We start from the raw sequence: 183,757 nt of genomic DNA, 5'->3' as shown, positions 1-183,757 counted from the left end.
AAGGCTCCCAGTAGACGACTGGGTTGATAGGCCGGATGTGGAAGCACCGTAAGGTGTGGAGCTGACCGGTACTAATAGGCCGAGGGCTTGTCCATGTATGCTCGCGTTCACTGTGTGGTTCTGAAACAACCAGCAACCACCCACCCCACCAGTAGTGGTGGGTTGTTGGGTGGGTGGTGTTTCATAGAGTTTCGGTGGTCATAGCGTTAGGGAAACGCCCGGTTACATTCCGAACCCGGAAGCTAAGCCTTTCAGCGCCGATGGTACTGCAGGGGGGACCCTGTGGGAGAGTAGGTCACCGCCGAACAAATCTTGATAAAGCGTCAGTCCCCGTGCCGTGCACGGGGGCTGACGCTTTTCTGCGTTGTGCCGCCCTGTACCGTGCAGGGGTGCGGTACGACCTGGTGATCTTCGACAACGACGGTGTCCTCGTGGACAGCGAGCCCCTCTCCAACACGATCCTCTCGGGGTATCTCACGGAGCTGGGGCACCCGACGACGTACGAGGACTCCCTGCGGGACTACATGGGCGCTGCGCTGCACCGCGTGCACGACGTCGTACGGGAGCGGAGCGGGCAGGATCTGCCGGCGGACTTCGACGCGACGTACCAGGGACGGGTGTTCGCCGCGTTCGAGCGGGAGCTGCGGCCGGTGTCGGGCGGCGAGGTCGTCCTGGAGAAGCTCGCCGCGGACGGGGTGCCGTACTGCCTGGCGTCGTCGGGCAGCCATGCGCGGATCAGGGTGGCGCTGCGGACCACCGGGTTGTACGAGCGTTTCGGGGAGGAGCGGATCTTCTCCTCCGAGGACGTGGGGCGGGGCAAGCCCGCCCCGGACCTCTTCCTGCACGCGGCGTCCGTGATGGGGGTGGCGCCCGAGCGGTGCGTCGTCGTGGAGGACAGCCCGCTGGGCGTGCGGGCGGCGAGGGCGGCCGGGATGGACGTCCTGGGGTTCACGGCGATGACGCCGGCGGAGAAACTGGCCGGCGCGAGCGCGCTGTTCGGGAGCATGGCGGAGCTGCCGGGCCTGCTGTCCGGCTGATCGCCCGGCCTTCCCTCCGTGGCCGTGCGGGGCGGGTGCATTGGTGCTTCGCGGGATCTACTCATCCGTAGCTTTCGCGCTTACCCTCCTCCCTTATGGACGACGCCCTGCCGGTGAACCGGCCATCGGCTCTGCGGCACGGCCGGGCCGCTCTCGCGGTCAGTTTCTTCGCCCAGGGCGCTCTGTTCGCCATGCTGGTGACCCGGATTCCGGCGATCCAGGACCGGTACGGGATCAGCGACGGCCTGCTGCCGGTGTTCCTGGCGGCGGTGCCGATCCTGGCCGGCGCGGGCAGTGTGGCCACCGAGCAGCTGGTGAGGCGGGTACGGCCGAGCGTCGTACTGCGCTGGGTGCAGCCGGTGGTCGGTCTGGTGCTGGTCGGCCTGGGTGCCGGGGACCGCATGTGGACGGCCGCGGTGACGCTCGCGCTGTTCGGGGTGTGCGTCGGCGGCCTGGACGCGTCGATGAACATGCTCGGGGTGAGCCTGCAGCGCGAGTACGGGCAGAGCATCATGCTGGGCTTCCACGCGTCGTACAGCCTCGGCGGGATCATCGGGGCGTCGCTGGCGTGGTCCGGGGCGCACTGGCACGTGTCGCTGCTCGCGATGTACGGGCCCGCCGTCCTGGTGCTGATACCCCTGACGCTGACGGCGAGCCGCTGGTACCGGGACGCGCAGTCCGGGACGGCCCTCACTCAGGGGCGGCCGGACGGGACGGCGGAGGACGGTGCCCAGCAGGTCGTGATGCGGGTGCTGCTGCCGCTGTGCCTGGTGATGGCGTTCGCCTACATCGGGGACTCCACCGTCTCCAACTGGAGTGCCAAGTACCTGCAGGACACCCTGCACAGCTCGGAGCAGCTGTCGACCGTGCCGTACGCGGTGTACATGGTGACGACGCTGATCGGGCGGTCGGTGGGGGACTTCGGGGTGCGGCGGTTCGGGGCCGTCCCGGTGGTGCGGCTGGGCACGGTGGTGGCCATGGCCGGGTTCGCCGTCGTGGCGGTGGCGCCGGGCGCCTGGGTGGGCATGCTCGGGTTCACGCTGCTGGGGCTCGGGTTGTGCGTGATCGTTCCGCAGACGTTCGCAGCGGCGGGGCGGCTGTTCCCGGGAGCGTCGGACTCGGCGATCGCGCGGCTGAACATCTTCAACTACGTCGGGTTCCTCGTCGGCTCCCCGCTGGTGGGGGCGCTGGGCGACGCGTGGTCGTACCGGTGGGCGATGCTGGTGCCGATGGCGCTGGTGGGGGCGACGTTGTTCTATGCCAGGACTTTTGCCGCGGAGCCCGCCGGGTACGGTGTCGGCCATGAGCGGCCGCGCACAGTTGATGTGGGATGAGCAGGTAACGCAGTACGACTTCGGTCCCGGGCATCCGATGGACCCGGTGCGGCTGGGGCTCACCCGCAGCCTGGTGCGGGCGTTCGGGCTGGACGGCGCGCTGCCGGTGGTGGCGGCGCCGGCGGCCGGGGAGTCGACGCTGACGCTGGTGCACCGGTCGGAGTACGTGGCCGCGGTCCGGCGGGCGTCGCAGGACCCCCGGGGCGCGGCCGAGCAGGGATTCGGGATCGGTACGGACGACAACCCGGCGTTCACCGGGATGCACGAGGCGTCGGCGCTGATCGCCGGGCAGTCGGTGGGTGCGGCCGAGGCGGTGTGGAGCGGCGAGGTCGCGCACGCGGTGAACTTCGCCGGCGGGCTGCACCACGCGATGCCGGCGGCGGCGTCGGGCTTCTGCGTGTACAACGACGCGGCGCTCGCTGTGGCGCGGCTGCTGGAGCTGGGTGCCGAGCGGGTGGTGTACGTGGACGTGGACGTCCACCACGGGGACGGTGTGCAGGCGGCGTTCTGGGACGACCCGCGGGTGCTGACGATCTCGCTGCACGAGCATCCGCGGACGCTGTTCCCGCAGACGGGCTGGCCGGAGGAGACCGGCGGGCCGGCCGCGGAGGGCGGCGCGGTGAACGTGGCGCTGCCGGCGGGGACGGGCGACGCGGGCTGGCTGCGGGCGTTCCACGCGGTGGTGCCGGAGCTGGTGGCGGCGTTCCGCCCGCAGGTGGTGGTCTCGCAGCACGGCGCGGACACCCACTTCGAGGACCCGCTGGCCCATCTCGCGGTGTCGCTGGACGCGCAGCGAGCGGTGGCGGAGGCCTGCCACGCGCTGGCGCACGAGCACGCGGCGGGCCGGTGGATCGCGCTGGGCGGCGGCGGTTACGCGGTGACGGACGTGGTGCCGCGGACCTGGACGCACCTGGTGGCGATCGCCGCGGGCGTGCCGCTGGCGCCGGAGACGCTGGTGCCGGAGGAGTGGCGGCAGGAGGTGTACGCGCGGACGCGGGCGACCGCGCCGCTGCGGATGACCGACGGGCGCACCCCCGAGTGGGCGTCCTTCGCGGACGCCGGGTACGACCCGGCGGACCGCCTGGACCAGGCCGTGCTGGCGACGCGGCGTGCGGTGTTCCCGCTGCACGGACTGCTGCCGTAGCGTCCGGCTTCACCCGGTCGGGGTGTGTTTGCGGAGTTCGGCCCGCGGGTGAGGGGCGCGGCGGGACGATCAGGGGGTGGCGAGCGCTGGCGCACTGCGTGCGCATCTGATGGCGGCGAGGCTGGCGGGTCCGGTGGCGACCCCGCGGGAGAAGAGCCTGCGCAGCTATGCCCTGTTCGCGGCCCGGGACCCGCGGCAGACGCTGGGTCTGGATCCGGTCGGCGCCTGGGGGTTCGGGGAGTTGCTGACGCTGATGGCGGACCGGTGCGGGGTGTCGCCGGATCCGGCGCACACCTCGGGTGCCGACGTGATCGATCCGGACTGTACGCTCGCCGCGCTGGACGCGTTCGCGGAGCGGCTGGCGCGGGCGGCGCACGACCGGGTGCCGGTCCTGCTGGGAACCGGCCACCCCGATCGCCTGCTGGGGTTCTACGCCTCCTTGGCGGCGGCGCTGTCGGCGGCGGGCTGCGTGGTCCTCACCCCGGGATACGGCCGATGCGTCGACGTGCCGACACCATTCGGCGTACGCAGGCACGTGCTGCGGTACGCGGGAGGCGTCGCCGTCCTACGTCCGGCCGACGCGGGCGGGGCCGGGGGGCCGGGTGTGCACACACACTCGCCGCTGCCGGTCAGGGTGGCGCTGGGGGCGGCGGCGGAGCAGGGCGGGGTGCTGCCAGGGCTGGTCGTCGGGGATCATGGATTTATCTGCGGCGCAGGTCAGTTGGGGTTCGAGGCGATCGGGCTGGGGGACAGCGACGATCCGGCGGTGTTCGTGGCGGAGGCGGAGGGGCGGGTGGCGGTCGCGGTGCCGGTGGACGATTCGGTGCGCGCAGACGAGTATCGGCCACTGACGAGGTACGTACTCAGCAGGGCGTGGCTGACGGAGTAGTCAACCATTGGCAACTCCTCTTCCCCACTTGCATCATCCGCCCCTAATCTGTGGGGGAGCGCACATGCCTGTTGGAGTCGCCGGAGGGGAAGCCGGTGGCGTCATGTGCGGAAGGTTCAGGTGTGTCATGGCTGTAACTGAAAGCCGGCCTCTCAACGAGGTCGTATTCCTGACCGTCGCCGAAGTCGCGGCGGTGATGCGGGTGTCCAAGATGACGGTGTACCGGCTGGTGCACAGTGGTCATCTTCCGGCCATCCGCGTGGGCCGGTCCTTCCGGGTTCCGGAGCAGGCCGTCCACGACTACCTCCGTGAGTCCTACGTGGGGGTGGAATCTGCCTGAGAAGGCCCGGTAACGGGTTGGTGACCGGCCGAGTGGGCCTCGGTTACGCACGCCCCCCGAGGGCGGGTAGGCTAGGCCGACGTAGGTCGTGTGGGCTCGGACGCCCCGCACCGAGTGAAACCGAAGCGAGGGTAGTCGTGGGCTCTGTCATCAAGAAGCGGCGTAAGCGTATGGCCAAGAAGAAGCACCGCAAGCTTCTGAAGCGGACGCGTGTTCAGCGTCGCAACAAGAAGTAGGCGAACTTCCGCCGCTCTTCCCGCCCCCTTGGTCCACCTCCGGGTGGAGCAAGGGGGCGGTGGCTTTTACCGGGCCGTGCTTTTGTGAGGCGGGGCTTCACCGCATGGCAACGCCCGGGCGGTACGGTGGCTGCATCTCCCAGGGAAGGCGCTGATGGTGGGCAAGGTGGTCCTCGTCACGGGAGTGGCACGGCAGCTCGCGGGCCGGTTCGTGCGGCGCGTGCAGCGGGAGCCCGAGGTCGGACGGGTGATCGCGGTCGACGCGGTGCCGCCCGAGCACGACCTGGGCGACGCCGAGTTCGTGCGGGCCGACATCCGGCAGCCCATGATCGGCAAGATCCTGGCGCAGCACTCGGTGGACACCGTGGTGCACCTGGACGTGAGCGGCACCGCGCTCGGCGCGGGCGGCCGCACCCAGGCCAAGGAGACCAACGTCATCGGCACGATGCAGCTGCTCGGGGCGTGCCAGAAGGCGCCGACCGTGCGGCGGCTGGTGGTGAAGTCGACGACCAGCGTCTACGGGTCGGCGCCGCGCGACGCGGCGGTCTTCACCGAGACCACCCCCGTCAAGTCGCTGCCCAGCGGCGGGTTCGCGAAGGACGCCGTCGAGGTCGAGGGCTATGTGCGCGGGTTCGCGCGGCGGCGCCCGGACGTGGCGGTCGCGGTGCTGCGGTTCGCGAACATCCTCGGCCCGAGGGCCGACACCCCGCTCGCCGAGTACTTCGACCTGCCGATACTGCCGACGGTGTTCGGCTACGACCCGCGGCTGCAGTTCGTGCACGAGGACGACGTGGAGGGCGTGCTGCTGGTGGCCACCCTCGAGGCGCGGCGCGGGACGCTGAACAGCGGCACGTTCAACATCGCCGGCGACGGGGTGCTGCTGCTGTCGCAGACGGCCCGGCGGCTGGGCAAGCCGACGGTGCCGGTGTTCCTGCCGGCCGTCACCTGGGTGGGGCAGATGCTGCGCACGGCCGGGGTGACGGACTTCTCGCGGGAGCAGATCAGGCTGCTGACGCACGGCAGGGTGGTGGACACCCGCCAGATGCGTGAGACGCTCGGGTACCGGCCCGCGTACTCCACGGACGAGACGTTCTGCGACTTCGCCCGCAGCCGCGGTCCCGGCCTGCTGCCGCCGGACCGGATGGCGCGTGCCGTCGACCGGCTCGCCGGGGTGCTGCCGGCCGCGGTCCGGGAGGCCGGCGGTGCGGACGCGCGGGACGGCGCCGGCGCGGTGCGCTCGTGACGAGCTCTGAGCAGGTTTCGGCGGAAGGAGCGGAAGCCATGACCGACGCGAAGGTCATCCCGTTCGACGAGGACTCGCGGGCCCGCAGGGGCGCCGGCCGCTCCCGCGCCCGTGCGAAGACCGCGAAGAGTGCGAACGCGGCGGGCACCGCGAAGGGCCCGAAGACCCCGGCCAAGCCGCCGCGGTCGCCGCAGGCGTCGCCCGCGACGGGCGCGGCCGCCGAGCACGGCGGGCTCGCGTCGGTCCCCGAGGCGGGCGCCGCCGGGGAAGCGGAGCCGGCCGCGGGGATTCCGGCGCAGGCCGCCGCGAGCCGCGACGCGGGCGGGCAGGAGGCCCGCACGGAGCCGTCCCAGGGCCGCGAGGACGCGGCGGGGGCGGCCGGTGGCGCCGAGGAAGGAGCGGACCTCACGGAGCCCGTGGCGCCCTCTCTGGGGGCCGCGCTGACGGGTGTGGCGGACCGGCTGCTGGGCGGCCACTGGGAGCGGAAGGTCGCCTCGGGGCTGGCGTTCCTGCGGCGCCGGGTCACCGGTGACTACGAGGTCGACGAGTTCGGCTACGACGCGGACCTCACCGACCAGGTGCTGATGTCGCTGCTGCGGCCGCTGTTCGACACGTATTTCCGGGTCGAGGTCAAGGGCATCGAGAACATCCCCGCCGAGGGCGGTGCGCTGGTGGTGTGCAACCACTCCGGCACGCTGCCGATGGACGGGCTGATGGCGCAGGTCGCCGTGCACGACCACCACCCGGCGGGGCGGCACCTGCGGCTGCTCGCCGCGGACCTGGTGTTCATGCTGCCGCTGGTCAACGAACTGGCCCGCAAGGCCGGGCACACGCTGGCGTGCAGCGAGGACGCGCAGATGCTGCTGGAGCGCGGCGAGGTCGTGGGCGTGATGCCGGAGGGCTTCAAGGGCCTCGGCAAGCCGTTCTCCGAGCGCTACAAGCTGCAGCGCTTCGGGCGCGGCGGGTTCGTGGCGACCGCGCTGAAGACGGGGGTGCCGATCATCCCGTGCTCGGTGGTGGGCGCGGAGGAGATCTACCCGATGATCGGGAACTCGCGGACCGCCGCCCGCATGCTCGGCGTCCCCTACTTCCCGCTGACGCCGACGTTCCCCTGGCTGGGACCGCTGGGGCTGGTTCCCCTTCCCACCAAGTGGACGATCCAGTTCGGGACGCCGATCCCCACCGACACGTATCCGGCGGAGGCCGCGGAGGACCCGATGCTGGTCTTCAACCTCACCGACCAGGTCCGCGAAACCATCCAGCACACGCTGTACGAGCTGCTGGTGCAGCGGCGGTCCGTCTTCTTCTGACGGGGCTTTGCGCCGGCGGCTTCCGGGACCGGATGGCGGGTGGCCGGGTCGCCGGACGGAGTCCGGCACAGCCGGCCGAAGCCCGGGAGGCCCCCCGGGGGGCGAGCGGTGCGAGGGCGGCGTCGAGAGGATCCAGTCCGTCCGGCACACGCTGTACGAGCTGCTGGTGCAGCGGCGGTCCGTCTTCTTCTGACGGGGCCGCCGCCGCACCGGCGCGGTCGGGCGGTGGTGCCGGGGCCGGGCTACTCGGCGTCGGTGTCCGACGTCAGGCCCAGGCCCGGCAGGAGGCCGGGGAGCAGCGGCGGCAGGACCACCGAGTGGTTCTGGCCGGTGGGTGTCCCGGTCGGTGTCCCGGTCGGCGACGAGCTCGACGGGTTCGGGTTCAGCAGGTTCGAACCGCCGATCAGCCCGTTGTCCGCGGTGCCCGACGGCGACGCCGACGGCGTGCCCGTGCCCGTCGTCCGGCCGCCGGCCGAGGCCGACGTGGACGGGGCCGCGGAACCGCTGGGGGTGCCGCCCGTGCCGTCGGAGCCCTGGCTGTCGTTCGGCGTGGAGGAGGCGCGGCCGGAGCTGTCGTGCGTCTTGGGCAGCTTCAGCGGGGCGACTTCCTGGTCTATGGCGGCGAGCACCGACGAGACCTGGTCGGAGACGTCGGTGAGCTGGCTCGGCAGCTTTCCGCGCAGGTCGGTCCAGCCCTGCCGGTGGTTCTGCGCGAAGGTGTTCAGCATCTCCATGGGCTGCAGGGAGCCGTCGTCCTGGTAGGCCTGGGTGAGCAGGCGGTGCGCCTCGGCGACCTCCTGGTGCATCCCGGACAGCGCCTTGCGGACCTCGGCGACCGAGTCGGGGTCGAGGTCCCCGCCGCGGCCGCGGTCCATGAGCCGGCGCGCCTCCTGCATGCGGGTGGCGGCCATGTCGAGGTAGACCTGGCCGCGCGACGCGTCGCCGTTGGCCATGTCCAGCTTCAGGTCCTCCATGCCCCGCTTGAGGCCGTAGAGGGTGTCGCCGGGCAGCGCGTCGGTGCTGGCGGCCGCGACGCCGCCGAGGGCGCCGGCGGCCACGCTGACCGACAGCCCGCCGACGGCCAGGCGCCGCGAGAGCCGGGAGCGCGGGGTGAGCTTGCCCAGCCCGGTGGCCCGGTGGCTGTGGTGCGTCTCCGTGCGCTGTTCCGGCACGCGGCCCTCGGCGAAGCTGCCGTCGGCGATCGCCTGTTCCATCGCGGCGATCAGCTGCGCGCGCTGGACGGTCTTCTTCTCCGCGTCCATGACCGGGCGCGGCCGGGAGCTGATGGCCGCGGCCAGCGCGACCAGCGCGGCCTGATCGGGATCGGCGTGCCGCGCGGCGGCATGGGCGCCGTGCGTGCCGCCGTGTTCGCCCCGGGCACCACCGTGGTGGCTTCCGTGGCCCCCCTGGCTGCCGTCCGGCGCGCCGGCGACGGGGGTGTCCTCGAGGGCCTTCTCCTCAAGGGCCTGGGCGAAGGCGTTCGCCCGGCGGTGTGCCGTTGCCTGTCCGATCACGGGCGGCACCTCCTCTCGTCATCCACACACTCGACTCCCTGTGCCGCCCCGATGGTTGTACGGCCCTTCGGCGTCCACCCGATCGAGTGAACGGCGGCACGGGACGCGCGGCCTGGAAGTGTCTGCACGTGATGCAACGAGTGCCGGTCCAGTTGGGTTACGCAGGTCTGATCATCGTGCCGCGGCCGTACGGGCGAACCGCCGCACGCGGCTGCGGCGTCTGGTATGCGGACCACCGGCGGCTCACCGCGCGTCTTCCGGGAGGAGCCTGGCCAGGGTGCGGACGGCTCGGTACTGGAGGGTCTTGATGGCGCCCTCGTTCTTGCCCATCACGCGCGCGGTCTCGGCGACCGACAGGCCCTGCAGGAAGCGCAGCGTGACGCACTCCTGCTGCTGCGGGTTGAGCTTGCGCACGGCGGTCAGCAGCGCCTCGTTCGACAGCGACTCCAGCACCGAGTCCTCGGGGCTGCGCTCGACCTCGTTGGCGTCGAGCATCTCGCCGGTGGTGACCTCCAGCCGGAACCGGCTGGACTTGAAGTGGTCGGCGACCAGGTTGCGGGCGATGGTCACCAGCCAGGCGCCGAAGTCGCGGCCCTGCCAGGTGAAGGTGCCGATGCGGCGCAGCGCCCGCAGGAAGGTCTCGCTGGTCAGGTCCTCGGCGGTCGCCTTGGAACCGACCCGGTAGTAGATGTACCGGTAGACGGTGTCGCTGTAGTGGTCGTAGAGCCGGCCGAACGCCTCGGTCTCGCCGTCCTGGGCGCGCTCGACCAGGTCCATCATGCGGCCGGAGTCGGTGTCGGACGCGGGCCTGCGGGCCGTGGCGCCGCGGTCGGCGGCGGCCGTGCGGTCGGAGGTGGCCGTGCCGTGCGCGGGTCCTGCGGTACCGGCGTGACGGCCGCCGCGCGCGGTGCCGCTGCGGGTGCGTCTGCCTGCGGCGGTGCTGGTTTCGGCCAGCGCGTAGGCCGGGCCGGGGACGGTCGGGCCGGACGTGGCGAGGGCGGGCACGGCGTACGCGGGGACCGCGCGCAGCAGGCGGTCAACCACCAGTGCGCGCAACGCAGCCAGGCCGGAGGTGTCAACCCCGTCGTGTGGGTACACGGGACTCCCAGAGGCAGAACTTCCATCACGTGCAGTACGGGACCGTTCACCCGTCGTGGCGACGTGTGGGTACCGGAATGCGTCTGAGGAGAATAACGCTTCGTACTGACGACGCTACACCGAGTTGCCGAAATCGCCGTTTCCGCCACTTCCTGTACGGAATCGGGTCGGGTCAATTATCGAACGAGTGATGGGAGTTGACCACTTCCGCTCGTGAAATGCTCGCGGAGAGAGCGTGTTGTGCGCGTGTGGCGTGAGGGATAACCGGGGCGTGACCGCCCGTGCCAGAACCGGGTCGGGGCCGTTCTCAGCCGCGCTTGCGGTGAATGGCGACGCCCGCGATCACACCGCCGGCGAGCGCGCCCATGCCGGCCGCCGCGGGAATGCCGATCTTCGCCGCCTTCCGCCCGGTGCGGTAGTCGCGCAGCAGCCAGCCCTGGCTGCGGGCGTGCTTGCGCAGCCCGCTGTCGGGGTTGATCGCGTACGGGTGGCCGACGAGCGACAGCATCGGGATGTCGTTGTGCGAGTCGCTGTAGGCCGCGCACCGCGACAGGTCCAGGTCCTCGGTGGTCGCCAGCGCCCGCACCGCCTCGGCCTTCGCCGGGCCGTGCAGCGGCTCGCCGACCAGGCGCCCGGTGTAGACGCCGCCCTCGGACTCCGCGACGGTGCCCAGCGCGCCGGTCAGGCCCAGCCGGCGGGCGATGATGGTGGCGGTCTCGACCGGTGCCGCGGTCACCAGCCACACCCGCTGGCCCGCGTCGAGGTGCGCCTGGGCGAGGGCGCGGGTGCCGGGCCAGATCTTCCCGGCCATGTACTCGTCGTAGATCTCCTCGCCGATGGACATCAGTTCCTCGACGCGGTGGCCCTTGACGATGGACAGCGCGCTGTCGCGCGCCTCCTGCATGTGCTCGGGGTCCTCCTGGCCGGCCATCCTGAAGTAGGCCTGCTGCCAGGCGAAGCGGACCAGGTCGCGCTTGGCGAAGAACTTCCGCTTGTACAGGCCGCGGCCGAAGTGGAAGAGGGCGGCGCCCTGCATCACGGTGTTGTCCAGGTCGAAGAAGGCGGCGGCCCGCGGGTCTCCCACCACCGGGAACGCCGGCTCCTCCACGGAGGGCGCGGTCTCCGGTTCGGGGTACGCCTCGGTACCCAGCGCGGCCTCCGCGGCCGCGGCGGCGGCCTCGCCCGCCACCACGCTCCGATCCGTGGCGGACTGCTTGCGGGGGGTGAGCCATTTGAGAGCGGCCATGTCGCGAGCATAACCACCTTGCGGGGCAACCCCGGTGCGTGCACGAAGCGGGTGTGTGAACTCCATGCGACGCGTTTCCCTTACCTTGACCGTATGAGGACTGTCACGTTGATCGCGAAGCCCGGCTGCCACCTGTGCGACGACGCGCGCGCGGTGATCGGGAAGGTCGCCGCCGAGACCGGAGCGGCGGTCACCGAGCAGGACATCACGCAGGACGCCGAGTTGTACGACCGCTACTGGGAGCAGATCCCGGTGGTGCTGGTCGACGGCGAGCAGCACACGTTCTGGCGCGTCGACGAGAAGCGGCTGCGGAGCGCGCTCACCGCCTGACCGTTTTTGCCGGATTACCTGCACTCGCACGCATTCGATTACCATCAGGGGCGTTTTGTACGTCCGGGGGTGATGCGTGAGGAGTGTGCCGTGCTCTCGGGTCCCCCCGGCCGCACCCAGGGTCCGTCCGGCTTCGCCGTGGTGGACCTGGAGGCGACGGGTTCCTCGTCGCGACGGCACCGCGTGCTGGAGCTCGCCGTGGTCCTGCTGGACCGCGAGCTGGAGCCGCAGGGCGAGTTCAGCACCCTCGTCGACCCGCAGGGCCCGGTGGGCCCCACCCACATCCACGGCATCGAGCCCGGGCACCTGGGCGGCGCACCGCGGTTCGCCGGCGTCGCCGGCCGGCTGCTGGGGCTGCTGCGCGGCCGCGTGCTCGTCGGCCACAACGTGGGCTGCGACCGGGCGTTCCTGGCTGCGGAGTACGCCAGGGTCGGGCTGCGGCTGCCCGCCGTCCCGGAGTTGTGCACGATGCGCATCGCCGCCGAGCGGGCCGAACGGGCCCGCCGGGCCGAGCCGGCCGCGCTCCCCGGGCTCGCCGATCCGTCGGCACTCCCCGATCCGTCCGGACGCGCCATCCCCGGCCGCGGGCTGAGCCTGGCGGCCTGCGCGGCGGAGGCCGGGCTCCTCGCCGTCACGGACTGGCGTCCGCACACCGCGCTCGGTGACGCCCGCACCACCGCCGCGCTGTTCGCGCACTACGCGCCGGCGCTGCCGGGGCTGGGCGAGCGGCTGGCGCACGCCGCGGCCCTGCGCTGGCCGGAGCCTTCTGGCGTTCTGGCGGCCGCCGACGCACTCTGGATGCGGCGCGGTGCCGATCCGGCAGTCCGGCCCGCGAACGAACCGGTACGGCGATCGGTGCCGAATGTCCGGCATGGGGGCGCGTGATGCCCATCACTTCCGCCGGGCAAATCGGACACCATCTTTGTGCACGCGTTCACAAAGACATAGCCTGGCGTCCACGGGGCGTCCCCAAAGACCGTGGTCGCCCTCAGCCCAGCTCTACCCGCAGGAGCACCGTGGCAACTGGCCGATCACACCGACCGGCGACCCGTGGCCGAGGGATTCCCGAGGCCACCGTCGCCAGGCTTCCGCTGTACCTGCGGGCGCTGACAGCTCTCTCCGAGCGCTCGGTGCCCACCGTGTCCTCGGAGGAACTCGCCGCGGCAGCCGGGGTCAACTCGGCCAAGCTGCGCAAGGACTTCTCCTACCTCGGCTCCTACGGCACGCGAGGCGTCGGCTACGACGTGGAGTATCTCGTGTACCAGATCAGCCGGGAGCTGGGCCTGACCCAGGACTGGCCGGTCGTCATCGTCGGTATCGGCAACCTGGGCGCGGCGCTCGCCAACTACGGCGGCTTCGCGTCCCGCGGCTTCCGCGTCGCCGCCCTGCTCGACGCCGACGCGGGCCTGGCCGGGCGCCTCGTGGCGGGCCTGCCGGTGCGGCACATCGACGAACTGGAGTCGATCGTCGCCGACAACCAGGTCTCCATCGGCGTCATCGCCACCCCGGCCGGCGCCGCCCAGGAAGTGACCGACCGCCTCGTCGCGGCCGGCGTCACCTCCATCCTCAACTTCGCCCCCACCGTGCTGTCGGTGCCCGACGGCGTGGACGTGCGCAAGGTCGACCTGTCGATCGAGCTGCAGATCCTCGCCTTCCACGAGCAGCGCAAGGCCGGTGAGGACGACCGTCAGGAGCCGGACGGGGACGTCCCCGCGGTGATGCCGGCATGAGTCTGCTCGTCGTCGGTCTCAGCCACCGCACCGCGCCCGTCAGCGTGCTGGAGCGCGCCGCCCTCACCGAGGACGCGCGCGCCAAGCTGCTGCAGGACGCGCTGGCCGCCGAACCCGCCACCGAGGCGGCGGTGCTGGCCACCTGCAACCGCATCGAGCTGTACGCGGACGTGGACAAGTTCCACGCGGGCGTGGCCGAACTGTCCACGCTGCTGGCCCAGCACAGCGGCGTCGGCCTGGACGAGCTGACCCCGCACCTGTACGTGCACTACGAGGACCGGGCCGTGCACCACCTGCTGTCGGTGGCGTGCGGGCTGGACTCCATGGTCGTCGGCGAGGGCCAGATCCTCGGCCAGATCAAGGACGCGCTCGCCGTCGCGCAGGACCTGCACAGCGCCGGCCGGATGCTCAACGACCTGTTCCAGCAGGCCCTGCGGGTCGGCAAGCGGGCCCACTCCGAGACCGGCATCGACCGCGCGGGGCAGTCCCTCGTCACCTTCGGGCTGGCCCAACTGGCCCCCACCACCGGCCCGCTGGCCGGGCGGCGGGCGCTGGTGGTCGGCGCGGGCTCGATGTCCTCGCTGGCCGCGGCCACGCTGGCCAGGGCCGGGGTGCGCGACCTGGTGATCGCCAACCGCACCGCCGAGCGCGCCGAGCGGCTCGCCCACCTGCTGGCCGAACAGGGCACCGACGCGCGGGCGATCGCCATGGCCGAGGTGCCGGCGGCGCTCGCCGACGCCGACATCGTCGTGTCGTGCACCGGCGCGACGGGCCTGGTGCTGACCGCCGACGACCTGCGCCGGGCCACCGAAGACCGTGCCGAGGGCGCCACGTTGGCGGTCCTCGACCTCGCCATGCCGCGTGACGTCGACGCGGCCGCGCACCGCCTGGTCGACGTGCACCTGGTGGACATAGAGACCCTGGCGGCCGCGTCCGCGGACGCGCCGATGGCCGCCGACGTGGACCAGGTCCGGGCGATCGTCTCCGAGGAGGTCGAGGCGTTCGGCGCGGCCCAACGGGCCGCCCGGATCACCCCGACCGTGGTCGCCCTGCGGGCGATGGCGGCCGACGTCGTCGCGGGCGAACTGGCCCGGCTCGACGGTAGGCTGCCGGATCTGGACGACAAGGAGCGCGCGGAGATCACCCAGACCGTCCGCCGCGTCGTCGACAAGCTCCTGCACGCGCCGACCGTGCGCGTCAAGCAGCTCGCGGGCGAGCCCGGCGGTGCCGGGTACGCCGACGCGCTGCGTGAACTCTTCGACCTCGACCCGCAGGCGGTCGCCGCCGTCTCCCGCGCCGAACGGCCTGCGGTCCAGGTCCCGCCCAACGGAATCGAGGGACTTCGGTGAACGCCACGGCAGGCGCCCACCAGGGCGCCGCACAGGGCTCCGGCCCGCTGCGGCTGGGCACCCGGCGCAGCAAGCTCGCCATGGCGCAGTCGGGCATGGTCGCCGCGCAGGTGCGCCAGGTCACCGGCCGCGAGGTCGAACTCGTCGAGATCACCACGTACGGGGACGTCTCCCGCGAGCAGCTCGCGCAGATCGGCGGCACCGGCGTGTTCGTCTCCGCGCTGCGCGACGCGCTGCTGGCCGGGCACATCGACTTCGCCGTGCACAGCCTCAAGGACCTGCCCACCGCGGCGCCCGAGGGCCTCGTGCTGGCGGCCGTCCCGGTCCGCGAGGACCCGAGGGACGCCCTGGTGGCGAGCGGCGGACTGACCTTCCGGACGCTGGACCGGCTGGGCCGGCCGGCGCGGATCGGCACCGGCTCGCCGCGGCGGATGGCCCAGCTCAACGCATGGGCCCGGGGGCACCGTCTGCAGATCGAGACGGTCCCGATCCGGGGCAACGTTGACACGCGGATCGGGTACGTTACCTCCGGCAAGCTCGACGCGGTCGTGCTGGCCGCCGCCGGGCTGAACCGTATCGGCAGGCTCGCCGAGGCGAGCGAGCTGATCGAGGCCGACGCCGTACTGCCCGCCCCCGGCCAGGGAGCGCTGGCGGTCGAGTGCGCCGCCTCCCGTCCGGAGCTGGCCGCACAGCTCGCCGAGCTCGACGACCCGTTCACCCGGGTCGCCGTGACCGCCGAACGATCCCTGCTCGCCGCCCTGGAGGCCGGCTGCTCCGCCCCTGTGGGCGCGCTGGCCGACCTCGTGGCCGACGGGCAGATTACCGAGCTGCGCCTGCGCGGCGTCGTCGGCACGACCGACGGCACCGAACTGGTGCAGATGTCCATCACCGGCCCCGTTCCGGCATCGGACGGCGAAGCGCGGGCCCTCGGCCGCGAGCTCGCCGCCGAGATGCTCGCCAAGGGCGCGGCCGGTCTTATGGGGGAGCGCACACCTTGAACCCCGCTGCCGTCGCTACGACCACCGCCGCCGGCGCACCAGCCGGTCCCGCCGGGACCGCCTCAGGCCACGTCACCTTCCTCGGGGCCGGCCCCGGCGACCCCGGACTGCTGACGCTGAGAGCCGTCGAGGCGCTCGCGCTGGCCGACCTGCTGGTCGCCGACGCACCCGTGCTCGACGTCGTCCGCACGCACGCCCGTGCCGACGTGGGCACGGCACAACCCACCGCCGACGGCGAGCCGTTGGAGACCGGCGCCGACGCGTCCACTGCTGCCGCACAGCTTGTCATGGCGTCCGCGCGGACCGGCAAGCGGGTGGTGCGTGCGATCTCCGGCGACCCGGGGCTGGACGCCTCCGCGGCCGCCGAGATGCTCGCCTGCGCCCGCGCCGGCATCCCCTTCGAGGTGGTGCCGGGCGTGGCCGCCGCCGTGGGCGTGCCCGCCTACGCCGGCGTGCCGCTCAGCGGCGACGTCCGGTTCGTGGACGCCGCGACCGCCTCGGAGCGCTGCTGGTCCGAGGTCGGCGCCAGCTCCGCGACGCTCGTGGTGTCCACGACCCTGCAGACCGTCGCCGCCGCGGCGGCCGAGCTGATCACCGCCGGCCGCAAGCCGGACAGCCGGCTGACCGTCACCGTCGCCGGCACCACCACCCGGCAGCGCACCTGGACGGCCACGCTGTCCAGCATCGCCGCCGAGCTGAAGGCGACCAAGGCGCTGCCGACGCCGGAGGGCCCGATCGCCGCGATAGCCGTCGTGGGCGAGGGCACCGAGCAGCGCGAGCATCTGTCGTGGTTCGAGACCAAGCCGCTGTTCGGCTGGCGGGTCCTGGTGCCGCGCACCAAGGAGCAGGCCGCGTCCCTGTCCGACCAGTTGCGCTCCTACGGCGCGGTGCCGCACGAGGTGCCGACCATCGCCGTCGAGCCGCCGCGCACCCCGCAGCAGATGGAGCGGGCGGTCAAGGGCCTGGTCACCGGCCGCTACGAGTGGATCGCCTTCACCTCGGTCAACGCGGTCAAGGCGGTCCGCGAGAAGTTCGAGGAGTACGGCCTGGACGCCCGGGCGTTCGCCGGGATCAAGGTCGCGGCGGTCGGCGAGCAGACCGCGCAGGCGCTGGTGGAGTTCGGTGTGAAGCCGGACCTGATGCCCAGCGGCGAGCAGTCCGCGGCCGGACTGCTGGAGGACTGGCCGCCCTACGACCCGGTCTTCGACCCGATCGACCGCGTGTTCCTGCCGCGGGCCGACATCGCCACCGAGACGCTGGTGGCCGGGCTGGTCGAGCTGGGCTGGGAGGTCGACGACGTCACGGCGTACCGCACCGTGCGGGCGTCGCCGCCGCCGGCCGACACCCGTGAGGCGATCAAGGGCGGCGGCTTCGACGCCGTGCTGTTCACCTCGTCCTCGACCGTGCGGAACCTCGTCGGCATCGCGGGCAAGCCGCACAACGTCACGGTGATCGCCTGCATCGGTCCGGCCACCGCGAAGACCGCCGAGGAGCACGGGCTCCGGGTGGACGTGATGGCTCCCGAGCCGTCGGTGCTGGCGCTCGCGCAGGCACTGGCCGACTTCGGCACGGCCCGCCGGGCCGCCGCCGAGGAGGCCGGCGACCCCGTCACGCGGCCCAGCGAGCGGCGCCCCGGCGCCCGCCGCCGCCGCGTCTGACCGGGCGCGCACCGGATCCACCGGGCCGGGCTCCCCGGGCGGCGACCGCCCCAGGGGTCCGGCCCCGCCCGTGACGGCCGTGCGGCCGGCGCGGCGCGGGACTGCGGTGTCCCGGGGGTCCCGGGGCCGCAGGGCCGTGGGGGGGCCGACGCTGCGTCGGGAAGAGCACGTCCGGCGCGGGCGTACGGTGGAGGCGTTTCCCCCAGCCGGAGTAGGACGCGGGAGTAGGACGATGACTGGCTCGTACGGCGAGTTCCCCGGGGTGCGCCCCCGGCGGTTGCGGACCACCCCGGCGATGCGCCGGCTGGTGGCGGAGACCCGGCTGCACCCGGCCGACCTGATCCTGCCGATGTTCGTCCGCGAGGGCATCGCGGAGCCGCAGCCGGTGACGTCGATGCCCGGCGTCGTCCAGCACACCCGCGACACCCTCCGCAAGGCGGCCGTGGAGGCCGCCGAGGCCGGTGTCGGGGGTCTGATGCTCTTCGGCGTGCCCGAGGTGAAGGACGCGATCGGCAGCCAGGGCACGGAGCCCGACGGCATCCTGCAGCTCGCCATCCGCGACGTGGTCGCGGAGGTCGGCGACGCGGTCGTCGTGATGTCCGACCTGTGCCTCGACGAGTTCACCGACCACGGCCACTGCGGCGTGCTGGACGACCAGGGCCGGGTCGACAACGACGCGACGCTGGAACGCTACGCCGAGATGGCGCAGGTCCAGGCCGACGCCGGGGTCCACGTCGTCGGCCCGTCCGGGATGATGGACGGCCAGGTCGGCGTCATCCGTGACGCGCTGGACGAGATCGGCCGCCAGGACGTGGCGATCCTCGCCTACACCGCCAAGTACGCCTCCGCGTTCTTCGGCCCGTTCCGTGAGGCCGTGGGCTCCTCGCTCAAGGGCGACCGCAAGACCTACCAGCAGGACCCGGCCAACCTCCGCGAGTCGATGCGGGAGCTGGCCCTGGACCTGCAGGAGGGCGCGGACATGGTCATGGTCAAGCCCGCGCTGCCGTACCTGGACGTGCTCAGCAAGGTCGCCGACGCGGTGGACGTGCCGGTCGTGGCCTACCAGGTCTCGGGCGAGTACGCGATGGTGGAGGCGGCCGCCGCGAACGGCTGGATCGACCGGGACCGTACGATTCAGGAGACGCTGACCTCGATCCGCAGGGCCGGCGCCGGGATGATCCTGACGTACTGGGCCACCGAGGTCGCGCGGCAGCTGTAGGTTCGGGCGCGGGCAGGGGAGGAGGAGAAGCGTGAGCCGGGGCATACCTTCGTGGGTGACCGTGAGCGGGCTGACCGCCGGGGCCATGGTCGTGGTGTCGGTGCTCGCGTTCCAGGCCAGCGGTTCGCCGCCGGCCGATCCGACGGCGGCGCCCACCCCGCATCCCACCGTCTCCAAGCCCCACGCGGTGCCGACGACCCCGCCGCCGGTCCCCACGGGCGGCGACACCGGCAAGCGCGTCGTCTACTCGCTCAGCCAGAACCGCGTGTGGGTCGTCACCAAGACCGGTGCGGTCTCGACGTTCCAGGTGCAGGCGGGCACCGTGCCGGCGACGCCCGGCGTCTACTACGTCAGCAAGCGTGAGGCCTCCGCGGTCGGCACCGACGGCAAGCAGGTCGAGCACCTGGTGTTCTTCGAGTACACCGCGGAGAGCTGGGTCGCCTTCTCCGCACCGGTCGACGACAAGGTCACCGCCCCGGACCCCGGCCTGCGCACCGGTGCGATCCGCGTCCACCGCGCCGACGCCCTGAAGATCTGGAACAACACGGTCAAGGGCTCCACCGTCGTCGTCTTCAAGTAGCCCGTCCCCGGGGAGCCCGGGCAGCCGGGCCGCTCACAGGCGGATGATCACCAGGGCCGTGTCGTCCTGCGCGCCGTCGGGGGGGAGCAGGTCGCTGAGGAGGGCGTCGGCCAGCGGGTCGGGGGCGAGGTTCCGGTGGTGGTTCAGCGCACGGGCCAGGCGGGTCAGGCTGATGTCGTAGTCCTCGCCGCGGCGCTCGACCAGGCCGTCGGTGTAGAGGACGAGGGTGCCGCCGGGGACCAGGGGGACCGTCGCCTCGGGGCGTGTGCCGGGATCCGGGCGGGCGGCCAGCGGGGGATCGGTGGCCGCGTCGAGGAAGTCCACGCTGCCGTCGGGCTGGAGCAGGGCCGCGGGCGGGTGCCCGGCGTTGCTGTAGGTGACGGAGCCGGCGGTCCAGTCGAGGTACGCGGAGACGGCCGTGGTGCACTCGGCGCCGGGCACGGAGCTCGCGTAGAGCCCGACGGTCTCCAGGGCCGCCGCGGGGCCGTCGGTGACGCGGACGGCGGCGCTGAGGGCGCTGCGCAGCTGGCCCATGACGCCGGCCGCGGTCAGTCCGTGGCCGACGACGTCGCCGACGGCCACGGCTATCCGGTCGCCGGGCAGGTCCACCAGGTCGTACCAGTCGCCGCACACGTGCAGCGCGCCCACCGCCGGGCGGTAGCGGACGGCGACGGGGTGCCCGTTGCCCTGGGCCGCGGGCAGCATCGCGGCCTGCAGGGTCAGTGCGACCTCGCGTTCCCGGGCGTGCGCGTGGCGCAGCTGCTCGTTGACCGTCTGCAGTTCCCGGGCCCGCATGTACAGCTCGCCCTCCAGGTCGCGGGGCGTGCGGTAGTCGCCGCTGCGGGTGCCGTGGGTGCGGATGAAGTCGGTGACCTCCTCGACCCGGTGGACCACGTACTCCACCTCGCCGTCGGGACCGCGGACGGGTAGGTTGACGATGCTCCAGTACCGCTCCTCGTAGACCCCCGGCAGGTCGGCGCGCTCCACGTCGTAGCGCTGCAGGCCCATGGTGTCGCGCTCGCCGGTGTCCAGCACGCGCCGGATCGACGCGGCGACGTTGCGGCTGCCGTCGGCCTCCGCGTCACGCGGGTTGTCGGGGTAGAGCTCGAAGACGTTCCGGCCGATCAGGTCGACGCAGGACCGCCCGGCCATGTGCTCGTAGGCCGGGTTCACGTCCATGTAGACCATGTCGGGGCCGATCACGGCCAGGCCCGCGGGCAGGGTCCGGAAGACCGACTGGAAGTCGATCTTCGGTCGCGTCGTGGGTCTCGTCACAGTAGCCCCGCTAGGTAGGACAAACTAGGACAAGCATGCACGAAGATCGGCCAAAGACCCAATGGGCCGGACCCCGCCCCCGCGGCTACCGGCGGTCGGGTGCGCCCGCGGTCACAGGCGCTCCGGCGTGCGGATGCCCAGCAGGGACAGGCCCTGCCGCAGCGTGCGGGCGGTCAGCTCGCACAGGAACAGCCGGCTCTCCACCTGCGCCGGCCCGCCGTCGGCGGTCAGCACCGGGCACTGCTCGTAGAACGTGGTGAACAGCGACGCCAACTGGAACAGGTACGCGGCCAGCCGGTGCGGCTCGTACACCTCCGCGACCTCGGCGAGCGTCTCGCCGAAGGCGTCCAGGTGCAGGCCGAGCGCCCGCTCGGCCGGCTCCAGCGCCAGCTCCGGGTGGGCCACCGCCCGCTGGTCGCCGGCCGCCTTGCGGAAGATCGACCGCGTCCGCGCGTAGGCGTACTGGACGTAGACGCTGGTGTCGCCGTTCAGCGAGACCATCCGGTCCAGGTCGAAGACGTAGTCCTTGCCCAGCGAGGTCGACAGGTCGGCGTACTTCACCGCGCCGATGCCCACCTGCTCGCCGTTGGAGACGATCTCCTCCTCGGTCAGGCCGATCTTCTCGCCCTTCTCCCGCACGACCGCCGTGGCCCGCTGCACCGCCTCGTCCAGCAGGTCCTCCAGCTTCACGCTCTCCCCGGCCCGGGTCTTGAACGGCTTGCCGTCCCGGCCCAGCAGCGTGCCGAACGGCAGGTGCCGCGCGGTGACGTCGTCGGTCAGCCAGCCGGCCCGCCGGGCGGTCTCGAAGACCATCCGGAAGTGCAGGGTCTGCCGCACGTCCACGACGTACAGCAGGGTGTCCGCGTGCAGCGCGCCCGTCCGGTTGCGGATCGCCGACAGGTCGGTGGCCGCGTAGCCGTAGCCGCCGTCGGTCTTCCGCACGATCAGCGGGACCGGCTCGCCGTCCTTGCCCTTGACGTCGTCGAAGAACACGCACAGCGCGCCGTTCGACCACACGGCCACGCCGGACTTCTCCAGCAGCTCGCAGGTCTCGGCGAGCATGTCGTTGTACCCGGACTCGCCGACGATGTCCTCGTCGCGGATCTCGATGTCGAGCTTGCCGTAGACCGAGTCGAAGTAGATCTTCGACTCGTCCACGAACCGCTGCCACAGGGCGAGCGTCTCGGGGTCGCCGGCCTGCAGGTCGACCACCCGCCGCCGGGCCCGCTCCTTGAAGCCCTCGTCGGACTTGAACAGCGCGCCGGACGCCTTGTAGAGCCGGTCCAGCCGGGACATCGACGCCTCACCGGCGTCTTTCTCGTCCGTGCCGTGGTCCAGCTCGTGCGGGTGCTCGATCAGGTACTGCACGAGCATGCCGAACTGGGTGCCCCAGTCGCCGATGTGGTGCCGCCGCACGACCTGCTCGCCGCTGAACTCCAGCACCTTGCAGATCGCGTCGCCGATCACCGACGACCGCAGGTGGCCGACGTGCATCTCCTTCGCCACGTTGGGCTGCGCGTAGTCGACGACGGTGATGCCGGGGTGCTCCTTGGCGGGCACGCCCAGCCGCTCGTCGGCCGCCCGGGCGGCCAGCGTCGAGGTGATCGCCGCGTCGGAGACGGTGATGTTCAGGAAGCCGGGGCCCGAGACCTCGACCCCGGCGATCAGCTCGTCGGCCGGCAGTCCGGCGACCACCGCGCCGGCCAGCTCCCGCGGGTTGGCCTTGGCCTTCTTCGCCAGGCCCAGCACGCCGTTGGCCTGGAAGTCCGCCCGGTCACTGCGTCGCAGCAGCGGGTCGGCGTCGGTGGCCGACGGCACCGCGGCCGCGAGGGCTGCGGAGACGCGCTGCTGGAGCGAAGCGGAGAGGGAAGCGACCGAGGCCATGAAACTGCCGTTCGTCGAGGTGATGGGTCGGCTCGATTCTCCCACGGGGCGGCCGCCCGACGCGACGCACATACGGCGGCGCGGGCCTGTGGACAAACGGGTGGGCGGGACGCCGCGGTCTGGGAGAATGAGGGAAACGCCAGGCACCCGACCCCAGGAAGAAGAGGACCGTGGCTCAGAGCACCGAGGCCGACTGGGTCTCCCGTTTCGCGGACGACGTCATCGCCGAGTCGGAGCGCCGCGCCCCCGGGAAAACCGTCGTCGTCGCGTCCGGGCTCAGCCCGTCAGGCCCCATCCACCTGGGCAACCTGCGCGAGGTCATGACCCCGCACCTGGTGGCCGACGAGATCCGGCGCCGCGGGTACGAGGTGCGGCACCTCATCTCCTGGGACGACTACGACCGCTACCGCAAGGTGCCGGCCGGTGTCCCCGGCGTCGACCCGTCGTGGGCCGAGCACATCGGCAAGCCGCTGACGTCCGTGCCCGCCCCGGCCGGCTCCGCGTTCCCGAACTGGGCCGAGCACTTCAAGGCCCAGATGACCGAGGCGCTCGCCGAGATGGGCGTGGAGTACGACGGCATCAGCCAGACCGCGCAGTACACCGCCGGCGCGTACCGCGAGCAGATCCTGCACGCGATGCGGCACCGCGGCGACATCGACGCGATCCTCGCGCAGTACCGCACGAAGAAGGCGCCCGCCAAGGCCTCGCAGAAGCCGGTGGACGCCGCGGAACTGGAGGCCGAGGAGGGCTCCGGCGCCGCCGCGGAGGACGACGGCAGCTCCGCCGGCGCCGGCGGCATCGGCTACGTCCCCTACAAGCCGTACTGCGCCGACTGCGGCAAGGACCTGACGACCGTCACCGCGTACGACGACGAGACCACCGAGCTGACGTACACCTGCGCCTGCGGCCACGGCGAGACGGTCCGGCTGAGCGAGTTCAACCGCGGCAAGCTGGTCTGGAAGGTCGACTGGCCGATGCGCTGGGCGTACGAGGGCGTGGTCTTCGAGCCGTCCGGTGTCGACCACTCCTCGCCCGGCTCGTCGTTCCAGGTCGGCGGCGAGATCGTCGGCCCGATCTTCGGCGGCGAGCAGCCGATCGGCCCGATGTACGCGTTCGTCGGCATCTCCGGCATGGCCAAGATGTCGTCGTCGCGGGGCGGGGTGCCCACCCCGGGCGACGCGCTGAAGATCATGGAGCCGCAGATCCTGCGCTGGCTGTACGCCAGGCGCCGCCCCAACCAGTCGTTCAAGATCGCCTTCGACCAGGAGATCCAGCGGCTGTACGACGAGTGGGACGCGCTGCAGCGCAAGGTCGACGACGGGTCCGTGCTTCCCGCGGACGCCGCCGCGTACGGCAGGGCGACGGGCACGGCCTCCGGTGAGCTGGCGCGCACCCCGCGGCCGCTGCCCTACCGCACGCTCGCCTCGGTCGCCGACATCACCGCCGGTGCCGAGGACCAGACCCTGCGGATCCTGTCCGAGCTCGACCCGTCGAGCCCGCTGTCCTCACTGGACGAGGTGCGGCCGCGGCTGGACCGGGCGGAGAACTGGATCAGCACGCAGGTGCCCGCCGACCAGCGCACCGTGGTGCGCTCCGAGCCGGACACCGAGCGTCTCGCCGCGCTCGGCGAGGCCGAGCGGGGCGCCCTGAAGCTGCTGCTGGACGGACTGGACGCGCACTGGTCGCTGGACGGGCTCACCACGCTCGTCTACGCGGTGCCGAAGGTGCAGGCCGGTCTGGAGCCCGACGCCAAGCCCACTCCCGAACTGAAGTCCGCCCAGCGGGCGTTCTTCGTCAACCTCTACGAGCTGCTGGTCGGCCGGGACACCGGCCCGCGGCTGCCCACCCTGCTGCTGGCCGTCGGCCAGGACCGGGCGCGGCGGCTGCTGGGCGGGGCCGCCTGACCCACGCACCGTGCGGCGGCGCACCCCCGGCCGGGGGTGCGCCGCCGCACGCGTGTGCTCACACCGGCTGCGAGGGCGCCGCCTGCGCGTCGGCGGGGGACAGGTGGCGGGCGATGCGGGTGGCGCAGGCGCGGGCCTCGGGGCGCAGGCCCGGCAGGTCGGCGCCGGGCGCGGCCAGCACGGTGAGCACGCAGCCCTCGCCCGCCGGGTAGAGGGCCAGGCCGCCGGCGTCGCCGCGGAGCAGCAGCTCGCGGAAGTCGCCCTGGCCCGCGGCGCCCGTCAGGCGCACGCCCACCGCGGCCGCGGCCGCGGTCAGCGCGGCGAAGCCGTCCGGCTCGACGTCGGGGGCGTCGGCCGCGAGCACCAGCCCGTCCGGGCTCGTCGCGAAGGCCCCTGCCACCCCGGGTGTGTCCGCTCTCAGCCGCTCCAGTTCGACGCGCACCTCGGCCTCGTGCATGGTCCCCTCCTCTCGGCGGAGGGCCCGCCCGCGCGGCGGCGACGCCGTGCCCGTGCCCGTTCCGCCGCGCTGTGGTCGGCAGGGGGAACGTTACGCACGGTGCGGTGCGCGAGGAGGACTTTGGCATTTTCCACCGGAACATGCGGCGGACGCGCCTAAAATGCCCCTCTGAGGTGACGCGGCGTCAGCATCGGCACGACGCGGACGGACATGGACGGACATGGACGGACGCGGACGGACATGGACAGGTCCCGGCCGGATTCCGGTCGGGACCTGCTCGGATGGGACGACGGCCGCGGTCACGGCCAGGGCCAGGGCTACGGGATGCTCTCCGCGTTGGCCTCGGAGGTGTAGCGGTAGCGCAGGTCCCGTATCGCGCTGACGAGCTGCCGCTCCTCGGGCGCCGTGCCCTTGTAGACCGTCGGCAGGAAGCGGGCCAGCTGGCGCGTGTTGGGCATGGCGCCGTGCTCCTGGACGTAGGTGCGGTACGCCGCGAAGTACGCCTCCTCCGCCGAGATGCCCTCGGGGAACTCCAGGCCCGCCATCGGGTACGTCTCCAGGTCCACGAACTCCGGCTCCGCGTCCGGCGGGAACTCCGGTGCGAACGCGGCCTGTTCGGGTGCCGGCTCCGGCTGGGGCTCGCGTCGCGGACCGGGGACGGAGCGGCCGTTCGCGCCGGCGACGGCACCGTTCCCGTCGTTCGGGACGCCGTTCTGGCCGGCCTGCCCGCCCTGGCCGTTCTGCCCGTTGGGGCCGCCGCCGTTGAGGGCGCCGTAACCCAGCGGCCGCTCCTGGTACGGGCCGACTGGAGCCATCACCTGCGGCTGCTGCGGGCCGCCCTGGCCCTGCACGGCCTGCGCGGCCTGCGCGGCCTGCGCCTGCGCCTGGAAGAACGCCTGCTGCTGCTCGAACGCCTGCTGGTCGTAGGGCTGCCCGGGGTAGTAGCCCTGCTGGGCGGCGAACCACGGGCTGTCGTGCGGCGTGCCCTCGAAGCGGCTGTTGGCGAAGCCCTGCTCGTACAGCTGCTGCTCGTACGCCTGCTGCTGGGCGAACTGCTGCTGCTGCGCGAACTGCTGCGCGGCGAACATCTGGTCCGGCGTCAACTGCATCTGTCCGGGCGCCGGTTGCTGCGATCCGTCGGGAGCACCCACGGCACCCGCGGCACCCTCGGGGCCGGCCTGCCGCGCTCCCGCCGCGAGCTGGGCCGCGGTGGCCGGGCCGGCGGACTCGGCGGCAGCGGACGCCGGGGAATCGCCGGAGGAGCCCGCGGAGGCGGCGGAGGAGCCGGCGTTGGCGGAGCCGGCCTCCAACTCCCCTACGGGCAGAGCCACTTCGATGCCGGCGGCCTGGAGGCCCGCGTCCGCGGTCTCCGACAGCGGTATGCCGTACTTGGCGAGCCGCAGCGGCATGATGGCCTCGATGGGCGCCCTGCGGCGCCAGGCGACGCCGTAGCGGGCGCGCAGCCGGGCCCGGTAGACCAGCCGGTCCTGCTCGCGGCGGATGGTCTCCTCGTAGCTCCGCAGCTCCCACAGCTTCATGCGCCGCCACAGCCGGAACGTCGGCAGCGGGGCGAGCAGCCAGCGGGTGATGCGGACCGACTCCATGTGCTTGTCGGCGGTGATGTCCGCGATGCGCCCGATCGCGTGCCGGGCCGCCTCGACGGCGACCACGAACAGCACCGGGATGATCGCGTGCATGCCGACGCCGAGAGCGTCGGGCCAGGCCGCCGCGCCGTTGAAGGCGATCGTCGCGGCGGTCAGCAGCCACGCCGTCTGCCGCAGCAGCGGGAACGGGATCCGCAGCCACGTCAGCAGCAGGTCCAGTGCCAGCAGGACGACGATGCCCGCGTCCACGCCGATCGGGAAGACATTGGCGAACCAGCCGAAGCCCTTGTGCAGGGCCAGAGTGCGCACCGCGGCGTACGAGCCGGCGAAGCCGATGCCCGCGATGATCACCGCGCCCGCGACGACGATTCCGACGAGAATCCGGTGCGTCCGGGTCAAACGTATCGCGGCCACCCGCGACCCCTCCTGCCGCTCAGCTCCTGTCCCCGTGACTGGACGCACCAGAGTGCCACATCACGGTGGCGCCGCGGGGGTTGGTCGCCCTACGAGGGTCGGACAAACGTACGGATACGGGGGTGGAGGGGCCGCTGTTCGTTATGCGTTCGCCGCCGCGACGGCTGCCACGGCGTCCTTGGCCGCGCGGTCCGCGCCGGAGACGACCGTCGAGGCCGTGGGGTTCTTCTTGCCCTCGAGACCGGCGCCGTTGTACTCCACCGTCAGCAGGACGTTGCCGGTGCGGATCACCACCGTGTCGTTCTGCGACGTGATCTGCGACACCGTCGCCTTGCCCGCGACGGACGTGGCCTCGTCGCCGATCCCGGCGACCGGGGACTTGGTGAGGCCCTTCGCCGCGCCCAGCGTGGCGACCTGATCGGTGTAGCGCTTCTTGGCCTGGTCCTCGCCCGACCCCAACTGCGCGTCGGAGGCGAAGCGCTGGAGCGTCACCGACAGCCAGCGGTACTGGTAGCCGTCCGAGCCGTTGCCGGTCCACGAGCAGCCGCCGCGGTCCTGGATCGCGGCGTTCTTCGTCGTGGTGCCGCCGGCGTCCTTCACCTTCGGCACCAGCGCCGCCACCGTCGCCTTGGTGACGGCCGTGCAGGCCGGCGGCAGCGTGTGGAACTTGGCGGGCGCGACCGCGGGCGCGGTGGTGCCGGCGGCTCCGGAGGTGCTCGCGGACCCGGACGGCGAGCTGCCCGCCGAGTCGCCGCCCTTGTCCGAGCCGGAGCCCGACGAGCAGGCGGTGAGCAGCACCGCGGGCACCGCGGCGCAGGCGATCAGGCCGGCAAGGCGCGGGGCGGTACGTCGACGTCGTTCCATGGGGCCGGTCCTTTGCGTCCTCTGCTGACGTGGGTCACGTGGTCCCGTGGTGCGCGCGGTCGTGCGCTCACGCGGGTCACGTGCTGGCGGTCGGCCATCCACACTAAGGGGTCCGCGGACCCGCTCCCGGCCTAGCCCTCGACCTTGCGCTCCAGCTCGCCGGCCACATCGCGGGCGCCTTTTTGCAGGTCAGCGCTGGTCGCGGGGGCCGAGCCGCGAGGCTCGGTGGCCGCGTAGGTGACGCTCACCACGACGTTGGCCGTACGGAAGACCACGGTGACCGAGCGCTTGGGGCCGTTCGCGGACGTCTTCAGCACGTCGTTGATGAAGCCGCCGTTGCCCAGGTCGGTCAGGCGGCGCGGCAGCAGGTCGGGGCTGCTGCCGTCGCTGCCGGTGCCCGCGCTCTGGCCCGTCGACGGGTCGGTGCCGGTGGCCGTCGCGGTCGGCGAGGCCGGGGTGGTGGGCGTGCTCCCCGGCGCGACGGGGGGGATCGAGGCGTTCGCCGCGCGCCGCTCGAAGTCCGTCTCCGCCTGCACCTCGTCGCTGACGTTCGGGTCGTAGGACACCGCCCGCTCGAAGTCCACGGACAGCGTGCGGGACGCCGCGCCCGCCACCGCGTCGGTGTGCCAGGAGCAGCCCACCCGGCGGTCGGTGTCGTACGTGAGGGACTCGGCGCCGGCGTAGTCCTTCGCACCGGGCACCAGGCCCTTGAGGGTGTCCAGGTCCACCGCGGTGCACGGCTGCGGCAGCGTCTTGTACTTGCCGGGCGGCAGCGGCGAGACGGTGGTGTCGCCGCCCGCCGCGACCGACTTGGGGTCGCTGGCGGTGTCGGCCGAGGAACCGGCGGTGGTACAGGCACCCAGTGTGGCCAGGGCCAGGCCCGCGGTGACCGCCATGGCGGCCACGGCCGAGGGCCTCGCGCCGGCCGGAGCGGGCAGTCGTCGCGTGGTGCGCACCCCGCGGCCCCCTTTCTCGCGCCTTCTCGCGCTCTCTCGCGTCCTGCTGTCGCGCCCGGTCGTCCCCGGGCCGCGCGGCGGCCGAGTGCCGGCGCACGCTGTCGAGCAGTTTCCGCCGGAAAGCGTACGGGCCCGGTTAAACCCTTGGCGCGCCCGAGCGGGCCTTGGACACAATGTCTACCGCACGCCTCACCGATTCCGCCCGCCGGGGCCGGAAGATCGGGTGACGTCCATCACAGTCGGGCAGAATGGGATATACGGCACATACCTGGTGCCGCCCCCACCGGCGGTCACGCCGCCGCCCGCCGTCTCACTCAACGTTCTTTCCCAGGGGGATGGCCATGTCGTACACCGAGGTTCCCGGTATCCGGGTTCCGATCCGGATGTGGACGGACCCGTCCACCGTCGAGGACGGCGCGATGCAGCAGCTGCGCAACGTCTCCTCGCTGCCCTGGATCAAGGGTCTGGCCGTCATGCCCGACGTCCACTACGGCAAGGGCGCCACGGTCGGCTCGGTCATCGCCATGCACGGCGCGGTCTGCCCGGCCGCGGTCGGCGTCGACATCGGCTGCGGCATGAGCGCGGTGAGGACGTCGCTGCGGGCCTCCGACCTGCCGGGCGACCTGTCCCGGCTGCGCTCGAAGATCGAGCAGGCCATCCCGGTGGGCCGCGGCATGCACAGCGACCCGGTCGACCCGGGCTCCTTCCACGGCATGCGCACGTCCGGCTGGGACGACTTCTGGTCCCGTTTCCAGGGCCTGGCCCAGGCCGTGCACTTCCGCGAGGGGCGGGCCGCGCAGCAGATGGGCACGCTCGGCTCGGGCAACCACTTCGTGGAGGTCTGCCTCGACTCCGAGGACGGTGTCTGGCTGATGCTGCACTCCGGCTCGCGCAACATCGGCAAGGAGCTCGCCGAGTACCACATCGGCGAGGCCCGCAAGCTGCCGCACAACCAGGACCTGGTCGACCGCGACCTGGCCGTGTTCGTCGCGGACACCCCGCAGATGGCCGCCTACCGCAACGACCTGTTCTGGGCCCAGGAGTACGCCAAGTACAACCGGGCGCTGATGATGGCGCTGCTGCAGGACGTCGTCCGCAAGGAGTTCAAGAAGGCGAAGGTCACCTTCGAACCGGTCATCTCCTGCCACCACAACTACGTGGCGGAGGAGCGGTACGACGGCATGGACCTCCTGGTCACCCGCAAGGGCGCGATCCGCGCGGGCTCCGGCGACTACGGGATCATCCCCGGCTCGATGGGCACCGGCTCCTACATCGTCCGCGGCCTCGGCAACACGGCGGCGTTCAACTCCGCGTCCCACGGCGCGGGCCGCCGCATGAGCCGCAGCGCGGCGAAGCGCCGCTTCACCACCCGCGACCTGGAGGACCAGACGCGGGGCGTGGAGTGCCGCAAGGACTCCGGCGTCGTCGACGAGATCCCCGGCGCCTACAAGCCGATCGACCAGGTCATCGACCAGCAGCGGGACCTCGTCGAGATCGTCGCGAAGCTCAAGCAGGTCGTCTGCGTCAAGGGCTGAGCGTGCGCCTGGGCCGCCTGGGCCGCCTGGGCCAGCTGGGCCGCCAGGGCCTGCCGGGCCGGTCATACCCGCGGGGCCGTGCACCGCACTCCGGTGCGCGGCCCTCACGCTTTTTCGACGGCCGCCGAAGGGGGCGCGCGATGGGTACGGACATCAGCGGCTTTGTGGAGTGCCGCGCCTGGCGCTTCCATGAGGAGGAGGGCGAGGCGACCACCTGGCACGGCGTGATCGACCTGTTCTTCCTCAACACCACGCGGGACTATGATGCGTTCGGGTGCCTGTTCGGCGTGCGGAACTACGCCGGATTCCGCCCGCTCGCCGCCGACCGGGGCATGCCCGCGGACGCCTCCGAGGCCGTTCGCGCGGAGCTCGCGACATTGGCGCGGTGGCCCGACCAGATGTACGGCGTCACCTGGATCACCTGGGCCGAGGTGAAGCGGATCGACTGGGACGAGCCGGCCGAGACCACGGACCGGCGGCCGCACCGCTACCAACGGACCCCCGAGGGACTGCGGTACCTGGGCAAGGGCGCCTGGGACCCCGTCCAGGCAAAGGTCCTCGCGCCGTCGAACGCGACGCGGGACGCTCGGGACGCCGGGGACGGCCGGCCGGACGGCACCGAGTGGACCGTGGGCGACACGGTCTACCGCGCCCAGCGCCTCCGGCGCCGCGACGCCGTCGAAATCGGTGGAACGTGGCAGCCCGTCTGGACGACCATGGAGACCCTGGCCGCGCTGCACGGCGACGACAACGTCCGGCTGGTCGTCTGGTTCGGCAACTGAGCGGAGGCGGCACCTCGGATGCCCGGACAGCGGCTCTACCCGTACGTCGGTCCCGCCGAACTGCGGGCGGCCGTCCGGGCGGAGCAGGCCGGTGCCGTGCTGCGGACACGGGACGCCGTGGCGGCGTGGCTTGCGGCACGGCCGGAAGAGGAGCAGGCGGAACCGTTCACGTTCGTCGTCCTCGGCGACGGGGTGCTGCGGCTCGCCGCCCGCCGCAGCGAACACGTGGCGTGCGCGGGCGGCGCCCCGGTCCTGGCCGCGGGCGAGATCGGCTTCGTCCGCCGGGACGGCACCTGGGCCGTCGACACGATCAGCAACCACTCCACCGGCTACTGCCCCGACGACGTCACCTCGTGGCCGCCCGTCGCAGCCGCGCTCGACCGGGCCGCCCTGCACCACCCGGACGCCTTCACCCACGCGGTGCTCTTCCGCCGCTGCCCCGGCTGCCACGAGCTCAACATCGTCCGCGACCACCACTTCGCCTGCGTCTTCTGCGACACGGACCTGCCCGCGCGGTGGAACGCCGAGCCGTAGCCGTCGGCGACCACGAGTCACCCGAGCGGCAGCGCCCAGGACGCGCCGGAAGGTTCGTGCCGCACCCGCTGTTCGTGCGGGGCGACCGTCAAGCGGAACTCCTCACGCGCGGGTTGGCCCTCGGGGAAGAGGGCCACCAAGCCCTCCACCGTGTCCCAGAGACGGCGTGGCCCAGTCTGGCGCACCGCGCCGGTCGCGCTGGCACTCGCCGTCGAACCGTCGTCGGTCCAGAGACCTACACCGGTCAGAGCTCCGTGACCGTCCCGCCAGGAGCACGACTGGTAGCCGGGCAAGGCGAGCGACAGAGGGAACCTCAAACGGTTGAGCACGTCCGCGACGGGCACCTCCGAGGTTTCAGGATCCCGGTCGGGCAAGGCGTCGAATGCGGGTTGGCCACCGGTCGTGCGCTGTGGCATGAACAGTGCGGGTGGTGGGAGAAAATCTCCTTCGGCGTGGCCCGGTCCAGAGACAGTCGTGCGGACGATGCCGAGGCCGATCGGAGCCACGATCACACCGCCGCGGTCGGCTTGCCTGACCAGTGCCGGAGGAATGGACGTCAGCGCGGCTGTCGCGATGATACGGGCATACGGGGCTCGATCGAGGCGGCCCTGAGTACCGTCGCCGGCGAAGAGGAACGGGTCGTACCCGGCCGAGTGCAGGCGTTCACGGGCAGCCTTCACGAGCGTGTCGTCCACATCGACACTGGTGACGTTCTCCGAGCCCAGGCGATGGGAAAGAAGCGCTGCGTTGTATCCGGTCCCAGCGCCCAGCTCGAAGACGTTGTCCCCTATCCGCGCGTCGAGAGCGTCCAGCATCGTCAGCATCAGACACGGCTCGCTGGAGGACGAGGTGGGAATGCCACGTTCGTCGAGTTGCGTCATCAGAGCCGAATCCGAATAGACAGCATTCAGGAAGCCTTCGTCGGCCTCTGTGACCTGGTGCCAACGGCCTCGCTCGTCCTGGCGGTGGAAGGTGGGGACGAAGATCTCCCGGGGGACGGCGGCGAAGGCGTCACGCCAAGTACTTGGTCGCCCATCCCCGAGGGCGCCCGCGAATGCCTCGCGCATGGTTGCGGTGAGGTCGTTCGTCACAAGACTCCTTGGAGGTAGTCGGCGTGTGCTGCGGCGATGGGCAACCCGGTCCGATTCTCGACCCAAGCCCAGGTGCCGGCCGGGTTGCATTCGAAGAACACCCACTGCCCGGTGGGGGTGACGGCGAAGTCGAATGCGCCGAAGACAAGGTTGCACACGGCCATATAGCGGCGGACGCCCGCGGCGACGGAGGACGGAACGCGCGTGGTTCCGAGTTCGACACGTTCCGGATCAGTGCGCCAGTCCATTGCTGCCTGCTCGGAGGCTGCGGTCAACGTGCAGGCGAACAGGGCCTCGCCCACGACGGTGAGACGCACCTCGTGGTGTTTGGGGATCGCCTCCTGGATGTAGTGCGCCGTCAGGCGCAGGCTGTCATCGATACCCGCCGGGTCGAAGTGGTGCGTGGCCACCATGAGCTTTCGTTCCGCGCCCGTGTCGAGTCTTCCGCCGAGTACGGGCTTGCAGATCAGGGGGCCGTTGACGGCCCTCGCAAAGGCGCGGGCCGACTCCGGGTCGTTGGTGATGATGCTGCGCGGAACACGCAGACCTGCGGAGACGGCTCGAACGAGTTGCTGCGGCTTGTGGGCAGCGAAACGGTCGTCGTGCGGGTTGTTGATCCAGCGGACAGGCAGTGCCGTGACCACGTTCAGGAGAGCTGCATCCGCTTGGTGCTCTGCCCATGACGCGTACGGTTCCGGCACGGATTCAGCGATTCGGGGGCGTCCGGGCCGCCTGTAGTAGACAGCCCGGACCTCCTCCAGACGCGCCGACCGGTGCCCGGTGTCCAGCACGCCGTTCCACCCCACGTGATCTGACGCGTGGACGGCGGTCAGACGGAGTGACTGAGGGAACTGCGCGGTGTCGTAACGCATGATGGGGACCGACCGCCCATTGAGCTCGTCAACGACCATGTCGGCGGCAGCGTCCAGTTGTTCGGCGACCACGAGCACGGGTCGGGCGACCGGCATCAGGCGGCCGGTGCGCAGTACGGGTCGTTGACGTCGTCGCCCTTGCCGTCCTGGTTGGTGTCCGTGCACGACGCGGCCTGGGGTGCGACGTGCCAAGGGGTTCCGTCGGCCTGGACATTGAGCTGGCGTTCGTCGTCCCAGACGACGCCTTCCACGGTCGTGGTCACCAGCGCGGGCAGCGCGGCAGCGCGCGCCGCGAGCGGGATCACTGCGGTGGTCATCGTTCCTCCAGTCAATTGGTCGGGAGTTGTGCGTGGTGCGTCCCCTCGCCCGGAGTCGAACCGGGGCCCTCGGGCGTCCCGGGCGTCCCGGGCCGCCCGGTCTCGGCCTGACCGAGGCACAAGGGGTATGTGGCCACTCCGGCCGAGGGCGGGGATGCGCCGGAGCATGCTCCGCAGTCGGAGGGAACGGCGAACCAGCCCGACGGGACGGGGAGCCGGGCCCAGACCAGCTTCCCCGCCTCCGAGGCGGGGCGGGTGACCCCCCACGCCTCGCTGAGGGCGTCCACCAGGAACAGACCCCTGCCGCGTTCAGCGTCCGAGGAGGCGAGTCCCGGGACCGGCGGGCGGCTGTCCCCGTCCCACACGGCGACCGTCAGATCCCGGCCGGTGAGCCGCAGCAGCAAGCTGCACTCCGCGGAGCAGGGGCTGCCGCCTGGTGGCCTCAGCGGCTTGGTCGCGTGCTGAACAGCGTTGCTCAGAAGCTCGGAGGCGATCAGTAACGCGTCCTCCGTCACCGCATCGCCCACGCGCCAGTCCTTCAGGACCTCGGCCGTGTGCTTCCTGCCCCACCTGACGGCAGATCTCGACGATGTCAGATCGAACCTGCTGCGCAGAGGCTGTTGGCCACAGGCCATCGTTGCCCTCCATGTGCTTTTCCGTGAAGGGAGCGGCGTTTCCCGCTCGCTCCGATCGCTTGCACGCACTACGCAACCGTCTGTGTACCGAGCGCGGTACCGTTGAGGCGGCTTGCGAAGTGGAAAGCGTGGAAAGCCCGTCCACCCGCGGAGAGTGGCAGCATGGCCGAGCACGAGCCGAACCAAGGTCTCCGGGAACTTCTCACTGAGGCGCGTTGGTCCCAGGTCGAGTTGGCCGGCGCGATCAATCGCGCTGCTGCTGAGGCCGGCGTTCCTGCCGCCTGTGACAAGAGCAACGTGAACAAGTGGCTCAGCGGCACGCGCCCGCAGGCCAAGTGGCATCCGTTGATCGTCGAAGCGTTCGCCCGCAGGTTGGGCCGGCCCGTGACTCATGCCGAAGCTGGCCTGCCGGGTTCTGTGGCCGAAACGGGTGCTCTCGCGGTGCTGGCCCTGCCCGGGAACACTGTGGAGGGACTTGTCTCGATCGGGAGGGAAGACATGGACCCCTCGCGCCGCAGGTTCCTCGCCACTTCGCTGTACGCCGCCGCGTTACCGGTGCCGGCCTTCGTCGACCTGGCGGGCCGGGCCCCGGTGCGTGCCGGTGGGCGGACCACGCGGATCGGGGCGGGCGAAGTCGCCACGGTGCGGACGATGACGGATCGGATCGCGGACATCCTCGACGAGCTGGGCGGTGGGCACGCGCGCCCGATGGCCGCGGCGTTCCTGGTGAACACGGTCGCGACGTACCTGCACGCGGACGCCTCGGACGCCGTCAGGAAGAACATGCTCGCGGCCGCGTCCGACCTCGTGTACCTCACGGGGTGGATGGCGATGTACGAGAAGGCCCACGGTCTGGGCCAGCGGTACTACGTGCAGGCGCTGCATCTGGCGGCCGAAGCCGGGGACCACGTGACCTACTGCCGCACGCTCCGCGGAATGGCGCTCCAGGCGGCCAACCTCAAGCAGGGGAAACGGGCCCTGGAACTCGCCGACTCCGCGGCCGAGGCCGCACCGAAGGCGGGCCCCCGCCTGCAGGCGTTCCTCGCCGGACAGCAGGCACAGGGTGCGGCCCTCGTCGGAGACGGACGGCTCGCCTTCTCCCGCCTCGCACAGACGCAGGCCGCGCTCTCACGGGCGGACAACAGGCGCGACACGATCGGCGGTTACGACCAGGCCGCCTACTTCTTCCACGTGTCGAGCGTGCTCCACGCCCTCGGGGACGTGCCGGGATCCATCACCGCCATGCAGGACTCCAACCGGGTGCGACCGCCCGTCGAGAAACAGGGGCGCGCCCACGCCAACGGCCTGCTCGCCCAGCGGCAACTCGAAGTGGGACACCTGGAGGCGTCCTGCGCTACCTGGTCGGCGTTCCTCGACGACTACGAGCACCTCTCCTCGTCCCGCGCGGACGAGCACTTCGGCATTCTGAGACGCCGCCTCCGCCGTCACGTCGGCAACCGCCACGCATGTGAGGTGTACGAGCGCGCCGGGGAGCTGGCGCGGAGGAAGGCCGCCTAGCGAGGGCACACGCGCGGGCGCGGATGCGCTCGCGGCTAGGGCTGGACTCGCCGCGTAGGACTGCTTCCACGGGACGGTCAGGCCGGGGCGTGGTGGGCCAAGGGGGCGTGCGGGTCGTCGCCTTGGGGGGTGTGGTCGGTGTGGACGGTGGCGGCGGTCAGGCGCGGGACCGCGTGGATGAGGGCGTGTTCGGCGGCGACGGCGATGGCGTGGGCCTGGACGACGGTGAGGCGGGGGTCGACGACGATGTCGGCCTCGGCGCGCAGGGCGTGGCCGATCCAGCGCATACGGAGCGGGCCGGTGGCCAGCACGCCGTCGACGGTGCGCAGCGCGGCCTCGGCGGTGTCGACCAGCGCGGGATCCACGGCGTCCATCAGCCGCCGGTAGACCTCGCGGGCCGCGTCCTTGAGGACGAGCAGGATCGCGGCGGTGATGAAGAGGCCGACCACGGGGTCGGCCCACGGCCAGCCGACGGCCACGCCGCCCGCGCCGAGCAGGACGGCGAGGGAGGTGTAGCCGTCGGTGCGGGCGTGCAGGCCGTCGGCGACGAGCGCGGCCGAGCCGATCCGCTGCCCGGTGATCATGCGGTACCGGGCGACCCACTCGTTGCCGACGAAGCCGACGAGGGCGGCGATCGCGACGGCGCCCACGTGGCTGATGCCGTGGGGGTGCAGCAGGCGGTCGACGGACTGGTACGCGGCCAGCGCGGACGACGCGGCGATGGTCAGCACGATGGCGATGCCCGCGAGGTCCTCGGCCCGCCCGTAGCCGTAGGTGTAGCGGCGGGTGGCCGCGCGCCGGCCGAGCAGGAACGCGATCCCCAGCGGCACCGCGGTCAGCGCGTCGGCGCCGTTGTGGACGGTGTCGCCGAGCAGCGCGACCGAGCCCGACGCGACGACGACCACGGCCTGCACGGCCGCGGTCCCCGCGAGGATCGCCAGCGACAGCCACAGCGTCCGCATGCCCTCCCGGGACGCGGCCAGGGCCGCGTCGACACGGTCCGGCCCCTGGTGGCCGTGCGGCCTGACGGCGTGCGGGACCCGGTCACCGACGCGCCGCCGCAGCCGCCCCCGCGATCCGGTGGGGTCCGGGGGCTCCTGCGCGTGCTCGCTGCCGTCCATGGCACCACCATGCCCGCTGGATCGCGTCGCGGCGACGACCGTCCTGCGCGCCGCGACCAGGTGCAGTCAGGTGCAGGAGCGGGCGTCCGCCGACGGCGGCGGACGGCGGCGGGCGGGCGGCGCAGGAACGGCCGCCCGCCGCGAGGCGTCCCAGGTCAGCGCGTTAGGGTCGGCTTCTCGAACACCTTCGCGAAAGGGCGTCATGAACACGGGTACGACGGCGGAGCGGACCGGGCCGGACGGCGTCACGGACTGGTCGCTGCGTTCCGCCGCGCAGGACGACGTCGAGCCCATCGCGGAGCTGCGGGCCGTGGTGATGCGGGCGGACCTGGAACGGCTGGGGCGCTACGACGAGGTGCGGGTCCGGCAGCGGTTCCGCGACGCCTTCTCCCCGGGGGAGACCTGGGTGGTGGAGGCGGAGGGCGCCTTCGCCGGCTGCGTCACCTTCCGCCCGGCGGAGTACGGCCGGTATCTGGAGCACCTCTACCTGGCCCCGCACGTCCAGGGCAGGGGCCTGGGCTCCGCGGTGCTGGCGTCCCTGCTGCGGCGGTCCGACGCCGAGGGCGCGGTGGTGCGGCTCATCGTCTTGCAGGGCAGCGCCGCCCGGCGGCTGTACGAGCGCCACGGGTTCACCGTCGAGAGCGAGGACGCCGTCGACGTCTGGATGGTGCGGCAGCCGGGAGCCGTCCGGCCGCCGGCCGCGTAACCGGCCCCGGCCGGCCCGCTGCCGTTCGGTCCGCGGCCGCTCAGTCCGCGGTGACGCCCCAGTAGCCGATCCGCGCCGGGCGCCCGTCCTCGTACAGGATCGTGCAGTTGCCGGCCGCGCGGTCGGGGAACCCGAAGGGTTCGGTGCCCATCGCGTCGCGCCACTCGGCCTCCGTCGGGCGGCCGGTGGGGGACCAGGCGCGGACCTCCTCGTCGGTGAGGGGGCGCATGAAGGGGCCGTCCGTGGTGTCGGTGGGGCCGATCAGCGCGATCTGGTCCAGCACGGTGCCCGTGCCGCCGGTGAGGATGAACTCCTGCCACTCGGGGTCACGCCACAGCTCGGCCATGGACTGCCCCGTGAACCCCCGGTCGTCCCGGGCCAGTTCCTCGTCCTGGGCCTGACGGAACGCCGCACCCATGTCCTGCTGGTACGGGCCCGTCTGGTGCCATCCGTCGCCGCCCATCGCGAACTCCCCTGCATCCGTTGCCGGTTCGCACCTCGTGCGCGTCCCGGCGTCGCCCGCAGCGTAGGGGCGGGCACCGACAGCGGCGGCGGAGCCGGGCACTCCCGCCGGGCACCGGCCGCCCGCCCGGCGGGGGGGAATGCCGGCGCACCCGGCGGCGTAGAACTACCGCGCCGCCGCGAGCAGCTTCTCCACCTGCCCGAACTCGTCGGCGGTGAGCGGTCCGTGGGCCAGCGCGCCCGCGTTCTCCTCGACCTGCGCGAGGGTGCGGAACCCGGGGATCGGCACCGTCGTCGCGCTGCGCGCCCACAGCCAGGCCAGTGCGCCCTGCGCCAGGGTGCGGCCGCCGCCGGTCAGGACGTCGCGGATGCCGTCGATCGCGGCCAGGTACTCGGGGCTGGCGGTGCCGTCGCGGAAGTACGTCATCCACCCGTAGCCCATGCGGCGCACGTCGTTGTCCGCGACCTGGCGGTGGTCGTGGTACTTGCCGCTGAGCAGGCCCATCGCCAGCGGGCCGCGGTTGATCGAGGCCTGCCCGGAGGCCTCGCACACCGCGATCATCGCCGGGTTGTCGTGCAGCACGGACTGGTCGTGCTGGATCGCCGTGCAGTGCGGTGCCTGCGCCGCGAACGCCTCGGCCCTGGCCGGGTCGTCGGTGCTCCAGCCGTACGCACGCAGCGTGCCGGCCGCCACCAGCTCCTCCAGGGTGCCGACCAGGTCGAGCGCCTGCTCCAGCGGGAGGTCGTTGATGTGCAGCTGGTACAGGTCGACGTAGTCGGTGCCCAGCCGGCGCAGCGACCCCTCCAGGCAGCTGCGCAGGAACGCGGGGCTGGGGTCGGAGGCCCCGGTCTCGCGCGTCTCCTCGTCGAAGGTGCCGCCCCACTTGCTGGCGATCACCACCTGGTCGCGCCGGTCGCGGAAGGCGGCGCCGAGCACCTTCTCGCTGTGGCCGGCGCCATAGCTGCTCGCCGTGTCGTAGAAGGTGACGCCGAGGTCGAAGGCGCGGTGCAGCGCCCGCGTGGACTCCGCGTCGTCCACCTCGCCCCAGCCGAACTGCTCGGTGCTGCCGTTGCCGTACGGTCCGCCGATCGCCCAGCAGCCCATGCCGAGGGCGCTGACCTCGATGCCGCTGCGTCCCAGAAGTCGTGTCATGGCGGCCACTGTGGTCTCTGGAGCGCGCTCCAGGTCAAGGTCTCCGTTCCGCGCCGGCCCGCGCCGTGCGAGGGTGGTCGGGTGACGACCTACACCCCGGCGGCCGCGTCCACCCGAAGCGGCTTCAGCCTCGACACGCTGCGCTACTACGAGCGGATCGGCCTGCTCTTCGACATCCGGCGCACGACCGGCGGGCAGCGCGTCTTCACCGAGGACGACCTGGACTGGCTCGGCGTGCTGCGCTGCCTGCGGGACACCGGCATGCCCATCGCCGACATGCGCCGTTACGCCGAGCTGGCCCGGGACGGCGAGACGACCTACGGCGAGCGGCTGCGGGTGCTGCGCGAGCACGCGGTCGAACTGAGCGGGCACATCGCGACGCTGCTGGACCAGCAGGAGCACCTGCACGCCAAGATCCGCTGGTACGAGCAGCAGGCGGAGGCGGAGCGGGACCCGCACGCGATGGCCGCGGCCCGGCCCACCGCGTAGCGCACGGCGGCCCGGCGCCCGGACCGCGGCCGCGCCCACCGTCCGCGAAAACCGTGTGACCCTCCCGCGGCGGCGGGGTTAGCGTGGCCGCCCATGAGCGATGACGATCTTCCGCCGCGCCTGACCCGGCTGACCTTCCACGGCCCGCTCTCCGACGCCCGCGCGGCCCGCGTCGTCGACCGGCTGGCCCGCACCGCGCCGCGCACCGTCCTCGACATCGGCTGCGGCTGGGGCGAGGTGATGCTGCGCCTCCTGGAGGCCGTGCCCGCGGCCACCGGGGTGGGGCTCGACCTCAACGGCGAGGACCTCGCCCGGGGGCGGGCCGCCGCTGCCGCGCGCGGCCTGGACGGGCGGGTGGAGTTCGCCGAGGAGTCCGGCCTGGACGCGGCGGAACACGGCCGCGGCCCCGCCGACGTCGTGCTGTGCCTGGGGGCGAGCCACGCCCTCACGAAGGAGGAGCCGCCCGCCCACACGGCCGCGGCGCTCGCCGCGCTGCGCCGCCTCGTCGCCCCCGGCGGCCGCGTCGTGCTGGGCGAGGGCTACTGGCAGCGTCCGCCGACCCGCGCGGAACTGGCCGCCATGTGGCCCGGCGCGCACGCCGGTGAACTCCCCGGCCTGGCCGGGCTCGTGGACCTCGCCGTCGCCGCCGGCTTCCGCCCCGGCTGGGTCGAGGCGGCGGACGGTAGCGAGTGGGACGACTTCGAGTCCGGCTACCTCGCGGACGCCGAGGAGTGGCTGGCCGCCCACCCCGGCCACCCGCGTGCCGAGGAGATCCGCGACCGCACCGACCGCCACCGCGCCTCCTACCTGCGCGGCTACCGCGGCGTCCTCGGCCTCGCCTACCTCACGCTGATCCCGGTGCCGGTGCCGGTGCCGGTGCCGGTGCCGGTGTCCTGACGGGCCGTTCGCCTTGAAGCCGGCCCGCGGCGCGGCCCGCGGTGCGTCACCTCGGTGCGACTCGGCGGTGCGGTCGCGGACGGCGTGGTGACGCGGCGGGGATGCGTTTGCCGAATGCGTTTGCCCCGGGCGCACCCCTCGGGTTTGCTGCACGGATGACCGAACTGCGCACCGATCGCCTCGTCCTCCGCCGCTGGCGCGACACCGACCTCGCACCGTGGGCGGCGATGAACGCCGATCCCGAGGTCCGCGAGCATCTGGGCGAGGTCATGACCCGCGAGCAGAGCGACGCCTCCGTGGCCCTGTTCCTGGAGGAGTTCGACCGGCGGGGTTACGGGTGGTGGGCGGTCGAGGTGCTGTCCACCGGCGAGTTCGCCGGCTTCGCGGGCCTGGACGAGGTGGACGACGAGATGCCGTTCAGCGGCGTGGAGATCGGCTGGCGGCTCGCCCGCCCGGCCTGGGGCCACGGCTACGCGACGGAGGCCGCCCGGGCGGTGCTGGCCCACGGCTTCGACGTCCTCGGCCTTCCCGAGATCCTCGCGATCACCACGGCCACCAACGTCCGCTCCCAGGCGGTGATGCGCCGCATCGGCATGACCCGCGACCCCGACGGCGACTTCGACGACCCCTCCGCCCCCGCGGGCCCGCTGCGCCCGAACGTCCTGTTCCGCATCACCCCCGCGACGCGCTCCTGACGGGTGTGCGGAGTTCCGCGACGACGGCGGCGTGGTCGGAGGGCCAGACGCCGCCGACCGGACCGTCCCCGGCGCGCCGCACCGAGCGGACCGCGCCGAGGCCGTCGGGACCCGGCATTCCCACGTGGATGTAGTCGACGCGGGCGCTCGGTTCGAACCCCGCGGCCACGTACGGGTTGGCCCGGTCCCACGTCGCGGACGGCTGCGCGGGGTCCGCGTACTCCCACGCGTCGAGGAGGACCTGGCCGGGCACGGCCGGCGCGGTCTTGTAGCCGCCGAACCGCCGGACCTCGTCGGAGTCCGGCCAGGCGTTGAAGTCGCCGGTGACCACCGGCGGGAAGTCGGTGCCGCCGCGGTGCGCGGCCACGAAACCGGCGAGCACGCCGACCTGCCGGCAGCGCACCGCCGACGCGTCGGGCATGGAGGTGAGGTGCGTGGTGAAGAACGGCACCGGGTGCCCGGGGGCGTCGATGCGGGCGTGCAGGGCCAGCCGGCCGTCGTCCTCGCCCGGCGGCGCCGGGAGTTGGACGACCTCGCGCCCGGTGACGGGCCAGCGGCTGAGCACGGCGTTGCCGAAGTCCACCGACGGGTCGGCGATCCGGCGCCGCCAGGGGCCCGGCGCGCGGGTGGCGGCCCAGGTCCAGTGCAGGCCGAGTTCGGAGGCGAGCCACCCGGCGAGGTTCTCGCCGTCGCGGGCCCACACCTCCTGGAGACCGACGATGTCGGGGTCGAGGTCGGCGAGCGCGGCGAGGACGGCCTTGCGGCGTTCCTCCCACGGGCCGAAGCGCCCCCACAGGTTCCACGTCAGCACGCGCACGGTGTCCGTCCTCTCCCCCCGCCGGCCCGGTCCGCCCCGCCCGGCCGGACGTCCCGGGTCTCGGGCCGTCCGCTCGCGCCAGTCTCCGTCAGTTCCTGCCGTCGAGGAAGGCCAGCACCCGGGAGGTGAGGAGAGCGGTGGCCCCGGGGTCGTAGTCGCCGAGGCCGGAGTCGGCGAACAGGTGGCCGGAGCCGGGGTAGAGGAAGAGCTCGGCGGCGTCGGGGGCGCTCGCCACGAGCGCGCGGGCGGCGTCGATGTCGCCCTCGTCGACGAACGACGGGTCGTGGTCCATCGAGTGGATCTGCACCGGCACGGACGCCGGCCAGTCGCCGCCGAACTCCGAGGTGGGGACGCAGGAGTGGAAGAACAGCGCGCCCCTGACACCCGGCCGGGTCTGCGCCAGCAGCTGGGCCGGCAGCACGCCGAGGGAGAAGCCGGCCGTCACGATGCCCGCGGGCAGGCCCTCCGCCGCGGCCTTCCCGCGCTCCAGGATCGTGCCGAAGCCCGTTTCCCGGGCGAAGCCCACGCCCTCCTCCAGGTCGTCGAACGTCCGCCCCTCGTACAGGTCGGGGACGTGCACGGTGTGCCCGGCCCCGCGCAGGCCGTCGGCGAACTCCTGGACGCCGTCCGTCAGTCCCTGGGCGTGGTGGAACAGCAGTACCTCAGCCATGGCTCTCCTCAGCGGCCCGCCGGGGCCGCGGCCGGTCGGTGCGGACGCGTGACGACGTGTCACGGAGCCCAGTGCGGCCCCGTGCTCGGCACCGGGCCCCGCGGCCACGAGTATGGCCGCACCCACTGACAGTCCCGTCCCGCCGCCGTCACCCCGCGCGCCGCCCGCCCCCACCGGGCCCGCGCCGCGGCCGCGTCCGCTACCCGCCGTGCCAGGAGCGCCAGAGGGCCGCGTAGGTGCCGCCGGCCGCCACCAGGGCGTCGTGGGTGCCGAGTTCGGTGACGGTGCCGCCGGACATCACCGCGATGCGGTCCGCGTCGTGCGCCGTCTGGAGGCGGTGGGCCACGGCGATGACGGTACGGCCCCGCAACGCGGCGGCCAGCGCCCGCTCGGTGCTGCGCGCGGTCGCGGGGTCGAGCAGGGCGGTGGCCTCGTCGAGGATCAGGGTGTGCGGGTCGGCGAGGATCACCCGGGCCAGGGAGAGCTGCTGGGCCTGCGGGCCGTCGAGGTCGGGCACGGCGTCGAGGTCCGCCGCCCACGCGCCGGCGCCGACCGCGTCGAGCGCGGCGCGCAGTTCGTCGTCGTCGGCACCGTCCCGGCTCAGCAGCAGGTTGGCCCGCAGGGTGTCGTGGAAGACGTGGTGGTCCTGGGTGACCAGGACGATCTGGCGGCGCAGCCGCTCGGGCGGCAGGTCGGCGACGGGCACGCCGCCGACGGTGACGGTGCCGGTGCGCGGCCGGTCGACGCCCGCCAGCAGCCGGCCCAGCGTGGACTTGCCCGCGCCCGACGTGCCGACGACCGCGAGCCGTTCGCCGGGCCGCACGTCGAGGTCCACGCCGTGCAGGACGTCGGCGCCGCCGAGGTAGGCGTACCGCACGCCGCTGACCACGATCCGGTCGCCGTCCGGCCGCCGCGCCGCGGGGACGCCCGCGCCGTCCGCCGCGGGCCCGTCCGGTTCCGTGACCGCGCCGAGCCCCTCGATCCGCGCGAACCGCGCCGCGCTGCTCTGCACCTGCTCGACCCACCACAGGATCGCGCTCAGCGGTTCGACCAGCTGCTGGAAGTAGACGGCGGCGGCGACCACCGCGCCCAGCCCCACCGACCCGCGGTCGTAGAGGACGGCGCCGACGGCCAGCACGCCCACGACGGGCAGCGTGGTGGCCATGTCGGCGCTCGGGAACAGCACCGAGCGCAGCCACAGGGTGTGCAGCCGGGCGCGGCGGGTCTCGGCGATCGCCGCGTCCGAGGCGTCGATCCGCTGCCGCCGCAGCCGCAGCGCTTCGACCGTGCGGGCGCCCGCGACCGTGGTGGCCAGGGTGTCGGCCAGCTCCGCGCTCGCCGCACCCTCGGCGAGGTAGCCGGACCGCGCGCGCCTCAGGTACCAGCGCAGGGCGACGGAGACGACGGCCAGGCACGCCAGGCCGCACACCCCGAGCAGCGGGTCGAGCAACAGCACCGCGACGACGATGAACAGGCAGCGCAGGCCGCCGACGATCATCTGCGGGGCCACGTTGCGCAGAGTGGCCGCGACCTGGTCCACGTCGGCGGTGCCCCGCGCGGCCAGGTCCCCGGCCGGGGCGTGCTCGACGACCGCGGCCGGCAGCGCGAGGGTGCGCTCGGCGAACCGCTCGCGGACCCGCGCCGCCGCGCGCTCGCCGAACCGCGCGCCGGTGTACAGCGCGTACCGCGACAGCAGCGTCTGGGCGACGGTCGCGGCGACGATGAACAGGGCGAGCCGGTCGACGGTGTGCACGGCGGCGGACCCGGTGGACTTCCTGACGGTGTCGATGATCGAGCCGAGCAGCCAGGGCGCGACGAGGCCGGCGGCCGCGGCGAGCACGTTCAGCGCGATCATGACGGTGAACGCGCCCTTGTCCGCGGCGACTTCGCCGAGCGCCGCGCGGCGGACCCGGTCCCGGCCGGCGACCGGCAGCGGAGTCGTCATCGAGGGGCCTCCTCGTCGGCGCCGGTGTCCCGGGCGACCAGGGCCCGGTAGGCGGGGGCGGTGCGCAGCAGTTCGCGGTGCGGGCCGGCTGCCGCCACGCGCCCGTCGACGAGGTGCAGCACGGTGTCGGCGTGTTCCAGGACGAGCGGCGACGTGGTGGCGACGACCGTGGTCAGGCCCTCGCGCGCGGCCCGCAGCCGGACCGCCATCTCCGCCTCGGTGAGCGCGTCGACCGCGGACGTCGGCTCGACCGCGAGCAGCACCTCGGGCGCGGCGTGGACCGCCCGCGCCAGGCGCAGCCGCTGCCGCTGGCCGCCGGACAGGTTCGCGGCCCGCGCGGTCAGCCGGCCCTCCAGCCCGCCGGGCATCGCGGCGACCACGTCGTCCGCCACCGCCACCCGGATCGCCGCGCGCACCGCGGCACCGCCGTCGTCGGCGGGGTCCGGTGCGGGCCGGCCGGTGACGGCCTCCCGCAGCGTGGTGCCGAACAGGGCGGCGTCGTTGTCGGCGAGCAGGACGCGGGCGCGGACCTCGGCGAGCGGCACGTCGGCGAGGGGCACCGGCCCCCAGGCGGCGGCGGACGGGGTGAAGCGGGCCAGGCGGTCCAGGACGGCGGCGGCGTCGGCGGGCCGCGCGGCGGCCAGCGCGGTGAAGGCGCCCGGGACGACGACGACCTCGGAGGCGGGATCGGCCAGGACGGCGGGTCCTCCGGGCGCGGGCACCGGGCGGGCGCGGTCCTGGTGCCGCGGGGTCAGCGACAGGAACGCGACGATCCGGCGTGCGGCGACCAGGCCGCGGGCGAGGTCGATGGTGCCCTCGATGAAGAACCCGACCGGGACCACGAGCATGGCGGTGTAGCCGTACACCGCGACGAGGTCGCCGATCCGGATCGTGCCCTGTGCCGCCATGCGCGCGCCGAGCCAGGTGACCAGGGCCAGGAACAGCGCGGGCAGCCCGGTCGCCAGCGCCCCGACCCAGCTGGTGGCGGCGCCCACCTGGTAGCCCTGGTCGCGCAGGGCACGGGACCGCTCGGCGTAGCGCCGGGCGTACACGTCCTTGCCGCCGAGCCCGCCCAGCACGCGCAGGCCGCCCACCACGTCGACCAGCAGGCCGGTCAACTCGCCCTGCTGCTGCCGGTACGCGGCGCCGGCGTGCCGCAGCCTGCGCTGCAGCGGCCCGACGGTGAGCGCCACCAGCGGCACGCCGGCCAGCACGACCACGGCGAGCAGCGGTGAGATCGACAGCAGCAGGACCGCGACGACCGCGTACCCGATGACCGAGCCGACGCCCGGCCCGGTCACCGTCATCGTGTCGGCGGCGACGTACACGTCGCTCATGCCGATCGTGACGACCTCGCCGGCCGCGGTGTGGCGGCGCAGGGCGTCGCCCAGGCCGGTGGCCTGGTGCACGGTGGCCCGTACGGTGCGGACGGCCGCGTCCAGCCGCACGCGGGTCATCGTGCGGTGCCGCCAGATGCTCAGCGCCGCGTTCAGCGCGCCGGCCGCGAGCAGCGCGCCGGTCCAGCCGAGCAGCGCGCCGGTGTCGTGGGCCCGCAGGCCGTCGTCGACGGCGCGCGACAGCAGGTACGGGGGCAGGGTGAGGCCGACCGTCCACAGGGTGCCGAGTGTCGCGCCCGCCGCGATCCGGCCGCGCTGGCTGACCACCAGCCACCACAGGAAGCGGGCGGGCGAACGCAGGGCCGCCGGGCCGGGCGGGGTGAAGGGCACGGACGGGGCGGGAGGAGCGGAAGGAGCGGGAGGAGCCGCCGCCGGTATCGCCGGGCCGGCGGGATCGGCCGCGTCCGCCGGCTGCCGTGTCATCGCGCGCCCCGGCTCACTGCTCCCGGTGGACCTTGTAGTTGGACGCCTGCGCGCGCGGCCGCAGTACCAGCAGGTCGACGTTGACGTGGGAGGGGCGGGTCACCGCCCACGCGACGGTGTCGGCGACGTCGTCCGCGGTGAGCGGCTCGGCGACGCCCGTGTACACGGACGCGGCGCGGTCGGCGTCGCCGCGGAAGCGGGTGAGCGCGAACTCCTCGGTCTTCACCATGCCGGGCGCGATCTCGATCACCCGGACGGGCAGGCCGTTGAGCTCCAGCCGCAGGGTCTCGGCGATGACGTGCACGCCGTGCTTGGCCGCCACGTATCCGCCGCCGCCCTCGTAGGTGGCCAGGCCCGCCGTGGAGGACATCAGCACGACCGTGGCGTCGCCGGAGGCGGTCAGCGCGGGCAGCAGGGCCTGGGTGACGTTGAGCATGCCCAGGACGTTGACCTCGTACATCGTGCGCCAGTCGGCCGGGTCGGCGGTCGCGACGGTCTCGGTGCCGATCGCGCCGCCCGCGTTGTTGACGAGCACGTGGCACTCGGCGAGGGCGGCGGCGAAGGCGTCCACCGCGGCCCGGTCGGTGACGTCCAGGGCGTGGACGGCGACGCTGTGGCCGGCCTCGGTCAGTTCGGCGGCGAGCGCCTCCAGGCGCTCGGTGCGGCGGGCGGTGAGCACGACGTGGAACCCTGCCTCGGCGAGCCTGCGGGCGGTGGCGGCGCCGATGCCGCTGCTGGCACCGGTGACCACGGCGGTGCGGGGGCTGGGGCTGCTCATGGCGTGCTGCCTTTCGCGGAGGACGATCGTGACCTGCTCCGCAGCATATGCGGCGGGCTCCGGCCGCCTCCGTACGGTCCGGGATGCGGGCCGCCGTCCGGAACGGGGGCGCTCGGCGGGGCCGCTCAGCGGTGGCCGCCGCTCCGGCGTCGGTGGCGGGTGGCCGGTGGCGGGTGGCCCGGACCGGGCGGCCCGCGTCAGGCCGCCGCGGCCTCGGCTTTCAGCGCCCGCAGCATCACCCGCTGGTCGAAGGCGAGCAGCGCCACGGTCGTGGCGCACATCACGACGGCGAAGCAGACGTGCGCGACGCCCGAGGTGGCCCCCATGCCGATCGCGGACAGCGCCGCGTGCACCCCGAACCGCAGGGCGATCAGGCCGACCGCGAGCTTGCGGGTCCGCCGGCCCTTGAGGATCGCCTTGGCCGTCTTCAGCCGGCCGCGCAGCACCGTGCGGGCCAGCACCAGGTTCACCGGGATCCCGACGGCCAGGACGATCCAGCCGTAGGGGCTGGACTTGATCACGTCGTAGGAGGCGCCCATCAGGCCCTCGAACGCGAAGAACCACACGGGGACCGGCGCGAAGGCCGGGCCGTCCGGGGCGGCGGGCCCGGTGGGAGGCGCGGGGAGGACCGGGGTGGCGGTCCCGGTGCCGGCCCGGGTCGCGGCGGGAGCCGGAGTCGCGGTGGGTGCCTCGGTGAGTGCCATGGCAGGAGTCTCGCGGCCGCGGGCCGGTCCCCGGCAGAGCCGGAAATCCGCACTCCCGCATGACAGATGTCACCGCTCAGGCATGACGCTCCCCGGCGACCCCGCGTCCGGCCGCCGTCTTCGGTCACCGCCTCCGGCCGCCGCGGTCGGGCCGGGTGCGGCAGGTGAGGGCAGATCGGCGCCCGCCGCGCGGGCGGCGGCCATCACCGTGTGCCGCAGCAGCAGGGCCGTGGTGATCGGGCCGACCCCGCCCGGCACGGGAGACAGCGCCGCCTTGGCGCCCACCTCGGCGGCGGCCACGTCACCGACCAGGCCGCCGTCCTCGGTCGCGTTGGTGCCGACGTCCACCACCACCGCGCCCTCCCGGACATGGGCGGCGGTGATCAGGCCGGGGCGGCCGGCGGCGGCGACCACGACGTCCGCCCGGCTGGTGACGCCGGCGAGGTCGGGCGTCCGCGAATGGCACACGGTGACGGTCGCGTCGCGGTCCAGCAGCAGGTGCGCGAGCGGCTTGCCGACGACGGTGGACCGCCCGACGACCGCGGCGGTGCGGCCGCCCAGCCGCACGTCGTGCGCGTCGAGCAGTTCGACCACGGCCTCCGCGGTGGCGGGGGCGAAGGCCGGGAGCCCGGCGGCCAGCCGGCCGAGGCTCGACGGGTTCGCGCCGTCGACGTCCTTCTCCGGCGCGATGGCGCCCGCCAGGTCCGCGGCGACGGCACCGGGCGGCAGCGGCGTCTGCAGGATGATCCCGTGCACCCGCGGGTCGGTGCTCAGGCCGGCCAGCGTCTCGCGCACCCGCTCGGGTGCCGCGTCCGCGGGCAGCACGACGGTGTCGCAGGCCACGCCGGTCTTCGCGGCCGCCCGGGCGAGCGACCGCACGTACCAGGCCGTCGACTCGTCCTCGGTCGCCACGACCACCGCCAGGCGCGCCGCCAACTCGGCGGCGCCGGCGGTCACTTCCGCGCGGATCCGGGCGGCGCGCGCCGCCCCGGTCAGGCTCGGCCCTATCGCGGGCACGGTCATCGGTGGTCTCCCTCTGCCGCCATCGGCGGTGCCCGCCTACGGGCGGGCCGTGCGGTTCCGTTCGGGGCGCGCCGGCCGGCCCGGGTTCGCGTCGGCGCCGGCGGTCAGCGGGCGATCTGCCGGCGGACGGCGGCGGTGACGGCCTCGGCACGCGAGGCGATCACGTCCACCTCCGCGGTGGTCGCGGCGAGGTCCGCGCGGTCCGCCTCGTCCCTGATGCCGGCGAGGTTGATCTCCACGTTGACGCGGGCGGTGGTGGCCGCGGCCCGCGCCGCCTCCGTGGCGGCGGCGATGTCCGTGACGACGCTGGGGTTCGCGATCGGCAGCAGGGCCTCGGCGAGCCCGACGACCGCGGCCGCGGCCGCGACGACCTCGGCGGGCGGGCGGGCCGCGCCCGCCAGCGCCAGGGCGATGGCCTGCGAACGCAGCGCCTTCTGCGCGTCGTCGGCCCGCGGCAGCCCGTACGCGTCGGCGACCGCGCCGAACGCCTGGGTGTCGTCCTCGGCCAACTGCAGCGCCCGCGCGCGCAGTTCGTCGGCGGCGAGGGTGATCCGCTCGATCTCGTCGGCGTGCGAGCCGTACTTCTCGCCCGTGGTGTAGCGGGCGACCATGCCCAGCAGCGCGGCACCCTGGGCGGCGTGCAGCGCGGCGGCCGCGCCGCCGCCGGGGGCCGGCTCGCGGGCGGCGAGACGTTCCAGATAGCCGCCGATGGTCTGGTCGTGCACCTGGTTCCGCCTTTCCGCGCCGGCCGTTTCCGCGCCATGCTCCCATGACCGGCGCCTCGTCCGGCCGGTGACCCGCGATCACCGCGCGGCGTTCCGCCCGCGAGGTGCGCATTCGGGTGCGCGGGACGTGCCGCCGGACTGCCGCCGGTCTCCCGACGGTCTTCCGCCGGACTTCCGCGGGGCACCTCGCGCTCCGCGCCGACCGCTCGGGTGCGGGGCGGCATCGCCCGCGCCGCCGGGGAACCCGGAAATGAAGCGTTCGTGAAATCCCGTGAGGGCCTGGAAAGACGGAAACCCGCGGTACCGGAGGGCCTTTCCGGAAATCGCGCGCACGGTCATTTCGGGGCCCGGAGAGCCGTAGTCGCGTGTGCGTGCCGTTGCGGTGATCCGCCAGAGGGAAACCGCGGGGAAGCGGGAGGAACCGCGGGGAAGCGGGGAAATCGGGAGGAACTGGCAGGATTCAGGGGAAGTCCGGGAAGCGGACGCGGGGCGAAGGGGCCGGGTTACGGCCAGACCAGGCAGTAGAGCTGGTGGCCCGACTCCTCGCAGCGGCGGGCGAAATCCTGCCATTCGTGGAGCATCTGGTAGATCAGGAACGCGTCCCGGGGGCCGCGCCGGTCGGGGACCGTGGACCAGATGAAGGCCGCGGCGCCCAGGGACTCCTCGTTGGCCTTGCGCAGCGGCTCCACGACGGAGGCGGGCAGCCGGACCACGGCGTAGTCGGGGTGGAGCACCACGAGTTCGAGCGGCGGCACCTTCGACGGCGGTATGCCCTCGATGCCGGTGAGCACCATGGCGGCCATCGTCTCCGGCTTGACCTTGGTGTACATGCCCTGGCCGAGTTCGTCGCCGCCGAGTTCCTCGGGCCGCATGGAGATCGGGACGCGTGCCGCAGTGGCACCGTCGGGCGCGCCGAAGTACTTGTAGGTCACCCCCACTCGGCCACCCCTGCTCCTGCCTTCTGCGGTCGGTCCTGCGGTCGATCGGCCTGCCTGCGCGGGCTGTTCGCGCTGTGTGCCGTGGTGCTCGTGGTGCTCTTGATCGCGGTCTTCGGTGCTGCGGTCCTCCGGTGTGTGCCGGTCCTGCGGCGCGCGGCGGCGCCTGCCCGTGGGGCGCGGGTGTTCCGGGTCGCGATCGCCCGACCCCTCACCCCGTCCGCCACCACGCTGCTGCATTCCACTACCCGACCATCTGCTGACCCAACCATGCAACCCGATCATCGTCTCAGATGCACGGTTGAGACGTTACGGCGCAACGCCCGGCATTTGAGAGCATGTCCGCGTGAGCAATCCCCTGAGCTATCCGTACGAAGCACCAGTGTCCCAGGAACTCTTCGACCGCGCGGCGGCCGTGACGCCAGGAGGCGTGAACTCCCCGGTGCGGGCGTTCCGAGCCGTGGGCGGTACGCCCCGTTTCATGGTGTCCGGTGCCGGTGCGTACCTCACCGACGCCGACGGCCGGGAGTACGTCGACCTCGTCTGCTCGTGGGGCCCGATGATCCTCGGCCACGCCCACCCGGAGGTGATCGCGGCCGTGCAGGCCGCGGTGGCCCGCGGCACGTCGTTCGGCACGCCCGGCGAGGGCGAGGTCGCGCTGGCTGAGGCGATGGTGGCCCGCGTCGAGCCGCTGGACCAGGTGCGCCTGGTGTCGTCCGGCACCGAGGCCACGATGTCCGCGATCCGCCTGGCCCGCGGCTTCACCGGCCGCACCAAGGTCGTGAAGTTCGCCGGGTGTTACCACGGTCACGTCGACGCCCTGCTGGTGGCCGCCGGTTCCGGCGTTGCCACGTTCGGGTTGCCCGACACCCCCGGGGTGACGGGCGCGCAGGCCGGCGACACGATCGTGCTGCCCTACAACGACATCGAGGCGGTCCGCCGCGCCTTCCTGGCCCACCCCGGGGAGATCGCCTGCGTGATCACCGAGGCGTCGCCCGGCAACATGGGCGTGGTCCCGCCCGGCGACGGCTTCAACGCCGCGCTGCGGCAGCTGTGCGCGGACGACGGCGCGCTGTACGTCTCCGACGAGGTGATGACGGGCTTCCGGGTCAGCAAGGCCGGCTGGTACGGCCTGGACGGCGTGCGGCCCGACCTGATGACCTTCGGCAAGGTCATGGGCGGCGGCTTCCCCGCCGCGGCCTTCGGCGGCCGCGCCGACGTCATGGCGCAGCTCGCGCCCGCCGGTCCCGTCTACCAGGCCGGCACGCTGTCGGGTAACCCGGTCGCGACGGCCGCCGGGCTGGCCCAGTTGCGGCTGCTGGACGACGCGGCGTACGCGGCGGTGGACGCCGTGTCCCGCGAGATCCAGGCCCTGGTGACCGCGGCGCTCGCGAAGGAGGGCGTCGCGCACCGGCTGCAGACGGCGGGCAACATGTTCTCCGTCTTCTTCACGGACCAGGAGGTCCGTGACTTCGAGGACGCGAAGAAGCAGGAGGCGTTCCGCTTCACCGCGTTCTTCCACTCGATGCTGTCGCAGGGCGTCTACCTGCCCCCGTCGGCGTTCGAGTCCTGGTTCGTGTCGACCGCACACGACGAGCGGGCCGTGGCGCGGATCGCCGCCGCACTGCCCGCCGCCGCACGTGCCGCAGCGGAGGCCCACGCATGAGCAGCACCTCGAGAAGCACCGGCAGCGACGGAGGAGCCGGCGGCGCCGGAGACGGCGGCGGCGAGCTGACCGTCGTCCACCTGATGCGCCACGGCGAGGTCCACAACCCCGACGGCGTGCTGTACGGGCGGCAGCCCGGCTACCACCTGTCGGAGCTCGGCCGGAAGATGGCCGACCGGGTCGCCGAGCACCTGGCCGACCGCGACATCCGGTACGTCGTCGCCTCGCCGCTGGAACGCGCCCAGGAGACGGCGGCCCCGGTCGCCGCGGCGCACGGGCTGAAGGTCGCGACCGACGGCCGCCTGATCGAGGCGGAGAACAAGTTCGAGGGCAAGACCTTCGGCGTCGGCGACGGGGCGCTGCGTAAGCCCGCGAACTGGAAGTACCTCACGAACCCGTTCCGGCCGAGCTGGGGTGAGCCGTACGTGGAACAGGTGGTCCGCATGATGGCGGCGCTCGGCGCCGCGAGGGACGCGGCGCGCGGCCACGAGGCGGTGTGCGTCAGCCACCAGCTGCCGATCTGGATCGTGCGCTCCTTCGCCGAGCACCGGCGCCTGTGGCACGACCCGCGCAAGCGGCAGTGCACGCTGGCCAGCCTGACCACGTTCACCTTCCGTGGGGACGAGATCGTGTCGGTGGGCTACAGCGAGCCCGCGCTCGACCTGGTGCCGGCGCACCTGCGTGCCGGCGCGAAGCCCGTGCCGGGGGCGGGCAAGGCCTTCGGGGCGTAGCCGCGCAGCCGCCCGCGGCTACGCTCCGGAGCAGGTGAAGGGGCGCCCTTGGGGCGCCCCTTTCGCATGCGCCTCGGCCTGCGGCCGGCGGGGAGTGGGTCTCGGCGGGTTCGGCACCGCCGGGCCGGCTGTTGCGGGTGGGCAAGGACTTGGCCTCGGGGGCGGGGCGCGCGCGGGGGGTGGGGTCCGTCGGGTGGGGGAGCCGGGGTGGCGGGAGTGAGGGGATTGGGGTGGATTGGGGGGGTGGAGATATGAGGGGATTCATACGGTCAAGGCATGGCCTGGGACTTCGCTCGGATGGTGGAAGACGATCCGCGAACCGGTGATACGGATGGGCTGTCTGGGGGTGCAGCCGAGCAGATTGTCATATTGGACGTAACCATGAGGAACCTGTGAACGTCATCGTGGGTGACCACTCTTCAGTCCGGAGCCGGCCCCCGCGCTGACCACGTAGGGCCGGGACGCCGAGAGACGGGGAACCCCACATGAGCCTCATGAGCCGAAGGGCACTACTGACCACCACCGCCGGGGCCGCCGCGGGGCTGGCCGTCGCCGGGTGCGGCTCGCAGCACGCGGGGAAGGCGGCCGCCCCGCCACCGGCCCGCAAGACCGGCGAGAAGTCCGGCGCGAGCGGCAGCCACCCGGTCGAGAGGTCCGTCACCCTGATCGGCGACGGCTCCACCGCCCACACCGGGGCCCAGCCCAACCAGCCCATCGTCGACCGGCTGCAGCCGGGCCAGGCGCCCCCGCAGTTCGTGATCTTCTCCTGGGACGGCGCCGGCGAGGTCGGCAACGGCCTCTTCCCGCGCTTCCGCAAGCTCGCCGCCGACCACGGTGCCTCGATGACGTTCTTCCTGTCGGGCCTGTACCTGCTGCCGGAGGGCAAGAAGAGCGACTACGCCCCGCCGAACAACGCGCTCGGCGCCAGCGACATCGGCTACCTCACGGACGAGCACATCAAGGCCACGCTGGACAACATCCGGCAGGCGTGGCTGGACGGCCACGAGGTCGGCACCCACTTCAACGGCCACTTCTGCGCCGGCCGCGGCAGCGTCGCGCGCTGGACCGCCGACGACTGGCAGAACGAGATCGAACAGGCGAAACGTTTCGTCACGACCTGGAAGACCCAAACGGGGTGGACCGACCACGACCCGCTGCCGTTCGACTACGAGAGCGAGCTCATCGGCGGCCGCACGCCCTGCCTGCTCGGCCAGGACAACCTGCTGCCCACCGCCGGCGCCCTGGGCTGGCGCTACGACGCCAGCTCGCCCGGCGGCAACCAGATCTGGCCCAGCAAGAAGCAGGGCGTGTGGGACCTGCCGCTGCAGCTCATCCCGTTCCCCGGCCACTCGTTCGAAGTGCTCTCGATGGACTACAACATGCTGGCCAACCAGTCCCACGCGGCCACCAAGTCCGACCCGCGCAACTACCCCGGCTGGCGCTCGCAGGCCACCGCCTCGTACGTGGCCGGCTTCCAGCGCGCGTACGAGACGAACCGGGCGCCGATGTACATCGGCAACCACTTCGAGCAGTGGAACGGCGGCATCTACATGGACGCCGTCGAGGAGGCGTTCAAGCACATCGCGTCGGTCGGCGAGACCAGCAAGGACGTGCGGCTGGTGTCCTTCCGGCAGTTCGTGGACTGGATGGACGCCCAGGACCCGGCCGTGCTGGAGCGGCTGCGTACGCTGGAGGTCGGTGAGAAGCCGCAGGGCGGCTGGGGTGAGTTCCTGGCGGCCTCGGCCACCACGCCGAAGGGTGCCGCCAAGGAGGGTGTGACGGCCGCCACCTGATCCTTACTTGGGGCAATTGCCGCTTTTGGTGTCGGAGTCGGGGGCGCGACAGATCGCCACGAGGGCCATGCGAAACTTTTCACATGAGTCCTACGCGCGCCCCAGGGCGCCGCGCCTTCCGCGGCGCCGCGGCCCTGGCGGCCACCGCCGCCCTCGCGCTGTCCGCGGCCGCCTGCTCGTCCAGCACGTCCTCGACGTCCAAGGACGGATCGGGCTTCGTGGGCGGCAACGGCGAGATCATCACCGTCAAGCCCGCGGCCCGCAAGCCCGCGCCGGCGCTGAGCGGCAAGACCGTCGACGGGAGCAGCGCGAGCCTGGCCGCGTACAAGGGCAAGGTCGTGGTGATCAACGTCTGGGGCTCGTGGTGCGCTCCGTGCCGCGCCGAGGCCCCCAACCTGGCCGAGGTCGCCAAGGCCGACGCGGCCAAGGGCGTGCAGTTCCTCGGCATCAACACCCGCGACCCCGACGTGGCCAACGCGGTCAGCTTCGACAAGCGGTTCGGCATCGGGTACCCGAGCTTCTACGACCCGTACGGGAAGCTGATCCTCCAGTTCCCCAAGGGCACCCTCAACCCGCAGGCCATCCCGTCCACTCTGGTCGTCGACCGGCAGGGGCGGGTCGCGGCGCGGGTGCTCAAGGCGCTGAGCACGGACGAGCTCAACCAGCTGATCGACCCGATCGCCGCGGAGAAGTGACGTGGCGGGCAGCTCGCTGACCGTCCTCGCGGCCGATCCCAGCCAGACGGTGCTCACCGGAGCGCTGCTGGCCGCGATCCCGATCGCGATGTTCGCCGGGCTGGTGTCCTTCTTCTCGCCCTGCGTGCTGCCGCTCGTTCCCGGTTACCTCTCCTACGTGACCGGGGTCACCGGCACCGATCTCGGTGAGGCCAAGCGCGGCCGGATGGTCGCCGGCGCCTCGCTGTTCGTGCTCGGCTTCAGCGCCGTGTTCGTCTCCGGCGGCGCCCTGTTCGGCAACTTCGGCGTCACGCTGCAGGCGCACCGTGAGGTCCTGACCCGGATCTTCGGCGTGCTGACGATCGTGCTCGGCCTCGCCTTCATGGGCTTCGTCGGCGGCATCACCCAGCGGGAGTTCCGCTTCCACACCCGGCCGGCCGTGGGCCTGGCCGGCGCCCCCGTGCTGGGCGTGCTCTTCGGCCTGGGCTGGACGCCGTGCATCGGCCCCACCCTGGGCGCGGTGAACACGCTCGCCTTCCAGGACGCCAGCGCCGGCCGGGGCGCGCTGCTGATGGTGTTCTACTGTCTTGGTCTGGGCGTGCCGTTCATCGTCGCGGCGGTCGCCTTCCGCCGGACGCTCGGTGCGTTCGCGTGGGTCAAGCGCCACTACGCGTGGGTCATGCGGCTCGGCGGCGGCATGCTCGTCGCGGTCGGCATCCTGCTCGTGACCGGCGTGTGGGACCACATCACCTACCAGATGCAGATCTGGTCGAGCAGCTTCACCCCAGGGGTCTGAACCCATGAGCATCACGCAGAAGAGCGGCGGCGGCGACGAGGCGGCCACCGCCACGAACGCCGCCGACGGCGAGAGCGAGGAACTCGGCGCGGCCGGTGCCCAGCTGAGCACCCAGCCCGCCGACACCCTCGCGCAGACGCCCGGGCTCGGCGTCGTCGGCTGGCTGCGCTGGATGTGGCGGCAGCTGACCTCGATGCGGGTCGCCCTGATCCTGCTCTTCATGCTGTCGCTGGCGGCGATCCCGGGCTCGCTGATCCCGCAGCACTCCGACCAGTTGAAGGTCGACGCGTTCCAGCAGAAACACCCCACGATCACCCCGCTGTACGAGCGGCTGGGGATGTTCCACGTGTACAGCTCGCCGTGGTTCTCGGCGATCTACATCCTGCTGTTCGTCTCGCTGGCGGGGTGCATCGTCCCGCGCACCTGGCAGTTCGTCGGGCAGCTGCGGTCCCGGCCGCCGGCCACGCCGCGCCACCTGACCCGGCTGCCCGCCTACAGCACCTGGCGCACCGACGCCACGCCCGAGCAGGTGTCGGCCGCCGCCGAACGGGCGCTGCGCGGGCGCCGGTTCCGCGTCAGCACCACCGGCACCTCGGTCGCCGGCGAGAAGGGCTATCTGCGCGAGGCCGGCAACCTGATGTTCCACGTCGCGCTGTTCGGGCTGCTGATCGCGTTCGCGGCCACCTCGCTGGAGGGTGCGCAGGGCGGCAAGCTGATCGTCGAGGGCGACGGCTTCACCAACAACCCGACGCAGTACGACGACTTCTCCGGCGGCACGCTGTACGGCAAGAGCGACCTCCAGCCGTTCGGCTTCTCGCTCGACAGCTTCGACGCCACCTACGCCACCAGCGGGCCCGAGCGCGGGTCCGGCCGGACGTTCCGGGCCAACATCCACTACTGGACCGGCCCGGACGGCAAGCCGACCAAGGGCGAGATCTCGGTCAACCACCCGCTGAGCATCGGCGGCGAGAAGGTCTACCTGATCTCCCACGGCTACGCGCCCGTGGTCACCGTCAAGGACGCCCGGGGCAACGTCGCCTACCAGGGCGCGGTGCCGTTCCTGCCGCAGGACACCCTGGGCACGGCCACCGGCGTCGTCAAGGTCCCGGACGCGCTCGACAAGAACGGCAAGCCCGACGAGATGGCGTTCCGCGGGATCTTCACCCCGACCTTCGCGCTCGACAAGGTGAGGGGCCCGCACTCGTCGTTCCCCGCGCTGGACTATCCGGCGCTGATCCTCAACGCCTACCACGGTGACCTGGGCATCGACGCGGGCCTGCCGCAGAACGTGTACCAGCTCGACACCACCCACATGACGCAGCTCAAGGAGCCGGACGGCGAGCTGGTCAGCAAGGCGCTGAAGCCCGGCGACACGATGACCCTGCCCGACGGCCGCGGCTCGCTGCGGTTCGACGGGATCAAGACCTGGGCCAGCTTCACCGTCTCCCACCAGGCGGGCAACGAGGCGGCCCTCGTCTCCGGCGCGGCCGCGATCCTCGGCCTGATGGGCTCGCTGTTCATCCAGCGCCGCCGCATCTGGGTGCGGGCGGTCCCCTCCGGGGACGGCGACACCCTCGTGGAGATGGGCGGCCTCGGCCGCAGCGAGTCCGCCAGGATCGCCGACGAGATCGGCGACGTGGCCCTTCAGCTCCAGCCGGACGCACCGGCGAAACCGGATCCGGACCCGGACCCGGATCCCGACGAGGCCGACGCCGCGACCGGTGACGTCCCGGCCCCCGACAGCCGCCCCGGCGATTCCGCCCCTCAGCCCGCAGACGAAGGAGCCCGCGCGTGAACATCGCTGCCGCGGTCAACGAGAACTTCGCGAACTACAGCAACTACCTCATCCGCTCGGCGATGTTCGTGTACGCGCTCGCCTTCCTCGGGCACCTGGCGGAGTGGGTGTTCGGCGGCCGCAGCAAGGTCGCCGTGCAGTCCGCCGCGCTGATCGGGGAATCCGGGGAGGAGGGGGCCGCCGCGGCCCCGGCCGCGGCCGTCAAGGTCACCACGCGCGGCGGCACCGCCACGCTGACGCGGCCCAAGGTCGTCACCCGCGCCTCGGCCAGCGACCGCGGCATCGCGGACGGCCCCGGCGCCGCCGGCGGTTCGGAGAAGGGCGACCTGTACGGCCGGATCGCGGTGTCCTTCACGGTGCTCGCCTGGCTGCTGCACTTCGGCGGTGTCGCGCTGCGCGCGGCGTCGGTGCAGCGCGCGCCGTGGGGCAACATGTACGAGTTCTCCACCACGTTCGGCATGGTCGCCGTCGGCGCGTACCTGCTGCTGCTGGCGCTGAAGAAGGACGTCCGCTGGATCGGCCTGTTCCTGACCACGACCGTGCTGCTGGACCTGGGCCTGGCCCTGTCGGTGCTCTACACCTCCAGCGACCAGCTGGTGCCGGCGCTGCACTCGTACTGGCTGTGGATCCACGTGTCCTGCGCGATCATCTCCGGCGCGGTGTTCTACCTGGCCGCCGTCGGCAGCCTGCTCTACCTGTTCCGCGACCACTTCGAGGTGGCCCTGACCGCCGGGCGCGCGCAGGACGGCCGCTGGGGCGACATCATGCGGCGGCTGCCGTCCGCGGCGACCCTGGACAAGTTCGCGTACCGGATGAACGCGCTGGTCTTCCCGCTGTGGACGTTCACCATCATCGCCGGCGCGATCTGGGCGCAGGCGGCGTGGGGCCACTACTGGGAGTGGGACCCGAAGGAGACCTGGTCGTTCATCACCTGGGTCGCCTACGCGGGCTACCTGCACGCCCGCGCCACGGCCGGGTGGAAGGGCCGCAAGGCCGCCTACCTGGCGCTGGCCGCGTTCGCGTGCTTCCTCTTCAACTACTACGGCGTGAACATCTTCGTCACCGGCAAGCACTCCTACGCCGGGGTCTGACGCGGACGCCGGCCGGGACGGGTGCCACCGCGGCCGGGGGTCACTCGCCCTCGGCCGGGGGACGGCCGTCGCCGTCCCCGCCCTTGCGGTTCTGCCGGTTGAGCTCGCTCAGCGAGCGGAGGAACTCCGGGTTGTCGTCCGGGGGTATCCAGTCCGCGGAACGCGGGTCCGGCAGCGGCTCGCCCTCGGGGGAGTACCGCCGGGCACCGGGAGTGCCGGCCCCGGACTCCAGCCGCCGGTCGCGGTGCCACCCGGCGGGCGTGGCGCCGGCCGGCGCGACCCGTCCGTAGCGGCGGCGGCCTATCAGCAGCCAGGCCAGCGGGCCGATCAGCACGGTGCCGAAGAACAGGATGACGAGCACCCAGACCACCTTCGGCATCCCGCGCACGTTCCGCGGGGGCGTGCCCAGGCAGTCCACGAAGGCGTAGATCCACAGCGCGAACACCACGAAGTACGGCAGGTAGCGCAACACGGCTCGACATCCCCCCGGGAACGACGGGGACTCGGGCCACCCCGCGACGACCCCCAAGCGTACGTTGTGCACGGAATGGAAGACTGAGCCCATGGCTTACGACGATCTCCGCTCGTTCCTCCGGGCCCTGGAGAAGGACGGCGACCTGCGGCGGATCACCGCAGAGGTGGATCCGTACCTGGAGGTCGGCGAGATCACCGACCGGGTCAACAAGGCGGGCGGTCCCGCGCTGCTCTTCGAGAACGTCCGCGGCTCGGCCGCGCCGCTCGCGATGAACGTCTACGGCACCGACCGCCGGCTGCTGAAAGCCCTGGGCCTGAACGCGTACAGCGACATCAGCGACAAGATCGCCGGGCTGCTCAAGCCCGAGCTGCCGCACGGCTTCGTCGGCGTGCGCGAGGCGTTCGGGAAGCTCGCCGGGATGGTGCACGTCCCGCCGAAGAAGGTGAAGTCCGGGGACGCGCCGGTCCAGGAGGTCGTGCTCACCGGCGACGACGTGGACCTCGACGCGCTGCCCGCGCTGTTCACCTGGCCGCAGGACGGCGGCTCGTTCTTCAACCTGGGCCTGACCCACACCAAGGACCCGGAGACCGGCGTCCGCAACCTGGGCCTGTACCGGCTGCAGCGCCACGACCGCCGCACCATCGGCATGCACTGGCAGATCCACAAGGACAGCCGCAACCACTACCAGACCGCGCTGCGCCGCGGCGAACGGCTGCCGGTCGCGATCGCGTTCGGCTGCCCGCCGGCGGTCACCTACGCCTCGACCGCGCCGCTGCCCGGCGACATCGACGAGTACCTGTTCGCCGGCTTCGTGCAGGGCAAGCGGGTGGAACTGGTCGACTGCAAGACCGTGCCGCTGCAGGTGCCCGCGCAGGCCGAGGTGGTGCTGGAGGGCTGGCTGGAGCCGGGCACGATGCTGCCCGAGGGGCCGTTCGGCGACCACACGGGCTTCTACACCCCGCAGGAGCCGTTCCCCGCGCTGACCATCGACTGCGTGACGATGCGCAAGCGGCCGGTGTTCCAGTCGATCGTGGTGGGCCGGCCGCCGACCGAGGACGGGCCGCTGGGACGGGCCACCGAGCGGTTCTTCCTGCCGCTGCTGAAGATCATCGTCCCCGACATCGTGGACTACCACCTCCCGGAGGAGGGCGGCTTCCACAACTGTGCGATCGTCTCGATCGACAAGAAGTACCCCAAGCACGCCCAGAAGACGATGCACGCGATCTGGGGGGCGCACATGATGTCCCTCACCAAACTGATCGTGGTGGTCGACGCCGACTGCGACGTGCACGACCTGCACGAGGTGGCCTGGCGGGCGCTGGGCAACACCGACTACTCCCGCGACCTGACCGTCGTGGAGGGGCCGGTGGACCATCTCGACCACGCGTCGTACCAGCAGTTCTGGGGCGGCAAGGCGGGCATCGACGCGACCCGCAAACTGCCCGAGGAGGGCTACACCCGCGACGGCGGCTGGCCGGAGATGGTGCTGTCCGATCCGGAGACGGCGGAGCGGGTGACCAAGCGATGGAAGGAGTACGGCCTGTGAGTGCGAGTGCAGAGTCGGCCACCCCGGATCTGTTCCGGCCGGAGCCGCGGCCGGACGGGAAGGTCCGGGCCTTCCTGCGGCTGGTGATGATCGAGCACTCGGTGTTCGCGCTGCCGTTCGCGTACATCGCGGCGCTCACCGCGATGTACCGCGACGACGCCACCGTGCACTGGGCGCAACTGCTGCTGGTGACGCTGGCGATGGTGGGCCTGCGGACGTTCGCGATGGCGTGCAACCGGATCATCGACCGGGAGATCGACGCCCGCAACCCGCGGACCGCGACCCGTGAACTGGTCACCGGCGCGCTGTCGGTGCGCACCGCGTGGACCGGCGCGCTGGCCGCCGTGGTGGTGTTCCTGGGCGCGGCCGCGCTGCTGAACCCGCTGTGCCTGGCGCTCGCGCCGATCGCGGTGGTGCCGATGGTGGTCTACCCCTACGGCAAGCGGTTCACGAACTTCCCGCACGCCATCCTCGGGCTGGCGCAGGCGATGGGCCCGGTCGGCGCGTGGCTGGCGGTCACCGGCTCCTGGTCGTGGGACGCGGTCATCCTCGGGCTCGCGGTCGGCGTGTGGATCGGCGGCTTCGACCTGATCTTCGCCTGCCAGGACGTGGCGGCCGACCGGGCGCACGGCGTGCGGTCGGTGCCGGCCCGCTTCGGCATCCCGGCCGCCCTGTACGGGTCGCGGGCCTGCCACGTCGTCACGTCGGGCCTGCTGATCTGGTACGGCGCGGCGACCGGTGCCGGCGCCTGGTGGTGGGTGGGCCTGGCGGTGGTGATCGGCGCGTTCCTGTACGAGCACTCGATCGTCACCCCGCACGACCTGTCGCGGCTGAACCGCGCGTTCTTCACGGTCAACGGCGTCATCGGCATCACGCTGTTCGTGTTCGCGCTCTGCGACCTGATCGCCCGCGGGCTCGGCGGATAGCCGGCGGCCGCCCGCGGGCGGCCCACGCGACGGGCGCGGCCCCGGACCCTGCGCAGGGTCCGGGGCCGCGCCCGTCGCGGTGTGCGTCCGGGATCAGAGGCCGGAGGTGTCGAGGGAGGAGTCCTTCGAGTCGCTCGAGCCGGGCATGCCCGGGAGGCCCGGCATGCCGGACATGAACAGGCCGATGATGTCCTGCGGGTTGAGGACCTGCGCGCCGGCCGGGGCGCTGATCGAGCGGGCGCTGCCGTTCAGGCTCAGGGTCAGCGGGAGCTTGCCCTTGGCCTGGTCGTCGAGCTGGGCCACGTCGAACGTGATCGCGGACAGCGTGCCGCCCTTGATGGCCACGTCCACCGCCAGCGTCTTGTTCGGCACCTTCGCCGGGTCCAGGGACTTGGCGTCGTAACCCGGGAGGTTCTTCAGGATCGGCGCCACGCTGTCCGACAGCGCGGTGGCCAGCTGCCGCGCGGGCGCGGACACCTGGACGTGGTCGGCGCCGTCGCGGTTGCCGAGGTCCTTGTACGTGACGTTGGTGGCCAGCGCCTTCTTCAGGGCGGCCCAGGCGCGCTTCTGCGTCGCGGCGTCCACCTTCGGAACCCCGGGCAGCAGCGAGCCGGCGGAGTCGCCGGACGCGGAGTCACCGGACGCGGAGTCACCGGACGCCGAGTCGCCGCCCAGGCTCTTGAGGAACGGCCCGAACGCCTTGGGGTCGAGGCTCACCCACTGGCCCTTGAGCGCGGCCTTGACCGAGGCCAGCGACGACGGCAGCTGGTCGGCCTGCGCGAGGAACTGGTCGAGCGGCGAGTTCGCGCTGCCCGGCGCCAGCTTCTCCAGGCCCTTCAGGTCCGCCCGCAGGTACGCCTTCTGGTCGACGTAGCGGACCTCGACGAGGCCGTTGTCGGCGGAGCCGTCGGTGGACAGCGAGAACGCCACGGCGCCGTCCTTGCCGTCCTGCTGCTTGTCCTTGCTGAGCAGGCTCAGCGACTTCTGGGAGCTGACGGACAGCGAGAGGCGCAGCGAGGACAGCAGCTTGGCGTTGTCGCGCGTGAAGTCGTCCTCGCCCTTCAGCGCGTTGTAGATCTCGTCGGTGGAGCCGTCGAAGCCCAGGCCCAGGGTCAGGGTGTTCTGCTGGCCCAGCTTCTCGAAGGCGTTGTCGACCTTGCCCTGCGGGGTGGTGGTGTCCGACCCGCAGGCCGCGGTGGCCACGGATATCAGGGCCACCACTCCGGCGGCTGCCAGGCCCTTGCGCATGGTGATGATGGCGAACTCCTCGGAAGCTTTGAGAAATCTTTGCGGATCTGAGCTGGGGAAAGCGTACTTGTGTCCCGGCTGTGTTCTCACGGGGGTTTCCTGCGCGTTCGCGGTGCTCTTCGCTGCCGGGTCCCGGAAGCGTCCGCGGCCGACGTCGCGTTCGCGGACCCGTCCGCGAACCGGCATGCGGACGGCGGGACTTCGGCGCACCGCCCGGCGGGCGGCCTCAGCCCCCGGCGGCGGGCGATCGTTCGCGGAACAGGAAGGCCGCGGCCACGCCGCCGACCAGCCCGAACAGGTGGCCCTGCCACGACACCCCCGTCGCGCTCGGCAGTACGCCCCACAGGATGGAGCCGTAGAGCGCGCCGACGACCAGGCCGACCGCCACGTCCAGCGCGCGGTGGTCGACGAAGCCGCGGACCAGCAGGTAGCCGAAGAGCCCGAAGATCAGGCCGGAGGCCCCCGCGGTGTTGGTGTGCGCGGGCGCGATCAGCCAGACGCCGAGCCCGCTGACGACGATGATGGTGAACGCCACCGCCAGGTACCGGCCGATGCCGCGCAGCGCGGCGATGAAGCCGAGCACCAGCAACGGCAGGCTGTTGGACGCCACATGGCCGAAGCCGAAGTGCGTGAACGCGGCCGGCACGATGTCCAGCAGCTCCCCGCCCTTGCGCGGCGTGATGCCGAACGTGTCGAGGCGGTGCCCGGCGAGGACGTCGATCGCCTCCAGCACCCACAGCAGCGCCACCCAGCCGGCCATCAGCGCGGCCGCGGCGGTGACCCTGGTGCCGGCGCGCAACGGCGCCAGCACGGTGTCCGCCAGCCCGGTGCGCGGCCGCGCGGGTCTCCCCGCGGTCTGTCCGTACGTCACCGCATCCCCCTCCGCCCCCACGGCAAGGCTCCCTCCACCTCTCAGAACGCCGGCGCGGGCGCCGCGGTTCCCGGCCGACGGACTCGATCGGGTGACGGCGGCGGGCAGGTTCTAAGCTCGACGGCGTGGAACGAGGAAGTCAGGGCAGGCCGGGCGGGCGCACGCCGTGGGTGGTGGGCATCTCCGGCGCGTCGGGAACGCCGTACGCGGCGGCCGTGCTGCGGGCGCTGCTGCACGCGGGCGAGGACGTCGACCTGGTGGTGAGCCGGGCCGCCCGGCTCACCCTGCTGGACGAGACCGGCGCGCCCTTCCGTGACGCGCACTGGCGCGAGGACCTGGCCGCGTGGCTGGCCCGCGGCGCCGACGGCAGCTCCGACTTCTTCCCCGCCGTGCCGGACCTGTCAGGCGTGCGGTACTGGCCGGCCGGCGACCTGGCCGCCGGCCCCTCGTCCGGGTCGTACCGGGTCAAGGGCATGCTGATCGTGCCGGCGAGCACCGCGTGCGTGGCCGGGGTGGCGCTCGGGCTGTCCAAGGACCTGCTGCAGCGGGCGGCGAGCGTGACCCTGAAGGAGCGCAGGCGGCTGGTGCTCGCGGTGCGCGAGACCCCGCTGAACGGGCAGACGCTGCGCCACCTGACGGACCTGGACGACGCGGGCGCCGTGGTGCTGCCCGCCTCCCCGGCGTTCTACGCGGGCCCCGCCCACATCCAGGACCTGGTGGACTTCGTGGCCGGGCGGGTGCTGGACGCGGCCGGCGTCCCGCACAAGCTGTACCGCCGGTGGGCGGGCGAGCTGGGGGGCGGGCGGGAGCAGGCGGTCGGCGGGCGGGAGCAGGCGGGATCCGCACCAGCGGAGTAGATGCGCAGGGCAAGCACCCGCTGATGCCTTAGATTCTTGTCCAGGCAGCGCAGTCTTGGGACGAACGGGAGGGTCCATACCGATGGACGCGGTGGACAGACAGCTCATCCAGGCTTTGCGGGAGAACGGCCGCGCGTCCTATGCCGAGCTGGGCCGGCTCGTGGGCCTGTCGGGCCCGAGCGTCACGGACCGCATCAACCGCCTCGAGCAGGCGGGCGTCATCACCGGCTACCGGGCCACCGTCGCGCCCGCGGCCCTGGGCCTCGGGGTGACCGCACTGGTCGGCCTGCAGCTGTCGGACGCGGCCGACCACGAGGAGGTCGCGCGCCGGCTGCGGGACCTGGAGGAGATCGAGGACTGCTGGTTCATCGCCGGCGACGACTCCTACATGCTCAAGGTCCGGGTCGGTGACGTCGACGGCCTGGAGCACACCATCCGCCGGCTGTCCGGCACCAAGGGCGTGGCCAGGACCAGGACCACGATCGTGCTGTCCACCAAGTGGGAGAACCGGGTCGGCGCCCTGCCCGACGAGGTCTAGGGCCGGTCGTTTGGATCCCCGCGGCGCCGCGGGGATCCAAACGACCGGCCCTGGGCCGCGACCGGCCGCCCCCGGCGGCAGGCGTATGGTCGGTGGGCCGACCGACCCCACGGCGGCGGAGGAGGAGAGAGATGGACGCCGGGCTGAAGCGCGAGCTTGAGGAGAAGGTCTACGCGGGGGAGCGGCTGTCCCGCGAGGACGGCATCGCCCTCTACGAGTCGGACGACCTCGCCTGGCTGGGCGGCCTCGCCCACCACGTGCGCACCCAGAAGAACGGCGACGTCGTCCACTTCAACGTCAACCGCCACCTCAACATGACGAACGTGTGCACCGCGTCGTGCGCGTACTGCTCGTTCCAGCGCAAGCCGGGCGAGAAGGACGCGTACACGATGCGGATCGAGGAGGCCGTGCGGCTGGCCAAGGCCATGGAGGGCGACAACCTCACCGAGCTGCACATCGTCAACGGCCTGCACCCGACGCTGCCGTGGCGGTACTACCCGCGCTCGCTGAAGGCCCTCAAGGAGGCCCTTCCGCAGGTGTCGCTGAAGGCGTTCACCGCCACCGAGATCCACCACTTCGAGACGATCTCCGGCATGAGCGCGTCCGAGATCCTCGACGAACTCATCGACGCCGGGCTGGAGTCGCTGACCGGCGGCGGCGCCGAGATCTTCGACTGGGAGATCCGGCAGCACATCGTGGACCACCGCACCCACTGGGAGGACTGGTCGCGGATCCACCGCCTGGCGCACTCCAAGGGCCTGAAGACCCCGTGCACCATGCTCTACGGCCACATCGAGGAGCCCCGGCACCGGGTCGACCACGTGCTGCGGCTGCGCGAACTGCAGGACGAGACCGGCGGGTTCCAGGTCTTCATCCCGCTGCGGTACCAGCACGACTTCGTGGACATGAAGGACGGCAAGATCCGCAACACGCTGCAGGCCCGCACCACGATGGCCAGCGGTGCCGAGGCGCTGAAGACCTTCGCGGTCTCCCGGCTGCTGTTCGACAACGTGCCGCACGTGAAGGTGTTCTGGGTCATGCACGGCCTGTCCACCGCGCAGCTCGCGCTGAACCACGGCGCGGACGACATGGACGGCTCGGTCGTGGAGTACAAGATCACCCACGACGCCGACCAGTACGGCACCCCGAACAAGCTGACCCGTGACGACATCCTGGACCTGATCCGGGACGCGGGCTTCCGGCCGGTCGAGCGCAACACCCGCTACGAGATCATCCGCGAGTACCCGGGACCGGACGAGGCCCGGCGCGAGACCCCGCAGCCGATGCGGGCCTAGGCCCGGTCTGGCAGCTCAGGGCGGGTAATAGTTACTATTCCCGCATGAGCCTTACCTGCCAGCTGGACCCCGAGATCGACGACGAGGTCAGGGACGGCATCGGCGCGCTGTGGACCGACGTGTCCAACGCGGGCGGTGCCGTCGGCTTCGTGCCGCCCGTGACCGCGGCCGACATCCGTCCCGACCTCGTCCGTTCGCTGGCCGCGGTGACGGCGGGCCGGCGCCGGCTGGTGCTGGGCCGCGACGAGGACGGGCGGATCGCGGCCACCGCGTTCCTGGCGTACAACGACCACCGGCTCATGGCCCACTGGATGTGGCTCTACACGGTCATGGTCCACCCCCGCCACCAGGGCAAGGGGTACGGCAGCACGCTGATGGCCGCGGTGGAGCGGGCCGCCCGCGGCCTGCCCGGGATCGAGGCGATCCGGCTGACCTGCCGCGGCGGCACCGGCGTGGAGACGTTCTACGCCGGCTGCGGCTACAAGGAGGTCGGCCGGGTCCCGGACGCCATCCGGGTCGCGCCCGGCGACGACCGCGACGACATCATGATGCTGCTCACCCTCTGAGGGGAGCCCCTGCGGGCGGGAGCGCCGCGGGCGCGTGCTTCACTGGAGCCATGCTCCGTTACACCGCACTGCGCTTCGGCCTCATCGTCGCCAGCTTCGGGGTCATCTGGGGCCTGGTCCGGCTGCGCGTCCTGCCGGCCGGGCTCGGTGACTCCAACTACCTGTGGGTGGGCCTGCTGGCCCTCGTCGTCTCCGCCCCGCTGAGCTGGGTGCTGCTGCGCGGCGTCCGCGAGAACGCGGCCCTGCAGGTCTCCCAGCGCGTCGAGCGGACCAAGGCGAACTTCGCCGCGGCCGCGGGCGAGGAGGACGACGCGGACGAGGCCGCCCGCAGCGGCGAGCCCCACACCGCCTGAGCCGTCCGGCCCCCTGCGGTCCTCGGCTCCGCCTGAGCCGTCCGGCCCGCCCGAACCGACGGCTGCCTGCGGCCCACCGCCGGGCCCGGCTCCGCGTCTGCCGGACCGCCTCCCGAACCGTCCACCGCCCCGCCCGCACCCCGTCACGCCTGATCCGCACGGGGGTTGCGGCACGGCCTACGCTTGCTCCCGGGGAATGCGAGGGGAGAGGTGGGGCTGGTGGGGACGCAGAGCAAGCAGCGGGTGCCACGGGCGGTACGCGAGCGGCAGATGCTCGACGCGGCCGTCGCGACGTTCGCCAAGCGCGGGTACCGCGCCGCCTCCATGGACGAGATAGCGGTCGCGGCGGGCGTCAGCAAGCCGCTGGTGTACCTCTATCTCCACTCCAAGGACGAGCTGTACAGCGCCTGCGTCCGGCGTGAGGCCGAAGCCCTGCAGGCGGCCGTGCGGGCCGCGGTCGAGCCCGGGGCACCGGCCGACCGGCAGCTGTGGAGCGGGCTGCTGGCCTTCTTCGAGCACACCGCGGCGCACCCCGACGGCTGGGCGATCCTCTACAGCCAGGCGCGCACCGTCGGCGAGCCGTTCGCCGAGGAGGTCGCCGCGATGCGGGCGGAGATCGCCGAGTTCGTCCGCGCGCTGATCGGCGCCGCCGCGGCCGACGCGCACTGCGACCCCGTCCTCGCCGACCGGGAGGTGGCCGGCCTCGCCCACGCCCTGGTGGGCGCCGCCGAGTCGCTGGCCGGCTGGGGCGCGGCGCACTCCGGCCGGGAGAACGCCGCGACCCTGATGAACTTCGCCTGGTCCGGCCTGGCCAACCTGATGCGCGGCGGGCGCTGGGAGCCCTCCGCCCGCTGACTCAGCTCTCGGTGAGGCCGGTCATGTGCAGGCCGGCCCGCGAGCGCACCTCGAAGCGCTCGCCGCGCGCGGCGTACTCCACGGTCGACGGCAGCAGCACCGGCTTGCGGAAGTCCGCGGTGATCCGCGTCGCGCCGGGGGTCTCGGCCGCGCACCGCGCCACCGTCCACATGCCGTGCACGATGGCCCGCGGGAAGCCCAGCGGGCGGGCGGTCACCGGGTGCAGGTGGATCGGGTTGTAGTCGCCGGACACCCGCGCGTGCCGCCGTCCGAGGTCCGCGGGCAGCCGCCACGTGCCGGTCACCGGCAGCGGCTCGGAGGGCGCCGGCGGCTCGGCCGCGGCGGCCTGCGCCTCGTCCACCCGGTGCCGCGCCAGATACGTGCTGCGGTCGGTCCACACCGTCTCGCCGCCGAGCAGCGCCTCGGTCACCATCACCACCTCGGTGCCGCGCCGGTGCGGACGCAACTCGGCCGCGTGCACGGCCAGTTCGGGGCGGTCCGCGGTGGTCAGGGGCGTCCCGGCCACGATGTCGACGCTGGTGTGCACCAGGCCCATCAGGGGCAGCGGGAAGCCGCGGGCCGCCATGATCCGCGCGGCGAGCGGGAACCCGAGGATGTGCGGGTAGGTCAGCGGCAGCGGCGCGGGGACGGTGTCACCGCCGTCGGCGGGCACGGGGTACCCGCAGACGCGGGCGTAGGCGGCCACCCGCCCGGCGTCGATCCGCACGCCGGGCTCGGTCAGCCGGACGTCGGGCAGGGCGGCGCGCGGCGACGGCCGCTTGCCGACCCCGGTGACCGCGCCGCGGGCGAGGGTGAGCAGCAGTGCCATCGCCGTCACGCCCCCAGCAGCGACTGGCCGCACACCCGGACCACCTGGCCGGTGACCCCGCCGGAGCCGGGCCGGGCGAACCAGGCCACGGTCTCGGCCACGTCCACCGGAAGGCCGCCCTGGCCCAGAGAGTTCATGCGGCGCCCGGCCTCGCGGATGACCAGCGGGACCGCCGCGGTCATCCTGGTCTCGATGAACCCCGGCGCGACCGCGTTGACGGTGATGCCGCGCCCGCGCGCCTCGTCGGCCGCGGACAGCGCCCGGACGAAGCCGATGATCCCGGCCTTGGAGGCGGCGTAGTTGGTCTGCCCGGCGTTCCCGGCGATGCCGCTGATCGAGGCGGTGGCCACGATCCGCCCGCCGGGGTTGAGGGTGCCGGCCTTCAGCAGGTGTGCGGTGGTGCGCAGCACGCTGCCGAGGTTGACGTCGACCACCGCGTCCCAGCGGTCGGCGTCCATGTTGGCGAGCTTGCGGTCGCGGGTGATGCCGGCGTTGTGGACCAGCACGTCGAGGCCGTCGGGGAGGGCCGCGGCGATCCGCTCGCCGGCGTCGTCGGCAGTGATGTCCACGGTCAGCGCGGTGCCGCCGAGGCGGGTGGCGAGCGCGGCCAGCGGTTCCGCGGCCTGCGGGACGTCCAGGCACACGACGTGCAGGCCGTCGCGGGCCAGCGTCTCGGCGACCGCCTCGCCGATGCCGCGGGCGGCGCCGGTCACCAGCGCGGTGCGCTGCCGGCCCGGTTCGCCGCCCGGCCCGGTCCCGGACGCGGGACCGATCGTGATGACCTGGCCGCTGACGTAGGCGGACTTGGGGGAGAGCAGGAAGTCCAGCGTGGACTCGGCGGCGGCCCCGGGCGCCAGGCGCAGCAGCTGCACGGTCCTGCCCCGGCCGATCTCCTTGCCGAGCGAGCGGACGATGCCCTCCAGCGCCTGCTGGGCGGCGGCCTGTTCGACGGTGCCCGCGTCGTCCGGGGGCGATCCGAGGACGACCACGCGGCCGGACGCGGCGAGGCCGCGGACCAGCGGGTGCAGCGCGCCGTGCACCCCGCTCAGCCCGGCGGGGTCGGCGACCGCCGTGGCGTCCAGCACGATGCCGGCATACGCGCCGGGTTCGGGGGAAGGCGGCGTTCCGCCGGCCGTCAGCCGCAGTACCGGCCCGTCCAGTTCGGGGTGGGCGGGGGACCAGCGGCGCAGCGCGGCGGGCTGCGGCAGGCCGAGGCCGCGGGTGAGGAAGCGGCCGGGGGCCGTACCGGCGAAGCGAAGGTAGCGATCGGCCATTGGCCTTCTCCTTACTCTGGAGTAAGTTTACCGGCGGTAAGGCTACTGGTGAGTCATCGCTCCGGCCAAGACCGGCCCACGCTGTCCTGGAGTTCTGGGAGACCGCATGCAGACCGTCCGCCGTGTCGCCGTCATCGCCGGCAACCGCGTTCCCTTCGCCCGTTCTGACGGCGCGTACGCCACCGCCTCCAACCAGGACATGCTCACCGCCGCGATCGACGGCCTCGCCGAGCGCACCGGGCTGGCCGGGGAGACGGTCGGCGAGGTCGCGGCCGGCGCGGTGCTCAAGCACAGCCGCGACTTCAACCTCGCCCGCGAGACCGTGCTCGGCTCGGTGCTCGCCCCCGACACCCCCGCCTACGACCTCCAGCAGGCCTGCGCCACCGGCCTGCAGTCGGTGTTCGCGGTCGCGAGCAAGATCGCGCTCGGCGTCATCGACAGCGGCATCGCGGGCGGCGCCGACACCACCAGCGACGCCCCGCTCGGCGTCAACGACGAGTTGCGGCGCACCCTGCTGGCCGCCCGCCGGGCCCGATCCCTGGGCGGGCGGGCCCGCGCCCTCACCGGCCTGCGCCCCCGGCACCTCGTCGCCGACATCCCGCGCAACGCCGAGCCGCGCACCGGACTGTCCATGGGCGAGCACGCGGCGATCACCGCGCAGCAGTGGGGCGTCACCCGCCAGGCGCAGGACGAACTGGCCGCCGCCAGCCACCAGCGGCTCGCCGCCGCCTACGACCGCGGCCTCCTCGACACCCTCGTCACCCCCTTCCGCGGCCTGGAGCGCGACCAGAACCTGCGGCCGGACTCCACGGTGGAGAAGCTGGCCCGGCTCAAGCCGGTGTACGGGGGCCCGGACGGCACCATGACCGCGGGCAACTCCACTCCGCTCACCGACGGCGCCGCGGTCGTGCTGCTGGCCAGCGACGCCTGGGCGCAGGCGCACGGCCTGACCCCGCTGGCCTACCTCACCGCGTACGAGACCGCGGCCGTGGACTTCGTGTCCGGCCACGAGGGCCTGCTGATGGCGCCCGCCTACGCGGTGCCGCGGATGCTGGCACGGGCCGGGACCGGCCTGGCGGACTTCGACCTCTACGAGATCCACGAGGCGTTCGCGTCCCAGGTGCTGGCCACGCTCGCCGCCTGGGAGGACAAGGACTACTGCGTCCAGCGGCTGGGCCTGGACGGGCCGTTGGGGGCGATCGACCGCGACCGGCTGAACACCGCCGGCTCCTCCCTGGCCACCGGCCACCCCTTCGCCGCGACGGGCGCGCGGATCGTGGCGACCCTCGCGCAGCTGCTGGCCGAACGGGACGCGCCGGGCAGCGGCCTCATCTCCCTCTGCGCGGCCGGCGGTCAGGGCGTCACCGCGATCCTCACCCGCCCCTGACCCGCCCTTCACCCACCTTCAGGAGCCGCCGCCATGACGTCAGGTCACCAGACAGCCGCTGCCGGTCCGGCCGCCGCGCAGATCGACCCGCAGACCCTGACCGAGGGCGGCCGCGTGGTGCAGGCGGCCGTCCCCCCGCTGGTCCAGCCCCCGCGCAGGGGGAGTCTCGCCGACATCCCGTACACCAACGCGACCGAGGCGCCCACCGAGGTGCTGCTGTCCCGCAAGCAGGAGAACGGCACCTGGCGGGACGTGACCGCCGCCGAGTTCCGCGACGAGGTCACCGCGGTCGCCAAGGGCCTGATCGCCGCCGGCCTCAAGCCCGGCGACCGGCTCGCGATCATGGCCAGGACCAGCTACGCCTGGACCCTGCTGGACTTCGCCGGCTGGGCGGCCGGCCTGATCACCGTGCCGATCTACCCGACCTCGTCGGCCTCCCAGACGGCCTGGATCCTCGCCGACTCCGGCGCCGCCGCCTGCGCGGTGGAGAACGTCGAGCTGTCCCGCCTGATCAGCGGCCGCCGCGCCGACCTGCCGGAACTGCGGCACCTGTGGCAGATCGACGCGGGCGCGATCGGCCAGCTCACCGTCGACGGCCGGTCGCTGCCCGACGCGCTGGTCACCTCGAGGCGGCAGGGGATGACGCCGGCCACCGTGGCCACGCTCATCTACACCTCGGGCACCACCGGCCGCCCCAAGGGCTGCGTCCTCACCCACGGCAACTTCTTCGCCGAGGTCGACAACGCCACCGAGCTGCTGCACCCGGTCTTCCGGTCGGTCAGCACCGAGCCGGCGTCCACCCTGCTCTTCCTGCCGCTCTCGCACGTCTTCGGCCGGATGGTCGCGGTCGGCTGCCTGCGGGCCAGGGTGCGGCTCGGCCACGCGCCGAGCATCGCGACCGAGGACCTGCTCGCCGACCTGGCCGGCTTCCGGCCGACCTTCCTGCTGGCCATCCCGTACGTGCTGGAGAAGGTCTACAACACCGGCCGGGCCACCGCCGAGAAGATGGGCCGCGCCTCGTCCTTCGACCGGGCGTCCCGCATCGCCCAGGCCTACGGGAAGGCGGTCGTCGCCCGCCAGGTCGGCACCGGCCCCGGCCCGTCGCTGGGCCTGCGCCTGGCGCACGCGCTGTACGACCCGCTGGTCTACCGCCGCATCCGGGCCGCGCTCGGCGGCAGGGTCCGGTACGCGATATGCGGCGGATCCCCGCTGGGCACCCGGCTCGCCGCGTTCTACGCGGGCGCCGGCGTGATGGTCTTCGAGGGCTACGGCCTGACCGAGACCACCGCGGCGGCCACCGTCACGCCGCCGCTGCGCCCGCGGCTGGGCACCGTCGGCTGGCCGCTGCCCGGCACCGCCGTGCGGATCGCCGAGGACGGCGAGGTGCTGCTGCGCGGCGGCCAGGTCTTCGCCGGGTACTGGAACGACGGCGCGGGCGTGCCGCAGGTCGGCGGCTGGTTCCCCACCGGGGACATCGGGCAGCTCGACGCCGAGGGCTACCTGACGATCACCGGCCGGAAGAAGGAGATCATCATCACCGCGGGCGGCAAGAACGTCGCCCCGGCGCCGCTGGAGGACCGGCTGCGGGCCCACCCGCTGGTCGCGCAGTGCATGGTCGTCGGCGACAACCGGCCGTTCGTGGGGGCGCTGATCACCCTCGAGCCGGACGGCCTCGCGCACTGGCAGCGGATGCACCACAAGGAGGACCTGCGGCCGGCGGAGCTGGCGGTCGACCCGGAACTGCTGGCCGATGTGCAGAAGGCGGTCGACGACGCCAACTCGACGGTGTCGCAGGCCGAGTCGATCCGGCAGTTCTCGGTGCTGCCGGTGGACTTCACCGAGGACGCCGGGCACCTGACGCCGTCCCTGAAGCTGAAGCGGCGGGCCATCGCGCACGACTTCGGCGAGCAGATCGAGGAGCTGTACCGGCGCCGGCGCTGACCGTCGCGGGACGCAGGACAAGGAGCAGCACAAAAGGCAGGGGCCCCGCACAGGTGCGGGGCCCCTTGGTACTGCAGGTTCTGGGCGCAACAGCGCCGAGCTTCCTGACTAGTGGGAACTAGTTAGGAGTGACGTTCTCCGCCTGAGGACCCTTCGGGCCCTGGGTGACGTCGAACGACACCGCCTGGTTCTCCTCCAGGGAACGGAAGCCGGAGGCGTTGATTGCGGAGTAGTGAACGAAGACATCCGGGCCGCCGCCGTCCTGGGCGATGAAGCCGAAGCCCTTTTCAGCGTTGAACCACTTCACGGTTCCGGTAGCCATAAAGCCCTCCTTGGGCCCAAAGGGTTGCCCTGCTCCAGAACCTGCAACTGCGAAGTCTGAAAATTACAAAAGCCTGCGGGTCACATGCTCCGCAGGCTTTGTACTGCAAGGAAACCAAACTGCAACTTGCGTCGAGCGTAGCATGCAGGGTCTCGGCGCGGGAAGAGCCGCAAGATCCCTGTTTCCGGGTGGCCCGGCGCGCCCCCGCCCCCCGCCGCACCGGCCGCGGGCACCAGGAGTACCGTCCGCGATATGGACACATCGGTGCAGTACGAAGGCAACGGTCGGGCCCGCCCCCGGGTCGGCCACATCCAGTTCCTGAACTGCGTCCCCCTCTACTGGGGGCTGGCCAGAACCGGTGCCCTGCTCGACCTGGAGCTGACCAAGGACACCCCGGAGAAGCTCAGCAGCCAGCTCGTCGAGGGCGGCCTCGACATAGGGCCCGTCACCCTCATGGAGTACCTGAAGCACGCCGACCAGCTGGTCGCCCTGCCCGACATCGCGGTCGGCTGCGACGGTCCGGTGATGTCCTGCGTGATCGTCTCCCAGCTCCCCCTGGACCGGCTCGACGGCCAGCGGGTCGCCCTCGGTTCCACCAGCCGCACCTCCGTGCGCCTGGCCGAGCTGCTGCTCACCGAGCGGTACGGGGTCGCCCCCGACTACTACCGCTGCCCGCCGGACCTGTCGCTGATGATGCAGGAGGCCCAGGCCGCCGTCCTCATCGGCGACGCCGCGCTGCGCGCCTCGCTGCACGACGCGCCCCGCCTCGGCCTGGAGGTGCACGACCTCGGCCAGATGTGGAAGGACTGGACCGGCCTGCCGTTCGTCTTCGCGATCTGGGCCGCCCGCCGCGACTACCTGGCCGCGCACCCCGATGCGGTCCGCGACGTCCACCGCGCCTTCCTCGCCTCCCGTGACCTGTCCCTGGAGGAGGTCGCCAAGGTCGCCGAACAGGCCGCCCGCTGGGAGTCGTTCGACGAGACGCTGCTGGAGCGCTACTTCACCACCCTCGACTTCTCCCTGGGCCAGGACCAGTTGACGGGCATCGCCGAGTTCGCCCGCCGCGTCGGCTTCCCGCCCGCCGCCCGCGTCGAGCTCCTCCCCACCCTCTGACGCCGAGGGCCCCCGGCCGGAAGGCCGCCCGGCACGGCCGGTCGAGGGGCCCTCCGGCGCCGGGTGGAGCGGCCCGTCAACTCGGCCTGAAAACAGCGATGTTCGGCGTCGTGGAGGCCGTGGCGCCCGGTGACCTGCGGTGCCGCCGGGGACCCTCGTCCCGCCGCTGGTGCGGGGAACCAAGGGCTGCACCCGTCACGTCATCCCCTGTAAGTTGATGCGCATGTCAGGCGCCACGGGGGTAGGCCCTGCGGCAATCGTTTTCGATGAGGAGTCAAGCCGCCATGGCTAATGTGAACGTAACGTACCAGGACATGCGGGACGCGGCCGGCAAGCTGCGCACCGGCCAGCACGAGATCACCGAGAAGCTGCACACGCTCCAGAAGTTCGTGCAGGACCTGGTGAACGGCGGCTACGTGACGGACCGTTCGTCGAAGCAGTTCGAGTCCTCGTACACCGAGTTCAACACGGGTGCCACCAAGACCATCGAGGGTCTGGACGGCATGGCCAAGTACCTGGAGACCGCGGCCGACACCTTCCAGCAGGCGGACGAGCACCTCGCCAAGGGCCTCGGCGGTCACTGAGCCGGCCTCCCGTACTTCCCGGTACGGACCCGTGCGCCGCAGCGGGCGTCCTCCGCTGCGGCGCATGCGCGTGTGCGGGCGCCGCCGCCGGTCCCGGCCCGGCCCCCGGTCCCAGCCCCGGCCCGGGCGGACCCCTGGCGTACGCTGGCCCGGTCCGATCCACGCCTGAGAAGGGACCGCCACGGTGACTCCCCCGAACTCCCCGGCCGCACCGGCGAGCGACATCGCAGCCGTCCTCGACCGCGCCGCCGCGGGCGGCAGGATCACGCCGGAGGAGGCGCTCGACCTGTACCGCAGCGCCCCGCTGCACGCGCTCGGCGCCGCCGCCGACGCGGTGCGGCGCCGCCGCTACGCGGGCACCGAGCACATCGCGACGTACATCATCGAGCGGAACATCAACTACACGAACGTCTGCGTGACGGCGTGCAAGTTCTGCGCGTTCTACGCGGCGCCCAAGGACACGGCGAAGGGCTGGAGCCGCGGGCTGGACGACATCCTGCGGCGCTGCGCGGAGACCGTGGAGCTCGGTGGCACCCAGATCATGTTCCAGGGCGGCCACCACCCCGACTACGGGGTGGAGTACTACGAGGAGCACTTCTCCGCGATCAAGCGGGAGTTCCCGCAGCTGGTGATCCACTCGCTCGGCGCGTCCGAGGTGGAGCACATGGCGCGGATCTCCGGGGTCGGCGCGGAGGAGGCGATCCGCCGGATCCACGCGGCCGGCCTCGACTCGTTCGCCGGCGCGGGCGCCGAGCTGCTGCCCGAGCGGCCGCGCAAGGCCATCGCTCCGCTGAAGGAGTCCGGCGAGCGCTGGCTGGAGATCATGGAGACCGCGCACGGCCTCGGCGTCGAGTCCACCTCCACCATGCTGATGGGCACCGGCGAGACCAACGCCGAGCGGATCGAGCACCTGCGGATGATCCGCGACGTGCAGGACCGCACGGGCGGGTTCCGGGCGTTCATCCCGTACACGTACCAGCCGGAGAACAACCACCTGAAGGGCCAGACGCAGGCCACGCTCTTCGAGTACCTGCGGATGATCGCCATCGCGCGGCTCTTCCTCGACAACGTCGCCCACATCCAGGGGTCCTGGCTCACCACCGGCAAGGAGGTCGGCCAGCTCTCGCTGCACTACGGGGCGGACGACCTGGGTTCGGTCATGCTGGAGGAGAACGTGGTCTCCTCCGCCGGTGCGAAGCACCGCTCCAACCGCATGGAGCTGATCCACCTCATCCGGTCGGCCGGGCGCGTCCCCGCGCAGCGGGCCACCACCTACGAGCACCTCGTCGTCCACGACGACCCGGCGAACGACCCGGTCGACGACCACGTGGTCTCGCACCTGTCCTCGACCGCGATCGAGGGCGGCACCGCGCACCCCGAGCTGAAGCTGCTCGTCAGTGAGAGCTGAGGCCGCGGCCGCGGGGTTCCCCCGGTGCTGAGCCTGCACACGGCGGACGTCGTCGAGCCCGGCGGCGGCCGGCCGGCCGTGCCCGGCGGGGCGGTCCTGGTGGACGGCTCCACGATCGCCGCGGTCGGAGTGCTCGCCGAACTGGCCGCGGCGAGTCCCGCCGCGCGGGTGCGGAAGTGGGGCGGCGTCCTGGGGCCGGGACGTGAGGCCCGCGGCCTCGACGTCCCGCCGGGGCCGGCGGGCGGGGGTGCTCGCGAGCGGGGCGAGGCGGCGCGCCGCGCCGCGCACGAGCTGCTGAGGCGCGGCGTCACGGCGGTCGCCGGACCGCTTGAGGATCCCGTGGTGCGGGGCGCTGTCGCGCGGAGCGGGCTCGTGCTCGGGGGGGCCGTGCCGTTGGCTGCCGGGGGGCGGGCGGACTTCTGCGTCTTCGCGCCCGACGGGACGTGTGTCGCCACGGTCGTGGCGGGCCGCGTCCTGCACCGCCGGGTGTAGCCAACGGGGTGCCCCCGGGGCTTGCCGGCCGTGTGCCGCGCCGTCGTGGCTTGTCGCGCAGTTCCCCGCGCCCCTTTCGGGGTCCGCCCAGCCCCTTGGGGTGCGTTGCCGTGTCCCGGCCGGTGGTTGGTTGCTCGCGCAGTTCCTCGCGCCCCTGGTGTGCGTGCCCTTTGTCCGTGGGGTCGGGGGCGCTCCGGAAGCGTCTCCTCGGAAATGTGCATACGGGTTCGTACGTATCGGCACCCGGGGGCCGCGCACATTTCGCTGCGGGGAGCACTTCCTCCCCACCCCCTCCCGCTTACCCACCGTGCGGCGGGGGACATGGGACACGGCCAACGTCCTTCCGCAGACGGGGGCGGGCCGGAAGGGGACGATCCGGGTGTGTCCCCGCAGAACTGTGCATCCGCCCGGGTAAGGGCACGGAAGTACGGTGCACGCACAGTTCGAGGAGACACTCCCGGAGTGGCCCCTGACCCCACCCACGAACCTGCACCGCCAGGGGCGCGGGGAACTGCGCGACCAGCCGAAACGGACCGTGCGACGGGCGCGGCGGACCGGGGGCAGCCCGGATGCCGCAGGGGGCGCGGGGTCCCCCAGCCTTCGGCCGGGAGGTGCCCCCAACGCGAGCAACCCACCACCGGCCGGTGGACGGCCGACAAGCCCCGGGGGCACCCCGTTGGCGGGGGGTGGGGGCCCGTAGGGTGGGGGGGTGAGCCGAGCCGATTTGGAGAAGCAGCCGCAGGCCGTCGCCGCGATGTTCGACGACGTCGCGGCGAAGTACGACCTGACCAACGACGTGCTGTCGCTGGGCCAGACACGGATGTGGCGACGCGCCGTCGCCCACGCGCTGGACGTGCGGCCGGGGGAGCGCGTGCTGGATCTGGGCGCGGGCACCGGCACCTCGTCGCTGCCGTTCGCCGAGGCCGGCGCCGAGGTCGTCCCGTGCGACTTCTCGCTCGGCATGCTGCGGGAGGGCAAGAAGCGTCACCCCGAGCTGCCGCTCACCGCGGGTGACGCCACCCGACTCCCGTTCGCGGACGGGGTGTTCGACGCGGCCACGATCTCCTTCGCGCTCCGCAACGTGCACGACACGGGCGCCGCGCTGCGCGAGATGCTGCGGGTGGTCAGGCCCGGCGGGCGGCTGGTGATCTGCGAGTTCAGCCATCCCACGTACCGTCCGCTGCGGACCGTCTACACCGAGTACCTGATGCGCGCGCTGCCGCCCGTCGCGAAGTCGGTGAGCAGCAACCCCGACGCGTACGTGTACCTCGCCGAGTCGATCCGTGCCTGGCCCGACCAGAAGGGGCTCGCCGGGCGGCTGAAGGACGCCGGCTGGGCGCAGGTCGCCTGGCGGAACCTGACCGGCGGGATCGTGGCGCTGCACCGGGGGCGGAAGCCGGAGGCGTAGCCACCGGCGCGAACGGCCCGCGGGAACCGGGGGGACGGTTCCCCGCTGGTCGGCGGAGCCGCCCATGTCGCCCTGCCCGCGAAGGACATCCGCGTCCGCGCGGGCCGCGGCGGGGAGTTGACGCGTCCCGGGGGTCCGTCCGTGCCGCCGTCGCGGCTCGACGGCGCCCGGAGCCACGCCGGCCCCTGCCGGCGGCGCCCGGATCGCGGCGCCCAGGAGAGCCGCCGACACGTGGCGGGCGGTCGCCTCATACACTCGACGGCATCGTGCAGCAGGACCACCAGCAACGCCCCCTCGCCGAAACGGGAGAGCCCACGTGACCGAGACCGCCGCCCTGTCCGAGCGCAGCGCCGACGTGATCGTCGTCGGAGCCGGGCCCGCCGGATCGACGACCGCCTACTACCTGGCGAAGGCGGGTCTCGACGTCCTGCTGCTGGAGAAGACCGCGTTCCCCCGCGAGAAGGTCTGCGGCGACGGGCTGACCCCGCGTGCCACCAAGCAGCTGGTCGCGATGGGCCTCGACATCTCCGAGGAGGCGGGCTGGCTGCGCAACAAGGGCCTGCGGATCATCAGCGGCGGCATGCGGCTGCAGATGGACTGGCCGGAGCTGGCCGCGTACCCGAACTACGGACTGGTGCGCAGGCGTGAGGACTTCGACGAGCTGCTGTCGCAGCAGGCCGTGAAGGCCGGCGCGCGGCTGTACGAGCGGTGCAACGTCGGCGCGCCGATCATCGACGAGCGCACCGGCCGGATCACGGGCGTCCAGGCGAAGCTCGGCGAGGAGAAGACCCCGGCGGCGTTCTACGCGCCGCTGGTGGTGGCCGCCGACGGCAACTCCACCCGGCTGTCGCTGGCGATGGGGCTGCACCGGCGCGAGGACCGCCCGATGGGCGTGGCCGTCCGCACCTACTTCACCTCGCCGCGGCACGAGGACGACTACCTGGAGTCGTGGCTGGAGCTGTGGGACCGCCGCGGCGCCCAGCCCCGCCAACTGCCCGGCTACGGCTGGATCTTCGGCCTCGGCGACGGCACCTCCAACGTGGGCCTCGGCATCCTCAACTCCTCCGCCGCCTTCCGCGAGCTGGACTGGCGCGAGGTGCTCAAGGCGTGGGTCGCCTCCATGCCGGAGGACTGGGGCTACACCCCGGAGAACATGACGCAGCCGATCCGCGGCGCCGCGCTGCCGATGGCGTTCAACCGCCAGCCGCACTACACGCGCGGCCTGCTGCTCGTCGGCGACGCCGGCGGTCTCGTCAACCCGTTCAACGGCGAGGGCATCGCCTATGCGATGGAATCCGGCCAGATCGCGGCCGACGTCATCGCGCAGGCGCACGCCCGCTCCGGCGCCGGGCAGCGCGAACTGGCTCTCCAGCGCTACCCGCGCATCCTGAAGGACACCTACGGCGGCTACTACACGCTGGGTCGCGCGTTCGTGAAGCTCATCGGCAACCCGAAGGTGCTGCAGATGTGCTCGCAGCGCGGCCTGACCCACCCGATGCTGATGAAGTTCGCCCTCAAGCTGCTGGCCAACCTCACGGACCCGACCGGCGGCGACGCGATGGACCGCGTCATCAACGGCCTCACCAGGATCACCCCGCGCGCCTAGGGCCCGTCGTCCGACCGCCACGGCCGCCGCGCGTCCCGTCCAGGACGCGCGGCGGCCGTGCGTGGGGGGCCGGCGGGGGTCAGCCGGCCGGGGCAGGGTGCGCGGGCGCACCCTGGCGGGTCACAGGACCCGGACCGCCCAGTCGGGCATGTAGTCGGCCATCTGGTGAATGCCCACCGGGGTCGACGGGTTGGCCGCGTCCAGGTACTGGCCGTTCCCGATGTAGACGCCCACGTGGTACGCGCTGCCCTGGCCGCCCCAGAAGATGAGGTCGCCGGGCTGCAGGGCGGAGATCGACACGGAGGTGCCGGCCGTCGACTGCTCCTGCGAGGTCCGCGGCAGCGTCACACCGACGGTGCCGAAGGCGGCCTGGGTGAGGCCGGAGCAGTCGTAGGAGCCCGGTCCCGTGGCGCCGTACACGTACGGCTTGCCGATCTGGGACTTCAGGAAGGCGATCAGCTGGTCGACCTTGCTGGACGACGCCGGTGCGACGGCCGTCGAGGACGAGCTCGACAGGGTGGTCACGCGCAGCGGCGTACGGGTGGCGGAGCGCGACGCGGCCTGCGCGGCCCGCTCCTTGGCGGCCTTCTCCGCGGCGGCCCTGTCGGCCTTGGCCTTCGCGGCGACGGCGGCCTTCTGCTGGGCGGCCGCGGCCTTCTTCGCGGTGGCGGCGGCCTCCTGCTTGGCGGCGGCGAGCGAGACGTCGATGGCGTCCTGCTCCAGCGCGGCCGCGGCCTGGCGGGCGGTGGCGACGGTGGACAGCGTGTCCGTCGCGGTGACCGCCTGCGGTGCGTGGGCGCCCGTGGGCGCGGCGTGGTGCGTGTTGTCGGCCATGGCCGGAGCGGCCGCGCCGCTGAGAGCGAGCGCGCTGACGACACCGCCGACGAGCCCGGCCCTGCGCGCCCACTTGGCGTCACGGGGCGCCGCGTGCCGTCGGCGGCCTGTATGCGTATGCGAAACGGATATCTCAGATATCTCGGACAGCGTCGTCCTGGGTGTGTTCGGGGACATGTGTCACTGGCTATCAGGAACGAATAGTTCCGTTCAACAAAGGTGGGATGCGCCACAGTTGACGTGCTCACGGCTCAATTGCCCGTTTCGCGCGGCGCCGGCTCAGGTGCTTTGGTCCGTTTTCGGGCGACCGGCTACATATGCGCTCGTGCACGCGTTCACGCGCCCGATTCCCCCGTGATTCCGGGGTTCGGCCGTCCCGCCGCCCGGCGCGGCCCGCGCTATCACGGGGTTCGGTCCATCGCGAATTTGCCTCGATCGATGATCACTTGATAATGCGCGGAGTAGGCTGACCAGCAGGAACGACCGTGATTGTGACGCGAAGTGATCGTTTGGGCCGCATCGGGCACATGGTCACCGCTCATCCGACTTCATGATCGTTCGCCAGGTGGTGGAGATCACAAAGGTGGTCCTGACCCCCGTGTCGCAGATCACAGACCGGGAGGCATAGGATGCAGGCGACTTGGGCTTGTGAACTGCCTCACATGGACGCGATCTTCGTGTTTTCGTGACACGTCGCAGACCCGAAGTCACGGTCCGTGCATATCAGTCACTGTCGACTGGAAGGAGCGGGGGACGGTGAACGCCTACGCGCCCATCCTCGTGCTGGGAGGCCTCGCGGCCGGATTCGCGATCTTCTCCGTGGTGACGGCTTCGATCGTCGGGCCCAAGCGGTACAACCGGGCCAAGTTGGAAGCGTACGAGTGCGGGATCGAGCCGACCCCGACGCCTGCGGGCGGCGGCCGGTTCCCGATCAAGTACTACCTGACGGCGATGCTCTTCATCGTCTTCGACATCGAAATCGTCTTCCTCTATCCCTGGGCCGTCACCTTCGACCGGCTGGGGATCTTCGGGCTCGTCGAGATGCTCCTGTTCGTCCTCACGGTCTTCGTCGCCTACGCGTACGTGTGGCGGCGCGGCGGCCTGGAGTGGGACTAGCGGACGAGCGCTCGAGCTGACGAGGGGATCAGAGGACCGAGGAGACGAGGAGCCAACCCATGGGTATCGAAGAGAAACTGCCGAGCGGATTCCTGCTCACGACGGTCGAGACCGCGGCAGGGTGGGTGCGAAAGGCGTCGGTCTTCCCCGCGACCTTCGGCCTCGCCTGCTGCGCCATCGAGATGATGACCACCGGCGCGGGCCGGTACGACATGGCCCGGTTCGGCATGGAGGTCTTCCGCGGATCGCCGCGCCAGGCCGACCTGATGATCGTGGCCGGCCGGGTGAGCCAGAAGATGGCGCCGGTGCTGCGGCAGGTCTACGACCAGATGCCGAACCCCAAGTGGGTCATCTCGATGGGCGTCTGCGCCTCCAGCGGCGGGATGTTCAACAACTACGCGATCGTGCAGGGCGTCGACCACGTCGTGCCGGTCGACATCTACCTGCCCGGCTGCCCGCCGCGGCCCGAGATGCTGCTGGACGCGATTCTCAAGCTCCACGAGAAGATCCAGCACGCTCCCCTCGGCGTGAACCGCGAGGCCGCCGCCCGCGAGGCGGAGGAAGCGGCCCGCAAGGCGCTCCCGACGATCGAGATGAAGGGGCTCCTGCGATGAGCGACCCATCCGCGACCCCCAACGGCACCCCGAACGGCAACCATGTGCCGACGCAGCGCGACGACACCGGTGAGGTGATCGGCGTCCGCCGCGGCATGTTCGGCGCCAACAACGGCGGCGACACCTCGGGGTACGGCGGCCTGGTCCGCACCGTGCGGCTGCCCGGCGCGACCTCCCGGCCCTACGGCGGCGTCTTCGACGAGATCGCCGACGAGCTGGAGGGCGCGCTGGAGGAGCAGGGCGTGGTGCCCGGCGAGGCGATCGAGAAGGTCGTCGTCGACCGCGGCGAACTGACCTTCCACGTCGCCCGCGAGCACCTGCTGCAGGTCGCGCGGACGCTGCGCGACGACGCCGCGCTCCGCTTCGAGCTGTGCACCGGCGTGACCGGCGTGCACTACCCGGGCGAGCAGGGCCGCGAGCTGCACGCCGTCTACCACCTGCGGTCGATCACCCACGGGCGGCTGATCAGGGTGGAGGCGAGCGCGCCGGACGCCGACCCGCACCTGCCGTCGCTGGTCTCCGTGTACCCGACCAACGACTGGCACGAGCGCGAGACGTACGACTTCTTCGGCATCGTCTTCGACGGCCACCCGGCACTGACCCGGATCATGATGCCGGACGACTGGCCCGGCCACCCGCAGCGCAAGGACTACCCGCTCGGCGGCATTCCCGTCGAGTACAAGGGCGCCCAGATTCCGGCTCCCGACCAGCGGAGGTCGTACAGCTGATGTCCACCCACAGCACACCCGGCACCCCCCACGCCCCCGCTCAGGCGCAGGAGCGGGAGACCACCGAGGGCCGGGTCTTCACCGTCACCGGCGGCGACTGGGACGAGCTCGCCGAGTCCGTCGCCAAGGCGGACGACGAGCGGATCATCGTCAACATGGGTCCGCAGCACCCGTCCACCCACGGGGTGCTGCGCCTGATCCTGGAGATCGACGGCGAGACGGTCACCGAGGCGCGGGCCGGCATCGGCTACCTCCACACCGGCATCGAGAAGAACATGGAGTTCCGGACGTGGACCCAGGGGTCCACGTTCGTGACGCGCATGGACTACCTCACGCCGCTGTTCAACGAGACGGCGTACTGCCTGGCCGTGGAGAAGCTGCTCGGCGTCACCGACTCCGTCCCGGACCGGGCGAGCGTCATCCGCGTGCTGCTGATGGAGCTGAACCGGATCTCCTCGCACCTGGTGTGCATCGCCACCGGCGGCATGGAGCTGGGCGCCACCACGATCATGATCTACGGCTTCCGCGACCGCGAGATGATCCTCGACATCTTCGAGCTCATCACCGGCCTGCGGATGAACCACGCGTACGTCCGCCCCGGCGGCCTCGCCCAGGACCTGCCGCCCGGCGCGGTCGACCAGGTCCGGGAGTTCGTCAAGAAGTTCCGGAAGAACCTGCCGGAGTACGACAAGCTCGCCACCGGCAACCCCGTCTTCAAGGCCCGCATGCAGGACGTCGGGTTCCTGGACCTGGCCGGCTGCATGTCGCTCGGCGCGACCGGCCCGATCCTGCGGGCCGCCGGACTGCCGCACGACCTGCGCAAGTCGGACCCGTACTGCGGCTACGAGACCTACGACTTCGAGGTGCCGACCGCCGACACCTGCGACTCGTACGGCCGCTTCCTGGTCCGGCTGCACGAGATGCACCAGAGCCTGCGGATCGTCGAGCAGTGCCTGGACCGGCTGGAGCCCGGCCCGGTCATGGTCGAGGACAAGAAGATCGCCTGGCCCGCGCAACTCGCGCTCGGCCCGGACGGCATGGGCAACTCGCTCGACCACATCAAGAAGATCATGGGCACCTCCATGGAGGCCCTGATCCACCACTTCAAGCTCGTCACCGAGGGCTTCCGGGTCCCGCCCGGCCAGGCCTACACCGCGGTGGAGTCCGCGAAGGGCGAGCTGGGGGTGCACGTCGTCAGCGACGGCAGCACCCGCCCCTACCGGGTCCACTTCCGCGACCCCTCCTTCAGCAACCTGCAGTCCATGGCCGCGATGTGCGAGGGCGGCCAGGTGGCCGACGTCATCGTCGCGGTGGCGTCCATCGACCCCGTGATGGGAGGTGTCGACCGATGAGCGGCGAAGTCACCCTGGGAATCCCGGAGATGCCCGCGCCGGACTACCCGGCCGACGTCCGGGCCCGGTTGGAGAGCGACGCCCGCGAGGTGATCGCCCGCTACCCCGGATCGCGCAGCGCCCTGCTGCCGCTGCTGCACCTGGTGCAGTCCGAGGAGGGCTACGTCACCCGCACCGGCATCCGCTTCTGCGCCGAGATGCTCGACCTCACCACGGCCGAGGTCACCGCGGTCGCCACCTTCTACACCATGTACCGCCGCAAGCCGAGCGGCGACTACCAGGTCGGGGTGTGCACCAACACGCTGTGCGCGGTGATGGGCGGCGACGCCATCTTCGACGAGCTCAAGCAGCACCTGGGCGTGGGCAACGACGAGACCACCGCCGACGGCAAGGTCACGCTGGAGCACATCGAGTGCAACGCGGCCTGCGACTTCGCGCCGGTGGTGATGGTCAACTGGGAGTTCTTCGACAACCAGACCCCGGAGTCCGCGAAGGCGCTGGTCGACGACCTGATCGCGGGCCGCGAGGTGCGCCCCACCCGTGGCGCCCCGCTGTGCGGCTACAAGCAGACCGCCCGCATCCTGGCCGGCTTCCCCGACGAGCGCGAGGGCGCGGTCGAGGCGAGCGGCGGCGCCGGCCCGGCGTCGCTGGCCGGACTGAAGCTGCACCGCGGCGAGGCCGCGTCGGCCCGTGTGGTGCCGCAGCGTGCCGAGAGCGACGTCACCGAGGAGGACGGCGAGTGATGACCGTGGAACCGGCCGAGAAGCTGCTCGCGCCCGTCCTCTCCGCGTTCTGGGACGACCCGCGTTCATGGACGCTGGACACCTACCGCAGGCACGAGGGCTACCAGGCGCTCACCAAGGCGCTGGCCATGGCGCCCGACGACGTCATCGCCTACGTCAAGGACTCCGGGCTGCGCGGCCGCGGCGGCGCCGGCTTCCCGACCGGCATGAAGTGGCAGTTCATCCCGCAGGGCGACGGCAAGCCGCACTACCTGGTGGTCAACGCCGACGAGTCCGAGCCGGGGACCTGCAAGGACATCCCGCTGCTGTTCGCCAACCCGCACAGCCTGATCGAGGGCATCGTCATCGCGTGCTGGGCCATCCGCTCGCACCATGCCTTCATCTACCTCCGCGGTGAGACCGTCCCCGTCCTGCGCCGGCTGCACGAGGCGGTCCGCGAGGCGTACGAGGCCGGCTACCTCGGCACGAACATCAAGGGCAGCGGCTTCGACCTGGAGCTCACCGTGCACGCCGGGGCCGGCGCGTACATCTGCGGTGAGGAGACCGCGCTGCTGGACTCCCTGGAGGGCCGGCGCGGCCAGCCGAGGCTCCGGCCGCCCTTCCCCGCCGTGGAGGGGCTCTACGCCTGCCCCACCGTGGTGAACAACGTCGAGTCCATCGCGTCGGTTCCCGCGATCATCAACCGGGGCAAGGAGTGGTTCCGGTCGATGGGCAGCGAGAAGTCCCCGGGCTTCACGCTGTACTCGCTGTCCGGCCACGTCGCCAGGCCCGGCCAGTACGAGGGCCCGCTCGGCATCACCCTGCGCCAGCTGCTGGAGATGGGCGGCGGCATGCGCCCCGGCCACCGCCTGAAGTTCTGGACGCCGGGCGGCTCGTCCACCCCGATGTTCACCGAAGAGCACCTCGACGTGCCGCTGGACTACGAGGGCGTGGGCGCCGCCGGCTCGATGCTCGGCACCAAGGCCCTGCAGTGCTTCGACGAGACGACCTGCGTGGTGCGCGCGGTCACCCGGTGGACCGAGTTCTACGCCCACGAGTCGTGCGGCAAGTGCACGCCCTGCCGCGAGGGCACCTACTGGCTCGTCCAGCTGCTGCGCGACATCGAGGCCGGCAAGGGCCGCCCCGAGGATCTCGACAAGCTCAACGACATCGCCGACAACATCAACGGCAAGTCCTTCTGCGCACTGGGCGACGGCGCCGCCGCCCCGATCTTCTCCTCCCTGAAGTACTTCCGCGCGGAGTACGAGGAGCACATCGACGGCAGGGGCTGCCCGTTCGACCCGGCCCGCTCCACCGCCTGGGCCGACAAGTCCCGTACGGAGGTCAACGCGTGACCGTCACTACCAACGCACCCGCCGGGGGCGGGCAGGCGGTGCCGCCCGACGACCTGATCTCCGTCACCGTCGACGGCATCGCGGTCACCGTCCCCAAGGGCACCCTGGTCATCAGGGCCGCCGAGCTGCTGGGGATCGAGGTCCCTCGGTTCTGCGACCACCCGCTGCTCGACCCGGTCGGGGCCTGCCGCCAGTGCATCGTGGAGATCGAGGGGCAGCGCAAGCCCGTCGCCTCGTGCACCATCACCTGCACCGACGGCATGGTGATCAGCACCCAGCTCACCTCGCCGGTGGCCGAGAAGGCGCAGCGCGGCGTGATGGAGCTGCTGCTGATCAACCACCCGCTGGACTGCCCGGTGTGCGACAAGGGCGGCGAGTGCCCGCTGCAGAACCAGGCGATGCAGGTCGGCGACCCCGACACCCGCTTCGAGGGCCGCAAGCGCACCTACCAGAAGCCGGTGCCGATCTCGGCCCAGGTGCTGCTGGACCGCGAGCGCTGCGTGCTGTGCGCGCGCTGCACCCGGTTCAGCAACCAGATCGCCGGCGACCCGATGATCGAGCTGCTGGAGCGCGGCGCCCTGCAGCAGGTCGGCATCGGCGAGGGCGACCCCTTCGAGTCGTACTTCTCCGGCAACACCATCCAGATCTGCCCGGTCGGCGCGCTCACCTCGGCCGCCTACCGGTTCCGCTCCCGCCCGTTCGACCTGGTGTCCTCGCCGTCGGTGTGCGAGCACTGCTCGGCCGGCTGCGCCACCCGCACCGACCACCGCCGCGGCAAGGTCATGAGGCGGATGGCCGCCGACGACCCCGAGGTCAACGAGGAATGGCTGTGCGACAAGGGCCGGTTCGGGTTCCGCTACGCGCAGCGCCCGGACCGCGTCGCCCAGCCCCTGGTGCGCGACGGCAGCGGTGAACTGGTGCCCGCCAGCTGGCCGGAGGCGCTCGCCGCGGCCGCGGCGGGACTGGCCGCCGCGCGCGGCCGGGCGGCCGTGCTGACCGGCGGCCGGGTCACCGTCGAGGACGCCTACGCCTACGCCAAGTTCGCCCGCGTGGTGCTCGGCACCAACGACGTGGACTTCCGGGCCCGGGCGCACTCCGCGGAGGAGGCCGACTTCCTCGCCGCGGTGGTCGCCGGGCGCGGCCTGGACCTGCCGGAGGGCGGCGGCCTCACCCACCGGGCGCTGGAGCAGGCCCCCGCGGTGCTGCTCGCCGGGCTGGAGGCCGAGGAGGAGGCGCCCAACGTGTTCCTGCGGCTGCGCAAGGCGCACCGCAAGAACAAGCAGCGGACGTACGCGCTGGCCAGCCACGCCACCCGCGGCCTGGACAAGGCGGGCGGCATCCTGCTGCCCGCGGCGCCCGGCACCGAGCCGGACTGGCTGGACGCGCTGGCCGGCGGTGTCGGCCTGGACGAGGTGGGCCGCGCGGCCGCCGAGGCGCTGCGCGCCCAGGGCGCGGTCATCCTCGTCGGGGAGCGGCTCGCCGCGGTGCCCGGCGGGCTGACCGCCGCGCTGCGGCTGTCCACCGCCACCGGCGCCGCCCTGGCGTGGATTCCGCGCCGGGCCGGCGAGCGCGGCGCGGTCGAGGCCGGCGCCCTGCCCGGGCTGCTGCCCGGCGGCCGCCCGGTCACCGACCCGCGGGCCCGTGACGAGGTCGCCCGGATCTGGGGGCTGCCGGCGACGGCACCGCTGCCGGGCCGCTACGGCCGCGACACCGCGCAGATCGTCGAGGCCGCCGCGGGCGGCGAGCTGGCCGCTCTGGTGGTCGGCGGCGTCGAGGTCGCGGACCTGCCGGACCCGGCGCGCGCCCGCGCGGCGCTGGACAACGTCGGGTTCCTGGTCAGCCTGGAGCTGCGGCCCAGCGAGGTCACCGAGCGCGCCGACGTGGTGCTGCCGGTCGCCGCGGTCGCCGAGAAGGCCGGCACGTTCCTCAACTGGGAGGGCCGGGCGCGGATGTTCGAGGCCGCGATCAAGCCCGACCAGGCCACGAACCGGCACCAGCTGCCCGACCACCGCGTGCTGACGATGCTCGCCGACGCGATGGACGTGGCGCTGGGCCTGCCCGGCGTCGCCCAGGTCCGGGCCGAACTCGACCGCGTCGGGGCCTGGTCCGGCCCGCGCTGCGACGCGCCGCAGGAGACCTCGGCGTCGCTGCCGCGTCCCGAGCCGGGCCAGGCGGTGCTCGCCGGCCACCGGATGCTGCTCGACCAGGGCCGGCTGCAGGACGGCGACGACGCGCTCGCCGCCACCCGGCACGCGGCCGTCGCCCGGCTGTCGGCCGCCACGGCCGCCGAGGCCGGCGTGCGGAACGGCGAACTCCTCGCCGTCACCGGGCCGGCCGGCACCACGACCCTGCCGCTGGCGGTCACGCCGATGCCCGACCGGGTGGTGTGGCTGCCGCTGAACTCCACCGGCGGCGGGGTCGCTTCGGACACCGGAGCCCGTCCCGGGCAGGTCGTCGGCATCGGCGCGGCCGCCGGCGAAGGCGAGAGCGCGGAGGTTTCCCGATGACCGCCCTGTTCACCGGCGGCGGCCAACTCGCCGCCACCACCGAGAACCTGACGTTCTTCGGCCACGACGTGTGGTGGCTGGTCGTCATCAAGGCGGTGTTCTGCTTCGCCTTCGCGGTGGTCTCCGTGCTGTTCTCCATCGTGTGGGAACGCAAGGTGGTGGCCTGGATGCAGCTGCGCATCGGCCCCAACCGGCACGGCCCCTGGGGCATGTTGCAGTCGCTGGCCGACGGCGTGAAGCTGATGTTCAAGGAAGACGTCGTCGTCAAGCGCGCCGACAAGTTCGTCTTCATCATCGCGCCGATCGTCGCCACCATCCCGGCGGCCATGGCGTTCGCGGTGATCCCGTTCGGCCCGGCCGACAACGAGATCTCGATCTTCGGGCACCGCACCGCGATGCAGCTGACCGACCTGCCGATCGGGATGCTCTACATCCTGGCCACGGCGTCGGTCGGCATCTACGGCATCGTGCTGGCCGGCTGGTCGTCCGGCTCGACCTACCCGCTGCTCGGCGGCCTGCGCGCGTCGGCCCAGATGATCTCCTACGAGATCGCCATGGGCCTGTCCTTCGCGGCGGTCTTCCTCTACTCCGGCTCGATGTCGACCTCGACGATCGTCGCGGCGCAGCACGACCGCTGGTACGTGATCCTGCTGCCGGTGTCGTTCCTGGTGTACATCGCCACGATGGTGGGTGAGACCAACCGGGCGCCGTTCGACATGCCGGAGTCGGAGGGCGACCTGGTCGGCGGCTTCAACACCGAGTACAGCTCGATCAAGTTCGCGCTGTTCATGCTGGCCGAGTACATGAACATGGTCACGGTCTCGGCCGTCGCCACGATCATGTTCCTCGGCGGCTGGCGCGCACCGTGGCCGGTCTCCACCTTCTGGGAGGGCGCCAACCACGGCTGGTGGCCGCTGCTCTGGTTCGTCGTCAAGAACCAGCTGCTGATGTTCGGCTTCATCTGGCTGCGCGCCGCGATGCCCCGGGTCCGCTACGACCAGCTGATGAAGCTCGGCTGGAAGGTGCTCATCCCGGTCTCCATGGTGTGGCTGATGCTCGTGGCCGCGGTGCGCGCGATGCGCAACGAGAACTACGACTTCGGCAGGATCGTGCTCTACATCGGCGGCGGGGTGCTGGCACTGCTGCTGCTCTCGCTGCTCGTGGACCTGTTCCGGGACCGCGAGGAGAAGAGCGCGGAGAAGGGCGGCCCGCTGGCGCCGCCCGAGCGGTTCGACCCGATGGCCGGCGGCTACCCGGTGCCGCCCCTGCCGGGACAGCAGGCGGAACGGGTGCCGCGGCGCCCCAGCCGTGCACAGCCCCAACTGGTGGGCGCGAACGGACCATCCGATCCGGATGCCGCGGAGACGGAGAAGACGGAGGACGGCGATGCCTGAGTTCCTCGGCCCGGTCGCAGGCTTCGGCGTGACCTTCAAGGCCATGTTCAAGAAGCGCTTGACCGAGCAGTACCCCGAGTACAAGAAGCCCACCGCGCCGCGGTTCCACGGGCGCCATCAGCTCAACCGCCACCCGGACGGGCTGGAGAAGTGCGTCGGCTGCGAGCTGTGCGCGTGGGCCTGCCCGGCCGACGCCATCTACGTGGAGGGCGCCGACAACACCGACGAGGAGCGCTACTCCCCGGGTGAGCGGTACGGCCGCGTCTACCAGATCAACTACGCCCGCTGCATCCTGTGCGGCCTGTGCATCGAGGCGTGCCCGACGCGGGCGCTGACGATGACCAACGAGTACGAACTCGCCGACTCCTCCCGCGAATCGCTGATCTTCACGAAGGAGCAGCTGCTCGCGGGCCTGGAGGAGGGCATGGTCGAGTCGCCGCACTCGATCTTCCCGGGCATGGACGAGGGCGACTACTACCGGGGCGCGGTCACCGAGGCCGCGCCGGGCACGGTCCGTCAGGTCGCGGTCTCCAAGGGCGAGAAGCCCGAGGAGAGCGTGGACGGCGGCGAGGCCGGCGAGAAGAAGGTGCCGAGCGTCGACGGCACCGGCACGCCGGCGGGAACGGGGGCCGAGGCATGATGTCCGCCCTGTCCGCCCTCTCGCCCGCGACGGTGTCGCTGGCGGCGGAGACCACGCGCACCTCCACCGGTGAGGCCGTGCAGTTCTGGGTGCTGGGCACCGTCGCCGTGCTCGGCGCGCTGGCCACCGTCCTGATGAAGAAGTCGGTGCACAGCGCGCTGTCGCTGGCCGCCACCATGATCGTGCTCGCCGTCTTCTATCTGGCGCAGGGCGCCTACTTCCTGGGCATCGTGCAGATCGTCGTCTACACCGGCGCGATCATGATGCTGTTCCTGTTCGTCGTGATGCTCGTCGGCATCACCGCCGCGGACTCCCTGAAGGAGACCCTCAAGGGGCAGCGGTGGATGGCGGCGGGGTGCGGGATCGGCTTCGGCATCCTGCTGATCGCCGGCATCGGCAACGCCTCGCTGGACACGTTCGCCGGCTCCGGCCAGGCCAACTCCGGCGGCAACGTGCAGGGCCTGGCCCGGCTGGTGTTCACCACCTACGTGTGGGCCTTCGAGATCACCGGCGCGCTGCTGATCACGGCCGCCGTCGGCGCGATGGTGCTCACCCACCGCGAGCGCACCGAGGAGCGGCGCACCCAGCGCGAGCTGTCGCAGGCCCGCGTCAGGGACGGCGTGCAGGTCACCCCGCTGCCGGCGCCGGGCACCTACGCCCGGCACAACGCGGTGGACATCCCGGCGCTGCTGCCCGACGGCTCGTCGTCCGAGCTGTCGGTCAACTCCACGCTGCGGGCCCGCGGTCAGGTCCGTGACGTGGCCGCCGACGCGATGCGCCGGCTCGCCGCGCTGGACCAGAGCGCCGGGGAGTGGCTCGGCCGCAAGGGCCTGCGGGACAAGGGCCTGGAATCGTCGGAGTCGTCGGCGGCCGACCGGGCCGAGGAGGGTGCCAAGTGAACCCGGCCAACTACCTGTATCTCGCGGCGCTGTTGTTCACCATCGGCGCCGCAGGTGTGCTGATCCGCCGCAACGCGATCGTGGTCTTCATGTGCGTGGAGCTGATGCTGAACGCCTGCAACCTGGCGTTCGTCACCTTCTCCCGGATGCACGGCAACCTCGACGGGCAGGTGATCGCCTTCTTCACGATGGTCGTCGCCGCCGCCGAGGTGGTGGTCGGCCTCGCGATCATCGTGTCGATCTTCCGTTCGCGCCACTCGGCCTCGGTCGACGACGCCAATCTCATGAAGCTGTAGAGGGGCTGCGACCGTGGAAACCCTGATCGGACTGCTCGTCGCTGCGCCGCTGCTGGGCGCGGGCGTGCTGCTGACCGGCGGCCGGCGGCTGAACCGCTACGGCCACCTGCTCGGCACGCTGCTCGCGCTGGTGTCCTTCGTCCTGGGCCTCGTGCTCTTCGCGAACATGCTCGGCAAGAGCGCGGACGACCGCACCCTGACCTCGCACCTGTTCACCTGGGTGCCCGTGGAGAGCTTCCAGGCCCAGGTCGGCTTCCAGCTCGACCAGTTGTCGATGACCTTCGTGCTGCTGATCACTGGTGTGGGCTCGCTGATCCACATCTACTCGATCGGCTACATGGAGCACGACGAGAACCGGCGGAAGTTCTTCGGCTTCCTCAACCTGTTCCTGGCGGCGATGCTGCTGCTGGTGCTGGCCGACAACTACTTCCTGCTGTACGCCGGCTGGGAGGGCGTGGGCCTGGCCTCGTACCTGCTGATCGGCTTCTGGCAGCACAAGCCCAGCGCGGCCACCGCCGCCAAGAAGGCGTTCCTGGTCAACCGGGTCGGCGACATCGGCCTGTCGGTGGCGATCATGCTGATGTTCACCACCTTCGGCTCGTTCGCGTTCGCCGACGTACTGCCCGCGGCCAAGGGCGCCGACGCCACCCAGCACGCGACCCTGACCGGCATCGGCTTCATGCTGCTGCTCGCCGCGTGCGGCAAGTCGGCGCAGGTGCCGCTGCAGTCCTGGCTCGGCGACGCGATGGAGGGCCCGACCCCGGTGTCGGCCCTCATCCACGCCGCGACCATGGTGACCGCCGGCGTGTACCTGATCACCCGGTCCGGCGCGATCTTCAACGTCGCGCCCGACGCGCAGACGGCGGTGGTGACCGTCGGCACGGTCACGCTGCTGTTCGGTGCGATCGTCGGTTGCGCGAAGGACGACATCAAGAAGGCGCTGGCCGGTTCGACGATGTCGCAGATCGGCTACATGATCATGGCGGCCGGGCTCGGCCCGATCGGCTACGTCTTCGCGATCATGCACCTGGTCACGCACGGCTTCTTCAAGGCCGGGCTGTTCCTGGGCGCCGGGTCGGTCATGCACGGCATGAACGACGAGGTGGACATGCGCCGTTACGGCGGCCTGCGGAAGTACATGCCGATCACCTTCGTCACCTTCGGCCTCGGCTACCTGGCGATCATCGGATTCCCGGGCCTGTCCGGCTACTTCTCCAAGGACAAGATCATCGAGGCGGCCTTCGCCAAGGGCGGCACCGAGGGCTGGATCCTCGGCGGCTGCGCGATGCTGGGCGCCGCGATCACCGCGTTCTACATGACGCGCGTGATGCTGATGACCTTCTTCGGCGAGAAGCGCTGGGAGCGGGACGCGGAGGGCCACGAGCCGCACCCGCACGAGTCCCCGGCGTCGATGACGATCCCGATGATCGTGCTGGCCTTCGGGTCGGTCTTCGCCGGCGCGCTGTTCTCCCTCAACTCCCGGTTCGTGCACTGGCTGGAGCCGGTCACCGGCCACTCCGAGGGCGACTCGCCGCTGAGCACCGGCGCGGTCACCGCGGGCACGCTGGTCGTGCTGCTGCTGGGCGTGGCACTGGCCTGGCTGATGTACGGCCGCCGGCCGGTGCCCGCGGTCGCCCCGCGCGGCAGCCTGCTGACCCGGGCCGCCCGACGCGACCTGCTGCAGGACGACTTCAACCACGTCGTCCTGGTCCGCGGCGGCGAGCACCTGACACGCTCGCTGGTCTACCTCGACCACTCGCTGGTGGACGGCGTCGTCAACGGCACCGCGGCCTCGGTCGGCGGCCTGTCCGGCCGGCTGCGGAAGCTGCAGAACGGCTACGTCAGGTCGTACGCCGTGTCGATGCTCGGCGGTACCGCGGTGGTCGTCGCCGCGACCCTTCTGATGAGGGCGGTCTGAAACAGCCATGGCAGACTCTTCATTCCCCATCCTGACGGTCACCGCGGTGCTCCCGGCGGTCGGCGCGGTGGCCACCGCGGCGGTGCCCGCGGCCCGCAAGGCGGCGGCCAAGTACACGGCCCTGCTGTTCTCGCTCGGCACCCTGGTGCTGGCGCTCGTCACGCTGGTGCGGTTCGACCCGAACGGCGCGCGCTACCAGTTCACCGAGAACCACGTCTGGGTGAAGAACTTCGGCCTGCACTACGACCTGGGGGTCGACGGCATCGGTGCCGTCATGGTGGCGCTGACCGCGCTGCTGATCCCGTTCGTGATGCTGGCCGGCTGGCACGACGCCGACCCCCTGGAGGACCGCACCGGCCCCAACCGGCGCTGGCGCCCCACCCAGGGCTTCTTCGCGCTGATCCTCATGGTCGAGGCGATGGTGGTGCTCTCCTTCGAGGCCACCGACGTGTTCCTCTTCTACATCTTCTTCGAGGCCATGCTCATCCCGATGTACTTCCTCATCGGCGGCTTCGGGGACCGGGCGCACGCCGCCGGTGAGGACGAGGCGGCCCGCCAGCGCTCGTACGCGGCCGTGAAGTTCCTGCTGTACAACCTGGCCGGCGGCCTGATCATGCTCGCCGCGGTGATCGGCCTGTACGCGGCGACCGCCAAGCAGCTGGGCACCGGGACCTTCGCGCTGCAGGACATCCTCAACGCGCGGGCGTCCGGCAAGTTCGACCTGGCCACGTCCACCGAGCGGTGGCTGTTCCTCGGCTTCTTCTTCGCCTTCGCGGTGAAGGCGCCGCTGTGGCCGCTGCACACCTGGCTGCCCAACGCGATGGGCGAGTCGACGGCGCCGGTGGCCGTGCTGATCACCGCGGTCGTCGACAAGGTCGGCACCTTCGCGATGCTCCGCTTCTGCCTCCAGCTGTTCCCGGACGCGTCGAAGTGGGCGACGCCGGTGATCCTGGTGCTCGCGGTGATCAGCATCATCTACGGCGCCCTGCTCGCGGTCGGCCAGCGCGACATCAAGCGGCTGATCGCCTACGCCTCGGTGTCGCACTTCGGCTTCATCATCCTCGGCATCTTCGCGATGACCAGCCAGGGCCAGTCCGGCGCGACGCTGTACATGGTCAACCACGGCATCTCCACGGCCGCGTTGATGCTGGTCGCCGGCTTCCTCATCTCCCGGCGCGGGTCGCGGCTCATCGCGGACTTCGGCGGGGTGCAGAAGGTGGCGCCGCTGCTGGCCGGCACGTTCCTGGTCGGCGGTCTGGCGACGCTGTCGCTGCCCGGACTCGCGCCCTTCGTCAGCGAGTTCCTGGTCCTGGTCGGCACCTTCAGCCGCTACCCGGCGCTGGGCATCGTCGCCACGCTGGGCATCGTGCTGGCCGCCCTGTACGTGCTGGTGCTCTACCAGCGCACGATGACCGGCCCGGTCAAGGCCGGCGTCGAGGGCATGTCCGACCTCAAGGCACGTGAACTCGTGGTCGTCGCACCGCTGATCGCGCTGCTGCTCTTCCTCGGCGTCTACCCCAAGCCGGTGGCGGACATCGTCAACCCGTCGGTCCAGCACACGCTCTCCGACGTGAACAAGACCGACCCCAAGCCCGCGCTGGAGGCGAAGAAGTGAGCGCATCCGCTAGGGCGGCGTCCGTCCACAGCCTGTGGACGGCGGCGCCCGCCGCCGACAAGATCCCGGCACCGCACATCGAGTACGCCCAGCTGTCACCGGTGCTGATCGTCTTCGGCGTCGCCGCGGTGGGCGTGCTGGTCGAGGCGTTCGTGCCGCGCAGGTCCCGCTACACCGCACAGGTGGGGCTGGCGGTCGTCGGCCTGGCGGCCGCGTTCGCCGCGCTGATCGCGCTGGCCGAGAAGGGCTACGGCACCACCAAGGCGCACATCGCGGCGATGGGCGCGGTGGCCGTCGACGGTCCGGCGCTCTTCCTGCAGGGCACGATCCTGCTGGTCGCGCTCGTCGCGGTGTTCACCTTCGCCGAGCGGCGGCTGGACCCCATGGCACACGGCCGGCACGTCGACTCCTTCGCGGCGCAGGGCTCCGCGGTACCCGGCGGTGACCAGGAACGGGCCGCGGTGCGGGCCGGGTTCACCACCACCGAGGTGTTCCCGCTGCTGATGTTCGCGGTCGGCGGCATGCTGATCTTCCCGGCGGCCAACGACCTGCTGACGCTGTTCGTGGCCCTGGAGGTCTTCTCCCTCCCGCTGTACATCCTGTGCGCGCTGGCCCGCCGCAACCGCCTGATGTCGCAGGAGGCCGCGGTCAAGTACTTCCTGCTGGGCGCCTTCTCCTCGGCCTTCCTGCTCTTCGGCATCGCGCTGCTCTACGGCTACGCGGGCACCGTCAGCTACTCCGGCATCGCGTCGGTGATCGACGGCACCGCGAAGACGACGCCCGCGCTGGCGTCCTCCACGCAGAACGACGCGCTGCTGCTGATCGGCCTGGCGATGGTGACGGTCGGCCTGCTCTTCAAGGTCGGCGCGGTGCCGTTCCACATGTGGACGCCCGACGTGTACCAGGGCGCCCCGACCCCGGTGACCGGCTTCATGGCCGCCGCCACCAAGGTCGCCGCGTTCGGCGCGCTGCTGCGCCTGCTGTACGTGGTGCTGCCCGGCATGCGCTGGGACTGGCGCCCGGTCATGTGGGGCGTCGCGATCGTCACCATGGTCATCGGCGCGGTCATCGCGGTCACCCAGACCGACGTCAAGCGGCTGCTGGCCTACTCCTCGATCGCGCACGCGGGCTTCATCCTCGCGGGCGTCATCGCGACCGACCGCAACGGCGTCTCCTCGGTGCTGTTCTACCTGGCGGCGTACTCCTTCGTGACGCTCGGCGCGTTCGCGGTGGTCACGCTGGTCCGCGACGCGGGCGGCGAGGCCACGCACCTGTCGCGGTGGGCGGGCCTCGGCCGCCGCTCCCCGCTGGTGGCCGCGGTCTTCGCGGTGTTCCTGCTGGCCTTCGCGGGCATCCCGCTGACGTCCGGCTTCGCCGGGAAGTTCGCGGTTTTCCAGGCGGCGGCGCAGGGCGGCGCGATGCCGCTGGTCATCGTCGGTGTGATCTCGTCGGCGATCGCCGCGTTCTTCTACATCCGGGTGATCGTGCTGATGTTCTTCAGCGAGCCCAAGGCGGACGGCCCCTCGGTGGCCGTGCCCAGCCCGCTGACGTCCACCGCCATCGCCGTCGGCGTGGCCGTCACCCTGGTCCTGGGTCTGGCTCCGCAGTACTTCCTGGACCTGGCCGACAAGGCGGGCGTCTTCGTCCGCTGACCGCTCCCGCCCTTCCCGGCACGCGCTGCCCGGGTCCGCTCCCCTCGGGGGAGGGGACCCGGGCAGTCGCCTTCGGGGGCCGGTCCCGGCGGGCTCAGCCCCCGGCGGGACCGCCGACGACGAACGGCGTCATGGTGACCTTCGGCATGGCCGCGTCGATCTCGGCCTGCATGAACTCCTTGCTGGCCAGCAGCAGGACCGGCGTCCTGCCCGGATGGTGCGGCCCGGCCGCCGCCCTGATCAGCTCGCCGTCGCCCGTGGAGTCCCCGAGGTGGAACACGAAGTCGGTGTGCTGCGTGGCGCCTTGGGGCAGCAGCGTCAGCATCGCCGGCTTGTTGATGTCGACCACGTCGTGGGTGCGCATCGACCGGATCGCCGCCCGCACGTCCCCGGGATGCCGCAGCCACACGTCGTAGCCGCCGCCCGCCGCGTGCACGACCCGCGCCGTCCAGCCGTCGGGCAGCCGGCGGGCCATGTCCCGCTGCATCGACGCCGCGTCGACGGGCGCGGGACCGCCGCCGCTGCCGTCGCCGCCCCTCACGACGCCGCCCACGGCCACCGCCGCCCCCGCCAGCACGACCCCGCCGACCAGCGCGGCAACCCCTCGTATCCCCATGGGCGGGAGCGTACGGCTCAGACGGTCCCGTGGGCCAGCAGTGCCGTGTGCGGGAGGGCCAGCAGCCCGTCCGGGCGCCGGAACGCGGCGGACAGCTCGTCGTAGGTGCCGCGGATCCGGGCGACGACGGTGGGCGGCTGCCGGCTCACGATCTGGGAGAGGACGCCGATGCCCGCGGTGGCCCCGGACCACCAGAGCTCGGGGTCGACCACGTGGTCCCAGTGCAGCGGCGTGCACACGACGTCCGACAGGCCCGCCCCGGACAGGAGCGCGGCCAGGCCCTCCGGGGTGCGGGGGAAGTCCTCGTCGGCGTCCAGCCCCTCCGGGATGCCGTCCGGCCGGGACGCCCCGGCCTCGGCCGCCGCCCGGCCCAGCAGCGCCTGGCCGGGGGCGCGGGGCGAGGCCCACACGGTGACCGCGACCCGGCCCCCCGGGCGGACCACCCTGCGCAGCTCCGCGAGCCCGGCGCGCGGCCGCGCCATGTGGTTGACCACGAAGTTGGCCACCGCGACGTCGAACGCGCCGTCGGGGAAGGGAAGTTCGGGGAGCACCGCGACGCTCACCCCGGCCGCGGGCACCGCCGCGGCGGCCAGCGCCACCATCGACGGCTCGGCGTCGACCGCGGTCACGGCGGCCCCCCGCGCGACGGCCGCAGCGGCGGCCGTGCCCGGCCCGGTCCCGACGTCCAGCAGCCGCACGCCCTTGGCCGAGCCGTCGTCGGCCAGGCCGCCGGCGTCCAGCAGCGCGGGCACCGTACGGGCGCACAGCAGTCCGAAGGTGCGGGCGTAGGGCTCGGCCCGGCCTGCCCAGATCTCTCGCTCGAACGCGTCGAAGGCTTCCATGCCCCGGCAACTCCGCAGCCGCGCGGGCGGTTCCCGGCCCACCCGGTACGCTGCGCCGATGACCATGGACCACCGGGTAGGACCGCCGTCGTTCGGAACCGAGCGGGAGACGCTGCGCGCGTTCCTCGACTACCACCGGGCCACGCTGGCGATGAAGTGCGAGGGGCTGACCGACGAGCAGCTGAAGGAGCGGTCGTCGCCGCCGTCGACGCTGACGCTGCTCGGGCTGGTCCGGCATCTGGCCGAGGTCGAACGGGCCTGGTTCCGGCGGGTGTTCGAGGATCACGACGCGCCGATGGTGTGGTCGGACCGGCCGGCCGACTTCCAGGCCGCCTACGACGCGAGCGGATCCGGCAGGGCCGAGGCGTTCGGCGCGTGGGAGGCGGAGGTCGCGCAGTCCCGGCGGATCGAGGCCGCGGTCCGGTCGCTGGACGACGCTGGCTACCAGCCGCGCTGGGACGAGGAGGTGTCGCTGCGCATGGTGATGGTGCACGTGCTGCTGGAGTACGCGCGGCACAACGGGCACGCGGACTTCCTGCGCGAGGGCATCGACGGCGTGGTGGGCGCCTGACCCGCCGCCACGCGGCGGCGGGTCAGGCGGGTCGGGCGAGCCAGGCGGGCGAGCCTGGCGGCCCAGGCGGCCCAGGCCCCCGGGTTACGGCCGCGCGGTCAGTTGGGCACTGCGAGCAGCAGGGCGAAGCGCTCCTCGCTGTCGGTCCACCAGTGCCGGACGGTGAAGCCGCCCTCGTGCAGCTCGCGGGTCAGCGACTCGCGGCGGAACTTGCAGGACAGCTCGGTGCGCAGGTCCTCGGCCTGGGCGAAATCCAGCGACAGGTCGAGGTCGGGGATCTTGACGGTCTGCGCGGTCCGCGCCCGCAGCCGCATCTCGATCCGCTCCTCGTCCGCGTTCCACAGCGCGACGTGCTCGAAGCCGTCCGGGTCGAAGTCCGCGCCCAGTTCGCGGTTGAGCACGTGCAGCACGTTCTTGTCGAACTCGGCGGTGACGCCGGCCGCGTCGTCGTACGCGCGCACCAGCACGTCCGGGTCCTTGACCAGGTCGGCGCCGAGCAGCAGCACGTCGTCGCCGCTGAGCGCCAGCGACAGGGTGCGGTAGAACGCCAGCCGCTGCCCGGAGTCGAGGTTGCCGATGGTGCTGCCGAGGAACGCCAGCAGCCGCGGCCCGGGGTCGTCGTCCAGCGACAGGTCGGTCTCGAAGTCGGCGACGGTGCCGGCCACCCGCAGCCGCGGGTAGTCCCGGCAGATCGCCTCGCCCGCCTCGGCGAGCGCCGTCGAGCTCACGTCGAGCGGCGCGTACCGCTGCAGCGTGCCGCGGGCGGTCAGCGCGTCCAGCAGCAGCCGCGTCTTGCGGGACGAGCCGGAGCCCAGCTCCACCAGCGTCGCGGCCTTGGTCAACTCGGCGATCTCCGGCGCCCGCTGCTCCAGGATCTCCTGCTCGGCGCGCGTCGGGTAGTACTCGGGCAGCCGGGTGATCTGCTCGAACAGGTCGCTGCCGCGTTTGTCGTAGAACCACTTGGGCGGGAGCGTGCGTGGCGTGCCGCCGAGTCCGGCCAGCACGTCGGCGCGCAGCGATTCGGTGAAGTAGCCGGTGGGCAGCCGGTCGTCGAGGGTGAAGCGGCTCTCGGTCATGAGGGTGTCCTTGCTGTCGGTGCGCACGGGGCGCAGCGCGATGACCCGGACGCCGGCCGTGGTGGCCAGCAGAAGTGAACGGTCGGGTACCTCGTGCCACTCCCCGGGCGCGTCGTCGGGCTCGGAGGCGACCAGCACGTGATCGGGGCCGGTGCGGTACCACAGCGTGTCGCCCCACGCGGTGGCGGCGATCGTCCGGCCGTCGGTGAGAAGGAGGTTGAGGCGGGCGGTGGGCCGCGCGGCGGCCACCTCGCGCACCACGGCGGCCAGCACGCCGCCCGGCGGCTCGCCCTGCCGCAGCCGGTGCACGGCCATCGCCCACAGCAGCGCGGAGTCCGACCGGGCCTCCATGGCCAGGAGTTCGGCCGACGGCAGCGTGGTGGGCAGGCGGGTCCAGTCCGGCACGGCGCCGTTGTGGCTGAACAGCCAGCGGCCGTCGCGGAACGGCGCGGCCGCCGACTCGTCCTGCGTGGTGCCGGCCGTCGCGGAGCGGACCGCGGCGAGCACCGCGCCGCTGGTCACGGCGCGGAACAGCTCGACGGCGTTCTCGTCGGCCCACAGGGGCACGGCCCTGCGGTAGCGGGCGGGCCGCGCGAACCCGTCGTCACCGGCAGCGCTCCCGGCAGCGCTTTCGCCAGCGTCCTCCGGGGCCGCCGCGGCCGGGCCGGGCAGGTACCAGCCGACCCCGAACCCGTCGGCGTTGACCGTGCCGTGCCGCTGCCGGCGCGGCCGCCACGCCTGCTCGTACAGGCCGCGCGGCGGCTCCGTCAGCAGCCGCGCGAGCGGCACCGGCGGTCCGAGGTAGGCCAGATGCCGGCACATCAGGCGCCCTCCCCGGGCGCGGCGTCGCGCGCCGTGCGGAACCCGGCGAAGATCTGCCGGCGGATCGGGTAGTCCCAGTTGCGGAACGTGCCGCGGCACACCACCGGGGACACGCCGAACGCGCCGCCGCGCAGCACCTTGTACTCGGGACCGAAGAACACCTCGGAGTACTCCTTGTACGGGAACGCCGTGAAGCCGGGGTACGGGTCGAAGTCGGACGCCGTCCACTCCCACACGTCGCCGATCAGCTGCCGCGCGCCGCTGGGCGCCGCGCCCGCCGGGTGGCTGCCGGCCGGCGCCGGCCGGAGGTGGCGCTGCCCGAGGTTGGCCTGCTCGGGCCCCGGGTCGGCGTCGCCCCACGGGTAGCGGCGGGACCGGCCGGACGCCGGGTCGTGCCGGGCCGCCTTCTCCCACTCCGCCTCGGTCGGCAGCCGCCGCCCGGCCCAGCGCGCGTACGCGTCGGCCTCGTACCAGCACACGTGCAGCACCGGCTCGTCGGCCGGCACGGGCTCGACCAGCCCGAAGTGCCGCCGCGTCCAGCCGTCGCCGTCGCGCGACCAGAACAGCGGGGCCTCGAGCCCGGCGTCCTTCACGTGCCGCCAGCCCTCAGGCGTCCACCACCGCGGGTCGCGGTAGCCGCCGGCGGCGATGAACTCCTGGTAGGCCGCGTTGGTGACCGGCACGGTGTCCAGCCAGAACGCGGGCACCTCGACGGTGTGCGCGGGCCGCTCGTTGTCCAGCGCCCACGGCTCGGTGGAGGTGCCCATGGTGAACGGCCCGCCGGGCACCAGCACCTCGCGGGGCAGCGACGCGGCGTCGGCCGGCGCGGGCGGCGGCGCGGGCGCGTCCAGCACCGCGGGACCCCTGCGCAGCTGGTGGGTGGCGAGCATGGTCTCGTCGTGCTGCTGCTCGTGCTGCGCGAGCATGCCGAAGACGAAGGCGCCGGCCAGCAGCGGCTCGGGACGGTCGGGCGAGGTGTCCACGGCCGCGAGGACGTCCATCGACTCGGCCCGGACCGCGGCCGCGTAGGCCCGCGCCTCCCCGGGGCCCAGCATCGGCAGCCCGGGCCGGTCGGCGCGCGGGGTCTGGAAGGCGTCGTAGACGTGGTCCAGGTCGGGGCGCAGCCCGGGGCGCCCGCCGGCCTCCCGGACCAGCCACAGCTCCTCCTGGTTGCCGATGTGCGCCAGGTCCCACACCAGGGGCGACATCAGGCGGGAGTGCTGGGCGATCAGCTCCTCGTCGGACACGGGGTCGGTCAGGGCCAGGGTGCGGCTCCTGGCGGCCTCCAGCGCGGCTCTGGCGCGGGCGGCCGGGTCGGCGGGCCCGTCGTGCCCGGCGGACTCGCCGGCGCCGCCGGAGGTCCCGGTGGCGGCCGCGGTGTCCGCGGGCGCCGGGCCGCCCCGCGGTAGGGAGGCGTCGGACGGGTCACGTGGGGCGGAGGATGCCGGCGATGCGGGTGGGGCCGCATCTCGGGCAGTGCCGGTGCTCGTGGTGCGTGGGTTTGTCACGGGAAGCCTTTCCAGTGGTCTTTCAGGCGCGGCTCAGCGCGTCCAACCGGTCGTCGGCGGGACATCGGCCCCGCTCCGGATAGCGCTCGGCGAAGTCGGTCAGGGCCTGCCGCAGCGCGGCGGGCGCCCCGGCGCGCACCAGGGCGCTCTCGGCGGCGGCGAAGCAGGTGCGGGCCGCCTTGGCGAGGTCGGGGTCGGCCAGCCCGATCCTGGCGGCGCGCCGCCAGGTCTCGTCGGAGGGCAGCGGACCGTCGGGGCCGTCGGGGTCGCCCAGTCCGGCGCAGAGCGGCTCGGTGGCCGCCCACGCGGTGTCGGCGGCGACCGGGTCGTCCATCAGGGTCGCGGCCAGGACGGTGGCCACGATCCAGTCGTCGCCGTCCTGGGCGTCGATCATCCTCAGCTCCAGCCAGCCGCGCGGCCTGACCGGCGGGAAGAGCGTGCTGAGGTGGTACTCCAGATCGGCCGCCGTGGGCCGGCGCAGCCCCGGGGCCTCGCCCCGCAGCCAGCCGCGGAAGGTCAGGCCGGGCGGCGCCGACCAGTCCGCGTCGCCGTCGTACGGGCTGCTGCCGTGCGGGTCGCCGTCCGCGCGGCCGGAGGGCCGCAGGCACAGCAGCCGGGCGTCGAGCGCGTACCCGGCCCAGGCCGTGCCGGGGTCGGGGTGGTGGCGGGGGTGCCGGGTGCGGCCGGGGTCCATCCGGTCCCAGGTGGCCTGGCGGGTGGACAGCCATCCCGTGGGGCGGCCGCCGCGGAGGGGTGAGTTGGCGAAGGCGGCGACGAGCACCGGGCCGATCCGGTGGGCCAGGGCCCAGCGGGAGCGGTGGCCGGAGACTCCGGGGGAGTCGTCACCGCAGTCGAGGTTGACCTGGAGGGAGGCGGTGCGCCGCATCATCGTGCGGCCCCAGGGCCCTTCGCGGTCGAAGAAGCCCTCCATCGCCCGGTAGCGCGGGTGGTCGAGCACCCGGGGCGGGTCCCTGAAGGGGTCCAGGCCCCTGCCGGCGAGGACCAGTCCGGCCCGGTCGACGGCCGTGCGCAGTACGGCGAGATCCGCGGCCATCGCCTCGACGCACGCCGGGAGCGCGGGGGCCGGGGCGGAACTGAGTTCCACCTGCCCACCCGGCTCGCGGGTGATCCTGCTGCCCCGGGGGAGCGCCCCTGGGGCCTCGACCGGCGCGAGGGCCGCGTCCAGCCGGTCGACGGGTATCAGTGCACGGGGATCGGAGCGGTCCTGAACGAGCCACTCCAGCTCCACACCGGTCTGTTCGGGCGGACCGGTCTTGAAGCAGACACCGCGCACATGTGCCTCGGCCTCGTCCTCGTCGAGCCCGACGAGGTCCCCGTGGCCGTCGGAGCCGCCTGCCATCGATCCACCTCCTCTCTGCTGGGACGGGCACGGATCGCCGCACCCGAAGCGAGGACATGTCACAAGCTGCTCTGGCGAGTGTAGTTGCCCCTGGTGCGGAACGGTCTTACGGAACGGGGAACGCCGCACCGGTGCCAAGCCGACAGGTGGGGGCAATCGGCCCGTCATCCTCCTGCTGTCTCGAGGGCCCCTCCCGTCATCCTTACGAGTGGGACAAACGTATGCAATTCCGGTAATCGGGATTATACGTGCGGTGACCGTCCGCGGCCTGGTCGCAGTGCCGGGCGACGACGGTGATCCACATGCGACCGGCTACCCTGCCGTTATGAGCAGCACCAGGCTGCACCGGAAGCTCAGAGCCGCCAGAGCCAGGGAGACGCCGGTCCGTACCGCCGGCCCGGAGTCAGATCAGCGACAGGAGTACCCCTCGTGACCGTCGTCGAGCCTTTCGGGCTGAGCGTGTGGGACGAGGCCCTTGAGGCCGACATCCGTTCCGGTCTCGCGGCCGTGGAGGAGGGCCTGCTGGAGGCCACCAAGAGCGACGTGCCGTTCATCACGGACGCGGCCCGGCACCTGGTGGACGCGGGCGGCAAGCGGTTCCGGCCACTGCTGGTGATGCTCGGGGCGCAGTTCGGCGACCCGCACGCTCCCGGGGTGGTGCCCGCCGCCGTGGTGGTGGAGCTCACGCACCTGGCCACGCTGTACCACGACGACGTGATGGACGAGGCGGACGTGCGCCGCGGGGTGCCCAGCACCAACGCGCGCTGGGGCAACTCGGTGGCCGTGCTGACCGGCGACTTCCTGTTCTCCCGCGCCTCGCACCTGCTCGCCGACCTGGGGCCCGAGGCGGTCCGGGTGCAGGCCGAGGCGTTCGAGCGGCTGGTCACCGGACAGATCATGGAGACGGTCGGCCCGCGCGGCGGCCACGACCCGCTCGACCACTACATGGAGGTCGTCGCCGGCAAGTCCAGCTCGCTGGTCGCCGTCTCCGGGCGGTTCGGCGGCATGATGTCCGGCGCCGACGACTCGGTGGTCCGCACCCTCAGCACCTTCGGCGAGCGGATCGGCGCGGCCTTCCAGCTCGCCGACGACATCCTGGACATCGCCAGCGACAGCCACGAGTCGGGCAAGACCCCCGGCACCGACCTGCGCGAGGGCATCTCCACGCTGCCCGTGCTGCACGTCCGCCGCTGGTACCAGCAGTCCGGCGGCTCCGCCTCGGCCGAGGACCGCCGGCTCGTCGAGCTGCTCGACAGCGACCTGACCGACGACGTCCGGCACGCCGAGGCGCTGGAGCTGATGCGCCGCCACCCGGCGATGGACCTGGCCCGCCGCGACACCCTCGACCTGGCCCGCCAGGCGCGGGCGCTGCTGGAGCCGCTGCCGGACAACCCCGCCAAGTACGCGCTGGCCGGGCTGTGCGACGCGGTGGTGCACCGCACCGGCTGACACGCCCTCGAACGTCGTACGGGACACGGGAGTTCCCCGTTCCGCCCCTGACGCGCCCCGGTGATTCCCCGGCACTTCCCGGGGTACGCCGGGGCGTTGTGTCATCCCGCGGGCGTACATTCGGTTGCATCCGCCGGCGGATGTGCGGGCGCGGCCGATTTGGTGGGATGGAGACACCACTTCACGGCGGACCGGGCGACAATGGGCCCGGGGAGTGGACGAGTGCAGGGCAGCAGGCCGCCGCTGACGACGGAGGTAGGAACGCAATGGCACCGATCCAACCGGCACGGTATGACGACGAGGACGAGCCGGGCACCGGGCGGCGCGGACGCAGGGCCGCACGGTACGCCGTGCCCGTGGCCGTCGCCGGTGTGGCGGCCGCGACCATCAGCCTGGTTCCGGCCCTCGCGGACAGCGGGAGCCCCTCGCTGCCCTCGATGACCGCGGAGCAGCTCCTGACGAAGATCGCCGCGTCGGACACGCGGACCGTCGACGGCACCGTGAAGGTCACCACCGACCTGGGCCTGCCCTCGGAGCTGACCGGCGGCGCCGGCAGCGCGATGTTCGGCGGGACGGGCGCGGGCCGGACGCCCGGCAGCGCCGGCGGCTCGCCCGCGGCACCGCAGTCGCAGCTGCTCCAGCTGCTGGCCGGCACCCACACCCTGCACGTCGCGGCCGACGGGCCGGACAGGCAGAAGGTCTCGATCCTCGAACCCACCGCGGAGTACAGCCTCATCCGCGACGGCAGCCAGCTGTGGGCGTACGACAGCGCCTCGGACCAGGCGTACCACCAGACGCTGCCGCAGGACGCCGGAGCCCACCAGGACGCCGCCGCCCCGCAGGACGTCCCGGCCACCCCGCAGGACGCCGCCCGGCAGTTCCTCAAGGCCGCCGACGGCACCGCGTCGATCACCGTGGACGGCACCGCCCGGGTCGCCGGGCACAGCGCCTACCAGCTGCTGGTCACCCCGCAGCACGCCAGTACCACCACGGTCGGCGCGATCCGCATCGCGGTGGACGCCGGGACCGGGGTGCCGCTGAAGGTCACGCTGACGCCCAGGGGCGGCGGCAAGGCCGTCTTCGACGTCGGCTACACCCGGGTCTCCTTCTCGGCGCCCTCCGCGAGCACCTTCTCCTTCACCCCGCCCAAGGGCGTGAAGGTCACCGAAGGCGGCAGCCGCGACGGCTCCGCGAAGGAGCCCCGCGACCGGACGAACGGCAAGGGCGCGCGGCCCACCGTGCTCGGCAAGGGCTGGGACTCCATCGCCGTCATCCGCACGCAGGACGGCGCGGCGCCGGGCACCGCGCCCGATGCCAAGGGGTTCGGCACGGTCCTGCCGGGCGGCAAGGACGGCTCCGGGCACCGCTCCGGGAACGGCGGCCGGCACGCCGACGAGCTGCTGAACAGCTTCGGCACGCACGTCAGCGGTGCCTTCGGCTCCGGCACCGTCTTCCACACCCGGCTGGTCAACGGCCTGCTGACGGACGACGGCACCCTCTACGTCGGTGCCGTCACCCAGTCCGCGCTGACCGACGCGGCGAACACCGCCGCGAAGTAGCACGCCCGCACCGGCCGCCGCCCCGCCCGCCGGGCGGGGCGGCAGCCGTTCCCGGGCCCGGGAAGGAGACGCATGGCACAGCCGACCGCCGCGGCCGACGTGGTGATCGAGACCCGCGGCCTGGCCAAGCAGTACCGCGGGACCCTCGCCGTCGACGGGATCGACCTGCGCGTGCCGCGCGGCAGCGTCTTCGGCTTCCTCGGGCCCAACGGCTCCGGCAAGACCACCACCATCCGCATGCTGATGGGCCTGATCGCCCCCACCGCGGGCACCGCCCGGGTCCTGGACCGGCCCATGCCGCGCGCCGCCAGGGCCGTGCTGCCCCGGGTCGGCGCGCTGATCGAGGGTCCGGCTCTGTACGGCTTCCTGTCCGGCCGCGACAACCTGGTGCGCTACGACTCCGCCGACCCGACGGCCGACCCGCGCACCCGCGCCGCCCGCGTGGACGCGGCGCTCGACCGGGTGGGACTGGCCGCGGCCTCGGGCAAGAAGGCCAAGGCGTACTCGCTGGGCATGAAGCAGCGCCTCGGGCTGGCCGCCGCGCTGCTCCAGCCCCGCGAGCTGCTGGTGCTGGACGAGCCGACCAACGGCCTGGACCCGCAGGGCATGCGGGAGATCCGCGCCCTGGTCAGGGAGCTGGCCGCGGACGGCACCACCGTCTTCCTCTCCTCTCATCTCCTCGACGAGATCGAGCAAGTGTGCACGCACGCCGCCGTGATGGCGCGCGGGCGGCTGATCACCCAGGGCCCGGTCGAGGAGCTGGCCGCCGGCACCCACGGGCGGCTCGCGGTCACCGGCCCCGACCCGGCGGAGGCGCGGCGGGTGCTGGCCGGTTTCGGCGTGACCGGGCTGACCGCCGACGGGGACCGGGTCACCGGCGACCTGCCGGCCGATCCGGCGGCCGTGCCCGACCTCGCCGAGATCAACGCGGCGCTCGTGGCCGCGGGCGTCCGCGTCCGCGGCTTCGGCAGGGAACGCGCCTCGCTGGAGGACGCGTTCGTGGCACTGACCGGGGAGGGTTTCGATGTCGCGGGCTGAACCGGCGGCCGGCCGGCGGGAGCAGCCGGCGACCGTCGAGACGCAGGATCATGCGACCGGACCGGAGGCCCGCCCCGCGGCCGGTGCCGCACGGCCGCCGCGGTGGCACTGGACGCTCGGGCTGTTCCGCTCGGAGCTGGTCACCGTCTTCCGGCGGCGCCGCACCATGGCGCTGTGCGCCGTGCTGGCGGGCGTGCCGCTGCTGGTCGGCGTCGCGGTGCGGATCGAGACCCGCGGCGGCGGTTCGGTGGGCGGCGGCGGCCGTGGCGACGCCGGCCCGGCCTTCATCGAGCAGGTCAGCAACAACGGCCTGTTCCTGACCTTCGCCGGACTCGCGGCGACCCTGCCGTTCTTCCTGCCGATGGCCGTCGGCGTGGTCGCGGGCGACGCGGTCGCCGGCGAGGCGGGCGGCGGCACCCTGCGCTACCTGCTGGTCGCCCCGGCCGGCCGCAGCCGGCTGCTGCTCGCCAAGTACGCCTCGGTGCTGGTGTTCTGCCTGGCGGCGACGCTGGTGGCGGCGGTGTCCGCGCTGATCGTCGGCTTCGCGCTGTTCCCCGTGGGAGACGTCACCACCCTGTCCGGGACCAGCATCCCGCTGTCCGAGGGCATGCTCAGGGCGCTGCTGATCGCGTTGCTCGTCGCGGCGTCCCTGGTCGGCATCGCGGCGCTCGGGCTGTTCGTCTCCACCGTCACCGACAGCGGGATCGGCGCGATGGCGACCACCGTCGGCCTGCTGATCACCGTGCAGATCGTGGACAACATCCCGCAGCTGCACGCCGTCCAGCCCTACCTGTTCACCCACTACTGGCTGAGCTTCGCCGACATCCTGCGCGACCCGGTGACGTGGACCGCCATCGGCAGGAACCTGGGCCTGCAGGCCCTGTACGCCGCGGTGTTCGGCTCGGCGGCCTGGGCCCGCTTCACCTCCCGCGACATCACGGCCTGACGGGCGCCGCCACGGGGTCCGGGCCGGGGCCCGGGCCCCGGCCCGTCACGCTCCGGCCGCGGCCTCGGGCTGCTCGGTGGCCGGCAGGACCGGCACGGGGGCGCCGGCGCCCGCCGCGTCCAGCAGCGCGGACCTGCCCCGGCGGGCCGTGCGCAGCGCGTCCCAGCTGAGCAGGACCAGGGCGACCCACACCAGCAGGAAGCCGGCCCAGCGCTCGGGCGGCATCTTCTCGTGGAAGTGCACGAGCCCGATCACGAACTGGAAGACCGGCGCGAGGTACTGCATCAGCCCGATCGTGGACAGCGGCAGCCGGGTCGCCGCCATGCCGAACGCGACCAGCGGCACCGCGGTCACCAGCCCGCAGGCGACCAGCAGCGCGGCGTGCCCCGGCCCGTGGTGGGTGAACGTCGCGTCGCCGCGCCCGCCGATCACCAGCAGGAAGCACAGCGCGGGCAGGAACTGCACCGAGGTCTCGGCCGCCAGCGACTCCAGGCCGCCCATCGCGATCTTCTTCTTCGCCAGCCCGTACACCCCGAAGCTCAGCGCCAGCGACAGCGCGATCCACGGCAGCCGGCCGTAGCCGACGGTCAGCACCACCACGGCCGCCACGCCGATGCCGACGGCCGTCCACTGGACGGGCCGCAGGCGCTCGTGCAGCACGAGCACGCCGAGCGCGATCGTCACCAGCGGGTTGATGAAGTAGCCCAGCGCGGTCTCGACGACGTGCCCGGAGTTGACGCCCCAGATGTACATGCCCCAGTTGACCGACACCACGGTCGCGGCGAGCGCGACCAGGGCCAGCCGCCGGGGCTGCCGGAGCAGCCCGGCGATCCACGCCCAGCGCCGCAGCGCCAGCAGGATCAGCGCCACGACCACCAGCGACCACACCATGCGGTGCGCCAGGATCTCCATCGCCCCGGCCGGCTTCAGCAGCGGCCAGTACAGCGGGAACAGGCCCCACATCCCGTACGCCGCGAAGCCCCACACCAGTCCCGCGCGCTGCTCGCCCATCGGATCGTCGTCCCCTCGCCGCCGTCGCCGTGCGATCCGCGCGCGGCCCTCCGAAGGTAGCGGTCCGGGGGCCGGAACTGCCAGGCCCGTTTCACAGGACGGTCATGACAGCCCCTGGGTGCGCGGCGCCCGCCCGCCCCGCACCGGCCCCGGACGCACGCGCGGCCACCCGGCGACGCGCGGCAGGCGGTCGCCAGGTGGCCGGGATCCGCCCCGCGGGCGGACGGCGCCACGTGCGGACACGCCCTAGCCGGCGACCGTCCAGGTGTCGTTGCCGGCGAGCAGCTTCGCCAGGTCGCCCTGGCCCTGCTGGACCACGGCCTGGTCCAGCTGCTCGGCCATGTCGGTGTCGTAGACCGGCCGGATCACGTCGCGCAGGACGCCGATGGGCGTGCGGTGCAGCGTGTCGGCGTCGGCCAGCCGCGACAGCGCGAAGGCCGTGGTCGGCGAGGCGGCGTGCGCGTCGTGCACCAGCACCCGGCTCGCGTCGGCGCCCTCGGCCGCCAGGTCGAGGACCTCCAGGTCGCCGGTGGCGGCGTTGCGGACCACGCCCTTGGAGCCCAGGCCGTCCGGCGCGGGGGCGCCGAAGCGGATGGGCTGCCCGTGCTCCAGGTGGATCAGGGCGTCCTGCGCGGTGTCCCGCTCCTTCAGCGCGTCGAAGGCGCCGTCGTTGAAGATGTTGCAGTTCTGGTAGATCTCCACCAGGGCCGTGCCGGGGTGCGCGGCCGCGGCGCGCAGCACGCCCTGCAGGTGCTTGCGGTCGGAGTCGATGGTGCGCGCCACGAACGTCGCCTCGGCGCCCAGCGCCAGCGACACCGGGTTGAACGGCGCGTCCAGCGAGCCCATCGGCGTCGACTTGGTGATCTTGCCGACCTCGGAGGTCGGGCTGTACTGGCCCTTGGTCAGGCCGTAGATCCGGTTGTTGAACAGCAGGATCTTCAGGTTGACGTTGCGGCGCAGCGCGTGGATCAGGTGGTTGCCGCCGATGGACAGCGCGTCGCCGTCCCCGGTGACCACCCACACGCTCAGGTCGCGCCGCGACGCGGCCAGGCCGGTCGCGATCGCCGGGGCGCGGCCGTGGATGGAGTGCATCCCGTAGGTGTTCATGTAGTACGGGAAGCGGGACGAGCAGCCGATTCCGGAGACGAACACCACGTTCTCGCGCGCGAGTTCCAGCTCGGGCATGAAGGACTGGACGGCGGCCAGGACCGCGTAGTCGCCGCAGCCGGGGCACCAGCGCACCTCCTGGTCCGACTTGAAGTCCTTCATGCTCTGCTTGGCCTCGGCCTTGGGCACCAGTGCCAGCGCCTCAGACATCCGCGCTCTCCTTCACGATGGCCTGCGCCAGTTGCTCGGCCTTGAACGGCAGTCCGGTGACTTGCGTGTACGAACGGGCGTCGACCAGGTACTTCGCCCGCAGCAGGTGGGCGAGCTGCCCGAGGTTCATCTCGGGAACGAGGACGCGGTCGTAGCCGCGCAGCACCTCGCCGAGGTTCTTCGGGAACGGGTTGAGGTGCCGCAGGTGGGCCTGCGCGACATGGCCGCCCTCCCGCCGGATCCGGCGGACGGCCGCGGTGATCGGCCCGTAGGTCGACCCCCAGCCGAGCACCAGCGTCCTCGCCTGCCCCTCGGGGTCGTCCACGACCACGTCGGGCACCTCGATGCCGTCGATCTTCGCCTGCCGGGTGCGGACCATGAAGTCGTGGTTGGCCGGGTCGTAGCTGATGTTGCCCGTGCCGTCCTGCTTCTCGATGCCGCCGATGCGGTGCTCCAGGCCCGGCGTGCCCGGCACCGCCCAGGGGCGGGCCAGCGTCTCCGGGTCGCGCAGGTACGGCCAGAACGCCTCGCTGCCGTCGTCCGCCGTGTGGTTGGGCACGGTGGCGAAGTGGACGGGCAGGTCCGGGAGTTCGTCCAGCTCCGGGATCCGCCAGGGCTCCGAGCCGTTGGCCAGGTAGCCGTCGGAGAGCAGGAACACCGGGGTGCGGTAGACGGTGGCGATGCGGGCCGCCTCCAGCGCCGCGGTGAAGCACTCCGCGGGGGTGGCGGGCGCCACGATCGGCACCGGCGCCTCGCCGTTGCGGCCGTACATCGCCTGCAGCAGGTCGGCCTGCTCGGTCTTGGTCGGCAGCCCGGTCGACGGGCCGCCGCGCTGGATGTCCACGACCAGCAGCGGCAGCTCCAGGCTGACCGCCAGGCCGATGGTCTCCGACTTCAGCGCCACGCCGGGGCCGGAGGTGGTGGTCACCGCCAGCGACCCGCCGAACGCGGCGCCCAGCGCGGCGCCGATCGCGGCGATCTCGTCCTCGGCCTGGAAGGTGCGCACGCCGAAGTTCTTGTGCCGGGACAGCTCGTGCAGGATGTCCGAGGCCGGGGTGATCGGGTACGAGCCCAGGAACAGCGGCAGCCCGGTCTGCTGGCCCGCGGTGATCAGGCCGTAGGCCAGTGCCAGGTTCCCGGAGATGTTGCGGTAGGTGCCGGCCGGGAAGGCGCTGGTGGCCGGCTGCACCTCGTAGGAGACCGCGAAGTCCTCGGTGGTCTCGCCGAAGTTCCAGCCCGCGCGGTAGGCCGCGACGTTCGCCTCGGCGATCTCCGGCTTCTTCGCGAACTTCTTGCGCAGGAAGGTCTCGGTGCCGTCGGTCGGCCGGTGGTACATCCACGACAGCAGGCCCAGCGCGAACATGTTCTTCGCGCGTTCGGCGTCCTTGCGGGCCAGCCCGCTGTCCTTCAGCGCCTCCAGCGTCAGCGTGGTCAGCGGCACCGGGTGGACCGCGTAGGCCTCCAGCGAGCCGTCCTCCAGCGGGTTGGCGGAGTAGCCGACCTTCTGCATCGCCCGTTTGGTGAACTCGTCGGTGTTGACGATGATCTCGGCGCCGCGCGGCAGGTCGCCCAGGTTCGCCTTCAGCGCGGCCGGGTTCATCGCCACCAGCACGTTCGGGGCGTCGCCCGGCGTGAGGATGTCGTGGTCGGCGAAGTGCAGCTGGAACGACGAGACGCCCGGCAGGGTGCCTGCGGGTGCGCGGATCTCGGCCGGGAAGTTCGGCAGCGTCGACAGGTCGTTGCCGAACGAGGCGGTCTCGGAGGTGAAGCGGTCCCCGGTGAGCTGCATGCCGTCACCGGAGTCGCCGGCGAACCGGATGATCACCCGGTCGAGCCGCCTGGTCTCCTTGGCCGGCTTGCGCTGTTCGCCCAGAACGCCGGCCACGGAAGACGGATCTTCCGGCGTGGTGGGGCTGCTGACCTGGCTGGTCACTAAACGGACCTCCTTCGCGGCGGCGGCTCACCGGTCATCGTACGTCGGTAAGGGTCGCCTTCCCCGTAGCGTCCCGGAATGTGGCACAGGCGGGGACCCCAGGGGGGTGCGTCCGGCGCCGGACGGTCCGGTGTTGTTAGACAGGGTGTCAGCAGTTCACGAGTTGAGGTAGGTCAGAACCGCCAGGACGCGACGGTGATCCCCGTCACTCGGGGCCAGGCCCAGCTTCAGGAAGATGTTGCTGACGTGCTTCTCCACCGCGCCGTCGCTCACCACGAGCTGCCGGGCGATCGCCGAGTTCGTCCGGCCCTCGGCCATCAGGCCCAGCACCTCGCGCTCCCGCGGCGTCAGCCCGGCCAGCACGTCCTGCTTGCGGCTGCGGCCCAGCAGCTGGGCGACGACCTCCGGGTCCAGCGCGGTGCCGCCCTCGGCCACCCGCACCACCGCGTCCACGAACTCGCGGACCTCGGCCACCCGGTCCTTGAGCAGGTAGCCGACGCCGCGGCTGCTGCCGGCCAGCAGCTCGGTGGCGTACTGCTCCTCCACGTACTGCGACAGCACCAGCACCCCTACGCCCGGGTGCTCCGCGCGCAGCTGCACCGCCGCGCGCACGCCCTCGTCGGTGTGCGTCGGCGGCATCCGCACGTCCGCCACCACCACGTCCGGCGCGTCTCCCCGGTCGGCGAGCTCGCGCACCGCCTTCAGCAGGCCCTCGGCGTCGCCGACGCCGGCGACCACGTCGTGCCCGCGGTCGGTCAGCAGCCGGGTCAGGCCCTCCCGAAGCAGTACCGAGTCCTCGGCGATGACCACCCGCACCCTGTCCTCCACCGTTTCCAGCCCCCCGTTTCCGTACCGACTCTCCCAGCATCCCAGTAACGGGAGGGGAATGGGGAATACCGTTTAGGTGGGCAAGGTTGCGCCCGGAAGGTCAGGGGGGCCGCGTCCACGCGCGGTGCCCGGGGAGAGGAGAACGTGTGCGCGCGGTCGGTTTCGACGTCATCGGCGGTCCCGAGGTCCTGCGGCAGGTGGAGCTGCCCGTGCCCGTACCCGGACCCGGTGAGGTCCTGATCCGCGTCGCGTACGCCGGGGTCAACTACGGCGAGGTCCAGCACCGGCTGGGCGACTTCGGGGCGCCCGACGGCATCGAGGTGCCCGGCCTGGAGGCGTCCGGCGAGGTCGCGGCCCTGGGCCCCGGCGTCACCGGGCTGGCCGTCGGCGACCCGGTCGCCGCCTATCTGCCGTCCGGCGGCGGCTACGCCGAATTCGCCGTCGCCCCGGCCGAGTTCGCGTTCCCGCTGGACGGCATATCGCTGCGTGACGGCAGCGGCGCCCTCGTCCTCACCACCGCGTACGGCGTGCTGGCCGGCGCGGCGCGGCTGACCGCGGGCGACACCGTCCTCATCCACGCCGCGGCCGGCGGCGTCGGCTCGTGCGCCGCGCAGATCGCCCGCGCGCTGGGCGCCGCCGCGGTGCACGGCACCGTCGGGTCGCCCGCGAAGGCCGAGTACGCCAAGCGCTTCGGCTACGACGCGCTGCACCCGCGGGACTCCTTCGCCGACCACCTCGGCGACATCGACGTGGTGCTCGACCCGGTCGGCGGCCCCACCCGGCTGGCCAGCCTCGACGTGCTCGCGCCCTTCGGCCGGGTCGTCGTCTACGGCGAGGCCGCCCGCCACCCCGACCTGGAACTGCCGGTGCTGCCCCTGTGGAAGAACAACCGCTCGGTGGCCGGCTTCAACATCGGCGACCTCGGCCGCCGGGCCCCGGCCCGGGTCCGCGGCCACGCGCTCTCGGCCCTGTCCCTGCTGTCCTCCGGCGCGATCCGCCTCGACGTCACCGCCGAGCTGCCGCTGTCCGCCGCGGCCGAGGCACACACCGCGCTCCAGTCCGGCAGCAGCGTGGGCAAGGTGCTGCTGAAGGTGGCGTGAGCCGGGCCCGACCCCGCCCCGGCTCCCCCCGAACCGGCCGCCCGGCCCGATGAGACCCCCACCGGACGGCCGCGCGGGGGACCGTCCATCGGCGGAACCGGAGCCGCGTCGTGCGTGGCGCCGCGGGCGGCCGGACGGAGGCCGGAGGGAGGCCGGGCCCTCGGAGAGGACGGACCACGGGCCGTCCGCATGCGCCCGCGGGTCGGCTGCTTCCGACGGGTCCGATCGGGGGCTTGGCCCTCGGGGCCCGCGGGCGGCCCGCGCTCCGTGCTCGCGTCGGATCGTGAGGGCCGGGCCCTCGGGGCCCGCGGCGGCCAGGTGGTCCGGGACGCCGGGACGTCGGGGCCCGCGGCCGTCCGTCAGACCCGCCAGGGCAGCTCCGCGGTGATCCGGGTCGGTCCGCCCGGGCGGGAGTCCACGACCAGCACCCCGTCGACGGAGTCCAGCCGCTCGGCCAGCCCCGCCAGACCCGAGCCCCCGGTCGGCGACGCCCCGCCGCGGCCGTTGTCGGACACCTGGAGCATCAGCCGGTCCTCGACCTGCCAGACGTCCACCGTCGCCCGCGACGCGCCACTGTGCTTCGAGACGTTCTGCAGCAGCTCGGACACGGTGAAGTAGGCGATGCCCTCGATCGCCGGGACCGGCCGGGACGGCAGGTCCACGGTCACCGCCACCGGCACCGTGCAGCGCGCCGCCACCGCGGACAGCGCCGGGCCCAGGCCGCGGTCGGTGAGGATCGCCGGGTGGATGCCGCGGGCCAGGTCGCGCAGCTCCTGCAGCGCGATCTTGACCTCGCTGTGCGCCTCGTCCACCATCGCCGCGCCCGCCCGCGGATCCTCCAGCAGCTTCTCCTTGGCCAGGCCCAGGTCCATGGCCAGCGCCACCAGCCGGGCCTGCGCGCCGTCGTGCAGGTCGCGTTCGATGCGCCGCAGGTCCGCGGCCGCGGTGTCGACGACCACCCCGCGGTCCGACTCCAGCTCGGTGACCCGGCTGGCCAGCGAGGACGGCCCCAGCAGCCCGCTCACCATCAGCCGGTCGACGTGCGCCAAGCCGCGGATGACCCACGGCCCGGCCAGCACCAGCGTGCCGCCGACCGCCACGCACAGCAGCATGTCGGCCGGGGTGTGCAGCCACCAGCCGTGGTGGCCGTCGCCGCTGCCGTAGACCTGCAGGCCGTCCTGCCCGAAGTACACCGGGAACACCCAGCGCCACAGCGGGTACGTCAGCAGGCCCCAGCCGTACGTGAAGAGGCTGATCGAGACCGAGAACGTGAAGATGCCCCACGGGAAGTGCAGCAGGGTGTAGATGACGTGCCGCCAGTTGACGCCGCTGCCCAGCTGGGCGCCGAGGCGGGCCAGCAGGCCGCGCCGGCCCTTGGGCGTCACCGGACCCGGCTCGTCCACCTCCAGCCACAGCAGCGAGCGGGCCCTGGCCCGCTCCACCGCGCCGATCGCCCGGCAGCCGCCGAGCGCCAGCGCCAGCACCGGCAGCCCGACGAAGGTGATCAGCAGGCCGGCGCCGAGCGAGAGCATCGTCACGGTCCACACGAAGCCGACGATCCCCATCGGCAGGTTCAGCAGCAGGTAGCCGAACTCGCGCCAGGTCCGCGCCTCGAACGGCGCGCGCAGCGCGGGCGGCAGCCGGTGCTCCCGCGCTGCCGCGCGCTCCGGGGGAGGGTAGGCGTCAGCCATGGTCGGGACCGTCCTTTCCGCACTGCTCGTCATATGTCCACAGTGGCCGCGAGCGGCCCGCGCACCCATGGTGCGGATCGGCGTCTTGGGGGTAGGGCTAGCCCCACCCCGGCGCGGGAGCGCGCCGCCGCAGGTCAGCGGCGGATCGGCGCGTCCCTGCGGAACTCCCGGTCCCGCCACGGCAGTTCGGCCGTCACCTCGGTCGGGCCGCCGGGCGGCGAGCTGACCACGAACAGGCCGTCGACGGAGCCCAGGCGCTCGGCCAGCCCCGCCAGGCCCGACCCGCCGGACACGTCCGCGCCGCCCTTGCCGTCGTCGCGCACCTGGATCATCAGCCGGTCGCCGGCCCGCCACAAGTCCACCCACGCGTGCCGGGCCGCGCTGTGCTTGGAGACGTTCTGCAGCAGCTCGGACACGGTGAAGTAGGCGATGCCCTCGATCGCCTCCGCGGGCCGGGCCACCAGGTCCACGCCCACCGCGACCGGCACCGTGCAGCGCGACGCCACCGACGACAGGGCCGCGTCCAGGCCGCGGTCGGTGAGGATCGCCGGGTGGATGCCGCGGGCCAGGTCGCGCAGCTCCTGCAGCGCGATCTTGACCTCGCCGTGCGCCTCACCCACCATCCGCGCCGCGGCCTCCGGGTCTTCCAGCAGCTTCTCCTTGGCCAGTCCCAGGCCCATGGCCAGCGCCACCAGCCGGGCCTGGGCGCCGTCGTGCAGGTCGCGTTCGATGCGCCGCAGGTCCGCCGCCGCGGTGTCGACGACCACCCCGCGGTCCGACTCCAGCTCCGCGATCCGCTGCTCCAGCTCGCTCGACGGCTGCAGCAGCCCGCGGGCCATGGCCCGGTCGACCGTGGACATGGCCCGGGAGAGGAACGGCAGCACCGGCCACGCCACGAACAGCGAGGTCAGCGTTACCGTGAAGGTGACGATGCCCCACGGCAGCCGGCAGCCGAAGTACAGCGCGTGCCGCCACGCCACCGGGTCCCTGAGCGTCGCCCACAGCCAGGGCAGGAAGCCCAGCGTGCCCATCCGCAGCGGCCGCGGCTCGTCCACGTGGACGCCCAGCAGCGCGCGGGCCCTGGCCCGCTCCATCCGCCCCAGCAGCCGGCAGCCGACCAGGCCGAACGCCAGCAGCGGCAGTCCCACCACCGTCACCGACAGGCCGAGGCCCACCGCGAGCACCGTCACCACGTAGACGAAGCCGAGGATCACCACCGGCAGGTTCAGCAGCAGGAAGGCGATCTCCTTCCACGTCACGGAGTCGAAGGCGAACCGCGGCGGCGGCAGCGGGTCGGACACCGAGGTGGCGGCACCGGCGGGGTTCCGGGGGTCGCGCGGGGCGGACGGCCCGGGACGAGGCGAGGCGTTCATGCCCCCAAGCCTGCCGGGCGCGGGGCGTGCGGCGCCATGGGGTGGACGCTCCGACGGGGGTGGGGTTAACCCCCGGTCACCGGGTACGCGAAGGCCGGGCGGCCCCCGGGCGGGCCCCGGGCCGGCCCGAGGAGGAGGTCCGGCCGAGGACCGGTGAAACCAGGGCCTAGACTCCCTCCGTATAAATCGTCTAAAGATCCTCCGGGATCGCTGGACACCACCGGCAAGCGAGGGAACGAGGGGCGGACGGACGTGGACTACTTCCACGGCTACGCGGTCGTCGGCCTGGTCGCGGTCGTCGGTGTGCTCTTCGTGACGGTCGCGTTCGCGGCCGGCCGGCTGCTGCGGCCCGAGGTGCCGACGCCGGAGAAGCTGCTCACCTACGAGTGCGGGGTCGACCCGGTCGGCGAGGGCTGGGCGCACACCCAGATCCGCTACTACGTGTACTCCTACCTCTACGTGATCTTCGCGGTCGACGCGATCTTCCTGTTCCCGTGGGCCACCGTCTTCGCGGCGCCCGGCTTCGGCGGCGCCACCCTCGTGGAGATGTTCGTCTTCCTCGGCTTCCTCGCGGTCGGACTGCTCTACGCCTGGAAGAAGGGCGTGCTGGAATGGACGTGACCCCCGGCGCGGCAGCCGCGCCGCACCCCGAGCAGCAGGCGCGAGCGGAGTCGACGGCGCCGCCGCGGCCGCAGCCGCAATCCCTGCCCGAGCCGCGCCGCCTCGGACCGCTGGCCCGGCTCGCGCCCGAGCCGATGAAGGTGGTCCTGAACTGGGGCCGCCGCTACAGCCTGTGGGTCTTCAACTTCGGCCTCGCCTGCTGCGCCATCGAGTTCATCGCCGCGTCCATGGCCCGGCACGACTTCATCCGCCTCGGCGTGATCCCGTTCGCCCCCGGCCCCCGGCAGGCCGACCTGATGGTCGTCTCCGGCACCGTCACCGACAAGATGGCGCCCGCCGTCAAGCGGCTGTACGAGCAGATGCCCGAGCCGAAGTACGTCATCTCCTTCGGCGCCTGCTCCAACTGCGGCGGCCCGTACTGGGACTCGTACTCCGTCACCAAGGGCGTCGACCAGATCATCCCCGTCGACGTGTACGTGCCCGGCTGCCCGCCGCGGCCCGAGGCGCTGCTGCAGGGCATCCTCAAGCTCCAGGAGAAGATCGCCCGCGAGTCGCTGGGGGAGCGGTACGGCGTGGCCGGTCCGCGGCCCGGTGCCGCCGCGCTGACCAGCGGTCTCGTCCAGCCGCCCGCCACCCCGGAAGAGGGTGGGCGGTGACCGGGTTCGACCGGCTGCCGGAGGCGGCCGCGGAACTGTTCGGCGAGGGCGCGACGGCCGCCGAGGCGTACGGCCTGCTGACCGTCGACGTGCCGCCCGGGTCCTGGACCGCGGCGCTGACCATCGCACGCGACACGCTGGGCTGCACGTTCTTCGACTGGCTGAGCGCCGTCGACGAGCCCGGCACCGGTTTCCAGGTCTGTGCGCACGTCGTCCGGCTCGACGGCGGGGTGCGGCGCCTGCTGCTGCGCACCACCGTCCCGTACGACGCCCCCGAGGTGGCCACCGCGACCGGCGTCTACGCGGGCGCGGCCTGGCACGAGCGCGAGACCCACGAGATGTTCGGCGTCGGCTTCGCGGGACACCCCGGCCTGGCACCGCTGCTGCTGCCGGAGGAGTTCGAGGGGCACCCGCTGCGCAAGGACTTCGTGCTGGCCGCCCGCGTCGCCAAGGCGTGGCCCGGCGCGAAGGAGCCCGGCGAGTCGCACGACGGCGGCCCCCGGCGGCGGCAGATGCTGCCGCCCGGCGTCCCCGACCCCAACGAGTGGGGCCCGCTCAAGGGCCAGCTGCCGCCGGCTCCGGCCCGCCCGGCCCGCACCCCGCGGGCCGCGGGAGGGGCCGGCACGGCCGGTGGCCCGGCTGCCGCGGGCGAGCGCCCCGCGCGGCGGACGCGCAGCGTCTCGGAGGGCTCGGCCAGCCAGAGCGGCCCGGCCGCGGGCGGCGCGGCGCCGGTCCGGCGCGCCCGCAGCGCGTCCGAGGGCTCCGCGACCCAGCGTGCCACGCCGCCCGCCGCGGACGCTGCGAACGAGGCCGGGGGAGGGGCCGCGCCCCCGGCGCCGGCACGCGAGCGCGTCCCCGACGCGCCCTGGGAACAGCCGCGCGAACCGTCTCCGGACCGCCGCCCCGCACCCGCCGCCGAATCCCCTGCGGACCAGGCCGGGAAGGACGAACCCGAGGCCGGGACGCCCGGACCGGACAGGTCCGAGGCGGGCAAGCCCGAGGCGGGCAAGCCCGGAGCGGACGGGCCCGAGGCGGGCAAGCCCGGAGCGGAGGGGCCGGTTCAGGCCGAGCCCGCCGGGGGCGAAACCGAGGGACGCCCGGATCGGGCGCCCGCCGAGACCGGGGACAGCCCGGACGACGAACCACCAGCCGGAGGCGATACCGCGTGAACGACACGCTCGACGTCGTGCTGCGGCTGATCGCTGTCCTGGTCGTGTTCCTCGTGCTCCCGCTGCTCGTCGGCCAGACCGAGCACAAGGTCATGGCGCACATGCAGGGCCGACTCGGCCCCATGTACGCCGGCGGTTTCCACGGCTGGGCCCAGCTCGTCGCGGACGGGGTGAAGTTCGCCCAGAAGGAGGACGTCGTCCCGGCCGACGCCGACCGCCGCGTCTTCCAGCTCGCCCCCGCGGTGGCCCTGCTGCCGTACCTGCTGGTGCTCATCGCGATCCCCATCGGGCCGCACGGCTTCGTCGGGCAGAACCTGGACGCCGGGCTGTTCTTCGTCCTCGCCGTCATGGGCGTCGGCGTCCTCGGCTCGCTGATGGCCGGCTGGGCGTCGGCGAACAAGTTCTCGCTGCTGGGCGCGCTGCGCACGGCCGCCCAGCTGATGGCGTACGAGCTGCCGATGCTGCTGGCCGCCGCCTCGGTGGCGATGGCGGCCGGCACCCTGTCGCTGCCGGGGATCGTCGGGTCGTACCACTGGTGGTGGACGCCGTGGCAGCTCCTGGGCGGCATGGTGTTCTTCACCGCGGGCCTCGCCGAGCTGCAGCGCCCGCCGTTCGACATGCCGGTCGCCGACTCGGAGATCATCTTCGGCGCCTACACCGAGTACACCGGCCTGCGGTTCGCGCTGTTCCTGCTCGCCGAGTACGCCGGGATCGTCGTGCTGTGCGGGCTGACCACGGTGCTGTTCCTCGGCGGCTGGCACGGCCCCTGGTCCGGCAGTGTCGGCTGGCTGTGGACGCTGCTGAAGGCCGCGCTCCTCGCGTTCGTCGTGATCTGGCTGCGGGTCAGCTACCCGCGGCTGCGCGAGGACCAGCTGCAGAAGCTCGCCTGGACCGTGCTGATCCCGCTCTCCCTCGCACAGATCGCCCTGACCGGCGTCGTCAAGGTGGTGACCTCCTGACCCATGGGTATCCCCGGATCCGGTCTGGCCAAGGGCCTGGCCGTCACGCTGCGGACGATGACCAGGCGGTCCGTCACCGCCCAGTACCCCGACGCGCTGCCCGAACTGCCGCCGCGCTCGCGCGGGGTGATCGCGCTGTTCGAGGAGAACTGCACGGTCTGCATGCTGTGCGCGCGCGAGTGCCCCGACTGGTGCATCTACATCGACTCGCACAAGGAGACGGTGCCGGCGGCCGCGCCCGGCGGGCGTGAGCGCAGCCGCAACGTGCTGGACCGCTTCGCCATCGACTTCTCGCTGTGCATGTACTGCGGTATCTGTATCGAGGTGTGCCCCTTCGACGCGCTCTTCTGGTCACCGGAGTTCGAGTACGCGGAGACCGACATCCTGGAACTGACCCACGAGCGCGACAAGCTCCGCGAGTGGATGTGGACCGTGCCGGCCCCGCCCGCGCTGGACCCCGCGGCCGAGGAGCCGAAGGAGATAGCGGCCGCCCGCAAGGCGGCCGAGAAGGCCGCGGCCGCGCGCGCCGCGCAGGCCGCCACGGAGGCGGACGCGGAGGCCGGCACGGACGGTCCGGCCACGCAGGCCGGCACGGACGCGGACGGCGAGCGGGCGCCGGGGGAGGGTGACGCATGAACCCCGGCATCGCGCTGGCCGCCACCGCCCACCACCCCGGCTTCCTGTCGCCGACCGGCGTCGAGATCACCTTCGTCCTCGTCGGCCTCGCCACCCTGGGTGCCGCGCTGCTGACCGTCACCACCCGGCAGCTCGTGCACGCCGCGCTGTGGCTGGTCGTCGCGCTCGGCGGCCTGGCCGTGGAGTACCTGCTGCTGACCGCCGAGTTCATCGCCTGGGTGCAGGTCCTCATCTACGTCGGCTCCGTCGTCGTCCTGCTGCTCTTCGGCCTGATGCTCACCAGGGCGCCCATCGGCCGCTCCCCGGACGCCGATTCGGGCAACCGGTGGGTGGCCCTCGGCGTCGCGGGCGCCGCCGCCGTCACCCTGGTGTGGGTGGTGGTGGACGCCTTCCGCGCCACCTGGATCAACCTGCACGGCGCCGTGCAGGGCACCTCGCGCGCCACCGGCACCAGCCTGTTCCGCCACTGGGTGCTGCCGTTCGAGGCGCTGTCGGTGCTGCTGCTCGCGGCGCTGGTCGGCGCGATCGTGCTCTCGCGCCGCGACGACGGCGGCAGGGGGTCGGAGTAGTGCACCTCGCCTATCCCGCGGTCCTGGCCGCCCTGCTGTTCTGCACGGGGATCTACGGCGTGCTCGCCCGGCGCAACGCGATCCTCGTGCTGATGTCCGTCGAGCTGATGCTCAACGCCGTCAACCTCAACCTCGTCGCCTTCGACGTGTGGCTGCGCGACACCCTGCACGCCGGGCAGGCGCTCACCCTCTTCACCATCACCATCGCCGCCGCCGAGATCGGGCTCGGCCTGGCGATCGTGCTGCTGGTCTACCGCAACCGCGGCAGTTCCGACATCGACCGCCTGACCGCGCTCGCCGACCCGGCGGGACCCGGCACCGGCGGTCCCGCGGACCCCGGGGCCGGAGCGGACCAGGACGAGCCCGGCGCGACCGCCGGCGACGAGAAGGCAGAGGCCACCGCGTGACCCTGACCGCGCTAGCGGCGCTCGTCCCCCTCCTCCCCTTCCTCGGCGCCGCCGCCGGACTGCTGCTGGGCCGCACCGCGCCCGGCTTCGTGCGGCCGCTGGCCGTGCTGCCGACCGCGGCCTGCCTGGTGGTCGCCGCGGTGGTCGCCGCCCGGCAGGGCACCGGCGCCCCCACGGACGCCGCCCACCGGCTCGCGACCACCGGCTCGGTGCCCATCGACCTGTCCCTGCACCTCGACGGCTTCTCCGTCCTGATCGCCGTGCTCGTCGGCCTCGTCGCCACCTGCGTGCAGGTCTACTCGCTGTCCTACCTGCGGGACGACCCGCGCTACCCCTCGTACGCGGCGCTGGTCTCGCTGTTCACCGCCGCGATGCTGCTGGTCGTCTACACCGGTGACCTGATGGTGCTGCTCGTCGGCTGGGAGGTCATGGGCATCTGCTCCTACTTCCTGGTCGGCCACTACTGGGAGACCGAGACCGCCCGCGCCGCCTCGATCAAGGCGTTCCTGGTCACCAAGCTCGGCGACGTGCCGTTCCTGATCGGCGTGTTCGCGCTCGCCTCCGACGCCGGGACGTTCCGGATCAACGGCATCCTGGCCGCCGCCGGCGAGGGCCGGCTGCACCATCCGACGGTGATCGCGCTGCTGCTGCTCGCCGGAGTGGCCGGCAAGTCCGCCCAGTTCCCGCTGCACACCTGGCTGCCCGACGCGATGGCCGGCCCCACCCCGGTCTCCGCGCTGATCCACGCCGCGACCATGGTGGCCGCCGGCATCTACCTGGTGGCCAGGCTGCTGCCGGTGTTCACCGCCTCCGCCGCGGCCCTCGCGGTGCTCGCCGCGATGGCCGCCGTGACGATGATCGGCTCCGGTCTGGCCGCGCTCGCGCAGGACGACATCAAGCGCGTGCTGGCGTACTCCACGATGGGGCAGCTCGGCTACATGGCCGGCGCGCTCGCCGTCGGCGACCGCGACGCCGCCGTCTTCCACCTCCTGTCCCACGGCGCCTTCAAGGCGCTGCTGTTCCTGGGCGCCGGCGTCGTCATCCACGCCGCCGGCACCAACTCGCTCACCGCCATGTCCCGGATGGGCGGCATGGGCCGGCGCATCCCCGACGCCCTGTGGACGATGGGCCTGGCCCTCGCCGCCCTCGCGGCGCTGCCCCCGCTGTCCGGCTTCTTCTCCAAGGAGTCGGTGCTGCGCGCCGCCGAGCACGCCTCGGCCGGCCACACCGCGCACGTGCCGTCGGCCGTCGGCTGGACGGTGCTCGTCGCCGGCCTGGCCGCCGCCGTGCTCACCGGTGCCTACGCCACCCGCCTGTTCCTCCTCGCCTTCCGCGGCTCCGGCCCCGAGGTCCCCGACCACGGCAGGCAGCCGGCCACGATGACCACCGTGCTGTGGGTGCTGGCGCTGCCCACCGTCGCCTTCGGCGGGCTCGCCTATCGCGAGCTGCCCGACTGGTTCGGCGGCACCGGCCACGACGGACTCGGTCCCGTGCTCCTCACCTCGATCCTCGGCACCGGCCTGGCCGTCGTCGGCGTACTGGCCGCCTACGGCGCCTGGCAGGGAACCGCCGCCATCCGCCGGGCCGCCCCGTTCGGCGCCGTCGTCGCCGAACCCGCCGACGCCGAACCGGCCCTGGTCGAGGCCGAGGCGATGGCCACCCACGAAGCGGTCTACGGCGACATCGCGTCCGCCGAGGACCCCGGCGACCCCGGCCGCCTGCTGCTCGGCCCGCTGCACCGCCCGGCCGCCCACGGCTTCCACCTCGACGCCGTCTACTCCGTGGTGTTCGTCCGCCCGGTGCTCGCCGCCGCGAGCCTCGTGCGGTTCCTGGACCGCGACGTCGTCGAGACGTATGTCAAGGCCGCCGGCGGCACCCCCGGACTGCTGGGCGCGGCCGTCCGCAAGGCCCAGACCGGAAACGTCCAGACCTACCTCGGCGCGCTGCTGGCCGGCGCGGTCGTCCTCGCCGTCCTCGTCGCCGTCGGAACGTGAGATCCCGTGAACGACACCGCACTCCAGTACGTCCTCGTGGCGATGCTCGTGCTGCCGCTGCTGGGCGCCGCCGGGGCCCTGCTGCCGATCCCGCGCGCGTTGCGCCTGGGGCGCACCCCTGAGCGGGCGATGCTCGGCCTGGGCGTGCTCGTCACCGGCCTCGTGCTCGTGCTGGCGATCGTGCTCGCGGCCGGCTTCGACCACGACCACCCGGCCACGATGCAGGCCACCACGGACCTGAACTGGATCCCCGCGCTGCGGATCCACCTCCACCTCGGTGTCGACGGCATCTCGCTCCCCCTCCTCGTGCTGACCGCGCTGCTGACGTTCCTGTGCGCGCTCTACTCGTGCTTCTCGCTGCCCAAGGGCCCCGGGCCGCAGGCGTTCGTGGCGCTGCTGCTCCTGCTCGAGACGGGCACGCTCGCGACCTTCGCGGTCCTCGACCTGATGCTGTTCTTCCTGGCCTTCGAGACGGTGCTCATCCCGATGTACTTCCTCATCGCCCGCTGGGGCGGCGAGGGCCGGGAGCGTTCCGCGCTGCGGTTCATCGTGTACACCGTCCTCGGGTCCGTGATCATGCTGCTCGGCCTGCTCCTCATCGGCGTGAAGGCGGGCACGTTCGACATGGTGACACTGGCCACTGACAACGGGTCACATCTCAGTCACTCCACGCAGTTGACCGCCGCGCTCGCGGTCGGCCTCGGCCTCGCCGTGAAGGCCCCCATGTGGCCCCTGCACAGCTGGCTGCCCGACGCCCACACCGCCGCACCGACCGTCGGCTCGGTGCTGCTGGCCGGCGTGCTGCTGAAGATGGGCACCTACGGCATGGTGCGCATCCTGCTGCCCGAGACCCCCGGGGGCATGCACACCTACGCGCCCTACCTGGCCGCGTTCGCCGTCGTCGGCATCATCTACGGCTCGCTCGCCTGCCTCGCGCTCGCCCGGCAGGGCAACGGCGGCGACCTCAAACGCCTGATCGCCTACTCGTCCGTCGGCCACATGGGCTTCGTGCTGCTCGGCATCGCCACCCTCACCGCGACCGGCGTCAACGGCGCCCTGTTCGCCAACGTCGCCCACGGCCTCATCACCGGCCTGCTGTTCTTCCTCGTCGGCGCCGTCAAGGACCGCTACGGCTCCAGCGACCTCGACCAGCTCGCCGGACGCACCGGCGCCGCCCTCTACGGCCGCGCCCCGCGGCTCGGCGGGCTGCTGGCGTTCGGCGCCGTCGCCTCGCTCGGGCTGCCCGGCCTCGCCGGCTTCTGGGGCGAGATGCTCGCCATGTTCGGGTCGTTCAAGCCCGCCGCGGACCTCAGCCGCCCGGCCTACCTGACCTTCACCGCGATCGCCGCGTTCGGCACCCTGCTGACCGCCGCCTACCTGCTGACCGTGGTCCGCCGGGTGTGCATGGGCGACCGGGACACCGCCGACGCGACGCCCGCGCTCGCCGACGTCCGCGGCTACGAGTTCGCCGCCTGGACGCCGCTGGCCGCCCTCACCGTCGTCGCCGGCCTGTGGCCCGCCGTCCTGCTCGGCCTCACCGAACCCGCCGTGCGCGCCCTGCTCGGAGGCAACTGATGCCCTCGCTCGTGCAGTCCGTCGACTGGGTGGCCCTCACACCGGTGGTGATCCCGGCCGCGCTGGCCCTCGCGGTCCTCGTCGCCGACCTGTTCCTGCCGCCCGCCCGCAAGGCCCTGCTCGGCTGGCTGACCGCCGCCGGGCTGCTGGCCGCCGGGCTCACCCTGATCCCGCTCCGCGACGGCCACCGCAGCACCTTCTGCCAGACCCCCGGCGCGTCCTGCTCCTACGCCGCCGACCACTTCGCGCTGGTGATCCAGGCGCTGGTGCTCGGCGGCGCGCTGCTCACCGCGCTGCTGTCGCTGGCCACCGGCACCACGGACGCCACCGACGAGCTGCCCGGCGGCGAGTACTGGTTCCTGCTGCTGTCCTCGGCCGCCGGCGGCGCCCTGCTGCCCGCCTCCCGCGACCTCATCACGCTCGTCGTGGCGCTGGAGGTCACCACGCTGCCCGCCTTCGCGCTCGTCGCGCTGCGCCGCGGCGACCGGCTGGCCAGCGAGGCCGCCCTGAAGTTCTTCCTGTCCTCGGTCGTCGCCACCGCCGTGTCGCTGCTCGGCATCAGCTTCGTCTACGCCGCCACCGGCACCGTCAACCTGGCGGGCGTCGCCCACGGCCTGACCACCGCGCCCGGCCAGCTGGAGCACCTCGCGAAGGCCGGCGTCGCGCTCACCCTGGTCGGCTTCGCCTTCAAGCTGGCGGCCGCGCCCTTCCACTTCTGGGTGCCCGACACCTACGCGGGCGCGCCGCTGCCCGTCGCCGCCTACCTGTCGGTGGTCGGCAAGTCGGCCGGCTTCTCCGGCCTGATCCTGCTGACGGTCATCGCGTTCCGCCCCTATGACGACGTGTGGGGCCCGGCGCTCGGCGTGCTCGCCGCCCTCACCATGACGGTCGGCAACGTCGGCGCCCTGCGGCAGCGGCCCGGGGCCGACCGCAGCGCCGTCCGGCTGCTCGCCTGGTCGTCCATCGGCCAGGCCGGTTACCTGCTGGTGCCGATGGCCGCCGCCGCGTCCGCCGCCGACCCGGCGCACGAGATCGGCACGACCGTCGCGTACGCGCTGATGTACGGGGTGGTGAACCTCGGCGCGTTCGCGGTCGCCGCTCTCGTGACCCGCGGCGCCCCGCGCGGCCGGCTCACCGACTACCGCGGGCTGTACGCCCGCCGTCCGGCGGCCGCCCTCGCCCTCGCCTTCTTCCTGCTGTGCCTGGCCGGCCTGCCGCCGGGCGTCATCGGGCTGTTCGCCAAGGTCGCCGTGTTCTCCTCCGCGGTCGGCGCCCAGCACGGCTGGCTCGCCGTCATCATGGCCGTCAACGTCGTGATCGCCCTGGTGTACTACGTCCGGTGGACCGCCCTGCTGTTCACCCGTACGGAAGCGGACGCCGCCCCGGCGGGCCTGGCGCCCGCCGCCGAAGGCCCCTCCGCGACCGGCCCCGCGGCCGTACAGGGCCCTGCCGCGGCCGCCGGGACGCCCGTCGCGCTCGCCGTCGCCATCGCCCTCACCGCCGTCGCGGGCATCGCCCTGTCCGGGGCACCGCAGCTCGTCCTGCGCTACGCGCAGGGCACGCTGCTGTGATCCGGCGGTACCGTCGTGGCGATCGGCGACACCCGGGACCGGCGAGGTGGTCGCGCAGCGTGCGCACAAGGGAACTAACGGCGCTCGGGTGGCGTTGACCAAGGCAAAAGGTTCTCCTGAAGGGGGAGGTACCCCCGCAGCACACCTTGGAGGGCGCACCGTGCACAGCCGGCACAACGGGTTGAAGACCGCCGTACTTCTCGGCCTTCTGTCAGCGTTCATCCTGTTCATCGGCAGCCTGTTCGGCCGGACGGGACTGATCATCGCGCTCGTCGTCGCCCTGGCCACCAACGCGTACGCCTACTGGAACAGCGACAAGCTGGCGCTCAGGGCAATGCGCGCCCGGCCGGTCAGCGAGTTCGAGGCGCCGGAGCTGTACCGGATCGTCCGCGAGCTCTCCACCAGCGCACGCCAGCCGATGCCGCGGCTGTACATATCGCCCACGGACGCGCCCAACGCCTTCGCGACCGGGCGCAACCCGCGCAACGCCGCGGTCTGCTGCACCTCCGGCATCCTCGCCATCCTCGACGAGCGGGAACTGCGGGGCGTCCTCGGCCACGAACTGAGCCACGTCTACAACCGGGACATCCTCATCTCCTCGGTTGCCGGCGCGCTCGCCTCGGCGATCGTCTTCCTGGCCCAGTTCGCGATCTTCCTTCCGATCGGCCGCTCCGACGACGACGAGGGCCCCGGCATCATCGGCGCACTCCTGCTGGTGATCCTCGGCCCGATCGCTGCCTCCCTCATCCAGCTGGCCGTCTCCCGATCCCGGGAGTACGAGGCCGACGCGTCCGGGGCCCGCCTCACCGGCGACCCGCTCGCGCTGGCCTCGGCACTGCACAAGCTGGAGGCGGGTACCAAGCAGCTGCCGCTGCAGCCCCGCCCGGAGCTGGAGACCACCAGCCACCTGATGATCGCCAACCCGTTCCGCCCCGGCGACGTCTCGCGACTGTTCTCCACGCACCCGCCCATGGCCGATCGCATCAAGCGACTCCAGGAAATGGCAGGGCCGACACGATGAAGACGATCCTCAACATCATCTGGCTGGTGCTGTGCGGCCTGTGGATGTGCCTGGGCTACTTCCTCGCCGGGCTGATCCTGTGCATCACCATCATCGGCATCCCGTTCGGCATCGCGGCGTTCCGCATCGGCGTGTACGCGCTCTGGCCGTTCGGCTACACCGCGGTCGACCGCCGGGACGCCGGCGCGGGCTCGCTCGTCGGCAACGTGCTGTGGGTGATCCTCGCCGGCTGGTGGCTGGCCCTCGGGCACATCTTCACCGGCATCGCCCTGTGCCTCACCATCATCGGGATCCCGTTCGGCATCGCGAACTTCAAGCTGATCCCGCTGTCGCTGATGCCGCTGGGCAAGGAGATCGTGCCGAGCGATCGCCCGTTCGCCACGCGCTGAGCGGCGGTCCCCACGCCCCGGTTCAGGCGTCGCCGCAGATGCGCGAGGATGGCTGCGAGCCGCGGTTCCCCCGCCGCGGCCGCGACCTCTAGGAGATGGCGATGAGCCTGCAAGTCGGCGACAGGGCACCGGACTTCACCCTCCCCGACCAGTCGGGGACGCCGGTCACGCTCAGCGAGAGGCTGTCCGGCAAGGTCGTGGTGCTGTACTTCTACCCCAAGGACAACACCCGCGGCTGCACCGCGGAGGCGTGCAGCTTCCGCGACGGCTACGAGAGCTTCACCGACGCCGGCGCCGAGGTGATCGGGGTCAGCTCCGACACCGTCGAGTCGCACGAGAAGTTCGCCGGCCGCCACGAACTGCCCTTCACGCTGCTGTCCGACAAGGACCGCGCGGTGCGCAAGCAGTACGGCGCCACCACCCTCGGCGTCATGCCCGGGCGCATCACCTACGTCATCGACGGCGAGGGCGTGATCCGGCACGTCTTCTCGTCCATGACGAACATCGGCGCCCACGTGGACGACGCGCTGCGCGTCGTCAAGGAGCTCACCGCCGCGTGACACCGCCCGAGCGGGCACCCGCGCGGGCGCCGGTTCTCGTGCGGGTCTCCGCGCCCGGGGCGGTGGCGAGCCGCCGCCCCGGGGACCGCGTCACCGGTAGTTGACGAACTGGAGGGCGAAGTCCAGATCCTTGCCCTTCAGTAGCGCCTGGACGGCCTGGAGGTCGTCCCGGCTCTTCGAGCTGACCCGCAGCTCGTCGCCCTGGACCTGGGCCTTGACGCCCTTCGGGCCCTCGTCGCGGATGATCTTCGCGACCTTCTTCGCGTTCTCCTGGGAGATGCCCTCCTCGATGGACGCGAAGATCTTGTACTCCTTGCCCGAGAGCTGCGGTTCGCCCGCGTCCAGCGCCTTCAGCGAGATGCCGCGCTTGACGAGCTTGGTCTCGAAGACGTCGAGGATCGCCTTCACGCGCTCCTCGGAGTTCGCCTCCATCAGGATCTTCTCGCCCGACCACGAGATCGACGCCCCGACGTTCTTGAAGTCGTACCGCTGGGAGATCTCCTTGGCGGCCTGGTTGAGGGCGTTGTCGACCTCCTGCCGCTCGACCTTCGAGACGATGTCGAAACTGGAGTCGGCCATGTTCAGTGGGCTCCTTGGCTGTGTTCCCTGTGTTCCCTGCTACTTCTCCGGCGCCGGCACCAGCGCGCCGGCCGCGGCCCCGCCCCCGGTCTCCCGGACCCGGCGCCGCCACCCCGAAGCCTAGCCACCCGCCCCCCGCGAAGCCCTGATCAATCCGGTGGCGAACCACCCCCGCGCATCGGGTATCGTTTACGTCGTCGCCACGGAGCGGGGCCCTGAGGGCCGCTTCCAAGGCGTCATCCCATGGCGGTATGCCCGAGTGGCCAATGGGAGCGGACTGTAAATCCGTCGGCTTAGCCTACCGTGGTTCGAATCCACGTGCCGCCACATGGTAGAGGGAAACCCTCTTCGACCAGCAGGAATGCTGGATCGGGGAGGGTTTTTCCGTTGGCGTGGCGAGCGTGGTGGGGGGCCGCGGCGAATCGCGGGCCCGGGGCCGGCGAGGGCCGGGTGCGGCGGGGCGCTCGGGTCGCAGGACCGGGCCGGGCGTCGCACGCTTGAGGCATGAGTGAGCCCACGTCGCCGGAGGAGGCGCAGGACGTGCGACCGGAGCCGGAGCCGGAGCCCGAGCCGGCAGCGGCCCAGCCCGTGGCCGCGGAGGGGCCCGGGGTGCCTCCGCCGGGCGGTCACCACCTCACTCCGCCGCCCCGGCGCAAGTGGCCGTGGGTGGTGGGTCTGCTGGCGCTGCTGATCGTCGGCGCCATCACGGCGCTCGCCGTGAGCGCCAACCACCAGGCCACCCAGTCCGTCACCGTGCGGTACTCCGTCACCGGCACCGCGCACTCCGTGGGCATCGCGTACTCCACGTACGACAACCAGGTCATCTCCCAGACCAAGGTGACTGCGGCGACGCTGCCCTGGAACAAGGTGATCACCACCGACGGCTTCACCCACGGCGGCGCCCTGACCGTGACGCTGGGCGCGTCCGGCGGCACCGCGAGCTGCACCGTCGTCGCCGACGGCAAGACGTACACCGCGACCGCGTCCGGCCCGCACTCCGCGGCCCAGTGCAGGGGCTTCTGAGCCGGCGGCCGGGACGCTGCGCCGGGTCCCCGGCGCGTCCCCGGCGCGTCTCCGGAACTCCGACGCCCCCGCGCCTCCCCGCGGAACGCGGCACTCTGCGCAGATTGGCGTATGGCCCCCGTCCCCGCGCGGGTGCATGGTGGCCCCATACCCCCCTCGCAGCGCCCCGCCGCGCCCCCGTCGGCGGGGCGCACCTCTGCCCGCCACCGGGCCCCGGACGTGCCGGCCGCTCCCGGCGCCGCACCCTTCCGGCCGGGCGGTTCCCCCGCACCAGGGCGCTCCTGACGTGCGGTCGGACGGCGACGTCGCCGGGGGACCCGCGCGACCACGCCTGGTGCCGGAGGACGTTCCGTGCGGCACGGGGCTCAGAGGCGTGGCTGCTATGTTCGGCCGGACGATGAAGTGATCACGCGCGCGAGGAGATCTCATGCGGTATCGCCCGCTGGGCCGCAGCGGCCTGCAGGTGTCGGAGATCGGGTACGGGGCCTGGGGGGTCGGGGCGTCCGCCTGGGTGGGGGCCAGCGAGGACGAGTCGCTGCGGGCGCTGCACCGCGCGCTGGACCTCGGGGTGAACCTCATCGACACCGCCCGGGGTTACGGGGAGAGCGAGCGGATCGTGGGCCGCGCGGTCCGCGAGCGCGCGGGGCGCGACGAGGAGGTGCTGGTCGCCACCAAGGTGCCGCCGCTCAACGGGATCTGGCCCGCGCCGGACGGCGTCGACCCGGCCGACGCGTTCCCCGGCACGCACATCCGCGAGAGCCTGGGCACGAGCCTGCGGGCCGCCGGGCTGGACCACTTCGACGTGCTGCAGTTCCACGTGTGGAGCGACGAGTGGGTGGGCCGCGGCGACTGGCTGGAGACGGTCGCCGACCTCAAACAGCAGGGCCTGATCCGGCTGTTCGGGGTGTCGATCAACGACCACCAGCCGGACAACGCGCTGGCCCTCGTCCGCAGCGGCGTCGTCGACACCGTGCAGGTCATCTACAACATCTTCGACCAGGCGCCCGCCGACGCGCTGTTCGGCGCCTGCCAGGAGCACGGCGTGGGCGTCATCGTGCGGGTCGCCCTCGACGAGGGCGGCCTGACCGGGGCCGTGAAGGCCGGCACCACGTTCCCCGAAGGGGACTTCCGCAACCGGTACTTCGAGGGCGACCGGCCCGCCCAGGTGGAGGCGCACGTCGACGCGCTGACCGCCGACCTGGGCATCACCACCGCCGAACTGCCCGGGACGGCCCTGCGGTTCGTGCTCAGCGCACCCGCGGTCTCCACGGTGATCCCCGGCATGCGCACCGTCCGCAACGTCGAGCGCAACACCGCCGTCAGCGACGGCGTCCCGCTCGACGCGGACCGCCTCGCCCTGCTCGCGAAGCACCGCTGGCAGCGCAACTTCTACCAGTGAGCACCACCGGCGCGTTCACCGGGCGACCCGCGCCCCGTGAACGCGCCGGAGAGCCGCGCCCGGTGAACGCGCCGGGGGACCCGCGGCCGGCCCGCCCCCGCCGAGGGCTGCGGCTCAGCCGCCCGTCGCCGCCCGTACCGCCTCGTCGATCGGGGTGTCGCCGGAGACCAGCTCCAGCGTCAGCCCGGCGGTGGCCGGCGTGTCCAGCAGCGTCATCAGCGTCGCGGCGACGTCGTCGCGCGGGACGCTGCCGCGGGTGACACCGGGCGCCAGCCGCACACGGCCGGTGCCCGCGTCGTCGAGCAGCCCGCCGGGCCGCAGCACCGTCCAGTCCAGGCCGGACCGGGCGCGGATCGCGTCGTCGGCGGCGCCCTTGGCGCGCAGGTAGATGCCGAGCGTCTCGTCCGCGTGCTCCGCCTGGGCGTCCGCGCCCATGGACGACACGATGACGTAGCGGCGCACGCCCGCCCGCTCGGCGGCGTCGGCCAGCAGCACGGCCGCCTCCAGGTCCACCGTCTGCTTGCGGGCGTTGCCGCTGCCGGGGCCCGCGCCGGCCGCGAACACCGCCGCGTCCGCGCCCCGCAGCACCTCCGCGACCTGGTCGACGCTCGCCGACTCCAGGTCGAGCACCACGGGTTCCGCGCCCGCCGTCCTGAGGTCGTCCGCCTGGGCCGGGTTGCGGATCAGCCCGACGGCGCTGTCGCCGCGCGCCGTGAGCAACCGCTCCAGCCGCAGCGCGATCTGTCCGTGTCCACCTGCGATCACCGTACGCATGGCGCGACGCTACGCCTCGCGGTGCGACTGGCGTGGGAGGTCGAGCGGCGTCTCGCCGGCCGAGTCGCAGTACTCGCGCACCGCGCTCGTGCGCGAGACGACCCGGCCGCGGTGGATGACGATCCGGCTGTAGCCCAGCGAGAGCACCGCGGCCACGCTCTCGCCGCGCACCGCGAGCAGCTCGGCGGGGAAGCCGGCCTCGACGCGGACGTCGGGCAGGCCGAGTGCGGCCCGCGCCTGACCGCTGATCAGGTCGTAGGACCGGACCGGTCCGCAGGCGCCGTGCGAGGCGAGCAGGAACGCGGCCTCCATCGGGTCCCCGCGGCCCACCGGGTTGCTCAGGTCACCCAGCGCGCCGCTGCCGGCGCACACCCGCACGCCGGCCGCGCGCAGCGTCCGCACCGGCGCGACCCCGCCGCGCCCCAGCACCGCGCAGCCGCCCTGCGGCAGCGCGGCCACCGTGACACCGGCCGCGGCCAGCCGCTCGGCCGCGGTGGCGACCACCTGCGCCGGCAGCCCGCCCAGTCCGTGGCAGGGCCCGAGCACGACGCCAGGCCGCATCCCGCCGGCCATCGCCGCGAGCCGGGCCAGCCGCGCCGGGTCGTCGGCCGCGGTGTGCAGGTCGACCGGCACGCCGAACTCCGCGGCCAGCGACAGCACCGCCTCCGCGTAGCCGCTCGGGTCCGGGTCGAGGTCGGGGCAGCCGCCGGCCGCGGTCGCGCCCATCTTCAGCGCGTCGCGGAGCATCGCGTACCCGTCGGCGCCCGCCGTGCCGGTGAGCAGGCGCGGGGCGGCGACCACCTGGACGTCGACCAGGCCGCGCAGGGACCGGCGGGCGGCGAGTACCGCCTCCAGGTCCTGCAGGCCCTGCACGTCGCCGATCCGCACGTGCGAGCGGACCGCGGTGGCGCCGTGGCCGAGCTGCAGCAGGGCCGCCTCGACCGCGCGGCGCTGCACGTCCTCCGGGTCGCCGGACGGCGGCCCGCCCGCGGTCAGCGCCAGGTCGAGGTGGGCGTGGGGTTCGGCGGGGGCGGGCAGCAGCAGATAGCCGCGCAGGTCGATCCGGGACCCCTGGGGTGACGGGGCCGCGCCGCCCCGGCCGGCCGCCGGCGCGAGGCTGCCCGCGGTGCCGACCGCCTCGATCCGCGGCCCGCTGAGCCGTACGTCCACGGTCCGGCCGTCGAGGAGCCGGGCCCCGCACAGCAGCACGGTGGCCGTGTCCTCGGCGGTCTCGTGCCGGCTGTCACGGGGGCTGTCGGTCATCGCGCTCCTCCGGTGCGGGCAAGCGGGCGAAGCGGGTGTGGCCGGCGGGGCGGGAGTGGCGGGCGCCGCCGCGCGGCAAGATCACGCGTGCCGAGCCTAGGACGCGGCACCGCGACTGCCCGGTACGACCCGGAAGGTGTTGATTAGTCGTACCGGCGCGGGGGTGGACGGGGGTGCGGAGGCGGCGGTCCGGCGGGTCCGGGCGGGCCCCGGAGGGTGTCCGCGGGGTGTCCGAGGGGCCCGATGTGCCCTGGCGGATACGGATTTCACGTATCGCTGCGGACCGTGTAATGTCTTCCTCGCTCGCCCCAATAGCTCAGTCGGTAGAGCGTCTCCATGGTAAGGAGAAGGTCTACGGTTCGATTCCGTATTGGGGCTCTGATGGATCGGTTCCCCGCCGTCGTGGCGGGGGCCAGTTCATCGAAGCGGCGTAGCTCAGTCGGTAGAGCAAGCGGCTCATAATCGCTGTGTCACCGGTTCAAGTCCGGTCGCCGCTACTCTCCGTAGCCGATTGCGGGTTCGGTCCCTCGATCGGCTACTATTCCTGTGTTCATTACACCCGTTCGTCAAGGAGCACTCACGTGGCCGCCACCGACGTCCGCCCGAAGATCACGCTGGCCTGCGTGGAGTGCAAGGAGCGGAACTACATCACCAAGAAGAACCGGCGTAACGACCCGGACCGCCTGGAGATGAAGAAGCACTGCCCGCGTTGCAACGCGCACACCGCGCACCGCGAGACGCGCTGACCCTCCTCACCCACGCTGCCGTAGTACGCCGGTTCGGCCATCGTGCTCCGCACGGGTGTCGTTGACGTACCCGCCAGGCCCTAGCTCCATCGCGAGGCCGTTCCCGTGTCAGACACCGGGGACGGCCTCGTGGCATGGTGCGCTGAGTCCTTTCCGCCGGCGCCCGCCGGTGACGTTTTTCCGCACCGGAGGTGCCGATGGCTCTGGACCAGTCCTTCGTCGGGCGGAGTTATCCGCCCACCGACGCCTACGAGGTGGGCCGGGAGAAGATCCGCGAGTTCGCCGAGGCGATCGGTGACGCGAATCCCGCGTACACCGACCCCGAGGCGGCCCGTGCGCTCGGTCACCCCGACGTCATCGCCCCGCCGACCTTCCCGTTCGCGATCACCTTCAAGGCGGCGGGCGTCGTCGTGCAGGATCCCGAGCTGGGGCTGGACTACAGCCGTGTGGTGCACGGAGACCAGAAGTTCGCCTACACCCGCCCGGTGCGGGCCGGCGACCGGCTGACCGTCACCTCCACGATCGAGGCCGTCAAGTCGATGGCGGGCAACGAGATCCTGGACGTCCGCGGCGAGGTCCACGACGAGACGGGCGCGCACGTGGTGACCGCGTGGACGAAGCTGGTCGCGCGCGGCGCGGACGCGCAGCGCGACGGCGGGGAGGCGTGATGGCGGCGGGAATCGCTTACGACGACGTCGAGGTCGGCACCGAACTGCCGCCGCAGAGCTTCCCGGTGACGCGCGCCACACTGGTCCGCTACGCGGGCGCGTCCGGGGACTTCAACCCGATCCACTGGAACGAGAAGTTCGCCCGCGAGGTCGGCCTGCCCGACGTCATCGCGCACGGCATGTTCACCATGGCGTCGGCGATCCGCGTGGTGACCGACTGGGCCGGCGACCCGGCCGCGGTGGTCGAGTACGGCGTCCGGTTCACCAAGCCCGTGGTCGTGCCGAACGACGAGAAGGGCACGGTGGTCGAGGTGAGCGCGAAGGTCGCCGCCAAGCTGGACGACCACCAGGTCCGGGTGGACCTGGTCGCGACCTGCGCCGGCCAGAAGGTGCTGGGCATGTCGCGCGCGGTCGTCCGTCTGGCCTGAGTGTCGTCCGCCCGGCCTGAGGCCCGCGCACGACGACCGAGACAGTGAACGTAAGGGGCGTCCCACCTGGTGGGGCGCCCCTTACGTATCCGCCCGCGCGTCGCGGCCCGCACGTATCGGCCCGCATGCCGCGGCTGCGTCCGGCGGCACCCGCCGTTCCGGCCTCGCCCGACCCTGCCCGGCCCTCGCCCCGGCCGCCCGCTTGACTAGGTAGTGATTGGCCACTAACTTATGAGTCATGGCAAGGATGAGTGCGGAGGAGCGGCGCGAGAGCGTCATCCGTGCGGCGATGAGCGAGTTCGCCCACGGCGGGTACAACGGCACGTCCACCGAGGCGATCGCGCGCCGCGTGGGTGTGTCCCAGCCGTATCTGTTCCGGCTCTTCCCCAACAAGCAGGCGATCTTCCTGGCGGCGGCGCAGTACTGCATCACCATCACCCGCGAGGCGTTCGCCAAGGCGGCGGAGGGGCTGCCGCCCGAGGAGCGGCTGGGGGCCATGGCCGCCGCCTACCAGGCGCTGATCCACGACGACCCCGAGCGCCTGCTGATGCAGATGCAGGTCTACGTGGCGGTGGCCGCGGCCGAGGCCGAGGGGGACCGCGAGTTCGGCGAGGTCATCCGCCGCTCCTGGCAGGAGCTGTGGGACACCGTCCACCTGGAGCTGGGGGCCGACATCGACGAGACGACGACCTTCCTCGCCTACGGGATGCTCGTGAACACGCTGGTCAGCCTGGGTTTCCCGGCGGGCCACCGGAACTGGGAGGGGTTCTACGAGGTGGCGCGGCCCGAGTGAGCCGCGCCGGGCCCGTGTGCGGGCTTCTTCATGCGCGACAAAGTTAGTCATCAATAACTAACTCAGGGGAAACGATGAACGAGCAAGCAGTACGACGCCGGGGTTCCGCCGGCTGGGCCCTGGCCATCACCAGCGTCGCCGGCTTCATGGCGGCCCTCGACAACCTCGTGGTCACCACCGCGCTCCCGTCCATCCGCAAGGACCTCGGGGGAGCGCTGTCCGACCTCGAGTGGACCGTCAACGCCTACACCCTGACCTTCGCGGTGCTCCTGATGTTCGGCGCGGCCCTCGGCGACCGGTTCGGCCGCCGCCGGATGTTCGTCGCCGGCCTGACGATCTTCACCGGCGCGTCCGCGGCCGCGGCCCTGGCGCCCGGGATCAACGAACTCATCGCGGCCCGTGCGGTGCAGGGCGTCGGCGCGGCCGTCATGATGCCGCTGACCCTCACCCTGCTGAGCGCGGCCGTGCCCGCCGAGCGCCGCGGCGCCGCGATCGGCATCTGGGGCGCCGCCACCGGACTGGCCGTCGCCAGCGGCCCGCTCATCGGCGGCAGCCTCACCCAGCACCTGTCCTGGCAGTGGATCTTCTGGCTGAACGTGCCGCTGGGCGTCGCCCTGATCCCGCTCGCGCGGCTGCGGCTCGCCGAGTCGACCGCGCCCGGCGCCCGGCTGGACGGCCGCGGCACCGCCCTGATCAGCCTCGGCCTGTTCGGCATCGTCTTCGCCCTGGTCAACGCCACCGAGCACGGCTGGACCAGCGCCCGCGTGCTGTCCGGGCTGATCGGCGGCGCGGTCCTGGTCGCCGCGTTCATCCGCCACGGCGTCGTCGCGGAACGGCCCATGCTGCCGATGCGGCTGTTCCGCGGCCGGGCGTTCGCCGGCATCAACGTGGCGAGCATGCTGATGTTCACCGGCATGTTCGGCTCGATCTTCCTGCTCAGCCAGTTCCTGCAGAACGTCGTCGGCTACTCGCCCACCGAGGCGGGACTGCGGATGCTGCCGTGGACCGGCATGCCGATGATCGTCGCGCCCATCGCCGGCTACCTCTCGGACCGGATCGGCGGCCGGCCGGTCGTCGCGGCCGGACTCGCGCTGCAGGCCCTCGGCCTCGCCTGGTTCGGGGTGATCCTCTCGCCCGACGTGTCCTACGCCGCGCAGCTGCCCGCGCTCATCATCAGCGGGACGGGTATGGCGCTGTTCATCGCGCCGGCCGCGAACATGGTGCTGGGCAGCGTCCGCACCTCCGAGCAGGGCATCGCCTCCGGGGCGAACAACGCGCTGCGCGAGGTGGGCGGGGCGCTGGGCATCGCCGTGCTGGGCTCGATCTTCTCCGCGAACGGCGGATACGGCAGCCCGGCCGCGTTCGTCTCCGGACTGACGCCGGCGCTGTGGGTCGGCGCCGGGCTGCTGGCCGCCGGGGTGGGCGCGGCGCTGATCATCCCCGGGCGCAAGGCGCAGTCCGTCCAGGGGGACACGGCCGGTCCCGGCCGCCCGTCCGACACGGCCGTCACGTCCGCCGCCCGCCCGTCCGCCGGGCCCGTCCGCCGGGTCGACGCCGCTCGCCGATGAGCCGGAGGCCCCGGGGGCGCCGTCGCGGAACCGTGGCCGCCGCACCCGCCGAAAGGCGGGCGCGGCGGCCACGGTTCCCGCACGCGCGAGCCGGGACCGGTGGGCGGCGCTACTCCGCGCGGTGCGGGTTGCGGCGGACCGCGAGGATCGCCAGATCGTCCTGCTGGGTGCCCTCGGTGAAGGCGCGGATGTCGTCGGCGAGGGTGTCGGTGAGGCGGTCCGCGGTGATGTCGGGGCGATCGGCGAGGCGCGACTCCAGCGGATAGAACGCGCCGTCGGGCGAACGGGCCTCGGTCACGCCGTCGGTGCACAGCAGCAGGGTCGCGCCGGCGGGGAACGCGAACCAGGTCACCCTGCGGGGCTCGGCGGCCAGGTCGGCGAGGCCGAGGGGCACGTGCTCGTCGTCCGCGCCGACGGTGTCGACGGTGCCGGCGGAGCCGTCGTGCAGGAGGTAGGGCGGGATGTGGCCGCAGGCGACGACCTGCGTGTCGAGGCCCCCGTCCACGCCCAGGACCAGCGCGGTGACGAACCGTTCGGGCTCGCCCCGTCCACCGGCGTCCGCGTTGTGGCGCACGACCGCCGCCTCCAGGGCGTCGACCAGCGAGGTCATCGTCGCCTCGCGGTGCGCGGCCTCGCGGAACGCGCCCACCACCTCGATGGCCATGCCGATGGCGGCGAGTCCCTTGCCCTGGACGTCGCCGATGAGCACCCGGGTGCCCCACGGGGTCGCCGCCACGTCGTAGATGTCGCCGCCGACGAGCTTGTCCTGCTGCAGCGGCTCGTACAGGCCGTCCACGAGGACGTCGTCGGTGAGCAGCGGCAGCGGCCGCAGGATCTGCCGCTGCATCGCGGCCGCGGTGGACCGCAGGCTGACCAGCGCCTCCTCGCGGGCGACCCGCATCCGGGCGCCCTGGACGGCCAGCGCGCCGAAGGCGACCGCGAACAGCCCCAGGACCACCCGGTTCCCGACGGTCTCCCCGGACTGGAGGATCGCGGGGACGATGACGACGGCGCAGACCCAGGCGGAGACCAGCGCCGTCTGGCGCGGGGTGCACAGTGCGGCGGCGAACGCCGGCAGGAAGACCAGCAGGCCCAGCAGGAGCACTTCGGTGCTGGTCAGCAGGACCAGGGCGAGCGCGACCGCGGTGCTCCCCACCGTCGTCCACACGACGGTGCGGGTGGACGGCGTCCTGAGGGCGGTGACCTCGTCACCCTCTCCGCCGTCCGTGCCGCCGGCCCCGCCTCGCGCCGAGGGCGGGACTGCGCGCGAGGGACGGACCATGCGGGCATCTTCCACGGGCGCTCGCCGTGCCGCGCGGGAGGCTGGCCGCGGTCCGCGGCCAAGTGGGCCCGTACGAGTGGCCCGGGCCGGACGGCCGCCCCGTGGCAGGGGACCGCCCGGCCCGGGCGGGGCGGTCAGCGGACGTCGTAGGCCCGGGTGACGGTCTGCGTGACCGAGTTGTGGCGGGAGTCGGTGAGGGTGGTCCTCAACGTGACCTGGTCACCGGAGGCACCGGTGTGGTCGAGCAGGGCCGTCCACCTGCCGTGCTCCTGCCGGGTCGGCGCCTGGAACCAGGTGGTTCCTCCGTCGTAGGAGTACGACAGCGAGGCCGCGGTGAGGGCGCCCGGCGTGTACCCGGCGTGGCCCTCGGCCGACAGGCCGATCGTGACGTCGCTCCGCGCGGCCAGCGTGTTCATGCCGTCCACCGGCAGGTCGTACGCGGGGAAGAGGAGCGGCAGGCCGCGGGAGTAGACGTCCGGCTCCAGGCGGGAGCGGAAGCTCCAGCTGGTCGTGACACCGGTCGAGCGCAGCCAGTTCCGGTCCGAGCTCGGGATCTTGGACAGGTACTGGGTGAGCTCGTACGCGGAGTCCTCGGCCGGCACCGTGAACACGTCGTACGGGTAGGCGCTGCTGCCGATCAGCTCTCCGTCGCGCCTCAGCTCCAGGCGGCCGAGGTCGCCGAACGACCCGCCGGAGGACCAGTGGTCACCGGAGGAGTCGAGCCAGAGCGCGTCCTGGAAGCCCATCAGATCGCCCTGCCGCTCGGCGGCCAGCGCCGGCTTGCCGTCGGCGTCGCGCGGCGCCGCCGGCCGCAGCACCCCGCGGTACCACTCCTCCGCACGCCGCTCCCCGGGCCGGTACGTGCGGTCCCGGTCGCCCATGTACGCGGCGAACGGGAAGCTGGTCATCGCCCCGTGCGACCAGGCGTCGCCGCCGGTCGTGTAGTAGGCGGTGCGGGTCCCGGGCGCGTGGACCGGGTCGAACAGGCCCACGGTGATGCTGGTGCCGGGGTTCGCGGTGGGAACGAGGAACAGGCCGTCGGCGTAGTCGGCCTCCTTGCCGAGGGCGTACCACTTCTCGGTGACCTGGGCCAGCGCGGCGTCGTGCGGCCGGTAGACCTGTGCGGACCGCAGCGGGCCCTGGGTCGGGAACGAGAGGTTGTAGACGTAGGACGAGCCGTTCCCGGAACCGGTGGCGCGCCACGTGGGCCGGAACTCGAAGGTGCCGGTGCGGGCCCGCCCGTCGACGGCGGCGAAGAAGTCCCGCACGCCGCTGCCTGCCGTCAGCGAGCCGCTCAGCTGCCAGGTGTCGTCCCAGGTGCGGGAGTAGCTGAAGGTGGTGTGGGTCGGGGTCGAGGGGCGCTCGGTGCGCACGCTCAGCCGGTGCGCCAGCCGGGCGTCGAGGACGACGGTGGTGTCCCCGGTGATCCGCAGCTGGGGGCGCGCGAGGTAGCTGACCGACGCGGCCGCGTGGTCCGCGCCGTAGGTGCCGACGAACGCGGAGAGCGCGTAGTCGCCCGGCCGCACCCGGTACGTCTGCTCGGCCGCGCCCTGGTTGCCGCGGCGTTCGCCCTTGGCGGTGTCGAGGCTGACCAGGTCCACGGAGGACGCGCCCGTCGCGGGCAGGCCGTCGCGGTCGACCAGCTTGACGTGGAGGGTGACCGTCTCCGGCTGGACGTAGAGCGTGACCGGCACGGAGACGTGCACGGTGCCGCCGGTGGCCATGACGCGGCCGGTCACCGCGCCGTACTGGGCGGCCCGCAGACGGGCGGCGGGATCGATCCGCACCGGCACCCGGACCGTGGCCCCGGCCGGAACCGTCACCTCGTTCCGCTCCGGGGCGATGACGCCGGAGCGGACGTCGCTTCCGTCGTTGCCGTGCACGTCGGCGACCCTGAGGGCCAGGGTCACGTCGCGGGTGGCGGTGTTGGTGAAGGGCACCTGCACGGTGGTGCGGTCGGCGGTGTCCTGCGGCCAGTCGTAACTGCCGCCCTGGACGGCGGGAGCGGACAGCACCGTCTGGTGCACCGCCGCTGCCACGTCGAGGACCCCGGCCCCGGTCTGGTCGGCGCCCGCGACCGCGCCGCCGGTACGGGCGGAGGCGACGAGGGCGGCCTTGACCTGCTGCGCGGTCCAGTCGGGGTGGGCCTGGCGGACGACGGCCGCGGCCCCGGCGACGTGCGGGGTCGCCATGGACGTGCCGGACATCGTCCGGTACGCGTAGATGCCGCGCCCGCCCGCGCTGGCCGCCGAGATGTCCACGCCGGGCGCGGCGATCTCGGGCTTGAGGGTGTGGGTGACGGCCACCGGCCCGCGGCTGGAGAACGGCGCGGTGGTGTCGTCGGGGCCGACGGCGCCGACGGTCAGCACGCCGGGCGCGCAGCCGGGCGAGGAGACCGTCTCAGTGCCCGGACCGGAGTTGCCGGCGGCGACCACGAACAGGGTGTGCCGGTTCTGCGAGAGCTGCTCCGCGGCCTGGGCGAGCGGGTCGGAACAGTCACCGATCACGGGGTTGCCCAGGCTCATGGAGACGACGTCGGCCTGCTGGTCCACGGCCCACTGCATGCCCGCGATGATCCACGAGGTCTCGCCGGAGCCGCTGTCGTCCAGGACCTTGCCGATCAGCAGGGACGTGCCCGGGGCGACGCCCTTCTCGCGGCCGCCGCTGGCCGCACCGGAGCCGCCGACCGTGGAGGCGGTGTGCGTGCCGTGCCCCTGCCGGTCCTCGGTGTCGGCGGAGTCCGTGAAGTTCCTGGACGCGGCGATCCGGCCCACCAGGTCCGGGTGCCTGGCGTCCACGCCCGTGTCCAGCACGGCGACCTTGGTGCCGCTGCCGTCGTAGCCCTCGGCCCACGCCTGCGGCGCGCGGACCTGCCGGGTGGACTGCTCCAGCGTGGCCTCGACCTTGCCGTCCAGCCACAGCTTCTTCAGCGTGGTGGCCGAACGCGAGCGGGTGCCGGTGACGTCCTGCCAGAACGTGGCGGCGGTGGCCTTGGCGGTCCTGAGCGCGACGCCGTCCACGGCTGGCAGGCTCAGCCCCCGGGCGGCCCCGCGGGGGGCGGCGGGCGCGGCGGCCGCGACGTCCACCCCGGGCTGGTAGGTGGCGATGAGCGGCAGGCTGTCGGTGTGGGCGTCGTCGTAGCCCTGGCGGATGAGCCCGGTGACGTTGAACAGCTGTTCGTCGACCCTGCCCTCGGTGATCGCCCGGGTGGCGTCGTCGGGGTAGACGTAGAGGTCCTTGCCCAGCTGGAAGGTCTGCACGAGCGGCTGCGTACCGTCCGGGTGGGGCAGCACGGCCGCCGAGCTGCGGCCCGACGGGTCCGTGGTCACCACCACCTTGTCGCCGGTCACGAGGGTCACCGTGACCTGCTTGCCGCCCGTGGCCGCGGTGCCGGCGCCGATGACGGGGCGCTTCCCCGGAGCGCCGCCGGGCGGTGTTCCGGCCGCCCCGGACGGCGCTGCGGCGGTGAGGGCCAGAACGGCGGCGGTGGCCGCGCCCCAGCCCATGCGCGCTATCGGATGCATGGGTCTCCCTACTCGAATCCGTGAACATGCCAAGCTGGGGCTGCATCCTGGCAGGGATACGGATCACCGAGAGGGGCCCGCGCGTGGCGGGTCGGCCGCATGGCGGCACTCCGCCACGCCGCCACGTCCAGGGGCCTTCAGGGGCCTTCAGGGGCGTTCAGGCGGGACCACCGCGGATCGGGCCGCCGGCGGGAGGTCAGAGCCAGCCCGCCCGTGCGGCGTGGTAGCCGAGCTGGAGGCGCGACGCGCCGCCGGCGAGTTCCGTCAGCCGCCGCACCCGGCGTTCCACGGTGCGGATGGAGAGCCCGAGCTGGGCGGCCGCCCGCCGGTCGGAGACCCCGGCCAGCAGCAGGGCGAGGACCTCCAGCTCCTCCGCGGTCGGCCGCAGGCCGTCCTCCGGCTCCTCGCGCACCTCCCCGCCGGCCGTGAACATCGGCCGGGCGATGGCCCACTCCCGCTCGAAGAGATGGACCAGGGCGGTCAGCAGGCCGCTGCGGTGCAGCACGATCGCGCTCGGTTCGCCCCCGGAGTCCGTCGTGTCCAGCGGCACCATCGCGCGCTCCCGGTCCGAGACGACCATCTTCAGCGGCAGCGACTCCGCCATCCGCAGATCGAGACCCGCCCTGACGGCCTCGCGGACCTCCCGCACCATGTCGTGGCTGCCGAGGTACTCCCGGGCGGCCACGACCCGGAAGTCGACGCCGCGACGCAGCGCGGAACCCTCCGAGCCGTCGGTCTCCTCCCGCGGCACGGCGACGGGCGCGCCGACGAGGAAGACCAGCAGCTCCCGCTGGGCGCCGTGCTGCAGCTGGTGGAACCGGTGGGCGACCTGCTCCACGCCGACCACCACCTCCACCAGGCCGGCCGCGGTGTGCATGGCGGTGCCGCGGTACTGCTCGGCCACCTGCGCGTACGCCGTCTCCGCCTGGCTGAGGGCGTTGCGCTGCCGCACGAGTACCGGGGCGAGGGCCACCGACGGCGGCGTGAGCCGGTAGCGGGCCGGGGCCGGCCCGGCCTCGGGTCCGCCGCCCGCGCCCGGTGCGGCCGCCTCGGTCGCGACGGCCACCAGGCCGCGGCCCACCAGGTCGCGCACGATCCGCTCGGCCGCGGCCCGGTCGATCCCGGTCTGCCCGGCGAGGTCCTGCGCGGTGGCCGCCGGGCGGCTCAGCAGCGCCCGGTAGACCGCCTCCTCGTGCGATGCCAGCCCCAGCGCCTCCAGCATTCCGCCCCTCCCCGCGTCGGCCACCCGTGCCGGTGTTCGGCTCCGCCATCCTTCCCCCCTCTGCCCGGCCGCCGCACCCGTGCGGTCCGGCGGCGGGCGGGTGGGAGGGTGGGGCGGGACGCGCGGCGGACATAATGAAACGGTGCACGTTACGGAGAACGCCCCCCTCGCCCCGCTCACCACGTTCCGCGTGGGCGGGCCCGCCACCCGCCTGGTGACGGCCGGGACCGACGCGGAGCTGATCGAGGCCGTGCGGGAGGCGGACGCCCGCCGGGAGCCGGTCCTGCTGATCGGCGGCGGCAGCAACCTGCTGATCGCCGACGAGGGGTTCGCCGGGACCGCCGTGCGGATCGCCACGCGAGGCGTGGACATGGACGGGACGCGGCTGGAGCTCGCCGCGGGGGAGACGTGGTCGGACGCGGTCGCGGCCACCGTCCGCGAGGGGCTCGCCGGGATCGAGTGCCTGGCCGGCATCCCGGGATCGGCGGGTGCCACTCCGATCCAGAACGTCGGCGCGTACGGCCAGGAGGTGTCCAGCACCATCACCGAGGTCGTCGCCTACGACCGGCAGCTCGGCGAGACGGTGGTGCTGTCCAGCCAGGAGTGCGGCTTCGCCTACCGGCACAGCCGGTTCAAGGCCGACCCGGCGCGGCACGTGGTGCTGCGGGTGCGGTTCGCGCTGGAGGACGCGGGCGGGCTGTCCGCACCGGTGAAGTACCCGGAGACCGCCCGCGCCCTCGGCGTCGAGGCCGGGGACCGGGTGCCGCTGTCCAAGGCGCGGGAGACGGTGCTGGCGCTGCGCGCCGCCAAGGGCATGGTGCTGGCCGAGGGCGACCACGACACCTGGTCGGCGGGCTCGTTCTTCACCAACCCGGTGCTCGACGCCGGCCGGTACGCCGCGTTCCTGGAGCGGGCCCGCACCCGGCTGGGTGCGGACGCCGCCCCGCCCGCGTACCCGGACGGTACCGACCGCACGAAGCTGTCGGCCGCCTGGCTGATCGACAGGGCGGGGTTCGCCAAGGGATACGGCACCGGCCCGGCCCGGCTGTCCGGCAAGCACACGCTCGCCCTCACCAACCGCGGCGGCGCGACCGCCGAGGACCTGCTGGCGCTGGCCCGCGAGATCAGGGACGGCGTGCACGCCGCCTTCGGGGTGACCCTGGTCAACGAGCCGGTGACGGTCGGCGTGCGCCTCTGACCCGCCTCCGACCCCCGGGGCGGCGGCCGCCCCGGGGGTCGGCGGTCAGCCCGCCGGCGGCGCGGCCGAGGCGGGCCCGCCCGCGGGATCCGCCAGCCACGCGTCGATGTCCGCGAGCATCCGGTCCCTGATGTCCTGCGGCGCGCGGGAGGCCCGCACCGACTGGCGTGCCAGCTCGGCCAGTTCGGCGTCGCTGAAGCCGTGGGCCTCGCGGGCGATCCCGTACTGCGCGGCCAGCCGGGACCCGAACAGCAGCGGGTCGTCGGCGCCCAGCGCCATCGGCACGCCCGCCTCGAACATCACCCGAAGGGGGACGTCCTCGGCCTTGCCGTAGACGCCGAGGGCGACGTTGGAGGCCGGGCAGACCTCACAGGTGACGCCGGACTCCGCGAGCCGCCGCAGCAGCCGGGGGTCCTCCGCGGCCCGCACCCCGTGGCCCACCCGCTCCGCGTGCAGGTCGTCCAGGCAGTCGCGGACGCTGGAGGGCCCGGACAGCTCGCCGCCGTGCGGTGCGGCCAGCAGGCCGCCGTGCCGGGCGATGGCGAAGGCGCGGTCGAAGTCCCGTGCCAGGCCCCGGCGTTCGTCGTTGGACAGGCCGAAGCCGACCACGCCGCGGTCGGCGTAGCGGACGGCGAGCCGGGCCAGCGTGCGGGCGTCCAGCGGGTGCTTCATGCGGTTCGCGGCGATCACCACGGCCATCCCGAGCCCGGTGTCACGGGACGCGGTGTGCACGGCGTCCAGGATGATCTCGATGGTCGGGATCAGGCCGCCGAGCCGCGGCGCGTACGAGGTCGGGTCGACCTGGATCTCCAGCCAGCCGGAGCCGTCCGCGACGTCCTCCTCCGCGGCCTCGCGCACCAGCCGCTGGATGTCCTCCGGCGTGCGCAGGCACGAGCGGGCGATGTCGTAGAGCCGCTGGAAGCGGAACCAGCCGCGTTCGTCGGTGGCGCTGAGCTTGGGCGGCTCGCCCGACGTCAGCGCCTCCGGCAGATGGACCCCGTGGAGGTCGGCCAGCTCCAGCAGGGTGTCCGGGCGCATCGACCCGGTGAAGTGCAGGTGCAGATGTGCTTTGGGAAGGCGCCGGACGTCCCGGGCCGTAGGTGCCTCGCGTTCCATCCCAAGATCCTGCTCCACGACGGCCCCCGCCCGGAACCGTTTTCTCCGAACGGGGGCTCGCCCGAAAAGGGAAGCGGGCCGCGCGGTCAGTCCGAGGCCTCGCCGAGCAGCTTCTGCAGCCGGGAGACACCCTCGACCAGGTCCTCGTCGCCCAGGGCGTAGGACAGCCGCAGGTAGCCGGGCGTGCCGAAGGCCTCGCCGGGCACCACCGCGACCTCGGCCTCGTCGAGGATGAGCGCCGCCAGCTCGCTGGAGGTGGCCGGGCGCTTGCCGCGGATCTCCTTGCCGAGCAGCGCCTTCACCGACGGGTAGGCGTAGAACGCGCCCTCGGGGACCGGGCAGATCACGCCGTCGATCTCGTTGAGCATCCGCACGATGGTCTGCCGGCGGCGGTCGAAGGCGGCGCGCATCTCGGCGACGGCCTCCAGGTCGCCGGTGACCGCGGCGAGCGCGGCGGCCTGGGCGACGTTGGAGACGTTGGAGGTGGCGTGCGACTGCAGGTTCGTCGCGGCCTTGACCACGTCCTTCGGGCCGACGATCCACCCGACGCGCCAGCCGGTCATGGCGTACGTCTTGGCCACGCCGTTGACGACGATGCACTTGTCGCGGAGCTCGGGCACGATCGCCGGCAGCGAGGTGAACGTCGCGTCGCCGTAGACCAGGTGCTCGTAGATCTCGTCGGTCAGCACCCACAGGCCGTGCTCGACCGCCCAGCGGCCGATCGCCTCGGAGTCGGCCTCGCTGTAGACGGCGCCGGTCGGGTTGGACGGCGACACGAACAGCACGACCTTGGTGCGCTCGGTGCGGGCCGCCTCCAGCTGCGCGACGGACACCCGGTAACCGGTGGTCTCGTCCGCGACGACCTCGACGGGCACGCCGCCGGCCAGCCGGATCGACTCCGGGTAGGTGGTCCAGTACGGCGCCGGCACGATGACCTCGTCGCCCGGGTCGAGGATCGCGGCGAACGCCTCGTAGATGGCCTGCTTGCCGCCGTTGGTGACCAGTACCTGGGAGGCGTCGACCTCGTAGCCGGAGTCGCGGAGCGTCTTGGCGGCGATCGCGGCCTTCAGCTCCGGCAGACCGCCGGCCGGGGTGTAGCGGTGGTACTTGGGGATGCGGCACGCCTCGACCGCGGCCTCGACGATGTAGTCGGGCGTCGGGAAGTCGGGCTCGCCGGCGCCGAAGCCGATGACCGGGCGCCCGGCGGCCTTGAGGGCCTTGGCCTTGGCGTCCACGGCGAGGGTCGCGGACTCGGAGATCGACCCGACGCGGGCGGAGACACGCCGCTGGGTCGGTCCGGAGGCCGGCGGTTGTGCGGGGCTGGCTGCGGGAGTAGCTGCGCTCATGCCTGCATCGTCCCAGACCTGACGGACCCCTGGCACGGGAGTTGACCGACCTGGTGGCACCTCGTTCGAGGTGATCGCGAGCAAGGCGTTCGACCTGGAGCCGCTGAACACGTACACTCATCCGTCGATGGCCCTCACGGCTTCCGCGCTGCGGTACTTTGGGGGAGTCGAAGGGTCGTAGCTCAATTGGTAGAGCACTGGTCTCCAAAACCAGCGGTTGGGGGTTCAAGTCCCTCCGGCCCTGCTCCACACGTCCAGGACATGGGCGTGGGCAGGATAAGCACTCGCCGTACCGCGCGACGGGCGCGGCATGGCCACGACCGGAGTCAGGTGAGGACGAGTGACTGAAATCACGGACTCCATCGATGTCCCTGAGCCTGGCACGACTCAGGATGACCAGGAGACCGACAAGAAGGCCCGCCGCGGAGGTAAGCGCGGTAAGAAGGGCCCGCTCGGCCGCCTTGCTCTCTTCTACCGCCAGATCATCGCGGAGCTCCGCAAGGTCGTCTGGCCGAGCCGCAACGACCTGATGACGTACACCACTGTGGTGATTGTCTTCGTTGTGGTCATCATCGCCTTCGTCAGCGTGGTTGACTGGGGATTCTCGAAGCTCGTCTCGTACGTCTTCGGCTGATCCCCGCGGGGGGCGCCCATCGTTCTGGCCGTCCGCCCGTACGAACCACCCCTTGAAGTCAGGAAGAAGCAGTCACCGTGTCTGACCCGAACGTGTACGACGGCGCCGCCACCGACGAGTCTGCCGAAGGCGACGACACCGCCCTGGACGCGGCCACCACCGCGGACACCGAGGCGGAGACCGCCGAGCACGACGAGGCCGAGGAGGCGGCGGAAGCCGCCGAGCACGACGCGGACGCCGCCGACGCGGACTCCGAAGACGAGGCCGAGGCCGACGCGGACTCCGAAGACGCCGCCGAAGAGGCCGAGTCCGACGACGAGAACGCCGAGGACGCGGGTGACGGCGAGGTCGCCGAGCCGGTCGACGCGGTGGCCGCGTTCCGCGAGGAGCTCCGCACCCTGCCCGGCGAGTGGTACGTGATCCACACCTACGCCGGCTACGAGAACCGCGTGAAGTCCAACCTGGAGCAGCGCGCCGTCTCGCTCAACGTCGAGGACTACATCTACCAGGCCGAAGTGCCCCAGGAAGAAGTCGTCCAGATCAAGAACGGCGACCGCAAGACGATCCGCCAGAACAAGCTCCCCGGCTACGTGCTGGTGCGCATGGACCTGACGAACGAGTCGTGGGGCGTCGTCCGCAACACCCCGGGTGTCACCGGCTTCGTCGGCAACGCGTACGACCCGTACCCGCTGACGCTGGACGAGATCGTCAAGATGCTCGCCCCCGAGGTCGAGGCCGCCGCCGAGGCCGCGGCGATCGCCGAGGGCACCGCCCAGCCCCGCAAGGTCGAGGTCCAGGTCCTGGACTTCGAGGTCGGCGACTCGGTCACCGTCACCGACGGCCCCTTCGCCACCCTCCAGGCCACGATCAACGAGATCAACCCCGACTCCAAGAAGGTCAAGGGCCTCGTCGAGATCTTCGGCCGCGAGACCCCGGTCGAGCTCAGCTTCGACCAGATCCAGAAGAACTAGGTCTGCTCCCGCTCCACCGGAGCCCCCGCCCGCAGGTTCCCTGCCGGTCGGGGGCTCTGTCGTTCGCCCGTCGGCAGATCGAGCCGCGGCGGGGTCGGCGTCGCATGGAGAGGGGTGCCAGAGGGCCGGCGGTGCCGGGGCTGGCACCCCTCTTCAGTGCGGGTGGCGCTGGTCAGGCCTTGGAGTTGAACACGGGGTAGTAGCCGGAGGAGTGGCCGGTCGCGGTCGGGTGGTAGGACTCCCAGCTGGGGGAGATGACGAGCGAGTGCAGGTAGTCGTCGCCCGAGCAGAGCTCGTGGCCCTTGAAGGTGGTCCGGACGTCGCCGAAGACGAAGCCGTGGGAGGCCGCCACGGAGGCCGTGGTGGTGTCGATCAGGTCCGCCGCCTCGTCGATCTTCTGGTGCTTGGTGGCGCTCATGCCGATGCAGAAGACGTTGAGGGTGTACATGTCCGGGTAGCCCAGCACCACGACCTTGGCGTTGGGCGCCTTCGCGCGGATCGCGTTGTAGACCGCGTCCAGCCGGCCCGGCAGGGTGCTCCGGACGTAGCTCTCGGCGGTGTTGACGCGGTTGACGCAGTCGCTGTCCGAGCCCGTCACGCAGGTGGTCATGACGTCGGAGAAGCCCGCGTCGTTGCCGCCGATGGTGAGGGACACCAGGCCGGTGGACGCGTTGAGCGGGCCGAGCTGGCTGTTGGTCACGTCCGTGGTCACCGCGCCGGAACACGCGGTGTCACTGAACGAGGAGGGCGCGTGCGCGTTCTTCCACAGGTAGGGGTACGCGCTGAAGCTGCGGTGGCAGTTGCCGCTCGCGCTGTCGTAGTTCCCCGCGCCGTTGCCGGCCGAGTACGAGTCCCCCAGCGCCACGTAGGCGGGGCCGGCCGCGTTGGCCGGACCCGCGGCGACCACGCCGAACACGACGGCGAGGACCAGGGTGGCGAAGGCTGCTAACGACTTGGTCAGTCTCACGGAACCTCCATGGCAGGAAAGCTGGCTACCACTTGGTAGCAAGCGGAACCCGACCATGGGAAGTGTTCATGTCAAAGATTCTTCCCGCGTAGACAAGACGTTCATTAGGAGCATCGGGCGCTACCCGTTATCGTGGTGCGGTATGCCTGCTCGCAGGTATGGAAACTCTCAACAAGACCCGGAGAGAGAGCAATGCCTCCCAAGAAGAAGAAGGTCACGGGGCTGATCAAGCTCCAGATCAACGCTGGTGCGGCCAACCCGGCCCCGCCGGTCGGCCCCGCGCTGGGCCAGCACGGCGTGAACATCATGGAGTTCTGCAAGGCCTACAACGCGGCCACCGAGTCGCAGCGCGGCATGGTGATCCCGGTGGAGATCACGGTCTACGAGGACCGTACCTTCACGTTCATCACCAAGACCCCGCCGGCCGCGAAGCTCATCCTGAAGGCCGCGGGCGTGGACAAGGGCTCCGGCGAGCCCCACAAGACCAAGGTCGCGAAGCTGACGCGCGACCAGGTCCGGGAGATCGCCACCACCAAGCTCCCCGACCTCAACGCCAACGACCTGGACGCCGCGGAGAAGATCATCGCGGGTACGGCTCGTTCCATGGGCATCACGGTCGAGGGCTGACGTCCGAGCTCGCGCAGTGGCCGGCCGAGGAACGAGGCCGTCCGCGGAGCGAGTGAGCAGGAAGCCCGAGCGAAAGAAGCCAGGGCTGACGTCCGAGCTCGCGCAGTGGCCGGCCGAGGAACGAGGCCGTCCGCGGAGCGAGTGAGCAGGAAGCCCGAGCGAAGAGAAGCCCGGGCTGACGTCCTCACCCCGTAGACCAAGCACGCAGTGGCAGGGCCTGCTCGGCCCCACACCACGACTCCAGAGAAACGTAGGAGCAGCAGTGAGCAAGCGCAGCAAGTCTCTCCGCGCTGCGGACGCCAAGATCGACCGGGAGCGCCTGTACGGGCCCCTGGAGGCCGTCCGTCTCGCCAAGGAGACGTCCAGCACCAAGTTCGACTCGACCGTCGAGGTCGCCTTCCGCCTGGGTGTCGACCCGCGCAAGGCCGACCAGATGGTTCGTGGCACCGTGAACCTCCCGCACGGCACCGGCAAGACCGCCCGGGTCCTGGTCTTCGCGACCGGTGACCGTGCCGCGGCCGCGGAAGCCGCGGGAGCCGACATCGTCGGCTCCGACGAACTGATCGACGAGGTGGCGAAGGGCCGGCTGGACTTCGACGCCGTCGTCGCCACCCCGGACCTCATGGGCAAGGTCGGCCGCCTGGGCCGCGTGCTCGGTCCCCGTGGCCTGATGCCGAACCCGAAGACCGGCACCGTGACGCCCGACGTGGCGAAGGCGGTCACGGAGATCAAGGGCGGCAAGATCGAGTTCCGCGTCGACAAGCACTCGAACCTGCACTTCATCATCGGCAAGGTGTCGTTCGACGACACGCAGCTGGTGGAGAACTACGCGGCGGCCCTGGAGGAGATCCTCCGTCTGAAGCCGTCCGCGGCCAAGGGCCGGTACGTCAAGAAGGCGGCGGTGTCCACCACCATGGGCCCCGGCATCCTGGTCGACCCCAACCGCACCCGCAACCTCCTCGTCGAGGAGGACCCGGCGTCCGTCTGACGCCAAGGGTTCGCAGCGTTCCAGCGGCGCCCCGCCCCCGGTCACACCGGGGGCGGGGCGCCGTCGCGTTGTGCGGCGCGTGCGGTACTGTGCCGCTGCTCCGGGTGGCAGTGGGCCTCCCACGCGTTGGGGGGGAACCCATGCGTACCGTCAAGGCCGCCGCGTCCGTCGCGGCGGCCGCCGCCGTCCTGCTGTCCCTGTCCGCCTGCGGGCCGCTGGGCGCCGTGGCCTCGGCCGCCGGCGGGAACTCCGCGGCGCAGGCCGTCAAGGCGCTGGACGTGGCGCAGAAGCGGACCAGCGAGGTCCACACCGCGACCGTCGAGAGCACCGAGTCGTTCGGCGGCACCGTGTCGATGACCATGACCGGCTCGTACGACTGGTCGCACGGCGTCAACGCGGCGATGACCGTGCACGTCACCGGCGGGCAGGCCGCGTCGGCGCTGCGGCAGCGGAGCGTGCCGGACACGGAGCAGGTGCGGTTCCTGCCGGACGCGTTCTTCGTGCGGTTCGACGCACCGGAGGTCACCTCGCTGATGCACGGCAGGCACTGGCTCCGCTACGGCTGGGGCGACCTGCCCGGCGCGCAGGGCGCGAGCAGCGCGTACCTCAGGAGCCTGGCCGAGAACGCGGATCCGGTGCAGTCGGTGGCGTCGGTGCTCGCGTCCCGGGACCTGCGGAAGGCCGGGGTCGAGTCCGTGCGCGGGGTGACGGCCACGCACTACGCGGGCACCCTCGACACGGCGCGGCTCGCGGACCGGCTGCCCGGGGTGAGCGCGGCCGTCCGGGCCCGGCTCAAGCAGCGGCTGGCCGCCCAGGGGGCGACGGCCGAGTCGGTCGACCTGTGGGTGTCGAAGGACGGTCTGCCCGTCAAGGTGGTGACCCGGGTGACGACGAAGGCCGGCGTCATGAGCAGCACCGTCTACTACGCGCACTTCGGTACCGCCGTGCGCGTGACGGCGCCGCCGGCGTCGGACACGGCGGACTTCGCCGAGGTGGCCCGGCAGGCGACCCCCGCGACGTCCTGACGCACCCGGGCCGCCGGCCCTCCGGGGGCGATTTGCTCCGCGGGGGGCCGGTCCCGTACGCTCTCGGAGAAGCCAAAGACCGCAGGTTGTCGTCGTGCCCGCAAGGGTGGGACGGCCGAAGGATCCGCTGAACGCGGACGGCCCGCGCAGGTGACGTTGGATCGTACTCCGGGAGCGTTCGCGAGCCCGTCGAGTCACGCCCCGTGCGCCTGCGCCGGGGCGTTCGTCGTTCGAAGTCCCCTCCTTCACAGCCGGGCGGTCCGCAATCACCCGGAAGGAGGCCGAGACTCATGGCGAGGCCTGACAAGGCTGCCTCGGTTGCCGAGTTGACGGACCAGTTCCGCTCCTCGAACGCCGCTGTGCTGACCGAGTACCGCGGTCTCACCGTGGCGCAGCTCAAGACGCTGCGCCGTTCGCTCGGTGAGAACGCCACGTACGCCGTGGTGAAGAACACGCTGACCAAGATCGCGGCCAACGAGGCCGGGATCAGCTCGCTCGACGACCTGTTCGCGGGTCCGTCGGCCGTCGCCTTCGTCACCGGTGACCCGGTGGAGGCGGCGAAGGGTCTGCGCGACTTCGCCAAGGAGAACCCCGCTCTCGTCATCAAGGGCGGTGTCCTTGACGGCAAGGCGCTGTCCGCCGACGAGATCAAGAAGCTTGCGGACCTCGAGTCCCGCGAGGTTCTGCTCGCCAAGCTGGCGGGCGCCCTGAAGGGCAAGCAGTCCCAGGCTGCCGCGCTCTTCCAGGCGCTTCCGTCGAAGTTCGTCCGCACCGCGGACGCGCTTCGCGCCAAGAAGGCCGAGCAGGGCGGTGCCGAGTAATTCGGCTCGCACTCTGACCACCGCCTGACCTAGCAGGCAGCGGTCACCGCGGGCCGACTGCCCGCCGACATGTACATACGGCACCAGCCGAAATTAGTGGAAGGACCGCCACCATGGCGAAGCTCAGCCAGGACGACCTGCTCGCGCAGTTCGAGGAGATGACCCTCATCGAGCTCTCCGAGTTCGTGAAGGCGTTCGAGGACAAGTTCGACGTCACCGCCGCCGTCGCCGCCGCCGCCGCCCCGGCCGCGGGTGGCGCGGGTGCCGCCGCCGAGGCCGTCGAGGAGCAGGACGAGTTCGACGTCATCCTCACCGGCGCCGGCGAGAAGAAGATCCAGGTCATCAAGGTCGTGCGCGAGCTGACCTCCCTGGGTCTGAAGGAGGCCAAGGACCTCGTGGACGGCGCCCCGAAGCCCGTCCTGGAGAAGGCCAACAAGGAGGCCGCGAACAAGGCGAAGGAGGCGCTCGAGGGCGCCGGCGCCTCGGTCGAGGTCAAGTAACACCTCTGGGGAGCGCCTGCTCCACCCGCCCGAGGGCGGCCACCCGATCGGGTGGCCGCCCTCGGGCGTTTTCGATCTCCGGTACGGCAGGGCCTTGACGTACGGCACGCATCGCGCAATTCTCAGGACGCGCCGCCGTGCAGGCCGGTCACGGCCGCGGGTGGCGCGGGCAGCACGGCAGGCAGCAGGCACGCAGTACGGCAGACAGCACGCCGGCCGCAGGTCCGCCCGGATCCCGCAGCTTCTCTCACGGGTCGCATGCATGGATCGGCGGAGATGCGGGAATGCATGGCAATGCAGCGAGACGAGTGCGGATCCGGGTCCCGTTCCGAGGGGGATCCGGCGCCGCGAGACGGGCGAGGGGGCGACGATTCGGTACTCCGAATCTCAGCTCTGGACATCAGTGGGCCAAGTGGCTACACTGACCCTTTGCGCTGCCTGTTAGCTGCTGCCTGGCCCGTCACCAGCGGCATGCCCATATCTGAGTACCGCCGAGGACGCCCTCCATCAGGGCTTTTCCCGGATGGCTCAGGGGCGGACCGGTATGCGCGTAGTGAGTCCGAGCCCTCGGAAGGACCCCCTCTTGGCCGCCTCGCGCAACGCCTCGACTGCCAACTCGAACAACGGCGCAAGCACCGCACCGCTGCGCATCTCTTTCGCGAAGATCCGTGAACCGCTCGAAGTTCCGAACCTCCTCGCGCTCCAGACCGAGAGCTTTGACTGGCTGCTCGGCAACGCCGCGTGGAAGGCCCGGGTCGAGGCGGCCCTGGAAAGTGGGCAGGACGTCCCCAGGAAGTCCGGTCTGGAGGAGATCTTCGAGGAGATCTCCCCGATCGAGGACTTCTCCGGGTCGATGTCGCTCACGTTCCGTGACCACCGCTTCGAGCCTCCGAAGAACTCGCTGGACGAGTGCAAGGAGCGCGACTTCACCTACGGCGCGCCGCTCTTCGTCACCGCCGAGTTCACCAACAACGAGACCGGTGAGATCAAGTCCCAGACCGTCTTCATGGGTGACTTCCCCCTGATGACGAGCAAGGGCACCTTCTGCATCAACGGCACCGAGCGTGTCGTCGTGTCGCAGCTGGTCCGCTCGCCGGGTGTCTACTTCGACAGCCAGATCGACAAGACGTCCGACAAGGACATCTTCTCCGCCAAGATCATCCCGTCCCGGGGTGCCTGGCTGGAGATGGAGATCGACAAGCGCGACATGGTCGGTGTCCGCATCGACCGCAAGCGCAAGCAGTCGGTCACGGTCCTGCTCAAGGCGCTCGGCTGGAGCACCGAGCAGATCCTCGAGGAGTTCGGCGAGTACGAGTCGATGCGCGCCACCCTGGAGAAGGACCACACCCAGGGCCAGGACGACGCGCTGCTCGACATCTACCGCAAGCTGCGTCCGGGCGAGCCGCCGACCAAGGAGGCCGCGCAGACGCTGCTGGAGAACCTGTACTTCAACCCGAAGCGCTACGACCTGGCCAAGGTCGGCCGCTACAAGGTCAACAAGAAGCTCGGCGCGGACGAGCCGCTGGACGCCGGCGTGCTCACCACCGAGGACATCCTCGCCACCATCAAGTACCTGGTGAAGCTGCACGCCGGTGAGACCGAGACGGTCGGCGCCTCCGGCCGCTCGATCATGGTCGAGGTCGACGACATCGACCACTTCGGCAACCGCCGCATCCGCAACGTCGGCGAGCTGATCCAGAACCAGGTCCGCACGGGTCTGGCCCGTATGGAGCGGGTCGTGCGCGAGCGCATGACCACCCAGGACGTCGAGGCGATCACGCCGCAGACCCTGATCAACATCCGGCCGGTCGTCGCCTCCATCAAGGAGTTCTTCGGCACCAGCCAGCTGTCGCAGTTCATGGACCAGACGAACCCGCTGTCGGGCCTGACCCACAAGCGCCGTCTGAACGCGCTCGGCCCCGGTGGCCTGTCCCGTGAGCGGGCCGGCTTCGAGGTCCGTGACGTGCACCCCTCGCACTACGGCCGCATGTGCCCGATCGAGACGCCGGAAGGCCCGAACATCGGTCTGATCGGCTCGCTGGCCTCCTACGGCCGGGTCAACGCGTTCGGCTTCATCGAGACGCCGTACCGCAAGGTCGTCGACGGTGTCGTCACCGACGACGTCGACTACCTGACCGCCGACGAGGAGGACCGCTTCGTCATCGCGCAGGCCAACGCGCCGCTGACCGACGACCTGCGGTTCGCCGAGTCCCGCGTGCTGGTCCGCCGCCGCGGCGGCGAGATCGACTACATCCCCGGCGACGACGTCGACTACATGGACGTCTCGCCGCGCCAGATGGTGTCGGTCGCGACCGCCATGATCCCGTTCCTCGAGCACGACGACGCCAACCGCGCCCTGATGGGCGCGAACATGATGCGCCAGGCCGTGCCGCTGATCAAGGCCGAGGCGCCGCTGGTCGGCACCGGCATGGAGTACCGCTGCGCGGTCGACGCCGGCGACGTGATCAAGGCCGAGAAGGACGGTGTGGTCCAGGAGGTCTCCGCGGACTACGTCACCGTCACCAACGACGACGGCACGTACACCACGTACCGGATCGCCAAGTTCTCCCGCTCCAACCAGGGCACCTCCTTCAACCAGAAGGTGCAGGTGGACGAGGGCGCCCGCGTCATCGCCGGCCAGGTGCTGGCCGACGGCCCCTCCACCGAGGAAGGGGAGATGGCGCTCGGCAAGAACCTGCTCGTCGCGTTCATGCCGTGGGAGGGCCACAACTACGAGGACGCGATCATCCTCTCCCAGCGTCTGGTGCAGGACGACGTCCTCTCCTCGATCCACATCGAGGAGCACGAGGTCGACGCCCGTGACACCAAGCTGGGCCCCGAGGAGATCACCCGGGACATCCCGAACGTCTCCGAGGAGGTCCTCGCCGACCTCGACGAGCGCGGCATCATCCGGATCGGCGCCGACGTGGTCGCCGGCGACATCCTGGTCGGCAAGGTCACCCCGAAGGGCGAGACCGAGCTGACCCCGGAGGAGCGCCTGCTGCGCGCGATCTTCGGCGAGAAGGCCCGTGAGGTCCGCGACACCTCGCTGAAGGTGCCGCACGGCGAGACCGGCAAGGTCATCGGCGTGCGCGTCTTCGACCGCGAGGAGGGCGACGAGCTGCCGCCCGGCGTCAACCAGCTGGTGCGCGTCTACGTGGCGCAGAAGCGCAAGATCACGGACGGCGACAAGCTGGCCGGCCGCCACGGCAACAAGGGCGTCATCTCCAAGATCCTGCCGGTCGAGGACATGCCGTTCCTGGAGGACGGCACCCCGGTCGACATCATCCTCAACCCGCTCGGCGTCCCGTCCCGCATGAACCCGGGACAGGTGCTGGAGATCCACCTCGGCTGGCTGGCCAAGCAGGGCTGGGACGTCTCCGGCATCGGCGAGGAGTGGGCGCGCCGCCTGCAGGCGATCGACGCCGACCAGGTGGCCGCGGACACCAACGTGGCCACCCCGGTCTTCGACGGTGCCCGCGAGGACGAGATCGCCGGCCTCTTCGAGTCCACGATCCCCAACCGCGACGGCGACCGCCTGGTGCTGCCGTCCGGCAAGGCGCGGATGTTCGACGGCCGCTCCGGCGAGCCGTTCCCGGACCCGATCTCGGTCGGGTACATGTACATCCTCAAGCTGCACCACCTGGTGGACGACAAGCTGCACGCCCGGTCCACCGGCCCGTACTCGATGATCACCCAGCAGCCGCTGGGTGGTAAGGCACAGTTCGGCGGGCAGCGCTTCGGCGAGATGGAGGTGTGGGCGCTGGAGGCGTACGGCGCCGCATACGCGCTCCAGGAACTGCTGACCATCAAGTCCGACGACGTCCTCGGCCGCGTGAAGGTGTACGAGGCGATCGTCAAGGGCGAGAACATCCCCGAGCCCGGCATCCCCGAGTCCTTCAAGGTGCTCATCAAGGAGATGCAGTCCCTGTGCCTCAACGTGGAGGTGCTGTCCTCGGACGGCATGTCCATCGAGATGCGGGACACCGACGAGGACGTGTTCCGCGCCGCGGAAGAGCTCGGAATCGACCTGTCCCGGCGCGAGCCGAGCAGCGTCGAAGAGGTCTGACGGGTACCGCCGGGGGGCCTGGACATCCAGGCCCCCGGCGGCCCCCACGACCCGTTCAGACCATTTGAGAATCAACCCTGAGAGGGATTGACGACACAGTGCTCGACGTCAACTTCTTCGACGAGCTGCGGATCGGCCTGGCCACCGCGGACGACATCCGGACCTGGTCTCACGGCGAAGTCAAGAAGCCGGAGACGATCAACTACCGCACCCTCAAGCCGGAAAAGGACGGGCTCTTCTGCGAGAAGATCTTCGGCCCCACCCGGGACTGGGAGTGCTACTGCGGCAAGTACAAGCGTGTCCGCTTCAAGGGCATCATCTGTGAGCGGTGCGGTGTCGAGGTGACCCGCGCCAAGGTGCGCCGTGAGCGGATGGGCCACATCGAGCTGGCCGCCCCGGTCACGCACATCTGGTACTTCAAGGGCGTTCCGTCGCGCCTCGGCTACCTGCTCGACCTCGCCCCGAAGGACCTGGAGAAGGTCATCTACTTCGCGGCGTACATGATCACGTGGGTGGACGACGAGCGCCGCACCCGTGACCTGCCGTCGCTGGAGGCCCAGGTCTCCGTCGAGCGCCAGCAGATCGAGCAGCGCCGTGACGCCGACGTCGAGGGCCGCCAGAAGAAGCTCGAGGCGGACCTGGGCGAGCTGGAGAACGAGGGCGCCAAGGCCGACGTGCGCCGCAAGGTGCGCGAGGGCGCCGAGCGCGAGATGAAGCAGCTGCGCGACCGTGCCCAGCGCGAGCTGGACCGGCTCGACGAGGTGTGGGCCCGCTTCAAGAACCTCAAGGTCCAGGACCTGGAGGGCGACGAGCTGCTCTACCGCGAGCTGCGGGACCGCTTCGGCACGTACTTCCAGGGCTCGATGGGTGCCGCGGCGCTGCAGAAGCGCCTGGAGTCCTTCGACCTGGACGAGGAGGCCGAGCGCCTCCGCGAGATCATCCGCACCGGCAAGGGCCAGAAGAAGACCCGTGCGCTCAAGCGCCTCAAGGTCGTCTCCGCCTTCCTGCAGACCACCAACAAGCCCAACGGCATGGTGCTGGACTGCGTCCCGGTGATCCCGCCGGACCTGCGTCCGATGGTGCAGCTGGACGGTGGCCGCTTCGCGACCTCCGACCTGAACGACCTGTACCGCCGCGTCATCAACCGCAACAACCGCCTGAAGCGGCTTCTCGACCTCGGCGCGCCCGAGATCATCGTGAACAACGAGAAGCGCATGCTCCAGGAGGCCGTGGACGCGCTCTTCGACAACGGCCGCCGCGGCCGCCCGGTGACGGGCCCCGGCAACCGTCCGCTGAAGTCGCTGTCCGACATGCTCAAGGGCAAGCAGGGCCGGTTCCGCCAGAACCTGCTCGGCAAGCGCGTCGACTACTCCGCCCGTTCGGTGATCGTCGTCGGCCCGCAGCTCAAGCTGCACCAGTGCGGCCTGCCGAAGGCCATGGCGCTGGAGCTCTTCAAGCCGTTCGTGATGAAGCGCCTGGTGGACCTGAACCACGCGCAGAACATCAAGTCGGCCAAGCGCATGGTCGAGCGCGGCCGCACGGTCGTGTACGACGTGCTGGAAGAGGTCATCGCCGAGCACCCGGTGCTGCTGAACCGTGCGCCGACGCTGCACCGCCTGGGCATCCAGGCCTTCGAGCCGCAGCTGGTCGAGGGCAAGGCCATCCAGATCCACCCGCTCGTCTGCACCGCGTTCAACGCGGACTTCGACGGTGACCAGATGGCCGTGCACCTGCCGCTGTCCGCGGAGGCGCAGGCCGAGGCCCGCATCCTGATGCTGTCCTCGAACAACATCCTCAAGCCGGCCGACGGCCGTCCGGTCACCATGCCGACCCAGGACATGGTGCTCGGCCTGTTCTTCCTGACCACGGACTCCGAGGAGCGCGAGGTCAAGGGTGAGGGCCGCGCGTTCGGGTCCGCCGCCGAGGCGATCATGGCGTTCGACAACCGTGAGCTGTCGATGCAGGCGCCGATCGACATCCGCTTCCCGGTGGGCACCGTCCCGCCGCGTGGCTGGATGCCGCCGGAGCCCGGTGAGGGCGAGGAGCCGTACCAGCTGGGCGACAGCTTCCGCCTGCGGACGACCCTGGGCCGCGCGCTCTTCAACGAGCTGCTGCCCGAGGACTACCCGTTCGTGGACTACGCGGTCGGCAAGAAGCAGCTCTCCGAGATCGTCAACGACCTCGCCGAGCGGTACCCGAAGGTCATCGTGGCGGCGACGCTCGACAACCTGAAGGCGGCCGGCTTCCACTGGGCGACCCGGTCCGGCGTGACCGTGGCCATCTCCGACGTCGTGGTGCCCGAGGCGAAGAAGGGCATCATCGCCTCCTACGAGGCGCAGGACGAGAAGGTCCAGAAGCAGTACGAGCGCGGTCTGATCACCAAGCAGGAGCGGTCGGACGAGCTCATCAGCATCTGGACCAAGGCGACCAACGAGGTTGCCGCGGCGATGAACGCCAACTTCCCGAAGACCAACCCGATCTTCATGATGGTCGACTCGGGCGCCCGCGGAAACATGATGCAGATGCGTCAGATCGCGGGTATGCGCGGCCTGGTCTCGAACGCCAAGAACGAGACCATCCCGCGTCCGATCAAGGCGTCCTTCCGTGAGGGCCTGTCCGTGCTGGAGTACTTCATCTCCACGCACGGTGCCCGTAAGGGTCTGGCCGACACCGCCCTGCGTACCGCCGACTCGGGTTACCTGACCCGTCGTCTGGTGGACGTCTCGCAGGACGTGATCATCCGTGAGGAGGACTGCGGCACCGAGCGCGGTCTGAAGCTGCGGATCGCGGAGCGGGCCGAGGACGGCTCGCTGCGCAAGGCCGAGGACGTCGAGACCAGCGTGTACGCGCGGATGCTCGCCGAGGACGTCGTGGTGGACGGCAAGGTCATCGCGCCCGCCAACGTCGACCTGGGCGACGTGCTGATCGAGCAGCTGATCCAGCACGGTGTCGAGGAGGTCAAGACCCGCTCGATCCTCACCTGCGAGTCGGCCGTCGGCACCTGCGCCTACTGCTACGGCCGTTCGCTGGCCACCGGCAAGCTGGTGGACATCGGCGAGGCCGTCGGCATCATCGCGGCCCAGTCGATCGGTGAGCCGGGTACCCAGCTGACCATGCGTACCTTCCACACCGGCGGTGTCGCCGGTGAGGACATCACGCAGGGTCTGCCGCGTGTCGTCGAGCTCTTCGAGGCCCGTGTCCCCAAGGGTGTCGCCCCGATCTCCGAGGCGGCCGGCCGGGTGCGGATCGAGGAGACCGAGAAGACCAAGAAGATGGTCGTCACCCCGGACGACGGTGCCGAGGAGATCGCCTACCCGATCTCCAAGCGTGTCCGTCTGCTGGTGGGCGAGGGCGACCACGTCGAGGTCGGCGAGAAGCTGACCGTGGGTGCCACCAACCCGCACGACGTGCTGCGCATCCTGGGCCAGCGTCAGGTGCAGATCCACCTGGTGCAGGAAGTGCAGAAGGTCTACAACTCGCAGGGTGTGTCGATCCACGACAAGCACATCGAGATCATCATCCGGCAGATGCTGCGCCGAGTGACGATCATCGAGTCGGGCGACGCGGAGCTGCTGCCCGGCGAGCTGGTCGAGCGCGGCCGGTTCGAGACCGAGAACCGGCGTGTGGTGTCCGAGGGTGGTCACCCGGCTTCGGGTCGTCCGCAGCTGATGGGTATCACCAAGGCGTCGCTGGCCACCGAGTCGTGGCTGTCGGCGGCCTCCTTCCAGGAGACGACCAGGGTGCTGACGGACGCGGCGATCCACGCCAAGTCCGACTCGCTGCTGGGCCTGAAGGAGAACGTCATCATCGGCAAGCTGATCCCGGCCGGTACGGGCCTGTCCCGCTACCGCAACATCCGGGTGGAGCCGACCGAGGAGGCCAAGGCCGCGATGTACTCGGCCGTCGGCTACGACGACATCGACTACAGCCCGTTCGGCACGGGCTCCGGTCAGGCGGTGCCGCTGGAGGACTACGACTACGGCCCGTACAACGGCTGAGTCCCTCCGGTGAGGACCTGAGGTCCTCGACGCACGTCCCTCAGGGCGGTCGCTCCCACGCGGAGCGGCCGCCCTGCGGCATCATGGAGAGATGCTGGCCGGCGATGCGGATCGGGACCGCGCGGCGAACGTCCTCAAGGACGCGTTCGTGGAAGGCCGGTTGACCCAGTCCGAGTACGAGGACCGGATCGGCCGGGTCTTCCAGGCGCGCACGTACCGGGAGCTGGACGTGCTCACCGCGGACGTGCCGCGGCCTGTGCCGTCGGTCACGGCGCCGCTGCGGCCGCCGCGCACCAACTCCTACGCGGTCGCCTCGCTGAGCTGCGGCATCGCCGGCACGCTGCTGGGCCTGCCGGCCATCCCCGCGGTGATTCTCGGCCACCTGGCGAGGCGCCAGATACGCCGCACCGGCGAGCAGGGCGACGGGATGGCGGTGGCCGGCCTGGTGCTCGGCTACATCGTCTCCGCGGCGCTGGCGGTGTCCCTCGCGGTGATCGTCCTGGCCATCGTGATGGTGGCGTCCGGAGGGTGAGACCGGGGGGCGTTTCGGGCCCGTATGCATTTGTTTTGACCGCAGCCGATGCGGTAGGTACGCTCTGACCTTGTGCCTGGGGTGTGCCCGGGTTCTTGTGCGTGCCGTCGGACCGCACGGGAGCCCCGAGGCCCGTGACACCCGCATCCAGCACCCTTCCGGGATTTTCGGAATATGTGCGAGGTGCGCGACACACCCGACCGCGTGGGTCGGTCCCCAGGTTAGAAGTATCGAGATCGGCACACAGAAACCGGAGAAACGGTGCCTACGATCCAGCAGCTGGTCCGGAAGGGCCGGCAGGACAAGGTCGAGAAGAACAAGACGCCCGCGCTGAAGGGGTCCCCCCAGCGCCGTGGCGTCTGCACGCGTGTGTACACGACCACCCCCAAGAAGCCGAACTCGGCGCTGCGCAAGGTCGCCCGTGTGCGCCTCACCAGCGGCATCGAGGTCACCGCTTACATCCCGGGTGAGGGCCACAACCTGCAGGAGCACTCGATCGTGCTCGTGCGCGGTGGCCGTGTGAAGGACCTGCCGGGTGTTCGCTACAAGATCATCCGCGGTTCCCTCGACACGCAGGGCGTCAAGAACCGTAAGCAGGCCCGCAGCCGCTACGGCGCCAAGAAGGAGAAGTAAGAATGCCTCGTAAGGGCCCCGCCCCGAAGCGCCCGGTCATCATCGACCCGGTTTACGGCTCCCCGCTGGTGACGTCCCTCGTCAACAAGATCCTCCTGCACGGGAAGCGCTCCACCGCCGAGCGCATCGTGTACGGCGCTCTCGAGGGCGTCCGCGAGAAGTCCGGCGCCGACCCGGTCATCACGCTGAAGCGCGCACTCGAGAACATCAAGCCGACCCTCGAGGTCAAGTCCCGCCGCGTCGGCGGCGCGACCTACCAGGTGCCGGTCGAGGTCCGTCCGGGCCGCCAGAACACCCTGGCGCTGCGCTGGATGGTCGGCTACTCCCGCGCGCGTCGCGAGAAGACCATGACCGAGCGTCTGATGAACGAGATCCTCGACGCCAGCAACGGTCTGGGCGCCTCGGTGAAGCGCCGCGAGGACACGCACAAGATGGCCGAGTCCAACAAGGCCTTCGCGCACTACCGCTGGTAGTCAGCAACCCCATCGAGAACCGAGAGAAGACTGAGCCACATGGCCACCACTTCGCTTGACCTGGCCAGGGTCCGCAACATCGGGATCATGGCCCACATCGACGCGGGCAAGACGACGACCACCGAGCGGATCCTGTTCTACACCGGTGTTTCCTACAAGATCGGTGAAGTCCACGACGGCGCTGCCACGATGGACTGGATGGAGCAGGAGCAGGAGCGCGGCATCACGATCACGTCCGCCGCGACCACCTGTCACTGGCCCCTGAACGATGTCGATCACACGATCAACATCATCGACACCCCCGGGCACGTCGACTTCACCGTCGAGGTGGAGCGTTCGCTCCGCGTGCTCGACGGTGCCGTGACGGTGTTCGACGGCGTCGCCGGTGTGGAGCCGCAGTCCGAGACGGTCTGGCGTCAGGCCGACCGTTACGGCGTTCCCCGCATCTGCTTCGTCAACAAGCTCGACCGTACCGGCGCCGAGTTCCACCGCTGCGTCGACATGATCGTGGACCGCCTCGGCGCGACCCCGATCGTGATGCAGCTGCCGATCGGCGCCGAGGCCGACTTCAAGGGCGTGGTCGACCTCGTCCGCATGAAGGCCCTGGTGTGGTCCGCCGAGGCGACCAAGGGCGAGATGTACGACACCGTCGACATCCCGGCCACGCACACCGAGGCGGCCGACGAGTGGCGCGGCAAGCTGCTGGAAGCCGTCGCCGAGAACGACGACGACATGATGGAGCTGTACCTCGAGGGCACCGAGCCCACCGAGGACCAGCTGTACGCGGCGATCCGCCGCATCACCATCAACTCCGGCAAGGGCGGCGGCACCACCGTCACCCCCGTGTTCTGCGGTACCGCGTTCAAGAACAAGGGCGTGCAGCCCCTGCTCGACGCGGTCGTGCGCTACCTGCCCTCTCCCGTCGACATCGAGGCCATCGAGGGCCACGCGGTGAACGACGCGGAGCAGGTCGTGACGCGCAAGCCGTCGGACGACGAGCCGCTGTCGGCTCTCGCGTTCAAGATCATGAGCGACCCCCACCTGGGCAAGCTCACCTTCGTCCGGATCTACTCCGGTCGCCTCGAGGCGGGTTCGGCCGTGCTGAACTCGGTGAAGGGCAAGAAGGAGCGCATCGGCAAGATCTACCGCATGCACGCGAACAAGCGTGAGGAGATCGACTCGGTGGGCGCCGGCGACATCGTCGCCGTCATGGGCCTGAAGCAGACCACCACCGGTGAGACGCTGTGCGACGACAAGAACCCGGTCATCCTGGAGTCGATGGACTTCCCGGCGCCGGTCATCCAGGTCGCGATCGAGCCCAAGTCCAAGGGTGACCAGGAGAAGCTGGGTGTCGCCATCCAGCGTCTCGCGGAGGAGGACCCCTCCTTCCAGGTCCACTCGGACGAGGAGACCGGCCAGACCATCATCGGCGGCATGGGCGAGCTGCACCTCGAGGTGCTGGTCGACCGCATGCGGCGCGAGTTCAAGGTCGAGGCCAACGTCGGCAAGCCGCAGGTCGCGTACCGCGAGACCATCCGCAAGGCGGTCGAGCGGGTCGACTACACCCACAAGAAGCAGACCGGTGGTACCGGTCAGTTCGCGAAGGTGCAGATCGGCATCGAGCCCATCGAGGGCGGCGACGCTTCCTACGAGTTCGTCAACAAGGTCACCGGTGGCCGCATCCCCCGCGAGTACATCCCGTCGGTGGACGCCGGTGCGCAGGAGGCCATGAAGTTCGGCATCCTGGCCGGCTACGAGATGGTGGGCGTGCGGGTCATCCTGCACGACGGCGCCTTCCACGAGGTGGACTCCTCGGAGCTCGCCTTCAAGATCGCCGGCTCGCAGGCCTTCAAGGAGGCCGCGCGCAAGGCCAGCCCCGTGCTCCTCGAGCCGATGATGGCCGTCGAGGTCACCACGCCCGAGGACTACATGGGCGACGTCATCGGCGACCTCAACTCCCGCCGTGGCCAGATCCAGGCCATGGAGGAGCGCAGCGGCGCCCGGGTCGTCAAGGGCCTGGTCCCGCTGTCCGAGATGTTCGGCTACGTCGGCGACCTGCGGTCGAAGACCTCGGGCCGGGCCAGCTACTCCATGCAGTTCGACTCCTACGCCGAGGTTCCGCGGAACGTCGCCGAGGAGATCATCGCGAAGGCCAAGGGCGAGTAGGACCGCGTTTCTTTCGCGGTGTCTCCCACCCCTTAGGCTTGACAGCAGGCTTCGGGGTATTTCCGGTGCGTTCGTACCGGAGTACCGGAAATACCCCGGCAGTCGGCATTCCAGCAAAGATCACCTGGCGCCGATGAAGCAAGGCGTACAGATCCACTCCCAGGAGGACCCCAGTGGCGAAGGCGAAGTTCGAGCGGACTAAGCCGCACGTCAACATCGGCACCATCGGTCACATCGACCACGGTAAGACGACCCTTACCGCGGCGATCACCAAGGTGCTGCACGACGCGTACCCGGACCTGAACGAGGCTTCGGCCTTCGACCAGATCGACAAGGCTCCCGAGGAGCGCCAGCGCGGTATCACCATCTCCATCGCGCACGTCGAGTACCAGACCGAGTCGCGTCACTACGCCCACGTCGACTGCCCCGGTCACGCGGACTACATCAAGAACATGATCACCGGTGCCGCGCAGATGGACGGCGCGATCCTGGTGGTCGCCGCGACCGACGGCCCGATGCCGCAGACCAAGGAGCACGTGCTCCTGGCCCGCCAGGTCGGCGTTCCCTACATCGTGGTGGCCCTGAACAAGGCCGACATGGTGGACGACGAGGAGATCCTGGAGCTCGTCGAGCTCGAGGTCCGCGAGCTGCTCTCCGAGTACGAGTTCCCGGGCGACGACCTGCCGGTCGTGCGCGTCTCCGCGCTCAAGGCCCTCGAGGGCGACAAGGAGTGGGGCGAGAAGCTCCTCGGCCTCATGTCGGCCGTGGACGAGGCGATCCCGACCCCCGAGCGTGACGTCGACAAGCCGTTCCTGATGCCGATCGAGGACGTCTTCACGATCACCGGTCGTGGCACCGTCGTCACCGGTCGTATCGAGCGTGGCATCCTCAAGGTCAACGAGACCGTGGACATCATCGGTATCAAGACCGAGAAGACCACCACCACGGTCACCGGCATCGAGATGTTCCGCAAGCTGCTCGACGAGGGCCAGGCCGGTGAGAACGTCGGTCTGCTGCTCCGCGGCATCAAGCGCGAGGACGTCGAGCGCGGCCAGGTCATCATCAAGCCGGGTTCGGTCACGCCGCACACCGACTTCGAGGCCCAGGCCTACATCCTGTCGAAGGACGAGGGTGGCCGCCACACGCCGTTCTTCAACAACTACCGCCCGCAGTTCTACTTCCGTACCACGGACGTGACCGGCGTCGTGACCCTCCCCGAGGGCACCGAGATGGTCATGCCGGGCGACAACACCGCCATGACGGTTCAGCTGATCCAGCCGATCGCCATGGAAGAGGGCCTGAAGTTCGCCATCCGCGAGGGTGGCCGGACCGTCGGCGCCGGCCAGGTCACCAAGATCAACAAGTGACCTCGCGCCCGCGGCGGGCCTAGCCGTGCGAAGGGCCCCGAGTGCATCCGCACTCGGGGCCCTTCGGCGTTCCCGCGGCCGCGCGCCAGGCGCGGGCACGGGGGGAGTCAGACGGAGATCCGGGCCTGGACCGTCCGCGCGCTCGCCGGGCGCGGGTAGCTGACGGCGATGGCGCCGTCGGGGGTGGGGACCGCGGTCGGGTAGTCGCCGGGGCGCGGCAGGCCGGTGCCGGGCCGGGCGACGACGGGGCCGCCGGGCGTGGTCTGCGCCCAGTGGTGGATGGTGTCGCGGCCCGCGGCGAAGACGTGGACGCGGCCGGCCCGGTCGGTGAGCGCGGCCAGGCCCTCCTGGACCTCGCCGCCGCCCAGGTTCTGCCAGGGGCCCCAGCCGGTGGTGTCCAGCACCCGCGTGCTCAGGCCCTTGGCGGCGTTGCGGACGAACACGTGCACCCGGCCGTCGGCCGTGGCCAGGGCCACCGGCGCACCGACCCGCCGGCACCGGTCGCCGTGCTCGGGGCTGCCCAGCGACGTCCAGCGGCCGTCCCGCCAGAGCACCACGTCACGGGTGTTCGGGCCGCCGTGGCCCTCGATCTCGGTGAACCGCAGCGCGAACAGCCAGGCGTCGCCGCCGGGCCGCGGCAGGGCGCTCAGCGCCGGCGCCAGCTGCCCGCCGCCCAGGTCCCGCGGGGCGCCCCAGACGCCGGGGCGGGTCTCGGCGCGGCGGGCCACGCCGCTGCCGAGGACCTCGTAGGAGATGCGCCGGCCGGGCGTGCCGACCACGGCGGACGGCGGGGTGCCGGGGTAGCGGCGGTGCGTGGAGCGCACCCAGCCCTTGGGGTTGGTCAGCGGCTGGTTGCGGCCCTGCCCGTAGTCGCCGCAGCCGCCGGGGTTGCCGCAGGCCCAGTTCGCGTCGCCGCCGTACTGGAAGAGCAGCCGGCCCTTGAGGGCGACGGTGGCCGGCGGCAGGTTGAACGGCCAGCGCTGGTTGTAGTAGCCGCGGTAGACCGCGGTGCGGAAGGCGGGGAGGGCCGCGGCGCGGCCGCGGCCGGCGCCGGGGGCGGTGTCGGCCCCGACGGCCCCCACGGCGCCGGAGGTGCCGGCGGCCGCGGTGGCGGCCCAGCGGCGTATCGCCTTCCAGGTGAAGAGCGCGGTCGCGGTGTGGTCGCGGTGGTCGGAGAAGCCGGGCTGGTCGCTGTTCTTGGGGTGGGTGGCGTCGTGGACCTGGATGTCGGGGTCCGGGTCCAGGGTGCGTATCAGGGTGGGCCGGAAGTGGCCGAGCAGCCCGGCGAGCGCGGTGACCAGGCTGTCGTGGGTCCAGACGGCCGGCTGGTCGGCGGGGGAGGGGGCGCCCTCGGCGACCACGTAGCGCAGGGTGATGCCGGGCTTGTCCCACATCAGCGGCAGGCTCGCGTTCCAGCCGCCGGTCTCGTGCATCGACACCTGGAGGAACACCAGCGTCGCGTGGGCGCGGCCGTTCGAGAGGGTGTCGACCTCGGCGTAGGGGCCGCCGGAGGAGGGCAGCAGGCTGATCACCTCGCGGTGCCAGGGGGTGAAGTGCGGCAGCCCGAGCATGGTGGCGTAGGCCTGGCGCAGGCCCTGGTGGCGGGCGGAGGAGTAGGCGGCCAGGTCGTGGACGTGGGAGTGCCGGCCGTCCGGCTCGTGGTTGACGCCGGTGGACTCGCCGCCGGTGACGTACACGGACACCAGGGGGACCCCGGACTGCAGCGTGTGCAGGGTGTCGGGGTTCATGAAGTACAGGTCGTCGTCCGGGTGGGCGAGGAACTGCATGACCAGCGGCGCGTCGCCGGTGCGGTAGGCCTGGGCGACGGCGGGGGCCGCGGGCGTCCTGGGCCGCGGGTGGCTCGGCCCGCAGCCGGCCAGCGCGGCACCGGCCGCGGTCACCCCCGCGGCACCCAGCAGAGCGCGCCGGGACGGCGGCCTCGGTGGAGTGTCGTTCACACGCCGTCTGAGTGCACCGCGGGCGGAAGAGTTCCCTCCGGCGGATGTGATTCGTGTCGGCCCTGCCCAGGGGCCGTGAGCCGGGCGCGGGCGGACGGCGGGTGGGCTGCGGGTTGTCTGCGGGGGGTCCGCGGATGCCCGGGTTGCCGTGCGCCGCCGGTCAGTTGGCGGACGTCAGGCGGGTCGCGGGTTTGACGGCGGTGGGGGGAGGGGTATGCTGCCGGGCTCGATTGGCGTGGGCCATGTCCCATATGGCACACTAGCCAAGTTGCTCGGTCGAGCGCCGATGCTGCGCGCCTCCCGTCGGGAGGACCGGAAGCGAGTCCCACAGTACTCGTCGCCCTATCTGCCCTGCGGGGCAGCGCTGGGGCGGACGTACGGGAATCTTCCGGGAAGCGTCAGTGCGGCTCCGATCAGGCATCCGGTGGGAATCTCTCCCACGCAACCCCCTGGTGCAGGGTGATCCGGCATGCGTGCGTGCGGGCAACTATGTGCGAGGGGCGCGACACGCCCGACCGCGTGGGTCGGGGAAGCGGATGCCAAGAGCGGATAGAGACAAGGACTACGGAGTAGCCATGGCGGGACAGAAGATCCGCATCCGGCTCAAGGCCTATGACCACGAGGTCATCGACTCCTCGGCGAAGAAGATCGTCGAGACGGTGACCCGCACTGGTGCACAGGTCGCGGGCCCGGTGCCGCTGCCCACTGAGAAGAACGTGTACTGCGTCATCAAGTCGCCGCACAAGTACAAGGACTCGCGCGAGCACTTCGAGATGCGCACGCACAAGCGTCTGATCGACATCCTCGACCCGACCCCCAAGACCGTCGACTCGCTGATGCGCCTGGACCTTCCGGCCGGCGTTGACATCGAGATCAAGCTCTGAGGGCCGGTGATCTGAGAGATGGCTAAGCAGATCAAGGGCATCCTGGGCGAGAAGCTCGGCATGACGCAGGTCTGGGACGAGAACAACCGTGTCGTCCCGGTGACCGTCGTCAAGGCCGGCCCCAACGTCGTGACCCAGGTGCGTACCAACGACATCGACGGCTACGAGTCGGTCCAGATCGCCTTCGGCGAGATCGACCCGCGCAAGGTGAACAAGCCCCTCAAGGGCCACTTCGCCAAGGCCGACGTCACCCCGCGCCGCCACCTGGTGGAGCTGCGTACCGCCGACGCCGGCGACTACTCGCTCGGCCAGGAGATCACCGCTTCGGTGTTCGAGGCGGGCGTCAAGGTCGACGTCACCGGCAAGAGCAAGGGCAAGGGCTTCGCCGGTGTCATGAAGCGCCACAACTTCCGTGGCCTCGGCGCCGGACACGGTGTCCAGCGCAAGCACCGCTCCCCGGGCTCCATCGGCGGTTGCGCCACCCCGGGTCGCGTGTTCAAGGGCCTCCGCATGGCGGGCCGCATGGGCAACGAGCGGGTCACCACCCAGAATCTGACCGTTCACGCCGTTGACGCGGAGAAGGGTCTGCTGCTCATCAAGGGCGCGGTTCCCGGTCCGAACGGCGGCCTCGTCCTGGTCCGCACCGCGGCCAAGGGGGCCTGAGGATATGAGCACCATTGACATTCTGTCGCCCGCCGGCGACAAGGCCGGGACCCTTGAGCTCCCGGGCGAGATCTTCGACGCGAAGGTCAGCATCCCGCTGATCCACCAGGTCGTCGTCGCGCAGCTGGCCGCCGCCCGTCAGGGCACGCACAAGGTCAAGACGCGTGGCGAGGTCCGCGGTGGTGGCAAGAAGCCGTACCGCCAGAAGGGCACCGGCCGCGCGCGCCAGGGTTCGACCCGTGCGCCGCAGTTCGCCGGCGGTGGCGTCGTGCACGGCCCCGTGCCGCGCGACTACTCGCAGCGGACGCCCAAGAAGATGAAGGCCGCCGCCCTGCGCGGTGCCCTCACCGACCGGGCGCGCCACAACCGCATCCACGTGGTCACCGGCGTCGTCGAGGGTGAGAACCCCTCCACGAAGTCCGCGAAGACCCTGTTCGGCAAGATCAGCGAGCGCAAGAACCTGCTCCTGGTCGTCGAGCGTGCCGACGAGGCCGCGTGGCTGTCCGCCCGCAACCTGCCCCAGGTGCACATCCTGGACGCCGGCCAGCTGAACACGTACGACGTGCTCGTCTCGGATGACGTGGTCTTCACCCAGGCCGCCTTCGAGCGGTTCGTCGGTGTCGGTAACGGCGCCGCCGAGACCGAAGGGAGCGACGCCTGATGGCCGAGCAGACCGCGATCACCAGCAAGACCTTCACGGACCCGCGCGACCTCCTGGTCAAGCCGGTGGTCTCCGAGAAGAGCTACGCGCTGCTGGACGAGAACAAGTACACGTTCGTCGTCGACCCGCGCGCCAACAAGACCCAGATCAAGCAGGCCGTCGAGGCGGTCTTCCAGGTCAAGGTCACCGGGGTCAACACGATCAACCGGCAGGGCAAGCGCAAGCGCACCCGCACCGGTTTCGGCAAGCGTGCCAACACCAAGCGCGCCATCGTGACCCTTGCCGAGGGCGACCGCATCGACATCTTCGGCGGTCCGGTCTCCTAACGGGGACCGGATCGAGTCGAAGTCCGGAATATTCCGAGGACTGAGAAATGGGTATCCGCAAGTACAAGCCGACGACCCCGGGCCGTCGTGGCTCCAGCGTCGCCGACTTCGTCGAGATCACGCGGTCCACGCCGGAGAAGTCGCTGGTCCGCCCGCTGCACAGCAAGGGCGGCCGTAACAACGCCGGTCGTGTGACCGTCCGCCACCAGGGCGGTGGCCACAAGCGCGCCTACCGTGTCATCGACTTCCGTCGGCACGACAAGGACGGCGTGCCCGCCAAGGTCGCGCACATCGAGTACGACCCCAACCGCACCGCGCGCATCGCGCTGCTGCACTACGCGGACGGCGAGAAGCGCTACATCCTCGCGCCGGCCCGCCTGCAGCAGGGTGACCGGATCGAGAACGGCCCCAACGCCGACATCAAGCCGGGCAACAACCTGCCGCTGCGCAACATCCCGGTCGGTACCACGATCCACGCGATCGAGCTGCGGCCCGGTGGCGGCGCGAAGATCTCCCGCTCCGCGGGCGCTTCCGTGCAGCTGCTGGCGAAGGAAGGCACCATGGCCACCCTTCGCATGCCGTCCGGCGAGGTCCGGATGGTCGACGTCCGCTGCCGCGCCACGATCGGTGAGGTCGGCAACGCCGAGCAGTCGAACATCAACTGGGGCAAGGCCGGCCGCATGCGGTGGAAGGGCGTCCGCCCGACCGTCCGCGGTGTCGCCATGAACCCGGTGGACCACCCGCACGGTGGTGGTGAAGGCAAGACCTCCGGTGGTCGCCACCCGGTCTCGCCGTGGGGCCAGAAGGAGGGCCGTACGCGCTCTCCCAAGAAGGCGAGCAGCAAGTACATCGTCCGCCGCCGCAAGACGAACAAGAAGCGCTAGGAGCGGGTGTAGATGCCGCGCAGTCTCAAGAAGGGGCCCTTCGTCGACGACCACCTGAGCAAGAAGGTGGATGTCCAGAACGAAGCAGGCACCAAGAACGTCATCAAGACCTGGTCCCGCCGCTCGATGATCGTCCCGGCCATGCTCGGCCACACGATCGCGGTGCACGACGGCCGTAAGCACGTCCCGGTGTTTGTCACTGAGTCGATGGTCGGCCACAAGCTCGGCGAGTTTGCGCCGACCCGCACCTTCCGCGGCCACGAGAAGGACGACCGCAAGTCGCGCCGTCGCTGATCGAACGAGATCAAGCGTGCCGACTTCGACGACACAGTCAGACACTGAAGGGACAACCATGGAAGCCAGGGCCCAGGCGCGGTACATCCGCGTCACGCCCATGAAGGCCCGCCGCGTGGTGGACCTCATCCGTGGCATGAACGCCACGGAGGCTCAGGCGGTCCTGCGTTTCACGCCGCAGGCCGCGAGCGTGCCGGTGGGCAAGGTGCTGGACAGCGCCATTGCCAACGCCGCGCACAACTACGACCACACGGACGCCGAGTCTCTGTACGTGACCGAGGCATTCGTGGACGAGGGTCCGACCCTGAAGCGGTTCCGGCCGCGCGCCCAGGGCCGTGCCTACCGGATCCGCAAGCGGACCAGCCACATCACCGTGGTCGTCGCCAGCAAGGAAGGGACCCGGTAATGGGCCAGAAGGTTAACCCGTACGGGTTCCGGCTCGGTGTGACCACGGACTTCAAGTCCCGCTGGTACGCCGACAAGCTGTACAAGGACTACGTCAAGGAAGACGTCGCCATCCGCCGGATGATGACGCAGGGCATGGAGCGGGCCGGCATCTCCAAGGTGGAGATCGAGCGCACCCGTGACCGCGTCCGCGTCGACATCCACACCGCCCGGCCGGGCATCGTCATCGGCCGTCGCGGCGCGGAGGCCGACCGTATCCGCGGTGACCTGGAGAAGCTGACCGGCAAGCAGGTCCAGCTGAACATCCTCGAGGTCAAGAACCCGGAGATGGACGCCCAGCTGGTGGCCCAGGCCGTCGCCGAGCAGCTGTCCTCCCGTGTCTCCTTCCGCCGTGCCATGCGCAAGAGCATGCAGGGCACGCTGAAGGCCGGCGCCAAGGGCATCAAGATCCAGTGCGGTGGCCGTCTCGGCGGCGCCGAGATGTCCCGCTCGGAGTTCTACCGCGAGGGTCGGGTTCCGCTGCACACCCTGCGCGCGAACGTGGACTACGGCTTCTTCGAGGCCAAGACCACCTTCGGCCGGATCGGTGTGAAGGTCTGGATCTACAAGGGCGACGTCAAGAACATCGCCGAGGTCCGCGCTGACAACGCCGCCGCCCGTGCCGGCAACCGCCCGGCCCGCGGTGGGGGCAACGAGCGTCCGCAGCGCCGCGGTGGCGAGCGCGGTGGCCGTGGCCGTCGTCCTCAGACGGAAGGTGCCCAGGCCCCCAAGGCCGAGGCGACCGCCACCGTCGAGGCCCCGGCTGCGGAGACCCCCGGAACGGAAGGCTGAGTAACCCATGCTGATCCCCCGCAGGGTCAAGCACCGCAAGCAGCACCACCCGAAGCGCGACGGCATGGCCAAGGGCGGCACGGAGCTGGCGTTCGGCGAGTACGGCCTGCAGGCCGTCACGCCCGCCTACGTGACGAACCGGCAGATCGAGTCCGCTCGTATCTCCATCACCCGTCACATCAAGCGTGGCGGCAAGGTCTGGATCAACATCTACCCGGACCGCCCGCTGACCAAGAAGCCCGCCGAGACCCGCATGGGTTCCGGTAAGGGTTCGCCGGAGTGGTGGATCGCGAACGTCAAGCCCGGTCGGGTGATGTTCGAGCTGTCTTTCCCGAACGAGAAGGTTGCTCGTGAGGCGCTCACCCGCGCCGCGCACAAGCTTCCGATGAAGTGCCGCATCGTGCGGCGCGAGGCAGGTGAGCTGTGATGGCGGCCGGTACCAAGGCGACCGAGCTGCGCCAGCTGGGCGACGAGGAGCTCGTCGGCAAGCTGCGTGAGGCCAAGGAGGAGCTGTTCAACCTCCGTTTCCAGGCGGCCACCGGACAGCTGGAGAACAACACCCGGCTCAAGACCGTCCGCAAGGACATCGCCCGGATCTACACCCTGATGCGTGAGCGCGAGCTGGGCATCGAGACGGTGGAGAGCGCCTGATGAGCGAGAAGAATGTGACTGAGACGACCGAGCAGCGCGGCTTCCGCAAGACCCGTGAGGGCCTCGTGGTGAGCGACAAGATGGACAAGACCGTCGTGGTCGCCGTCGAGGATCGTGTGAAGCACGCCCTGTACGGCAAGGTCATCCGGCGCACCAACAAGCTCAAGGCGCACGACGAGCAGAACGCCGCCGGCATCGGCGACCGCGTCCTCCTGATGGAGACCCGGCCGCTCTCGGCGACGAAGCGCTGGCGCGTCGTGGAGATCCTCGAGAAGGCCAAGTAAGGCCCAGTAATCCCTGAGCGGGTGTCCGCTCAGGACCGTTCCGTCAGGCTCGGCGGGGGCGTGGAGACGCGCCCCCGCCGGGAACCGACGCGACACACAGGAGAAAGACGTGATCCAGCAGGAGTCGCGACTTCGCGTCGCCGACAACACTGGTGCCAAGGAGATCCTTTGCATCCGTGTTCTCGGTGGCTCCGGTCGCCGCTACGCGGGCATCGGTGACGTCATCGTCGCCACCGTCAAGGACGCGATCCCCGGTGGCAACGTGAAGAAGGGCGAGGTCGTCAAGGCTGTCGTCGTGCGCACCGTCAAGGAGCGCCGCCGTGCCGACGGCTCGTACATCCGCTTCGACGAGAACGCGGCCGTCATCCTCAAGAACGATGGCGACCCGCGTGGCACCCGTATCTTCGGCCCGGTCGGCCGTGAGCTGCGCGAGAAGAAGTTCATGAAGATCGTCTCGCTCGCGCCGGAGGTGCTGTAACCGATGAAGATCAAGAAGGGCGACCTGGTCCAGGTCATCACCGGTAAGGACAAGGGCAAGCAGGGCAAGGTCATCGTGGCCTACCCCACGCTGGACCGTGTCCTCGTCGAGGGTGTCAACCGGGTCAAGAAGCACACCAAGGCCGGCCAGACCGACCGCGGTTCCAAGACCGGCGGCATCATCACCACCGAGGCGCCGATCCACGTCAGCAACGTGCAGCTGGTTGTTGAGAAGGACGGCAAGAAGGTCGTGACCCGCGTCGGCTACCGCTTCGACGACGAGGGCAACAAGATCCGCGTTGCCAAGCGGACCGGTGAGGACATCTGATGACTGCCACCACTACGGCACCGCGTCTCAAGACGCGCTACCGCGAGGAGATCGCGGGCAAGCTGCGTGACGAGTTCAAGTACGAGAACGTCATGCAGATCCCCGGTCTCACCAAGATCGTGGTCAACATGGGTGTGGGCGACGCCGCCCGCGACTCCAAGCTGATCGAGGGCGCCATCCGCGACCTCGCCACGATCACCGGCCAGAAGCCGCAGGTCACCAAGGCCCGCAAGTCCATCGCGCAGTTCAAGCTGCGTGAGGGCCAGCCGATCGGTGCCCACGTCACCCTCCGCGGTGACCGCATGTGGGAGTTCCTGGACCGTCTGCTGTCGCTCGCGCTGCCGCGCATCCGCGACTTCCGTGGTCTGTCCCCCAAGCAGTTCGACGGCCGGGGCAACTACACCTTCGGTCTCACGGAGCAGGTCATGTTCCACGAGATCGACCAGGACAAGATCGACCGCGTCCGGGGTATGGACATCACCGTGGTCACCACGGCGACCAACGACGCTGAGGGCCGTGCGCTCCTTCGTCACCTCGGCTTCCCGTTCAAGGAGGCGTGAGCCGTGGCGAAGAAGGCTCTCATTGCCAAGGCCGCTCGCAAGCCCAAGTTCGCTGTGCGCGCGTACAACCGCTGCCAGCGCTGCGGCCGGCCGCACTCCGTGTACCGCAAGTTCGGCCTGTGCCGCGTGTGCCTTCGTGAGATGGCTCACCGCGGCGAGCTGCCGGGCGTGACCAAGAGCTCCTGGTAATCCGCGCGTTCGGATTCCAGGACTCTCGGTAAGCAGCTGGACGGCGAGAGCTCCACTCTTCCTCCCGTAAGGTAGAGGGGTTGGGCGCTCGCCGCCCGCACCGACTTACTACGCCGTAGGTCCACCGCACCGCACCCGTCCCCACGTGCTGGGGGAGAGGGATGGCGCACCAGGAAACCCCGGCGAGAGAGGCCCAAGGCCAACACATGACCATGACCGACCCCATCGCAGACATGCTGACCCGTCTGCGTAACGCGAACTCGGCGTACCACGACGACGTGTCGATGCCGTTCAGCAAGATCAAGTCGCACATCGCGGAGATCCTCCAGCAGGAGGGCTACATCACCGGCTGGAAGGTCGAGGAAGCCGAGGTCGGCAAGAACCTCGTCCTCGAGCTGAAGTTCGGCCCGAACCGTGAGCGCTCGATCGCCGGCATCAAGCGGATCAGCAAGCCGGGTCTGCGGGTCTACGCAAAGTCCACCAACCTGCCGAAGGTGCTCGGCGGCCTGGGCGTGGCGATCATCTCCACGTCCCACGGTCTGCTCACCGGCCAGCAGGCGCAGAAGAAGGGCGTGGGTGGGGAAGTCCTCGCCTACGTCTGGTAACCGGGAAAGCGAGGTATAGCAATGTCGCGCATCGGCAAGCTGCCCATCTCGGTTCCCGCCGGAGTGGACGTCACCATCGACGGCCGGACGGTCGCGGTGAAGGGCCCCAAGGGCTCCCTCACCCACACCGTCGCCGCGCCGATCGAGATCGCGAAGGGCGAGGACGGCACGCTGCACGTCACGCGTCCCAACGACGAGCGTGTTTCGAAGGCCCTCCACGGCCTGTCCCGCACGCTGGTGGCGAACATGATCACCGGCGTGACCGCGGGCTACAGCAAGGCACTGGAGATCAGCGGTGTCGGCTACCGCGTCCAGGCGAAGGGCTCCAACCTGGAGTTCGCCCTGGGCTACAGCCACCCGATCCTCGTCGAGGCCCCTGAGGGGATCTCCTTCAAGGTCGAGTCCCCGACCAAGTTCTCGGTCGAGGGCATCGACAAGCAGAAGGTCGGCGAGGTGGCGGCCAACATCCGCAAGCTGCGGAAGCCCGACCCGTACAAGGCCAAGGGCGTCAAGTACGCCGGCGAGGTCATCCGCCGCAAGGTCGGAAAGGCTGGTAAGTAGCCATGGCATACGGTGTGAAGATCGCCAAGGGCAAGGCGTACAAGGGTGCCGCGCTCAAGCGCCGGCACATCCGGGTCCGCAAGCGGATCTCCGGCACCTCGGAGCGTCCGCGCCTCGTGGTGACGCGGTCCAACCGCGGTATCACGGCGCAGGTCATCGACGACCTCGCGGGCCACACGCTCGCGTCGGCGTCGACCCTCGACACGTCCATCCGCGGCGGCGAAGGCGACAAGAGCGCCAAGGCGAAGCAGGTCGGCCAGCTCGTGGCCGAGCGTGCCAAGGCCAAGGGCGTCGAGGCGGTCGTGTTCGACCGCGGCGGCAACCAGTACGCGGGGCGCATCGCCGCCCTCGCGGACGCCGCCCGTGAAGCCGGCCTGAAGTTCTGAGCCGCCCGTCGCGCCAGCGACTGAGTTTCGCTGCGCAGCTAGCGGAAAACGAAGAGAGGTAATTCCAATGGCTGGACCCCAGCGCCGCGGAAGCGGTGCCGGTGGCGGCGAGCGACGGGACCGTAAGGACAGGCGGGACGGCGGCCAGCAGGCCGAGAAGACCGCCTACGTCGAGCGGGTCGTCGCGATCAATCGCGTCGCCAAGGTTGTGAAGGGTGGTCGTCGCTTCAGCTTCACCGCGCTGGTCGTGGTGGGCGACGGTGACGGCACCGTCGGTGTCGGTTACGGCAAGGCCAAGGAGGTGCCGGCCGCCATCGCCAAGGGTGTGGAGGAGGCCAAGAAGCACTTCTTCAAGGTCCCCCGTATCCAGGGCACCATCCCGCACCCCATCCAGGGCGAGAAGGCCGCGGGCGTCGTCCTGCTCAAGCCGGCTTCCCCCGGTACCGGTGTGATCGCCGGTGGCCCGGTGCGTGCCGTGCTGGAGTGCGCGGGCATCCACGACGTGCTGTCCAAGAGCCTCGGCTCGGACAACGCGATCAACATCGTGCACGCCACGGTGGCCGCTCTCCAGGGCCTTCAGCGGCCCGAGGAGATCGCCGCCCGCCGCGGTCTGCCGATCGAGGACGTCGCGCCGGCGGCCCTGCTGCGCGCACGTGCCGGGGTTGGTGTGTGATGGCGCGCCTGAAGGTCACGCAGACGAAGTCCTACATCGGCAGCAAGCAGAACCACCGTGACACCCTGCGTTCGCTCGGCCTGAAGCGGCTGAACGACGTGGTGGTCAAGGAGGACCGCCCGGAGATCCGCGGCATGGTCCACACCGTCCGCCACCTCGTCACGGTCGAGGAGGTCGACTGATCATGGGTGACAACCCGATCAAGATCCACAACCTCCGTCCGGCCCCCGGCGCCAAGACCGCCAAGACCCGCGTGGGTCGTGGTGAGGCGTCCAAGGGCAAGACGGCCGGTCGTGGCACCAAGGGCACCAAGGCCCGCTACCAGGTTCCGGAGCGCTTCGAGGGTGGGCAGATGCCCCTCCACATGCGTCTCCCGAAGCTCAAGGGCTTCAAGAACCCGTTCCGCACCGAGTACCAGGTCGTCAACCTGGACAAGCTCGCCTCCCTCTACCCCGAGGGTGGTGAGGTCACCGTGGCCGACCTGGTCGCCAAGGGTGCCGTGCGCAAGAACCAGCTCGTCAAGGTGCTCGGCACCGGCGAGGTCTCCGTGGCGCTGCAGGTGACCGTTGACGCGGTCTCCGGCTCCGCCAAGGAGAAGATCGCCGCCGCCGGCGGCAGCGTGACCGAGCTCGTCTGAGGTCTGTGTCACATCGAACGGGGATGCCCAGCAGCACGGGCATCCCCGTTCCGGCGCTTTACCGGTGTGCTTATGTCCTCACTGTGAACCCTGCCGTGCTATTGCTGCCCGGCTGGTCATTCTCAGTGGGGGTACCGCGCCGGTAAGGTGGCCAACGCTGCTCTTTTCCGAACCCTCATCAGACCGTCCTTCCGCCGTGGCGCGGGGGGTGCAGGAGGCACCGTGCTCACCGCGTTCGCCCGGGCGTTCAGGACGCCCGACCTGCGCAAGAAGCTGCTCTTCACGCTGAGCATCGTGGTGGTCTACCGGCTCGGCGCGCATGTGCCGGTGCCAGGTATCGACTACACCGTGGTCAATGAGTGCATCAAGGACACGAAGGGCAACAACAGCCTCTTCGGCCTGGTGAACATGTTCAGCGGCGGCGCGCTGCTGCAGCTGACCATCTTCGCGCTCGGGATCATGCCGTACATCACGGCGAGCATCATCCTGCAGCTGCTCACGGTGGTGATCCCGCGCCTGGAGGCCCTCAAGAAGGAGGGGCAGGCCGGCACCACGAAGATCACGCAGTACACGCGGTACCTGACCGTCGCGCTCGCCGTGCTCCAGGGCACCGGCCTGGTGGCCACCGCCCGTTCCGGCAGCCTGTTCTCGAACTGCACGCAGGCCTCGCAGATCGTGCCGAACCAGTCGATCTTCACCACCATCACGATGGTC

At 72.1% G+C, this 183,757-nt stretch carries 178 protein-coding genes, 4 tRNA genes, 2 rRNA genes and 1 pseudogene; 131 read left to right on the top strand and 54 right to left on the bottom strand.

What is annotated here, in order from left to right; all coding sequences use genetic code 11:
• From BMW99_RS19530 to BMW99_RS19485, 10 genes are all read left to right on the top strand, one after another.
• Positions 1-95, top strand: a 23S ribosomal RNA gene (locus tag BMW99_RS19530); the annotation flags it as partial.
• A gap of 95 nt (positions 96-190) precedes the next feature.
• Positions 191-307, top strand: a 5S ribosomal RNA gene (gene rrf, locus BMW99_RS19525).
• 82 nt (positions 308-389) lie between these two features.
• Positions 390-1,037, top strand: a complete 648-nt coding sequence (locus tag BMW99_RS19520) for an HAD family hydrolase (protein ID WP_069462358.1) — start codon at positions 390-392, stop codon at positions 1,035-1,037.
• 95 nt (positions 1,038-1,132) lie between these two features.
• Positions 1,133-2,371: an MFS transporter gene (locus tag BMW99_RS19515; protein ID WP_176735409.1), complete on the top strand. Its 1,239-nt coding sequence runs from the start codon at positions 1,133-1,135 to the stop codon at positions 2,369-2,371.
• The gene (locus tag BMW99_RS19510; protein ID WP_069462359.1) at positions 2,340-3,515 is read left to right on the top strand and encodes an acetoin utilization protein AcuC; all 1,176 of its coding nucleotides are present in this window, start codon (positions 2,340-2,342) and stop codon (positions 3,513-3,515) included. Before BMW99_RS19515 ends, BMW99_RS19510 begins: the two co-directional genes overlap by 32 nt.
• A 76-nt stretch (positions 3,516-3,591) precedes the next feature.
• The gene (locus BMW99_RS19505; RefSeq protein ID WP_075017226.1) at positions 3,592-4,404 is read left to right on the top strand and encodes a phosphatase; all 813 of its coding nucleotides are present in this window, start codon (positions 3,592-3,594) and stop codon (positions 4,402-4,404) included.
• A 127-nt stretch (positions 4,405-4,531) separates the two neighbouring features.
• Complete coding sequence (locus BMW99_RS19500; RefSeq protein ID WP_069461998.1) at positions 4,532-4,744, top strand: helix-turn-helix domain-containing protein; 213 nt, start codon at positions 4,532-4,534, stop codon at positions 4,742-4,744.
• 20 nt (positions 4,745-4,764) lie between these two features.
• Positions 4,765-4,980, top strand: coding sequence for a 30S ribosomal protein bS22 (locus tag BMW99_RS43330; protein WP_456049150.1), 216 nt, complete (start codon positions 4,765-4,767; stop codon positions 4,978-4,980).
• 157 nt (positions 4,981-5,137) lie between these two features.
• The gene (locus BMW99_RS19490; protein WP_075017234.1) at positions 5,138-6,223 is read left to right on the top strand and encodes an NAD-dependent epimerase/dehydratase family protein; all 1,086 of its coding nucleotides are present in this window, start codon (positions 5,138-5,140) and stop codon (positions 6,221-6,223) included.
• A 38-nt stretch (positions 6,224-6,261) separates the two neighbouring features.
• On the top strand, positions 6,262-7,533 hold the full coding sequence (locus BMW99_RS19485; RefSeq protein ID WP_075017224.1) for a lysophospholipid acyltransferase family protein: 1,272 nt from the start codon (positions 6,262-6,264) through the stop codon (positions 7,531-7,533).
• Positions 7,534-7,775: 242 nt separating this feature from the next.
• On the opposite strand, the gene BMW99_RS19480 is transcribed toward BMW99_RS19485, so the two are convergent.
• The 3 genes from BMW99_RS19480 to BMW99_RS19470 all read right to left on the bottom strand — a co-directional run bounded on the left by BMW99_RS19480 (position 7,776) and on the right by BMW99_RS19470 (position 11,391).
• Entirely contained in the window at positions 7,776-9,047 is a 1,272-nt protein-coding gene (locus tag BMW99_RS19480; RefSeq protein WP_075017223.1) for a DUF5667 domain-containing protein, read from the bottom strand.
• A gap of 243 nt (positions 9,048-9,290) precedes the next feature.
• Positions 9,291-10,145, bottom strand: a complete 855-nt coding sequence (locus BMW99_RS19475) for an ECF subfamily RNA polymerase sigma factor, BldN family (RefSeq protein ID WP_075017222.1) — start codon at positions 10,143-10,145, stop codon at positions 9,291-9,293.
• Positions 10,146-10,452: 307 nt separating this feature from the next.
• On the bottom strand, positions 10,453-11,391 hold the full coding sequence (locus BMW99_RS19470; RefSeq protein WP_075017221.1) for an HAD family hydrolase: 939 nt from the start codon (positions 11,389-11,391) through the stop codon (positions 10,453-10,455).
• Between the two features lie 93 nt (positions 11,392-11,484).
• Between BMW99_RS19470 and BMW99_RS19465 the strand changes: the two genes are divergently transcribed.
• From BMW99_RS19465 to BMW99_RS19430, 8 genes are all read left to right on the top strand, one after another.
• Positions 11,485-11,721, top strand: coding sequence for a glutaredoxin family protein (locus BMW99_RS19465; RefSeq protein WP_069465517.1), 237 nt, complete (start codon positions 11,485-11,487; stop codon positions 11,719-11,721).
• 90 nt (positions 11,722-11,811) lie between these two features.
• Positions 11,812-12,606, top strand: a complete 795-nt coding sequence (locus BMW99_RS19460) for a 3'-5' exonuclease (RefSeq protein WP_245791541.1) — start codon at positions 11,812-11,814, stop codon at positions 12,604-12,606.
• A gap of 131 nt (positions 12,607-12,737) precedes the next feature.
• Complete coding sequence (locus tag BMW99_RS19455; RefSeq protein WP_069462970.1) at positions 12,738-13,451, top strand: redox-sensing transcriptional repressor Rex; 714 nt, start codon at positions 12,738-12,740, stop codon at positions 13,449-13,451.
• The gene (locus BMW99_RS19450) at positions 13,448-14,800 is read left to right on the top strand and encodes a glutamyl-tRNA reductase (protein ID WP_069462969.1); all 1,353 of its coding nucleotides are present in this window, start codon (positions 13,448-13,450) and stop codon (positions 14,798-14,800) included. Before BMW99_RS19455 ends, BMW99_RS19450 begins: the two co-directional genes overlap by 4 nt.
• Entirely contained in the window at positions 14,797-15,798 is a 1,002-nt protein-coding gene (gene hemC, locus BMW99_RS19445) for a hydroxymethylbilane synthase (RefSeq protein ID WP_069462968.1), read from the top strand. Before BMW99_RS19450 ends, hemC begins: the two co-directional genes overlap by 4 nt.
• Positions 15,795-17,456: a bifunctional uroporphyrinogen-III C-methyltransferase/uroporphyrinogen-III synthase gene (locus BMW99_RS19440; RefSeq protein WP_069462967.1), complete on the top strand. Its 1,662-nt coding sequence runs from the start codon at positions 15,795-15,797 to the stop codon at positions 17,454-17,456. Before hemC ends, BMW99_RS19440 begins: the two co-directional genes overlap by 4 nt.
• A gap of 232 nt (positions 17,457-17,688) precedes the next feature.
• Positions 17,689-18,675: a porphobilinogen synthase gene (gene hemB / locus BMW99_RS19435; protein WP_069462966.1), complete on the top strand. Its 987-nt coding sequence runs from the start codon at positions 17,689-17,691 to the stop codon at positions 18,673-18,675.
• Positions 18,676-18,706: 31 nt separating this feature from the next.
• The gene (locus BMW99_RS19430; protein WP_069462965.1) at positions 18,707-19,255 is read left to right on the top strand and encodes a L,D-transpeptidase; all 549 of its coding nucleotides are present in this window, start codon (positions 18,707-18,709) and stop codon (positions 19,253-19,255) included.
• Between the two features lie 33 nt (positions 19,256-19,288).
• Here BMW99_RS19430 and BMW99_RS19425 read toward each other — a convergent pair whose 3' ends face one another.
• A complete protein-coding gene (locus tag BMW99_RS19425) occupies positions 19,289-20,530 on the bottom strand; it encodes a SpoIIE family protein phosphatase (RefSeq protein WP_069462964.1) in 1,242 nt (413 codons plus the stop codon).
• A 111-nt stretch (positions 20,531-20,641) separates the two neighbouring features.
• On the bottom strand, positions 20,642-22,414 hold the full coding sequence (gene argS / locus BMW99_RS19420; protein ID WP_069462963.1) for an arginine--tRNA ligase: 1,773 nt from the start codon (positions 22,412-22,414) through the stop codon (positions 20,642-20,644).
• A 170-nt stretch (positions 22,415-22,584) separates the two neighbouring features.
• Here argS and lysS point away from each other — a divergent pair, with 170 nt between their 5' ends.
• Positions 22,585-24,318: a lysine--tRNA ligase gene (lysS, locus tag BMW99_RS19415; protein WP_069462962.1), complete on the top strand. Its 1,734-nt coding sequence runs from the start codon at positions 22,585-22,587 to the stop codon at positions 24,316-24,318.
• A 58-nt stretch (positions 24,319-24,376) separates the two neighbouring features.
• Here the strand turns inward: lysS and BMW99_RS19410 are convergent, their stop codons facing one another.
• From BMW99_RS19410 to BMW99_RS19395, 4 genes are all read right to left on the bottom strand, one after another.
• On the bottom strand, positions 24,377-24,775 hold the full coding sequence (locus tag BMW99_RS19410) for a roadblock/LC7 domain-containing protein (RefSeq protein WP_075017220.1): 399 nt from the start codon (positions 24,773-24,775) through the stop codon (positions 24,377-24,379).
• Between the two features lie 317 nt (positions 24,776-25,092).
• Positions 25,093-26,793, bottom strand: a complete 1,701-nt coding sequence (locus BMW99_RS19405; protein ID WP_075017219.1) for a DUF2637 domain-containing protein — start codon at positions 26,791-26,793, stop codon at positions 25,093-25,095.
• Between the two features lie 141 nt (positions 26,794-26,934).
• Positions 26,935-27,657 carry a hypothetical protein gene (locus tag BMW99_RS19400; protein WP_069465276.1) on the bottom strand — a complete coding sequence of 241 codons (723 nt, stop codon included), beginning with the start codon at positions 27,655-27,657 and terminating at the stop codon, positions 26,935-26,937.
• Between the two features lie 131 nt (positions 27,658-27,788).
• On the bottom strand, positions 27,789-28,613 hold the full coding sequence (locus BMW99_RS19395) for a DUF3558 domain-containing protein (RefSeq protein WP_141726272.1): 825 nt from the start codon (positions 28,611-28,613) through the stop codon (positions 27,789-27,791).
• 341 nt (positions 28,614-28,954) lie between these two features.
• On the opposite strand from BMW99_RS19395, the gene BMW99_RS19390 reads away from it, so the two are divergent.
• The 3 genes from BMW99_RS19390 (at position 28,955) to BMW99_RS19380 (ending at position 31,464) form a co-directional block, all read left to right on the top strand.
• On the top strand, positions 28,955-30,148 hold the full coding sequence (locus tag BMW99_RS19390) for an RtcB family protein (RefSeq protein WP_069465277.1): 1,194 nt from the start codon (positions 28,955-28,957) through the stop codon (positions 30,146-30,148).
• Positions 30,149-30,288: 140 nt separating this feature from the next.
• Complete coding sequence (locus BMW99_RS19385) at positions 30,289-30,930, top strand: hypothetical protein (RefSeq protein ID WP_069465278.1); 642 nt, start codon at positions 30,289-30,291, stop codon at positions 30,928-30,930.
• 18 nt (positions 30,931-30,948) lie between these two features.
• Complete coding sequence (locus BMW99_RS19380) at positions 30,949-31,464, top strand: hypothetical protein (protein ID WP_069465279.1); 516 nt, start codon at positions 30,949-30,951, stop codon at positions 31,462-31,464.
• A gap of 17 nt (positions 31,465-31,481) precedes the next feature.
• On the opposite strand, the gene BMW99_RS19375 is transcribed toward BMW99_RS19380, so the two are convergent.
• From BMW99_RS19375 to BMW99_RS19360, 4 genes are read right to left on the bottom strand one after another with little or no spacing between them, the layout of a single operon-like run.
• Entirely contained in the window at positions 31,482-32,555 is a 1,074-nt protein-coding gene (locus BMW99_RS19375) for a methyltransferase domain-containing protein (protein ID WP_245791540.1), read from the bottom strand.
• The gene (tgmB, locus tag BMW99_RS19370) at positions 32,552-33,523 is read right to left on the bottom strand and encodes an ATP-grasp ribosomal peptide maturase (RefSeq protein WP_069465280.1); all 972 of its coding nucleotides are present in this window, start codon (positions 33,521-33,523) and stop codon (positions 32,552-32,554) included. Before tgmB ends, BMW99_RS19375 begins: the two co-directional genes overlap by 4 nt.
• Positions 33,523-33,744 carry a hypothetical protein gene (locus BMW99_RS19365; RefSeq protein ID WP_069465281.1) on the bottom strand — a complete coding sequence of 74 codons (222 nt, stop codon included), beginning with the start codon at positions 33,742-33,744 and terminating at the stop codon, positions 33,523-33,525. The genes tgmB and BMW99_RS19365 overlap by 1 nt, the downstream gene beginning before the upstream one ends.
• Before the next feature lie 11 nt (positions 33,745-33,755).
• A complete protein-coding gene (locus BMW99_RS19360) occupies positions 33,756-34,379 on the bottom strand; it encodes an ATP-binding protein (RefSeq protein WP_069465282.1) in 624 nt (207 codons plus the stop codon).
• A gap of 162 nt (positions 34,380-34,541) precedes the next feature.
• On the opposite strand from BMW99_RS19360, the gene BMW99_RS19355 reads away from it, so the two are divergent.
• Positions 34,542-35,897: a hypothetical protein gene (locus BMW99_RS19355; RefSeq protein ID WP_069465283.1), complete on the top strand. Its 1,356-nt coding sequence runs from the start codon at positions 34,542-34,544 to the stop codon at positions 35,895-35,897.
• Between the two features lie 77 nt (positions 35,898-35,974).
• On the opposite strand, the gene BMW99_RS19350 is transcribed toward BMW99_RS19355, so the two are convergent.
• A complete protein-coding gene (locus BMW99_RS19350) occupies positions 35,975-37,018 on the bottom strand; it encodes a cation diffusion facilitator family transporter (protein ID WP_069465284.1) in 1,044 nt (347 codons plus the stop codon).
• Positions 37,019-37,220: 202 nt separating this feature from the next.
• On the opposite strand from BMW99_RS19350, the gene BMW99_RS19345 reads away from it, so the two are divergent.
• Complete coding sequence (locus tag BMW99_RS19345) at positions 37,221-37,724, top strand: GNAT family N-acetyltransferase (protein ID WP_069465285.1); 504 nt, start codon at positions 37,221-37,223, stop codon at positions 37,722-37,724.
• Positions 37,725-37,764: 40 nt separating this feature from the next.
• Here BMW99_RS19345 and BMW99_RS19340 read toward each other — a convergent pair whose 3' ends face one another.
• Both BMW99_RS19340 and BMW99_RS19335 read right to left on the bottom strand, forming a co-directional pair.
• On the bottom strand, positions 37,765-38,187 hold the full coding sequence (locus tag BMW99_RS19340; protein ID WP_069465286.1) for a hypothetical protein: 423 nt from the start codon (positions 38,185-38,187) through the stop codon (positions 37,765-37,767).
• 165 nt (positions 38,188-38,352) lie between these two features.
• Positions 38,353-39,339: an aldo/keto reductase gene (locus BMW99_RS19335; RefSeq protein WP_069465292.1), complete on the bottom strand. Its 987-nt coding sequence runs from the start codon at positions 39,337-39,339 to the stop codon at positions 38,353-38,355.
• An 81-nt stretch (positions 39,340-39,420) separates the two neighbouring features.
• Here BMW99_RS19335 and BMW99_RS19330 point away from each other — a divergent pair, with 81 nt between their 5' ends.
• From BMW99_RS19330 to BMW99_RS19320, 3 genes are all read left to right on the top strand, one after another.
• Complete coding sequence (locus BMW99_RS19330) at positions 39,421-39,828, top strand: MerR family transcriptional regulator (RefSeq protein WP_069465287.1); 408 nt, start codon at positions 39,421-39,423, stop codon at positions 39,826-39,828.
• Between the two features lie 93 nt (positions 39,829-39,921).
• Positions 39,922-40,725 (top strand): SAM-dependent methyltransferase, encoded by an 804-nt coding sequence (locus BMW99_RS19325; RefSeq protein ID WP_069465288.1) that lies wholly within the window; start codon positions 39,922-39,924, stop codon positions 40,723-40,725.
• A 155-nt stretch (positions 40,726-40,880) separates the two neighbouring features.
• On the top strand, positions 40,881-41,420 hold the full coding sequence (locus tag BMW99_RS19320) for a GNAT family N-acetyltransferase (RefSeq protein WP_075017218.1): 540 nt from the start codon (positions 40,881-40,883) through the stop codon (positions 41,418-41,420).
• Here BMW99_RS19320 and BMW99_RS19315 read toward each other — a convergent pair.
• From BMW99_RS19315 to BMW99_RS42160, 9 genes are all read right to left on the bottom strand, one after another.
• On the bottom strand, positions 41,398-42,237 hold the full coding sequence (locus BMW99_RS19315) for an endonuclease/exonuclease/phosphatase family protein (protein WP_069467716.1): 840 nt from the start codon (positions 42,235-42,237) through the stop codon (positions 41,398-41,400). The two genes, BMW99_RS19320 and BMW99_RS19315, sit on opposite strands and share 23 nt — an antisense overlap.
• A gap of 88 nt (positions 42,238-42,325) precedes the next feature.
• The gene (locus tag BMW99_RS19310) at positions 42,326-42,907 is read right to left on the bottom strand and encodes a dienelactone hydrolase family protein (protein ID WP_069467717.1); all 582 of its coding nucleotides are present in this window, start codon (positions 42,905-42,907) and stop codon (positions 42,326-42,328) included.
• Positions 42,908-43,106: 199 nt separating this feature from the next.
• The gene (locus BMW99_RS19305; protein WP_075017217.1) at positions 43,107-44,852 is read right to left on the bottom strand and encodes an ABC transporter ATP-binding protein; all 1,746 of its coding nucleotides are present in this window, start codon (positions 44,850-44,852) and stop codon (positions 43,107-43,109) included.
• On the bottom strand, positions 44,849-46,579 hold the full coding sequence (locus tag BMW99_RS19300) for an ABC transporter transmembrane domain-containing protein (protein ID WP_075017231.1): 1,731 nt from the start codon (positions 46,577-46,579) through the stop codon (positions 44,849-44,851). Before BMW99_RS19300 ends, BMW99_RS19305 begins: the two co-directional genes overlap by 4 nt.
• Positions 46,580-46,685: 106 nt before the next feature.
• Positions 46,686-47,450, bottom strand: a complete 765-nt coding sequence (locus BMW99_RS19295) for an SDR family NAD(P)-dependent oxidoreductase (protein WP_075017216.1) — start codon at positions 47,448-47,450, stop codon at positions 46,686-46,688.
• Between the two features lie 197 nt (positions 47,451-47,647).
• Positions 47,648-48,154 (bottom strand): hypothetical protein, encoded by a 507-nt coding sequence (locus tag BMW99_RS19290; RefSeq protein WP_245791538.1) that lies wholly within the window; start codon positions 48,152-48,154, stop codon positions 47,648-47,650.
• 69 nt (positions 48,155-48,223) lie between these two features.
• A complete protein-coding gene (locus BMW99_RS19285; RefSeq protein WP_079176114.1) occupies positions 48,224-49,177 on the bottom strand; it encodes a bifunctional 5,10-methylenetetrahydrofolate dehydrogenase/5,10-methenyltetrahydrofolate cyclohydrolase in 954 nt (317 codons plus the stop codon).
• 104 nt (positions 49,178-49,281) lie between these two features.
• The gene (locus tag BMW99_RS19280; RefSeq protein WP_075017215.1) at positions 49,282-49,902 is read right to left on the bottom strand and encodes a cyclodeaminase/cyclohydrolase family protein; all 621 of its coding nucleotides are present in this window, start codon (positions 49,900-49,902) and stop codon (positions 49,282-49,284) included.
• 503 nt (positions 49,903-50,405) lie between these two features.
• Positions 50,406-51,077 carry a hypothetical protein gene (locus BMW99_RS42160; RefSeq protein ID WP_245791537.1) on the bottom strand — a complete coding sequence of 224 codons (672 nt, stop codon included), beginning with the start codon at positions 51,075-51,077 and terminating at the stop codon, positions 50,406-50,408.
• 118 nt (positions 51,078-51,195) lie between these two features.
• On the opposite strand from BMW99_RS42160, the gene hemL reads away from it, so the two are divergent.
• From hemL to ccsB, 7 genes are all read left to right on the top strand, one after another.
• The gene (gene hemL / locus BMW99_RS19270; RefSeq protein WP_069462950.1) at positions 51,196-52,503 is read left to right on the top strand and encodes a glutamate-1-semialdehyde 2,1-aminomutase; all 1,308 of its coding nucleotides are present in this window, start codon (positions 51,196-51,198) and stop codon (positions 52,501-52,503) included.
• A gap of 83 nt (positions 52,504-52,586) precedes the next feature.
• The gene (locus BMW99_RS19265; RefSeq protein WP_075017228.1) at positions 52,587-53,234 is read left to right on the top strand and encodes a histidine phosphatase family protein; all 648 of its coding nucleotides are present in this window, start codon (positions 52,587-52,589) and stop codon (positions 53,232-53,234) included.
• Positions 53,235-53,719: 485 nt separating this feature from the next.
• Positions 53,720-55,027, top strand: a complete 1,308-nt coding sequence (locus BMW99_RS19260) for a polysaccharide deacetylase family protein (RefSeq protein ID WP_075017214.1) — start codon at positions 53,720-53,722, stop codon at positions 55,025-55,027.
• A gap of 83 nt (positions 55,028-55,110) precedes the next feature.
• Entirely contained in the window at positions 55,111-55,722 is a 612-nt protein-coding gene (locus BMW99_RS19255; protein WP_069463296.1) for a TlpA family protein disulfide reductase, read from the top strand.
• Between the two features lies 1 nt (position 55,723).
• Entirely contained in the window at positions 55,724-56,497 is a 774-nt protein-coding gene (locus BMW99_RS19250; protein ID WP_245791536.1) for a cytochrome c biogenesis CcdA family protein, read from the top strand.
• A 4-nt stretch (positions 56,498-56,501) separates the two neighbouring features.
• Positions 56,502-58,292: a cytochrome c biogenesis protein ResB gene (resB, locus tag BMW99_RS19245; RefSeq protein WP_069463297.1), complete on the top strand. Its 1,791-nt coding sequence runs from the start codon at positions 56,502-56,504 to the stop codon at positions 58,290-58,292.
• Complete coding sequence (ccsB, locus tag BMW99_RS19240) at positions 58,289-59,383, top strand: c-type cytochrome biogenesis protein CcsB (RefSeq protein WP_075017213.1); 1,095 nt, start codon at positions 58,289-58,291, stop codon at positions 59,381-59,383. The genes resB and ccsB overlap by 4 nt, the downstream gene beginning before the upstream one ends.
• 40 nt (positions 59,384-59,423) lie before the next feature.
• Here ccsB and BMW99_RS19235 read toward each other — a convergent pair whose 3' ends face one another.
• Positions 59,424-59,855 (bottom strand): PLD nuclease N-terminal domain-containing protein, encoded by a 432-nt coding sequence (locus tag BMW99_RS19235; RefSeq protein WP_069466209.1) that lies wholly within the window; start codon positions 59,853-59,855, stop codon positions 59,424-59,426.
• A gap of 91 nt (positions 59,856-59,946) precedes the next feature.
• Here BMW99_RS19235 and BMW99_RS19230 point away from each other — a divergent pair, with 91 nt between their 5' ends.
• Both BMW99_RS19230 and mqnP read left to right on the top strand, forming a co-directional pair.
• Positions 59,947-61,404 (top strand): menaquinone biosynthesis decarboxylase, encoded by a 1,458-nt coding sequence (locus tag BMW99_RS19230; protein WP_069466210.1) that lies wholly within the window; start codon positions 59,947-59,949, stop codon positions 61,402-61,404.
• On the top strand, positions 61,401-62,330 hold the full coding sequence (gene mqnP / locus BMW99_RS19225; protein ID WP_256090470.1) for a menaquinone biosynthesis prenyltransferase MqnP: 930 nt from the start codon (positions 61,401-61,403) through the stop codon (positions 62,328-62,330). Before BMW99_RS19230 ends, mqnP begins: the two co-directional genes overlap by 4 nt.
• A gap of 93 nt (positions 62,331-62,423) precedes the next feature.
• Here mqnP and BMW99_RS19220 read toward each other — a convergent pair whose 3' ends face one another.
• Together BMW99_RS19220 and BMW99_RS19215 are read right to left on the bottom strand one after the other, a co-directional pair.
• Positions 62,424-63,668, bottom strand: a complete 1,245-nt coding sequence (locus BMW99_RS19220) for a hypothetical protein (RefSeq protein WP_141726375.1) — start codon at positions 63,666-63,668, stop codon at positions 62,424-62,426.
• Between the two features lie 136 nt (positions 63,669-63,804).
• A complete protein-coding gene (locus BMW99_RS19215) occupies positions 63,805-64,338 on the bottom strand; it encodes a rhomboid family intramembrane serine protease (RefSeq protein ID WP_069466213.1) in 534 nt (177 codons plus the stop codon).
• Between the two features lie 236 nt (positions 64,339-64,574).
• On the opposite strand from BMW99_RS19215, the gene BMW99_RS19210 reads away from it, so the two are divergent.
• The 6 genes from BMW99_RS19210 (at position 64,575) to BMW99_RS19185 (ending at position 68,913) form a co-directional block, all read left to right on the top strand.
• Positions 64,575-65,306: a UbiX family flavin prenyltransferase gene (locus tag BMW99_RS19210; RefSeq protein WP_075017212.1), complete on the top strand. Its 732-nt coding sequence runs from the start codon at positions 64,575-64,577 to the stop codon at positions 65,304-65,306.
• Positions 65,307-65,388: 82 nt separating this feature from the next.
• Positions 65,389-65,844 (top strand): Lrp/AsnC family transcriptional regulator, encoded by a 456-nt coding sequence (locus BMW99_RS19205; protein ID WP_075017211.1) that lies wholly within the window; start codon positions 65,389-65,391, stop codon positions 65,842-65,844.
• A 131-nt stretch (positions 65,845-65,975) separates the two neighbouring features.
• Complete coding sequence (mqnE, locus tag BMW99_RS19200; protein WP_069467185.1) at positions 65,976-67,139, top strand: aminofutalosine synthase MqnE; 1,164 nt, start codon at positions 65,976-65,978, stop codon at positions 67,137-67,139.
• Between the two features lie 44 nt (positions 67,140-67,183).
• Positions 67,184-67,705: a GNAT family N-acetyltransferase gene (locus BMW99_RS19195; RefSeq protein WP_069467184.1), complete on the top strand. Its 522-nt coding sequence runs from the start codon at positions 67,184-67,186 to the stop codon at positions 67,703-67,705.
• Positions 67,706-67,755: 50 nt separating this feature from the next.
• The gene (locus BMW99_RS19190) at positions 67,756-68,058 is read left to right on the top strand and encodes a DUF4229 domain-containing protein (protein WP_069467183.1); all 303 of its coding nucleotides are present in this window, start codon (positions 67,756-67,758) and stop codon (positions 68,056-68,058) included.
• A 270-nt stretch (positions 68,059-68,328) separates the two neighbouring features.
• Positions 68,329-68,913, top strand: coding sequence for a TetR/AcrR family transcriptional regulator (locus BMW99_RS19185; RefSeq protein WP_107451632.1), 585 nt, complete (start codon positions 68,329-68,331; stop codon positions 68,911-68,913).
• A 1-nt stretch (position 68,914) separates the two neighbouring features.
• On the opposite strand, the gene BMW99_RS19180 is transcribed toward BMW99_RS19185, so the two are convergent.
• Complete coding sequence (locus BMW99_RS19180; RefSeq protein WP_069464872.1) at positions 68,915-69,742, bottom strand: MaoC family dehydratase; 828 nt, start codon at positions 69,740-69,742, stop codon at positions 68,915-68,917.
• Between the two features lie 5 nt (positions 69,743-69,747).
• Complete coding sequence (locus BMW99_RS19175; RefSeq protein WP_069464866.1) at positions 69,748-71,016, bottom strand: 3-oxoacyl-ACP reductase; 1,269 nt, start codon at positions 71,014-71,016, stop codon at positions 69,748-69,750.
• Between the two features lie 106 nt (positions 71,017-71,122).
• On the opposite strand from BMW99_RS19175, the gene BMW99_RS19170 reads away from it, so the two are divergent.
• Both BMW99_RS19170 and BMW99_RS19165 read left to right on the top strand, forming a co-directional pair.
• A complete protein-coding gene (locus BMW99_RS19170) occupies positions 71,123-72,403 on the top strand; it encodes an acetyl-CoA C-acetyltransferase (RefSeq protein ID WP_069464867.1) in 1,281 nt (426 codons plus the stop codon).
• Positions 72,404-72,436: 33 nt separating this feature from the next.
• Positions 72,437-74,344 carry an AMP-dependent synthetase/ligase gene (locus BMW99_RS19165; protein ID WP_069464868.1) on the top strand — a complete coding sequence of 636 codons (1,908 nt, stop codon included), beginning with the start codon at positions 72,437-72,439 and terminating at the stop codon, positions 74,342-74,344.
• Positions 74,345-74,462: 118 nt separating this feature from the next.
• Here the strand turns inward: BMW99_RS19165 and BMW99_RS19160 are convergent, their stop codons facing one another.
• The gene (locus BMW99_RS19160; protein ID WP_069464869.1) at positions 74,463-74,666 is read right to left on the bottom strand and encodes a cold-shock protein; all 204 of its coding nucleotides are present in this window, start codon (positions 74,664-74,666) and stop codon (positions 74,463-74,465) included.
• 252 nt (positions 74,667-74,918) lie between these two features.
• Here BMW99_RS19160 and BMW99_RS19155 point away from each other — a divergent pair, with 252 nt between their 5' ends.
• The 6 genes from BMW99_RS19155 (at position 74,919) to BMW99_RS19130 (ending at position 81,277) form a co-directional block, all read left to right on the top strand.
• Entirely contained in the window at positions 74,919-75,779 is an 861-nt protein-coding gene (locus tag BMW99_RS19155; protein WP_075017210.1) for a menaquinone biosynthetic enzyme MqnA/MqnD family protein, read from the top strand.
• 284 nt (positions 75,780-76,063) lie between these two features.
• Positions 76,064-76,363: a WXG100 family type VII secretion target gene (locus BMW99_RS19150; protein WP_069467418.1), complete on the top strand. Its 300-nt coding sequence runs from the start codon at positions 76,064-76,066 to the stop codon at positions 76,361-76,363.
• A gap of 184 nt (positions 76,364-76,547) precedes the next feature.
• A complete protein-coding gene (mqnC, locus tag BMW99_RS19145; RefSeq protein WP_075017209.1) occupies positions 76,548-77,771 on the top strand; it encodes a cyclic dehypoxanthinyl futalosine synthase in 1,224 nt (407 codons plus the stop codon).
• A gap of 24 nt (positions 77,772-77,795) precedes the next feature.
• The gene (locus tag BMW99_RS19140; RefSeq protein WP_075017208.1) at positions 77,796-78,263 is read left to right on the top strand and encodes an imidazolonepropionase-like domain-containing protein; all 468 of its coding nucleotides are present in this window, start codon (positions 77,796-77,798) and stop codon (positions 78,261-78,263) included.
• Between the two features lie 709 nt (positions 78,264-78,972).
• Entirely contained in the window at positions 78,973-79,671 is a 699-nt protein-coding gene (locus tag BMW99_RS19135; protein WP_075017207.1) for a demethylmenaquinone methyltransferase, read from the top strand.
• A 316-nt stretch (positions 79,672-79,987) separates the two neighbouring features.
• Positions 79,988-81,277, top strand: coding sequence for a geranylgeranyl reductase family protein (locus BMW99_RS19130; RefSeq protein ID WP_069461675.1), 1,290 nt, complete (start codon positions 79,988-79,990; stop codon positions 81,275-81,277).
• Positions 81,278-81,397: 120 nt separating this feature from the next.
• On the opposite strand, the gene BMW99_RS19125 is transcribed toward BMW99_RS19130, so the two are convergent.
• Positions 81,398-82,111: a C40 family peptidase gene (locus tag BMW99_RS19125; RefSeq protein ID WP_069461676.1), complete on the bottom strand. Its 714-nt coding sequence runs from the start codon at positions 82,109-82,111 to the stop codon at positions 81,398-81,400.
• A gap of 756 nt (positions 82,112-82,867) precedes the next feature.
• On the opposite strand from BMW99_RS19125, the gene BMW99_RS19120 reads away from it, so the two are divergent.
• From BMW99_RS19120 to nuoN, 14 genes are read left to right on the top strand one after another with little or no spacing between them, the layout of a single operon-like run.
• Positions 82,868-83,227 (top strand): NADH-quinone oxidoreductase subunit A, encoded by a 360-nt coding sequence (locus tag BMW99_RS19120; RefSeq protein ID WP_069461677.1) that lies wholly within the window; start codon positions 82,868-82,870, stop codon positions 83,225-83,227.
• Between the two features lie 59 nt (positions 83,228-83,286).
• The gene (locus tag BMW99_RS19115) at positions 83,287-83,841 is read left to right on the top strand and encodes a NuoB/complex I 20 kDa subunit family protein (protein WP_069461678.1); all 555 of its coding nucleotides are present in this window, start codon (positions 83,287-83,289) and stop codon (positions 83,839-83,841) included.
• Positions 83,838-84,569, top strand: coding sequence for an NADH-quinone oxidoreductase subunit C (locus BMW99_RS19110; RefSeq protein ID WP_069461679.1), 732 nt, complete (start codon positions 83,838-83,840; stop codon positions 84,567-84,569). Before BMW99_RS19115 ends, BMW99_RS19110 begins: the two co-directional genes overlap by 4 nt.
• Positions 84,569-85,921 carry an NADH-quinone oxidoreductase subunit D gene (locus tag BMW99_RS19105; RefSeq protein WP_069461680.1) on the top strand — a complete coding sequence of 451 codons (1,353 nt, stop codon included), beginning with the start codon at positions 84,569-84,571 and terminating at the stop codon, positions 85,919-85,921. Before BMW99_RS19110 ends, BMW99_RS19105 begins: the two co-directional genes overlap by 1 nt.
• Entirely contained in the window at positions 85,918-86,664 is a 747-nt protein-coding gene (gene nuoE / locus BMW99_RS19100) for an NADH-quinone oxidoreductase subunit NuoE (RefSeq protein ID WP_069461681.1), read from the top strand. Before BMW99_RS19105 ends, nuoE begins: the two co-directional genes overlap by 4 nt.
• Positions 86,664-87,998, top strand: coding sequence for an NADH-quinone oxidoreductase subunit NuoF (gene nuoF / locus BMW99_RS19095; protein ID WP_069461682.1), 1,335 nt, complete (start codon positions 86,664-86,666; stop codon positions 87,996-87,998). The genes nuoE and nuoF overlap by 1 nt, the downstream gene beginning before the upstream one ends.
• On the top strand, positions 87,995-90,505 hold the full coding sequence (locus tag BMW99_RS19090) for an NADH-quinone oxidoreductase subunit G (protein WP_069461683.1): 2,511 nt from the start codon (positions 87,995-87,997) through the stop codon (positions 90,503-90,505). The genes nuoF and BMW99_RS19090 overlap by 4 nt, the downstream gene beginning before the upstream one ends.
• Entirely contained in the window at positions 90,502-91,899 is a 1,398-nt protein-coding gene (gene nuoH, locus BMW99_RS19085) for an NADH-quinone oxidoreductase subunit NuoH (protein WP_069461684.1), read from the top strand. The genes BMW99_RS19090 and nuoH overlap by 4 nt, the downstream gene beginning before the upstream one ends.
• Positions 91,892-92,539: an NADH-quinone oxidoreductase subunit NuoI gene (gene nuoI, locus BMW99_RS19080; protein ID WP_069461685.1), complete on the top strand. Its 648-nt coding sequence runs from the start codon at positions 91,892-91,894 to the stop codon at positions 92,537-92,539. The genes nuoH and nuoI overlap by 8 nt, the downstream gene beginning before the upstream one ends.
• Entirely contained in the window at positions 92,539-93,438 is a 900-nt protein-coding gene (locus BMW99_RS19075; RefSeq protein WP_069461690.1) for an NADH-quinone oxidoreductase subunit J, read from the top strand. The genes nuoI and BMW99_RS19075 overlap by 1 nt, the downstream gene beginning before the upstream one ends.
• Complete coding sequence (gene nuoK, locus BMW99_RS19070) at positions 93,435-93,734, top strand: NADH-quinone oxidoreductase subunit NuoK (RefSeq protein WP_069461686.1); 300 nt, start codon at positions 93,435-93,437, stop codon at positions 93,732-93,734. The genes BMW99_RS19075 and nuoK (BMW99_RS19070) overlap by 4 nt, the downstream gene beginning before the upstream one ends.
• A 13-nt stretch (positions 93,735-93,747) precedes the next feature.
• Positions 93,748-95,652, top strand: coding sequence for an NADH-quinone oxidoreductase subunit L (gene nuoL, locus BMW99_RS19065; protein ID WP_069461687.1), 1,905 nt, complete (start codon positions 93,748-93,750; stop codon positions 95,650-95,652).
• A gap of 7 nt (positions 95,653-95,659) precedes the next feature.
• Positions 95,660-97,267, top strand: coding sequence for an NADH-quinone oxidoreductase subunit M (locus BMW99_RS19060; protein WP_069461688.1), 1,608 nt, complete (start codon positions 95,660-95,662; stop codon positions 97,265-97,267).
• Positions 97,264-98,919 (top strand): NADH-quinone oxidoreductase subunit NuoN, encoded by a 1,656-nt coding sequence (gene nuoN, locus BMW99_RS19055; RefSeq protein WP_069461689.1) that lies wholly within the window; start codon positions 97,264-97,266, stop codon positions 98,917-98,919. Before BMW99_RS19060 ends, nuoN begins: the two co-directional genes overlap by 4 nt.
• A gap of 94 nt (positions 98,920-99,013) precedes the next feature.
• Here the strand turns inward: nuoN and BMW99_RS19050 are convergent, their stop codons facing one another.
• On the bottom strand, positions 99,014-99,535 hold the full coding sequence (locus tag BMW99_RS19050) for a hypothetical protein (RefSeq protein WP_141726349.1): 522 nt from the start codon (positions 99,533-99,535) through the stop codon (positions 99,014-99,016).
• A gap of 17 nt (positions 99,536-99,552) precedes the next feature.
• Positions 99,553-100,377: a class I SAM-dependent methyltransferase gene (locus tag BMW99_RS19045; protein ID WP_075017206.1), complete on the bottom strand. Its 825-nt coding sequence runs from the start codon at positions 100,375-100,377 to the stop codon at positions 99,553-99,555.
• A gap of 58 nt (positions 100,378-100,435) precedes the next feature.
• On the opposite strand from BMW99_RS19045, the gene BMW99_RS19040 reads away from it, so the two are divergent.
• Positions 100,436-100,948: a DinB family protein gene (locus BMW99_RS19040; protein ID WP_075017205.1), complete on the top strand. Its 513-nt coding sequence runs from the start codon at positions 100,436-100,438 to the stop codon at positions 100,946-100,948.
• A 98-nt stretch (positions 100,949-101,046) separates the two neighbouring features.
• Here BMW99_RS19040 and egtD read toward each other — a convergent pair whose 3' ends face one another.
• The 4 genes and pseudogenes from egtD to egtA form a co-directional block, all read right to left on the bottom strand.
• Entirely contained in the window at positions 101,047-102,024 is a 978-nt protein-coding gene (gene egtD, locus BMW99_RS42155; RefSeq protein WP_075017227.1) for an L-histidine N(alpha)-methyltransferase, read from the bottom strand.
• Between the two features lie 360 nt (positions 102,025-102,384).
• Positions 102,385-102,846, bottom strand: a pseudogene (locus BMW99_RS42150) (hypothetical protein); the annotation flags it as partial.
• A complete protein-coding gene (gene egtB, locus BMW99_RS19025) occupies positions 102,846-104,135 on the bottom strand; it encodes an ergothioneine biosynthesis protein EgtB (RefSeq protein ID WP_069467730.1) in 1,290 nt (429 codons plus the stop codon). The gene egtB and the pseudogene BMW99_RS42150, both read right to left, overlap by 1 nt.
• 241 nt (positions 104,136-104,376) lie before the next feature.
• The gene (egtA, locus tag BMW99_RS19020) at positions 104,377-105,714 is read right to left on the bottom strand and encodes an ergothioneine biosynthesis glutamate--cysteine ligase EgtA (protein ID WP_069465452.1); all 1,338 of its coding nucleotides are present in this window, start codon (positions 105,712-105,714) and stop codon (positions 104,377-104,379) included.
• A 429-nt stretch (positions 105,715-106,143) separates the two neighbouring features.
• Between egtA and BMW99_RS19015 the strand changes: the two genes are divergently transcribed.
• The 4 genes from BMW99_RS19015 to BMW99_RS19000 all read left to right on the top strand — a co-directional run bounded on the left by BMW99_RS19015 (position 106,144) and on the right by BMW99_RS19000 (position 110,706).
• On the top strand, positions 106,144-107,163 hold the full coding sequence (locus BMW99_RS19015) for a polyprenyl synthetase family protein (protein ID WP_075017204.1): 1,020 nt from the start codon (positions 106,144-106,146) through the stop codon (positions 107,161-107,163).
• Positions 107,164-107,429: 266 nt separating this feature from the next.
• On the top strand, positions 107,430-108,722 hold the full coding sequence (locus BMW99_RS19010; RefSeq protein WP_069465453.1) for a LolA family protein: 1,293 nt from the start codon (positions 107,430-107,432) through the stop codon (positions 108,720-108,722).
• Positions 108,723-108,794: 72 nt separating this feature from the next.
• Positions 108,795-109,760, top strand: coding sequence for an ABC transporter ATP-binding protein (locus tag BMW99_RS19005; RefSeq protein WP_075017203.1), 966 nt, complete (start codon positions 108,795-108,797; stop codon positions 109,758-109,760).
• Positions 109,747-110,706: an ABC transporter permease gene (locus BMW99_RS19000; RefSeq protein ID WP_069465454.1), complete on the top strand. Its 960-nt coding sequence runs from the start codon at positions 109,747-109,749 to the stop codon at positions 110,704-110,706. The genes BMW99_RS19005 and BMW99_RS19000 overlap by 14 nt, the downstream gene beginning before the upstream one ends.
• 45 nt (positions 110,707-110,751) lie before the next feature.
• On the opposite strand, the gene rarD is transcribed toward BMW99_RS19000, so the two are convergent.
• From rarD to BMW99_RS18980, 4 genes are all read right to left on the bottom strand, one after another.
• Positions 110,752-111,717, bottom strand: a complete 966-nt coding sequence (rarD, locus tag BMW99_RS18995; RefSeq protein WP_075017202.1) for an EamA family transporter RarD — start codon at positions 111,715-111,717, stop codon at positions 110,752-110,754.
• Positions 111,718-111,963: 246 nt separating this feature from the next.
• Positions 111,964-113,034 (bottom strand): 2-oxoacid:ferredoxin oxidoreductase subunit beta, encoded by a 1,071-nt coding sequence (locus BMW99_RS18990; protein ID WP_069464385.1) that lies wholly within the window; start codon positions 113,032-113,034, stop codon positions 111,964-111,966.
• Entirely contained in the window at positions 113,027-114,967 is a 1,941-nt protein-coding gene (locus BMW99_RS18985; protein ID WP_069464386.1) for a 2-oxoacid:acceptor oxidoreductase subunit alpha, read from the bottom strand. The genes BMW99_RS18990 and BMW99_RS18985 overlap by 8 nt, the downstream gene beginning before the upstream one ends.
• Before the next feature lie 156 nt (positions 114,968-115,123).
• Positions 115,124-115,795: a response regulator transcription factor gene (locus tag BMW99_RS18980; protein WP_069464387.1), complete on the bottom strand. Its 672-nt coding sequence runs from the start codon at positions 115,793-115,795 to the stop codon at positions 115,124-115,126.
• A 146-nt stretch (positions 115,796-115,941) separates the two neighbouring features.
• Between BMW99_RS18980 and BMW99_RS18975 the strand changes: the two genes are divergently transcribed.
• Positions 115,942-116,895: a quinone oxidoreductase family protein gene (locus tag BMW99_RS18975; protein WP_075017201.1), complete on the top strand. Its 954-nt coding sequence runs from the start codon at positions 115,942-115,944 to the stop codon at positions 116,893-116,895.
• Positions 116,896-117,254: 359 nt separating this feature from the next.
• On the opposite strand, the gene BMW99_RS18970 is transcribed toward BMW99_RS18975, so the two are convergent.
• Complete coding sequence (locus BMW99_RS18970; protein ID WP_245791535.1) at positions 117,255-118,586, bottom strand: sensor histidine kinase; 1,332 nt, start codon at positions 118,584-118,586, stop codon at positions 117,255-117,257.
• A gap of 134 nt (positions 118,587-118,720) precedes the next feature.
• Entirely contained in the window at positions 118,721-119,959 is a 1,239-nt protein-coding gene (locus BMW99_RS18965; RefSeq protein ID WP_079176111.1) for a sensor histidine kinase, read from the bottom strand.
• 252 nt (positions 119,960-120,211) lie between these two features.
• Between BMW99_RS18965 and BMW99_RS18960 the strand changes: the two genes are divergently transcribed.
• The 13 genes from BMW99_RS18960 to BMW99_RS18900 all read left to right on the top strand — a co-directional run bounded on the left by BMW99_RS18960 (position 120,212) and on the right by BMW99_RS18900 (position 132,086).
• Positions 120,212-120,580 (top strand): NADH-quinone oxidoreductase subunit A, encoded by a 369-nt coding sequence (locus tag BMW99_RS18960; RefSeq protein ID WP_075017199.1) that lies wholly within the window; start codon positions 120,212-120,214, stop codon positions 120,578-120,580.
• On the top strand, positions 120,571-121,236 hold the full coding sequence (locus BMW99_RS18955; protein WP_069467318.1) for an NADH-quinone oxidoreductase subunit B: 666 nt from the start codon (positions 120,571-120,573) through the stop codon (positions 121,234-121,236). The genes BMW99_RS18960 and BMW99_RS18955 overlap by 10 nt, the downstream gene beginning before the upstream one ends.
• Positions 121,233-122,405: an NADH-quinone oxidoreductase subunit C gene (locus BMW99_RS18950; RefSeq protein WP_075017198.1), complete on the top strand. Its 1,173-nt coding sequence runs from the start codon at positions 121,233-121,235 to the stop codon at positions 122,403-122,405. The genes BMW99_RS18955 and BMW99_RS18950 overlap by 4 nt, the downstream gene beginning before the upstream one ends.
• Positions 122,402-123,364 carry a complex I subunit 1/NuoH family protein gene (locus tag BMW99_RS18945; protein ID WP_069461712.1) on the top strand — a complete coding sequence of 321 codons (963 nt, stop codon included), beginning with the start codon at positions 122,402-122,404 and terminating at the stop codon, positions 123,362-123,364. The genes BMW99_RS18950 and BMW99_RS18945 overlap by 4 nt, the downstream gene beginning before the upstream one ends.
• Positions 123,365-123,367: 3 nt before the next feature.
• The gene (locus BMW99_RS18940) at positions 123,368-124,000 is read left to right on the top strand and encodes a NuoI/complex I 23 kDa subunit family protein (RefSeq protein ID WP_069461711.1); all 633 of its coding nucleotides are present in this window, start codon (positions 123,368-123,370) and stop codon (positions 123,998-124,000) included.
• Positions 123,997-124,569: an NADH-quinone oxidoreductase subunit J family protein gene (locus BMW99_RS18935; RefSeq protein WP_069461710.1), complete on the top strand. Its 573-nt coding sequence runs from the start codon at positions 123,997-123,999 to the stop codon at positions 124,567-124,569. The genes BMW99_RS18940 and BMW99_RS18935 overlap by 4 nt, the downstream gene beginning before the upstream one ends.
• Positions 124,569-124,976, top strand: coding sequence for an NADH-quinone oxidoreductase subunit NuoK (gene nuoK / locus BMW99_RS18930; protein ID WP_069461709.1), 408 nt, complete (start codon positions 124,569-124,571; stop codon positions 124,974-124,976). Before BMW99_RS18935 ends, nuoK (BMW99_RS18930) begins: the two co-directional genes overlap by 1 nt.
• The gene (locus tag BMW99_RS18925) at positions 124,973-126,970 is read left to right on the top strand and encodes an NADH-quinone oxidoreductase subunit 5 family protein (RefSeq protein WP_069461708.1); all 1,998 of its coding nucleotides are present in this window, start codon (positions 124,973-124,975) and stop codon (positions 126,968-126,970) included. The genes nuoK (BMW99_RS18930) and BMW99_RS18925 overlap by 4 nt, the downstream gene beginning before the upstream one ends.
• Positions 126,971-127,012: 42 nt before the next feature.
• Positions 127,013-128,545, top strand: a complete 1,533-nt coding sequence (locus BMW99_RS18920; RefSeq protein WP_069461714.1) for a complex I subunit 4 family protein — start codon at positions 127,013-127,015, stop codon at positions 128,543-128,545.
• Positions 128,545-130,116: an NADH-quinone oxidoreductase subunit N gene (locus BMW99_RS18915; RefSeq protein ID WP_069461707.1), complete on the top strand. Its 1,572-nt coding sequence runs from the start codon at positions 128,545-128,547 to the stop codon at positions 130,114-130,116. The genes BMW99_RS18920 and BMW99_RS18915 overlap by 1 nt, the downstream gene beginning before the upstream one ends.
• 160 nt (positions 130,117-130,276) lie before the next feature.
• Positions 130,277-131,137, top strand: a complete 861-nt coding sequence (gene htpX / locus BMW99_RS18910) for a zinc metalloprotease HtpX (RefSeq protein WP_069461706.1) — start codon at positions 130,277-130,279, stop codon at positions 131,135-131,137.
• Complete coding sequence (locus tag BMW99_RS18905) at positions 131,134-131,526, top strand: YccF domain-containing protein (protein ID WP_069461705.1); 393 nt, start codon at positions 131,134-131,136, stop codon at positions 131,524-131,526. The genes htpX and BMW99_RS18905 overlap by 4 nt, the downstream gene beginning before the upstream one ends.
• Positions 131,527-131,627: 101 nt before the next feature.
• The gene (locus BMW99_RS18900; protein ID WP_075017197.1) at positions 131,628-132,086 is read left to right on the top strand and encodes a peroxiredoxin; all 459 of its coding nucleotides are present in this window, start codon (positions 131,628-131,630) and stop codon (positions 132,084-132,086) included.
• Positions 132,087-132,176: 90 nt separating this feature from the next.
• On the opposite strand, the gene BMW99_RS18895 is transcribed toward BMW99_RS18900, so the two are convergent.
• Positions 132,177-132,665 carry a YajQ family cyclic di-GMP-binding protein gene (locus BMW99_RS18895; protein WP_075017196.1) on the bottom strand — a complete coding sequence of 163 codons (489 nt, stop codon included), beginning with the start codon at positions 132,663-132,665 and terminating at the stop codon, positions 132,177-132,179.
• 245 nt (positions 132,666-132,910) lie between these two features.
• On the opposite strand from BMW99_RS18895, the gene BMW99_RS18890 reads away from it, so the two are divergent.
• The 3 genes from BMW99_RS18890 (at position 132,911) to BMW99_RS18880 (ending at position 135,087) form a co-directional block, all read left to right on the top strand.
• Positions 132,911-132,992: transfer RNA gene (locus BMW99_RS18890), tRNA-Tyr, on the top strand.
• Positions 132,993-133,169: 177 nt separating this feature from the next.
• On the top strand, positions 133,170-133,688 hold the full coding sequence (locus BMW99_RS18885; RefSeq protein ID WP_079138886.1) for a hypothetical protein: 519 nt from the start codon (positions 133,170-133,172) through the stop codon (positions 133,686-133,688).
• A gap of 427 nt (positions 133,689-134,115) precedes the next feature.
• Positions 134,116-135,087 carry an aldo/keto reductase gene (locus BMW99_RS18880; RefSeq protein WP_075017195.1) on the top strand — a complete coding sequence of 324 codons (972 nt, stop codon included), beginning with the start codon at positions 134,116-134,118 and terminating at the stop codon, positions 135,085-135,087.
• A 114-nt stretch (positions 135,088-135,201) separates the two neighbouring features.
• Here the strand turns inward: BMW99_RS18880 and BMW99_RS18875 are convergent, their stop codons facing one another.
• A complete protein-coding gene (locus tag BMW99_RS18875; RefSeq protein WP_075017194.1) occupies positions 135,202-135,861 on the bottom strand; it encodes an SDR family oxidoreductase in 660 nt (219 codons plus the stop codon).
• 9 nt (positions 135,862-135,870) lie between these two features.
• Positions 135,871-137,124 (bottom strand): amidohydrolase family protein, encoded by a 1,254-nt coding sequence (locus BMW99_RS18870; protein WP_075017193.1) that lies wholly within the window; start codon positions 137,122-137,124, stop codon positions 135,871-135,873.
• Positions 137,125-137,429: 305 nt separating this feature from the next.
• Between BMW99_RS18870 and BMW99_RS18865 the strand changes: the two genes are divergently transcribed.
• The 7 genes from BMW99_RS18865 (at position 137,430) to BMW99_RS18835 (ending at position 141,327) form a co-directional block, all read left to right on the top strand.
• Positions 137,430-137,502: transfer RNA gene (locus tag BMW99_RS18865), tRNA-Thr, on the top strand.
• A gap of 46 nt (positions 137,503-137,548) precedes the next feature.
• Positions 137,549-137,621: transfer RNA gene (locus BMW99_RS18860), tRNA-Met, on the top strand.
• Between the two features lie 84 nt (positions 137,622-137,705).
• Positions 137,706-137,870 carry a 50S ribosomal protein L33 gene (rpmG, locus tag BMW99_RS18855; protein ID WP_004571794.1) on the top strand — a complete coding sequence of 55 codons (165 nt, stop codon included), beginning with the start codon at positions 137,706-137,708 and terminating at the stop codon, positions 137,868-137,870.
• A 197-nt stretch (positions 137,871-138,067) separates the two neighbouring features.
• On the top strand, positions 138,068-138,538 hold the full coding sequence (locus BMW99_RS18850) for a MaoC family dehydratase N-terminal domain-containing protein (protein WP_069461867.1): 471 nt from the start codon (positions 138,068-138,070) through the stop codon (positions 138,536-138,538).
• Positions 138,538-138,966: a MaoC family dehydratase gene (locus BMW99_RS18845; protein WP_069461866.1), complete on the top strand. Its 429-nt coding sequence runs from the start codon at positions 138,538-138,540 to the stop codon at positions 138,964-138,966. The genes BMW99_RS18850 and BMW99_RS18845 overlap by 1 nt, the downstream gene beginning before the upstream one ends.
• Before the next feature lie 238 nt (positions 138,967-139,204).
• Entirely contained in the window at positions 139,205-139,759 is a 555-nt protein-coding gene (locus BMW99_RS18840; protein WP_075017192.1) for a TetR/AcrR family transcriptional regulator, read from the top strand.
• Between the two features lie 74 nt (positions 139,760-139,833).
• Positions 139,834-141,327, top strand: coding sequence for an MFS transporter (locus BMW99_RS18835; protein WP_069461864.1), 1,494 nt, complete (start codon positions 139,834-139,836; stop codon positions 141,325-141,327).
• 109 nt (positions 141,328-141,436) lie between these two features.
• Here BMW99_RS18835 and BMW99_RS18830 read toward each other — a convergent pair whose 3' ends face one another.
• The 3 genes from BMW99_RS18830 to BMW99_RS18820 form a co-directional block, all read right to left on the bottom strand.
• Positions 141,437-142,609 carry a PP2C family protein-serine/threonine phosphatase gene (locus BMW99_RS18830; protein ID WP_069461863.1) on the bottom strand — a complete coding sequence of 391 codons (1,173 nt, stop codon included), beginning with the start codon at positions 142,607-142,609 and terminating at the stop codon, positions 141,437-141,439.
• 134 nt (positions 142,610-142,743) lie between these two features.
• The gene (locus BMW99_RS18825) at positions 142,744-146,133 is read right to left on the bottom strand and encodes a S8 family serine peptidase (protein WP_075017191.1); all 3,390 of its coding nucleotides are present in this window, start codon (positions 146,131-146,133) and stop codon (positions 142,744-142,746) included.
• Between the two features lie 196 nt (positions 146,134-146,329).
• Positions 146,330-147,355 carry a helix-turn-helix domain-containing protein gene (locus BMW99_RS18820; protein WP_075017190.1) on the bottom strand — a complete coding sequence of 342 codons (1,026 nt, stop codon included), beginning with the start codon at positions 147,353-147,355 and terminating at the stop codon, positions 146,330-146,332.
• Positions 147,356-147,497: 142 nt separating this feature from the next.
• Between BMW99_RS18820 and BMW99_RS18815 the strand changes: the two genes are divergently transcribed.
• Positions 147,498-148,553 carry a UDP-N-acetylmuramate dehydrogenase gene (locus BMW99_RS18815; RefSeq protein WP_075017189.1) on the top strand — a complete coding sequence of 352 codons (1,056 nt, stop codon included), beginning with the start codon at positions 147,498-147,500 and terminating at the stop codon, positions 148,551-148,553.
• Positions 148,554-148,598: 45 nt separating this feature from the next.
• On the opposite strand, the gene BMW99_RS18810 is transcribed toward BMW99_RS18815, so the two are convergent.
• Both BMW99_RS18810 and BMW99_RS18805 read right to left on the bottom strand, forming a co-directional pair.
• Positions 148,599-149,669, bottom strand: a complete 1,071-nt coding sequence (locus tag BMW99_RS18810; RefSeq protein ID WP_069462616.1) for an adenosine deaminase — start codon at positions 149,667-149,669, stop codon at positions 148,599-148,601.
• Between the two features lie 86 nt (positions 149,670-149,755).
• A complete protein-coding gene (locus BMW99_RS18805; RefSeq protein ID WP_069462615.1) occupies positions 149,756-151,015 on the bottom strand; it encodes a pyridoxal phosphate-dependent aminotransferase in 1,260 nt (419 codons plus the stop codon).
• A 171-nt stretch (positions 151,016-151,186) separates the two neighbouring features.
• Here BMW99_RS18805 and BMW99_RS18800 point away from each other — a divergent pair.
• The 3 genes from BMW99_RS18800 (at position 151,187) to nusG (ending at position 152,620) form a co-directional block, all read left to right on the top strand.
• A tRNA-Trp gene (locus tag BMW99_RS18800) sits at positions 151,187-151,259 on the top strand.
• A 96-nt stretch (positions 151,260-151,355) separates the two neighbouring features.
• Entirely contained in the window at positions 151,356-151,649 is a 294-nt protein-coding gene (gene secE / locus BMW99_RS18795) for a preprotein translocase subunit SecE (protein WP_069462614.1), read from the top strand.
• Positions 151,650-151,726: 77 nt separating this feature from the next.
• Entirely contained in the window at positions 151,727-152,620 is an 894-nt protein-coding gene (nusG, locus tag BMW99_RS18790; protein WP_069462613.1) for a transcription termination/antitermination protein NusG, read from the top strand.
• A 172-nt stretch (positions 152,621-152,792) separates the two neighbouring features.
• Here nusG and BMW99_RS18785 read toward each other — a convergent pair whose 3' ends face one another.
• Positions 152,793-153,587 (bottom strand): SGNH/GDSL hydrolase family protein, encoded by a 795-nt coding sequence (locus tag BMW99_RS18785; RefSeq protein WP_069462612.1) that lies wholly within the window; start codon positions 153,585-153,587, stop codon positions 152,793-152,795.
• Between the two features lie 192 nt (positions 153,588-153,779).
• Between BMW99_RS18785 and rplK the strand changes: the two genes are divergently transcribed.
• The 12 genes from rplK (at position 153,780) to tuf (ending at position 170,786) form a co-directional block, all read left to right on the top strand.
• Positions 153,780-154,214 carry a 50S ribosomal protein L11 gene (gene rplK / locus BMW99_RS18780; RefSeq protein WP_069462611.1) on the top strand — a complete coding sequence of 145 codons (435 nt, stop codon included), beginning with the start codon at positions 153,780-153,782 and terminating at the stop codon, positions 154,212-154,214.
• 262 nt (positions 154,215-154,476) lie between these two features.
• Positions 154,477-155,202 (top strand): 50S ribosomal protein L1, encoded by a 726-nt coding sequence (gene rplA / locus BMW99_RS18775; protein ID WP_069462610.1) that lies wholly within the window; start codon positions 154,477-154,479, stop codon positions 155,200-155,202.
• A gap of 140 nt (positions 155,203-155,342) precedes the next feature.
• Positions 155,343-156,227 (top strand): LolA-like protein, encoded by an 885-nt coding sequence (locus tag BMW99_RS18770; protein WP_069462609.1) that lies wholly within the window; start codon positions 155,343-155,345, stop codon positions 156,225-156,227.
• A 290-nt stretch (positions 156,228-156,517) separates the two neighbouring features.
• The gene (rplJ, locus tag BMW99_RS18765; protein WP_069462608.1) at positions 156,518-157,048 is read left to right on the top strand and encodes a 50S ribosomal protein L10; all 531 of its coding nucleotides are present in this window, start codon (positions 156,518-156,520) and stop codon (positions 157,046-157,048) included.
• 113 nt (positions 157,049-157,161) lie between these two features.
• Positions 157,162-157,548 carry a 50S ribosomal protein L7/L12 gene (gene rplL, locus BMW99_RS18760; RefSeq protein ID WP_069462607.1) on the top strand — a complete coding sequence of 129 codons (387 nt, stop codon included), beginning with the start codon at positions 157,162-157,164 and terminating at the stop codon, positions 157,546-157,548.
• A 583-nt stretch (positions 157,549-158,131) separates the two neighbouring features.
• Positions 158,132-161,617, top strand: coding sequence for a DNA-directed RNA polymerase subunit beta (rpoB, locus tag BMW99_RS18755; protein WP_069462606.1), 3,486 nt, complete (start codon positions 158,132-158,134; stop codon positions 161,615-161,617).
• A gap of 98 nt (positions 161,618-161,715) precedes the next feature.
• Positions 161,716-165,615, top strand: a complete 3,900-nt coding sequence (locus BMW99_RS18750; protein ID WP_069462605.1) for a DNA-directed RNA polymerase subunit beta' — start codon at positions 161,716-161,718, stop codon at positions 165,613-165,615.
• A gap of 91 nt (positions 165,616-165,706) precedes the next feature.
• Entirely contained in the window at positions 165,707-166,147 is a 441-nt protein-coding gene (locus tag BMW99_RS18745; RefSeq protein WP_069462604.1) for a DUF1707 and DUF4190 domain-containing protein, read from the top strand.
• A gap of 261 nt (positions 166,148-166,408) precedes the next feature.
• Positions 166,409-166,780: a 30S ribosomal protein S12 gene (rpsL, locus tag BMW99_RS18740; protein ID WP_014144289.1), complete on the top strand. Its 372-nt coding sequence runs from the start codon at positions 166,409-166,411 to the stop codon at positions 166,778-166,780.
• Positions 166,781-166,782: 2 nt separating this feature from the next.
• Positions 166,783-167,253 carry a 30S ribosomal protein S7 gene (gene rpsG, locus BMW99_RS18735; RefSeq protein WP_069462603.1) on the top strand — a complete coding sequence of 157 codons (471 nt, stop codon included), beginning with the start codon at positions 166,783-166,785 and terminating at the stop codon, positions 167,251-167,253.
• A gap of 39 nt (positions 167,254-167,292) precedes the next feature.
• Positions 167,293-169,419: an elongation factor G gene (gene fusA / locus BMW99_RS18730; RefSeq protein ID WP_069462602.1), complete on the top strand. Its 2,127-nt coding sequence runs from the start codon at positions 167,293-167,295 to the stop codon at positions 169,417-169,419.
• A gap of 173 nt (positions 169,420-169,592) precedes the next feature.
• Positions 169,593-170,786: an elongation factor Tu gene (gene tuf, locus BMW99_RS18725; protein WP_069462601.1), complete on the top strand. Its 1,194-nt coding sequence runs from the start codon at positions 169,593-169,595 to the stop codon at positions 170,784-170,786.
• Positions 170,787-170,893: 107 nt separating this feature from the next.
• Here tuf and BMW99_RS18720 read toward each other — a convergent pair whose 3' ends face one another.
• Positions 170,894-172,744: a PIG-L family deacetylase gene (locus tag BMW99_RS18720; RefSeq protein ID WP_075017188.1), complete on the bottom strand. Its 1,851-nt coding sequence runs from the start codon at positions 172,742-172,744 to the stop codon at positions 170,894-170,896.
• A 575-nt stretch (positions 172,745-173,319) separates the two neighbouring features.
• On the opposite strand from BMW99_RS18720, the gene rpsJ reads away from it, so the two are divergent.
• The 22 genes from rpsJ to BMW99_RS18610 all read left to right on the top strand — a co-directional run.
• Positions 173,320-173,628: a 30S ribosomal protein S10 gene (gene rpsJ / locus BMW99_RS18715; protein ID WP_014144312.1), complete on the top strand. Its 309-nt coding sequence runs from the start codon at positions 173,320-173,322 to the stop codon at positions 173,626-173,628.
• 18 nt (positions 173,629-173,646) lie between these two features.
• Positions 173,647-174,291, top strand: coding sequence for a 50S ribosomal protein L3 (rplC, locus tag BMW99_RS18710; RefSeq protein WP_069462157.1), 645 nt, complete (start codon positions 173,647-173,649; stop codon positions 174,289-174,291).
• A gap of 4 nt (positions 174,292-174,295) precedes the next feature.
• Positions 174,296-174,952 carry a 50S ribosomal protein L4 gene (gene rplD / locus BMW99_RS18705; protein ID WP_069462156.1) on the top strand — a complete coding sequence of 219 codons (657 nt, stop codon included), beginning with the start codon at positions 174,296-174,298 and terminating at the stop codon, positions 174,950-174,952.
• The gene (gene rplW / locus BMW99_RS18700) at positions 174,952-175,278 is read left to right on the top strand and encodes a 50S ribosomal protein L23 (protein ID WP_069462155.1); all 327 of its coding nucleotides are present in this window, start codon (positions 174,952-174,954) and stop codon (positions 175,276-175,278) included. Before rplD ends, rplW begins: the two co-directional genes overlap by 1 nt.
• 47 nt (positions 175,279-175,325) lie before the next feature.
• Positions 175,326-176,162: a 50S ribosomal protein L2 gene (rplB, locus tag BMW99_RS18695; RefSeq protein WP_069462154.1), complete on the top strand. Its 837-nt coding sequence runs from the start codon at positions 175,326-175,328 to the stop codon at positions 176,160-176,162.
• A 12-nt stretch (positions 176,163-176,174) separates the two neighbouring features.
• On the top strand, positions 176,175-176,456 hold the full coding sequence (gene rpsS, locus BMW99_RS18690) for a 30S ribosomal protein S19 (RefSeq protein WP_014054167.1): 282 nt from the start codon (positions 176,175-176,177) through the stop codon (positions 176,454-176,456).
• A 58-nt stretch (positions 176,457-176,514) separates the two neighbouring features.
• A complete protein-coding gene (rplV, locus tag BMW99_RS18685; protein ID WP_069462153.1) occupies positions 176,515-176,862 on the top strand; it encodes a 50S ribosomal protein L22 in 348 nt (115 codons plus the stop codon).
• Complete coding sequence (gene rpsC / locus BMW99_RS18680) at positions 176,862-177,692, top strand: 30S ribosomal protein S3 (RefSeq protein WP_069462152.1); 831 nt, start codon at positions 176,862-176,864, stop codon at positions 177,690-177,692. Before rplV ends, rpsC begins: the two co-directional genes overlap by 1 nt.
• A 7-nt stretch (positions 177,693-177,699) precedes the next feature.
• Positions 177,700-178,119: a 50S ribosomal protein L16 gene (gene rplP / locus BMW99_RS18675; protein WP_069462151.1), complete on the top strand. Its 420-nt coding sequence runs from the start codon at positions 177,700-177,702 to the stop codon at positions 178,117-178,119.
• Entirely contained in the window at positions 178,119-178,343 is a 225-nt protein-coding gene (gene rpmC / locus BMW99_RS18670; RefSeq protein ID WP_069462150.1) for a 50S ribosomal protein L29, read from the top strand. Before rplP ends, rpmC begins: the two co-directional genes overlap by 1 nt.
• Positions 178,343-178,627 (top strand): 30S ribosomal protein S17, encoded by a 285-nt coding sequence (gene rpsQ / locus BMW99_RS18665; protein ID WP_069462149.1) that lies wholly within the window; start codon positions 178,343-178,345, stop codon positions 178,625-178,627. The genes rpmC and rpsQ overlap by 1 nt, the downstream gene beginning before the upstream one ends.
• 109 nt (positions 178,628-178,736) lie before the next feature.
• A complete protein-coding gene (rplN, locus tag BMW99_RS18660; protein ID WP_069462148.1) occupies positions 178,737-179,105 on the top strand; it encodes a 50S ribosomal protein L14 in 369 nt (122 codons plus the stop codon).
• Between the two features lie 3 nt (positions 179,106-179,108).
• On the top strand, positions 179,109-179,432 hold the full coding sequence (gene rplX / locus BMW99_RS18655) for a 50S ribosomal protein L24 (RefSeq protein ID WP_069462147.1): 324 nt from the start codon (positions 179,109-179,111) through the stop codon (positions 179,430-179,432).
• Positions 179,432-179,992, top strand: a complete 561-nt coding sequence (rplE, locus tag BMW99_RS18650) for a 50S ribosomal protein L5 (protein ID WP_069462146.1) — start codon at positions 179,432-179,434, stop codon at positions 179,990-179,992. The genes rplX and rplE overlap by 1 nt, the downstream gene beginning before the upstream one ends.
• A gap of 3 nt (positions 179,993-179,995) precedes the next feature.
• Positions 179,996-180,181: a type Z 30S ribosomal protein S14 gene (locus BMW99_RS18645; protein ID WP_030890724.1), complete on the top strand. Its 186-nt coding sequence runs from the start codon at positions 179,996-179,998 to the stop codon at positions 180,179-180,181.
• Positions 180,182-180,387: 206 nt separating this feature from the next.
• Positions 180,388-180,786 carry a 30S ribosomal protein S8 gene (gene rpsH / locus BMW99_RS18640; protein ID WP_069462145.1) on the top strand — a complete coding sequence of 133 codons (399 nt, stop codon included), beginning with the start codon at positions 180,388-180,390 and terminating at the stop codon, positions 180,784-180,786.
• A gap of 21 nt (positions 180,787-180,807) precedes the next feature.
• On the top strand, positions 180,808-181,347 hold the full coding sequence (gene rplF, locus BMW99_RS18635; RefSeq protein ID WP_069462144.1) for a 50S ribosomal protein L6: 540 nt from the start codon (positions 180,808-180,810) through the stop codon (positions 181,345-181,347).
• A gap of 2 nt (positions 181,348-181,349) precedes the next feature.
• Complete coding sequence (rplR, locus tag BMW99_RS18630; RefSeq protein ID WP_069462143.1) at positions 181,350-181,733, top strand: 50S ribosomal protein L18; 384 nt, start codon at positions 181,350-181,352, stop codon at positions 181,731-181,733.
• A gap of 67 nt (positions 181,734-181,800) precedes the next feature.
• Complete coding sequence (gene rpsE / locus BMW99_RS18625; protein WP_031524774.1) at positions 181,801-182,406, top strand: 30S ribosomal protein S5; 606 nt, start codon at positions 181,801-181,803, stop codon at positions 182,404-182,406.
• A complete protein-coding gene (gene rpmD, locus BMW99_RS18620) occupies positions 182,406-182,588 on the top strand; it encodes a 50S ribosomal protein L30 (RefSeq protein ID WP_037912396.1) in 183 nt (60 codons plus the stop codon). Before rpsE ends, rpmD begins: the two co-directional genes overlap by 1 nt.
• Positions 182,589-182,590: 2 nt before the next feature.
• Positions 182,591-183,043, top strand: coding sequence for a 50S ribosomal protein L15 (gene rplO / locus BMW99_RS18615; protein ID WP_069462142.1), 453 nt, complete (start codon positions 182,591-182,593; stop codon positions 183,041-183,043).
• 222 nt (positions 183,044-183,265) lie between these two features.
• The coding region (locus tag BMW99_RS18610) for a preprotein translocase subunit SecY (protein ID WP_407640301.1) at positions 183,266-183,757 on the top strand (492 nt) is incomplete at its 3' end.

The organism is Actinacidiphila rubida (genome assembly GCF_900110255.1).
Taxonomy (GTDB): Bacteria; Actinomycetota; Actinomycetes; order Streptomycetales; family Streptomycetaceae; genus Actinacidiphila; species Actinacidiphila rubida.
This window is presented reverse-complemented; position numbering and strand designations above follow the sequence as displayed.

Bases quoted from the DNA above. Each gene is read 5' to 3' on its own strand.
- rplX (WP_069462147.1), top strand. From the start codon at position 179,109: ATGAAGATCAAGAAGGGCGACCTGGTCCAGGTCATCACCGGTAAGGAC.
- BMW99_RS19485 (WP_075017224.1), top strand. From the start codon at position 6,262: ATGACCGACGCGAAGGTCATCCCGTTCGACGAGGACTCGCGGGCCCGC.
- BMW99_RS19215 (WP_069466213.1), bottom strand. From the start codon at position 64,338: ATGGCCGGCTGGGTGGCGCTGCTGTGGGTGCTGGAGGCGATCGACGTC.
- BMW99_RS19185 (WP_107451632.1), top strand. From the start codon at position 68,329: ATGCTCGACGCGGCCGTCGCGACGTTCGCCAAGCGCGGGTACCGCGCC.
- nuoI (WP_069461685.1), top strand. From the start codon at position 91,892: ATGCCTGAGTTCCTCGGCCCGGTCGCAGGCTTCGGCGTGACCTTCAAG.
- BMW99_RS19515 (WP_176735409.1), top strand. From the start codon at position 1,133: ATGGACGACGCCCTGCCGGTGAACCGGCCATCGGCTCTGCGGCACGGC.
- BMW99_RS19105 (WP_069461680.1), top strand. From the start codon at position 84,569: ATGTCCACCCACAGCACACCCGGCACCCCCCACGCCCCCGCTCAGGCG.
- BMW99_RS18955 (WP_069467318.1), top strand. From the start codon at position 120,571: ATGGACGTGACCCCCGGCGCGGCAGCCGCGCCGCACCCCGAGCAGCAG.
- BMW99_RS18805 (WP_069462615.1), bottom strand. From the start codon at position 151,015: ATGAGCGCAGCTACTCCCGCAGCCAGCCCCGCACAACCGCCGGCCTCC.
- BMW99_RS19255 (WP_069463296.1), top strand. From the start codon at position 55,111: ATGAGTCCTACGCGCGCCCCAGGGCGCCGCGCCTTCCGCGGCGCCGCG.
- rplO (WP_069462142.1), top strand. From the start codon at position 182,591: ATGGGTGACAACCCGATCAAGATCCACAACCTCCGTCCGGCCCCCGGC.
- BMW99_RS18965 (WP_079176111.1), bottom strand. From the start codon at position 119,959: ATGAACGCCTCGCCTCGTCCCGGGCCGTCCGCCCCGCGCGACCCCCGG.
- rplV (WP_069462153.1), top strand. From the start codon at position 176,515: ATGGAAGCCAGGGCCCAGGCGCGGTACATCCGCGTCACGCCCATGAAG.
- rplB (WP_069462154.1), top strand. From the start codon at position 175,326: ATGGGTATCCGCAAGTACAAGCCGACGACCCCGGGCCGTCGTGGCTCC.
- BMW99_RS18905 (WP_069461705.1), top strand. From the start codon at position 131,134: ATGAAGACGATCCTCAACATCATCTGGCTGGTGCTGTGCGGCCTGTGG.
- BMW99_RS19075 (WP_069461690.1), top strand. From the start codon at position 92,539: ATGTCCGCCCTGTCCGCCCTCTCGCCCGCGACGGTGTCGCTGGCGGCG.
- BMW99_RS18920 (WP_069461714.1), top strand. From the start codon at position 127,013: ATGCTCGTGCTGCCGCTGCTGGGCGCCGCCGGGGCCCTGCTGCCGATC.
- BMW99_RS18915 (WP_069461707.1), top strand. From the start codon at position 128,545: ATGCCCTCGCTCGTGCAGTCCGTCGACTGGGTGGCCCTCACACCGGTG.
- BMW99_RS19165 (WP_069464868.1), top strand. From the start codon at position 72,437: ATGACGTCAGGTCACCAGACAGCCGCTGCCGGTCCGGCCGCCGCGCAG.
- BMW99_RS19335 (WP_069465292.1), bottom strand. From the start codon at position 39,339: ATGACACGACTTCTGGGACGCAGCGGCATCGAGGTCAGCGCCCTCGGC.
- BMW99_RS19150 (WP_069467418.1), top strand. From the start codon at position 76,064: ATGGCTAATGTGAACGTAACGTACCAGGACATGCGGGACGCGGCCGGC.
- BMW99_RS19190 (WP_069467183.1), top strand. From the start codon at position 67,756: ATGCTCCGTTACACCGCACTGCGCTTCGGCCTCATCGTCGCCAGCTTC.
- BMW99_RS18895 (WP_075017196.1), bottom strand. From the start codon at position 132,665: ATGGCCGACTCCAGTTTCGACATCGTCTCGAAGGTCGAGCGGCAGGAG.
- BMW99_RS19320 (WP_075017218.1), top strand. From the start codon at position 40,881: ATGACCGAACTGCGCACCGATCGCCTCGTCCTCCGCCGCTGGCGCGAC.
- egtA (WP_069465452.1), bottom strand. From the start codon at position 105,714: ATGGCAGGCGGCTCCGACGGCCACGGGGACCTCGTCGGGCTCGACGAG.
- rplJ (WP_069462608.1), top strand. From the start codon at position 156,518: ATGGCGAGGCCTGACAAGGCTGCCTCGGTTGCCGAGTTGACGGACCAG.
- BMW99_RS19345 (WP_069465285.1), top strand. From the start codon at position 37,221: ATGAACACGGGTACGACGGCGGAGCGGACCGGGCCGGACGGCGTCACG.
- BMW99_RS19000 (WP_069465454.1), top strand. From the start codon at position 109,747: ATGTCGCGGGCTGAACCGGCGGCCGGCCGGCGGGAGCAGCCGGCGACC.
- BMW99_RS19500 (WP_069461998.1), top strand. From the start codon at position 4,532: ATGGCTGTAACTGAAAGCCGGCCTCTCAACGAGGTCGTATTCCTGACC.
- BMW99_RS19355 (WP_069465283.1), top strand. From the start codon at position 34,542: ATGGCCGAGCACGAGCCGAACCAAGGTCTCCGGGAACTTCTCACTGAG.
- rpmC (WP_069462150.1), top strand. From the start codon at position 178,119: ATGGCGGCCGGTACCAAGGCGACCGAGCTGCGCCAGCTGGGCGACGAG.
- BMW99_RS19390 (WP_069465277.1), top strand. From the start codon at position 28,955: ATGTCGTACACCGAGGTTCCCGGTATCCGGGTTCCGATCCGGATGTGG.
- BMW99_RS18830 (WP_069461863.1), bottom strand. From the start codon at position 142,609: ATGGTCCGTCCCTCGCGCGCAGTCCCGCCCTCGGCGCGAGGCGGGGCC.
- BMW99_RS19285 (WP_079176114.1), bottom strand. From the start codon at position 49,177: ATGACCGTGCCCGCGATAGGGCCGAGCCTGACCGGGGCGGCGCGCGCC.
- rplW (WP_069462155.1), top strand. From the start codon at position 174,952: ATGGCCGAGCAGACCGCGATCACCAGCAAGACCTTCACGGACCCGCGC.
- rpsE (WP_031524774.1), top strand. From the start codon at position 181,801: ATGGCTGGACCCCAGCGCCGCGGAAGCGGTGCCGGTGGCGGCGAGCGA.
- BMW99_RS18990 (WP_069464385.1), bottom strand. From the start codon at position 113,034: ATGTCTGAGGCGCTGGCACTGGTGCCCAAGGCCGAGGCCAAGCAGAGC.
- nuoF (WP_069461682.1), top strand. From the start codon at position 86,664: ATGACCGTGGAACCGGCCGAGAAGCTGCTCGCGCCCGTCCTCTCCGCG.
- tgmB (WP_069465280.1), bottom strand. From the start codon at position 33,523: ATGCCGGTCGCCCGACCCGTGCTCGTGGTCGCCGAACAACTGGACGCT.
- rplP (WP_069462151.1), top strand. From the start codon at position 177,700: ATGCTGATCCCCCGCAGGGTCAAGCACCGCAAGCAGCACCACCCGAAG.
- BMW99_RS19470 (WP_075017221.1), bottom strand. From the start codon at position 11,391: ATGGCCGCTCTCAAATGGCTCACCCCCCGCAAGCAGTCCGCCACGGAT.
- BMW99_RS19450 (WP_069462969.1), top strand. From the start codon at position 13,448: ATGAGTCTGCTCGTCGTCGGTCTCAGCCACCGCACCGCGCCCGTCAGC.
- rplD (WP_069462156.1), top strand. From the start codon at position 174,296: ATGAGCACCATTGACATTCTGTCGCCCGCCGGCGACAAGGCCGGGACC.
- nuoE (WP_069461681.1), top strand. From the start codon at position 85,918: ATGAGCGGCGAAGTCACCCTGGGAATCCCGGAGATGCCCGCGCCGGAC.
- BMW99_RS19325 (WP_069465288.1), top strand. From the start codon at position 39,922: ATGAGCGATGACGATCTTCCGCCGCGCCTGACCCGGCTGACCTTCCAC.
- BMW99_RS19265 (WP_075017228.1), top strand. From the start codon at position 52,587: ATGCGCCACGGCGAGGTCCACAACCCCGACGGCGTGCTGTACGGGCGG.
- BMW99_RS18825 (WP_075017191.1), bottom strand. From the start codon at position 146,133: ATGCATCCGATAGCGCGCATGGGCTGGGGCGCGGCCACCGCCGCCGTT.
- BMW99_RS19160 (WP_069464869.1), bottom strand. From the start codon at position 74,666: ATGGCTACCGGAACCGTGAAGTGGTTCAACGCTGAAAAGGGCTTCGGC.
- nuoH (WP_069461684.1), top strand. From the start codon at position 90,502: ATGACCGCCCTGTTCACCGGCGGCGGCCAACTCGCCGCCACCACCGAG.
- BMW99_RS18770 (WP_069462609.1), top strand. From the start codon at position 155,343: ATGCGTACCGTCAAGGCCGCCGCGTCCGTCGCGGCGGCCGCCGCCGTC.
- BMW99_RS19385 (WP_069465278.1), top strand. From the start codon at position 30,289: ATGGGTACGGACATCAGCGGCTTTGTGGAGTGCCGCGCCTGGCGCTTC.
- rplR (WP_069462143.1), top strand. From the start codon at position 181,350: ATGGCATACGGTGTGAAGATCGCCAAGGGCAAGGCGTACAAGGGTGCC.
- BMW99_RS19175 (WP_069464866.1), bottom strand. From the start codon at position 71,016: ATGGCCGATCGCTACCTTCGCTTCGCCGGTACGGCCCCCGGCCGCTTC.
- argS (WP_069462963.1), bottom strand. From the start codon at position 22,414: ATGGCCTCGGTCGCTTCCCTCTCCGCTTCGCTCCAGCAGCGCGTCTCC.
- rpsQ (WP_069462149.1), top strand. From the start codon at position 178,343: ATGAGCGAGAAGAATGTGACTGAGACGACCGAGCAGCGCGGCTTCCGC.
- rplE (WP_069462146.1), top strand. From the start codon at position 179,432: ATGACTGCCACCACTACGGCACCGCGTCTCAAGACGCGCTACCGCGAG.
- BMW99_RS18880 (WP_075017195.1), top strand. From the start codon at position 134,116: ATGCGGTATCGCCCGCTGGGCCGCAGCGGCCTGCAGGTGTCGGAGATC.
- BMW99_RS19205 (WP_075017211.1), top strand. From the start codon at position 65,389: ATGGACGCGGTGGACAGACAGCTCATCCAGGCTTTGCGGGAGAACGGC.
- BMW99_RS18810 (WP_069462616.1), bottom strand. From the start codon at position 149,669: ATGGAACGCGAGGCACCTACGGCCCGGGACGTCCGGCGCCTTCCCAAA.
- BMW99_RS18840 (WP_075017192.1), top strand. From the start codon at position 139,205: ATGGCAAGGATGAGTGCGGAGGAGCGGCGCGAGAGCGTCATCCGTGCG.
- fusA (WP_069462602.1), top strand. From the start codon at position 167,293: ATGGCCACCACTTCGCTTGACCTGGCCAGGGTCCGCAACATCGGGATC.
- BMW99_RS18870 (WP_075017193.1), bottom strand. From the start codon at position 137,124: ATGACCGACAGCCCCCGTGACAGCCGGCACGAGACCGCCGAGGACACG.
- BMW99_RS18885 (WP_079138886.1), top strand. From the start codon at position 133,170: ATGAGTGAGCCCACGTCGCCGGAGGAGGCGCAGGACGTGCGACCGGAG.
- BMW99_RS19110 (WP_069461679.1), top strand. From the start codon at position 83,838: ATGAGCGACCCATCCGCGACCCCCAACGGCACCCCGAACGGCAACCAT.
- mqnE (WP_069467185.1), top strand. From the start codon at position 65,976: ATGGACGCCGGGCTGAAGCGCGAGCTTGAGGAGAAGGTCTACGCGGGG.
- BMW99_RS19510 (WP_069462359.1), top strand. From the start codon at position 2,340: ATGAGCGGCCGCGCACAGTTGATGTGGGATGAGCAGGTAACGCAGTAC.
- BMW99_RS19310 (WP_069467717.1), bottom strand. From the start codon at position 42,907: ATGGCTGAGGTACTGCTGTTCCACCACGCCCAGGGACTGACGGACGGC.
- BMW99_RS18835 (WP_069461864.1), top strand. From the start codon at position 139,834: ATGAACGAGCAAGCAGTACGACGCCGGGGTTCCGCCGGCTGGGCCCTG.
- BMW99_RS19060 (WP_069461688.1), top strand. From the start codon at position 95,660: ATGGCAGACTCTTCATTCCCCATCCTGACGGTCACCGCGGTGCTCCCG.
- rpsC (WP_069462152.1), top strand. From the start codon at position 176,862: ATGGGCCAGAAGGTTAACCCGTACGGGTTCCGGCTCGGTGTGACCACG.
- rpsJ (WP_014144312.1), top strand. From the start codon at position 173,320: ATGGCGGGACAGAAGATCCGCATCCGGCTCAAGGCCTATGACCACGAG.
- BMW99_RS19230 (WP_069466210.1), top strand. From the start codon at position 59,947: ATGGCTTACGACGATCTCCGCTCGTTCCTCCGGGCCCTGGAGAAGGAC.
- BMW99_RS19260 (WP_075017214.1), top strand. From the start codon at position 53,720: ATGAGCCTCATGAGCCGAAGGGCACTACTGACCACCACCGCCGGGGCC.
- BMW99_RS18935 (WP_069461710.1), top strand. From the start codon at position 123,997: ATGAACCCCGGCATCGCGCTGGCCGCCACCGCCCACCACCCCGGCTTC.
- rplL (WP_069462607.1), top strand. From the start codon at position 157,162: ATGGCGAAGCTCAGCCAGGACGACCTGCTCGCGCAGTTCGAGGAGATG.
- egtD (WP_075017227.1), bottom strand. From the start codon at position 102,024: ATGACCGAGAGCCGCTTCACCCTCGACGACCGGCTGCCCACCGGCTAC.
- rpsH (WP_069462145.1), top strand. From the start codon at position 180,388: ATGACCATGACCGACCCCATCGCAGACATGCTGACCCGTCTGCGTAAC.
- BMW99_RS18970 (WP_245791535.1), bottom strand. From the start codon at position 118,586: ATGGCTGACGCCTACCCTCCCCCGGAGCGCGCGGCAGCGCGGGAGCAC.
- BMW99_RS19045 (WP_075017206.1), bottom strand. From the start codon at position 100,377: ATGGAAGCCTTCGACGCGTTCGAGCGAGAGATCTGGGCAGGCCGGGCC.
- BMW99_RS19170 (WP_069464867.1), top strand. From the start codon at position 71,123: ATGCAGACCGTCCGCCGTGTCGCCGTCATCGCCGGCAACCGCGTTCCC.
- BMW99_RS18850 (WP_069461867.1), top strand. From the start codon at position 138,068: ATGGCTCTGGACCAGTCCTTCGTCGGGCGGAGTTATCCGCCCACCGAC.
- BMW99_RS19360 (WP_069465282.1), bottom strand. From the start codon at position 34,379: ATGGCCTGTGGCCAACAGCCTCTGCGCAGCAGGTTCGATCTGACATCG.
- BMW99_RS19115 (WP_069461678.1), top strand. From the start codon at position 83,287: ATGGGTATCGAAGAGAAACTGCCGAGCGGATTCCTGCTCACGACGGTC.
- BMW99_RS19365 (WP_069465281.1), bottom strand. From the start codon at position 33,744: ATGACCACCGCAGTGATCCCGCTCGCGGCGCGCGCTGCCGCGCTGCCC.
- BMW99_RS19400 (WP_069465276.1), bottom strand. From the start codon at position 27,657: ATGGAACGACGTCGACGTACCGCCCCGCGCCTTGCCGGCCTGATCGCC.
- BMW99_RS19050 (WP_141726349.1), bottom strand. From the start codon at position 99,535: ATGGGGATACGAGGGGTTGCCGCGCTGGTCGGCGGGGTCGTGCTGGCG.
- BMW99_RS19295 (WP_075017216.1), bottom strand. From the start codon at position 47,450: ATGAGCAGCCCCAGCCCCCGCACCGCCGTGGTCACCGGTGCCAGCAGC.
- rplC (WP_069462157.1), top strand. From the start codon at position 173,647: ATGGCTAAGCAGATCAAGGGCATCCTGGGCGAGAAGCTCGGCATGACG.
- BMW99_RS19180 (WP_069464872.1), bottom strand. From the start codon at position 69,742: ATGGCACTGCTGCTCACCCTCGCCCGCGGCGCGGTCACCGGGGTCGGC.
- rarD (WP_075017202.1), bottom strand. From the start codon at position 111,717: ATGGGCGAGCAGCGCGCGGGACTGGTGTGGGGCTTCGCGGCGTACGGG.
- rplK (WP_069462611.1), top strand. From the start codon at position 153,780: ATGCCTCCCAAGAAGAAGAAGGTCACGGGGCTGATCAAGCTCCAGATC.
- rpmD (WP_037912396.1), top strand. From the start codon at position 182,406: ATGGCGCGCCTGAAGGTCACGCAGACGAAGTCCTACATCGGCAGCAAG.
- BMW99_RS18940 (WP_069461711.1), top strand. From the start codon at position 123,368: ATGGGTATCCCCGGATCCGGTCTGGCCAAGGGCCTGGCCGTCACGCTG.
- BMW99_RS19410 (WP_075017220.1), bottom strand. From the start codon at position 24,775: ATGCACGAGGCCGAGGTGCGCGTCGAACTGGAGCGGCTGAGAGCGGAC.
- BMW99_RS18875 (WP_075017194.1), bottom strand. From the start codon at position 135,861: ATGCGTACGGTGATCGCAGGTGGACACGGACAGATCGCGCTGCGGCTG.
- rpsG (WP_069462603.1), top strand. From the start codon at position 166,783: ATGCCTCGTAAGGGCCCCGCCCCGAAGCGCCCGGTCATCATCGACCCG.
- BMW99_RS19340 (WP_069465286.1), bottom strand. From the start codon at position 38,187: ATGGGCGGCGACGGATGGCACCAGACGGGCCCGTACCAGCAGGACATG.
- BMW99_RS19465 (WP_069465517.1), top strand. From the start codon at position 11,485: ATGAGGACTGTCACGTTGATCGCGAAGCCCGGCTGCCACCTGTGCGAC.
- BMW99_RS18845 (WP_069461866.1), top strand. From the start codon at position 138,538: ATGGCGGCGGGAATCGCTTACGACGACGTCGAGGTCGGCACCGAACTG.
- BMW99_RS18745 (WP_069462604.1), top strand. From the start codon at position 165,707: ATGCTGGCCGGCGATGCGGATCGGGACCGCGCGGCGAACGTCCTCAAG.
- BMW99_RS19040 (WP_075017205.1), top strand. From the start codon at position 100,436: ATGACCATGGACCACCGGGTAGGACCGCCGTCGTTCGGAACCGAGCGG.
- BMW99_RS19380 (WP_069465279.1), top strand. From the start codon at position 30,949: ATGCCCGGACAGCGGCTCTACCCGTACGTCGGTCCCGCCGAACTGCGG.
- BMW99_RS19155 (WP_075017210.1), top strand. From the start codon at position 74,919: ATGGACACATCGGTGCAGTACGAAGGCAACGGTCGGGCCCGCCCCCGG.
- BMW99_RS18900 (WP_075017197.1), top strand. From the start codon at position 131,628: ATGAGCCTGCAAGTCGGCGACAGGGCACCGGACTTCACCCTCCCCGAC.
- BMW99_RS19005 (WP_075017203.1), top strand. From the start codon at position 108,795: ATGGCACAGCCGACCGCCGCGGCCGACGTGGTGATCGAGACCCGCGGC.
- BMW99_RS18820 (WP_075017190.1), bottom strand. From the start codon at position 147,355: ATGCTGGAGGCGCTGGGGCTGGCATCGCACGAGGAGGCGGTCTACCGG.
- BMW99_RS19010 (WP_069465453.1), top strand. From the start codon at position 107,430: ATGGCACCGATCCAACCGGCACGGTATGACGACGAGGACGAGCCGGGC.
- rpsS (WP_014054167.1), top strand. From the start codon at position 176,175: ATGCCGCGCAGTCTCAAGAAGGGGCCCTTCGTCGACGACCACCTGAGC.
- BMW99_RS19125 (WP_069461676.1), bottom strand. From the start codon at position 82,111: ATGGCCGACAACACGCACCACGCCGCGCCCACGGGCGCCCACGCACCG.
- BMW99_RS42160 (WP_245791537.1), bottom strand. From the start codon at position 51,077: ATGCAGCAGCGTGGTGGCGGACGGGGTGAGGGGTCGGGCGATCGCGAC.
- BMW99_RS19290 (WP_245791538.1), bottom strand. From the start codon at position 48,154: ATGGCACTCACCGAGGCACCCACCGCGACTCCGGCTCCCGCCGCGACC.
- hemB (WP_069462966.1), top strand. From the start codon at position 17,689: ATGACTGGCTCGTACGGCGAGTTCCCCGGGGTGCGCCCCCGGCGGTTG.
- BMW99_RS19195 (WP_069467184.1), top strand. From the start codon at position 67,184: ATGAGCCTTACCTGCCAGCTGGACCCCGAGATCGACGACGAGGTCAGG.
- BMW99_RS19305 (WP_075017217.1), bottom strand. From the start codon at position 44,852: ATGACGACTCCGCTGCCGGTCGCCGGCCGGGACCGGGTCCGCCGCGCG.
- resB (WP_069463297.1), top strand. From the start codon at position 56,502: ATGAGCATCACGCAGAAGAGCGGCGGCGGCGACGAGGCGGCCACCGCC.
- BMW99_RS19350 (WP_069465284.1), bottom strand. From the start codon at position 37,018: ATGGACGGCAGCGAGCACGCGCAGGAGCCCCCGGACCCCACCGGATCG.
- rplF (WP_069462144.1), top strand. From the start codon at position 180,808: ATGTCGCGCATCGGCAAGCTGCCCATCTCGGTTCCCGCCGGAGTGGAC.